The organism is Arthrobacter sp. TJ-240 (assembly GCF_058269195.1).
This window is the reverse complement of sequence record NZ_JBZCNG010000004.1, coordinates 124,995-351,964: the sequence shown is the minus strand read 5'-3', so window position 1 is coordinate 351,964 and position 226,970 is coordinate 124,995. Positions and strand designations below refer to the sequence as shown.

Here is a 226,970-nt window from a genome sequence, read left to right as displayed (position 1 = left end):
GGCCGGTGCCGGACCGTTCATGCGGGAGGATGCGGCGCGAGCGGATCCGGGACGGCCGGCTCCCCAGCGGTGTCGGGCAGCGCCAGGCGCTGGCCAGGACGCAGGCCCTCGGGCTCGACGTCGTCGTTGAGGTCGGCGATCTCCTTCCAGTCGGCGATACCGAGACGCGTCGCGATGCCGGACAGGGTGTCCCCCGCGACCACGGTGTGGGTGCGGCTCGGGGAGGGCAGCGGAATCGGGAGGACGGGCGGCAGGGTCGTCTCGGGAACACCGATCTTCACGAGGGGGCCGATGTCCGTGGCGAACGGCCAGCCCAGTCCCTCGTCGATCGACAAGGACCAGTTGAAGGCGCCCCGGATCCCGGGATGGCGGGCAGCCACGGTCTTCCACGCGCCCTCGACGACGGCGCGGGTGGAGTAGTTGGCCGCATTGCCCAGGCCGAAGCCGACGCCGACACGGCCGGCGTCGCCCATCCTTGCCACCCATTCGTCGACGGATCGCACGATGTAGTTCTCGGCGGAGAGGTCGGGGCCGTCGTAGTACTGGGGGCTGACCATGTCCAGGACGCCCGCGTCGATCATCGCCCTGCAGTGGACCATGTCGACCGCACGCCAGGGCGCCGGTGGGCTGGTGATCGCGAAGTCCTGCCCGTACATGGCCTTGAGCTGCCGGGAGACCCAGATCATCTGCTCGGTGTTGGGCTGCTGGTCGCCCTCGTAGTTGTTCCAGTCGAGCCCGTCGAATCCGCCGAGCTCGCCGTAGATGCGCTCGATGCTGTCCAGGAAGGTCTGGGCGCGCGCACGCGTGGAGATGTCCACGTTGGCCTGTGCGCCTCCGACCGTGAGGATCGCCGTGCGCGTCCTGCGGAACTCGGCCAGGTCCGCCGCGAAGTGGGTGGCCGCTCCGCGCCCGTCACCGGGATCGTTCCACTGCACGGCACCGGTGGTGCCCGGTGCGCCGCCCACCGGGGTGGCGTAGAACAGGAAGACGGTGTTGTAGTGCGCCGGGATCTCCTTGAGCCGGAGCGGCGAGCCCCAGTGCGTCCAGTAGCCGGCGACCACGCGGCTCGGCAGTGGCGTCATGACCTTGCTCCTGAATGCCGGGAGTGGCTTGCCGTAGGGATCGGTCAGGGAGGGAAGTGCGGCAGCCCAGGCTGCTCCGAGGACGAACGAGCGGCGGGTGACCATGTGCTGCCTTCCCGCCGCTCGTCCGTGTTGTCTGCCTGTCATCGTCCTACTTGGCGTCGTCACCCGCGCCGCAGGCGATGCCGTCCCCGTTGGAGTCGAGCCCGAGCGGGTCCTCCTCCGTGGCCAGGCCGTCGGGGATCAGGGCCCGGACATCCTCGCAGGTGTAGAACATGGCCATCTCCGGCCCGTCCATCCCCGCATGACCGGCGTGCTCGGCCGCCAGCCGGGGCGGGATGGGTGGAAGGCACCGCCCGTCCGTGCCGTAGCCCGGCACGCATCCGCCGGCCAGCGCCGTGTCCGACACATCACCCGCCTCCAGGCCCTTGACCGTGTCGGAGGTCATCGTGATGCCCTGCGCCTGCTCAGGCCCGGGCTCGTTGACCTCCGCGGCCTCGGGAGCGACGTCCGCGATCGGGACGTCGGCCTCGGGGATCTGCGCATCCGGCCGGGCGTCCGCCGCCTGTACCGGGGGCGCCTCCACGCCCGGAGCGCCAGGGGCGCCTACGGCGGACTCGATTGCGCACCCGCTGAGCAGCAGCAGTCCTGCTGCTGCCGCTGCCATGATCTTTGCTCTCATCGGACATTCACCATCCTGGCGACGGAGGGGGTACCGCTGGCATCCAGGACCGTGAGCATGTACGGGCCGGGCGGCAGCAGCGCGGAGTTGGACGGCACGGAGGCACGACGCGTCGTGCCGGTGCCGGTGACGGGCAGGTCCACCAGGCGGGCGTTGGTGTCCGTCTGGTGGGTGGCCGACCCGACGGCGGTGAGCGAGGCGCTGACCACGTCGCCGGTGACGCCGAGGTCGAACCCTGCACCGTAGGTGGTGGCCCCCGGAGCTGCCGTGATCGTCGGGCGCGTGCCCTTGAACAGGTAGCCCGGTTCGTAGACCGACACGCGCATCTCGAACGAGCCGTCGGCCGGGTTGGAGCCGAAGACCGCCACGCGGCCGTCCATCAGCACCAGCGAGGAGGAGTGGTAGTTGCGGCCCACCGGGTCCGCCGCCACCGTGGTCCAGGCGTTGGTCGCGGGGTTGTACGTCGCCGCCCGCAGCACGTTGCCCGCACGGGGTCCCGTGCTGCCGTTGGAGGCCAGGACGGTCCGGTCCGGCAGCGTCGTGAGGTTGACGTACATCCGGCCCTCCGACCCGGGCAGCGCCGGTCCGGGAGTCCAGGCGGGGTTGGCCGAGTTGAGGTTGATCAGGTCGACGCTGTTGGTCGCCCCGCCTCGGTCGGTCGAGCCGCCACCGGCGATCATGAAGGTCTGGTTCTGCGCCGGAGGAAGCAGGACCGAGCTGGCCTGGTCGCGCAGCTGCCGGTCCCGCAGGCCGGGGACGTCGCCGCTGGTGGCGTTGCGCCAGTTGTGGATGACCGACCCCGTGGCCGACGGCGAATTGCCGAAGGTGTAGCCACCCGTGAAGAACAGATTCCCGTTGGCCATGAGGAAGAAGTGCGGGTAGGTACCCCAGTACCGGTTGGTCTGGGGGGTGGCCGCACGGGACTGCCACTGGTTGGTCGTGGCGTTGAACATCTCCACAGCCGTGGAACCCTTGGCCACGCCGTCGCGGTTGTCGTAACCGCCGACGGACCAGATGTTGCCGTTCTCGAGCTTGGTCAGCGTCGGGTACCAGTGGCCCTCGATGGTGTCGTTGACCTTGGTGTAGCTGTCGGTGGCCGGGTCGAAGATGTAGGACTGCTTGGACCCCACGTAGCCGACCGCGTTCTTGTGGCCTGCGTAACCCTCGGTGCCACCGCTGATGAGCACCCGGCCGTCCGGCAGGGTGACGTGCCCCGCGCAGAACATGTCGTAGGGCACCCGGATCTCCTTGAACGCCCCGGTGGAGGGGTTCCACACGGCGCTCTTGAAGGTGCCGGCGTCGAAGTCGCCGGTGTTGTTGCCGGAGCCCGCGAGCAGCAGGACCCTGCCATCGCGCAGCAGCGTCGAGTGGATCGCCCGGGCAGGCAGCGGGGCATTCGCGATGCTCCAGCGCCCTGTCGCCGCCAGGCCGGTGGCCGGTGGCGGGGTGGTGGGCGGCGGCGTCGTGGGTGTCGTCGTCGGCGGCGGCGTCCCGCCCGGCAGGGTGACCGTCGCGCCGACCGGCGCGTTGAGTTCGAGCCAGCGCTCGGACTCGCCGTGGCCGGACAGGACGTAGCCTCCGCCCGGGATGGCCATACCCGGCTGGCGCCTGCTGATCGAGGCGACCTTGCCGTCGGCTCCGACGGCGACCTCGAAGCCCCACATGTTGGCCGGGCTCGCGGTGCCGGTGTAACGCACCAGGTAGTCGGCCTCACGCGCCACGTTGGTGCCGTTCAGGACGTGCTTCGCCGTCCCGATCCGGATCTCGTTGGCGGCCGGCGGGGTCGTCGGCGGTGGGGTGGTCGGCGTCGGAGTCGGCGTCGGCGTCGGCGTCGGAGTCGGCGTCGGCGTCGGCGTCGGCGTCGGCGTCGGCGTCGGCGGCGGCGTCGTGCCACCACCCACCTGAACCGTCGCGCCGACCGGGGCGTTGGCGTCCAGCCAGGCAGCGGAGGCCTCATGTCCGGACAGCACGTAGCCTCCGGCCGGGATCGCCATGCCCGGCTGGTAGCGCGAGACGGCCGTGACCTTGTTGTCGGGTCCGACGGCCACCTCCACACCGTACGGGTTGGCCGGGCTCCGCGTGCCGGTGTAGCGCACGAGGGCCCCCGCCGCGCGGTAGATGTTCGTGCCGGTCAGGGTGCGGACGGCGGAGCCGATGCGGACCTCGTTGGCGGCCGGAGGGGTCGTCGTCGGTGGAGGCGTGGTGGTGCCACCGAAGTTGATGGTGACATTGGCTGCCGGGCTGCGGCCGGGAGGCCCGCCCCAGGTACGCACCCACTCCTCGTCGAGGACGTGCGCTTCGACGGTATACCCCGCCGTGTTCGGCAGGGTATAGGTACGCGTGCCCGGCAGCTCGTAGGCCCCGTCCCTGGTGGTCATCCGGTTGGCGACGACCCAGGAACTGCGCCAGGTGCCGTCCGTGCGGGTACCTGCGGCCGGTGCGGTCGACTCGGCGAGCAGGATCTTGCCCTCACCGTTCTCGGGGACCTGCCGGGTGAAGTCGGGGTGGTAGAGCCACCATTCGACCTTGACGATCGCACCGCGGGCGGGCTGCGTGGCCCGCGCGGTCGCCTCCAGTGGCACGGTGCCGCTGAGGGTGGCACCGGAGGCGGGTGCGGACATGCTGACGGCGACGCACTGTGTCCCCCAGGTACACGGCGCGGCGCTCGCGGGCGAGACACCGACCAGGCCGACCAGAAGCACGGTGGTCAGCACGGCCAGGCCCCGGACGCGGAGAGCCCGTAGAGCATTCATTCGATCCCTTTCTTTTCCCATGACGAATCAGCCACGGGTGTAGATGAGCCAGTTGTCGCCCGGGGCGGGCGACGCGGGGAATGGCTCGAAGGCCAGGGAGTAGACGGAGCTCTCCTCGAGGGCGTCCAGGAGCACGGCCTGTGCGGCGTCCTGCTCCGGGTTCCCCAGGGTGGAGCTGCGGAGGATCACCGCCTGGTAGCGCTCGTCGTCGATGGCGGAGCGGATGCTGCCCTCGCCCTCGAAGTAGAGCTCGAACGTCGTCTCCCAGGCCAGGCCCGGAAGGTCGCTCGTGTGGTAGTCGAGGGCGTCGGTGGATGAGCTGATGTAGAGCCCCTCCCGGGGGTCGGACTCGATCGCCGCCACCACGCTCTGGACGTTGGTCCAGCGATACATCGCATCGGCACGCACCAGGGGGAACAACGCCATGATCATCACTGTGATCACGACGGGAGTGACCATCAGCGGGTAGCGGGAGAAGCGCGCCAGGCCCCACCCGACGGGGAGCGCGAGGAGCATGACCGAGTAGGCCAGGTGCTTCTCGAACGAGACCGCCTCACCCAGGATCATCTGGCCGATGGGCAGCGCCATCGACGCGAGCACCAAACCGGAGCCCAGGATCAGCAGCCGCCGGTCGCCGGCTCGGACCATGAGTACCAGTGACACCACTGCGAGCAGCAGGACGACGATCAGGTGATCGCCGACCAGACCCAGGAGAGCCCCCGTGGTGGTCGGGGACAGGGCGGTCCGGTCGGTGGTGGTGAAGGCGACGTCCCGGGCGATGCTCTCCCCCCATACCGCCCACAGGGTGGCCAGGATGCCGAGCGCCACTCCGGCGGCGACGAGTGCCCGACGCGCTCCGAGAACGCCCAGGACGAGCGTCGCTGCGAGCACGACCGGCACGAAGATGCCGGCCGTGTACTTGGTCATGGCGGCCAGGGCCAGCACGGCGCCGAGCAGGACGGCCGAAGGGTAGCCCTTCCGGGTGAGGCCGATCCACAGACCCGCGGCGAGCAGGAAGATCACCGGGGCATCGAACGTGCCGAGCCAGCCGGTGAAGATCACCGGGCCGGACAGCATGAAGGTGGCCGCGGCCAGCAGGCCTGCGCGCTTGCCCCACAGGTGCCGCGCCGTGCCGTAAAGGGCCATAGCCGTGCCGAGTACGCACAGCAGGCTGAACGCCCGCACGAGGTAGAGGCCCCCCACGGAGTCCAGCAGCGCTGCCAGCACGGGATAGAGCGCGGGCAGACCCGAGAAGAAGGCACCGGCGTCACCGAGTGGACGGCCCTCGGACCAGTAGTCCAGATAAGCATTGCCCGCATTGATGTACAGCGCCTCGTCGATGAAGGCGGTGTTGCGCAGGCGGACCGCGAGCGCGACGCCGTAGGCGAGGACGAGGCCCAGGAGCAGCCATTGCCTCTTCGCGCGGCTCATGGGCGGGCGGGCTGCTGGGGTGATCTGCGATGCTTCGGAACGCATCAGGGTCGCTGTGGTCATGGCTCCTGCTTGCTTGCTCGTGCCCGGTGGGTCAAGCCGAACCAGGCAGTGGGAATTTCTGTGTCAGCGGTGACGACCTGGCCGAAGCACAGGTTCTGCGCCCAGTAGTGCTCGATGATCAGGGGCAGCGCGTCCACGGTGAGGGCTTTGCCGTCGTGCAGGAGGAGGATCCCGCCGTCCGTCATGCCCTTGGATTGCTCGGCCACCTGCTCCGCGGTCGTGGCCTCGAAGTCCTTGGAGTCGACGGTCCACAGGACCTCGATCATTCCCCGGCCCTCGACGGCCGCCCTGAGTTCGGGGCTGGTGTTGCCGAACGGCGGGCGGAACATCGTCGGGGGTTCATGCCCGAGGTCGCGATGCACGACCGTCGACGCGTCGATATCGGCGAGGGCCGCCTCCAGATCCATGGACAGCAGGTCGGGGTGGGTCATGCTGTGGTTGCCCAGCTGATGACCCGCAGTCTTCGTGCGCTCCACTTCGCGGGGGCGTGCCCGCTCCTGGACGCCGTTGTTGAAGAACACCGCAGGGACCTTGTAGTGGGCGAGCACGGCCAGGAGGTCCGAGGTGAACTCCGTGGGTCCGTCGTCGAACGTCAGCGCCACATAGCCGGCACAAGCGGTGGGAGCCGTCAGCTCCGGCAGGTGACTCATGTCCGCGGCCTCGGCCGGATTCTCGGACCGAGGAATGGGAATGGGTGGTAGTGGTTCCTGGCTCGCGCAGCCCATGACGGTCAGCACGAGCACCGCGACGGCGGCCCTGACACGCAGGGCCGCCGAGCGGCTCAGAACTCCTCCTTGGGGCGCAGCCGCGTCAGCACGACGCCGGCCATGATGAACGCCACGCCGGAGACGATGATCCAGAACACATCCAGCCCGGTGGCTGCAAGTGCGGTGGCCGAGGCGCCGGTTGCAGCGAGACTTCCGTTTGCTCCGTACATTTGGTTTTCCTCCTCTCAGGTGATCCAGACGCGCGCCTCGCGGCGCACGGCTCCTAGCAGGGAACGCCAGTACACGATGAACATGGCGTTGTCATAGAGCCACAGAGGGACGAAGAAGATGGCCGTCCGGATCGACGCCCTGTCCTTGGTCCGGTACGCGGTGACGATGTTCTCCGCCATGAAGATGGGCAGGAGGAACCAGTAGTACGGATTGGGGGTGATGTCCCACAGCAGCCAGCTCAGGACCAGCGCGAGCAGCGCGGCCGGGAAGAGCAGGGAAGAGAAGAACGTGAACGCGACCCCGCCCCAGGTGCGGCGGGTGATCTTGTTCCAGCCGTAGAGCCACAGCGACTCCATGGCCCCTCGGTACCAGCGCAGGCGCTGGACCTCGAGGTCCCGGATCGTCGGCATGACGTCGGTGACCACCGGGCAGCGCTTGGTGCTGGTGCAGTCGAAGCCGAGGTGCCTGATCGCGAGAGTCAACTCGTAGTCCTCGGTGAGCGAGTCCTCCATGTAGACGCTCCCGGCGGCGCCCGGAAGCGTCGTGCCGCGTGCGTCGGCGATGGCCCGGAAGACGTGCACGGGGAAGAGCGAGGCGGCACCGGACAGGACGTGCACCTTGCCACCCTGACGCCCCATGAGGCGGGTGCCACGTGCGTACTCGATGGCCTGGGCGCGTTCGATGAAGTTGTTGGGAGTCCGGGCGATGATGCAGCCCGAGACCCCGCCCAGGTTCGGCTTCACGTCGTAGGCCCACAGGGCGTTCTTGACGAAGTCGTTACTGAGTTCGCCGTCCGCGTCCTGGGCCAGGATGTAGTCCCCGTCGTCGAGCAGCGGCATGACCAAGGCCAGTCCCTGGTTGAGTGCGCCGGCCTTCTTGGCCTTGTTGCCCACCGTCTCCACCACCTGCGCGCCGGCCTCGCGGGCCAGTCGCACGGTGTCGTCGGTGCAGTTGTCCGCCATGACGATGACCAGCGCGGGTTCGATGGTCTGTGCGAACTGGCTGCGGACGGTCTTGACGATGCCGTCCTGCTCGTTGTGCGCCGGGATGAGCGACACGATGCGGGGCCCCGGCCGGTTCAGGCCGGACAGGTCCAGGCCGTGAGTTCCAGGGTCGGCGGGGTGTTCGATACCCCCGACGGAGAACTGGTCCGCTGTCAGTTGCACGACGGGCCTCCATGTTGAACCTCCGCGCAGCGGCTGCACGGGACCCTGGGCCGTTCCTGCTCCGGCCGGGGACTCTCCTGCGGTTCAGAGGCCCGGGCGGGGGGCGTAGCGGTAGTGGCAGTCATGACTGCGCTCCTCTTGAAGTGAGACCACGAGCCCAATGGCTCGCGACGAGACAGAATGCGCTTGTGCGCAATCAGGAAAGCGCTTCACGACTGCCCTCTCGACAGCCGGACTACAGCTGATCGGACAATTGATTTGCGTTCACGACAAAGCTTGTGCCGGTTCTCCGACTCGATCACCAGTAGGTGCTACTCCACTTCCGTCGGGGACTACTTGCCCGACTGAACCGCTTTACTCGGTACGCCTGCGACGGCCCGACAAACGAATGGCAGTCCCTTCCTGTCCTTTCCGGGTTATTTGCCCCGATACGCCTGACGCCTCCTACTCGTATCCGCGTAGCCGAACCATCAATGGACAGGGGGCAATTCTTCCCTGGCGCACGAAGTGTCGTTCATCACAAATGGGACGGCCCTCGGGACGGAATGGTTCAGCCCATTCCCGGCGTGAAGAGGCGCCGGGTCACGACGTCGTTGCACGGTGCGACAGCGCAGGTGCCGGAGCTCCACGAGGACACACGGCCAGCGGCCGGCGGCCACTCACAGAAGGGCGGAGGGCAACGTCAACTGCGCCCTGACCTGCGCAATCGATCCGGCGCCGGCTCTTCATAGCCGTGATGGAGGGACCCCTGCGGAGTGGATCCCGAACAAATCTCCTCAGTACTCGACGGCCACACGGTGATGGGAGCACGGCCCCGATGAAACACCGAGGAGTTGAAGCAGGAGTACCCATTCAGGGCGCTCGCAATTGCGCAGCCGGCCCTATCGCGCGGCGGCCACCGACCGACTCGGCGCTCGCTTCGGAGCCACGTCGTACATGCGTGGCTCCATCGGATCGTTCACCGAGAATGCGTCTCCGGTGGGTTGATTCAACCCCTGGGATTCACGGCCTCGATCGAGTGCGTCGATCCACGGGACAAATGATTCATGCCGACCTCGGGGGATTACCCCGGGTGTCGAATTCTGCCTCTTGGAGGATTGGTAGGAGCTGGAAGTACCGAAACGGGGGGAATTGAATGGGATCCGCGAGTAGTTCGAATTCGGGAACAGGTAGATGAAGTTGCTGATTCCGAGTGTGCCTGTCCCGACCTGTCTGATATCCCGCGCGGACAATCTCGCATCGGCTCCTCGCCCCGTCGGTCGAGCACGCTCGGGCAGGTGCGGCCGGACTCTCCCCCGCCTGCGCCTCACGGGCCTTCACGGGGCAGTCGCCGGCGCTCCGGCGTCCTCCCGCAGAGCAGAATTAGCCATTGTGTTCTATATCACAAAGGGTACAATAGAATACATGTTCGACAATGGCGGAGGCGCTCAGGACGACCACTCCCCCGGCGCCTACGTGCCGGCCGTGAACACGTCCGTGGTGCACGGATGGATAGCGAGCCTCGCAGCTCCGAAGAACCTCTCGGCGTCGCTTCCCGCTGGTACCCCGCCGGGTGATGCTGCGGACCCCGATTCCGACGTCGCCTGCGCGTCCTGCGGCAGGCCGACCGCCGTTGCCCGCCCTGATGCGATCCCGGAGGGGCACGAGGAGGCGCTCATCTCGCACCTGCGGGCGCTCGAGGACCTGAAGAGTGCGATAGCGGCCGACCAGGCCCTCGCGGCCCTGGCGCTGGACACCGCTCGACGACGAGCGGAGGCAGCCGCAGGCGTGCCGGCCGGTCAGTGCGGGCGGGGCGTAGGCGTGGAAGTCGCGCTGGCACGGCGCGAATCCCCGCACCAGGGCTCGCGGCTGCTGGGCTTCGCTCGAATCCTGGTGGCCGATATGCCACGCACGCTCAGGGCTCTGCAGACGGGTGTCCTGGACGAGTGGCGCGCCACGCAGATCGTCCGCGAGACCGTCTGCCTCAGCACCGGGAACAGGCACGCTGTGGATTCGGAGTTGGCGGCCGATACCGGCGCGCTCGATGGTGTCGGCACCCGGGGCCTGAGGAACAGGACACGCACGATCGCCTACCGCCTCGAGCCGGAGGCCGCCGTGGCTCGAGCCCGCAAGGCTGTCGGTGAGCGCCATGTCAGTTGCCGGCCCGCTCCGGACACCATGGCCTACCTGACAGCCCTGCTCCCCGCCGCCGACGCCATCAGCGCGTACTCCGCCCTGTCCCGCCATGCCGACGCCGAGATCGGCGGGGGCGGCAGCCACGGGCGCGGCCGCGGCCAGTTGATGGCCGACGCCTTCGTTGGACGTCTCACCGGGTCGCCCGCAGGAGTGGTGCGGACGGAGGTCCAGCTGATCATGACCGACCGCACCCTGCTCCAGGGCGACAGCGAGCCGGCCTATCTCCCCGGCTACGGAACCGTCCCGGCCCAGGTAGCCCGAGATCTGGTCCGGGGCGGCGCACAGAAGCGCATGGAGGGCAGCGGTAACCCATCGGACGGAACGGAAGCGACCGACGCCGCCCTTCAGGCGTGGCTGCGCCGGCTCTACACCGCCCCGGAGACCGGCCACCTGGTGGCGATGGACTCCCGTGCCCGCCTGTTCCCTCCCGGGCTTCGGCGCCTGATCGCCACGAGGGACGCGACCTGCCGCACACCGTACTGTGATGCGCCGATCCGGCATGCCGACCACATCGTCCCGTGGCGCATCACCGGGACCACGAACGCCGACGGCGGGCAGGGCCTGTGCGAGAGGTGCAACTACGTCAAGGAAGCTCCCGGCTGGTCATCCCGGCCCCTGCCGCGCCCACGGCACGCGATCGAGTACCGCACCCCCACCGGGCACACCTACGTCTCCAGCGCGCCTCCACTGCCCGGCTCGCCTCGGCGCCGGCGGACGCGGCCGTTCACCCACTCGGTGGTCGACTTCATCCTGCACCCCGTCGCCGCCTAGGGACCGGGCAGAGCAGCGACCCGGCAGTCGTGCCTTCGCACGGCCGCCGGGTCGCGGGCGACTCTACCGCGGAGGATCCCACCGCGGACGGTCACCGTGTCAGAGCTTGACCGCCAGGACGTTGCACGGTGCCGACAGCAGGATGGTCTGCGCCGTCGACCCCATGATGAGCTTGCCGACCGGCGTGCGATGCCTCAGCCCGATCACGATCAGCTCCGCGGACAGTTCCTCCGCCGTGTCGACGACCTCCTCCGCTGCCGTCGCCTCCGAGATGCTGTGGCGGATGGAGTAGGGCACGCCGGTGGTGCTGAGCATGCCTTCCAGCTTCGAGACATCCTCGGAGTCGGCGTAGGCAGGGTTGACGAGGCGGTCGGCCCGCGTGGTGTTGATGACCACCAGCTCGGCCCCACGGCGTCGCGCCTCCTCCACCGCCTCGGCGACGGCGGCCTCCCCCAGGGCGTTGGGCACGTAGCCCACCACGATGGCGCTCATCGGTCGGTGTCCTTCCGGTCGGGGGTGCTCGAGGTCGTCGGAGCAGTTGTGGTCGTCGCCGCCGTCGCTTCCGTCGGAGCTCCTTCGGACGGCGCCGCGGAACCGCGGACGACGTCCGACGCGTCGGCGTTCGCGGCAACCATCGCCTCGAACTGGCGCTGACGCCGCTTGAGCAGGAACGAGAGGGCGAAGATGACGATCAGGACCACGTAGATGGTCGCTGCGACCGGCGACTGGATGAGGGCCACCGGATCTCCCTGCGAGATGGCGAGCGATCGGCGCAGCTGGCTCTCGAAGATCGGACCCAGGATCAGGCCCACCACCATCGGCGCGATCGGGTAGCCGAAGCGGCGCATGAAGAACCCGAGGATGCCGACGATCAGCAGGATGATCACGTCGATCGGCGTGAAGTTCACCGAGAACGCGCCCAGCACGGCGAACACCAGGATGCCCGCGTACAGGTAGGGCCGCGGGATCTGGAGGATCTTGACCCAGATGCCCACGAGCGGCAGGTTCAGGACGAGGAGCATCAGGTTGCCGACGTAGAGGCTCGCGATGAGCGCCCAGACGAGGGTGCTGTTCGATTCGAAGAGCTGCGGGCCCACCGGGATCTGGTACCGCTGGAAGGCCACGAGCATCATGGCGGCCGTCGCCGTCGTCGGGATGCCGAGCGTCAGCAGGGGCACGAGGACGCCCGCGGCTGCCGCATTGTTGGCGGCCTCCGGGCCGGCGACACCCTCGATGGCGCCCTTGCCGAACTGCTTCTTGTTCTCGCCCTTGGCGAGCTTGCGCTCGGAGGCGTAGGACAGGAAGGTCGCGACGTCGGCGCCGCCGGCCGGGATGGTGCCCACCGGGAAGCCTATGAACGTCCCGCGGAGCCAGGGCTTCCAGGAGCGGCGGAGGTCGTCCTTGCGGAGCCAGCTCGTCCAGCCGCCCGTCACCGGGATCACCTTGATGGGCCCGTGCCGCAGCCGCGAGGCCACGTAGAGCGCCTCACCGACGGCGAAGAGCGCCACAGCCACGAGGACGACGTCGATCCCGTCGGCCAGGAACGGGCTGCCGAAGGTGTACCGCTGCTGTGCGGTCAGGGCGTCGAAGCCCACGAGGGCGATGAACAGGCCGAGGCCGAGGGACGCGAGTCCGCGCAGCACCGACGAGCCGAGGAGCGCGCCGACCGTCAGGAAGGCGACGATCATCAGGGCCACGTACTCGACGGGGCCGATCTGCACGGCGAAGGCGGCGACGTACGGGGCCAGGAAGCTCAGCAGGACGGTCGCGATGGTGCCGGCGACGAACGAGCCGACCGCCGCGGTCGCGAGCGCTGCCGCTCCCCGGCCGGCCTTGGCCATCTTGTTGCCCTCGAGCGCCGTGACGATCGAGGACGATTCGCCGGGCGTGTTGAGCAGGATCGACGTGGTGGACCCGCCGTACATGCCGCCGTAGTAGATGCCGGCGAACACGATGATCGCCGCCGTCGGCTCCAGGCTGTAGGTGATGGGCATGAGCAGGGCGACCGTCATGGCCGGGCCGATGCCGGGCAGCACGCCGACGGCGGTGCCGACGAGCACCCCGCCGAGCGCGAAGAGGAGGTACATGGGCTGCATCGCCGTGGCGAAGCCCTCCATCAGCAGGAAGAAGCTATCCACCGAAGACACCCAGCCCTTCGAGGAAGCCCGGAGGCAGTGAGACGCCGAGGAGGCCGCCGAACACGAACTGCACCACCAGGGCGAGGACGATCGCGGTCACGAGGTTCCGCCACCAGGGGCGGGCCCCCAGGGACCACGCGGCGCCGAAGAAGAGGATGGCCGCGGCGAGGGGCCACCCGAGCGGGACGATCAGGAACGCGTGCAGCAGGACGAACCCGGCGAGCTTCCCGACGGTCAGCCAGTCGGTCTTCGCGTCGGGGTCCACGTCCTCGCCCTCGTCCGCGGAGCCGCGGTGGCCGCGGAGCACCTGGATCACCAGGCCCACGCCGACGGCGACGAGCAGCGCCGAGACGGCGTAGGGGAACGCGCGGGGTCCGATATCGCTGGCCGAGGTGGGGGTCTGGATCCCCGCACCGGCCACGAATCCGACGACGCCGATGCTGACGATCAGGAGCGCGAAGACCAGCTCACCGATCGGCTTGCCGGGAGCGGTGGTGGTGCCGCTCCCGGGGTTGTTCTGGATGGAGGTACTCATGGGCTACAGCAGTCCGATGTCGGTGAGCGTCGTCTTGACGCTCGTGATGTCCTCGTCGAGGAAGGCCTGGAACTCCTCGCCGGACAGGAACGCGTCCGACCAGTTGTTCTCCTCGAGCGTGGCCTTCCAGGTGTCGGTCGCGTGCAGGTCGGTCACGAGCTGCGTGAGCTTCTCGGCCTGGGCCTCGTCGATGTTCCCGGGAGCGACGACGCCACGCCAGTTGGTGAGCACGACGTCCACGCCCTCCTCGGTGAGGGTCGGGGTGTCGGGCAGCTGCGGGGCGGCCTCGTCGCCGGACACCGCGAGCGCCCGGAGCTTGCCGGCCTCCACCTGCTCCGCGTACTCGCCGACGCCGGAGACGCCGGCGTTGACCTTGTTGCCGAGCAGTGCTGCGAGGGACTCCCCGCCGCCGGAGTAGGGGATGTAGTTGAGGCTGTCCGGGGAGATGCCGGCCTCCTTCAGCACCGAGCCGGCGAGGATGTGGTCCGCGCCGCCCGCCGAGCCGCCCGTGATGGAGACGCCCTTGCCCTTGGCCTCGATGTCGTCGAGGAGGTCCTGGATGGTCTGGTACGGCGAGTCCGCGGGGACCACGATCACGAGGGGCTCCTCGGTGAGCCGGGCGATCGGGGTGGTGTCCTCGATGCGGGTGGTGGCCTTGTTGGTCTCCACGGCCCCGACCATGACGTAGCCCATGACCATCAGCGTGTTCGGGTCGGTCTCGGTGGCGAGCTGGGCGAGGCCGTTGGTGCCGCCGGCGCCGCCGACGTTGACCACGGAGGCGTTGCCCACGAGGTCGTTCTCCTTGAGGTCCGTCTCCATGGCCCGGCCCGTCTGGTCCCAGCCTCCACCCGGATCGGCGGGAACCACGATGTTGAGTTTCTCGATGGTGCCTTCCGCGTCCCCGGCGGTGGTGCTCTCCGTCATCGAGCCGCAGGCCGAGAGGGCGAGCGCGGAGACGAGGGCGAGGGATGCGAGGGCCGAGCGGCGCGTCGTCGTGCGTTCGATCATCATGGTGTTCTCTTCCTTGAGATGTGATGGGGGTCACCACTGCTGGTCCCAGGCTAGGGAGGCTGCTGACGGGCGGTAAAGCATGCGGTCGTAGTGCTCGTATTGGTCTTTGTGGTCCCACGGGCCAGGCGGGGTCCGACGGCGCCCCGGTGTGACGCGCCCAGGCGTGTCACACTATGGAGATGATCAGGTCGATGTCGCTTCGATCACAGCTGTTCCTCCTGCAGCTGGCCATCGTGCTCGTGATCGTCGCCGTCGCCGGTTCCACCGCCGTCGCCATGCAGCGCCAGCAGATCCGGGAGCAGTACCAGGACCGCATGGTGGGCGTCGCCCGGTCGGTGGCGCAGCTGCCCTCGGTCATCGATGCCTTCGACGAGGCGGATCCCAGCGCGACGATCCAGCCCATCGCCGACCTGATCCGCCAGTCCACGGGCGTCACCTACGTGGTGGTCACCGACGAGGACGGCATCCGGTACTCCCACCCCAATCCGGAGCTCATCGGCGAGGTCGTCTCCACCGATCCGTCGGTGCCTCTCTCCGGTGACACCTTCGTGGGCACGCAGACCGGCACGCTCGGTAAGTCCTGGCGCGTGAAGGTCCCCATCTTCGACCGCGACGGCGCCATCATCGGCACGGCGTCGGTCGGCACCCTCGAGTCCGAGCTCGACGCCGACCTCTACGAGGACCTCCCCCGCCTGCTGGCGTGGCTGATCGTGGCCGCGCTCGTCGGCTCGGCGGGAGCGATCTGGATCTCCCGGCTCGTCTGGCGGCGGATCTACCGCCTCGAACCGGAGCAGATCGCGTCCCTCCTGGAGACGCGCGACGCCATGATCCACGGCATCAGCGAGGGGGTGGTCGCCATTGACGAGCACCACCGGATCGCGCTGCTCAACGACGAGGCGAAGAGGCTGCTGGAGCTCGACGACGCCGCGACGGGCAGGCTGGCGGCGGACGTCATGGAACCGGCCCTCGCCCGGGTGCTCACCGACCCCGCAGACACGGACGAGACCGTCCTGTCCGGCGAGCGCGTGCTCCTCGCCCGTACGACGGACGCCCTCGTGGACGGCAAGCGCGTGGGCCGCGTCATGATCCTCCGCGACCGCACCGAGCTCTACCAGCTGCTCACGGACCTCGACGGCGAGCGCGACGCCACACAGGCACTTCGGGCCCAGGCCCACGAGTTCGCGAACCGGATGCACACCATCTCCGGGTTGCTCGAGCTCGGCCGCACGGCGCAGGCCGTCGACTTCATCTCCCGCTCCGGGCACGGCGGATCGCTCGTGTCCGGGAGCATCGCGCCCGGCATCCAGGATCCGGACGCCGCAAGCCTGCTCATGACCAAGAGCACCATCGCAGCGGAGAAGGGCATCACCCTGACCATCGACGACACCTCGGTGCTCGAGCCCGACGGCACCACCGACGTCGTCACCGTGCTCGGCATCCTCATCGACAACGCGATGGAAGCCGTGACCGGCAGCGGACGACCCGATGGGCTCATCGCGGTGCACCTTGCCGACGAGGACCACACCAGGATCACCGTGGCCGACAACGGCCCCGGCATCGCCCCCGAGGACGTCGACGGCATCTTCTCCTCGGGCTATTCCACCAAGGACGGCGGCTCCACCGGGACGCGCGGCTTCGGCCTCGCGCTCGTGGACCGGATCGCCCGGCGCCGGTCGGGACACGTGGTCGTCGACGAATCCGACCTCGGCGGAGCCGAATTCACGGTCTGGCTCGCACCGTCGCTCGTCGACGCCCCGCGACCCCACCTGCAGGTGCCATGACCGCCGCGCCTGCCCCGATCCCCACCCTGGTGGTCGACGACGACCACGAGGTGGCCGGGATCCATACCGGGTTCCTGCTCGCGCACGGCGCGTTCGACGTCGTCGGCGCAGCGCACACCGGTGCGCGGGCGCTGGAGCTCGCCGAGACCCTGCGGCCGCGCCTCGTGCTGCTGGACATCCACCTGCCCGACATGACGGGCATCGACGTGCTGCGCGCACTGCGGAACCGGCCCGGCGACCCGCTGGACGTCATCGCCATCACTGCCGCCCGGGAGCTCGACACCGTCCGCGCGGCCGTCGCCGGCGGGGTGCTGCACTACCTCGTGAAGCCGTTCAGCGCTGCAGTGCTGAACCAGCGGCTGGATTCCTACGTGGCCTACCGCCGCGACCTCGACACCCACGCGGCGGACGGCTCGGCGGCTCTCGACCAGGGGCGTATCGACCAGCTCCTGCGCACGACGACGGGAACCCGCGGGGGTGGCGTGCCGTCGGCCACCGCCACGATCACCACGCCCAAGGGCCTCTCCGCGCCGACGCTCGACGCCGTCATGCTGGACCTGCGCAGCCAGGGCCGCGGGACCTCGGCGTCCGACGTCGCAGAGCGCCTCGGAATGGCGCGCGTGAGCGCCCGTCGGTACCTGGAATTCCTCGTGGCCCGGGGGCAGGCACGGATCGTCCCGCAATACGGATCGGCGGGGCGTCCCGAGAAGTTCTACGTCTGGACGGACGGCGCCGCCCGCGGGTGAGCGGGCAGGAGGAATAACTGCCGTTCAGGACGGTTGTGCTGGACATGAGCGAGAACAGGACGAACCGGACGAACCGGTCGGATGCCCGGCGCAGCACCATCGGCTTCATCGGCAGCGGTCATATCGGCTCGCAGCTCGCACGCCTCGCGGTCGCGCGCGGCTACCAGGTCATCATGAGCAACTCCCGCGGCCCGGACACACTCTCCGACCTGATCGGCGAGCTCGGCGACGCGGCGCGCGCCGGGACCACGCAGGAGGCGGCGACGGAGGGCGACGTCGTCGTCGTCACCATCCCGCTGAAGGCCCTCGACACCGTGCCGGTGGAGCCCCTCGCGGGCAAGCTGGTGATCGACACCTGCAACTACTACGAGTCCAGGGACGGGCGGATCACCGAGCTGGACGACGAGAGCACGACGACGAGCGAGCTCGTGCAGCGCCACCTGCCGGGCTCGTCCGTGGTCAAGGTCTTCAACAACATCGCCGCCTCGCAGCTGACCACGGACGGGGCACCCGCCGGCATACCGAACCGCCGGGCGCTACCCATCGCGGGCGACGACTCGGACGCGAAGCAGGCCGTCGTGGAGCTCCTCGACGAGTTCGGCTTCGACGCCGTGGACGCGGGTCCCCTCGCCGAGGGCTGGCGCTACCAGCGCGACACCCCCGCGTACGGGACGGTGCACGACGCCGCAGGGATGCGCGAGGCGCTCGCGCAGGCCAGGCGCTACGCCGACATGTAGCCCCTGGCGCGGTCCTGCCCGTCAGTTCCTGCCGCGCCAGACCCGCCGCCAGAAGGACGCCTTCGGAGGCTCGGGCGGCGCCTCGGCCTCGGCTGACCGGCGGGCCGCTTCCCTGCGGTCGCGCCAGCGCTCCACCTCGGCGTCGACGTCGCGGAGCTTGGTGATGACGGGCGGCCCGCCGAGGAGCTGGCGCCGTGCGTCGATCACGCGGTAGTTGAAGTCGTCGAGGATCTCGCGGACCTGCTGCTCGGTGTACTGGCGGTCGAGGCGGCCGTCCAGTTCGGCGTCCTCCCTGCGCAGCATGATGGCCGCAGGCCCGAGCCCCGTGATGTTCTCGCGCTGGATCAGGCCCTTGACCCACCAGTCGGGGTCGTGCGCCTCGCCCAGTCCCGGGATGGGCTTGCCGGCGAGGGCCAGGTTGTCGAAGTCGCCGCGGGCCACGGCGCGGTCCACGATCAGGCGGGCCCGCTTGACCTCGTCCTCGCCCTCACGCAGCGGTGCCATCTCGCCGTCGGCGGCGTCCTCGTCGTCCTGCCGTTCCAGTTCGGCCAGCGCATCGCTCGCGTCCCCTGCGCCACGGGCAGCCCGGACCTGGGCCGCCCTGCGCAGCCTCTCCTCGTTCTCCCGGAATCCGCTGATGCCGCTACCCCTCCGCCTGGTGCTGCCGGTCCTCCCAGTATCCCGAGGTCGCAGGCGGCCCCGCAACCGATTCTCCCGGCGCCGGACCCTGGATCAGCCGGTCGGACGGTGGACCAGCCAGGCCGTCGTGTCGCCCGGCAGCCTGCCGTCCTCGAGCGGTGAGCTGCTCAGCAGCACGGTCCCCTCGGGCAGGTCGACCGGCACGGACCCGAAGTTGGTGATGCTGTGCCAGCCGTTCGGACGCGTGAAGTGCAGGACGTCGTCGGAGGGCTCGTCGACCCACGCGAAGTCCTCCTCCCCCTGCAGTTCGCGCCGCAGCGCGAGCGCCCGGCGGTAGAAGCTGAGGCTGGAGGACGGGTCCGCTTCCTGCACCTCGACGGCGTACTCGCCGAACCACGCGGGCTGCGGCAGGTGCGCGCCGCCGAAGCCGAAGCCGAAGGACTGGCCGTCACGCGTCCACGGCAGCGGCACCCGGCAGCCGTCCCGGCCCACGTCGACACCCTTGTTGCGGAAGAACGTGGGGTCCTGGCGGTCCTCGTCGGCGATGTCGGCGACCTCGTGCAGGCCCAACTCCTCGCCCTGGTAGAGGTAGGCGGAGCCGGGCAGGGCGAGCATGAGCTGCGAGACGGCGCGCGCCCGGCGTTCGCCGAGCTCACGGTCGAGCTGCGGCTCGGTGCCGCCGCTCATGAGCCACGCCGCGCCGTCCTGGCCGTCCTCGCTCTCGGGGCCGGCGGGCGGCAGGCCGTAGCGCGTGGCGTGCCGGACGACGTCGTGGTTGGAGAAGACCCACGTCGATGACGCACCCGAGGACGTGGCCTCGACGAGGTTCTTCGTGATGATCTCGCGGAACTGGAGGGGGTTCCAGTCGGCCTTGAGGAGGTCGAAGTTGAACGCCTGGCCGAGCCCTTCGGGGCTGGCGTAGCGGGCGCGGCGGTCGGCATGCACCCAGGCCTCGGCCACGGCGGTGCGCGGCGGCGTGTACTCGTCGAACACCGTGCGCCACTCGGCGAACACCTCGTGCACCTCGTCGCGGTCCCAGAAGGGGTGCATCCCGCGGTTGTCGCCGCCCTCGGGGCCGAGTTCCGCCTTGGACGGCAGCGGCTCGGTCATGTCCTTCGTCAGGGCGTGGGCCACGTCCACACGGAACCCGTCCACGCCGCGGTCGGACCAGAAGCGCAGGGTCTTCAGGAAGTCGTCGCGGACCTCCCGGTTGTCCCAGTTCAGGTCCGGCTGCTCGCGGGCGAAGATGTGCATGTACCACTGGCCGTCCTCCGTCCGCTCCCAGGCCGGGCCGCCGAACACGGAGTCCCAGTCGGAGGGCGGCTCCGCGCCGTCGGGGCCGAGCCCGTCACGGAAGATGTACCGCTCGCGGGCAGCCGATCCCCGGGGCGAGGCCAGCGCCTCCCGGAACCATGCGTGGCGGTCGGAGGTGTGGTTGGGCACGATGTCCGCGACGAGCTTGATGCCGGCCGCGTGCAGCGCGGCGATCATGTCGTCGAAGTCCTCGAGCGTGCCGAGCTTGGGGTCCACGTCGCGGTAGTCGTCGACGTCGTACCCGCCGTCGGCGAGCGCCGACGGGTAGAACGGGCTGAGCCAGACGGCGTCCACGCCGAGCGACGCGAGGTACGGGATCCGGGATGTGATGCCCTTCAGGTCACCGATGCCGTCGCCGTCGGAGTCGGCGAAGCTGCGCGGGTAGATCTGGTACACGGCCGCCTGCCGCCACCAGTGCGGGTCCTGCATGCGCTCGGCGAGAGCGTCGGCGGAGAGCTCCGCGGTGGCGTCGACGGCGGAGAGCTCCGCGGTGGCGTCGACGGCGGATTCGACGTCGGGATCGACGGTGGAAGTCACGGGGGCGGGCCTTTCGAAGGTGGTTCGGAGAACGATCGGGGAAGGGTGCTACCTGGACGATCCGCGCATCACGCCCGAGATCACCGAGCGCTGTGCGAACAGGTACACCACTGACAACGGTGCCATCGCCATGAGGTACGACGCGAATGCCACCGGGTAGTCGGTATTGGATTGCCCCTGCAAGGTGAACTGTGCCAGCGGAGGTGTCCGGGCCGACGGCCCGGGGGAAGCATCAGCGCTAACCTGAAAATAAGTCCCCTCGTGTGAACGGAAGCCCATGGACGCGGTCACCTCGCTCGCCCCCTCCAGCCCCGCCCGGGCGCTCGCGCGCGAAGTCCTGATCCGCGGCCCCATCTCGCGCGGCGACCTCGCGGCACGCCTCGGTCTGTCGGTGGCGAGCCTCACCCGCCTCAGCAAGCCCCTGCTCGACTCCGGCATGCTCCGTGAAGCGGACGGAGCCGCCGTCGCCTCGATCGGGCGGCCCATCCGCCCCCTGGAGATCAGCCCGGACTCACACCGGTTCGTCGGCGTCAAGCTCACCGGGGACACCGCCGCCGCGGTCGCCACCAACCTGAAGTGCGACGTGGTCGGTGCGAGCGAACGGGCGCTGCCCGGCCACGACGTGCAGGACGTCCTCGGAGCCATCCTCGACGCCGTCGCGGAGCTCGGCCCCCTCGACGGCCTCAGCGGCATCGGCATCAGCATCGGCGGCAAGGTGGGCCCCGGCGGGATGGTGCTGCGCGCCCCGTTCCTCGGGTGGCGCGACGTCCCCCTCGCCGAACTCCTGCAACAGCGGACCGGGCTGCCCGTCGCCGTGGAGAACGACGTCGTGGCCCTCACGGTCGCCGAGCAGTGGTTCGGCGCCGGGCGTGGGGAGAAGAACTTCGCCGTCCTGACGGTGGGTGCGGGCGTGGGCTACGGCCTCGTCATCAACGACGCCGTCATCGCCCCGCCCGACGCCGGCCTGGGCCTCGTGGGCCACTATCCCCTCGACCCGTCCGGGCCCCGCTGCAGGGAAGGGCACCGCGGGTGTTCCTCGGCGGTGCTCACCATCCCCGCCATCCGCTCCCGGTTCGCCGCGACCACCGGGGAGCGGCTGTCCTACGCGGAGATCCTCGACCTCGCGGCAACGGGCCATCCGGTGGCGGGCGCCGTCGTCGAGGCGGCCGGCCGGTCGCTGGGCCTGCTGGTCTCGGCGGTCGCGAACCTGACGATGGTGGACCTCGTGGTCCTCTCGGGTGAGGGCATGGACCTCGCGGACGTCGCGGAGACCGCACTCCGGGACGCGATCGCCTACCACCGTGATCCCGAGGCCTCACCCCTCCGACTGAGCCGCCGGCCCTCGGACTTCGCCCAGTGGGCGCGCGGTGCCGCCGCCGCCGTCATCCAGCGCATCATCCTCGGCACGCTGCACTAGGACGGGGCCCTCGGCACGTCACGGAATGATTACGGCCCGGATGCTCTTGAACCGGACATGACAACTCTCGCAATCATCGGAGCAGGACGCGGCCTCGGAGCCGCAGTGGCACGGCGTTTCGGAGCCGAGGGATTCTCCGTCGCGCTCATCTCCCGCAACCAGGGCAAGCTCGACGCCCTCGCGGAGGATCTCGGCAAGGAAGGGATCCACGCTCGCGGCTTCACGGCGGACGTCCGAAACCCCGATTCCATCACCGCCGCACTCGAGGCGGCGACCGAGACCCTCGGCCCCATTGAGGTGCTGCAGTACAGCCCCCTCCCCCAGAAGGACTTCATGCGGCCCGTCCTCGAGACGACACCCGCCGACCTTCGCGGTCCCATCGAGTTCTCCATCTACGGACCCGTCGCCGCCGTCCACCAGGTGCTGCCCGGCATGCGGTTCCTCGGCGAGAACCGCGGCACCATCCTCTTCGTCAACGGCGGATCCGCGGTGAAGCCCGGACGGTCCGTCACGGGGACGTCGGTGGCTTTCGCCGGTCAGGCCGCCTACGCGCAGCTCCTCCACGAGGTCCTCGGCGAAGAGGGCATCCAGGTGTCGCAGCTCATCATCGGCGGACGGATCATCGAGGGCGACCCGGAGAAGGACCCGAACGTCCTCGCCGACCTCCTCTGGGGCCTGCACGCCAGGCGGGACACCTTCCGCCACCAGGTCAGCGCCGACTGACACCCCTCGCGCTCGCATCCGGCCCCGCGCTACTTCCCGACGCCGTCCGCGAGTCCCTTGACGAAGTACTTCTGGGTGAGGAAGAAGAGCAGGATGACCGGGACGGCCGCGATGGTCATGCCCGCGAAGACCACGGGGTACTCGGTTCCGTGCTTGCTCATCAGGTTGGTCAGCCCGATGGGCAGCGTCTGCAGGTCTCCCCCGCTGGTGAAGACCATCGCGAACAGGTACTCGTTCCAGGTGAAGAGGATGTTCAGGATCACGCTGGAGACGAGGATCGGCCTGCACATGGGCAGGACGATGCTCCAGAACGCCCTCGCCTTGCCGGCCCCGTCCACGGCCGCCGCCTCGTCGATCTCCAGCGGCAGGTCGACCATATACGCGCGGATCAGGAACGTGGTGAACGGGATCCGGAAGGCCACGTACAGGATCAGCAGCGCCCAGAACGTGTTGTAGAGGCCGAGCGCCTGGAACATCCTGACGAGCGGAATCAGCGCGACGGCGGGGGCGAGCATCAGGCCGCCGAGGATCAGCGCGAGGACCGTCCGGCTGAAGGGGATCTGCATCCGCGTGAGGCCGTACGCGGCCCAGGCGCTGATGAAGACGGTCGCGATCGTCGACGTCACGGTCACGAGGATGCTCGTCATCAGGTAGCTGCTCACACCGCGGTTCCACGCCTTGGCGTAGTTCTCCCAGGTGAACTGGAGCGGCAGCGCGAAGGGGTTCCCGAAGAGCTCGCTGTTGGTCTTGAAGCCGTTGAGGACCATCCAGAGCAGCGGGTAGACCACGACGACGGCCAGGGCTAGCAGGAAGGACGCGACGAAGGTGCGCAGGATCACGCCGAGGACAGTCGATCGGCTCACCATTCCACTCTCCTCTTCCGTGTGATGGCCAGTTGCAGCAGTGCGATACCGAGCGTCAGCACGAAGATCACCGTGGCGATGGCTGCCGCGTAACCGAAGTCGTTCCGGCCGAACCCCATCCGGTAGAGCCATGTCACCAGGACCTGGCTCGAGTTGTTGGGACCGCCGCTGGTCATGACCATGACCTCGTTGAACACCTGGAACGCCCCCGAGAGCGTGACGATGATCATCAGTCCGGTCATCTCACGGGTGAGGGGGACGGTGACCTGGAAGAACCGCCGGATGGGGCCGACGCCGTCGAGCGACGCCGCGTCGAAGAGATCCTGCGGGATCCGCTGGATGGCGATCGCGAACAGCAGCGTGGAGTAGCCGAAGCCCTGCCACTGGCTCATCGCGATCACGGCCCAGATCGCGGTGCCCTCCTGCCCCAGCCACGCCTGCGTCAGGGTGTCCAGCCCCACGCCCCTCAGGAGCGCGTTGAGGATGCCCAGTTCCGGTTCGTAGACGAAGTAGAACAGCAGCCCTGCGACCGTCAGGGAGATCGCCGACGGGACGAAGTAGACGGCCCGGAGCGCCCGCCGCCAGCGCTCGGACCGCAGGCCCTCCACCAGCGCGGCCAGGAGCAGCGCGCCGAAGACCTGGCAGGCCAGGGAGACGGCGGCATAGGCCGAGTTGTTGAACAGTGCGCGCCAGAACACCGGGTCGCCGACGAGCTTCTCGTAGTTCGCCAGCCCGACGAAGGTGGAGCCCCCTGCATAGATGTCCCACTTCATGACGCTGTACTGCAGGTTCTGCAGCAGCGGGAGGTACACGAACACACCCAGCAGCAGGAGCGCCGGTGCGAGCCATGCCCAGCCGCGGGGCCTGCGGCGGCGCCGCACCGCTGCCTCCACGGCGTGGAGAGGCAGCGGTGTGGCGGCCGTCCTATTCGGCGCTGTCCGAAGCGGCGCGGACATTGCTCAGGACCTCTTCGGGGGTTTCGGATCCGGACACGAGCGCCTCGCCACCGGCGAGCCATGCGTCTGCGACGTCGGGCACGGTGACGGCGTCGAGCCAGCCGAGGAGGTAGCCGGCCTCGTTCAGCTCGGTGACACCCTCGACGACGGCGGGGCTCGCCGTCGCGTCCGACACGGCGCCGACGATCGTGCTCGGCTGGCTGTAGGGAGCACCGGCGAGCGTCTCGGCGTTGGCCTTGCTGGTGACGAACCGGAGGAAGTCGACGGCGAGGGCCTGGCGCGGGGACTTGGCGTTGACCATCATGCCCTCGGGCGAGCCCTCGAGCGCAGTGGGGTCGCCCTCGGCTCCCTCGGGTGCCGGCAGCGCGAAGATCCCGAAGTCCTCGGGCGTGATCGCGGAGGACTGGGTGACCACCGAATCGAACTCGAGGATCTCCTGGAAGTACATGGCGGCCTGACCGGACGACTGCGCCTGCTGCGCCGTCGAGTACAGCACGCCGTTGGAGTCGGTCCCGGTACCGGTGCAGTCCTGCACCACCGTCTGGAACTCCTCGAGCGACTTCACGTATCCCGGGTGGTCCCAGGTGGCCGTGGCAGGGTCGAAGTCCTTCTCGAGCACGTCCTGCGGGACGTTGTAGGCGAAGAGCTGCTGGAGGAAGTGCAGCCCGGGCCAGCCGTCCTTGTTCCCGAAGGCCAACGGTTCCACGCCCTGCTCCTCGAGCTTCGGGCAGGCGGCGATCAGCTCCTCGAACGTGGTGGGGACGGCGACGCCGGCGGCGTCGAAGACAGCCTTGTTGTAGCCCATGAACTTGCCGTTGTTGTAGAGCGGGACGGCGAAGTACTTCCCGTCCTTCGCGAACGCATCCAGCGACGCCGCCCCGAAGGTGCTCCCCCACTCGGAGTCCGGCGCCAGCACCGAGGTGAGGTCCGTGGCCAGTCCGCCCTCGATGAACTTGTCCGCGTAGTCGCCGGTCCACGAGAAGTAGATGTCCGGCAGGGCGGACGAGGCGACGAGCGTCTTCGTCTTGTCCTTGATGCTCTGGTCGGTCTCCTGGATGATCTCGAAATCGACCTCCGGGTGCATGGACGTGTACTCGGCGGCCAGGTCCTCGAAGTACGGCGAGAGCGGCTCGCCGCCGAACTTGGTGAGGATCGAGAGGGTGCCCTCGTACTCGGGCTCGGCCGTGAGGTCGGCCGCCTCGACGTCGGTCCCCCCTCCGCAGGCCGTGAGGCCGATCATTACCGCGGCGGACACCGCACACACTCTCAGTCGGACGTTGTTCATGGCCGAGCCTCCTTCATGGACCGGGACCTCCCCGGAAGCTTCCCTGCGGACGGCGGCTGCCCGATCGGCCCGCCCTTTCCACGTGGTGCGGATCACAGTAGCGCAAGTTTGATACCGGTACCAGAGGCGTCGGCACAAAGTTTGCCCGACCTCCTCCCACTGCTCGGCTGCGGTTCGGGATGGTTGACGCTCTCGAATTCTCCGTGCAACGATGTGCCGGTGATACCGGTATCAACTGGTCACTCTCGCCTCTTTCGAAGGGATCACCATGCTGAAGTTCGATGAGGACCAGTTCCTCACACGCGCCCAGAGTTTCCTCGCCCTCCAGCCGCAGATCGAGGACGTCGTCGGCGGCCTCGCCGGCGTCGAGGCGGTCTTCCTCATCGGGTCGGGAGGAACCTACGCCGCCATGTGGCCCTACGAGCACCTCATGCGCCGCAGCACCACCGTCCCCGTCCGCTCGGCCATCGCCGCGGAACTGGTCCTCTCGGGCGACGCCCTGCTGAACGAGCGCGCGGTGGCCGTCTTCACCTCGGCGTCGGGCACCACCGAGGACGTCGTCCGATGCATCGAGTACTGCCGGGACCGCGGTGTCCGCACCGTCGGCTTCACCGGGATCGCGGACAGCCCGATCGCGCGGGCCGTGGATCACGCGCTCATCACCGAGCCGGACGCCTGGCCCTTCGATCTCGGCCTGCTGCTCTTCACCACACGCTTCCTGTCGGAGCGCGGCGAGTTCGCCGGCTACGACAAGCTGGTCGACCAGCTGCCTGCCGTACCGAAGGCCCTCGTCGCCGTGGCCCGCCAGGCCGAACCGATGGCGGAGGCCTTCGCGGAACGCCACAGGGACACCGACTTCCACTTCGTGGTGGGCAGCGGGAACCTCTGGGGCCACGCGTACCTGTACTCGATGTGCATCCTCGAGGAGATGCAGTGGCTGCACACCACGAGGGTGCACGGAGCGGAGTTCTTCCACGGCTCGCTCGAGCTGATCGAGGAGGACACGAGCGTCCTGCTCTTCGTGGGCGAGGACGAGACGCGCCCCCTCATGGAGCGCGTCGTCGCGTTCTCCGAGAAGTACTCGAAAGCCACCACCGTCCTCGACACGGCGGACTACCCGCTGGAAGGGATCGACGACGAGTTCCGGGGCCTGCTCGGCCCGCTGGTCATGGACACGATCACGAGCCGGATCAGCAAGCACCTCGAGAAGCAGCGCGACCACTCGCTCGACCTGCGCCGGTACTACCGGGTCGTGGAGTACTGAGCCGGCCTCCGGCATGATCCCGCCATCGGCCGGGTGCACGGCACCCGGCCGATGGTCCCTCCTTCGAGCAGCAAGGCACCCATGCGCGTTCTCGGCCTCGGCGACAACATCGTCGACCGCTTCATCGACCGCCGCACCTCCTATCCGGGCGGCAACAGCGTCAACTTCTCCGTCTTCGCGCGCCGCCTCGGGGCCGAGTCGGCGTACCTCGGCGTGTTCGGCGCCGACCGGTTCGGTGACCTCCTGAAGGAGTCCCTGCTGGCCGAGTCCGTCGACATCTCGCACGCCGTCACCCGCGACGGACCGAGCGGCTGGACCAACATCCGGCTCGAGGAGGGCGAACGGAGGTTCCTGGACTGGAACGGCGGAGGGATCACCCTGAGCGAGCCCTTCCGGCCGTCCCCGGAGGACCTCGACTACATCGGCCGGTTCGACGTCGTGCACTCGAGTGTCTATTCCGGCATCGAGGAGCACCTCCCGGCCGTTCGGGCCGCCGTCCCCCGCGTGAGTTTCGACTTCTCCTCCGACGACGACCGACGCTCGGATGCCTATCTCGCCGCCGTGTGCCCCTCCGTGGATCTGGGCCAGTTCTCCTGCGCCGACCTCAGCGACCGCGAGTCGCACGAACTCCTCCTGACGGCGGTCCGCCACGGCGCCGGCGCCGCGCTCGCGACACGGGGCACCGACGGCGCCCTCTTCCTCGACGGGGGCGTGTTCCACGAGGGCGGCGCGGAGTTCGTCCCACCGTCGTCGATCGTCGACACGATGGGCTGCGGGGACGCGTACCTGACCGCCTTCCTGCTCGACCTGGTGGGGGCCGGCTGGTCCCGGGACCGGCGCGTCGACGCCGGGCATGTGGCGGCCGCGATGCGGACGGCCGCCCTGTACTCCGCGCGGCAGTGCACCGTGGAGGGGGCGTTCGGGCGCGGCTGGCCGTTCTCGGAGGCGGACCCGGACGGCGCGCGCGCCGCGCTGGCCGACTCCGGCGTCCCGCTCCCTCGCTACCATTAGCCCATGGCGTCCGAGCATCCTTCCAGCAGCGCGCCCACCATCTCCGACGTCGCCGCGGAGGCCGGCGTCGGGCGGGCGACGGCGGCGCGCACGCTGGGCGGCTACGGGTCGGTCAGCGCCGTGGCCCGCGAGCGTGTCCTCGCCGCGGCGGAGCGCCTCGGGTACCGGTCCAACATCCTGGCACGGAGCATGACCACCGGTGTCACGAACTCGCTCGGGATCGTCGTCGCGGACATCGGCAACACCTTCTTCTCGGGCCTGATCCGCGGGGCGTCGGACGCGGCGAGCGCACGGAACCTCGACGTGATCGTCATCAGCACCTATGAGGACCTGGCGGCCGAGCGGCACGCCGTGGGGGTCCTCCTCGACAAGCAGGTGGACGGCATCGTGGTGTCCTCCGCGGCGGTCGGCGCACCCGAGGCGGAGCACCTGACCGAGGCGACCCGGCGCGGCACGCCGGTGGTGCTGATCGACCGGCTGATCCCCGGGCTGCACCTCGACGCCGTGGTGGTCGACAACAGGGCGGAGGCCCGGCGCGTGACCCGCGCGCTCATCGAGGCCGGCCATCGCCGCATCGGGTTCCTGTGGGGCCCCACCACCGACGCCGGCATCGAGACCCTGGACGACCTCCTGACCGTCAACACGCGCAGCCTGTGGAGCGACGCCGAGCGGCTGCGCGGGTACCTGGATGCGCTCCAGGATGCAGGGATCCCCTACGCGCCGGCCCTGGTCACCACGGGGGTGAAGACGGAGGAGTCCGCGGCGAAGGCCGCCCATGCGATGCTCCAGTCGGCAGACCCTCCCACCGCCCTCTTCGCGTCGGAGGCGGAGGCGCTCATCGGCGCCCTTCACGCGGTCCAGGGCCTGGGTCTTTCCTACCCGGGGGACGTCTCCCTCGTGGGCTTCGACGACACCAGCTGGGCGACGGTCATGCAGCCGCCGCTGACCATGGTCGCCCAGCCCGTGGACGAGATGGGACGGCTCGCCGTCGACCAGGTGGTGTCGCGCATCGGCGCGTCCGAGTACGAGCCGCGCCTGCACATGCTCCCGGCAGAGCTCAGGACCCGCTCGTCCATCGGGCCGCCCCCGCGGATGCCCTGATCGCAGGACGCACCGGCGGAAAAGGGTCAGGCGAAGCGGCCCGGGCGGAAAGTCTCCAGCATCGGGTGCCTGCGGCCCGTCATGATCTCGCCCGCCAGCAGTTCGCCCGCGATCAGCCCGAGCGTCGCGCCGGAGTGCGTGAAGGCCACGAAGCAGCCGGGGACGGCGTCGAGCTCGCCGAGCACGGGCTCCCCGTCCCCGGGGACAGGCTTGCGCCCGATCTTCCACGACGCCGCCGTGAGCTGCGGCCGACCCTCGAGCAGAGTGGCCGCTTCGTCGGCCAGTTCGTTCACGACCTCCTCGGGGATCGAGTACGTGCCGTCCGCGTCCTGCGTGATGCTCTGCTCGTACCAGTCGTGGTCGAGCGCGAGGGTATTGCCCGGGTTCGGCCGAACGGCCGCCCGCGGCGTGTTGAGGACCGCGCGGACAGGGTGCTCCACGGGAGCGGTCGTCACGAGCATGGACACCGGCGAGGCGTCGGGGATCTCCACCCCCAGCTCGGCGACGACGGCGGGGGTCTGCGGTCCGCAGGCGACGACGACGCCGTCCGCGGCGAAGGACCCGGCGGGAGTGACGGCACCGGCGGCGCGCCCCTGGTCGACGAGGACGCGGGCCGCGCCGGCGTTCGTCACGAGTTCACCGCCACGGGCCGTGAACTCCCCCATCAGGAAGTCGATCAGGTGCGGCAGGCTCACCCAGCCCTCGCCGGGATTGAAGATCGCTACGGCCCCGACGGCCTCAGGACTGATACCCGGGGTGTGGTCAGCCACCGCGGCGGGCGCCACGAGGACCGAGTCGTAGGCATGCGCCTTCTCGTACTCATGGCGTGCCACCGTGTCCTGGTCCGCGCCGGCACCCGCCCAGTGGAGCCCGCCGTCGAAGCGGAGCCAGTCGCGGGTCGGATCGGCGGCGAACAGCGTCCGGTACCGGTCGATCCCCGCGATGCGCAGCTGGTGGTACGGCGTGGCCCGCTCGCCGGCACTGTTGAGCCAGGACAGCGACCTGCCCGAGGCTCCGCTCGCGAGGTCCGCCTCCGTGATCAGGACGACGGACGCACCCTCCCGCAGGAGGTGCACCGCCGTCGAGACTCCGAGGATGCCGCCGCCGAGGACTGCGACGCGGCGTGCTGCGGGGGCCGTACTCATGGTCTGGTTCCTTCCCTCGGTGATCTCGTCCAGTGTGTGAGACGGGTCGCGTCCGGGACAATGGCCACAGCACATCAACCAGTAACCGGAGGACTCATGAAGATTGCACTGCTCGGCGTCGGACGCATGGGATACGAACTCGGCGTGCACCTCCTCGCCGTCGGCCACGAGGTGACCGCCTGGAACCGGACGGCGGCCGCCGTCGGCCGGCTGCGCGAGGCCGGGGCCACGCAGGCCGATTCGCCCGAGGACGCCGTCCGCGACGCCGACGTGGTGCTGACGGTCCTCTTCGGACCGGACACCGTGCGCGCCGTGGTGCTCTCCGGGCTGGAGATCCCCGCCGAAGCGGTATGGCTGGATGTCACCACGGTCTCCCCCGAGGACGCCCGCGAGTTCGCCGACTACGCCGCCGCGGCCGGCGTCCGCTACGTGCACGGACCCGTGGTCGGGAGCCTCGCCCCCGCCCGGGCGGGCCAGCTGGGCGTGCTGCTCGGCGGTGCGCCGGAGGACGTCGACGTCGTCGAGCCGCTGGCCGCGCTGTGGGCCGACGCCGAACGGCTCCGCCGGGTCGCCACGCCGTCGGACGCGGCGACCGGCAAGCTGCTCGCCAACCTCGCGCTCGGCGTCACCCTGCAGGGACTCGTGGAGGCGCTGCGCCTCGGCCGCGCCAACGGCCTCGACGCTGCGGGCGTCCTGGACCTCCTCAAGGGCACAGGCCTCGGCGTCATCGCCGGCATGAAGGGGCCCGTCATCACCGGCGGGACGTTCGGGGACACCCAGTTCTCGGCGGACCTCCTCGCCAAGGATGCGCGCCTCATGCTGCGCTCCACCCCCGATCCGCTGCCCGCCGTGACCGCCGTGCTGCAGTCCCTCACCGACGCGCAGCGTGCGGGCTCGGGCGACGACGACATCGCTGTGATCACGAAGCCCGAACTGGGCTGAGCGGAAGTCCGAGCCGGGCCGGGCACGGCTGTCTGGACACCGGGCAGTCTGGGTACGTACGAAGTATGGCTACCCTCGACACCCCCGGTCCCGATGCACACCACCAGCGCCCCGACGGGGTCTCCGACATCACGGTCGAAGCCCTCGGCAAACTCTCCGAGGCCCTCGAGGTCCTGGAACACGCCCGCGGCTACCTCTACGGCTTCCACCGCCTCACCGGCACGGCCGACCTGAACCTCTCCGATGCCGAGGAGCTGTTCCGCAAGGCCGGCCACACCGGGATCGCCGACAAGCTGGCGAACGAGATCATCGGCCGCAACGTGATCGAGGGGCGGTGGACGTTCCAGATCGTGGAGGACTACGACGACCACTACTACGCCGAGTTCAAGGCCTTCGAGAAGGAGGCCCGCGATGCGCTCGTCGACGGCAAGCGCCACCTCTTCGAAGCGGAGATGAAGGAGGACCGCCGGTCCAAGGGCAAGGAGCACCACGAGGCGCTGCCGCCCGAGGCCTGAGACCGCTCCCGCGGCATGCGATCAGCGGGTGTGTACAAGCGTACGTAAGATGCGTACGCTTGTACACGAACGATGACGGCGGACGCGAGGAGCGGTGGATGCACACGGAGTATCTCCAGGACGACGGGCGGAGCATGCGGCAGCGCATGCTCGACGGCGACGACTACGTCGCCGACGACCCCGACCTCGCGGCGGCGAGTCGGCGCGCCATCCGGCTGGCGGCGCAGTACGCCTCCGTCTGGCCGGGCGACCCCGAGGCCGGCCGGTCGATCCTCACCGAGCTCCTCGGCTCCCTCGGAGAAGGTACGGAGGTCCGTGCGCCACTGGCCGTCGACTACGGTAGCCACCTCTCCATCGGCGCCCGCACCTTCGTCAACTTCAATCTGACCGCCCTGGACGTCGCACCCATCACCATCGGCGACGACGTGCAGATCGGTCCCAACGTGCAGCTCCTGACCCCCACCCACCCCGTGTCGCCGGGACCCCGGAGGGCGAAGATCGAGGCAGCCCGGCCGATCACCATCGCGGACAACGTCTGGATCGGTGGAGGCGCAATCATCCTGGCCGGAGTCACCGTGGGCGAGAACTCCGTCGTGGGTGCCGGCGCCGTGGTGACACGGGACGTCCCGGCCGGCGTCGTGGTCGTCGGGAATCCCGCACGCGTCACCCGCGAGGTCGGACCATGACCGTCGGGCAGAGCCACGATCCTGAGGCCCGGTCGCGTCGTCACGATCCCGGCCGACGCGACCGGCTGATCGACGTCGCCATCCGGGTACTCGCGGAACATGGCGTAGCCGGCACCACGCATCGCCGTGTCGCTGCTGCTGCAGACGTGCCCCTCGGCTCCATGACCTACCACTTCGACAGCATGGACGACCTCCTGCAGGCCGCCTTCACGCGGCTCGCCGAGCGCACGGCCGACGCCTTCGACCAGGCCCTGACGAAGGCCGAGACCGCCCAGGCGGCGGGCGACGCCGTCGTCGGCCTCATCGCCGGGCAGACGCTCAATGACCCGGAGACCATGCTCGCCGGCCTGGAGCTCTATGCCCTGGCGGCACGGCGGCCGGAGTTCCGCGCGATCACCGACGCGTGGATGGCGCGCAGCCGCGAGGCCCTGCACGCCCATTTCGACCCCGAGACCGCCTTCATGCTCGATGCGCTGATCGAGGGCACCACGCTGCACCGCGCGCTGTCGCTCGACCCCATGCCCGTCCGCACGGTCCGTGCGGCCGTCGAGAGGATCGTCCGACCATGAGTCTTCACGCGCCGACGCAGCCCGTGGAGTACACCGCGCAGCGGCTGGGCAGGGCACGCTTCGCCGTGAGCGCGCTGTTCCTGACCAACGGGGCGATGTTCGCGAACATCCTCCCGCACTACCCGGCCATCAAGGACGGGCTGGAGCTCAGCAACGCCGCGTTCGGCGTCTCCGTCGCGGCGTTCCCCCTCGGGGCGATCACCGCGGGACTCGCCTCGGGCTTCCTCGTGCGCCGCTTCCGGTCCTCGCGGGTCGCGACGGTGGGCACGTGGCTCATCGGACTGTCGATCCTCCTGGCGGGCATCGCGCCGTCGTGGGCCGTCCTGACGGGCACCCTGTTCCTCGCGGGTGCCATGGACGCCATCACGGACGTGGCGCAGAACTCGCACGGGCTGCGGGTCCAGAAGCTCTACCGGCGCTCCATCCTCAACTCGTTCCACGCGGTGTGGAGCATCGGCGCCGTGCTGGGCGGCCTGATGGGCGCGACGGCGGCGGGTCTCGACATCCCGCGCGGACTGCACCTGTCGGTGTCCTTCGTCCTCTTCAGCGCGCTCACCCTCGTGTGCTACCGGTTCCTCCTGCCCGGCCCCGAGCCGACCGAGCCGCAGCAGCCCGACGGCGCGTGCACCGCAACGGGCAGCCATAACGCCGGCCCGAAACTGCTCGTCACGGTCGGCATCCTCGCCGCGCTCGTGGTGATCGGCATCGCCGGGGCACTCGTCGAGGACGCCGGCAGCACGTGGGCGGCCGTCTACCTGTCCGGCTCCCTCGGAGCGACGCCCACCATCGCGGGTCTCGGCTTCGTCGCCCTCGTCGCCTTCCAGTTCGTGGGCCGCCTCTTCGGCGACCGTCTCGTGGACCAGTTCGGCCAGCGTGCCGTGGCACAGGCGGGCGGGGCACTGGCGGCCATCGGCATGGGGGTGGCCCTGCTGTTCCCTTCGGTCCCGCTGACCATCCTCGGCTTCGGCCTGGCGGGTCTCGGCGTCGCCACACTCGTGCCCGCCGCCATGCACTCCGCGGACGAACTGCCCGGGCTCCGAGCCGGAACCGGGTTGACCGTGATCAGCTGGCTGCTACGCCTCGGGTTCCTGTTCTCCCCGCCGATCGTCGGTGCCGTCGCCGATGCCTCCTCGCTGCGGGCCGGGCTGATCGTGGTTCCCCTGGCCGGCATCCTGACGCTACTGGCTTCCCCCGTCCTCCCGAAGCGGGTCCCGACTCGGCACCTCTGACGCTCGCGCCGTTCCCGAATGTCCGGAGGATCTGCTAGACAGGGAGGATCACTCGTCGGACCCTGCAGTGCGGGTCGCAGTGACAGCAGACATGGGGGACGGGGAACACATGCGATTCGGGGAGATGCTGCGCCATGCGCGGACTGCCAAGGGACTCACGCAGGTCGAGCTGGGTTCAGGGGTGTACTCCACCCATTTCATCTCCCTGCTCGAGCGTGGACTGCGCCAGCCTACACCGGACATGGTGCAGCACTTCGCCTCGCGGCTGGGCATGGACGTGCAGACGCTGAACTGGTGGGTCGAGCCGCCGGACGCCGAGGACCAGTCGGCCCTGGCCGGTGCGATGTTCGCCGTGAACTACGCGCGCGACCTGCAGGACAACGCCCTGGTGGCGTCGGAGGCCGAGCATGCGGCCAACATCGCCTACGAGCAGCGCAATGCTCCCGCCTGGTGGGACATGTCCATGCTCCAGGCGCAGTCATTGATCGCCCTGCGGCGCATGGAGGAGGCGGAGTCCGTCCTGCTGCAGATGGAGAAGTCGTCGCTGACGATCGCCTCGGCCGAGCTGCGCTCCATCGTGCAGGGCCGGCTGTCCATGATCGCGCGCACCACAGGGCGCCTGTCCGAAGCCGTCGATCTCGCGCACCGGTCCATCGCGTCCGCGGCCGAGCTGCCGGAGCTGGCTCCGGCCCGCCTGGAGGCCGCCTTCATCCTCATCGCCGCGCTGGCGGTCAGGGGCGACCTCGACGAGGCCTGGGAGGTGGCGACGGCCCTCGACCTCACCGAGGGCGCCCCCTCCGTGCCGTCCCTCCAGGTCGCCCGCGGCGCCTGGGCCATCGGCAACGTCGCCTTCCGCCGCGGGGAGGTGGAGATAGGACAGGAGCAGCACGCCCTGGCGGCCAAACTGCTGCTGCCGCAGGCCGACCTCGAGACCTGGGCCGAGTTCCACAAGGCCAGCGCGCGCTTCAAGCTGCAGGTCGGCATCGTGGACGACTCCGTCCGCGAGTCCATCCTCAACGCCGAACGCGGTTTCACGCTCGTCGGCACGCAGCTCCAGCGGCTCGAGCTCAGCCTCGTCCAGGCCCGCTACGCCCTCTTCACCTCGGACCTGCTCCGGGGGAAGGCACTGCTGGACGACGTCGACCGGCACCGCGCCGTCCTCGATGTCGAATCGGTCGCCGAGCTGGAGGACTGCCTCGGCCAGTACCACGCCGCGAGCAACGCCCCGCGACAGGCGGCCCGCCACCTCGCCGAGGCCGCACGCCTGCACTCGGACGCCGGGGCGGAGGAGAAGGCCCGCGAACTGCAGGAGCAGGCCCGCGCGCTGACGGGGTGAGCCCTCCCGTCCCGGATGACGTCGATATTGCCCCGGGACCATGGACACCCTCCAGGGGCAGTCCTACGCTTTAAGCCGCACGATGACCCGGGGGAGGATTCGAGGGCCGTGCGGGTAGGACAGCGGCGGTGCCGCTGCTCGGTGCTGGGCCGGTCTGAGCGTCTCGACAACTCCTCGTATCCAAGGACAGGCACCATGAAAGGTACACGCACGTCCATTGCGGCGGCGGCACTCGCCGTCGCCCTCGCCTCCTCCGCCGGCGCGGCGACCGCAGGGCCACCCGCGTCCACCGACGGGCACGATGACTGGGAGGTCACCGCGGGCGACTCCGCCGATCTGGCCACCGGCCTCCTGTCGCCGCTCCGTGTCGCCGTCCGGCGCGATGGCACCGCCTACGTCTCCCAGAACTTCGCCGGCCTGCTCACCCGCGTGGGCGCCGACGGCGGGACCTCGACGCTGATCGAGCGTCCGCGCATCGAGATCGGCGGGGTCTCCACCCGGCACGGCAACGTCTACTACACCGAGAGCGCCGGCGGACCCGGCAGCCCCGATCCATTCGTCGCGAACGTCAGCGTCCTCGAGGACGGCGAGACCCGCGTACTCGCCGACTTGGCCGAACTCGAGACGGAGAACAACTACGACGCCGACAACGAGTACGGGTTCCAGGACCTGCCCGAGGACTGCGCGGCCGAGCTGCCCGCGGACCTCCGCGAGTTCCTGCTGCCGCGCGGCGGTGATGTCTACTCGCACCCCTACGCCACGGTGGTGTCCGATTCAGGCCGGTACGTGTACGTGGCGGACGCCGGGGCCAACCTCGTCTGGACCGTGGACACCTGGCACGACGACGTCGACGCGACCGTCCTGGACCCCGTGCCCACGCTGGCCACGGCGGAGCTCCGGGATTCCCTCGCGGCCCAGGGGATCACGCTGCCCGAGTGCGTGCTCGGCTACACCTTCAACTCGGAGCCCGTCCCCACGGACATCGAGTTCGGGCCCGACGACATGCTGTACCTGACATCGCTGCCGGGCGTCCCGGAGGATCCCACGCTCGGTTCGGTGCGGAGCTTCGACCCGCACTCGGGTGAGATCGACATCGTCGTCTCCGGCCTGACGTCACCCACCGGGCTGGCGTTCGACCGCTACGGCAACCTCTTCGTCGCCGAGCTCTTCGCCAACCGGATCTCGATCATCCCGTCGGGGAGCGACGAGGCGGAGCTGTTCACGGACGCGACCCAGCCGGCGGACGTCGAGGTCAGGGGCGGGTACCTCTACTCCACCCGGAACGCCCTGCCGGGCGAGGGCGCACCGAGCGGCACGCTGGTGCGCACGAGCCTGGACTACAGCCAGGAATAAGCGGGAACCGACGACGGTGCCGCATCCCCCGGGCGGGATGCGGCACCGCCGCGCGTCACACGCCGGGGGTAGTGGGATCAGGTAGCGGGCCGGAAGCGCCGGATGCTGTAGACGATGAAGGCGGCCGCGAGGAGGCCGGAGATGACGAGGCCGGAGCCTACGCTCCAGCCGCCGGGCAGCCACCACCGCTCAGCCAGCGGCCACCAGGACGGCACCGGGGGGTTCACGCCCCACAGCACGCCGAGCAGCACCAGGACGAGGGCGCCGATGAAGCTGAGGACGATGTTCCGCGTGGTCTTCACGCCCTGCGCGGCGGCGGCGAAGGCCTTCCGCTTGACCGGCTGGAGCCAGCGCCGCGCCCACTCGTACTGTTGGGCGAGGACCGCGAGACCGGCCACCAGGGCCAGCAGCCCGGGCCCCGGAAGGACGAGGGCCGCCAGCCCGATGAGCACCAGCAACCATCCGACCACCAGCCCGATGACACGGCTGACGCCACGGGGCCTGGTGCGTCCGGCGAACCGGGCACCCCGCGGGCGGTCGGGTCGGCCGAGTCGCACCATCAACGATTCCCCAGTAGGCTTAACACTCCTCAATCGTCGAACTGATCGACGATGATGGCAACGCCCGATGCGCGAAAAGCTGCTCGCTTGCCACGACGAGGACCACAGGCTTCCCGCCCAGAGCGGGTCCACGAGAAGGAGATTCATCATGATCGGTTTCATCATCGCGGGGCTCATCATCGGCGCCCTCGCACGCCTCATCAAGCCCGGCAAGCAGAACCTCGGGGTGATCGCCACGCTGCTGCTCGGCCTCGTCGGGTCCGTCATCGGCGGCTCGATCGCGAGCCTCATCGGGACAGGCGACATCTTCGAGCTGAACGTCTTCGGCTTCATCGTGTCCGTCATCGCCGCCGTGCTGCTGATCGGCGTCGCCGAATCGGTCGCCGGCCGCCGCCGCGTCACGCGCTAGGGCATCAACGCACAACGGAAAGGGGCGGCTCCGGCCGCCCCTTTCCTGCGTCCTGGGGCACGCCCCGGCATCCCCGCTCGTTCTCCGAAGTACATGTGCCCAACGTCCAGCTTGCAGGTGTAGCCTTGGCGCCAGATGGGGCACAGATCCGTTCGGAAGGCTCAATCATGAACAAGAACTGGCGCTGGCTTCCTGCCGGCATCGTCCCGGTCGTCATCGTCACTGCTGCCGTGAGCGGCTCCGCCGTCGCCGACGCCCAGCCGCAACTGCCCGCCAAGACCGCGCAGGAGCTCCTCGAGTTCGTCGCGACCAGCGCCGACGACGCCTACTCCGGCACCGTGGAACAGTCCTCCGATCTCGGCCTCCCCGATATCAGCATGGCCACTCCCCCGGGCCGCACCTCCGGCTCCGACCCCACCTCCACCGCCCTCGAACTCCTGACCGGCAAGCACACAGCCCAGGTGTACGTGGACGGCACCGAGAAGGCCCGCGTCCAGGTGCTCGACCAGCTGGCACAGCGCGACGTCGTCGTGAACGGGAACGACGCCTGGTACTACGACTCCGAGTCCAACGAGGCCGTGCACGCCGCCCTCCCCGACAAGGAGACCGTGAAGGCGGACCTCGAGGCCGAGCTGCAGGAGAAGACCGCCGAGTACCCCGAGCTCCAGACCCTCCCTCGCACGCCCGCCGAGGTCGCCGAGGTGTTCCTCGCCCGGATCGACCCCAGCACCGACGTGACGGTCGAAGGGACAAGCCGCGTCGCCGGCCGCAGCGCCTACGAGCTCGTGCTCACCCCGGAGGACGACGCCACGCTGATCGGGTCGGTCTCCGTCAGCGTCGACTCCGAGACCGGCGTCCCGCTGAATGTCACCGTCCTGGCCAGGGGCCAGGAGGAGGCCGCGTTCTCCGCCGGCTTCAGCTCGGTGGACTTCAGCGCCCCCGACGCCGACGTGTTCGCGTTCACTCCCCCGGCCGGCGCCACCGTCACGGAGGCCCCGACCGCGGACGAGCTGAAGGCGGAGATCGAGGGCGGGCAGGAGCTCAACCAGGCTCCCGCCGAGGCGCAGCAGCCGACGGTCATCGGTGAGGGCTGGAGCACCATCGTGGAGCTCCCCGTCGGGACTGCGGGCAAGCTGGGCATGAGCCCGGCCGCCGGTGAGGCCGCCGGGATGGGCGAGATCATGGAGATCAAGCCGGGCATGGATCCCGAAGAGGTCGCAGGCGCCCAGGCGCTGCTGGAGCAGGCACTCACCGAGGTCGACGGCGGTCAGGCACTCCAGACGTCGCTCGTCTCGGTGCTGATCACCGATGACGGCCGGATCCTCGCAGGCGCCGTCGGCGTCGACCAGCTCGTCGCCGCCTCCCAGAAGTGATCGCAGGAGTACCCGCGGAGTCCGCACGAGCAGTGCGGGCCCGCGGGTGAGCGACGGTGAACTCGCGATCGAGACGCGCGGCCTGACGAAGATCTTCAACCGTCAGCGCGCCGTCGACGGCATCGACCTCGCCGTCCCCCGCGGCACAGTGTTCGGTTTTCTCGGCCCCAACGGATCGGGCAAGACCACCACCATCCGCATGCTCCTCGGCCTCGCCGCCGCGTCCAGCGGCGAGATCAGGCTGCTCGACGGCGCCATGCCGAAGGACGCCCGCGCCGTCCTCCCGCGGGTGGGGGCACTCGTCGAAGGGCCGGCCATCTACCCGTTCCTGTCGGGGCGCGCGAATCTCCAGCGGTTCGACGCCGCCGACCGCCACACCTCCCCCGCCACCCGCGATGCGCGCGTGGACGCCGCCCTCGAGCGCGTCGGCCTCGGTCATGCGGCGAAGAAGCGCGCCCACGCCTACTCGCTGGGCATGAAGCAGCGCCTCGGGATCGCCAATGCGCTGCTGGCGCCCCGCGATCTGCTGATCCTCGACGAGCCCACCAACGGGCTCGATCCGCAGGGCACCCGCGAGGTCCGCAACCTCATCAGGTCCCTGTCCGACGACGGCACCACCATCTTCGTCTCCAGCCACCTGCTCGCCGAGGTGGAGCAGATGTGCACCAGGATCGCGGTGATGAGCGCAGGCCGGCTCGTGGCGCAGGGGACGCTCGACGAACTGCGGTCCGTGGGCACCGCCCGGGTCCGCATCGCCACACCCGACCACGCCGACGCCCACCGCGTCCTCACCGGGCTCGGCCTGGTGCCCGAGATCCACGGGCGCGACGACGTCATCACCGCCGAGCTCTCGGTGCCCGGGCTGCAGCCGGAGACGGTGAACGCCGCCCTGGTCCGCGCCGACGTGCGCGTGCGGGGCTTCGAGGCGAGCGGTGCGTCCCTCGAGGACCGGTTCGTCGCACTCACGGGAGAGGGCTTCGATGTTGCAGGCTGAACGGTCCCTCGGGCTGGAACTCGTGGTCTCCGAGATCACCGTGCTGTTCCGCAGGCTCCGCACGTGGGCGATGATCGGGGCACTCGCGCTGATCCCGATCCTCATCGCCGTCGTCGTGCGCGTGTCCTCCGACGGTGCGGAGAGCGGCCGCGGCCCGGCGTTCCTCAACAGCATCACGCAGAACGGCCTGTTCGTCTCGCTGACGGCGCTGACCGTCGCCATCCCGCTGTTCCTGCCGCTGACAATCGGCGTCGTGGCGGGTGACACGATCGCCGGCGAGGCCAACCTCGGGACGCTGCGCTACCTGCTGGTGGCACCGGCCGGGCGTGTGCGGCTGCTGCTCGTGAAGTACGCGGGGGCGGCGCTGTTCTGCTTCGTGGCCACCCTGACCGTCGTGGTCACGGGAGCGATCATCGGCGCGCTGCTCTTCCCGGTGGGACCGGTGACGCTGCTGTCCGGGGACACCGTGGGCATCCCCGGTTACTTCGGGCGGCTGCTGCTGCTCGCCCTGTACGTGACGGTGTCGCTCATGGGCCTCAGCGCCATCGGCCTGTTCATCTCGACGCTGACGACCATCCCGGTCGGGGCGATGGCCGCGACGGCCGCGCTGGCCGCCGTGTCACAGATCCTCGGGGCGCTCCCCCAGCTCGAGTGGCTGCACCCCTGGCTGTTCACCAACTACTGGCTGGGGTTCGGGGACCTGCTGCGGCAGCCGATCGTGTGGAACTCGTTCGCGGACAACGCGCTGCTGCAGCTCGGGTATATCGCCGTGTTCGGGACGCTGGCCTACGGGCGGTTCAGCACGAAGGACATCCTGAGCTAGGCAGGCACTACCGGATCGTGGTGCCGGCCGGCTGCCCGATCAGGGCCAGGTCCTGCCGCGTGGGCAGACCCTCCCAGTCGGTGGCATCCGCGACGGCGAACGCACCGAGGGCGACTCCGCGTTCGAGGCGCTGCCCGAGCGGCAGGCCGTCCAGCGTTGCCGACAGGTACCCGGCCGAGAAGGCGTCACCGGCGCCGACCGTGTCGATGACCGGCACGGTCAGGGCGTCCCGGTGCTCGGTGGAGGCGGCGTCCCCCTGCCCGAAGGACCACGCCGTCGCCCCCTTCCCGCCGCGCTTGACGACCACCTCGCGCACGCCGAGGCCGCCCAGGTGCCGGACGGCGTCCTCCTCGCCGAGGTCCGCCGAACACACCAGGCGGAGTTCGTCCTCGGAGGCGACGACGACGTCCGCCTGCGCGGCCAGGCCGGACAGGACCGCTGCCGCGTGCTCCTCGGACCACAGCGTGGACCGGTAGTTCACGTCGAAGGACACGAGGATGCCGGCGGCCCTGGCCCGGGCGGCAGCGGCCAGGGTCGCCTCGGCCGCGCCGGGCGACAGGGCAGGGGTGATGCCGGTGAGGTGCAGGATCCTCGCGCCCGCATCCAGCGCTGCGGCCAGGTCCTCGGTGCGCAGCGCGGACCCAGCCGATGCCGCGCGGTAGTAGGCGACGCGGGAGAACCCCATGCCATGGGTCTCGAGCAGCATCATCCCGGTGGGGCGGGTCCCGTCGACGGTGACGGTGTCCGTCAGCACCGCCTCCGCCCGCAGGGTCCGCACCGCGAAGGCGCCGATCTCGTCATCGCCGAGGCGGCCCGCCCAACGCACGGTATGGCCGAGGCGGGAGAGCCCGATCGCCACATTCGTCTCTGCGCCTCCGAGCGACATCGACATCGCCCCGCCCATCCTCAGCGGTCCCGAGGTGCGGATCGAGCCCATGGTCTCCCCGAAGGTCAGGACCTCCACGGGCTGCAGCACCGTCACTGCGGCGCGTCCCGGACGACGGCCAGGAAGTCCCGCGCGCGGGTCCGCAGGGCCTCCACGTCCCCTCCTGCCGCGGCGTCCCCGATCAGCGGCGACCCGACGCCGACCGCGAAGGCGCCCCTGCGGAGGTACTCAGCCGCGGCATGGAGGTCCACACCGCCGACCGGGACGAAGGGGACGTCCGGGAACGGGTCCCGCAGCGCGGCCAGGTAACCCGGCCCGCCCAGCGATGCGGGGAACAGCTTGATCGCCGATGCGCCACCGGTCATCGCGGCGTAGGCCTCGGACGGTGTGAGCGCACCGGCCAGGACGGGCAGCCCGACGGCGACCGCGGCTTCGAGCGACGGACCGAATGCCGGTGTCACGACGAACCCGGCCCCGGCGTCGGCCACCCGCGCGACATCGTCGGCGGTGAGGACGGTGCCGGCCCCGATGCCGGCGTGAACGCCCGCCTCGCGCCGGATGCGCGCGATGACGGCGGTGGCGTTGGCGGAGTTCAGCGACACCTCGAGATACGCCACGCCTTCGTCGATGAGCGTCATGGCGGTCCGGAAGCACGCGTCCTCGTCGGAGCCGCGGATGATCGCCAGCAGTCGGGCCGAGCCGAGTCCTGCCATCAGGGTCTGCGGTTTCATGGGTCCTCTCCCTACCATTCGGCGTATGCGCCGTCGTCGTGCCGCCAGACGGGTGAGCGCCAGGCGTGGCCGCTCTTGTCCGCGCGGCGGACGGCGGCCTCGTCGATCTCGATGCCCAGGCCGGGCGCCGTGAGCCGTTCCACGGAGCCGTCGACGAACTTCAGCGGTGTCTTGTCGAGCACGTAGTCGAGCACCTCGGCGCCCTGGTTGTAGTGGATGCCGATGCTCTGCTCCTGGATGAGGAAGTTGGGGGTGGCGAACCCCACCTGCAGGCAGGCCGCGAGCGCCAGCGGTCCGAGCGGGCAGTGCGGGGCCAGCTGGACGTCGTAGATCTCGGCGAGGGAGGCGATCTTCCGTACCTCCGTGATGCCGCCGGCATGGGAGAGGTCCGGCTGCGCCACGGCGATGCCCGCCTGGAGGACCGGGAGGAACTCCTGCCGGTTGTAGAGCCTCTCCCCCGTGGCCACGGGGATGGTGGTCGACGCCGTCAGGCCGCCGATCAGGTGCGAGTTCTCCGGCACGGTGGGCTCCTCCAGGAACAGGGGGTGGAACTGTTCCAGGAGCGGGGCCACGCGGCGGGTGTTGGCGAGGGTGAAGCGGCCGTGGAAGTCGACGGCGACGTCGCGGTGCGGACCGAGGACCTCGCGGGCGGCGGCGACGCGCTGCACGACGTCGTCGATCTCGGCGACGCTGGCGATGGGGCTCATACGTCCGCTGGCGTTCATCTTGACAGCGGTGAGTCCCACGGCCAGCTGGGCGGCGACGGCGTCGGCGATCGCGGCGGGCTCGTCGCCGCCGATCCATCCGTACATCCGGATGCGGTCCCGGACGTGGCCGCCGAGCAGCTGATGCACGGGGACGCCCAGGGATTTGCCGTGGATGTCCCAGAGCGCCTGGTCGAGCCCGGCGACCGCGCTGGCCAGGATCGCCCCGCCGCGGTAGAAGGATCCCTTGGTCATGACCTGCCACAGATCCTCGATGCGGAGCGGGTCCGCGCCGATGAGCAGTTCGGACAGCTGCTCGACGGCGGTCCGGACGGTCTCCGAGCGTCCCTCCACGACGGGCTCACCCCAGCCGACGATCCCGCTGTCCGTCTCCACGCGGACGAACAGCCACCGGGGCGGGACGAGGAAGGTCTCAATCCTGCTGATGCGCACGAACCCTGCTTTCGTCGATGAACGCCGCGGCGGAGGAGACGAGCTCCAGCGGCGGGGAGCCGAGGTCGAGGGTGATCCCGGCTTCCGCGGCGTCGAGGTGCTCGAGCGCCGCGTACTGCGAGTCGAGCAGTGACGGCGGCATGTACTCGTGTTCCCGCAGGGAGATCCGGGCGGCCACGAGGTCCCTGGATCCGTAGGGGTGGACGAAGACGACGTCGGGAGCGGCGTCCCTCAGCAGGTCGCGGTACGCCCGCTTGAGGGCCGAGCATGCCACCACGACGCCCGCGCCGCTGTCGGCCAGTCGCTGCGCGACGGCGGCGAGCCAGGGCAGGCGGTCGTCGTCGGACAGGGGCGTGCCGGCCGCCATGAGGGTCCGGTTGCGCTCGGGGTGCAGGTCGTCGCCATCGACGAACGGGACGCCGAGCGCACCGGCGAGGAGCGAGCCGAGGGTGCTCTTGCCGCAGCCCTGCACGCCCATCACCACCACCACGGGCATGGAGTCGAGGTCCATGCCCTAGCCCTTCGTCGCGCCGGCGGTCAGCCCGGAGACGATGTACTTCTGGGTGAACAGGGCGATGACCATGATGGGGATGGTCACCACGACGGAGGCTGCCATGAGTCCTCCCCAGTCGATGCTGGCGTAGGCCACGAAATTGAAGATGGCCACGGGGAGGGTCTTCGTGTCGGCTCCGGACAGGACCAGCGCGAACATGAAGTTGTTCCAGGAGAAGATGAACGCCAGGATGCTCGCCGTCGCGATCCCGCCCACGGACAGCGGCAGCGTGACCTTGAGGAAGGCGCCGATGTGGGTCAGGCCGTCCACCCGGGCGGCCTCCTCCAGTTCCAGGGGCATCGAATCGTAGTAGGACATGAGGATGTACACGATCAGCGGGAGCGCCACGAACATGTGCGAGAGGATCAGCACGCTGTAGCCGCCGACCATCGACAGGTTCGAGAACACGTAGTACCAGGGCACCAGCAGGCTGACGCCGGGGATGATGCGGGCCATCAGGACCACGAGTGCGGAGCGCCGCATGGCGAACCGGCTCATCGAGTAGGCGGCGGGGATCCCGATGATCAGGGACAGGGCCGTGGAGGCGAACGCTACCCAGAAGCTGTTGAACACGAAGGAGAGGTAGTTGTTCCGCCCGAGCACGGTCTCGTAGTTGGCCGTGGTCGGCGTGAACACGAGCGTCTTGGACGCGTCGTAGATGTCCACGTTCGTCTTGAGCGAGGCGAGGAACATCCAGACCAGCGGCGCGATGAACGCGGCGACGACGACGACGAGGGCCACCGCGCGGAACACCTTGTAGGCACGCGTGCCGAACGGCTTCCTGCGCCGGGCAGGGGCACCGGACAGGGCTGCCCGGTCGGATCCCGGCCTGATCAGTTTCGGTTCGGCGAGGCTCATTTCTGCACTTCCTTCCGGCGGCGGGTCAGGAGGAACATCACGGCGACGATGATGAGGAAGAAGATGATCAGCACCGTCGAGGACACGCCGTAGTCGTTGTAGTCGAAGCTGAGCCCGTAGGCGTAGACGTTGAGCGTCTCCACCTCGTGGAAGGATCCTCCACCGCGACCCTTGGTTGCGTACAGGAGGTCGAAGGTCTTCAGGGCGTCGATGCTGCGCAGCAGGATCGCCACGATGATCGTGGGCATGAGCAGCGGGACGGTGACGAAGCGGAAGCGCTGCCAGGCGCTGGCGCCGTCGATCCTCGCCGCTTCGTCCGGCTCGTCCGACAGCGACGTCAGGCCGGCGAGCAGGATGATGACCACCATGGGGGTCCACTGCCAGATGTCGATGAAGATGACGGTCGGCAGGGCCGAGTACTGGCCGGACAGCCAGGGCTGGGGTCCGATCCCGAGGAAGCCGAGCAGCTGGTTGGCGAAGCCGATGTTCGGATCGAAGATGAGCCGCCACATCATGCCGACGGCCACCGGGGTGGCGACGAGGGGAAGCAGGATCGCGACGCGCACCCACTTCTCGCCCTTGAACGGCCGCCAGAGCAGCAGGGCGATCGCCATCCCCAGGACCAGCTGGACGGTCAGGGCGACCGCCGTGAAGACGAACGTCCGGGCGACCGCGGGCCAGAAGCGTTCGGTGTCCGTGAGGACGTCGGCATAGTTCTCGAAGCCGATGAACTCGGACTCGGCCCGGACGGATCCGGAGGCGTCGGTCAGGCTGAGGTAGAGCGTCCAGCCCAGTGGGAACGCGATGAGGACCGCGACGAAGATCATGGCCGGGGCGGCGAACAGCCATTTGCGGTGCTCGTTGGCCCAGTCGGAGTAGGACTTCCATGCGGTCTGCTTCTGCGGGAGTCTCTTGGGGGGAAGTGCGGCGACTGCCATTGATCCACGTCCTATCGGCGGCGGGGGTCTTCGGTGCTGTGCGGTGGCTGCCGCCGTCGTCCCGGGCAGGACGACGGCGACGGCCGGCAGGGAGTGCTATTCGCGCTCGTCGTCGAGGAACTGCTGGAACGCCTCGTCCGCCGCGTCGGCGGCCGCGTCGACGTCGCCGTCCGTGATGCCGACGACGATCGGGTCGCCGACGATCTCACGCGCCTCACCGACGTTGATCACGAGCGGACGGTCGGCTCCCACGCCGTTCTCGGCGCTGACCTCGATCGCCGCCGCCAGGTCCTCGGGGTAGGTCTCCGTTCCGGCGGGGTCCTGCCACACCGAGTTCCGGGGACCCGGGACGCCCTCCTGCTGGATCTGCATGACCATGTCCTTGCTGGTCGCCCATTCGATGAACTTCCACGCGTTGTCCTGGTTGCCCGAGGCCTCGTTGATCCCGAGGCCCCACGAGGGCACGTTGTAGGGCTTGGAGCCGGCGGGCCCGGCGGGCATCGGCGCGAAGCCCACTGTCTCCGCCACCTGCGAGTTCGCGGGGTCCGTGGCGTTCTGGTAGAGGCTGTCCGCCTCGGTGTAGAACGCCGAACCGCCCTGCGTGAAGATGGCCATCGCCTCGGGCCAGCTCATGTCGGTGCTCACGTTGGCGGGGCCGTACTCGTTGATCATCCGGCCGTAGTAGGCGTAGGCCTCCTTGGCCTCGGGTGAGTTGACGGCGGAGTTGCCCTCGTCGTCGATGAATTCGCCGCCGAAGCCGTACAGGAAGCTGGAGAACTGGGTGACGGCCGGCGACTTGCCGGTGCGGGCCACGAATCCGGCGATGTCGGGGTTCTGTTCCTTGATCTGCTTGGCGGCCGCTTCCAGTTCCTCGAGCGTCTTGGGCACCTCGAGCCCGGCCTTCTCCAGGAGGTCCTTGCGGTAGTAGAGGACCTCCCGCTCGGTGATCGTGGGGACACCGACCACCTGCTCCTCGAAGGTGGTGGAATCCACCGGGCCTTCCTGGAAGTCGTCCCACTGCCAGTCCGGGTTCGAGCTGACGCGCTCCGTGAGGTCCGCCAGGTAGCCGTTCTGGGCGAAGAGCTTGCCCTCCTGCAGCGGGCGGTACATCATGACGTCGATCTCGTCGGTGCCGGCGTTGAGCTGCACGTTGTACTGGGCCGAGAGCTGGTCCTCACCGAGTTGGGTGACCTCGACGGTCAGGCCGGTCTCCTCCTCGAACTCGGGGATGGCCTCCACGACGGCGTCCGTCCAGACATGGTTGGCCAGCGTGACGCGGACCGTGTCGGAACCTGCATCACCCTCCCCGCCTCCGCCTCCGCCGCTGCAGGCCGAGAGCGACCCTGCGGCCAGGACGGTCATCAGCACTGTCATTGCGAGGGCACGCGAATTCCTGCGTTCCACGGTTTCTCCACTTCTCTTCATTGAGGAGCACCGGCAGTGAGCGGTGCTGGGAGTAGATGCGCGTTACATCTGCTGTAAGCCCTCACAGTAATCCGACAGATCATACTTCTGAACCCCTCGCGAGCCACTGATCCGACTTTGTTAGGCTCTCTCCATGTCCCAGACCCAGCTCGCGCCGGCAGCGGACCTGCATGCAACAACGGTGGACCGGCTGGGCCTCGCCGTGTGCCGCGGGGAGATGGCAAGCGGCTCGATCGTGCGGATCGACGAGCTCGAGGAGCGGTTCGGGGTATCGCGCTCCGTGGTCCGTGAAGCCCTGCGGGTCCTCGCGTCCATGGGCATGGTGGCGTCCCGCCGGCGGGTGGGCGTGCAGGTACGGCCCGCCACGGAGTGGAACCTCTACGATCCGCAGGTCATCCGCTGGCGACTGGCATCGCACGGCCGCGTGGCCCAGCTGCGGTCGCTCTCCGAGCTCCGCACCGCCGTCGAGCCCCAGGCCGCTGCGCTGGCCGCAATGCGCGCACCCCTGGCCAGTGCCAGCGAGCTGATGGGGCTGTCGGGCAAGCTGTGGGAGGCGGGCCGCAGCGGGGACACCGAGCTGTTCCTGAGGCTCGACATCCAGTTCCACCGCCTCGTGCTGTCGAGCTCGGGCAACGAGATGTTCGGGATGCTGGATTCGCTCGTCGCGGAGGTGCTCACCGGCCGCACCCACTACGGCCTGATGCCGCAGCACCCCCACGAGGAGGCGCTGCAGATGCACGTCGATGTCGCCAGCGCCATCCAGCGCGGCGATTCCTCCGACGCGCACGCGGCGATGCTGGCCATCATGACCCGGGCGATGACCGAGATGAGCACTCTGTGGAACGAGGAAGCGCACAAGAGCGCTTCCTAGTCCCCTACCTCACGCAGCCGGGGTCTTCGCGTAGCGGTGGGAGCCGCCGGCCGCCGGCCGGGCCGCGGGCCACAGCACGTCCAGCGAGTGCAGCACATGCCTCCGTGCGATGGCGACGACGGCTGCCGCGCACATCTCGGCGTCGCTCCCGGCATCATGGTGCCGGAACCCGCCCAGGTCGAGGGCCTTCGCGACGTCCGGGAGCCTGTTCGACTCGAGGCCGAGGAGTCGCCGCGCCAGCTGGACCGAGCAATGGAACGCGGTCTCGGGCACGGGAAGACCCGACTCGGCGCAGGCGCCCCGCAGCACCGATCGGTCGAAGGAGGCGTTGTGCGCCACGAACGGGTCCGCGCCTGCGAACGCCTGGATGCGCTGCAGGCTCTCGGGCCACCGGGGAGCCGTCCGGACGTCGGCGGGCCGGATGCCGTGGACCTCGATGTTCCGCGGCGCGAACTCGCCCACCGAGCGCGGAGGCTTGATGAGCCAGGACGCGGAGCCGACGACGACGCCGTGCTGTACCTTCGCGAGGCCGACGGCGCAGACCGAACCGCGCTTGCTGTTCGCGGTCTCGAAGTCGATCGCCGTGAAGTTGAGACCGTGCACTGTTCCCCCTGAAGACCCGGCCGCACGTTCTGCGGCCCTGAACAGCCTAGCGACAGTCGCACCGGTCCCGAGACCGCCCCTCCTACAGCTCCGGCGCCCGCTTCGCCCAGCCCGTCGCCTGCTCGAACGCATAGGCCACCTGCAGCAGCTCCACGTCGCTGCCGTGCGGCATCACCAGCTGCAGTCCCACGGGCAGGCCACCCTCGCTGAAGCCCGCCGGCACCGAGACGGCAGGCAGACCCGTCGCCGAGATCAGGTACGCCGATTGCATCCAGTCCAGGTAGGTCTCGAACTCCACACCGTTGACCGACGTCGGGTACCGCTCCGCGGCGTCGAACGGCAGCACCTGGGCGGTGGGGCTCGCGAACACGTCATACCGGCCGAAGTAACGGCGCACGCTGGTATCGAGCCGTGTCCGGGCCAGGGCGGCGTCCACCATGTCCGGCGCGGTCAGCTGCAGACCCTGCTCCACGTTCCAGCGGATCTCGGGTTTGATCGCATCTCCGTGCTTCCGCACGAGCTCACCGAGACCCAGCACGAAGTCGAAGGCGCGCGTCGTGCCGAACACCTGATCGGCGTCCCGCAGGTCCGGCGCGGCTTCCTCGACGATCGCGCCGAGGTCGGCGAAGACCTGCAGCTGTTCCTCGAGGACCCGCAGCACCTCGCGGTCCACGGGGACGCCGAGCCCGAAGTCGGGCGACCAGCCGATCCGCACACCCGTCAGGTCACGCTGCAGCGGTGCGGCGAACGAGCCCGTGACCGGGTAGTCGTAGGGCACGGCGGGGTCGGCTCCCGCGATCGCCGTCATGCCCAGGGCGATGTCCTCGACGTCGCGCGCCATCAGCCCGTTGCGGCCGAGCCATGCCCACGCGTTGCGTGTCGGCAGGGACGGGATCACGCCGATCGAGGGCCGATACCCGACCACGTTGCAGAACGACGCCGGGTTGCGGAGTGAGCCGCCCATATCGCTGCCGTCGCCCAGCGGCTGGATCCGTGCCGCGATCGAGGCTGCCGCTCCCCCGCTGCTGCCGCCAGCGCTCCGGGTGGTGTCGTAGGGGTTCACGGTGGTGCCGAACACCTCGTTGAAGGTGTGCGAGCCGGCGGCGAACTCCGGCACATTGGTCTTGCCCGTCGTCACGACACCGGCGCTCCTGAGGCGCCCGATGATGAGGTCGTCGAACGTCGGCACGAAGTCCCGGAAGACCGCCGACCCCTGCGTCGTCCGCAGGCCCTTCGTGTTATGCGTGTCCTTGTGCGTCATCGGCAGCCCGTGCAGCAGGGGAAGATCACCGCCGGACGCCGCGAGTTCGTCCGCGGCGGCCGCGAGCGCTGCAGCGCCCTCGCGGTCCTCGGTGACGACGGCATTGATCGATCCGTTGACCGCGTCGATCCGCGCGAGGTGGGCGTCCAGCGCCTCCCGAGCGGACACCTCACGGCGGCGGATGGCGCCGGTCAGCTCGACGGCGGACAGGTCGGAGAGTTCACCGCTCACGCGGTGGTCCCGACCTTGGACAGCAGTGCGGTCATCGCCGCCCGGACGCCGGTGGTGAGCGTCGGCTCGATCGCCGGCGCGAAGTACGGCGAGTGGTTGCCCGGGACCGGGTCGTCGCTATCGAGCAGGTCCTGCGGGTGGCCGCCGAAGAACCAGTAGACACTGGGCACCCCGATCGCCTCCGCCAGGAGGCCGAAGTCCTCGCTGCCCATCACGGGCGGGGACTCGATGACGGCATCCTCGCCCAGCACCTCGCCCAGCACGGTCATCAGGTCCTCCGTCGATGCGGGATCGTTGTAGCACTGGGGAAAGCTTGTGATCTCCTCGATAGCCGGTTCCGGCGCACCCGACGCCGCGGCCTCTGCACTGATGATGCGCCGCAGTGATCCGAGGACGCGTTCACGCACGTCGACGTCGAACGTCCTCACATTGAGCGTGAATTCGGCCGACGCCGGGATGATGTTCTCCTTCAGCCCCCCGTGGAACGTGCCGACCGTGACGACGGCGGACTTCATCGGGTGCACCTCGCGGGACACGATGGTCTGGACACGCACGATCATGTGCGCGCCGAGCACGATCGGGTCGATCGACTGCTCCGGCTGCGAGCCGTGCGCCTGCTTGCCGTGCACGGTCACCTTCCAGGAGTCGGCCATCGCCATGGCCGTTCCCTTACTGATGTTCACAGTGCCTGCGCGCCCGGGCCAGACGTGCTGCCCGTAGATGATCGACGGCTTCGGCGCCTTGTCCCAGAGTCCGTCCTCGACCATGGCTTCCGCGCCCTCGCCGGTCTCCTCGCCGGGCTGGAAGACGAACACCACGGTGCCGGACCACGCGTCACGGTTCTCGGTCAGCAGCTGCGCGGCGGTGAGCCCGACGGTCATATGGGTGTCGTGGCCGCAGCCGTGCATCACCGGGACGTCGGTGCCGTCGGCGAGATTGCCCGCCGCAGTGCTCGCGTAGTCGAGGCCGGTGTCCTCCGCGATGGGGAGTCCGTCGGTGTCCGCTCGATAGCCGACCACCGGGCCGTCGCCGTTCCGCAGGATCCCCACGACCCCGGTTCCTCCGCACATGAAGGTCTCGAGCCCGAGGTGGCCCAGCTTCTCGAGGATGAACGCCGCGGTGTGCGTCTCCTGCATGGACAGTTCCGGGTGGGCGTGGAGGTGCCGGTACAGCTCGTGCATGGCGGTGGTGTCGGCGTCGGAGAGATCGAAGACGGCGGTGTCGATGGTCATGGTGTCCTTTCGGGCGGGTCTGTCTGGGAGCCTAGTTGACGAGCGTGGTGGGCGTGGCGGTTGCCTTGCGCGAGCGCAGGAACCAGGCCAGCACGGCGGTGACCAGGACGACGATGCCGGTGGCCGGTTTGGCGAGTGCGGGAACCGCGGGTACCAGGACGAAGAGCACCACGACGGCGACGACGACGGCGATCACGGTGACGCGGGGCTGCTTCATGGTGACGACGAGTTGCACGAGCACCCCGCCGATGATGGCCGGGAAGATGTAGAGCCGTGCCACGTCGACGATGTCGGTGGGGATGATGCTGACCAGCCACGTCCCGAGGATCCCGACGAACAGGAGCATCGAGACGACGTGGACCATCGCCGCGCCGCAGATGGCCATGAGGGCCGCGAACTCACCGCGCTTGGTGCCGGCCTTGGCTCCGACCGCGGCCTGCGCCACGAGGGCCGAGGGCAGGAGCTTGTTGGCGATGTTGCCGATCATGAACGCCTGGTACATGGCGGCGGGGCCGAGCACCGGGTAGTAGGTGATGGGTTCCACGAACCAGAGCACGAAGAAAGCGGCGGCGACGGTGAGGTACGCGGTCCAGATCATCCCGCCGGTGATGCCCAGGTCGGTGAACAGGACGAGGTAGAGCGGGGCGGCGAGGGAGAGCAGGAGCGCAGTCCCCATGGTGATCTGGCCCCAGCGGGAGGTGGTGCGGTCGAACTCGGCGAGCGACGCGGAGGCGGTGACGGCAGTATCTGATGAAGACATGGTGGTTCCTTTCGGGTGAGGTACTGCCTAGGCGACGGGGGCCATGCCGGAGGTGTGGGCGATATAGGCGGCGAACAGCCCGACGATGATCGAGATGCCGAGGCCCCACTCCCTCAGCCAGGTCGCGGAGGTCCTGTTCGCGAGGAGGATGCACACGCCCATGGTGACGGCCGAGACGATGACGGAGAGGATGTGGACGGGTGTCTTGCCGAGTTCGGCGATGCCGAGGCTCGCGAAGGCCCCGATCAGGGCGGCGGCCGGCACGATGGCCATCAGGGCGGGGTTGACCCGGCGCAGCTTGGTGTCACCTCTGCGCAGAATCGGCGTCAGCACGAGCGTCGCGATCATCCAGCCGGCGCCGGAGAGGCTCATGGCCATGAAGGCGACCACGAAAACCGCCTGCGTGTAGTCCGGCCCGCCCAGCGTCGCGCCCATGGTGCTCGCAGCGAGGCTCGCTGACGCCGACTCGGTGGCGGCGGATCCGACGAGGCCGATCCGCACGAGGACGGCCGGCGTGCCGAACAGCGTGAGGAGGGCGATACTGACGAGCACCACTGCCAGCGATGGGCCGATCGCCGCGATGGCTCCGGCCCGGAAGGACGTCCGCAGTTCCTCCGCGGAGATGTCCGCCGCGGGGCCCGCTTTCCGGGCGGCCTTCATATAGATGAGGGACTGGACGATGATGGCGCCGAAGACGCCGACGGCGAGGATCCAGAGGACGGGCAGGTTGGCGATCGCAAGGATGTCCGTGGACAGTCCCTCGGGAGTCAGTGCGGTTTCCATGGGAGCTCCAGTAGGCAGGGCGGGCGGAGGTCGGTCGGTCAGGCGGTCAGGCGTGTGTCGCCGTCGAGTTGTCCGAGGGTCGCCACGAGCGCTTGTACGCCGACGGCGATGTCTTCGGTAGAGCTGAACTCCTCGGGGCAATGGCTTTTGCCGTTCTTCGACGGGATGAAGATCATGCCCATGGGGGCGAGGGAGGCCATGTGCACGGCGTCGTGCGTGGCCCCGCTGGGGATCGGCATCCACGGGAGTCCGAGCCCTTCTGCGGCTGCGCCCGCGACGTCCTGCACACCCCGGTCCGACTGGACCACCGTGTTGTCGGTGGACCACTCGAAGCCGACATCGACGCCGAGATCGGTCGCCTTCGCGGCGATCTCCGCGGTGAGCCGGCCCTTGACGCCGGACAGCCAGGCGGAGTCGACGCTACGGACCTCGCTGTACATGCGGACGAGGGAGGGCACCACGTTCGGTGACCGTGATTCCGATTCCACGCGGGTCGATGTCGCGACTCCGTGGGTGGGTGCGCCGCACCCCTCGGCGCGTACCGCTAGGACGGCTTCGGCTGCCGCGATCATGGCGTCCCGGCGGTCCTCCATCGAGGTGGTTCCCGCATGGTCGGCGGACCCGGCGAAGGTGGCGATGAAGCGCTCGATCCCGGTGATGGCGGTGACGATACCCAGGGGCAGCCCTCGCTTCTCGAGGGTGGGGCCCTGCTCGATGTGCAGTTCGACGAAGGCGTGCAGGGGGTCCTTCGCCCAGGGGACGTCCAGCAGCCGGGAGGGGTCGAGTCCGTAGTCGGCGTACGCCTGTCCGAGCGTGACGCCGCGGTAGTCGCGCCGCTCGAGGTCCGACGGCGTCAGTTCCTGCGCCGCGGAACGGCTTCCGAGGCAGCTGAGGCCGAACACGTTCGATTCCTCGCCGAGGAAGTCGACCACCAGCAGGTCCCGCTCGAGCTGCTTCCCGGATTCCTGCAGCAGCCGGGCGGCCTCGATGGACCCGAGGACGCCGACGATGCCGTCGAAACGCCCGCCGCCGTCCACCGTGTCGGTGTGCGACCCGGTGACGAGCGCCGGAGCGGACGGCGTGCGGCCCGCCAGGCGGCCCACGATGTTGCCGGCCGCGTCCACCTGGACGTCGAGTCCTGCTTCACGCATGCGGGCGGCGGTCCAGTCCCGCGACGCCCGGTACGGCTCGCTGAAGACCTCCCGGGTCCAGCCCGGACGGTCGCCGTCGCGGAAGGCGGAGAGCTCCGCCACGCCGGTATTGAGCCGATCGAGGGTCTCGGAGGAGATCGTCTGGGACATGAATATCAGTCCTTCGTGCAATCGTTTGCGCATCCCGCTGCAGGAAGATCGGCGGGGCGAATGTGGTGCTCATCACACTACAAGTGGTGGGTTTCGTCAATGTTTCCGCGAGGTGAAAGCTTCACTCCACCCCTTTTTGGCCCTCGTCCGGCGCAAACCTTTGCGACAGTCACAGTGAGGGGCGATAGGCGCAGCCGCAGCAGTCCTAGACTCAGGGCGATGAAGGAAGATCCCAGCGGGCAGCCGGCACCGGCACGCCGCGTGACGCTCACGACCGTCGCTCGCCACGCACAGGTCCATGTCTCGACGGCGTCGAGGGCGCTGAGTGACGACCCGGCCGGCATCGGCGCCGACACCGTACGGCGGGTGCGCGACCTCGCGGCTGCCCTCGGGTACCGGCGCGATGTCGGTGCGGCAGGGCTCAGGACCGGGTCGTCCCGGTTGATCGGCGTCCTCGTGCCCCGCCTCACCGACCTCGTGCTCGCGTCGATCTACGAGAGCATCGACGCCGCGGCCAGTGCTGCCGGCTACGGGACCGTCGTCGCCAACACCCTGGACGACCCGGAGCACCGCCGGGTGCGCCTGGACGCGATGCTCTCGCGGCGGATCGACGGCGTCATCATCGGTGATTCTCACATCGGGGACACCGCCGCCCATGAGCTCCGGGCCCGCGGGGTCCCCTACGTCCTCGTCATGCGCAAGCTCGAGGGGCACCTGTCCGTGACCACGGACGACTACCGTGGCGGGCAGCTCGCCGCCGAGCACCTTCTCGGCCTCGGGCACCGTCGGGTCGGCGTGATCGCCGGAGACCAGCTGGCGAGTACGGGCCGCGAGCGCACACTCGGTTTCCGCCGGGCCTTCGAATCCGCCGGCCACCCCCTGCCCGATTCATACATCGTGCAGTCGGCCTTCAGCACGCCGTCGGGGCTGGAGGCGGGCAACCAGCTCCTGCGGCTACCGGATCCACCGACGGCCATCTTCGCCGTCCACGACCTCCTCGCCCTCGGCGCCATGGGGGCCATCCGCGACGCCGGGAAGCGGGTCGGCGAGGATGTGGCACTTATCGGCTACAACGATCTCGACCTGGCTGCCACGCTTCCCGTTCCCCTCACGTCCGTGCGGAGCGATCTCAGGGCGATGGGGGCACTGAGCGTGGATGTCCTCCTGAGGACTTTCAGGGGCGAAGCCGCTCAGGGCGTGCTGCTGCCACCGGAACTCGTGGTGCGGGCAACCACCCCTGCCCTGCGGGCCTAGCGCAACTTCGCGGGCTGTTCACCTTCGGGTTCCATCCGCGCCACGCCCCCGTGGCCCGGCGTCGACAGCGTGGAGGTGACACCACCGCTGCCTGACCAGGAGCTTCCATGAAGGCCATCGTCCGCGTCCTGTCCGTCCTCCTGTCCGCGGTCCTCGTGACCGGCTCCACCAAGCCCGCCGTCGAGGACTTCCCCGCCACGGTCGACGGCGGCGCCTGGCCGGCCGGGCACGTGCAGGGCATCGCCGTCGACATCAAGAACGAGGTGGTCTACTACTCCTTCACCACGATGCTCGTGAAGACCGACCTCGAGGGGACCGTGCTCGGCACCGTCACCGGCTTCACCGGGCACCTCGGCGACCTCGACTTCAACGAGAAGGACGGTCGCGTCTACGGGTCGCTCGAGTACAAGGCGGCCGAGTCCTTCTACATCGCCATCTTCGACGTCGACCGCATCACCGGCATGGACATGGACGCCGAGACGGACGGCATCGTCACCGCCGTCCACCTCGACGAGGTGGTGCAGGACTTCACGGCGGACATGGACGGCGACGGCGTCTTCGACGGCAACATCGCCGACACCCCGGATCACCGGTACGGCAGCAGCGGGATCGACGGCGTCTCCTTCGGCCCCGCGTTCGGCCGCAAGAACGGCAAGCAGCTCCTCACCGTCGCCTACGGCATCTACTCGAACACCGAGCGCGCGGACAACGACCACCAGGTACTCCTGCAGTACGACGTCACGCGCTGGAAGAAGTACGAGCGGCCCCTCACCCAGGAAGCCCCGCACGCCAGCGGGCCGACGACCCCCGACGGCAAGTACTTCGTCCGTACCGGCAACACCACCTACGGCGTGCAGAACCTCAACTACGACGCCTTCACCCACACCTGGCTCCTCGGCGTCTACAAGGGCGTGAAGGAGCACTTCCCCAACTACTCGCTCTTCGCCATCGACGGCTCATCACGTCCTGTGCGAGGCATCATCGAGGGCCAGCCGACCCGCGAGGAGGGCCTACTCCTCCCCCTGCTCGAGCAGGGCCTGCACCACGAACCCACCGGAATCCGAGGCTGGAACTTCACCGCCGACGTCGGACTCGAGTCGCTCGGCAACGGCTACTTCTACATCGCCACCCAGGGCCGGATCACTCAGGACGGGGTCATTCGGCAGACCGCCGTGCTCGACCTGTTCCGGTGGACCGGAGCGCCGTCGTCGCCCTTCGAGCTCGTGGCCCGGTAGCCCGCGACCAGCCGGGCACTGGTCCACGATCACCCTTTCAACCGCGTACTGCGTTTTCCCGACTCGACAACGTGTTCCTCGATCTGGCGACCTCGTGCGGAAATAGTACAGAATGCGATCATGGACATCACTGACAACGGACCGAACCCGAACGCGTTCGACATCGAGAGTGCAGCGACGGCGAACGCCGATTACCGTCGCGTCGCCTGGACGGGCAAGCACCTGCAGGTGACGCTCATGTCGATCGAGCCAGGCAATGCGATCGGCCTCGAGGTGCACCACGGCACCGACCAGTTCCTGCGCATCGATGCCGGGAAGGGCCGCGTCAAGATGGGGCCCTCGAAGGACGACCTCTCGTTCCAGCAGGACGTCATGGACGGCTGGAGCATCCAGGTGCCCGCCGGCACGTGGCACGACGTCGAGAACACCGGGGACGAACCCCTGCGTCTCTACGCCGTCTACGCACCCACGCACCACGCCCAGGGCATCGTGCAGGCGACGGCGGACGACGCCGAGAAGGACGAGGAGCAGGGACGCGACGAGCCGCCGTCGTGGGTCGAGGAAGTCGACGACAAGGGCGAGGAGAGCGCCTAGCCACCGTCGTTCCCGGTCCGGTCACGCAACCGCCGACCGTACCGGGAACGGCGACGGGAATCAGTGACGGGGAGCGTCGATTCCTGCCTGCGCCTGGACGCGGCAGTTCAGTGCGGCGATCAGTGTGGCCGCATCGGCAGGAACTGCCGGGTCGTACCCGGTCAGCTGGTGCACGCGGGCCAGCCGGTTGAGCACCGTGTTCCGGTGGCAGTACAGCTGCTGCGCCGCCCGCGACACCGACCCGGTGCTGACGTAAGTGAGGGCGGTCTCCACGAGACGGTCCGCCTCCGCGGCCGGGATGAGCGCCAACGGTGCAAGGACTGCCTCGGCGAGCACCTCGCCGAATTCGCCGAGCCGCTCGGCCGCCACCGGGCCCCAGGCCTGCCGGATGGTCTGGTGCCCGGGTGCGGCCAGGTCGAGGACGGCCACGGCCTCGAGCGCCACACGGACCATCGTCGGGACCTCAGCCAGGGATTCCGCCACGGGTGCCACGAAGCACCGGAGTCTGGTCAGCCAGGCCGGCACCGCCGGGCCCACCCTGCCGGACGGCGGACGCCGGTCCTCGAGGATGAGGATCAGGGCACCATCGCGCTCGTGCAGGTACTCCTCCGCCTGCGCCTGGGCGACGCCGGCCCGGAACTCCTTGCGCGCGCTCTCCGCCCCGACCGCGACGACGAACGATCCCTGCGGCGACACCCCCAATGCTCGAGCGACCTGCCCCAGCAGTTGTGGGTCACGGCCGTCAGAGGACAACAGCCGCGACAGCAGGAACGCCCGCTGCTGTTCCTTCTCGTGGGCCATCGACGCGAGTTCGTCCATGTATCCGGCGTGCACGCGGGTCACATGGAACTCGACGGCTTCCCAGACGCGCACGGCGTCCTGGGTGAAATCGGAGAGGGACGCGGCGGGCACCCGTGCCAGCATCTCGGTCCAGAGAATGCGAAAATCCATGCGCACGGCCCGCAGCAGCGATTCCAGTGGAACGCCCTGGCCCGCCCGGCGATGACCGAGGGCATCCGACATCCGTGCCAAACGCTCCGGCACCGGCAGTCCGCCGACCATCCGCAGCAGCAACTCCATCGAGGCCACGGCGGTCTCGCGTAAATCCTGGTCCTGGACAGGCGAACCCGCGTAGCCCTCGATGTCCTGCACGTCGATCAGGAACCGCTCGGCAATGCCGTCGATGTCCGCCAGGCAGCGGGACACGACATCGGACAGTACCGACCGCTCCTCGGCCGCCAGCGTGTCAGAGGATTTGGGCATTTGCCCATCCTAGGGCTGGAGCGTGTGCCATCCCTCCATTGTGGCTGCTGGTGACGGAGACCACACTGATAGGAATCGAATAGCCCCATCCACTCTAGGAAAACGATGCTCGACCTCAAGGTCACCAATGCACAGCTCTTCACGCTGAGCGATGACACGCCCACCGCGCACTCGATGGGCGTCCTCGACGGACTCATCGTCGGGTTCGACGACGAGGTCACCGAACTTCCGGCGGAGCGGACGATCGACGCCGGCCAGGCCGTCGTCGTTCCTGGTTTTGGTGATTCCCACAACCACATGGCCTGGTTCGGGCAGTCCCTGCAAGAGCTCGACCTGAGCGGGTGCCGCACCCTCGACGAGGTCTCCGCGGCGGTGCAGAACTTCGGAGCGATGCTGCACGAGGGGCAGTGGCTCGTCGGTTCCGGCTATGACGACACCGTTCTCGGTGGCCACCCGCACCGCACGCTGCTGGACGCCGCCGCGCCGGGGCGTCCGGTCTGGCTGAAGCACCGGTCGGGCCATATGTGCTCGGTGAACTCGCTCGCCCTCGAGTTGGCCGGCGTCCTCGACGGCTCGGCCGAGACGCCGGAGGGCGGGAAGGTCGTGACGGATACCGGCGGCCCGACGGGGCTGCTCGAGGAACAGGCCCAGAAGCTCGTGACCGCGCTCGTGCTGCCCTATCCCGTAGCGGACCTGGCGGACGCCATCGCAGCGGCCAGCGAGGTGTACGCGTCCGAGGGCCTGACGCACGTCGTGGAAGCGGGCATCGGCGGCGGGCTTATCGGGCGTAGCCCCGTCGAGCTCGCGGCCTACACCCTCGCCCGGCAGCGGGGCGAGCTGAAGACGCGTGTCCAGCTCATGGTGGCCAGTGACGCCCTGCATTCCGTGTCATCGCATGACGACGATGGCATCACCTTCGGACTGGACCTCGGCATCGCCACGGGGTTCGGCGACGACGGCGTGCGCATCGGTCCCATGAAGATCTTCGTGGACGGCTCCCTGATCGGCCGCACCGCTGCCGTGACGGAGCCGTTCTGCGACCACGCGCACGGCACCGGAGACTTCCAGCTCTCGATCGAGGAGCTGACCCGGCGCATCGTCGCTGCCCACCGCTCCGGGTGGACCGTCGCCGCACACGCCATCGGGGATGCCGCCGTCGACGTCGCCCTTGATGCCTTCGAGGCAGCGCAGCACCAGGTGCCCCGACCCGAGGTCCGCCACCGCATCGAGCACGCGGGCATCGTGCGCCCCGATCAGCTCGCACGATTCGCGGAACTCGGCATCACGCCCGTCCCGCAACCGCGTTTCCTGTTCGAGGTCGGCGACACCATGGCCGCGGCCGTCGGCCCCGACCGCGAGCCGTGGGTGTACCGGCACCGATCCTTCCTCGAACAGGGCGTCCGTGTCCCGGGGAGCTCTGACCGCCCTGTCGCTACCGGCGCTCCCCTGCTCGGCATGCAGTCGATGGTGCAGCGGCGCACCTCGTCGGGGGCCGTCATCGCTCCCGGGGAACGCGTCGACGCCGAGACCGCCCTGCGCGCCTACACCGTGGACGCGGCCTGGGCCGCCGGTGACGAGCAGCGCCGCGGCACCCTCGCACCGGGCAAGCTCGCCGACTTCGTCATCCTGTCCGAGCACCCCGCGCGGGTCGATCCGGACCGGATCGGAGCCATCGAGGTCCTCGCGACCGTCGTCGGAGGCGAGTGCGTCTTCGGCGAAGCATTCCTTTCATCCAGGACGGCCGTTCCCGTCCCCTCACCACAACCCTCCGATCAGGAAGTCTGACCATGCAACCCTCCGAGGCAAGCTCCACCGCACCGCCGGCCATCCCGAAAGTAAGCGGCGCGGACGCCGGCAGGATTGCCCGCGCCGCGTTCGTCGGCACCGCGCTCGAGTGGTACGACTACTTCCTCTTCGGCACCGCCGCGGCGATCGTGTTCAACCGCCTGTTCTTCACGACCCTCGACCCCACTGCCGCCACCCTCGCCGCCTTCGCGACCTTCGGCGTCGGCTTCGCCGCGCGTCCGCTGGGCGCCGTCCTCTTCGGTTTCATCGGGGATCGCGTCGGTCGCCGTCCGGCCCTGCTGATCACCATCGTGATGATCGGTTGCGCCACCGGGCTCATCGGCCTCCTGCCGGACTTCGGCAGCATCGGACTCGCGGCGCCCATCATGCTCGCGATCCTGCGGCTGATGCAGGGACTGGCCGTCGGCGGGGAGTGGGGCGGCGCGATGACCATCGCCGTCGAACACGCGCCGATCGAGAAGCGCGGCCGTTATGCCGCGCTCGTCCAGGTCGGGTCCCCTGTCGGTACCCTGATGTCCTCCGGTGCCTTCGCGCTGGTCCTGCTGCTGCCCTCGGAGGCTTTCGACTCATGGGGATGGCGCCTGCCGTTCCTCGCCGCGTTCCCGCTGCTCCTCGTGGCCCTGTACATCCGGCTCAAGGTCGAGGAATCGCCGATCTTCCGTGAACTCGTCAAGCTCGAGGAACGCGCGAAGATCCCCGCCCTGGAGGTCTTCCGCCACGCTTGGGGTCGCCTGATCGTCGCCGTCGCCGCTGCTTTCCTCGGTGTCGGCGGGTTCTACGTCATGACCACCTTCGTCATCAGCTACGGCACCACCACGCTCGGTCTCGAGCGCGGACTCATGGTGAACGCGACGCTGGTCGCCGCCGTCTTCCAGATCGGCGTCGTGCTCGTCATGGGCCGCATCAGCGAGCGCGTGGGCCCCGGCCGCATGACCCTCATCGGCGGTCTGGTCACGGCTGCCGCCGCGTTCCCGCTGTTCTGGCTCATCGATACGCGGAACCCCGCGGCCATCGTCCTCGCCGTGACGCTCGGCATCGCGTTCCTGTCCATCGCCTACGCCGTCACCGGCGCACTGCTCACCGAACTGTTCCCTCCCCGCCTCCGCTACAGCGGCGTGGCGCTCGGTTACAACCTCGCCGGCGCACTGAGCGGATTCCTCCCGCTGATCGCCGTTGCGCTGCAGGGCGCCACCGGCGGCGGGTCCTGGACCGCGGCGCTGCTGCTCATGGTCGTCTCGCTCATCACCGCCGCCGGCGGTTTCTTCGGCGAGCGCCTCCGCGTGAAGGACAAGGCCATTGTCCAGTAGCCCGACAGCAGGCGTCCCCCTCGACGACGGGCAGCGCCGGCGGATCCTCGACGCCGTCGACGCCGCCTTCGACCGTCAGCTCGCCTTCACGGCCGAGCTCGTCCGTCACCCGTCCCTGCGGGCCCAGGAGTCCAGTGCCCAGGACCTCCTCTTCGGTGCTCTTCAGGAGCGGGGCCTCGAGATGGACCGGTGGCAGCTCGAGGAGGAGTCCCTGTCCGGCCATGTCGGGTACGGCCCCACCACCGTGGCGTTCGAGGACCTCACCAATGTCGTCGGCACCTACACACCGGAGGGGTCCGCGGAAGGTCGATCGCTGATCCTCAACGGACACGTCGACGTCGTCCCCACCGGCCCCGAGGAGACGTGGTCGCGCAGCCCCTGGGACGCACCGGTCATCGACGGATGGATGTACGGGCGCGGCGTGGCGGACATGAAGGCCGGGCTCGCGGCGAACCTGTTCGCCTTCGACGCCGTACGCGCCGCGGGCCTGTCGCCCCAGGGACGGATCCACCTGCAGTCGGTCGTCGAGGAGGAATGCACGGGCAACGGGTCCCTCGCGGCCCTGCAGCGCGGCTACACCGCGGACGCCGTCGTCATCCCCGAGCCGGAGGAGGACATGCTCGTCCGCGCGAACGTGGGCGTGATCTGGTTCCGGGTCCGTGTCTCGGGCCAGCCCACGCACGTGCGGGAAATGGCCTCGGGGTTCAACGCGATCGATGCCGCCTACCCGGTCATGCAGGAGCTCCGCACGGTGCAGGACCGCTGGAACGCGGACAAGGGCAACCACCGGTACTTCGAGGACCTCGAGCATCCGATCAACTTCAATATCGGCACCATCGCCGGCGGCGACTGGCCCTCGAGTGTCCCTTCCTGGTGCGAGTTCGACGTCCGGGCATCCCTCTACCCCGGGACCTCCGCAGCGGACGCCTGGCGGGAGATCGAGGACTGCCTGCGCTCGATCGAGAGTGAGGCGAATGTCTCCGCGGTGCGCACGGGATTCTTCTCCGAGGGCTACGTCCTCGAGGAGGGATCAGCGGCCGAACAGGCCCTGGCGGCAGCGCACCAGGACGTCACCGGCGCGGAACTGCAGAGCTTCACGACGCCGGGCTACCTCGACGGACGCGTGTTCTCGCTGTACGCCGGGATGCCCGCCCTGGTGTACGGGCCGACGTCGGAGTCCATCCACGGCTTCGACGAGCGGGTCTCCGTGGAATCCGTCCGCAACGTGACCAAGACGATCGCGCTGTTCATCGCCACGTGGTGCGGCGTGTCCGAAACCGCCTGAGCTGCAGCTGACAAGAGGAGCCCCGCCGATGGCAGGGCTCCTCTTTCGTGTGGGGGTCAGGCCGTCGGCTGGTCGAGTTCCCCGACGCACAGCGCACGGACGACGTCGGTCAGCACGTGCAGGCCGTCCACGATGTCCTCGTCGGTGGTGTACTCGTGTTCGTTGTGCGAGATCCCGTCGACCGAGGGGACGAACAGCATGACGGTCGGGACGATGTCCTTCATGTTCGTGGAGTCGTGGCCCGCCAGGGTCTTGACCCGGGCGTGCTTCAGTCCCCGGTTCGCTGCGAGTTTCTCCGCCAGCTCGACGCCCTCGAACTGGTAGGGCGTGACGCCCCAGCAGTGCGAGCCGGTCTTCTCGATGCGCACCCGTGCGCGCTCCTCGATGACCCGGAGCTGCTCGTGCAGAGCCCTGTCGGCCTCGGCGAGGAGTTCCTCGTCGGCGGAGCGGAGGTCCAGCAGCAGCGTCACCCGGGACGCGACGACGACGGGCGAGTTCGGGTAGACGTCGAGCTGCCCCACCGAGGTGTGGAGGACACCGTCCGGGAACCGGTCGGCGACGTCCCGGGCGGCGACCACCAGGAGCGACGCCCCCAGGAGGGCGTCCTGCCGATCCGCCATGATCGTCGAGCCGGTGTGGGACTGCTCGCCGTGCACCACGAACTCGTACTTGTTCGCTGCCCAGTTCGATTCGACGGCACCGATCGTGACGCCGTCGCGCTCCATCCCGCGGCCCTGTTCGATGTGGATCTCGGCGTAGTAGGCCGGGTCCGGTCCGTCGAGCGTGCCCTGGCTCGCCGTGGCTGCCAGCGCTTCCCGGACGGGGATGCCGGAGGGGTCCTCGGTGGCGAGTGCGTCCTCGAGGGGCAGCTTGCCGGTGAAGACGGAGCTGCCCATCATGGAGGGCTTGAAGCGGGCGCCCTCCTCGTTGAACCAGTTCACCACCGCCAGGTTGTAGCGCGGGGTGTCACCGGCAGCACTCCACTCCTCTGCGAGCGCGAAGGCCGCGTGGGCGGCAGCGAGTACACCGTACGCGCCGTCGTACCGGCCGGCCGTGGGCTGGGAGTCGAGGTGCGAGCCGACGAGGACATAGGGTGCGCCGGGAACGAGCTCCAGGAGCCCGAACTGGTTGCCGATCCGGTCGAAGCGGACCGTGAAGCCCTCGTCGGTGAGCAGTCCGGTGAGCCAGGCCCGCTGCTCTCCGTCCGCCGGAGAGCCCGCCTGCCGCTCGACTCCCCCGCCGGGCGTAGCGCCGAAGGTGCAGAGCGTTGTGAAGTCCTGGAGGAAGACAGCGTCCCTCCCCTCGAAGGTCGACGGGTCCGGGTTGGCTACGGCTTCGTTGCCCATGGCTGTCCATTCTGACGCGGGTTCGGGTGTCCATCCCATCGTCCCAGCGCCCACGCCCTGCAGGGATGGCGTTTCCCCACGGCCTGAAGTGGCGGCAGTGTGCTTTCACACAGCATCGGCCCGGGCCGATTATGTATTTCCAGGTCCCTGTGTCCCTGACGCTCATGAGGACCGAAGGCGTCCGCATCGAACGGGACCATGGACCATGACTCCTCCACAGATCCAGCCGTTCACTATCGACATTTCGCAGGACGACCTCGACGACCTCCGGCGGCGCCTGACGGCGGCCCGCTATCCCGCGCCGCTGCCGCCCGCAGCGAGCGAGTGGGGCGAACCCTCGGCGTGGGACCGCGGGGTACCGCAGGACTGGGTGGCCGGCCTCGTCGACTACTGGCGGGACGGCTTCGACTGGCGCGCCTACGAGCAGCGCCTGAACGATGTCCCGCAGTTCACGACGACGATCGAGGGTCAACCGCTCCACTTCCTCCACGTGCGCTCCGAGGATCCTGACGCCGTGCCCCTCCTGCTGGCGCACGGGTGGCCGGGCTCGTTCCTGGAATTCGTGGACCTAATCGGTCCCCTCACCGCGCCGGGAAGCCATGGCAGTCCGGGCAGTCCGGCATTCCATGTCGTGATCCCGTCGGCCCCGGGCTTCACGTTCTCCAGTCCCCTCGCCGACGGCGGGTGGGACGACACCCGCGTGGCCGGTTCCTACGCGGAACTGATGACACGCCTCGGCTACGAGCGGTTCGGCGTGCAGGGTGGCGACTACGGCGCCGGGCTGGCCCCCGAGCTGGCGAGGGTGGAACCGGACCGGGTGATCGGGGTCCATGTCAACGGGACCACGGGCCCCATGCCGGAACTCCCGCTCGCCGAGGAGGACCTCGCGCGCCTCACCGAGCGGGAGAAGCGCGCCATCGCCGACATCGAGGCGTTCATGTGGCAGCAGTTCGGCTACATCTCCATCCAGTCCACGCGCCCCGGTCTGATCGGTACGCTGCTCACCGACAGTCCCGTGGGTCAGCTGGCCTGGATCATGGACAAGTTCCAGGCCTGGACGTGGCCGGTGGAGCGGGACGTCCTCGAGATCCTCGACCGCGACCTGCTGCTTGCCAACGTCTCCCTCTACTGGTTCACGCGCACAGCGGGCTCATCGGCGCTGACCGTGTATGCGCAGTCGAGCGGGTGGGGCACGGCGAAGGAGAAGAGCGATGTGCCGACGGCGGTCATCAACTTCGCGCACGACATCGCCATCCGCAGCTACGTGGAACGGGAGAACACGGTGACCCGCTGGACCGACGTCGACCGCGGCGGGCACTTCGCGGCGCTCGAGGAGCCTGAACTGCTGGTCGAAGACGTGCGGACGTTCTTCGGCGACCTGTAGGTGCCCTCACCTCGTCGGGAACGGACATCACGGCGGCGATCGGTATCAGCGTTGAACGGTTCCGGCGTCGCCGTCGAGGGTGGAGTGCGTCCACCGGCCCTCGAGCATGGTCGCCGACACGGCGAGGGTCCGCAGCTGATGGTCGTCGGCGCGGAGCGGGTCCAGTTCGGTGACCACGAGATCCGCGACAGACCCCGGCCGCAGCACCGTGCGCCCATCGGTGGAGGCAGCGAGTGCCACCGATGACAGCACGCGTTGCTCAGGGTGCCAGGGTGAGCGCCCGTCCCGTGCACGGGACACGGCGGCGGCCATCGACACCCACGGGTCGAGCTGCGCGACCGGCGCGTCCGAGCCGAGCCTGACCTCCGCGCCCGCTGCCACCAGGCTCCCGAAGGCGAAGGCCCGGTGTGTGCGCCCCGGCCAGTATCGATCCGCGACGTCGCGATCATCCATCGCGTGCTCCGGCTGGACGCTGGCAGTGACGCCGAGGCGCGCGAAGCGTCCGAAGTCGGCCTCGTCGACCAGCTGGGCATGCTCGATGCTTCCGCCGCAGCCCGCCTCCTCGAACGCGTCGAGGGCGAGGGAGTTCGCCGCGTCCCCGATCGCGTGGACCGCCGGCACGAGGCCTGCCGACGACGCGCGGCGGAGATGATCGACGAGCCGGCCACGGTCGACCGTGCAGATCCCCCGGCCTTCGCGGGCCCCGTCGAGACCGGGATACGGTGCGTGGCAGAACGCGGTCCGGGTGTTCAGCGAACCGTCGGTGATGATCTTGAACGGGCCCATCGTCACCAGGCCCTCCGTCCCCTCGATGACGTCCCCGGTGCGCAGGCCCCGCGCGATGACCGCGTCGAGATCGTGCGGGTACACGCCGGCCCGGACCCGCATGCCCCGGATGCCGCCGGCGACACGGTGAGCCCACCGGTCGAGGGAGAGGGTCATCTCGAGGTCGACGACGCCGACGACGCCCCGGGCGGCCGCGGCGTCGACCGCCTCCGCCACCCAGCCGTCGAGGTGCTCGTCGGGGACCGAGCTGATGCGGGCGTTGACATCGAAGGCGGCCTGTTCGCGCAGCACGCCCGTGGGGTGCTCGGCGTGCCCGTGGAAGGCGAGGGCCCTGGTGTTGAGCCACGCCGCGTGCAGGTCCTTGCTGACGAGCACGACGGGCACGTCGGACCCGACGGCGTCGAGCAGTTCCCGCGTCGGGGCATCCGGCCACAGTCCGTCCTGGAAGCCGTAGCCGATCAGGGGCTGTCCGGCCGCCGGTGGCATCGAGAGCAGGCGTGCGGCGACCAGTGCTGCGGCGCCGGCGGCGCAGGTCGCCGGCGACAGGTCCAGGCGCTGACGCATGAGCGCCCACTGGCCCATGTGCACGTGCGAATCCCAGAGACCCGGTGACACCCACTGCCCGCCGAGATCCACCGTCCGGGCCGCGCCGGAGTCCAGGCCCTCGCCCGCAGCCGTGATGATCCCGTCCTCGACGAGGAGGTCCACTGGCTCACCGGAGGTTCCGACCAGGCGCGCGGAGCGGAGAAGGACGCCACCCACCGCGCTGATCATCCTCGCCGGGCACGCCGCATCTCGCGGGCCAGGGCCGGGTTCGCGTAGTGCCCATCGTGCTCGAGCTCGTCGATGATCCGCCCGACCACCGCAGCATCCTTGTTCTGGCTGAGCTTCAGCCGCGCGTCGAAGCGGGTCACCACCAGGCGGATCCCCACGGTCCCCCGGGCAATGCGGCGCGATCCGTCGAGGTCCAGGGTCAGGGAGGAGGGTTCCGGCATGACGCCTTCGAAGGTGTCGACCAGTTTACCGAGCATCAGGAAGTTCTCCTCGTCGGAGAGGATCTCCGGCGTCCCGTACAGGTGTGCGGTGACGTGGTTCCACGTCGGGACGATCTGGTCCTCGGGATACCAGCCGGGTGAGATGTAGCCGTGCGGGCCCTGGATGATCACCAGCACCTCGTGGTCACCGAGTTCGTGCAGCTGCTCGTCGGGGCGTCCGACATGACTGATGATGCTGATGCTGTCGTCGGACGTCTCCTCGAGCATCACCGGGTAGTGCGACGCCACGAGTCCGCCGACAGGTGAGGACACGATCGTCGCCCAGGGATTCTCGCGGACGAGTCTCTTGACCTCGCCGACGTCGGACAGGACGAAGTGTGGCGTGTGGCGCATGCCTGCCACTCTGTCACGGAACCGATTCGGGGTGGTGTTCCAGAACCCGACTGCCGCACTCGACCCTCGCCGTACCATCGGCCCGTCGATCGGCGAACCCCTCCGGGTCCACGAACGCCTGCGCGGCACTGAACTCTCTGCACGCGTTGGTCGACTACTCGAGGCTGTAGAACTGCCTGCCGCGTGGGCTGGGCGGTACCCGCACGAGCTGTCGGGCGGCCAGCGCCAACGTGTGGCGGCGTGCTTTCGCACAGCGCCCCGGGAAAACGGAACGGCCGGCCCCGAGGGGCCGGCCGTTCCGTTGTTCTCCTGCTCGAGCGCGTCGATCAGCCGATCGCGTCGCGCAGATCCTTCGCTGCCTTCGCGGGATCGTCGGCGCTGTAGATGCCACCGCCGACGACGGCGACGCCCGCGCCCGAGGCCTGGACATCCTTGAGCGTGGCGAGCTTCACGCCGCCCGCGACCGAGAAGGCGACACCCGACTCCTTGCCGGCGGTGAGCAGGGTGTTGAGGTCATAGCCCTCCTGCGCCTGCTCGTCGAGACCTGCGTGGAACTCGACGAACTCGGCGCCCAATGCGGTGACTTCCTTGGCACGGGCTGCCTTGTCGTCGACACCGATGAGGTCGACGACGACGCCCTTGCCGTGGGCCTTGCCGGCCTTGATGGCTCCGGAGATGGTGGAATCGTCGGCGACCCCGAGGACCGTCACGAGATCGGCGCCGGCCTTGAAGGCGACGTCGGCTTCGAGCTCGCCGGCGTCCATCGTCTTGAGGTCCGCGAAGACGATCTTGTCCGGGTGGGCTTCCTTGATGGCGGTCACGGCGGAGAGGCCCGCGTTCTTCACCAGCGGGGTACCGAGTTCGATGATGTCGACGTACTCGGCGACCTTCCCGGAGAGCTCGAGGGCGTCTTCGACGGTCAGTACGTCCATGGCGAGTTGCAGTTTCATGAGGTGTCCTTTGCTAGCCGGAATCGGTCGGTGGGTGCGGCGCGCACTATTCGAGGTTGGCGTGCCGGGGCCAGAGGTCTTCGGCGGGGGTGCCGTCGGCCTGCCAGAGGGTGTGGAAGACGGCGTCGAGCACCAGGAGAAGGGACTGCTCGAAGAGGCTGCCCGAGTACTGGCGCGAGGCCGTCCCGCGGTGGTCCGTCTTCTGCGCGGCCGGGATGACGACCACGCAGTCCGCGAGCTTCGCGAGGGTCGACCCGCCGTCGGTGGTCAGGGCTGCCACGCGGGCTCCGACGTCGCCGGCCGTCCTGGCCGCGGAGACAGCGCCCGCGGTCGTACCGGAGCCGGAGGCGACGAGGAGCAGGTCGCCGTCGCCGATGGCCGGCGTCGTCGTCTCGCCCACCACGTGGACGGTCAAGCCCAGGTGCATGAGGCGCATGGCGTGCATGCGCAGGGCGAGACCGCTGCGCCCTCCCCCGGTGACGAACACGCGACCGGCCTGCTGGATCTCGGTGACGAGTGAGGCAAGCTGGTCGTCCTGCAGGCCGTCTGCGGCAGCGACGAGTTCCTCGTGGAGCAGGCGCAGGCTGACGGGCACCGAGGGGTTGCCGGGTGCTGCGGTCATCGGTGGGGCTCCTGCCGTTCGGGGTTGGTCCGGACTCCAGTCCATCACCGCGGCACGTCCCGTCAGGGCGCTTGCCCTACCCCGCTGAACCTAGGTTGCGCAGGGCTAGGCAGATCCGTGAATCACGCCACAGGTGTCAGGCGCTGGCCGGCGACGACGACGTCGCCTGCGCCAGACGTGCGAGCGCGGCCTCGCTGCTGGAGCCCGGTGCCCCGTAGTAGGTGCAGACGCTCTGGTCCGCCTCGCCCGGGACCAGGAGGGTCTGATAGTGCAGCACGAACTCGCCGGCCTCCGGGTGGTTGAAGCGGATCTCGCCCTGGTCCTTCTCGTGGACGTTCTGGTCGTCCCAGAAGCGGGTGAACTCGGGGCAGCCCTCGCGGAGGTCGGTGATGAGTTCGGCGAGCCGGCGGTCGTCCGGGAAGCGTCCGACGTCGAGGTGGAGCATCGCGGTGGTCTGCTCGCTCACCTGCTCCCAGTCCTGGTAGAGCTCCCGGGCCTTCGGGTCCAGCAGGATGAAGCGTGCGTAGTTGCGGCGGGTGGCCGGCAGTGCCTCGAAGTCGGTCATGAGCGCCCGGGCCAGGCGGTTGCTGGCGAGCACGTCCGTTCGGCGGCCAAGGATGATCGCGGGAACCGACTCCATGACGGACAGCAGGTCGTACAGTCCGGGCCGCACGCGCTGCGGCTCGTACGTGGGCGCGTGGTGTGGCGTCGGGGTGCCGCACAGGTTGAGGAGGTGGTTCCGCTCCACCGTGTCGAGCCGGAGGGCCTGTGCGATGGAGTCGATGATCTCGAGGGACACCGCACCCCCGCGGCCCTGCTCGATCCGCATGTAGTAGTCAGCGCTCATCCCCGCGAGCCGCGCCACCTCCTCCCGGCGGAGACCGGGCACGCGGCGCACCCTGCCGTCGAACGGTGCACCGAGGTCGGCGGGTGAAAGCCGTGCGCGTCGCGAGCGCAGGAAAGCTGAGATCTCTGCGGCCCGGTCCATGGTTGCCATTCTGCCGTACCTGATCGCGCCGTATCGGCGAGTCCCACGGCTGGACGAAGGAGCGATTCCTCTCCGCTGCCTCCTGCGGCCGGTAGCCTGAGGCAATGAAACCTCTGGCAGACCTCCCCCCGTACATCTACGGCACCACGCGGCTCGGGCACGACGACGTCCCCCGCGAGCAGCAGGCAGCCATGGCCCGCGCGGCGATCGACGCAGGCCTGTGGCTGCACACCTCACGCCAGTACGACCACGCCCTCGAGGTCCTCGGTGCCGCGTTGGCCGAGGAGCCCAGCAAGATCCCGCCCGTCATCGTGAAGCTCGGCGGCGGCACGGCCGACGACGTCCGGTCGACGATCGCCGAGAACATCGAGCCCCTGGGCATCAGCTCCATCGACATCGGCCAGCTCACAGGCGCCGGCGCCTTCGCTGACGACATGGTCACGGGCGGCCCCACCCTTGCCGACCTCCGGCGCATCAAGGACGAGGGCCTCGTGGGTCGCTTCGTCCTCGAGATCTTCCCCTGGACCTCCGAGGCGCCCCTCGCGGCGCTGCGGGCCGGGCACCTGGACGGGCTGATCGACGGCTATATCTTCTACCTCAATCCGCTGCAGCGCTTCGCCTCCAACGAACTCTGGGACGAACTGCTGGCACAGGACAAGGCCATCATCTCGATGCGCACCGTGGCCGGTGCGCCCGTGCACACCCTGCGCGATGTCCCCGGAGCCGCGTGGCAGCCCTACCTGCAGGAACGTGCCGTCGAGGTGGCGCCGATCTTCGAGCGATCGGGCGTGGCGAGCTGGGCCGAGTTCTGCATCCGCTTTGCCCACAGCACCCCGCAGGTGGTGTCCACCGTGGGCTCGACGAGCCGCGAAAAGAACCTGAAGGAACTGCTCTCCTTCAGCCAGGACATCACGCCACTGCCGCAGGACATCCTGGACGAGCTCTTCGCCCTGCAGCGCCGCTGGTCCGACGAGACGGACATCCACGCGGAGCCCTGGAGCATGTAGGGATTTATGGTGAACGACGACGGCGGGGCAGTCACCTGAGGTAACTGCCCCGCCGTCATTCGTCCTGGTGAGAGTTGCTAGCTGTCGCAGCCCCACCCATCGTTGTCACGGTCGAACTTCGGCTGGAAACCGGGCGAGCCAGCCGCAATCGGAGCCGCACCCGCCGCGCGGACCGCATCACAATTCGCGTAGTAAGGCGCTGCCGGTGCAGGAGCCACCGGCGCGGGAGCCGGAGCTACCGGCGCGGGAGCCACCGGAGCGGGGGCGACGACGGGCGGCGCGACCGGTTCCGGGACGACAGGTGCCGGGGCAGGAGCTACGGGCTCCACGACCGGAGCTGCTTCCTCGACCGGCTCCGCCGGAGCGGCGACCGACGGCGCCATCTGATTGGTCGGCGCGAGGATGCCGTTGCAGTCGGACAGGATGCTCGCCATGGCGTCGTGCTCGGCCTGGGTGACCCACAGCGTGTAGGTCGCCTTGACCGAGACCTGACGTGCCACGTACTCGCAGCGGTAGCCCTTGTTCGGCGGCAGCCAGGTGGCGGCGTCGCTGTCGCTCTTTTGCTGGTTGGTGGGGCCGTCCGTGGACTGCAGGTTCAGCGGATCGTTGGCGAAGGCGACGCGCTGCTCGGCGGTGAGCTGCTGCGCGCCCTTCTGCCAGGCGTCCGACAGCGCGACGACGTGGTCGATCTGCACCTCGGTGCTCGTCGTCTGTCCCCGCAGGAACGGGATCTCGGTCCCGGTGTACGGGTCGTCCAGCAGGCCCGACTGCACCTTGCAGGGCACCGAGTTGGCGTGGACGATGTCCGTCAAGTCGCGGTTGAGCATATCGTTGCGCGTGTCGCACCCGTTGCGGTCGACGTCGGCCCAGGCCTGGCCGAACTGCTCTCGGTCGTACCCGGTCTTCGGAGCCCTGCCCTTGACTGGCAGTGTCTCCAGCAGCGCGAGCGCCGTGGTGTCGAAGGCCGGCTGGTCCGACGGCGCGCGGGGCGTGCCGGTCACGTCCGGGACCGTGTCGGAATCCAACGGGGCTACGTCCGACGGCGTCGGGCTCGCTGTCGGGTCTGGCGTTGCGGACGGCGTCGCGGACGCCGTTGCCGTGCTGGACTGGCTGGCCTGCACGGCCGGTTCGGCGACAGCGGCCGAGTCCGAAGCCGGTGCAGTGGCACATCCTGCGAGGAGGGCGATGGCGGCCGCTCCTGCGGTGATGGCCCCGGCCCTGCGCCCGCCGAGGCGCGCCCAGGACGGGCGGTTGGTCAGGAGCATGTAAAGACCTGTGACGAGGGCGAAAATCGCGGCCATGATGAGCGCGCCGCTGAGACCGCTGTTGGTGAGTCCAATGACCATGAGGAACAGGGCCACACCGCCAACGACGGCCGTCGAGGTACGCACCTTCAATCTGGCGGTACCGGACGGGAAACGGTCAGGCGGAGGTGTGGACGGCAGCATGAAACCCCATAGGTCGTAAGAAAACGGTGAGAAGCCGTCGAGTGACCAGACGGCTTTTCGAAGCATAAGGCCTTCGCCGAAAACGCGCCCTGTCGTATGTAAAGCCTCACTGCGATGATGTGGACAACTAGCCCAATTGCCCCGGCAGCAGCTTCAACAAAATGCACCTCGACGGAAACCTACCTGCCGGCTTACTGGCGGCCCTGCTTGCCCTCGCCGTCGTGGTCACCGCCTTGATCGAGCCCCTGCAATCCACTCAGCGCAGGGAGCCCCAGAACGCTTGAGTTACCAAGACGCCAATCAGCGACCGAACACTGACGCACACCACCGTAATCGACATCCCTCACAAAGCTCTGCGGCCGCGAAACGCGCTTACAACTGCCCCGATCCCTACCCTGATTGCAAAATCCCCAACCCGTATGCAAGGCGGCCGAGGAAGAGTCAGCACACATCGCGGGCGTGAGCTTCCGGTGACTCGGCGAGCCGGCACGTGAGCTTTGTCACTCCCAGTCGATACTCTTTTCTGAGGAGCGAATGGAGATGGAGTTGGAAAAGAATGGCTGAACAATGTCACGTGAGCTACATCAAGGACGGCCTCGCGTGAGCCGCGCTAGGGACAACATCGGCAAAGCCCTGCGTGGCGCTTCTACGCAAGTCGCCGGTCAGGTCGGAAGCGTCAAGCAGACTGCCAAAGACGCTAGAGATGCCGCCAAAGACAAAGTCGAGAAACTGGCCGTGAAGGCAGCAGACCCCTACGAAGAGGTCATCGCGGAGTACAACGCCGCCTTCACCGAGATGAGCGACAAGGGAGATACACTCCTGCGCCAGCGCGAACGGTCGGCGGACCTGATTGAGCTCGTCGAATTGCTGGTGAACAGCATCGCGAACACGCCGAAGTCATTCAAGGCCTCGCTAGGTGAGATCGACGCCCAAAGAGCCCAATTTCTGGATGCGGAGGAGTTCGCTCGAGAGGATCTCGAAGCTGCGAAGCGTTCTGCTGCCGGCGCTGGAGCCGGATTTGCAACGGGAGCTGCCGTCGTGAGCGTCGCACCGACGGCTGCCATGTGGGTTGCTACTACTTTCGGTGCGGCGTCCACTGGCACCGCGATTTCCACTCTCTCCGGGGCCGCCGCGAGCAACGCAGCTCTCGCTTGGCTGGGCGGTGGCGCCCTGGCTGCCGGAGGTGGAGGTACCGCTGCAGGCGGCGCTTTGCTGGCGCTAGCTGGCCCTGTTGGATGGACCGTCGCAGGAGCTTCCCTCCTCGCATCGATCGCATTGCTCTCAAAGAAGAAGTTGGAGACGCGGGAGGCAAAGCAGGAAGCGCTAGCTGCGCTGAAGCGAAACATCGCGTCGGTCAAGGGCGGTGACGCTCAGATTGATGATCTCCTCCAGAAGACAACGGCGCTGCGTATCGAGCTGATGGGTACCTATGTCGTAGCGTTGGCGTGCTTTGGCGCCGATTTCCGTTCGCTCTCGACTTCCCAGCAGGACAGCCTGGCAGTCCTTGTGAACAACACGAAGTCGTGCGCAGCCCTGCTGTCTCAGCGTGTCAAATGGGTCGTCGTTGATGAATGACTTCACGAAGTTCATCAAGAGCAACCAGGAGCAGGCAGTTGCCTCCTGGGTGAACTATCTCAACCAGGTACGCATTGACCAGCTACTGAGCTCGTTTAGGCAGCAGGACGAGAACCTCCTGAACGCACTGAGCAGCATCGATGAAGCGATCAGGAGGATCAATCTCGAGGTGGTCACCTCCAATCGCGGAGGTCAGCACGGCATGCACGGCTTCATCGCAGAGCTCGCGGAGGTGGGCATCGGCAACGCCCGCAAGCAGATCCTGGGCCAGGATTCTGTCTACCAGTGGGTTAACGACAATGGACCGGTGGACCTCATCCGCAGCGGCGTGGACATCCAGCAGAAGTTCGTCGCATCGGGGGGTCGCTTCTCGCTGGGAGCAATCGCCGAGCACCTTGAGAAGTACCCCGACTATGTGAAGGACGGCGGGAAGTACCAGATCCCTCGTGATCACTTCGAGGTGGTCGAACGGCTGCGCTCCATGTCACAGGAGGAAGCAGGAAAGCTGTCGCGCAGCGGCGACGGGCCGTCCTTCACGGACTGGCGGCGGATCGAGGCGTTCTTCCAGCAGGGGTCGATCGACCTTGAATCGCTCGAGCCCTCGACGCTTGAGTACCGTCAAGCTCAAAGGGGCGTCTACGAGTCCACCATGGCGGCCGAGGAAAACTCGCTCCGTTCCACTGATCAGTTCCTGCGCGACAACGCATATCAGGAGAGCCTGCCGACTCTGCGAGAAGGAGCGTCGGCGACCGTTACAGCCGCCGCAGTCGAGGGCGGGACTGCCTTCGTGCTGGCCGTGGTCGCCAAGAAGCGGGAAGGAAAGCAGCTTCGGGAGTTCAGTCAGCAGGACTGGCTCGACATCGCAGGCGAAACCGGCCTGAGCTTCGGCAAGGGTGGGATCCGAGGCTCCAGCATCTATGCGTTGACGAACTTCACTGCCACTTCCGCCGCGGTCGCCAGCTCAATCGTCACCGCGTCCTTCGGCATCGCAGAGCAGGCGAACAAGCTCCGCCGCGGCGAGATCGACGAGCTCGAGTTCATCGAAAACGCGGAGCTCCTGTCTTTGGAGGCCGCAGTGAGCGCACTGTCCTCCTTTGTAGGCCAGGCGGTCATCCCTGTTCCCGTACTTGGCGCCGTCATCGGCAACACAGTGGGCACCATCATGTACAGGACGGTGGCGTCGTCCCTCTCCAAGCGGGAGGCCGAGCTGATCGAGCGTTACCTGGACGAGCAACACGTCCTCGACGAGCAACTTGCCGCCGAGCACCAGGAGCTCATACAAAAGCTGGACGAGAGCATGTCAGACTATCTCGGATTGCTCGAACGGGCCTTCTCGCCTGACATGCAGATCGCGCTCCTTGGATCAGCCGAGCTCGCACGACGATTCGGCGTCCCTGCAGACGAAATCTTGGACTCCGAGGACAAGATTGTGGCGTACTTCCTCGACTAGTTGCATGGGGACACTCTTGACTGCCCGCACGATGCACAAGCTGGTTCTACAACGCACTCATGCGCAGCTTCCAGACAAGGACGACGGCACCTTTCCGCGACGCTCCTACGGCGTGCACGGATTCAACTTCCTGCCAGTTCCAAGCCTCAGCCTCGGTCGGAGGCGAGGCACTGATTCACGCGCTGCGGACCTATGGATCTGACCCTCAAAGCGGTCCGGCGCTTTGATGACGGCGGTACGAGCTTCTTGACCAGGGCCATCGATCGCTACGCCAGCTGTACGCGCCCGAAATTGCCAAACCGATGCCCGGTCGAGCGCAACGTTACCGAGGGAACTACTGACGATGGCCGTCGATTAACTGTCTGAATGGCATGCTGCACCTCGCCAGGAGGAGTACGTGCCCCAACGGGAGGATCGGTCAACGTGAGCAAGTCCGTGGCGATAGTCGCTTGCAGGCTCGAGCCGGCGGATGAGCCCACACCTCCCGCCCCCGGTTCTCTGGTCACGGCCGGTGCCCATGACCCGCAGCACAACCTTCAGACCGCAGGGCCGCCCCACCCGCGCACTCCTCGCCGTCCTCCTGCTCGGCACGCTCGCTGCGGCGTTGGCGATCCTGGGACCCGGTCTCCTGGACGGCCTGCGTTCCGGCGGCGGCACGCTCCTCGCCGCTCCGGAGTGCGTCGTGCAGACACCGAACGGGGAAATCCGACTCGACCGTGAAAAGGCCAAGATTGCGACGACCGCGGTGGCACTGCGAGCGCGTGGTGTCGAGGCTCCCGACACCTCGTCCTTCGACGAGGCCGCCCTGACGGCCCTGGCCGAAGGACCGTCCGGTGACGTGGGGCCGGTGCTGAGTTGCAGGGGCTCGGTCGACGAGGACCTACAGGTGGAGGAGATGACTGCCCCCGGCCTGACGCCCCGCGCCGAGCAGGTGCGAACGGCGATGACGGAGGTGTTCGGCGAGCAGAGCCTCGGCGGCTTCGCGCCGGGCGGTGTGGGGCAGGGACACGGAGAGGAATCGACGCACTACGACGGGCGAGCCATCGACGTATTCTTCCGTCCCGTATCCGAGGAGAACCGGCGCGCGGGGTGGATGCTGTCCCACTGGCTGGTGGCCCATGCCGAGGACCTGGACATTCAGTACGTCATCTTCGATGACCGTTTTTAGAGTGCTCATATCGGTCGAGGGCAGTGGCATCCCTACGACGCGCCCGCTCCGTCTAACGAGATCCTGCGGCACGTCGACCACGTGCACGTCGACGTGCTGCGGGGTGGCGACGGGTAGGTGAGTACCGGTGACTCATTCGATACGGTCTCAGTGTCGCAGGTTCGCGAAAGGTAGTTGCCCAAAGGTTGCGGCGAACTCTGTCAGCAACTCGTTCTCCAACTCACCCGCTGAGCCTTCTCCCACTTCGAGCCAGGCGATCCTCAGCTTGTTCGAGTTTGAGAGCTGCCACAGGTAACGCCCACCCCAATGTCCGACCGGGCGGCCTTCACCAAAGCGTGCCAGGTCTGCAATCCGCTTTTGCAAGCCGCGGCGCCCATTAGCCCCAGAGTCAGCTTTGCCGATGTAGAGGGTCTCGCTCGGACACAGCAGGCGCTGAGCAATGATCGCGTTGTCGACAGTTGGGTCTTTGCCTTTGAACCAACCTCCCACACTCCTTGAGACAGCTCGATGGTGGACGCCGAGCCCTCGCAGTACTACGTAGACGCCTGCGCCACGAGGGATACCGTCGATTGAGAGGCTGCCGAACTGCTCAAACCCCTCGAAGCCTCTGCCTGTCAGACTGCCTGCATCAAACCGCCACCCGAAGTCTGACTGCACCATTGCCGCTGGTCGTCTACTTGCCGCGCCGCGACATCTTCAGCCAGATTGCGTGATCGATGGACCACGGCGTGAGCTTCAGTTCGCCTGCGACCTCACTGAGCAAGATCCTTGCCTCCGGTACAGAGACGCGGCGACCCAGAACGTTCCCCATCCACTTCAGGACATGGCGGTCTGGCTTCACTTGCTGGTCGTCCCCCGCGAGCATCCAGAGGTAGCTCGTCCGAATTCCCTGGTTACCGGCGCCGGGCACCTGCCGCAATTGTTCCTCGACGTAGGCGGTGCGCTCGGGATCCGCAAGAAGTTCCGCGACGTCGGCGAGAACATCAACGCGATTAGCAACCAAGATCTCGGCGATCCTACGGCTGGCGGCACTCTTGAGAGTGCCGCCACGCGAGGATGTCCTGTTCCGGCTACCCAGCGTCTCCGCAAACTCTTCATCTGTTGATTCTTCGACTGAAGTGAGGAACTGAGTCAATGACTGCTCGCCCTCCCTTGGGCTGATCTGGCCCTGCAGCTGGTCACCCTCGATCAAGACCGGCGCCAAGCCCTCCTTCGTCGCGTACCTGCGCACGACAGGGACAACTACGGCGTTGTACCGCAGCCCTATCGAATAGGTTGCATCGAGGACGCAAAGCGAGAGATGAGCCCAACGCGCCTGGCGAGGTTGCGGCGAAAGCATCGCAACAGCGTCCGTCATCCTGACAAGCTCAACGTCGAGTGGCAGCAGGTGCATTGTTCCCCCAGTTGTTGTTTGCAGTGTTCCCAAACAGTATCCCGACGCCTGACCCATACAGCGCACCCACGTCACGTCGTTGGTACCGCAGCAGTCTCAGTACCTGGGGCCGCCGGAAAGGCAAGACGTCAGATACAGAAGCTGCGGGAGATTGAATCCTTTCGTCCGAAGTTGCCTAGGTGGACCAAGGATGACAGCCTCAAAGAATTCGACCCCTCGGAAGATGAGCTGGCAATCATCCCGCTGCCAAATACGCCCTGACGCTGGAGCGGAGCGCATCTGCGTGTTCGTAGATCTCGTCCAGAGATGTGATCGCGATGCGCTGCTCCACCTTCTGCTCATCGAAGACCCCCAGGTATTTCTGCACACGGTTGAAGTGCAATCGGGCAATCGGCTTTCGGTTGTTGTCATCAAGCAGTACTGCGAAGTAGGACTTGGCGTCGCGGTGAACAACGCGTGGAGGCTTGACCTCGTTGCAGACGATGGCTCGGACTATCTGGAAGCCTTCCATCTCCTCCAGCGTCGTCTCCACCCCTGTTTCAGCAAGGTCATCTTCCACAGCCTGCGCACTCGTGACGGTCGCTGCAATCACCGAGTCACTTGCCATCGGGAAATTGGGGGCGCCAAGAGCCGCCTTAAGCCGTTCGTTCACTTGCTCGTTGAGAAACTGCTTCGTCGCTTTGGTCACCAGCGGAGTGAACTGCTCGCGAACCTTCTGCGTGTATGCGCCGCTGTCGTACACACGCATGGTCAGGGCCTTGATCCACTCGGCGTCCGGCTCCTTGAACTGCGACGCAAGCGTGCGTTTGATCTGGCCGATGTACTTCAGCTCGCCGGCAGCGTTGATGATCGAGTCGAGGTCGAAGACATCCTTCGTCAGCTTCATCAGCTCGGGGATAAGAGTCTCGTCGATGTCGTTGAGGTCCAACACCAGGAAGGGCTTCGCGTCCATCCGGTTCGGCGCATCGAGGTCGGTGAAGAACTCGTACACCTCCCCATTGGTGAGGATGGCGATCCGGGCATTGGTGACGGCAAAGTACCGATACAGCTGGGACGCATGCTCGATCTTCAGCGGTTCCTTCGACTTCTTGCACTCGATGAGTATCTGAACCGTACCGCCGTGCATGATGGCGTAGTCGATCTTCTCGCCCTTCTTCACACCGACGTCGGCTGTGAACTCAGGCACCACCTCTAGAGGATTGAAGACGTCGTACCCGAGGATGGTCGAGATGAACGGCATGATGAAGGCATTCTTCGTTGCCTCTTCAGTTTCAATCTGAGACCTCTGCTGCCGCACCTTTGCGGCGAGCGCTGTCAATCGTTCTGCAAACTCCACGAATCCCCCTGCATTGGATGGTTGCTTCACCCTAATACTGTGCGGAGACCTTTTGCTTCAATTGACACGTGAGACATGCAACGGCGGATGCGCACCCAAAGGCGATCGAGCCGGATCCGAGTGTGGCAGATCAGAACGCAGAGCCATCTAGCTTCCGGCCCGCGTCATCCTCGGATCGTCCGTCCGGACCGCACATCCGTACCGGAATCCCCTACAGGGAACGCCGTAGCGCCGCCACTCCCCGATGAGATCTGCCGCTTGATTTGCTCCAACTCATCCTTGAGCGAATCGACAGTCGCGCGGTACTTCTTGAAGTCCGCCTTCCGGCGCTGTGCGGTAAGGAAGCTAAGACCAGTGGCAAGAATGACCAGCGGGAATGACACCAGCAATGCCCACCCAGAAGTGGCAAGGAAGTCCAGGGCGATGGGAAGTGCCTTTTGGAATGAGCGGAAGTCATTCACCCCTCCCACTACTCCTTCCATAGCGGAGTCGAGTGGCTCCAGGAACTCCCCCACAAGGGGCGTCTCGGAGAGTGACGGAGCGCTGAGCGGCTCCTCTCCATCCGGGGACCACCGCGAATCGCTGAAATTACTCAGAACGTAGATCCCGGCCGCTGCGTTGAACGCGGCGAAGAGCAGAACCGCGCCAAGCACGATCCAGTGAAGACTGCGCGGGCGCCACAACCCGAACACCAACGCAATGACGGCGGCTGCAATCCATGGGAAGGCTCGAAGCGCGTCGGGGCTCATGCTGCCCAGTAGATCCAAGGAGTTCCCCCATAAAGATGATTTGAATGCGTGCCAGCCGCCCGAGCTTTGACACACCGCCGTAAGGCTATATGTCGTCATCGGCTGAGCTGGTCAGCGACACCGTGGCCCAGTGGTTCGTCATGGCGTGGATGAGCTCGACACCCGCTCAAACACCTGTCATCGGGGTTCGAGGTGATTCGTCAGCGGGCCCATGCAGCAGAAGCGAGCCGACCACCCGAAGGCAACCGGCCCGCCGTCGTGAACTGTGCTCCTAGAACGTGCAGCGAGCGCTACGAGCCGTTGTGTTGCTTCTGGCCGAAGCCTATGATCCTGCCGGGGAAGGACTTGGTCTCGACCAACTTCGTGAGGGGTAATCCCATGACCGACTTCTTCACCATGAGACCCGGCGAGACTGCAGCGCCAGTGCCATCAGGGCCCGTTCTCTGCACCGGATCGGCGAGCATGCGGCGGATCCACCGCTTCTTCCTGTGGGCGTACGGCGAGGCGCCCGGCCTGGTGAGATCCGTCGAACCTGGCGACACCGCCCGCGCCGCCTACGTGGGCGAGGTACTGGGGAACTTCGACAAGGTGCTTCATGTGCATCATGAAGGCGAGGACCTCCTCATGTACCCACGGCTGGCGGAGAGAGCGCCGGGGTGCGCCCTGCATATAGAGCAGATGCTCGGGCAGCACAGGCAGGTCACGCAACGGCTCGAGAGTATCGAGCCGGTCCGTTTGGGCTGGATGGAGACAGCCGATGCAAGCATGAGAGCGCACCTCGCTGATCGGTACGAGGAGCTGTCCACCGTTCTCCAGGTGCACCTGCGCCGCGAGGTCACCGAGGTGATGCCCGCTGTGGACAGGGTGATGACCGAGAAGGAGGGGCAGGAGATCGGGAAGCACGGCGTGGAGACGTTCGACAAGAAGTTCCTGGTTGGGTACCTCGGGATGGTGCTGGCCACGAATCCGCCCGGCGAGCGGGAGGAGTTCTTCAAGGCAATCCCGCCGCCGGTCCGCCTCGCCTACCGTCTCGTAGGGCGCCGGATGTATCGCAGGCAGTACGCCACGCTCTTCCCGGGACGCCCCGTTCCCGACACGCTGTGAATTGCTCTGAAGGCGCGGACGAAAGCCTCTGAACAGCAGCCCTGAACCTGACTGAAAATGGAACCCTAGGAAGGAGCGATCGAGCCGTCATCACGCGACACAAGGCCGCAGCCTTCGATGTGCAGACGCCGGATAGAGGCCGCCGACCACCCGAGGAGGACAGCGTGCCGAGGAAAGAGTCCCGAACCTTCGTGGACAGGACGGACGCCGGACGGCGGTTGGGACGCAGGCTCGCAGGGCTACGGGGCCAGGACGTGGTGGTGCTGGGTCTGCCCCGCGGCGGTGTTCCGGTCGCCTTCGAGGTGGCGAAAATCCTTGGTGCGCCACTGGACGTGATCGTGGTGCGGAAGCTGGGGGTTCCGTTCCGGCCAGAGCTTGCCATGGGCGCCATTGGGGAGGGCGGCACGCGGATCCTCAATGCGCACGTCCTTTCGCACCCTCATGTCACGGAGGAGGACCTGCGAACGGTCGAGACGAATGAACGCGACCTCTTGGAGGAGCGCCGGACCCGGTACCGGCAGGGAAGAACCCGGACAGATGTCGACGGGCGCATCGTGGTCGTCGTGGACGACGGCATGGCCACCGGCTCCACTGCGCGGGCGGCGTGCCAGGTGGCAAAGCAACTCGGCGCGGCACGGGTGATCCTGGCGGTACCAGTAGCGCCGGCATCGACGGTGGCCTCGTTCACGGAGGCGGACGAGATCGTGAGCCTCGTTTCACCGCGGAAATTCGAGGCCGTGGGCTGCTACTACAACGACTTCTCAGCCACCGAGGACGACGAAGTGGTCAAGCTGCTCGACGCCGCGGCACCCTCACGGAGTGTTGTCGACGGGGGTTGTCCTGGTCCGCGCCAGAGGCAGTAGCAGGCCGAAGTCACCGGCATCCGGGCCAGCCTGGACACGAGATAGGGCTTAGGGCTTCGGGCTCGTCAGATGGTAATCCTCTGCGTCTGCGGAACGTGCCGGATGGGTGGGGTACCCGGCCGCGATCTGACGCTTGACGGCGGGCCGCCCACCGAAAGGTGAGCGGCCCGCCGTCGTACGCCGTGAACTAGAACACGCGGATCGGGATCTCCGCCGGATCCATGAGCAGCGACTCGATCTCGTCGTCGAGCCTCACCAGCGTGATGGATGCGCCGGCCATGTCCAGGGACGTGCAGTACTCCCCCACGTAGCTGCGGCCCACGCTGATGCCCTGCTCCGCCAGGCGCTTGTGCGCCTGCCCGTACAGCAGGTACAGCTCGCTGATCGGGGTGCCGCCGAGGCCGTTGATCATGAGCGCCACGCGGTCGCCCTCATTGAACGGCAGGTCCTTCACGATCGGGACGAGCATCTCCTCGACGATCTCGTTGGCCGGCATCATCTTGCCCCGACGGCGGCCCGGCTCGCCGTGGATGCCCACGCCGATCTCGATCTCGTCCTCGCCGAGCTCGAACAGCGGGCTGCCCTTGGCCGGCGGCGTACAGGCCGTGAGCGCGACGCCCATGGTGCGGGTCACCGAGTTCACCTTCTCGCCGATCCGGATGATCTCGCCGAGGTCCGCGCCCCGCTCCGACGCGGCGGCGACGGCCTTGATGACGAAGAAGTTGCCCGCTACTCCGCGGCGCCCGATGGTGTAGGTCGAGTCCTCCACGGAGACGTCGTCGTTGATGAACAGCGTCTTCACCTCGATGCCGTCCGCCGAGGACATCTCCTCGGCCATCTCGAACACCATCTTGTCACCCGTGTAGTTGTTCACCAGCAGCAGCACACCCTTGGGCGACGCCATGAGCTTGGTGGTCTCGTACACGTAGTCGAACGGCGGGGCCGCGAACACGTCACCCGGGCATGCGGCGTCGAGCATGCCCTTGCCCACGATCATCACGTGGGCCGGCTCGTGCCCGGACCCGGAACCCTGGATGATGGACACCTTGCTCTCGTCCGGGCCGTCGGCGCGCATGATCAGGTTGTACTCGGGCACGTACTTCAGGGTGTCCGGGTTGGCGAGCGCCAGGCCCTCGAGCATCTCCGGGACGAACTGCTGCGGATCATTGACGAACTTCTTCATGGGGGCTCCACATCGTTGTGAGTTGGGACGGGCAGAAGGAAGAGTCAAGGCCAGTCGGCCACGATGCGCTCGATGATGACGGCGACGGCCACCGCACCGGCATCGGGCGAGCCGATGCTGCGCTCCCCGCTGTAGCTGGCGCGGCCGCGCTTCGCCTGCATGCTCGACGTCGCGTCCGCGCACTCGCGCACCTTTGCGGCGAACGCCGTCCGGCACTCCTCCGGCGAGGCGCCCGCGGCAAGCTGGCGTTCGAGCTCGTCGGTGGCGGGAATGAGGGCGTCGAGCAGGGTCTTGTCGCCGAGGTCGGCGTTGCCGCGCTTCTTGATGCCGTCGGTGGCACCGCGGAGCATGGCGACGACGGCGGCCCCGTCGATCGTCTCGGTGGTCTTCGCGGCAGCGGACGCCCGGAGGAAGGCCGTCCCCCACAGCGGCCCCGAGGTGCCACCGATCCTGCTGGAGATGGCGAGCGCGATCTGCTGCAGGAAGGTGGCGGCGTCGTCGCGCTTGAACGAGTCCCAGTCCGCCAGCACCTTCTCGAAGCCGCGGGCGAGGGAGTAGCCGAGGTCGCCGTCGCCCACCACGGCGTCGAGATCGCCGAATTCCTTCTCCTTCTCGACAGCGGTCTGCGCCAGGGAGTGGACGACGTACTCGACGTCGTCGATCGTGGTGGTGCTCATGGGATCTCCGTTCCGGTCGACGATGCGTGGGATGCGGACGGCGCCTTCGAAGCATCGAGCAGGGCCTGCAGGGTGGCGAGGGTGACGATGCCGCGGACCCCGACGCCGTGCGGGTCCTCGAGCACCTCGGCCTGTTCGCCGTCCGGGTCGCCGAGGGAGCTGACCACGAGCGCGGCGCCAGTGAAGTCCTCCTCGCGCGTGAAGCCGCTGACGGTGACCACGGTCGCCAGTCCGGCGCCGACGGCGGCGCGCAGTCCGTTGCCGCTGTCCTCGACAACGATCGCGTCGTCGGCCGGCACTCCCAGCTCCGACAGGGCCAGCAGGTAGATGTCCGGTGCCGGTTTCTTGGCGGGCACGATGTCGCCGGCGAACACGGCGAAGTGCGAGGCGAGTTCGTTCCCGACGGCGTGCGCCAGGACGGCGCGGACCGCGGGTTCCGCGGAGGTGGAGGCGACGGCGAGCATCCACCCGGCGTCGTGCGCTTCCCGCACGATGCGCGCAATGCCCGGCCGCGCCGGCATGACACCGCTCTCCACGAGGCCCTTGTAGATCTCGGTCTTCCGCTTGTGCCAGGCGAGAATCGCGGCATCGGTCGAGGAGTCGTCGTTCAGGCTGAGCTCGGCGACCAGCGCGGGCGTCAGGATGCTGCGCATGCGCTCCTTGCCGCCGCCGATCTTCACCTTCTCGGCGTACTCGGCGACGCTCCACTGCACCGGCACACCGAACTCGGAGAAGGTCCGGTTGAAGGCGGGCAGGTGGCCGTACTGCTCGGTGTCGGCGAGCACGCCGTCGCAGTCGAAGATGAGGGCCGGCATGGTCAGCGGCCGCCCTTGCCGGCGCTGCCGAACTGCTTGCAGAGATCCGTCACCATCGCGACGACGTCGGACCGGGTGTGCTTGAACAGCGACGGCGGATCCCACTTGCTGTTCTGCTCGGCCTGCTTGAGGAACACCAGGCTGGACTGCATGTACGTCTCCTTGAGCGCCGTGGAGATGTTGACCTTCGCGCAGCCGCGGGCGATGAGGTCGGCGAACTGCTCGGCGCTCAGGCCGCTGCCGCCGTGCAGGGCGATGGGCACGTTGCGTGCCTCGACAATCTGCGTGACTCGGTCGGCGTCGAGCACGGGTGCGGCCTTGTAGCTGCCGTGGGCGTTGCCGATCGAGGGGGCGAAGACGTCGATCCCGGTGGCGTCGATGAACGCGAGCGCCACCTCGAGGCTCTGCTGCTTGGAGACGTCGTCGGACCCGTGGTCGTCCTCGACGCCGGTGATGGCCTCGATCTCGCCCTCCACCTGGGCGCCGTAGCTGCGGGCCTCGGCGACGACCTCCACGGTCTGGCGCTGGTTCTCCTCGACCGGGAGGTTGGAGGCGTCGAATAGCACCGAGTTCCAGCCGGCCTTCAGGCATTCGGTGACGACGTCGCGGTCGGGGCAGTGGTCCAGGTGCAGGGTGACGGGCACTTCGATGCCGCGCGTCATCGACTGCCACATGTCGAAGAGCACCCGCGAGCCGATGCTGCGCACGGTCTTCACCGACGTCTGCAGGATCACCGGGGAGTTGGCCTCCACGGCGCCGGCGAGCACGCCCTCCATGGTCAGGTCGTTGAAGATATTGATGGCAGGCACCCCGTAGCGTGCCTCGAATGCCGGGTCGACGATGTCCTTCAGCGGTACAACGGCCATAGTGATTCCTCCTGGTCAGGCTGACCCCCACGCTAGGTGGGCGAGGCCGCGCTGGGTATGGGGGTTCTCCCGCCCTCCCCCTGGGGGTAATCACCACCTCGTCAGCAATGGATACGCGTGGTTGAGTGGGCCGCGGCCGTCCGGCCGCCCACTTCGACGACGAAGGACCGCCATGACTCCCGGATCAGTACTCGAAACCATCACGTCCGAAGAGGCGCGCCTCGTCATCGATGCCGCGGCGGCAAAGGCCGAGGAGATCGGCCAGCCGATGGACATCGCCGTGGTCGACGCCGGCGGGAACCTGAAGGCGCACGTCCGGATGGACGGCGCGAACATCGGCAGCATCAGCATCGCCATCAACAAGGCCTACACGTCCATCGCCTTCCAGTGCGAGACCGGCGACCTGCAGGGCGTCACCCGGCAGGACGGCCCCATCTACGGGCTGAGCGATGCCCACGGCGGTCGGCTCGCGGTGTTCCCCGGTGGCATTCCGCTGGTGCGCGACGGGAACATCATGGGCGCCATCGGTGTCTCCACGGGCACCATCGAGCAGGACCAAGAAGTCGCCTCGGCCGGTGCCGCCGCCTACCTGGAGTTCGCGATCGCCTGACCCTGGTGCGGGTCAGCGCGCTAGGACCGCTCATCCTCACGTGACGTGCCGGACTCGGCGATCCGCTTGATGGCGGCGAGCGTCTTCGGGATGCCGTCGAGCGCCTGCTGGGTCCGATCGATGATCTGCGCGGGCGCATCCTCCCCGAACTTCTCCTCGAACATGGCGATGCCGCCCGGCAGGAAATCCCACAAGTCGGTGATTACAGCCACGCAGCTTGAATCAGATCGAGAGCGTTCCCGTCGTTCAGGCCGCGTTGCTCACCGGCCGTCGAGCACTGTGATTGCACTAAACCCTGTTGCCGAACGGTTCGAGCGACCTTCAGCCTCTCAGGATCTATGTCTGGATCATTGAAAAATCGTCCATCCCTAAGACGCTTTTTCACAGTCTCAATGGACACCCCCGTTCGCATCGCGATCTCTGCACGGGTGTGGCCCTCGTCCTGAAGCATGATTGCATCGTGGCAGTCAGCAATTCGTTGAAGCATACTTGTGCGACCCCACTCGTTCAGCCCGGCCTCGCTGCGGATTGAGACACCTTGTCGACGAAGCGTCGATGAAACCGAGCCAGCGCTTATACTTAACTTCTTCGCGATTGCTGCTTTGGAAAAGCCCTCCGCAGCAAGCGCCACCACCCTTTTGTTTTGGAGTTCAGAGACTTGATGCCGCAACGTCGTTACCCCAGCCTCCTTCATATTTGCTCGAATGCGTGATTCAGAGATTGCTAGTTCACGACTAACTTCTCGCACGCTGGATCCATTCCGGATCAGTTTGAGTGCTAGCGCGTTCAGCTTCCGAGCCTCTCGCCAGCGGAGCTCCTGTTGATCGTGGCGGGCATTTCGAAGCATTAGTTGAATAGGTCGAGGCATGGCATCTGCATACGGCAGCGTGGGCATACCGACATCTGGGAATAAAGGTTGCAGCTTTAGGAGTTCTGCTGCCGTCTCATTAGTGAGGTGAAAACCGTTGCAGCTGATTCTCTCTCGTGTTTCATTGCAAAGTGCTGCCCACAGCGCACTGAGGCGACGCGCTTGTGCTTCTTGGTCTTCCAATTTTGCGTCGTACACATGCGAACTAGGTTGCAAAATCACGACTTCGAGGCAGTTTCTTTCAGCGACCGGGTCGAAGGTCGACCGATAGTAACCGGGGACGATGACTCGTTTGCCTAGAACGTTCAATGAACGGACCCGCCAATGATGGTAGGCAGCGTACCGAGCGCCGAGATACCCGATTCGCTGCCCCTTCAAGTCGATAGCGAGAGCGGTATGGTCATGAGGATTACCCGGCTCAGGTACTATTTCGAAATTTTCTTTATATGTAATACCTGAGATGTCAACATCTTGCATAGGCGCCTCATACTCAGTACCACGCACGAATGACCACGACCCAGCCACCTCGTCGAAAGGGCGGTCGTCGTATGGTTCGACGCTCTCAGCCTCATCCCACCCCACCAGAATCAGACTTCGGTCTGCGCCGACGTACTCGCCGGGAACGCGCTGATATCGGTCAGCGCACCGCTTGCGCCACTCCTCGCTCATTTCTGCCAATTCGTCCTCAGACATCGTGGCAGCGATAGATAGCCAACGCGGATTACCAAGAAAGCGCTGGGCTTTTATCGGCGTCACAGGCAGCATCACAAAATCATACAATGCCCATTCATCAGCGCTACAAGCTACGCACCTCAGGTTCTTCCAAGTTTTTTCACTTCGTCGCTTGAGGGGAGCTTTCACCGTCACGAGTAGTCATCGCACACGGAGGAAGTGCTATCCCTCGGCGATCCGCTTGATGGCGGCGAGCGTCTTCGGGATGCCGTCGAGCGCCTGCAGGGTCCGGTCGATGATCTGCGCGGGCGCATCCTCCCCGAATTTCTCGTCGAAGAAGGCGATGCCGCCCGGCAGGAAATCCCAGGATTCCGTCAGAGTGGTCCCGGTGCCGTCCGGCGCCAGCGTGTAGCCCCAGCGCACCCGATCGCCGCCGACCACCCAGGCGAACTCACGACCGCGCTCCGCGGCCACGACCTGCGACCGAGTCTCCCAGGTGCGGTGCGGAAGCTCGTTGCGCCCTATGAACCAGGCACCGACCTTGCCTGCACTGACGTCGTCCTCCCACCAGCACCGTGTACACACCGGACTCCACTCGCCTGTGCGGGTGATGTCGGAGACCAGGTCGTAGACGCTGTCCACCGACGCCTGAATCGTGACGGATTCCTGGTGGTGGCGGATCTCTGCCTGGCTCATGCGCCCATTCTCACAGAAGATGCCCCTCGTCCTGCGGGGATCGGCTGCAGCGATTCGCGCCCGCATAGACTGGGTTCTCGCGCCGGCTACGGAAGGCCCCCACATGTTGAACGCCGAACGAACCGGTACCGGAAGTCCACTCGTCCTCGTGCACGGGCTCGGCTCGAGCGTCCGCACCTGGGATCCCGTCCTCCCCCTGCTGCAGAAACAGCGCGAGGTCATCGCCATCGACCTCCCCGGGTTCGGCGGCAGCGAGCCGCTCGCGGGCGAAGTGACCGTTGCGACCCTCACGGACGCCGTCGAGCAGTTCCTCGAGCAGGAAAACCTGCGCGACGCCGATATTGTCGGAAGCTCGATGGGTGCGCGGATCGTGGTCGAGCTGGCGCGGCGGGGTCACGCCGGCAACGTCGTCGCCCTCGATCCCGGAGGATTCTGGAACGACACCCAAGTGCGCATCTTCAACGGCAGCATCACCACGTCCATTGCACTGGTACGGCGCCTCCAGTCCGTGCTGCCGTCACTCGTCCAGCAGGCTGCGGGCCGGACAACGCTGCTCGCCCAGTTCTCCGCTGCCCCCTGGAAGCTCGACCCGGACCTCGTCCTGACAGAGCTCCGCGGATTCGCCACCTCGCCCAGTCTTGACGAAGCGCGTAAGTCGCTCGCGCACGGGCCGCGCCAGGCAGGCGCGCCGAAGGGGACGATCAAGGGCACGCTGGCGTTCGGCTGGGGCCGGTCGGACCGGGTCACCCCGCTCAGTGAGGCCGCCGTCGCCATGTCTCTCTATCCGGACGCCACCCTGCACGTCTTCGAGAACTGCGGGCACTTCCCGCACTGGGACCAGTCGCAGGAGACAGCCCGGTTCATCCTCGACGCCACCGCCGCTGGGTCTTGGTAACCATCCTCTGAGCCTGCTCCGCTGAGAAATCCGTCTGCGTCTCGCACGGCTACCTGTCCCGGGTGGGGTGTTCACGCAAGCGGTACGACGCTTCGCCTCCGGATTGACCGATTGGCTGCGCCGTTCCGTTTCGGCTGGTGACTGTACTGTCCGCCCTTCTCTTGGCAAGGCTCTCAAGGCCGGCTTCCCGAGCCTCTATCAGGCACAGTGCACCTCACGATGGTCTCTGCTGTCCGGGTGTCCCCCCGTGACAAGATAGTTGCTGTTGGTAAGGGCTAGGGGGGACAGTGGCGGAAGACATGACGCAGGATCAAAAGAGTTCGGCCAGCATGGCGGTCTCGTTGCGGGGTATGAAGGCTCACCGTTGGGTTTCAGAGCTGAGCCCAATCGCCATGGGCGACTACTTCGTAAGGTTCGGGACCGCGTTCCTTGCCGTCGGAGACGACACCAGAGAACCACCTGCAGAATGGGAGGCCATGTCTGCTGCTTTAGGAGCGGACTCGCGAGTAGTCGAGGTGCATGGTGAACCCGCAAACCTGGAGTGGTCGCGGTACTCGCCTGTCTTCCCGCCGTTACGTAACCATCACAGGGATCGCCTGTTGAGTGGCTACGACGTGTTCACCAACCTTCGGTTCTCGACGCCGATGTACTTCAAGCTTCATGTGCCGCTCAAGAATCAGCCGAAAGTGTATGACTGGACCGACTTGCCCACGGAGGACTACTGGGTTGGCTGGGATGGGGTCTCGGTCTTCGTGCTGTGGGAATGCGATGCCGATGCAACTCATCCGCCCCTGGCTGGCGGACACATCGCTTTCGAGGTGCTGACGGCGGCGGCTAGGAAAGCTGGGATGGGGCTCGTGGTGCAGGCGTGCAGCCCAGGCTGTAGCAACATGTTTGGGCACACGGACATCCGTGTCGCCCAGCTGCGGGAGTCTACTGGTGTGCGGCTCTTTGGAGTCGAGGGACAGGTAGCGGTGGCTGTCCTCTCTGTTGATGGTGGGCCGTTGGAGGTTCTGACGGAGTTGGTGGAAGAGCTTGAGGCGCCGGGCAGGGAGTTCGCGCGGATGAAGAACCTAGCGCGCCGCATCCAAGATTTGGAGCAGGAGGCCAGGAGGATGGTGTCCGAACTTTTAGCCAGGGACTACGCTCGTCTCGACCTTCATACCCAAGGCGTTGTGCGACGGGCAGTGCACAGCCTGCAAGCCGTGCCGCAGACGCTCGCTGGACGGAGCTACCGGCGCATTGCAAAACACACCATTGCCTCCCTCTGGTTGGCGATGGCCAACCTTGAGACGCTACGCAGGGACTGGGAGATGGCGCGACTTCAGTTCCAGGACAGTGTTGACATGCAGGGGTTGGGCCTCTTCTACGACATCGACCGCAAAGACGATGACAATCAGGTCGAGGCGATCAAACTGGATTTCATCAGGTCTGCCGTCGAGCAGCAATCAAGTCGGATCGACAACCACATGGTCGCAACGGTAACGGCCGTTGGAGCGGTGGCCGCTCTCGTCGGTGCTCTGGCTGGGGGTGCCCTAGGGGCAGGGTGAGTTCCGCTGGGGCTCCACTCACCACTCGACAAGACGACGAGCCTCACGGGTGAACCCGCTCCGCTGGGGCTACGCGGGGACTAGTCCGTAACGGCCCTGATTGCACTAACCTTTCTGATAGCCAGAGCGACGTCCCCCGTCCTAGATCCCTTGTGAGGATAGGGAACAGTGCATGGCGAGTAGTCTCTGTCTCCGAGTTACAGGTGCAAGGAGAACCAGGATTGGCCAGGCCGAGAGCGCGGTCGCCCGGACGTGCCTGGAGTGTCGCCAGCTGCCCCGGGAGCAACGTCGACCGCATAAGGCCAGGGGGATGTGCGCGGCACATCACCGCGCATGGCTTCGCACCAAGCCTGAGTGCAAGGCGGGTGGGTGTGGTAGCCGACTCATCAGCAAGACGGACTCCCGCCAGGGGTACTGCCGCAAGCACGACCACCTTCTCCTGAAGGAATCGCGGTGGACGGCAGATGCTATCGCCCGGACACTCAACAAGTTCGTATCCCAGATCGTTCCGAATACCAGCCTCGGCTGCTGGGTTTGGGCTGGCCGCGCCAACGACAAGAGATACGGACTCATCAGCGTCGGCAACCACGAGTGGCTTGCCCACCGATACGCCTATGGCGTCTTCGTCGGCGGCCGCGCCGGGGCACATGCTGGACCATACATGCCGGCGGCGCGACTGCGTGCGCCCTGATCACCTCATGCTCATGACATCAAAGCGGAATGTGGACCGAGAGCACGCAGGATCCATTTCGAGGGAAGGCATCTTGGCGGACCTCCTTCTCCTTCCGAGCATGTTGGCGGACACCATCGCATGGGCAGCGAGCCAGAGGCTCCCGGTAGGAAGGGGCGACCCTGACGGGTCGCCTTTCATGTACGGGCTGGACGGCGAGTCGGTTGCACACTCACCGGAACCCGCCAACTACCCAGCGGTGAAAGCTCTGGCGAAACGGTAGGAGAAAAGCTTCCCGACCCGTACGCGGAAAGAGGCGCTAAGACCACCGGGTCATGCTTAGGTAGCGAGGAGGGTGCCACCCCCCGCCGGGGACGCAACTCGGGCTACACCCCTTGGCCCTGCGAAAGGGTGACATCCACATAATCAGCAGTTTCCACGTAGATGATGCCTTTACCGTCTTGATAAGACTCGTCTGTAATTAAAAAGAGTGGCTCTAGTGGAGCGAAGATTGCGCCTGTCGACCCTCCGCCCTTCCTGCCCATCTTCACGCGAGCTATGGAGAAATTGTCGGCAACAGAGTCGATGATCATGGAGCCCTTTTTCACCATTGCGATGCCGAGGAATGCGCCCTCGTTCATGGGGTCAGGCACTTGCACAGCGCGCAACAGTTGAACCTCGTCGCCTTCACTTACTCCTTCGTTCGCACCGACGTTGATAGCAATCTGCCGCTCGTCCAAAACTTTCGCCACACGTCCGCGTACAACTCTCATCCTAAAGCTCCGCTTTCTTAGTTAGTTCTAGTAGAAGAGGATCGGCCACGAGTTCCAGGTTGACCGGAGCCGCCTCACTAACGTCCGCGCTCACGGCGGCCGCCGTCCAAAACGCCTCAGACTCGGGCTCCATCTCTCTCACACTCAGCACAAGTCTGCCATCCGCCATCACTTGGTCCACAGCAACGATCCCGCGCCGGGTGAGCATTTCCTTCGATTGAAGCACGTAGCGTGCGCCAACGGCAGGCTGATTTCCCTCAAAGGCAGCAACAACTACGAGGGCTCCATTCACTTTCGCCAGAGCGCGGATACGAAGTTCAGCCCCGCAGACGTAGGCCAAGAAGGATCCGTAGACATCGCGCCTACCTGCGTCGCGTTCATTCCTAAGGAGGGCTGGAATTTTTCTGACCTCATCCGTAGTCCCTTTCAGGTCTTCTTTGGCCTTTGCCGCAGCATCCAGCGCTGACTGATAATTGTTCAGTTTGTTCACGATGCTGACAACTCCGGCAACAATGATGTACCCGAAAAAGGCAAACAAGACCACGGAGATGCCGACTAACGCGACAGCGGTCGTCCCGTCCTGGCTGAGACCAAACACAAGGGTCGCAGCGCCACTGGCGACACCCAAGACAACGAACGCGAATTTGGCTGCTCGCTCAATCAGGCTCATCCCCACCTCTCATCGGTCTTACAAATCGCACAATCATGAACTTTAGCCCTAGTGACAGTCGATGTAGATGCTTGTGTCTCGCAAGCCAAGGGATGCGACACTGTCCGTCGAGACACTACCGCTCCCCCGCCATCGCTGCTCCCCTCCTGTCTTGCATCCCTATCACGCAAGTAGAGGTGCGAAATCGTGACAGAGCAGTCGGTTCTAAGACAGTTCGTGGCTTACCAACGCGGAGGAGCACATAGCGTTCGGTATACGCTCCCTGTCGTTCCCGTCTACGAGGGCAACAACCCACTGGGGTGGCTCCTCAGTACATAGCCTGAGGACGGGCGCCGCCGCCTACCCAGAGGTCGCGATTGCCTGACCCTGGTGCTGCAGGCCCACCAGCATGGTGCGGTTACGTGCCCCGGTCTTCCGCAGCATGGCGCTCACGTGCTTCTCGACCGTCTTCACCGAGATGGCGAGCCGCGTGGCAATCTGCTTGTCCGCCAGCCCCTCGGCCAGGAGGTCCCGTACCTCGAGTTCGCGGGCCGTCAGTGTTATTGCCTCGCCTGTATCCGCCGTGCGACTCTCCGTGAGCCGCGTGAACATCGCCCCGTCCAGCAGGGCGTCGCCGCGGGCGGCGGCGACGACGACGCGCGCCACCTCCGCGGGTGTGGAAGAAAGTGAAAGGAAGCCGCGCACGCCCGACGACGCGGCGGCCGCCAGCAGTTCGTCCGCGAAACGGTCGACGACGGCGACCACCGGCCGCTCGACGGTGTCAGCGTCCGCCACCCGGGCTTCGGCGTAGCGGGACAGCAGGTGCTCGTCGAGGACGATCATGTCCGGCTGCAGGAGGGACACCGACTCCGTGAGATCCTCAAGGGCCCCGAACTCGCCGAGGACCTGCACCGACGGCTCGGACGTCTCGAGCAGGCGGACGAGCCCGGCCCGGAGAAGGGGCTGGGTACAGGCGACGAGGACCTTCCACCGTTCGCGGGAGGCGTCGCCGTTCGAGGAGTACGGCACCTGCGCTCGGACGCTCGTCCCCCAGCCCAACGTCGACTCCACGTGGAGTTCGCCCCGCAGGTAGTGGGCCCGGGCGGCCATGCCGTGCAGGCCGAGCCGACTGCCCTTCAGGTCCGTGCTCTCCCGTCCCTCGAACCCGCGGCCGTTGTCCTCGACGACGGTCGCGATGCCGGCGGTGTCGTAGAAGATGCCCACCCGGCACGCGGTGGCGCAGGCATGCGCCACCGCGTTGGCCAAGGCCTCCTGGATGATCATGAACAGCTGATGGGCGACCACGGGTGCCAGTTCGTGAGGGTTGCCGGTTACGAGCAGCGTCACGTCCATCGGATCACTCGCGCTCACCGGTCGAGTTCCTGGCGGACCGCTTCCTCCAACGAGCGGTCGGCAAGGCTGGAGGGACCGAGTCCCAGCACGGTACGGCGGGTCTCGAAGAGCGCCTCGTGGGCGAGCACCCGGGCGGCGTCGATGTGCTGGGTGGAGGGCGATCCGCCCGGTGTCGCCTTGTCTGCGCGGTCCAGGTGCAGAAGGAGCGAGCCCAGGGACCGGCCGATGGTCTCATGGACCTCCTGTACGGCGCGCTCGCGTTCACCCGCGACGGCGGCCTCGCGTTCCTTCGCAGCGGCGGCCTGGTGGAGCCGGGAGTTCATGATCGCGATGGCGGCGTGGTTGGCGAAGAGTTCCACGAGGGACGCGTCGGCAGGGCTGAAAGCCCGTCCGGGACCGTCGCTGAAGATGGCGAACGTGCCGATGATGGTGCCGGCCCAGGAGATGGGGACGCCGATGACGGCGCTCCCCCACCGCGGATCCGCCGGGTCGATGTGGCCCGAGGGTACGGACGCGTAGCGATCGAGGATGACGGTGCCGCGCGTCTTGACGATCTGCCCGGTGAGCCCTTCAGTCAGGGGGAAGGCCTGGCCCTCGCGGCAGCCGACGCCTTGGTCCACCTCCTTGCGGTAGTAGCCCTCGGCCTCGTGGACGATCGAGATGGAGCCGCTCTCACACCCGAGGAGGGCGGCGGCGTGCCCGAGGACACGTTCGAGGAGTGGCACCAGTTCGAACTGTCCGGCGAGGTCGCCGGCGAGTTCGTTGATGCGGTCCAGCTGGGAGGGCGGAGGGTTCTGCTGGTTCTGGGTGATGCTGGGCGTGGGAAGCTGCTGCATGTACGGCACCTGTCTCCTGCAACCGAGCGCGACGCTGCGCACGGGCCTTCAGGATAGCGGGCCGAGCATGAGCCTCAACCGGCTTCGACTACGTCCTCTACCGTTCGGGATCGTTCATGCGCCCACAATGCATGATCGAGCTCAGTCGGGTTCGTTTCCAGAGCCTCTGCAGCGGTAATCACGATCTGCCGCGCTTCTTGAGGGGTTATCCGCCGTCCAGTGGCTCTGCTGACCGCAGCAACAATCCAGGTGTCTGCTTTGACGCCGGGTGTGCCGAGAAGCATGCAGAAGTACTCCCAGGTCACTGCACCGAGACCATGAACCTTCGTGTAGGCCTTTTTATGCTCTGAATTTCCCCCCTCCAGGTCATCTGCTTGCACGACGCCGACATCGACCAGATTTTGCGCTGCTTCCTGGATAGCCGACGCCTTCGTGCGCCCACTGATCATCTGGTCATTGAGTAGACCCTGAAGTTCAGCCGCATCGAGAGCAACCAGGCGTCGTAGGTCGTTAACAGGCGAGTCGGGTGAAACTGCGGCTACGTACCTGTTTACGGAGCCGCGCACCCCGTTGGTCTCTGATCCGTACTTTGCTTGTATCGACAGAACCGCGTCGATGAGCGCGGCCTCGATAGCTCCGGCGCGTCCGCCGGGCCAAACAACCCACTCTTTTCGGGGGAGCTCTTTCTCAATCATTGCTTGCAGTAGCTCTACGTCAGTCATTGTCAGCCTCTTCCTTCTACTGGTCACGGTGGTACTCAAAATCTGCAGGATCGTCTGCCAACCACTACGACTCGAGGTGGAACTCAACCCGGTACTTCATGAACCTGATGTTTCTGGTCATCGTGAGCGCTCGTTTGATCCGAAGGTCGTCCGTTCGTGCGATGATCACGCCCTCGACCGTCTGTCCCGGTTCAAGCAACTCGTCCTGCACGTACCCCATGTAGCGCTGAATCTGACCCACGACGGCGTCGCTCGCTCGATCGCGCTTTAACTCAACAACAAGCAGACGAGTCCGGTCCTTACTGATCGCGAGAATGTCCATCGGCCCTGTATCGGAGGGGTACTGCTGACCCACTGGAAGTCCGCCTTCCGTGTATATGTCGTACTCCTGGCCAAGCTGAGTGTTACTCCAGTTATGCACAAGGAAGTCCTCGAGTTGCTTTTCCATTTGGAAGGCAACTTCCTCAACGATGTCTACCGGGGCTACGACATGGTCGACGCTGACAGCCGTCTTGACGGTGGTCAGCTGCGCCAACTCTGAAGCGTAGGGAGCAAGTGAAAAAACCGTCATTAACGAACCTGCTGATCGCGCCAACTCAGATGACATCAAATCTCGGTCAAACGTGCCTTGCCACTCCACGCGGCGGCGGTGCGGCAGCTCCGTGCCGGGGTGATACTCATATCCCCCCGCTACCGTGCCGAATGCGTAAGCACGATCCGGTTTCGGGGCAAGTACCACGTCGCCGACGCTCAGCCCCACGCATGCTACCCACAAATTTCCCGTTGCGAGGCCAGCTGCGATTTTAGTCTTCTCAGGATTGCGTTCTAGGAACACCTGTTTCAAGGCCGCGTGAAACTCTTTCGGGTCCGACTCTAAATACGGCCTGATGTCGTGATCGCCGATGAAATCAACGCCAAGATACCCGGCCTGAGTCATCTGCTCGGTGTAAATGCCTCGTTGTCCTTGACGGACTACCCAATATTCGATGTGAACCACTGCCTTTCGTCGAAAGTTTCGTCACTGTGGGCAAACATACGCGACACGACTGACGAAGTAAGTCACCAGCACGCACTCAAGCCGTCGGGTAATTAGCGCTCCTAGACCGACGAGACCTACTGCGCCACCGCTGCCGCCTCTGCGAACACATCTGCCGGCATGGGGCGGTGCAGCTTCCAGGTGATCGCGATCGGCTTCTCACCCGAGTGCTGAACATAGTCCACCGCACCCAGGCAGGTGTACGGCACCGCAAGTCCGGTCTCGTCCTCCGCAGTGGGCCGGGTGAAAATCAGCACATGAGAGCCGTGCCCCTTCCGGTCGAGGTACCGCCGTCCAGTCGGGCTTGAAGGCGACGTCGCATTCTGAGATTCCCAGTGGAACAGCTCCGGACTGATTGCGTAATCCTTGTACATCGTCGACGCTGAATGATTCTTGTCGTCCTTATTGAGCGTTACGAAGAAGGCGTCGGTCGAGGTTTGAGAACACCAGGCAACGCCCTCGCGGTGTTGCACGTTCTTCCCTGCTTCAAGGGAACCGTAACTCAGCGCGGCGAGTATCTCCTCTCGGCGGTACGTCGCGTGCGACAGGAGTGGAATGTGTTGCAAACCCAAGCCAAGGCCCTTGCCCGCATGACGCGAGGTTGCCACCCCAAGATCAATCAACTGCTGAATCTCGCTGCACACAAAGCGGTATTGGCGAAGGTGGCTGAATCCCGCGTCGTACGTGGTGAATCCTCCGCCGTCGTTCCACAGCGTGTAGAACAACATCCGCGCGAAGGTCTGCTCGCGCGGACCGAGCTGGCCGTAAGGCGGGCACGCCGGATCAACTAGTTTCGTATAGGCCTCTCCGCGCTCGGGATCATCGACGTGGAGGAAGCGCACCATCCGACCGAGAAGCTTTTGCTCGTCTGGACTGGAGAGCTCGAGGATCTGCTGACCCGTGCCCGCTTCCGCGAGAGAGCCGATCAAGCCGGCCTGGTGGAGGTAGCCGGTCCAGGAGTCCTTTGTGTTCCGATACAGCTGCTTAATGTCATTGCCGGACTTCTCGAGATACGAAGCCAAGTTCGTCTCGCCGTAGGAGGCGATGTCTTGGACGAGTTGCGACCGATTGAACCGCAGCTGAGACCTGATGTTGTCGAGGATGACCTTCTGAGCAACACGATCGAGGATGATCTGAGATCCCGACGGAAGGTATGGGAACTCGTCCTGCACAGCTCTCTCAAGTTGCTTCCGCCCGTAACCGGTGAGGGCTCTGTACCGGAGGTCGAACCGGAACTCACGGCGTTGTTGGCCGATGAAGTCCAACACCGTGAGTACGGACTTCCCTTCAGCTCTCCTAAGTCCACGGCCGAGTTGCTGAAGGAAAACTGTCGAGCTCTGAGTGGGACGCAGGAGGAGCACAGTGTCGACCTGCGGTAGATCGAGGCCTTCGTTGAAGAGATCGACGGTGAAGAGGCAGTTGACAGTTAAGTCTCGCAATTGCGCGAGGGCGAGCGCCCGCGCAGCGTCGTCGGTACCGCCATCGACGGCGAGCGATCGGATACCCGCACGGTTGAAGACCTCCGCCATGTAGTGCGCGTGCTGAACGGACACGCAGAACCCGAGGGCGCGCATGTCATCGGTATTGGTGACCTTGTCACTCAGTTCTCGAATCACCTTCGCTGCGCGGGCGTCGTTACCCGTGTAGAGGCGGTTGAGTTGTGCAACGTTGTAGTTGCCGCGCTTCCATTCCAACTGGCTGAGGTCAACGTCGTCTGACACGCCGAAGTAATGAAACGGCACTAGGAGGTCAGCGTCCAAAGCATCCCAGAGGCGAAGTTTGCTCGCAGTCCGACCATCGAAGAACTGCTTCGCAACGTCCACCCCGTCGCCCCGCTCAGGAGTGGCCGTCAACCCGAGTAACTGCTGAGGGCGGAGATGGTCGATGATGCGGCGATAGCTCGGCGCCATCGCGTGGTGGAACTCGTCAATAACGACGACGTCGAAGGAATCTGGTTCCAGCGCTTCGACTCCGCGCGAGGCTAGTGATTGCACCGACGCGAAGACGTGGTTCCATTGCGTTGGCTTGTTGTCTCCCACGTAGAGCTCGCCAAATGCGCCGTCCTGCATCACGGTGCGATAGGTACTCAGCGCTTGCTTCAGAATCTCCTGCCGGTGCGCTACAAAGAGCAGCTTGAGACGTCGACCCGCTGCTTCGCAGAGACGCTGATAATCAAGAGCGGCGATGACGGTCTTGCCGGTGCCGGTTGCCGCGACCATGAGGTTCCGCGTGTGGCCCTTGAGTCGTTCAGACTCGAGATCCTCGAGCATCTCGACTTGGTGCAGGTACGGCTCTACCTCAAGCCCGGTTTCGGCCTTCGGTGCACCGGTGCGGCGACCACCGTTGCGTTCGAGCGCCGCATCAAGTTTGTCGCCGTCCCGCTTAGGGTCGTAGGCCTGGAAGGCGCGCTGTGCCCAGTAACTATCGAAGGTCACCTCGAACTTCTTGAGGAGGTCTGGCGTGGCGACGGAGCTGAGGCGCACGTTCCATTCCAGCCCGTCGACCAAAGCTGCCTTGCTCAAATTCGAGCTGCCCACGTAAGCCGTGTCAAAACCGGTGTTGCGACGGAACAGCCACGCCTTTGCATGCAACCGTGTCGCTTGCGATTCATAGCTGATCTTGACCTCGGCGCCGTATCGATTCACCAACTCGTCAATCGCTCGGCGTTCACTAGCACCCATATAGGTGGTCGTTATGACGCGAAGCTTTACCCCACGCTCGGCCAATCGCTCGAGAGCCGGGTGGAGAAGTCTGAGCCCGGTCCACCGAACGAAGGCACAGAGAAGGTCAACGGTGTTGGCGGACTCCATCTCAGCGCGCAGCTCCGCCGCCAAGTTCGGTTCATCTCTGCCGTTCGTCAGGAGAGCAGAGTCGGAGAGCGCCGTCGCGGGTCGCCGCAGGTCGCGCCGCTTCACGGACTCAGGCTTGTGTAGCGACAAAAGCTGCGATGGGCCCTGCTCAATTGCATCGCTGGATGAGAGCACCTCGAGAAGTTGATTGGCTAGCGCAAGTCGGGATTCGGGCTCTGCTCTCGACATCGCAACACTCAACGCCCTGGCCACGTACTGAGATACGACTACAAGCGCATCGCTTTCGCTAAGCGGCTCAACTGTTGCTTCGAGTTCAGGCACACCAACTAGGCGCTCTAAGAGCGAGCGAGTAACGAGCGTCTCGTAGAGCCCTTCGGCTAATTCCTGCCGCGTCACGTCCCCATCGATTTTCTCCACCGTCACAGAGTAGGTCGGTGCTGCAACAAATACCGGCAGCTAGCTAGGCCGAAGCACACGCGCCGCTCCCATCAGGGCAATCCGCGCCCTTCACGATCCAACGATGTCACAGCCAACCCATCGGCGTAGGTTGCGGCGAGATGACTGAGACCCGGCATTTGCGCTGTCTGACCTGACACTTATTGCCAGCCGTCACGCTGCACCCGAAATCGGTCACCTACCCCTGCCAACCCAGCCTGTACCTGCGCGATGGCTTGAGCTGGCACTGCAACGGCTCGGAAAGGCACCAACGATCCGCCTTTAGGACGATTAGAGCCTTTCCTGCCGCGCCACGCCGTGTTCCGTCGGTGTGCGAGCTCTCGCCTACCGACACCCTTCGCTCAACGTTCCATCGATCTCATCAAAGGCCGTATCTTGCTCTGCCGAGAGGAACCGAGGTGAGACACATTGCTGAGACCACGGTGAGAGGCCACAGCCCTCGCAGATGCTGACTCAGCGTCGTCCTCGCCGAGCATCCGGCCCGTCCTAGGAAAGGATGGTGGTCTCAACCGGTCAATGCACCACTCCTTGGCAGGATGAGTGGTGGAGGTGCGTGTGGAGTTCACGACGGAGCAGCAGCAAGCGATTTGGGAGGGGTGGCGGAACGGTGAATCGTTCCGTCAGGTCGGTCACCGGGTAGGGCAACCGGCGCATGTGGTCCAGTACTTCCTGCGGGGTCATGGCGGCATCAAGCCGAGTCTTCCTCGGCGGAACCGCCGGCACCTGACGCATCAAGAGCGCGAGGAAATCTCTCGCGGCATTGCAGCAGGGTTGTCCATCCGCAGAATCTCCGCGGGCCTGGGGAGGTCTCACTCGAGCATTTCGAGGGAGCTCGCGCGACACGGTGGACGAGCCGCTTATCGGGCAACAGCCGCCGAGCAGGCATCCCATGTCCGAATGAAGCGACCGAAGCTGAGCCGGCTCAAGCAAAGACCGGCGCTGCTGCAGGTCGTGAAGGCGAAGCTCATCCTGGGATGGTCGCCGAAACAGATCGCGGCCTGGCTGAAGCTGGCCTATCCCGAGGACCCATCCATGCGCCTGTCCCACGAGGGCATTTACCGGTCGATCTACTACGTCTACCGCCGGGAGCTCGACCGGGGCATGTCCCAGCATCTGCGCTCCGGGAGCACTATCCGCAGGCCACGGAAGGCCAAGCAGTCATTGGGCCGCGGCCGGTTGAAGAACATGGTGCCCATCACCGCCCGACCGGCATCGATCGAGGACCGCGTCGAGGTGGGGCACTGGGAGGGGGATCTTGTCATGGGTAAGAGACCGTCCGCGGTGGCGACGCTGGTGGAGCGCACTACCCGGGCCGTCAAAGTCGTCCATCTCCCCGACGGATACAAGGCAGGTGCCGGACGTGTCGCCTTAACGCAGGCGTTCAAGGCAATCCCAGAGCCGTTGCGCCGGTCGTTGACCTGGGACCGCGGTCGAGAAATGGCAGAGCACCAGCAGCTCTCGACGGACCTGAGGATGAACGTCTACTTCTGCGCCCCGGGGAGCCCCTGGCAGCGAGGGTCGAACGAGAACACGAACAGGATGCTCCGCCAGTACCTTACGAAAGGCTCTGACCTTCGGCGGTTCACCGCCAAAGACCTCGATGACATCGCGAACCTCATCAACGACCGTCCCCCAACAGGTTCTGAAATGGGCCAACTCCAACGACCTCTACCAAGCCCACCTCACCACCTCCAACCAGCCCGCGATACTCTCAGAAACACAGGTGGTGCACTGACCGGTTGAGACCGCCATCCTTTGCTGAGATGCAGCTGAACGCACTGTGAGGCGATAAGGCGTCTGTACATGGCGTCCTGGCCGAGCTCGTCCTCGGGCGCGACAATCGGGACTGGCACTTCCCGTCTAGACGGTTACGGAATCGTTGTCAGTTCTACGCTGCGGCCGTCACGAGTAGGGCGCTGGTTCACGAGTGTTCGCCATATGATTCTGTGGGCTGACTGATGGGCAGCCCGGTTCTTGTGCAGCCATTCTGAAAGGTATTTTGTGACACCTCTGCTCCGTTTCTTGTTCCGCGGAGGCTCTGCAGCAGTACCCGCACCGGATGAGAAAACAGCAAGGACTGAGTTGCAGCCTCCGAACCTGTCGAACACTTCGAGATCCGACATAATTGGGCGTTCGTCCGTCTCGACGTGGGAGCAATTTTGGGCAGCTCGAGACTTGGCCAACGGTCGAGCCAACGAGGACCATGAAGCGATCCAAGCCCTTCTGACAGCCCAGATCGACTGGCTTACAGGTGCACTAAACCTGCTTCAGCCAGGAGACCGCAAGCCGGATCAAGTCGATGTAGGCATGAAGATGCGGCAGGAACTCAGGAGCGGCAAGCTCAACGAGGGGATGATTAACGGTGCCGTCGCTAAAGTCCTGGCGTCCTATTTCTGGCCGTTCGTTGAGGGACCTCGGGCAGACCAAATTCGTGCAGATTACAAAACCCACTCGGCTTCCAGGCCAGCCGTGCGCCTCTTAGCTGGCGATAGTCGGCCGGTACCAGCAGTCCCATCAGCAGGGGTGGCAAGTGATTCACGGACTGCATCTATGGAACTGGTTGCAGAGATTTTGCATGAGCTCAGCAGAAGGCATGAGCTCGCCGATGAAGATTTCGCTGAGCGCACCGCGGAGGTTCGAAGGAGGGTGCGTGAACAGCAAGCACAGGGCGTAGACCCCACTGCTGGTTCCTCCACGGTGTTGGATGATCTCGATCGCTACATAGGGCAGCAGCAGCACAAGTACAGAGTCAACGCCAAGCGAGGGGTCAAGAGCGAGGGGATGATTTGGCGTTCGCGAGCTGTACTTGAGATTTGTGGTTGCCAAGGATGTATATCGGTCCGGACTCGGCAGACACCATGGATGATGACCGATAGAGTTGTACTGCCTGAGGTCGAGTTGCGACATCAGCTTGCGAACGCACTTCTGGCTGAAGTTCCGCGGAAGTATCTCGATGTACTTCGGCTCGAACTGATCGTGGCCCACAATTCGATACTGGATGCCTCGCCCTATACGTGCCATAAGGATCGCGTCCGAAGCATGGCTTCTCTTGTTATGTCACTCTTTGACACTACTTCTGACAGCCCGGAGAGGAGCTATCTCGCTGGCTTGGATGAGCTGCTTACTCGAAGTCCTTGGCCGGCCAGTGGGCCCACTCCACCTCCGCGCCAAATTCGCACCTGGCAGGATGCGGAGGAGAACGCGGCCGAGTGGATGCGCTACATGGGGCACGCAGACGCGAGGGTCACGAACGGAGGCGCTGACGGCGGCATCGATGTTGCCTCTCGATCGGCTCTGGCGCAGGTAAAGCGTGAAGCCGTTGCGGTGGGAAGCCCTGCAATTCAGAGATTCTACGGCGCAGCAAGCGCGCGCGGTGACTTCCAGTACAAACTGTTCTTCTCGGGATCCGGCTACTCAAGGGCCGCCGGAGAGGATGCACAACGACTGGGCATCGCACTCTTCAATTACGACCTCGACGGTCGAATAGAGCCAGCGAACGCAGCAGCCGGAGCAATCCTTCACCCCGCAGAGTCAGGGTAGTCGTCGGGACGACAGGGGAGCCGCTGGACGGACGAACGTCGGATCGGCGGCCAGGCAACCGTGATCTTTGGGTCCGTCTACTTTTCCCCACAGTGCTTCTCGTCGGGCTACTCGTCATGCTTCTCCTCCCCATACCGCAGAAGGCTGTGCCGGCTGCCTTAATCGTCGCGGGTTGGGGCTTGTCACGGGCGGCGTAGTTGGACTCTTCACAGGTATCAGTAGACCGCTCTGGCCGATTTACGCCCTGATGCTCACCAGTCTGGCCGCCCTGGTGAACGCGCGAACGACGGGGAGCGAAGTGCGACCGACGTCACAAGTTGCTCTCAACACCTCCTTGGCTACTCATACACAGAGCAGGTGAACGAGCACCGGTACAGTGGTTGGAAGTATTGGCCGCAACCAGAAGTCGGAGAACCTTGAGTAAGTCATTGCTGGAACAGCTGCCGGGAATCGTTACCGAGGGCAAGCGCAGAGCCGCGCAGATCCTGGAGGGTCTGGAGGGCCGAAATCGGGTTACATTACAATCGCGAGAACTGGTCATTCCCAACAAGGATGTCTCGGAAGCTGAACTTTTCAAGCACCTCGAGGCTGAGGACAGCAGCGTCTCGCTCCTGAGCAGGCTCATATACGGAGACAACCTACTGGCCATGGCCGCACTGCTTGCCGGCGATGCAGATAACCCGTCAATGCGCAGCAAGCTCGACTTGATCTACATCGATCCTCCGTTCGATTCCAAAGCAGACTATCGAACGAGAATCACACTGCCGGGTAGAACTATCGATACACGTCCAACAGTCATGGAACAATTTGCCTACTCTGACACCTGGTCAGAAGGCACCGCCTCGTACCTAGCGATGATCACCCCGCGCTTGGTATTGATGAGGGAGCTTCTGACTGAGCAAGGGTCAATCTATGTCCACCTAGACTGGCATGTCGCCTCCTACGTGAAAATCATTATGGACGAGTTGTTCGGCAAGGAAAACTTTGTCAATGACATCTCATGGAAACGATCGCACGCCCACGGCGATTCCGGGCAGGGCGCCTCTCACTTCGGACGAGTGACAGAAAGCATCTTGTTCTATGGAAAGAGTTCATCAAGGTACTGGGCGCCACCTTACGAACCGTACACAAATGAAATCCTTGCGCGAGACTATAAACACACCGATCCTGCTACAGGCGAACGTTACCGTTTGATGCCCGTGGACGGCCCTGGCGGCGCAGCAAAGGGGAACCCCTACTACGAGTTCCTGGGCGTCAAGGGGTACTGGCGCTACGCCGAAAGTACTATGCAGGAGCTGCACCAAAAGGGTGAGATTATACTCTCCTCGACCGGGAAGTCTCTTAGCCGTAAGAGGTACTTGAGAGATGCCAAGGGCACTCCAGTTACAGACTTTTGGGGCGACATCAACCGAATCAGCCCCACGTCGGGCGAGCGACTGAACTACCCGACGCAGAAGCCTGAGAAGTTGCTTGAACGCATCATCCAGACATCATGCCGCCCGGGGGGGATCGTGGGAGACTTCTTTGCTGGATCAGGGACAACTGCTGCGGTAGCCGACAAGACCGGTCGGACCTGGGTAGCGTCCGATCTTGGGAAGCCGTCTGCAATGATCATGAGGAAGAGACTCATCGATCAGAACGCCAAGCCTTTCCTCTTTCAAGCAATCGGAGATTACCAAGTCGAACAGGCAAGGTCGGTGCTGGGGCGCAGATACAAGGTCGGAGAGCTGGCCCAAGTCATGCTGCGTCTATTTGGAGCCGTGCCGCTGCCCCCCGAAATCAGTCAGGGCGGGGCACTTGGACGCATCCCAGACGAAAAGGCCTTGGTAATTGCCACAAGTCCAAACGCGTTAGTCACGGGGTCTACCCTGAAGCGTGCACAACAAGCTCGACTGACCGTTATGGGCGGCTTCGATAAGGTATACGTCCTGGGGTGGAACTTTGCTGACTCAATTGGTCAGGACATACAGGCTCTCAATGACGATCGCCTCGAAGTCCGCGTCATCCCACCAGATCTACTCGATCGCCTAAAGAAAAAGGGATCCGTTGAGAAATTGGCTGAAGAAGTCCGCTTCTCAACCCTCCAGTACATCAGTGCTGCCGTCACTGAGAGAAGACAAGGTGGGCAATCCGAGACACTTACTGTCGAATTGCAAAATTACGTCCTCCTCTCACCTGATGCAATCAATCTTGATGACAAGAGCCGGGCCCAGTTACTCGAAGTCATGAATGAAGAGCCCTTGGCTCTCCTGGAGTACTGGGCTGTCGACCCAGACTACGATGGTCAAATTTTTCGGTCCTACTGGCAGGACTATAGGGAAAATAGTAAGAACGACGGGGACGACTTGAGGGTGATCACAACGGCCCGCATAAACCTGGAGGCCAAGCCGACAGTTCGGAGGGTTTGCGTGAGGGCAGTCGACGTATTCGGTTACGAATCCGAAGTCGTTATTGAGAATGTTGGGATAACCGAATGAGTGTCAGCGCAGAACTTTTCCCATTGGCCACGGCGCTTAGCCGAATCGTTGACGATCAAATACCTGACATAGTCAAGGGACAGCCCACCTCCCTGATGGACGAAGTCACACCGGTGACTGCAGAACTCCTGAAGTACTGGTTTCAGGATGATTTCGTACAGCTGCGGACCATAAACTTTCATGCCGGTCAGCGGGCAGCAATCCTTCACATTATTTATGCACACGAGGTTCTAAAATCCACGAACTTGGCCGACCTGTACCGCCAACTTGCCCCCGAAGCGCTGCTCAGCGGCGACACCTTGGGGGAAGTGACCCGTGCGCAGAACAACCACCCGAAGTACGCAGCGAAGATGGCCACAGGCACAGGTAAAACATGGGTCCTCAATGCACTTATGATTTGGCAGCACCTCAACGAACGCGAGTACCCAGAAGACCCTCGTTTCAGTTCCAATTTTTTGTTAGTTGCACCCGGTCTAATTGTCTACGACAGGCTGCTTGATTCGTTCCTCGGAAAAGAGCGGGACGGCGTGCGCGTCTTCGAGACTTCAGATATCTTTCAGAACCAAGATATTTTTATCCCTGACAACTATCGAGACCAAATATTTGGTTTTGTTAAGTCATCCGTCGTCACCAAGACTAACATTGGCAAGAAAGTTACTGGGAGCGGTTCAATCGCCATTACAAACTGGCACCTCCTCGCCGGAGTCGAGGACCCCGAGTTTGTGCCAGCGACGGATTCTCCCGGCGGCGAAATCGATGCCAAGGAAGCCATCGAAAGTTTCTTCCCCATATCACCGGGTACCAGCACCGCGAATTCACTGAACGTATTGGATCGCAAGTACATACGCGGCGGCCCCCTTGAATGGCTGAAAAAGCTACCTTCACTCATCGTCTTCAATGACGAAGCCCACCATATTCACTCAATAAAGAAAGGACAGCAGATTGACGAGGTGGAGTGGCAGAAAAGCCTTTCCGAAATTGCCTCGACGAAGGGTGAGCGCTTCGTCCAAATCGACTTCTCTGCAACGCCCTTTAATGAAGTTGGATCAACTGCGAAGAAAAGCCGGAAATATTTCCCCCACATCATTGTCGATTTTGACCTAAAGGAGGCCATGAAGGGCGGCCTGGTGAAGGCTCTGGCTCTAGACAAAAGAAAGGAAATCGCCTCACTGCCGCTGGATTTCAACGCCGAACGCGACGGCGACGGCAGGGTTACTGGTCTCTCTCATGGGCAACGTGTCATGATTCGGGCGGGCCTGACCAAACTTGCGATGCTTGAGCAGAGCTTTGGACACATTGACTCCACGAAACACCCGAAACTAATGATCATCTGCGAAGACACTTCCGTAACAGGTTTCGTAGAGAGTTTTCTTTACGCAGAGGGAATGGCACACGCCGACGTACTAACCGTGGACTCCAACCGCAAGGGAGAGATGTCTAAGGACGAGTGGGAGAAGACCCGGGAACGGTTGTTCGACGTAGATCGGCATCAGAAGCCTAAGGTAATAGTAAGCGTGCTCATGCTCCGGGAAGGTTTCGACGTAAACAACATCGCCGTCATCGTTCCCCTACGATCCAGCAAGGCCCAGATCCTACTTGAGCAAACCATCGGCCGTGGGCTTCGTCTCATGTGGCGTGGCGACCAACAGGTGGACGAAATGAAGCGAGAAACGCGGAAGAGGATCGCCAGTAAACTCGAACCCGAGAACTATTTTGACGTTCTGTTCATCGTGGAACACCCCGCCTTCTCTGACTTTTATGAAGAACTTATGAGTGAAGGTCTGGCGGGCGAAGTCGGCGCAAGTGATGACGGAACCGCCGCACCCATTGGAGATCTTGAAATCGTTGACCTAAAAGACGGGTACGGGACCTTTGACTTCCACATCCCGATGATGGTCCGAGATCGAGAAGAAGCACTCAAAACGCCCACACTCGACCCCTACCGATTGCCGAAATCAAAGTTCCCATTTGCCGATGCGAAAACGTTCGTCGGCAAAGGCGACCGATTTGTCTCCGTGGATGCCCAAACGAAAACTCAATTCGGAGACTACCGCGTCAATGGTGGCGTCATGACAGCTACTGGCTACAACGATTTCTTATCGCGCCTCACTATTCGAATAACGGAAGCTCTGGGTGGCACACGTTCTGAAATAACGACCAGCGCCAAGAAGTACAATTCGCTCGCTGAGTACCCCCTTCTTCAGGCATATAGGCCAGAAATCTTGGGATGGATTGACACCTATATTCGAAACCGCTTTTTTGGGCAGGTGATTGACCCGCTAGAGGACGAGAACTGGCGCGTCCTCCTTACCGATGCGGTAACGAACGAGCTTAGCGGTAACATGGCTACCGCCTTGGTCAGATCTCTGACCCAGGAGACAGTCAAACTGGCTGAAGTGAATCACAGAAGTCTGTCGGAAGTCCGAGCACTGAGCGTCCGCTCCACCTCGTGTGTAGAAGTGGCAAAATGTATCTATCCCAAGCTCCCGGTTCCAACTCACGGTGGTGGGCTTGAACGAAAGTTTCTTGCATGGGCCAACAACGATACGAAGGTTGAGGCACTCTGCAAGATCAGCGAGTACAAGCACACGTTTATCCAGCGGCCCTACCTCAAGGCAGATGGTATGCCAGCAAGGTATTCTCCCGACTTTCTGTTCCGAACTGCCGAGATGGTCTACGTAGTCGAAACTAAGGCAGATTCCGCGCTGTCCGACATCAATGTGCAGCGAAAACAGTCCGCGGCGATCGCCTGGTGCGAACAGATCAACGAGCTGGAGCCGTCCCAGCGCAGCCATCGGCGATGGGCATATGTTCTCCTTAGCGAGCAGGCCGTCGAAGGATCAATTGCTGGTAATGAGAGAGCCTCAGAGCTGCTTGACCGTACTCGTCTGCGGACACGAGCGGAAGAAGTAGCGCAAGAACAAATTTGGTAGCAAATTTCGGTGGTTTGCGACCCAGGCTATCAGAATAGCGCATAAATTCTCCGCAGTTCGTTGGTGCTTGGCATTTACATATCGAGAGTCAGACTGAGTAATTGACTTTGACCGATCGAAACCAGGTACTTGAGGAGCAAAATGGTGCAGCGTGTACATATTCAGATGATTGACGATCTCAACGGCCAGGAGGCTGAAGAGACCGTGCGCTTTGGCTTGGACGGTACGGAGTACGAAATTGACCTGACGACGGAGAACGCTTTGGAGCTGCGCTCTGCGTTGTCGCGGTACGTGGATGTGGCTCGGAAGTCTTCCAGCCGGCGGGGTCAGGGTGGGCAGCGCGGGACGTCTACGAGTCGTGCGAAGCGCGACGAGGTACAGAAGATCGGTCAGTGGGCGCAGGACAACGGCCACAACCCGAGCTCGCGGGGTCGAATCTCGCAGTCAATCGTCGATGCCTATAACGAGGCCAACAAGTAGCCACCCCTGCCAGGACGGGCGCCGGTCATGAGTCGAGCACTCGACACTCTTTTCGCGGATCTACCCTCACGGCTCAGCGTTGAACAGCTGACCGACGTGCTCGGGCTGTCCGATAAGACAGTGACCTACCGCTGGCTACGCGACGGGAAGGTACCGGCTATCCGCTTGGGCGGAACCTGGGTGATCCTCCGCGATGACATCCACGAGCACCTCGAAGCGAGCTACAACACGAAACCCGGTTTCGTCGGCACGCCCTCGCCGTCGACGGACGAGGAACAGGGGTCCTCAACGGTGCCCGAAGGCGATGGTGCTGATGAGGACGAGGACGCTATGTCGAAACCTGCTCGTGAGGACGAACGGGAGCCGGCCGGCAATGTCCCTAGTAGGCGTGAGGAGCTCCAGCGAATCCGTCAATGGGCGCAGGACAACGGCTTCAGCCCGAGTTCCCGTCGCCGGATCTCGCAGTCAATCGTTGACGCCTACAACGCGGCACGCAAGTAGGGAACAGGCGGCTCTAGTCCCTGCCGGCCTTCTCGTCAGTCCTTGTCCGGTCCGTCTGGTGTATCCCGGAGTAATCGGGCTCCAGTGCTGACGAGCACGAACGCCAGGACCACGAGCAGGACAAGCCCGGCAACCGTGAAGACTGACGTATCCGGTGTGATGAGGGCTGTGACGATTCCTCCACCGCCCATCACGGCCATGATGCTACCCAGACCGATGCAGGCCCAGAGGAGGTAGCGGGGTGTGCGGTAATCCTCTTCGTCATCCCGCATCATTTATCTCAGCACCGCAGCGCTGGGATGCCCGACCAGTGACGTGATGGCAGGCCTTCGGATCTTTCGGCGCTGCACCCGGGTGGTGCCGGTTGGGACGACGAGTAAGGATTATGCGTTGCCGTCAGGAGTTCACGAGAGCAACCCCGGCGTCGCCGGCCGGGCGGTTCTTCAGGGACCATTCTTGGTCTTTGGCGTGGAGCCAGAGCACGATGTCCATGATCCGCAGCCTGGATGCACTCGGTGTGGCACCCGCGGCGAGCCGGATGGCATCCAATCTTCCGGCCAGTCGGGGGTCTTCCTGGAACGCCTGGTGCCACACCGTCCACTGCTCCGCTGAGCTGTTTTTGGGAAGTCCCATCATCGGGCCGACGTAGCTGTCGAAGACGGGGATGAGCTTCGGGCGTTTCCGGGCCATGATTTTGCTGGCCGTCGTCGACCCGATACCCCACGGGTAGTCCTGGCGTCCGCGGAGGATGTCCCACAACTGCTGGGCAGGACTTTCCGGCCCCAGGCGGGTGTCGAATTGTGCCGGGGTCAGCGTCGTGAAGTCGAGGGAAAGCGGGATCCTACCCAGCAGGCGCCGCACCTGATCTCTGTGTCGGGCCAGTCCGATGGCCGCTTCCGGCGGTACATCGACGGAGAGCATGGAGACGGCAACGAAATCGTCACCAGTCAGCTCGTTGGCGACCTCCGCCCGATCTCCGCCGCCGGCCCACTCATCAAAGTGCGCACCGGACCGGGGCCGGCCCGTGTCCTTCAACGGCCCGTAGTACCGCTTGACCAACTCTACTGCCTCATCGACATGGTCCGCGTCCAGGATCGGGTGTGTCATCAGTTCCTTCCAGCCTCGGTAAGTGTCATTGGTTCCCGTTCACCGTGTATCTGCCAACTCGTGGTCGTGCTCCCGCCGGGTTGCAGGCATCCGGTCGTCCGGGCCCTGATGAAGTCTCGTAGCGCTGCCGGGTCCAAGGGTGTTCCGCTGTTCATGGCCTTACCGACTTCCAGACCGCCGATGCGGTCGAAGATGGACACACGCGCCAGCCGGATGTCTGGTGTGTGCAGCGCGTAGGCGTCCCTCACTGCGTCGTACAGGGCGCGCTGTTTCCACCGCGATGACCCCAGGTCCAGGAAGGAACCCTTCCGGTCGGAGCCGCCGAACATCCGGTCCGTTGATGGATTGGCCCAGCCGTTAGCTTGGCAGGCCCGCAGGCAGTGCGCTTCGCCGCTGGTGCTGTAGTGCCGGTACGCCCCCGCCCAGGGAAGCCTGTCTGCCCAGGGAATGCGAAGGGTGCGCTCACGGTAACGGTTGAAGTGCAGTTCCTCGTCGAACTCGATGAACAGCCCGTCACCTGTAGCGAGGTCCCACGCACCTGCGGTGAAGTCCGCGTCGTCGCGCACTCCCCCGAGTCCGAGGTACAGGCCGGTGATCTCGGTCCTGACCATCATCGGCAGGTCCCGGGTGTGAGCCCTCGTTTCACCCTGACGCTGCTCCGGTCCAGCAAGACCGATGCCCGCACCGATCAGGGCCTGTTTGAAGTTGTCTGCGCGTTTCCCCATGTGCGGGAGTGTAACTGCTTCCCGGGACAAGAAATCGGCCGCGCTGATGTGTGAGGGCGGTCAGACAGACCGCCGGCAGGGTGTCAGGAAGGGTGCTGGAGGATTCGATGTACCTACTGCATCCTGGTCTTGGCAAGCGACGATCCGTCAGGGGCCCTTCGACGTAGCTGCCGCCCATGTTCTAGCGAGAAGCTCGGGGTCGGGGCGCCACGCTGCAATATCGGGAATGACTGCTAGCTTGCGCCCGTCGTAATCCTTCAGGAGTCGGTCGACTGCTTCATCAGGGCCACTGTTCATGATCGGGCGTGATACGTGAATGGTCAGGTCATCGGCCACCGCGAGCAGGCCGGCGTCGAAGGCCGCGTGGTGGTTCTTGCACAACGCGAGTCCGTTGATGACGGAGGCGATGCCCTGGTCGTCCCGATCGGGAACGATATGGGCTGCATCCAGCAAACCGGCGATACTAAGCCCGCACACCGCGCACTGACTGTTGTAGGCCTGAAGCACGTCCCGACGGAACACGGGCTGATGCAGTCGTTGCCGTGTCGTCCCAACGGTCCACCGACGTTCGTACTCCGGAGCGATACCAGCCCGGAGGGAAAGATAGGCCCCGCTGACGTCGAGTTCGAAGACCCGGTCACGATGCAGGTATCGGTGCACATACACCGGGAACACGGCCTGATACGTGCTGTCATCCATGGGGGCGAGAACGACCAGCGGGACGCGTGCCTCCAGGGCCGATAACAGGCCCTGGTCCGCCCTGGCCGTCCTGCCCTGCTTCTCGTGCGGGTATCGGAGCATGCCCGCGTCATCAACGGCGCGGGCAAGGGATGTGCCCGAGGCCGATGGTGACAGTGTCAGGGAGACCGGGATGTCGAACCCCGGGGGGATCACCATTCCGTGTGAGGACGGCAGGATTGTGGCCGGCTGGCCGTCCACGGTGAGACCGGCAAGGTCACTACGGGTGAACAACCGGCTTTCGTTCTCCTCCAACCGCTCGAAGATCCGCAGCCGCCGGGCCGAGACGTGCGCATCCACCGAGGTTGCACCCGTGTAGGGATCTCCCCGCCAGGCACGGAACGTCGCGATCTCCGACGCGGGGAGTACCGTCCGTGGATCCCACTCAGTGATCAGCCACATGTACCCCTGGGCGGTGAGCAGATCCTCGACGGGCAGTGCGTTGGCGGATGCGATCGTCCTGAATTCGTCCAGGGACCTCCGGAAGTTCTGGTAGTCCAGATAAGGGTTCACGTCGTTCCGGGTGGCCGGCCAGCCGATAGTCCTCCAGAACCGGCGGACTGCCTGTGGGCGGTAGGGAGGATGATCGGCGGCTCCACGCGCCATCAGCAGCACCGAGGCCACAGCCGTGCCGATCCCAGGGGTCAGGCCCGCATTATGGGTCCGCAGGTCTCGGACGAAGCGGTTGAAGGATGCTTCCGAGAGGCTGCCGTCCCACAAGAGCCGAAGCAAGGGTGCGAGCACCTCTGGTCGTGTCTTCGCTGCACGGACGAGCTCGTCGGTGTAGCGCCAGTTCAACAGGTTTGAGCCCGCGAACGCGCCCGCGAACACCGTTGCCCACCCGGGATCGTCGGCCTTCAACAAATCGCGGGCGGCCGCCAGCTTCTCCGCGGATTCCACCTTGTACCTAATCTCTTCGGCGGTGAAGTCGATGGTGGGAAGCATCTGCTTCACCCACAGAACAGACTCGACGAACCTTTTCCTGTGACCTGATGCCAGCATCGCATCAGCTTAGGCTTCCTGCGCAACAAGCGCCCTCCTGTCGAGAACAATAACGACAGCGCCCTCCCGAAAAGACATTGAAAGCCCTGCACTGACGGCTCAGGAGGATCGCGAAGACATCCCGCTAATCATCGCCCCAGCCTCCCGGGGCACATATGGCAGGGTGGGTGCATGCCGGATCTGAAACTCTTCCATATCGACCAAGGCCACGCCGTAGAACTGACCTCGCGCGCTGTCGCCCTGGAACAGGATCTGCAGAAACTCATCGAAGCGAACATGGAGACCATGTTCGGTGTCCGTTTCCTCGCCCGCGAATACAGCACCGGCAAGGTCCACCGCGGCAGGATCGACTCGCTCGGCATCGATGAGAACGGCTCCCCGGTGATCTTCGAGTACAAGCGAGCAGTGAACGAGAACGTCATCAACCAGGGCTTGTTCTACCTCGACTGGCTGATGGACCACCGAGGAGAGTTCCAGATCCTCGTTGCGACACAGCTCGGCACGGAAGCCTCTAAGAGCATTGACTGGTCGGCGCCCCGCCTGATCTGCGTCGCGAACGACTTCACCCGCTACGACGAGTACGCGGTACGCCAAATCAACCGGAACGTTGAACTCGTCCGGTATCGGGACTTCGGTCAGGACCTCCTCGCTATAGAACTCGTCACGACCGTGACCACCGAAACCACCTCGGCCAACCGAAAACCGTCCAAACCACCGGCGCCGGTCCCCGAGGCCGCTACTCCAGCGAAGAAGGTGACGCGCTCCAAAACGGTGAGCGAGTTCCTTGCCCAAGCTGACGAAAACCTGTCTGCCCTGTACGACCAGTTCGAAACCTTGGCCCTCTCGTTGGGCGACGATGTTGTGAAAAATGAACGCGCCTACTACTTCGCATTCCGCCGGCTCAAGAACTTCGCCTGCGTCGAAGTGCACCCCACCTCGAAGAACCTGCTCATCTACCTCAAACTCGATCCCCGCACCGTAGAGCTTCAGGAAGGGTTCAGCCGGGACGTGAGCAACATCGGACACTTCGGTACTGGAGACCTCGAGCTGAGAATTAGAGACACCACCTGGTGGCCCATTGTGGAAGAACTGACCCGCCGGTCCTACGAAGCCAATTAAGACCCAGTCAACTGCACGAAGCAAGACAAACGATGGCGTACTGGTACGCAACCCAGGGTGTAGTCAGAACCTTCGACGCGTCGATAGAAGACGGCATCTTGTGGACGTGTCCACGACGGCCAGGGAAGACGACAGGACCAGACCGCACGAACATTCTCCAGATGATTGAAAGTGACATCGTCTTCCACCACTCCAAGAGCTACCTACGCGCAATCAGTATCGTCACCGCCAGCTCGACCCCTGCTCCCCGGCCGAGTTCGCACCGCCCAGGACTGGAAGGCGACGAAGACAACGGGTGGCTCGTCAGGGTTCAACCTCTGCAAACTGGCCTTGATCTTCCCTATAAGGACGTCGCGCAGCTGATAACACTTGGCTCACCTGGACCTTTCAACGCAGTAGGGGTGCCTCACCAAAAGTTTTTATCCCCTCTCAGCGACGCAGACGGAGAGGGGCTTCTACAGCACCTGAACCTGGACTTCGTGCAGAACGGGATGTACGGCAGGCCGTTTACTGAGTGGTTGGGCGATGACACCGATGAGCTGTCCATCTCCACAATCCGCAAAGAACAATCGACTCTACGACGTCATCTACTCAACGGCCGCGACACCGCGTTGTGCTCCTTATGCCATGCGAAGCTCCCTGCCCGGCTACTCATTGCAGGGCACATCAAACCCCGTGCCTTATGCACTGAACAAGAACGCAAGGACTACCGCGCCGCGATGTTGATCTGCAGCCTGGGCTGCGACGCCCTCTTCGAGTGGGGCTACATTGTCGTCACCGCGGACGGCCACATGGAACCTGGAATACCCGCCGAGACCCCAGCACTGGGAGCTGCCGTAGCTAAGCTGATCGGCCAACGGCGCACCGCATACGACGAGGTCACGGCCCCGAGGTTTGAATTCCACCGACGCTCGAGGATCGGTCAGCTTCATTAATAACATCACGACTGAGCCCGGGCGCCTGATCGGTAATCGAATGTCCGCTGGAACCAACGCCGAGACGCGTGGCCGGATACCTCTGCAGGCCGGGGTAACCCGACACCTTCGCCGATGATGAGTGTCATATGCGCTGTTATCGGCGTTAACACTAAGAGGACCGGATACCGCCATCCAGACGCATATACCAACGGTTCGGAAAGCAGCGGGTGCGAACTCCTACACGAGATAGTAGGGTCAGGAGCCGACGGGTGCGCCCAGGGTGTCGGCCATCTCCCACCAGAGCCGATTCACCTCGACGTACCGGTCGGTGAGGTCGAGCGGCTTCGCCCACGGCTTGTCGATGATGTAGTGGATGTTCTTCACCGACGCCGGATCCCAGACCGACGGGTGCTGGTGCGGCAGGGTCTTCAGCGCGTTGTACACGTAGGGCAGCGGCAGCCAGCGGTCGCGGTAGTACTCGTTGAGGAAGTCCTGCTCTGCGAACGGGTAGTGCAACAGGTCGTCCACGCCCGCCACCTGCCCCACCATGTCGGCGAAGACGGCATCGTCGGGAGACAGCACGAGGAAGCCGCCGTTCAGGTAGTTGTCCGTCGCGTCCGGTTCGGTGACGTGGTCCCCGCCCCGGCAGTGCGTGTAGAAGCAGGTCTCGGGAGTCCAGCTCGGCGGATAACTCGCGATCCGGTTGGGGTTGCATCGGCAGGCGTGGCAGGCGGCGATGGCGCCGTCGGGCAGGTCCAGCGCGAACAGCTCGTCCATGTTCCGGGTCACCAGCATGTCGGCGTCCAGGAAGACGACGCGCTCGAACTCCGTGAGGCCCCAGACGGCCAGCTTGGTCCACACCTCTGCGAACCGGGCGTTGGCGTAGCTGTCCGCCGATCCCCCGGCCGGGCGCAGCGGTGCGACGTCGCGCAGGAGGCACCCGTCGTCCTGCAGGAGGCGCCGGGACAGCTCGTCGATCCCCTCGGTCACCATGACCACGAGGGGGGTGGTGCTGCCGGAGGCCGCGAGCGAGGCACGCAGCGTCCGGACCCCGATCAGGTAGTCGGGTTGAGTCAGCAAGGTCACCCAGGCATTCATCGGTGGTGTTCCTGTCTTAGTAGCGGGGCCGGGTCAGTCGAGGAGCGCATCGGTGAAGGCATTCGCGAACCTGTGCTCCGGGTCCAGCGTCTCGCGCACCCGGCGGAAGGCTTCCCACTGGGGGTAGAGCGCCGGCCAGTCGTAGAGGGACTCGTCGAAGTACTTGCCCCAGTGGGGACGGCCGCCCTCCTCCGCCAGGGCCCGTTCCACGGCCCGGAGGAAGCTGTTTCCCTCCTCGGACAGCGAACCGTCCGCCGCGTAGTAGACCACGAAGCCGAAGTAGCAGGTGTCCTGGCCGTTGGACGGACTCAGCCATCCCTCGGACGCGCCGGTGCAGCGCAGGATCACCGGGTAGTGCATGCGGGGACGCGTCTCTGCGTGCCAGTCCTTGATCTTCCTGATCACCGCTCCGGCCCGGGCGAGCGGGATGCCGATCTCGACGTTGATCTGGGGGGTCGCGATCCCCTTGCAGAACACCTGGTAGATGTCACCCGTGACGTCGGTGAAGTCCCGGAAGCGCGACACCGTGCGGAGCGACTTGCCGTTGTCGGCGACGCCCTTGCTGTCGTCGCGGAGGTGCTGCAGCGTGGACTCGATCGTGCTGTTCATGGACGTGTCGGTCGTCGCGTACTCCACGAGCTGACTGCCGCCGGCCCGGTACCGGGAGACCTCGTCGTCGGACGCCTCGTTGGCGGTCCACACCTGGACCTGGTTCTCCTGCGGGAACCACCACGCCTTGACCAGGATGTTCTCCCGGTTCCAGGTCTCCAGGTCCGTGTCGAGGGTGCCGGCGTCGACGGCCTTCTTCACGCAGGTGTAGATCATCGACTCCCGTGCACGCAACGTCACGGCGGTGATCACGCCCAGTGAGCCGAGGCCGAGCTGGACGGCGGGGAAGTCCGGGTGGTCATGGTCGAACTCGGCGACCGTGCCGTCGGCCAGCACCATGCGGATGGCCAGCGCGGCGCCGGCAATCGAGCTCTGCTGCAGGCCTTGACCGTGGGTTCCGGTGGACAGGGCGCCGGCCAACGTCTGCTCGGCGATCACCCCGGGTGAGGCGTCCAGCATCTGCCCTCGCGCGGTGAGGAACGCGTACACCTCGGCCAGGGAGGTCGAACCCGCGAACGTCGCGGTGTCCTCGGTGCTGGAGGTCAGGCCGCTCAGCCTGCTCAGGTCCAGGAGCGTGCCGGCTCCGTCCGCGACCTCGATCATCCTGCCGGGCGACATCCGGCTGCCGATCATCCGGACCCGGCCGTCACTGGTGGACAGGAAGTCGCACAGCTCCGCCTCGGTGGCCGGCGCGACGACCGAGCCGGGCAGGCCCAGCCGGGAGTTCCTGGCCCAGTTGCGGAGCCGGGTGTCCTCGCCGGTGAGCTCCGGCTCCTGGTGGGGGTAGGTGAGCTGTGTGATGGCCATGACGAGTCTCCTGTAGAAGTTCGGTTCTGCCTTCGAAGCCGCACCGACGGGCGCGGCTGATCCACCGGCAGGGGTGTTTCCCGCCGCCGTCGTCAACATGGTGAAGGGCGCCGACTGAGTCCTCACGCATACGCTGTGAAGTTCGGGCCGAGGGTGTCGAGCCAGGCGGCCGGATGCACGGCTACGGCGTCGGCGCCGGGCCGGGCCCACGCGGCCGCGACCGCCTCCTGCAGCGCCGCTCCGGTCCGGGCGAACGGGTAGCGGTCGAGCACCCAGCGGCGGTTCGCGGCACGGACCGACGCCAGGGCGTCGAGGTCCTGGATCAGGTCTGCCACCCGGTCGCGGATCAGCAGCGGTCGCTGGTCCGGGATCCGCCAGGCACCGGGCGCCTCGAACAGCTCGTGCCCGCCGCCGCCGTCGTACCCGACCACGAGACAGCCCGAGGCCAGCGCCTCGGCGACCGGCAGACCGTAGCTCTCGGTGTGTCCGAGGGCGACGAAGACCGCCGAGCCCGCCAGGGTGGCGGCCACCTCCGCCCGCGGGGCCTGGACCAGTTCCACCAGCTCCACCCCCGAGAGTCGTGGCTCGTCCGCCAGCAGCCGCTTCAGCAGCGAGGCCTCCCGCGGCCGCTTCCTGGGGAACCAGCTCACCCGGAGCTGGTCGGTCGCGCGGGGGGCGAACAGCTCGCCGTCGACCGGGTTGGGCACCACGCTCACCGGCAGGCCGGGCAGCGCGGCGGACAGCACGTCGCGACTCTCCGCGGACACCGCCCAGATCGCGGGCGCCGGCGTCCACCCGGGGAAGTCCTCGCCGGGGGCGCCGGCGGCGAAGGTGTAGAAGTGGTTCTGGTTGAAGATGACCTTGCGCGCTCCGGGTGCCGGATCGCGGCCCTGGACGGTCGGTGTCTCCGGCAGCACCAGGAGGTCGTCGGCGCCGATCGCGGTGGTGGCGCCGAACAGCATCGGCACGTCGTCGGCGATCCAGTCGGTGCGGTCGTCCGCGTCGGGCAGCCACAACCAGGCCTCGTGGCCGCGCTCACGCAGCAGCCGGACGTGCTGGGTCATCACGTGCACGCCGCCGCTGTGGTGGCGCGTGGCGAAACCCGCGTAGACGATCCGCCCCGGAGTGCTCACCATGCCGGAGCCGTCAGGTACCAGGACGCGCCGCTCCCGGTGTTGTGGGCGGGGAACGAGTCCGGGCCGAGCCCGACGTCCGCCCGCCATCCGTCGCCCCACTTGGCGTCCAGGCCGTGGAGGATCTCCGCCCGGTTGCCCTCGGAGCTCTGACCGGTCCGGTTCATCGTCTGCCGCCGCAGGTGCGAGACGTAGGCGCCCTCCGTGACCACGCACCGCAGGCCGGCCGCCCGCACGCGGATCGCCAGGTCGATATCCGCGCCGTAGCCGTGCCGCGGGAAGGTGACCTCGTCCAGACCCCCCAGCTCGACGACGGCGGGCACCGCGAATGCGATGGCGGTGCCGTCGCAGAAATCGACGTCGCGCAACACATTGCGCGGCACGTACTCCGCGGCGGTGCTCGGGATCGCGGAGGCCCGCTGGTGGAGCCAGAAATCGTCGTAGCAGGCCGCCGCGAGCGCGATGTCGTCCGCTGTGGAGAAGGGCGCGAGCAATCCGTCGAGGAACCCGGGCGACAGCCGGATGTCGTTGTTCAGCACCACGCAGACCGCATGGCCGTCTCGCGACGCCGTCTGCAGCGCCCAGTTGGCGGCGCCGATCCACCGCAGGTTGCGCCCCGGGCGGTGGACCTCGATGCGCCCCTCAGGCAGCACGTAATCACCGGCGTTGTCGACCACCACGATGCGCAGGGCCGGGTCGAAATCGCTTCCATCGCGGCACAGGTCGTGCACCACCGCATCGGTCAGCTTCGGCGAACCGAAGGCAGGGATGACCACCAGTGCCGACGCGGCGGTCGTCGAGAGGGTCACTGCTCGGCGCGGGCGGCGCGGGCGGCGCGGGCGGCGCGGCCCGCGCGGTCGCCGTTCAAGGTGATGATCAACATCGGTTCCCGTCGGGTCAGGGGGACGTGTGCCACGGCAGCGAAGACTACGGAGTAGTTCTGCCAGGCCGGGCGAAAGGATGGCTGTTTCTTGTGTGACGTGCCCCACGCGGCCTACAGTAGGTACATCGTGTCCGTACTAGTTGTCCGCACTCCTCCGTCCGACACAGACCTCCCGTACAGAGAGAAGATTCGCCATGGCAGCCGAATCGCTTCCGAAGTCCCGTATCCCCCTGTTCGACGGCATGAACCGCATCCCCGGCGGCCTCATGCTCATCCCCCTGATCCTCGGCTCGATCGTCGGAACGTTCGCCCCCGGCTTCCTGGAACTCGGCAGCTTCACCACTGCCCTGTTCGCCGAGTCGGCCCTGCCGCTGATCGCCGTGCTGATCTTCGCCACCGGCATGCAGATCACCGCCAAGGCCTCCGGCCCCGTGCTCGCGACCACGGGCGTGATCCTGCTGTTCAAGACGATCATCCCCGCCGCCCTCGTCGCGGGCCTCGGCCTCTTGGTCGGCATTGACGGCATCCTCGGGATCTCGATCCTCGCCCTGCTGGCCTCGTTCGACAACAGCAACGGCGGCCTCTGGCTCGCCTTCACCGGCCGTTACGGCGACTACCGCGACCGCGGCGCCTACATGGCCTCCGCCATCAACGACGGCCCCTTCTTCACCCTGCTCTTCCTCGGCATCTCGGGTCTCGGCAACATCCCGTTCCTCACCCTGCTCGCCGCCGTCATCCCCCTGATCCTCGGCTTCATCGTCGGCAACCTCGACGCAAAGTGGACCGAGGTCATGCGGCCCGCACCGAACATCGTCATCCCGTTCTTCGCCTTCGCCCTCGGCACCGGCATCGACCTCCGCAACGTCATCGCCGGCGGCATCAGCGGCATCTTCGTCGGTATCGCCGCCACCCTCATCACCGGCACCCTGGTCTACATCGGCTACCGCTTCGTCCTCCGCCGCGGCGCGAAGTCCGGCATCGGCATCGCCTCCGCCACCACGGCCGGCAACTCCATCGCCACGCCGGCGATCGTCGCCGCAGCGGACCCCAGCTTTTCCCCGTTCGTCGAGGTCGCGACGGCGCAGGTCGCCTCGGCCGTGCTGGTCACCGCGATCTTCGCCCCGCTGCTGGCCACCTGGGTGCTCAAGCGCCAGGGCGGGCTGGACACGGACGACGCCGTCGGGGTCCTCCCCACGTCCGCCTCCGAGCTGCCGCCCGCGGGCGACCCGTCGGCGCCAACGGACCGGCCCCGTCGGACCGAGGAGAACGGCTGACGTGGCATCCACCGCACCTATCGTCGGCATCGCGGCCGACGACGTCACCGGCGCCACCGACTCCGTGGTCCAGTTTTCCCGCGCCGGCTGGTCCTCCCGGCTGCTGCTGGGCGAACTGCTCCCGGACTCGGTGGCACCGGGCAGCGCCCTGGCGGTGAACACCGACGCCCGCGCCATGGACACCGCCACCGCCCGTCAGGCGACGGCGAGCGCCATCAGGAACCTCGTCACCGCAGGGGCTGACCGTCTGTACCTGAAGATCGACTCCACCATGCGCGGCAGCGTCGGTGCACAGGTCGCCGGAGCCCTCGACGCGTGGCAGGAGCAGCACCCCGGCTCCTTCGCCGTCGTGTGCCCGGCCTACCCGGCGATGGGACGCACCGTCGAGGACGGCATGCTGCGCGTGCACGGCGGACCCGTCGAGGACTCCCCCGCCGGCCGCGACCCCGTCACGCCGGTTCCGACCAGCGAGTTCTCACAACTCCTGCCCGGCACCGCGACGATCAGCCTCACTGGATCTGCAGACCGGGATGCGCAGGCGCTCCGGGACGCGGCGGACGATGGCGTCGTGGTCGTCAACGCGGCCTCCGATGACGACCTTCGCGTCCTCGCGGCAGCCCTCGTCGTCGCCGGTCCGACGGCGATCCCCGCCGGGTCGGCCGGCCTCGCCGCAGCCATGGCGGCAGCCTGGGCCGAGGCCGGAGCAGTACACGCCGCGTCAGAGCCTGCACCCGCCGCGCAGGGGCAGCGGATCGTCGTCGTCGTCAGTTCGCTGCACGACGTCGCCCGTGCCCAGACCGACCACCTGCGCTCCCACGTGGACTCCGCCGACCTCCGCATCCTGCAGCCCGACGAGTTCCTGCTCGACCAGCCGGACAGGCTCGCCCGATGGGCCGCGGAGGAACTCGAGCTCCCGGAATCCCTGCCGCGGGTGGTCGTCATCATCTCCCCGGAGGCGGTCGGCGGCTCCGAGACCCTCAGCGGTGCTGCCATCGCCGGCTGTCTCGCGTCGGTGGTGCAGCAGACCCTGGCCCGCGCATCCGTCGGCGCCCTCGTGCTCGTCGGCGGCGACGGAGCCCGCGCTGTCCTCGACGCCACCCGCGCCCAGGCGCTGCGCATCACCGGCGCAATCCAGGAGGGCATCCCGGTCGGCGTCGTCGAAGGTGGCACCGCGGCTGGAAAGATTGTCGTCACGAAGGCCGGCGGCTTCGGGCCGGTCTCCGCCCTGCTCGACACCGTCACCGAACTAACCACCACCCTCGCCCACGCAACGGAGGCATCCTCATGAGCATCCCAACCCTCGCCGTCACCCTCGGCGACGTCGCCGGCATCGGACCGGAGATCACCGCGAAGTCCCTCCTCGGGCACGACGACGTCCGTCAGGAGTGCAGGCCCGTCGTCATCGGCGACGAGGCCGCCATGCGCCAGGGCGTCACCAACGTGGGAGGCGACCCGGACAAGGTCCGCGTCCTGTCCTCGATCGAGGACGCGACGAACGAGCCCGGCATCATCGAACTCCTGCAGACCGGCCCGTCACTGGCGGACGTCAAGCTCGGCGAGCTCAGCCCCGCCGCGGGCGACGGCTCCTACCGCTTCGTCGTCGAGGCCTGCCGACTGGCCCGCGAGGGCAAGGTCCAGGGCATCGTCACCGCGCCTCTCAACAAGGCCGCGATGCACGCCGGCGGGCACAAGTGGCCCGGCCACACGGAGCTCCTCGCGCACGAATTCGGCGTGGAGAACTTCAGCCTCGTCCTGTCCGCGGGCGACCTCTACTTCTTCCACCTCACCACCCACGTCTCCCTGCGGCAGGCCATCGAGGACGTCACGCCGCAGCGCACCACCAACGTCATCGAATTGGTCAGCGCGTTCACGAAGGCGCTCGGCAACCCGGACGAGCCGATCGGTCTCGCCGGGCTGAACCCGCACGCGGGCGAGAACCGCCTGTTCGGCGACGAGGACGCCGACATCCTCGCCCCCGCTGTCGCCGCTGCCCGCGAGAACGGCATCAACGTCCACGGGCCCATTCCCGCGGACGCGCTCATCCCGGCCGCGGTCAAGGGCAAGTGGAACATGGTCATCGCCTGCTACCACGACCAGGGCCACGCACCCTTCAAGGCGGTCTACGGCGACGACGGCGTGAACATCACCGTCGGCCTGCCCGTCGTCCGCGTCTCCGTGGACCACGGCACGGCGTTCGACATCGCCGGCCAGGGCATCGCCCGCGAGGCGAGCCTCGTGCTGTCCATGCGCCGGGCCGCTGCGCTGGCGCCGGGCTGGGACCACGTCTGGCGGACGGCGCAGAAGAAGTAGCGGGTCCCGGACCCCTAGGATCGGAATCATGACAAGCGACGAAGACCTCGATCCTCCCGTGCCCAGCTACCTCGAGGGCATCGAGCTCAAGCGGGTCCACGACGGGAAGATCCTTGAGGAGCACGACAACGACTCGTCGCCCTCCGACGGCGCTGACACATAGGCCCTCGACCAGCATCGTGACCCGGAGCAGCTCATCATGACCGGACCAGACGATACCCAGGAGCGTCCACTGGACGGCGGGAGCAGCGAGCCGCTGCACCTGCAGCTCCGCGGGCATCTGCGCGCGCAGATCCTGAACCATTCGCTGCCTCCGGGCACGTCCCTGCCCAGCGAAGCGCAGCTGCAGGTGCGGTACGGGGTGTCCCGGTCCGTGGTGCGTCAGGCGTTGGGCGCGCTGACCGATGAAGGGCTGATCGAGCGGGGCCGCGGGCGCGGTAGCACCGTTGCTCCTCGCCGCGAGCACCACCGGCTGGTGCACCGCACGTCCGGGCTATCAGCCCAGCTCGGCAGCACGGGAGCGACGGTCGGCACAGAGGTGCTGTCACTCTCCCTGCAGGACGCCGATGCATCCACCGCGCTCCTCGGGACGCCGCAGGTGCTCTCGCTCGAGCGGTTGCGGACGGCCGACGGCGTGCCGATCGCCGTCATCCACACGTGGCTGCCGGCACCTGCCTTTTCTGGTTTGACGGCAGAAGAGCTGCAGGATGCGTCCCTGCATGCGGTGCTCGGAGAAAAGTACGGGGTACGGATCACCTCCGGCAAGCGACAGATCCGGGCGGTGCCGGGTGACGGGGACCTGCTGAGGCTGCTGCAATTGGAGGCGTCGTCGCCCGTGCTCCTGCTGGAAGGCACGAGCTTCGACCAGGACGGGCGACCGGTGGAGGTCTTTTCGACCTGGCACCATCCCGACCACGTGGTGTTCGACATCGACATCCAGAGGGAGCCTCCGGGGCCGGTTCCGCAGGGTCCATCCCCTATTGACGCCCCTGAGGCGGTTGCGGCCCGTGCCCGCCGGCTGGGCGCAGAGCTCCTGCGCTTCGCGGACGGTCTCTCGACCACGGAGCGCTGATTGTCGGCCCGGCTTCGCCTACTGCAGAGCCGTCGGCCCTGCACCCGCACGTCCGCGTGCCGGGGGTGTGTCCCGTCGCGAATGGTCGCTCAGCGCATACCAGCGGTCGCTGACCAGAGGTTGTTCAGCGCGCTCATCCCGGACTGTACGAGCCCGATGTGTCTGATGGCGCCACGGCTCGGCGATTGTCTCCGGTACACCGACTCGATGGCGCGACCGGCGACGACAGCCGACGGCTGTGGAGGAACAGTGCTCGACTTCTCCTCCACAAAGAGTCCGCGCCCTCTGAATTAGTACGGGTGTTCGATAAAATGAGGCATGGATATCACACCGCTCGAGCATCCCGAGGGAACTGGTACCTCCCTGGAGTCGATGCGGTCGGAATTGCTCGCCTTCGCGCAGGAACTGACTGGGCGTCACCTTCTTCTCAGCAAGCACGACGTCGTGCGAGCACTCGTGGACATCGAAGCGCTCTCGAAGGTGATCGATCATCTCCAGATCGTTGCCGCTCGAGCTGCGAAGGAACACGGTGTCGCCGGCACCGGGGAGCAGGAGGCCCCCGGATCCCTCCTTGTGCGGGCACAGCAGAGCCTGTCGACAGTGCAGGACGACGTCGCCGGCGCCGGCGGCGGCGGGAGCACGTCAGCAGGCGCGGAACAGCGGAACAATGATGGGTTCCGCCCCGAATTCAGAACCTGTGCCGACTTTCTGCGGGCCCGGCTCGGCATCAGCCGCACCGAGGCGAACCGCAGATTGAGGCTCGCGGCAAGCCTCCTGCCCGGCGTCACTGCAATCGGCTCTGCCACTCCCGCGTCGATGAGCACCCTCGGTGCTACAGCAAGCGCGGGCGAGGTCAGCGGACGCGCTGTTTCGATCGTTCATGAGGCGGTGCAACGGGTGCGGTCCTTCGCAACGCCGATGCAACTCGATTCGATGGAGCAGCACCTCACGCGGCAAGCAGTCGAATCGGACGAAGACCTCCTGCGGGTCCTCGCTCGACGCTGGGAGGGCGTGCTCAACCAGGACGGGCTGGAACCCACCGAAAAGGTCCTCAAGGCACGACAGGGTATCTTCCTCAAGGGCAGACGCAACGGTCTGCATTTCCTGGAGATCGGCGCCACCGACGAGCAGTTCGAGCATCTGGTCACCGTCATGAACACCGCGACGAACCCGAGGGGAAGATCGGCCACCCTTCAGGACAACGGGGACCCGACCGGCGATCGGGACCGAACCGGCGTGATGGCCGCCGAGAACGAAGAGGGTAACGCTGGTGTCACGGACGCCGGCGGGGGCGATACAAACCGGCCCACACGCCCGCAGAGCCTCCTCGACGGGCTGGTCGCCGCATGCAGGATCGCGTTGTCGACCGACAGGCTTCCCGCAGCAGGCGGACACCGGCCCCAGGTCATGGTGACCATCAGCTATACGGACCTCGTGGGCCAGATGGAACGTGCCGGCCACGCTGTGTTCGGGCAGCAGATGAGCGCACGAAGCATCCGCACGCTGGCCTGTGATGCAGACATCATTCCGATGGTCCTCGGCGGACAGGGTCAGATCCTCGACATCGGGCGGGCACAGCGCCTCTTCCCCGCGCATCTGCGGCGGGCACTCGTTGCGAGGGACAAGGGCTGCGCGTTCCCGGACTGCTCCATCCCGGCAACCTGGTGCGAGGCCCACCACATGACGCCCTGGGCCAAAGGTGGAACAACGGGTATCAGCCAGGGCGTCCTCCTGTGCTCGCGACATCATCATGTGATCCACGAGGGGAAATGGAACGTCGAATCGAAGCACGGCATCCCCTGGTTCACTCCACCGGGATACCTTGACCCGGATCGGAGTCCCCGAAGAAATACCTGCTGGCAGGTGGAGGATGCCGTCCAGGAGCAGCTTCGTCACGCCGAAGGTGGACGATCTGCTGCAAGCGCCCCGCTGCTCTACTCGCCGACGGCCGCCCCCGCCACCCCAGCCGTCGCCGTCGTTGGCTAGAACACGATGACGCTGCGGGTGTTCATAACGACAAGCCGCTTCTCCACTCAAGCGCTCGACTACGCGCGAGCCATCCCGACACGAATCATCCTGGTTGACGGCAAGCAACTGACGGACCTGATGATCCGTCACCCTGTTGGGGTTCAGGTAGCGAAGACCTATACCGTCGTCGAGGTCGATGAGGACTTCTTCGAGTAGCGGTGGCACTCTGATGCCGGCCGCGTGGATCACGAGACCCGCCCACCATCGACATCCGTCCACCGTCCTTCTGCCACCGATGCCCTGGCGCACGTTGAGGCTGGTCACGCCAGCGCCCAGGCGGCTATTTGGGCTCTTCGAGCTGCACTACCTCGGGTGACGGCACCGACGGCGGGGTAGAAAGCGATTCCGCGACGTGTTGCAGCGCTCCCGCCCCGATCCATAGCACCAGGGCCAGCAACACAAGGCGCCACATGGCGCCAAGACAGCTCGACTCCTTCTTTCGGCGTCGTCGATCGGTCTGCCGGACGGCGCGAGTTCGAGGCTCCTGAGGTCGATCGGCAGAAACAGAGCGCACTGCAGCTGCTCGCCGAGCCGCGAGCAGCGGTGATTCTTCCTTCGGGGAATCAAGCAAAGCAGTCGTCACCACCGCAGGGCTCGTCGGCCCTGACAGCAGCCCCTGCAGGTAATCGTGGATTTCGCTGACGAATGGCTGCTCGAGGACTACCGGTAGTGCAAGCACCGCAGCAAGCAGCCCATCAATGCCGACGACGGTGACTCCGGTGCTGGTCGCGCCGATGAAATCCGGTTGTCCCACCAGACAGATCCATGGCTGCGCCATGCTCCGATGCTGCGGTTCCAGTAACGCCGCCACTGCAGCGCATTGGTCAAGCGCCGAGGCTGTCTGGGTCTTCCGCGTGTAACCGTTCTGGTACAGCTCGCCGCCGCGCAGGTTTACGTCGCCCGACCAGTTCTTGGCATCGATGATCAGGACACCCCCAGGTCCGACAGCGATGTGATCGAGGTTCGCCTTCGGTCGGCCGGGCCAGTGCACGTCGTGAAGGCTCATCCAGCCCTCAAGCTCCAGCTGGCGCAGCTGCTCGCCGACCCGCGCCTCACCCTCGGCTCCGACGAGCCATGCTTGGTGCATCTTCCGCGCCTGCTCGAGTTCGGCCTCCAGCCGCTCGAGCTCGGCCTCCAACCGGGACACCCGCTCACCTATTCGCTGCGCCTGCTGCGCAGCGCCCTGTCCTGCTTCCACGTTCGCTCCCCCAATACCTTCGCTCCTCAAAGCGTAGGAGGACTCGGATGGTCGGGTCGGAAGGAAAAGCGCAGGAGTGAAGAAGGATTTCAACGCTCGGGATTGGCAATCTCAAAACGGACGCGGGTGACCTGATGCCTGTTGTTGCCGCCAGTTGTGGGTGTCACCGCCGTACACCTGCGCAACCTCCACGAGGTATCCGGAACCCGTGTTCATCGCCTGGACGTCTCGCCGCGGCCCTGCGCCGCAAAAGGCCGCGGCGAGCCAGCAAGCGAGCCAGCAAGCGCGCTAGCGTCCGCCGACCAGGTGCCCTCCCTGAATGACGGCATCGATGGATGCCTCGGGGTCGGCGAGGACCGTGACGTCGTCGAGGGGGTTCTCGTTCACGATCAGCAGGTCCGCGAAGGCACCGGCGGTGATGACGCCCAGTTTGCCCTCGAGCCCGATCAGTTCCGCTGCTGTGAGCGTCGCCGAGCGCAGGACCTCCTGCGCCGTCTGTACCTGGGCACGGATGCGGAATTCGGAACTCTGGTGGATCTGCATCGCGCCCAGGAGATCCGAACCGAAGACGATCTTCACGCCACCCTTGTTGGCCCGGTCCAGTGCCTCGAGTCCGGCGTGCAGCACGGTGTCCACCTTCTCGCGGCTGGCAGCGGGAAGGCCTGCCGCCTCCCCGTCGGCCTTCAGCCGCTCGTACGTGATGAGGGTGGGCACGAGGAACGCGCCCTTCTCGACGAACAGGCGGACGCTTTCGTCGTCGATCAGGTTTCCGTGCTCGATGCACTTCACCCCGAGTCGGAGCCCGCGGTTCACGGCCCGCGCTGTGTAGGCGTGCCCACAGACGTAGCGGTTGGAGCCTTCGGCCTCCTCGACGACGGCGAGGATCTCGCTCTCCGAGAACTGGGTGGAGTCCACGCGATCCGTGGGAGAGGCCACTCCCCCGGACAGCATGATCTTGATGTGATGGGCACCGGTGCGGAGCTGGTCCCGCGCGGCCTTGCGGACGGCGTCGACGCCGTCGCACACGACGCCGATGGAGGGGCAGCACTGGTGCGGGTCGATGAGGCTCGCCCCCATGGACCGCATGTCCCCGTGTCCGCCGGACTGGGACAGCGCCTTGCCGCCGAAGATGACCCGGGGGCCCTCGAAAAGACCCTCCTCCACGGCCATCGCGACGCCGAAGTCGGCACCGGCGACGTCGCGCACCGTCGTGAACCCGCGGTGCAGCATCGCCTTCATGTTGCGGGCCGTATGCGCTGCGACGTAGGTGGGCGACCATTCGGCCATGGCACCGAGGTCCGCTGTCGCCGCCGTGACGTGGACATGCCCGTCGATAAGCCCGGGCATCACGTACTTGCCGCCGGCGTCGATCGTCTCTCCCGCCACGCGATCCGCAGGCACCTCGGCTGTCGGGCCGACCCAGGAAATAATGCCGTCCTCCACCAGGATGCTCTGATCCGGTGTTGCACTCCCGTCCGCGATGTCGAGGACCGTTGCGTTGGTGATGTGCAAATGTTGGGTCCCGGGCATGGTGCTCCTCGATCGACGATGTGGCGTGCGCCTCAGTCGATCATCACAACATCAAGGCTCGAATGCAACAATCATTGCAACACCAAAGGAGCGGCATGCAGCAGATCGCGGAGTGGTTCGACGGCCTGGCCCTTGGCCGCAAGGCGAGTCCCGGGATCGACGCGGTGCTGTCGATCCTGCGCAGCGACACCGGACGCGCATCCTTCATGTCCACCCAGGACCTTGCGACACGGGCCAACGTCAACGTGGCCACGGTGGTGCGTGCAGCACAGTTCCTCGGCTTCTCCGGCTGGTCCGCGTTGAAGTCCGAACTCCGCCACCGCTACCTTGCTTCCCTCACCGCGGAGAAGTTGCTGACCGAGCGGGCAGCGGCACCCTCAGGGCTCGCGAGCAGCTCTGTCTCCAACGATGTGAACAACCTGTCGCGCCTGTCGCACAGCATCGACTCCCAGCAGGTCGCCCGCGCGGCCGCCATCATCGGATCAGCCGAAAGGACGATCGTCCTGTCCACCGGCAGCTACGCAGCGGCCGGATTCCAGCTCGCACACGTCGGTCAGTGGATGGGACGCGACGTCGAGCTCCACACCGCGTCCGGGACCGCCCTGGTCAACCGCCTGCGCATGCTCCGACCCGGTGACTGCCTGGTGAGCTGCAACCTGTGGCGGGCAAGCAAGTTCGTCCTCGAAGTGGTGCGGGTCGCAGCCCGGCGCGGAATCCGGATCGTGGCGATCGCCGACCGGCAGACGGCCATCACGGACCTGGCCGAGGAGGCCCTGCTGGTTTCGAGCGAGGGCACCACCTTCATGCCTTCGATCATCGGTGCCGTCGCGACGGTGCAGGCGCTCCTCGCGGAACTGTCCGTGATCGATCCCGCGCGGACCATGGCCGCGCTGCAGGACACCGAAGGTCTGTGGGGCGAGCTCGACCTCGTGGATCCTGCCTGAGGACGGACCGGGTGCCTGCTCGGGCATGTTTCAGTTGCATGAAGTATTGCAACAGCTATTGCAAAGCGACCTGGATCACAGCAGACTGCTCTGAAGCACCGGCGTCCCGGCCGTGCTTCAGTGAGAGGTTCCCCATGCAACCCGTTCACGTCCTCATCCTCGTGGGCTATATCGTGCTCATGGTCCTGATCGGGGCCTGGTTCAGTCGCAGGAAGAACGTATCCAGCGGTGACGACTTCATCCTGGCGGGCAGGTCCCTCCCAGCACCGGTGCTGGCCGGCACGCTGCTGGCGACCTTCGTCGGTTCCGGGTCGATCATCGGAGGTGCGAGTTTCGTCTACACCTACGGTCCCGTCGCCGGCATCTTCTTCTTCGCCGGCACCGTGGTCGGGATCGTCTGCCTCTACTTCATGGCCACGAAGGTCCGCCGGCTTTCGCACCACACGATTCCCGAGATGCTCGAGGTGCGCTTCGGGAAACCCGTCCGCGTCATCGCCACGGTGATCATCCTCGTGGCCTTCGTCGGCATCACGGCGTACCAGTTCACCGGTGCCGGCACCATTCTCAGCATCATCACTCCCCTCAGCCCCGCACAGGGCACGATCGTCGCCGCTCTGCTGATCACGTTCCTGGCCCTGGGTGGCGGATTGAAATCTGTAGCCTGGACCGACTTCATCTCGGTCATCGTCATCGTGGTCGCCCTTGTCGGCACACTCGCCGTGGTGTTCATCACCGATGTCGGCGGGATCGGCGGATACGTGGACCGCCTCGACCCGGCTCTCGCCTCGCTGACCGGCACGCTCACACCTGTGCAGCTCCTCGGATACTTCCTCCCCCTGTTCCTGCTCATTCTCGGCGACCAGAACATGCACCAGCGCCTGGCCGCCGGCCGCGACGAGGGAACCGCGCGCAAGGCGACGATCGGCTTCTTCGGTGGTGCCATCCTCCTCCTGGGCACCATCATCCTGCTGGCATCGTCGTCGTCATTCCTCCTGCCCGACATCGAGCCCGGCCAGGCCATCCTCGGAATCGCCGGCACCGACCTCGTCCCCCTCGGTATCGGCGGACTCCTGCTCGCCGGCGCCTTCGCACTGATCGTCACCACGGGCTCGTCCTACCTGCTGACCTGCTCCGGGAACATCGTCTACGACCTGGTGTTCCAGCGCCGCGGCAGCTCGAAGGACTCACGGAAGGCGCTGAAGCTCGGACGCTGGGCGGTTCTCGCCGTCACCGTCTTCGCCTACGTTCTCGGCCAGTTCTTCCCGAGCGTCCTCGCGCTCCAGATGTATGCCTACACGATGTACGGAGTGGCGATCACCCCCGTAGTCCTCGCCGCTCTGTTCTGGAAGCGCGCCACCTCGTGGGGCGCCATCGCCGGCATGGTGGTCGGCGGCATCGCGACGGTGGTGTGGGAATCTACAGGCCGGTCCGCCGAGATCAACGCCGTCGTCGTCGCGCTTCCCCTCGCGGTGTCCGCACTGGTGATCGTCAGCCTGGTCACGCCCCGGGCGGCAGCGCACGACGACGACGCAACGGATAGCCGCCTGCCCTCCCCCGCGGGAGAGACGACGGCGCACTAGCGTCTCCTCCGACTCGTCCCCGGCACGCCCCGCAATCAGCGACACCACGCGGAGAGCCTTGATCGGAGAAGTGGGCCGACAAGAAGGCGAAGACCTCCACGAAGAGCACGGGCGAGTAAGCAGTTCTCGCCGCACCGAAGGAGCCGGACCCACGGGTCCGGCTCCTTTCGTCAACCGGTTCTGCGGGGTCCGCTAGGTCGATGAGCTAGCGGGCGGCGAGCATTTTCGCCCGGCGACTGGCGAGGACCTGCGCCGTGATCACGATGGCCAGGGCGAGGACGAACATCGCGGAGCCGATCACGTTCGCCTGCGCCGGGATACCCCGAGTCGCGGCGACGTAGACGAACTTGGGGAACGTATCCACGTTGCCCGAGTTGAAGTTCGTGATGATGAAGTCGTCGAAACTGATGGCGAATGCCAGCAGCGCGGCGGCCACGATGCCGGGCAGCAGCAGCGGGAAGGTCACCCGCCAGAAGGCCTGGAGCGGCGACGCGTAGAGATCCGAGGCGGCCTCCTCGAGGTTCGGATCGAGGCTTGCAACCCGGGCCTTCACGGTGACCACCACGAACGAGATGCAGAACATCGAGTGGGCGATGATGATGGTGCCCATGCCCAGGCTCGCACCGACGTTCAGGAACTGCGCCAGCAACGAGGCCCCCAGCACCACCTCCGGCGTCGCCAGCGGCAGGAAGATGAGCATGTTCGCCGTCGCGTTGAACTTGAACCGGTACCGCACGAGTCCGACGGCGATCGCCGTGCCGAGGATTGTGGCGATGACGGTGGCGGTCGCACCGATGCGCAGACTGTTGGCCAGCGATTCGCAGACCGCCGGCGCCCCGCAGGGGTTTCGCCAGTTGTCCAGGGTGAACCCCTGCCAGGTGAGGTTGGCCCGGCCGGCGTCGTTGAAGGAATAGGCGAAGACGTAGGCGATGGGGACCAGGAGGAAGACGAAGGCCGAGCCGCCGATGACGGGGATGAGCCAGCGCCCGATAGTGTGCCGCATGCCGCCTCCTCAGATGATTTCTTTGGTGCCGACGCGCCGGACGTAGCGGATCACCAGGAACAGGATGATCAGCATCAGGACGAAGGACAGGGCGGACGCGGCGGGGTAATCCACGACCCGGAAGAAGAGCGCGTCGATGACCTGACCGATCATGGTGGTGTCCTGGTTGTTGCCCAGGAGGGCGGCGTTGATGTAGTCGCCGCTGGCCGGGATGAAGGTCAGCAGCGTTCCGGCGATCACCCCGGGCAGGGACAGCGGCAGGGTCACCGTCCGGAAGGTCGTGATCGGACTGGCGTAGAGATCGTTGCCTGCCTCGATCAGCCGGGTGTCGAGCCGCTCCAGGTTGGCGTAGATCGGCAGGGTCATGAACGGCAGGAAGTTGTACGTCAGCCCGCACACCACGGCGAAGGCGGTCGCCGTCAGCCGCCCGTCCTCGGGGACCAGGCTGAGCGCCTGCAGGACCGCCACCACCGGCCCCTCATCGGCGAGGATCTGCTTCCAGGCCTGGGTGCGCAGGATGAAGCTGGTGAAGAACGGCGCGATGATCAGCACCAGCAGGATGCCCTGCAGAAGCCTGTGCCCCCGCAGCCGCACCGCCACCAGGTAGGCCATGGGATAACCGATCAGCAGCGCCGCGACGGTGGCGATCAACGCGAACCCGAAGGAGCGCAGGAACTCGGACCAGTAGCGGCCCAGCACATCCGTGTAGTTGCTGAACTGCAGCGCCGGCGCGAACTGGCCGATGTCGGCTCCGGGCGGCTTGGTGTACAGCGAGGTGGCAAGCAGCGAGAAGACCGGCAGCACGAAGAACAGCAGCATGAAGACGAAGCCGGGCAGGATCAGCAGGTAGCCCACCCGCCCGCGGCGCCTGTCCGCCCTGGTTTCCTCGGTGCCGCGCACGTCCTTGGGTGCCTTCGACCGCACTTTCTTCGGCTCGGCGTCGAGCACTGCCATCAGCCGTCGTCCTCTCCTGCGCCTGCGAGGACGTCCTCGTCCCCGTCGAGACCGAACGCATGGTCGCCATCCCAGTTCAGCACGACGTCGTCACCGGGGCGGGCCCTCTGGACCCCGTGGTTCTGGCTGAACACGCCCATCCGGCCCACGCCCGGCACCTCGACCACGTACTCGGTGCTGACCCCGGTGAAGGCGGCCTCGATAACGCGCCCGGGCAGCGAGTTGAGGGCACCGGTTCGTGCCTCCTCCGGCAGGAGCATCGTGAGCTTCTCGGGCCGGATCCCCACCAGGGCCTTGCCCTGGTGGCTGGTGGCGCGTTCCTTGAGCAGGATCAACCGGTGGCCGTTGGTCGCGACCACGATGGCGTCGCCGCGGTCCTCGACGATCTCGCCGAGGAGCAGGTTGGATTTCCCGAGGAAGTTGGCCACGAACGCCGTCCGCGGCAGCTCATACAGATCCTGCGGTGCGCCCAGTTGTTCCACGTGGCCGCCATTCATCACAGCCACGGTGTCCGCCATGGTCATGGCTTCCTCCTGGTCGTGCGTCACGTGGACGAAGGTCAGCCCGACCTCCGTCTGGATCGCCTTCAGCTCGGACTGCATCTGGCGGCGCAGCTTCATGTCCAGTGCACCGAGCGGCTCATCGAGCAGCAGCACGGCGGGCTGATTGACGATCGCTCGGGCCAGCGCGACGCGCTGCTGCTGGCCGCCGGAGAGCTGAGCAGGACGGCGGGAGGCCAGGTGCGCCAGTTCCACCAGTTCCAGGGCCTCCCTGGCCCGTTTCCGGGCGTCCTTGACCTTGCGGCGCTTGAGCCCGAAGGACACGTTGTCCAGCACATCCATGTGCGGGAACAATGCGTAGTTCTGGAAGACGGTATTCACCGGCCGTTCGTGCGCACTGCTGCTGGTGATGTCCTTGCCGCCGATGCTGATGGTTCCCGACGTCGGCTGCTCCAGGCCGGCCACCATGCGGAGAGTCGTCGTCTTGCCGCAGCCGGAGGGGCCGAGCAGGGCGAAGAACGATCCGGCCGGGATTGTCAGATCCAGCTGATCGACCGCAACGAAATCGCCGAACCGCTTGGTGATCGAGCTGAGTGTCAGGTCCGCACCGCTGGGCGCCGCGTCGGAGGTCGGCGATTCAACTCTCACCTGCGCCTGGGTCATCAGATGCCGATCGCCTTCTGGAACTCGTTCGTGTATTCGGTCTCCTCGTCGGCCGAGAGTGCCCGGATGACCTGGACGTTGGAGAGATACTCGTCGGTCGGGAAGATCAACGGGTTGTCGACCAGGCTCGGGTCGATGGCTTCCATTGCCTCGCGGGCACCTTCGACCGGGCAGATGTAGTTGACGTAGGCCGCGACGGTGGCCGCATTCTCCGGCTCGTAGTAGAAGTTCATCAGCGCCTCGGCGTTGGCCTTGTGGGTGGCGCCGACGGGGACCATCATGTTGTCGGACCAGAGGGCGCCGCCGGCTTCGGGAATGGCGAACTCCCACTTGTCGCCCTCCTCGAAGTTCAGCTGTGTGATGTCTCCGGACCAGCCGATCACGGCGAGCGCGTCGCCGGAGATGAGGTCCTGCTTGTAGGAGTTGCCCTTGACCTGGCGGATCTGGCCGCTGGCGATCTGCGCCTGCAGGACGTCGAGTGCATTCGCGAACTCGTCGCTACCCCAGTCGCCTTCGATGTCCACGCCGTTCTCCAGCATGAGCAGCCCCATGGTGTCCCGCATTTCATCCAGCACCTCCACGCGGCCCTTGAGCTCGGGCTTCCACAGGTCCGAGACGTTCTTCAGCCCGCCGGGAATGGCTTCCCTGTTCCAGGCGATGCCGGCGAAACCGGACTGCCAGGTGAGCGAGTTCTTGCGGCCCGGGTCGAAGTCCACCGTCTGCAGATTCGGGAGCAGGTTCTGCAGGTTCGGGATGTTGTCGTGGTTCAGTTCCTGGGTGTAGCCGAGCCGGATCATCCTGCCGGCCATCCAGTCGGTGAGGGTGATGATGTCCTGGCCGATGTCCTGGCCGGCGTCGAGTTGTGCCTGCACCTTGCCGAAGTAGGTGTCGTTGCCGTCGATGTCCTCGGAATAGGCCACATCGATGCCCGTCGCGGCCGTGAAGGCATCGAGCGAGGGGTAGGTCTGGGCGTCCTCGTCGTAGTCCAGGTACAGGGTCCAGTTGGCCCAGTTCACCAGCTTCTCGCTGTCGGAGAGATCCTCCACAGCCGGGGCGGTGCCGGCAGCGGTTCCCCCCGAACCTCCCGTGCCGCAGGCGGCCAGCATCCCTGCCAGGCCGAGCCCGCCCGCACCGGCCAGCATCCTGCGCCGTGACATCTGGGTTGAGACCAGACGACGCAGGTTCGGGTCCTCGGGCAGGCGCTTCGACATGGCTACTCCTGATTGACCTATGCGGTTGTGTGTCGATGACACTTCCAGACGCGGCCTACCAGAACAAGGGTTCGGTTGTAAAATCCGTGTTTCACCACCGAAAGTGCAGCGGACCCGGACAGTTACTGCGTATTCCGCAGGTGAAGGGGTTGCGCCGCCTGTACGGGCCGGTTTCAATGACTACACCGGCGGACCAGCCGCCAGTCAGGACCACCGGGAGGTGGATGCGTTTGATCGTGCAGCCGGGAATCACGTCCGCACCTCCGGTCAACGGCGTCGTCGACGAGGTGTCGAAGGCCATCATCGAGCAGCTGCAGGAAGACGGGCGGAGATCCTATGCCGCCATCGGCAAAGCGGTGGGGTTGTCCGAAGCGGCGGTGCGCCAGCGGGTGCAGAAGCTGACGGACAGCGGCATCATGCAGGTGGTTGCCGTCACCGACCCGCTGCAGCTGGGGTTCTCCCGCCAGGCCATGCTCGGTATCCGGGCGGACGCGGATCTGCTTCCGGTGGCTGACCTGATCTCGGCTTTCGAGCAGGTGGATTACTGCGTGGTGACAGCCGGGTCCTTCGACATCCTGGCCGAGGTCATCTGCGCGAACGACCACGACGTCCTGCGGATCGTCAACGAGATCCGCGGCGTACCCGGTGTCGTCAGCACCGAAACGTTCATGTACCTCTCATTGCGCAAGCAGGAATACAACTGGGGAACCCGATGACACAGACAGCCACGTCCCGAACGTTCACCACACCGCGCGGAAACGACCGCCAGCAGGCGGCACGGGACCACCTGTGGATGCACATGGCGCGCCACGGCGACCTCGTGGGCGGGGGAACCGTGCCGGTCATCACCCGCGGCGAAGGGCACCTCCTCTACGACGATCAGGGCCACGAACTGATCGATGGATTGTCCGGACTCTTCGTGGTGCAGGTCGGCCACGGACGCGAGGAACTGGCGCAGGCCGCGGCCCGGCAGGCCAGGGAACTGGCCTTCATGCCGCTGTGGTCCTACGCTCATCCGGCCGCGATCGACCTGGCCGAACGCCTCGCCCACTACGCCCCCGGGGACCTGAACCGCGTCTTCTTCACCACCGGCGGCGGCGAGGCGGTGGAAAGCGCCTGGAAGCTGGCGAAGAACTACTTCAAGCTCACGGGCAAGCCGAACAAGACCAAAGTGATCTCCCGGTCCGTCGCGTATCACGGCACCCCCCAGGGGGCATTGTCGATCACGGGCATTCCCGATATGAAGGCCCCGTTCGAGCCGCTGGTTCCCGGCGCCTTCCGTGTCCCGAACACCAACCAGTATCGGGCTCCCGCCGGCCTGGAGGATCCCGAGGCGTTCGGCCGCTGGGCGGCGGACCGGATCGGCGAAGCCATCGAATTCGAGGGCCCGGACACGGTTGCCGCGGTGTTCCTCGAACCGGTGCAGAATTCCGGTGGATGCTTTCCGCCGCCTCCGGGCTACTTCAGGCGAGTGCGCGAGATCTGCGACGAGTTCGACGTGCTGCTGGTCTCCGACGAGGTCATCTGCGCTTTCGGCCGGATCGGCTCGATGTTCGCCTCGGAGGACTTCGGCTATGTGCCGGACATGATCACCTGCGCCAAGGGGATGACCAGCGGCTACTCCCCCCTCGGCGCCATGATCGCCTCCGACCGCCTGTTCGAGCCGTTCAAGCATGGCGACACCACCTTCTACCACGGCTACACCTTCGGCGGGCACCCGGTGTCGGCCGCCGTCGCCATGGCCAACCTGGACATCTTCGAGCGCGAGGGCCTGAACGACCGCGTCAAGCAGAACGCGCCGGCCTTCCGATCGACCCTGGAGAAGCTCCTGGATCTACCCATCGTCGGCGATGTACGTGGCGAGGGGTACTTCTATGGGATCGAGTTGGTCAAGGACAAGAAGACCAAGGAGACGTTCACCGCCGAGGAGTCCGAACGCCTGCTGCGCGGCTACCTCTCCCCTGCCCTGTTCGACGCCGGCCTGTACTGCCGGGCCGACGACCGCGGCGACCCCGTCATCCAGCTCGCGCCGCCCCTGACCGTCGGGCAGCAGGAATTCGACCAGATCGAGGGGATCCTTCGCTCGGTGCTGGTCGAGGGCCTGAACCACCTGTAGGAGCGGCGCGCTCCTGCCGCTGGACACGGTGGATCAACAGCGCCACGTGAAGCGAGGTGCGGGACTCGGCGTCGTCGAGCCGCACGCCGAGCCGCTCCTCCAGCTTCGCCAGCCGGGCGTACAGTGTCGGCCTGCTCAGGTAGCTCGTGCGCGCCAGTTCCGACTTGTTGCCGCCGCTCTCCAGGTACTGCTGCAGCAGGTCCAGGTCACCGCCGTCGCCCGTCGCCGACGCGCCCTCCAGCAGCCCGGCCAGTTCCGCCTCCACGAAGGTCTCCACGCGTGGATCGTGGCGCAGCAGCGAGAGCAGACCGCGCAACCGGACGTCCGCGGAGCGGTAGAACCGCCGGCTTCCGCGCCGCAGCGTGCTTGCTGCCTCTGCCACCTGCGCCGCCTCGTCCAGCCCTGCCGCTGAATGCAGCAGTCCCGGGTGGGAACGGCCGACGCCGACGGTCCAGGTCAGCTCCTGACTGCCGGCGGCGGCCCGCTCGAGCAACTCCCCAACCACCCGTTCGAGCAGCGAATCCTCGAGCTGCCGGGCCGGCAGTGCGAGCAGCACGGCCACCGAGCCCGTCTGCAGACTCGCCGCGAGCGCGGAGCTCTGCGACGAGGCGAGCACGCCGGTGACCAGCTCCAGCAGTGCACGTTCGCGCCGCTGCAGGGCGATCGGTTCAGGACCGGTGGTCCGGTCCAGCCGCAGCACGATCGGCACGTACGACGGCGCCGCCCGCAGGCCGAGCGCGCCGGCCCGGGCCAGCGCATCGGTTTCCGTCAGGAAGCGCGGCTGCCGCAGTTCGTGGAGCAGACCGGCCTGCGCCTGCTGGCCGAGGCCGCGCTGATCACGCTCGGCCATCCGGTTGATGGACAGTGCCTGGCCGGCCCGCTCGAGCACCATGGCGGTCTCGCCGTCGTCGTCGGAAGGAAACGGAACGACCAGTCGGCCCCAGCGCTGCCCGCGCAGGCCCACCGGGGTCTGCAGCCAGCCCTCGGCTCCGGCGCGGACTGTCTCCTCACGGAAGTGGGTGGCCCGGGAGCGCCCTTCCCACTCGCGCAGCAGCTCCCCGGCGGGCACGTCCGCGGCAGCGAAAGCGACCACCAGGTGTGACAGGTCCTCGAGGACCACCGGTGCGCCCAGCAGCTGGGCGGTGCGGGACACGATCTCGCCGGCCTCGGCGCTCTCCAGACTCAGCACCGTGAAGACCTCGTGGACGTGCCGGGCCTGCTCCACCTGTTCCAGCTGGGCGGCCACGATGAGACGGTGCACCACCTCGGTCACCTCGACGAAGCGCACCCGCCGGGGCACGAGCACCACCGGGAGGAGGGCCGTAGTGGCCGCTTCGCGCAGCGCGGCCCGGGCTTCGGGCCGGTCGTCGGTGATCTCGACGACGACGCCGGCGGCGCCGAGTGCTGCCAGCCCGGCCAGGTAGCCGCGGGCATCGCGCGCCGATCGTCCGAAGGCAAGCCCTGTGGTGAGGACGAGTTCACCACCCTCGAGCAGCCCGGACAGGCTCTTCAATTCGGCGACATGGACCCAGCGGACGCGATTCTGCAGCCGGTCCTTGCCGGCGAGTACTTCCGGCAGACCGGCCCGAACCACGGGCAGCTGAAGGATCCGTTCCACACTCAGGTGCATTGACAGAGTGTAAGCCGGTACGAGGATTTCCTGACGGTCTGCCAATGCAACCCCGGAAGCGGTGGCGCGATGATGGGGAGCAACCATCCACAGCACCAGGAGCGCGCCCATGCAGACCACGCAGCACTGGATCAACGGCGGTTACACGGCCGCGTCCGGCGACGGCCGGGTTGCGGACGTGACCAACCCGGCCACCGGCAAGGTGTCCTCCCGGGTAGCTCTGGCAAGCCCCGCGCGCGTCGACGAGGCCGTCGCCGCGGCCGTTGCGGCGTTCCCGGCCTGGCGGGACACCTCGCTGGCACGGCGCGTGCAGATCATGTTCCTCTTCCGGGAGCTGCTCAATGCCCGCAAGGGCGAACTGGCCGCGATCATCACGGCCGAACACGGCAAGGTACTCGATGACGCCCTGGGCGAGGTGGGCCGGGGACAGGAGGTCGTGGAGTTCGCCTGCGGGATCCCGTACCTGCTCAAGGGCGGCTACACCGAGAACGCCTCCTCCAGGGTCGACGTCCACTCGCTGCGCCAGCCGCTCGGGCCGGTAGCCATCATCTCGCCCTTCAACTTCCCGGCCATGGTGCCGATGTGGTTCTTCCCGGTCGCCATCGCCACCGGCAACACCGTGGTGATCAAGCCCAGCGAGAAGGATCCGACCGCTCTGAACTGGATGGCCGAGCTGTGGAAGGAAGCCGGTCTGCCGGACGGCGTCTTCAATGTGGTGCACGGCGACAAGGAAGCCGTGGACAGACTGCTGGACCACCAGGACATTAAGTCCATCTCCTTCGTCGGCTCGACCCCCATCGCGCAGTACGTCTACCGGAGGGGAACGGCCGCGGGTAAGCGGGTGCAGGCCCTGGGCGGCGCCAAGAATCACATGATCGTGCTTCCCGACGCGGACCTGGATCTCGCGGCCGACGCCGCCGTCAATGCCGGATTCGGCTCCGCCGGTGAACGCTGCATGGCCATCTCGGCGCTGGTCGCCGTCGGCGGGATCGCCGATGAACTGGTGGAGAAGATTGCCGAGCGCGCCGCCACATTGCGGGTCGGGGACGGCTTGCGCGGCACGGACATGGGACCGCTGGTCACCCATGAGCACCGCAGCAGGGTGGCCGGCTACATCGACGCCGGCGAGGCGGACGGGGCCACCGTGGTGGTGGACGGACGGACGGTGGAGGCCGACTCCGAAGGTGACGGGTTCTTCCTCGGCCCGACTCTCTTCGACCACGTCACCCCGGAGATGTCGATCTACACGGACGAGATCTTCGGACCGGTCCTGTCCGTGGTGCGCACCGGGACCTACGACGATGCCCTGGCGCTGATCAATGCGAACCGTTACGGCAACGGCACCGCGATCTTCACCAACGACGGCGGCGCCGCCCGCCGCTTCCAGAACGAAGTGGAAGTGGGCATGATCGGCATCAACGTACCGATCCCCGTACCCATGGCCTACTACTCCTTCGGCGGGTGGAAGAACTCACTCTTCGGCGACAGCCATGCCCACGGCAGTGAGGGCGTCCAGTTCTTCACCCGCGGCAAGGTGGTCACAACCCGCTGGCTGGACCCCAGCCACGGTGGGCTCAACCTCGGCTTTCCACGCAACGCCTGACCGGCCCGCTGAACCAGCCGTCGTCGTTCCTTCGAAGGAGAATCCCATGACCGTCGCACCCGGGACGCGCGTCAGCGACACGGAGCTGGCCGCGGGCCGGCGCGCTTACGAGCTGGACCGCAAGCACGTCTTCCACTCCTGGTCGGCCCAGGAACTGATTACGCCGATGACCGTCACCCGGGCTGAAGGCTCCTACGTCTGGGACGGCGAGGGGAACCGCCTGCTCGACTTCTCCTCGCAGCTGGTGAACACCAACATCGGTCATCAGCACCCGAAGGTGATCGCCGCCATCCAGGAGCAGGCGGCGAGACTGTGTACGATCGCGCCACAGTTCGTCAACGGAGCACGCTCCGAGGCGGCCCGGCTGATCGCGGAGCTGACGCCGGGAGATCTCGACAGGATTTTCTTCACCAACGGCGGTGCGGACGCGATCGAGCATGCGGTCCGGATGGCGCGGCTGCACACCGGCCGGTACAAGATCCTCTCGGCCTACCGCTCGTACCACGGCGGAACCGCGCTCGCCGTCAATGTCACCGGGGACCCGCGCCGGGTGCCCAACGACTACGGCACTGCGGGGACGGTGCATTTCCATGCGCCGTTCCTCTACCGCACGCAGTTCCATGCCTCGACGCCGGAGGAGGAGAGCCAGCGGGCCCTGGCTCACCTCGAGACGACCATCGAACTGGAGGGCGCGTCGAACATCGCGGCCATCGTGCTCGAGTCCATCCCGGGCACCGCCGGCATCATGGTGCCGCCGCCCGAATACCTGAAGGGTGTGCGGGAACTGGCAACGCGCTACGGCATCGTGTTCATCGCCGATGAGGTGATGGCCGGTTTCGGGCGCTCCGGCAGATGGTTCGCGGTCGATCATTTCGACGTGGTGCCGGACCTGCTCGCCTTCGCCAAAGGAGTCAACTCCGGCTATGTGCCGCTCGGCGGTGTCGCCATCTCGGCGGAGATCTACGCGACCTTCGCGGAACGTGCCTATCCGGGCGGCCTGACCTACTCCGGGCACCCGCTGGCCACCGCCGCGGCGGTGGCCACCATCAACGCCATGAAGGACGAGGCGATGGTGGAGCATGCCGCGGCCCTGGGCGAGACGGTTCTCGGCCCTGGTCTGGCCAGGCTCGCGGAGCGGCACCCGTCCGTGGGTGAGGTGCGCGGCCTGGGTGCTTTCTGGGCTGTCGAACTCGTGAAGAACAGGCAGACGCGGGAACCGCTGGCTGCGTACGGCGGGTCCAGCCCCGAGATGAACGAGGTGCTCGCGGCCTGCAGGGCCGGCGGCCTGCTCCCGTTCGCGAACTTCAACCGTATTCATGCGGTGCCACCCCTGAACACCACCGCCGAGGATGCACGCGCGGGCCTGGCCGTCCTGGATGAGGCGTTGTCCGTCGCCGACCGTTTCACCGAGAACTGACCTACTGTCCGAGCCCCTCCAGTCCCGCAGCCTCCGCCGGCTCCCGGTACGCCGCGGCCAGACTCGCCACCGTGTGGTGCGCGTTCAGCCCGCTCGGGTTCGGCACCACCCACAGCTCCGCCCCGCCGATCGTCTCGCGCTGGAGCCCGACTGCAGCCTTCGGCCTGTCGAAGCCGAGCCGGTAGGCGGTGATCCCCGCCACCGCCACCACGCGCGGGCCTGCGTCGGCAACCCTGCTGGCGAGCCGGGCGGCGCCGTCGCGCAGCTCGTCGGTACTGAGCTCGTCGGCACGGGCCGTCGCCCGGGAGACGACGTTGGAGATGCCGACACCGCGGGACAGCAGATGGCGCCGATCCGCGTCGGTCATTCCGTCCCCGGCCCGGATCAGGTATTCGGTGATGCCGGCGGCAGCGAGCGCAGGATAGAAGCGGTTCCCGGGGCGGGCGAAATGCGACCGGCTCGCCGCGGCCCACAGGCTCGGGTTGATTCCTACGAAGAGCAGGCGCAGGTCCGGGCCGATCAGGTCCGGAAGGACGGCATCCTGATAGCTCAGCAGCTCAGCACGCGTGAAACCCACACTGTCAGTCTTCCACGGTCGCCGGGATCCGCGCCGCGACGCCGTCGAGCAGCAGTTCCAGCGCGAACGCGAAGTTCACCTCGTCGTCGACGGCGGCCATCTCGGTCGCGAACGCGACGGCGTTGGGGAACCGCTTCGGCGACGCTGCCGCGTACTCGGCGGCCCAGGCTGCGTCGTCCCGAGCTGACTGCTCGCCGAGCGACTTGATGCCGGCGCTGAACCCCGTCCATGCCAGCATGAAGTCCGCGCACGCCCGGTACACGCGCACAGCATCGGCGTCGCTGAACCCCGCGCCCCGCAACGTGGCGAGCATGGTGTCGATGAAGGTCATTTCCGCCTCCTGCCGGGTGACCCGGACGGAAGCGAGGACCGCGATCTGCGGATGCGCCAGGTAGGCCCGGCGGCCCCGGGTGATCAGCTCCCGCACAGTGTCCCGCCAGTGGTCCGACGGCGTGAAGTCCCGTAGCGCTTCGGCGATCAGCCTGTCGGCGAGCGCGAGCATCAGCTCGTCCTTGTCCCTGAAGTGCCGGTACAGCGCCGTCGGATCCGCTCCCAGCGCGCGACCTATCCGGCGGAAGGTCAGGGCGCCGTCGCCCTCCTCGTCCACGAGCTGCAGGCACACATCGATGATCCCGCCGCGCGTCAGTCCCTGTGCACGCTGCCGCCCGTCCCTGGTGCCGGCAGGCGCCGACGGCGTGCCGCGCTCCCTCACCGATGCCTCCCGGAACTAACCATCGGACCATCATGCGGACCGCCCGCTCGAAAAGTCAACGCCGTTGACAGATGACCCGGCGTCGAGTTCGATGAAGCCAATGATCACTGCCGCAGCGCCTGAACTGCCGCGTCCTCCCGCCGGAACGGGGGCCCGACGTGAGCGCTGACGTAGTGTTCTTCTCCGGCCGGATCTTCGACGGGCAGCAGGTGCACCCGACGGCGACGGCCGTCGCCGTCACCGGGAACCGGATCACCGCCGTGGGAGCCGATGAGGAGATCCTGGCTGCGGCCGGCAACGCGGTGGAGATCGACCTGGCCGGCCGGCTGCTGACGCCCGGGTTCACCGACGCCCACGTCCACCCGGCGATCAGCGGACTGGAGCGGCTCTCCTGCGACCTCTCCGGGCTCAGCCAGGGCGCCGTCCTTGCCGCCATCCGGGCCTACGCCGCGGGCAGCGACAAGCCGTGGATCACCGGCGGTGGCTGGCACGGCTCCGACTTTCCCGGCGGCTGCCCGACCAGCGCCCTGCTCGACGCCGTCGTTCCCGACCGGCCCGCCTACCTCGTCAACGCCGACCATCACGGCGCATGGGTCAACTCGAGGGCGCTGGAACTCGCCGGAATCGATGCGCGCACTCCCGACCCCGCCGACGGGCGGATCGAGCGCAGCGCTGACGGCTCCCCCGCCGGGACGCTGCATGAGGGCGCGATGGACCTGGTCAACCGACGTGTGCCGCCGGCGACGGCGGAGGAGTTCCGGGAGAGCCTGCTCGAGTCCCAGCGTTACCTGCATTCGCTCGGCGTCACCGGCTGGCAGGAGGCGATCCTGGGCGACTACGCCGGCTACGGCGACCCGGGTGCCGCCTACCGCGACCTCACTGCCGAGGGATTGCTGACCGGCAGGGCCACGGGCGCGCTCTGGGTTCCGCGCACCACCACCGCTGACACCATCGACGCCCTGGTCGCCGACTTCCGGGAACGCCGGCGGCTCAACGCCGACGCCGGGTTCGCCACCGTGAGCGCGAAGATCATGGTCGACGGCGTCGCGGAGAATTTCACGGCCGCGATGGTGGACCCGTACCTGCGCCCCTGCCGCTGTGCGCAGACCGGCGCCACCGGTGGCGGCAGCGAGGGCAGGAGGTCCGATGACGGCCGGGGCCTGATGTACCTGCCCCAGAACGTGCTGAACCTGGTCGCCGCGGCGCTCGACGCGGCCGGTTTCGATCTGCACCTGCACGTGATCGGCGACCGCGCGGTGCGCGGCGGGCTCGACGCCGTCGACTACGCCCGCCGGGTGAACGGCCGCGGCGGCTCCGGCACCGGTGCCGGCGGCGGGCGCCACCACCTGGCGCACATCCAGCTGATCCAGCCGCAGGACGTACCCCGCTTCGCGGCACTGGACGTCACAGCCAATGCCCAGGCGCTGTGGGCCTGCAACGACGATCAGATGACCGAACTGACCGTGCCGTTCCTCGGGGAGGAGCGCGCCGGCCGGCAGTATCCGTTCGGCTCACTCCTCGCCGCCGGCGCGCGCCTGGCCATGGGTTCGGACTGGCCCGTCTCCACGCCGGATCCGTGGCAGGCGATCCATGTCGCCGTCAACCGCAGCCATCCGGACTTCCCGGACGCGCCGGCGCTGATCCCCGCCGAAGCAGTGGATCTTCGGGCGGCGCTGGCGGCGTACACCTCGGGCTCGGCCTGGCTGAACCGGTTCGACGACGGCGGCACGATCACCCCCGGCAAGCTGGCGGACCTGGTGGTGCTGAGCACCGACCCGTTCCACCTCGACCCCGGCGAGCTGCACACCGTTCGCGCCGACCTCACCTTCGTGGACGGTCGGCCGGTGCACAGCCGCGACCGCCAGGAGTCAGTGACATGAGCCCCAGCACCACCTACGACGACGCCGAACGGCAGGTTCCGACGGCCAGGACCGCCGCTGCTCTGGCCGATGCCTCCACCGAACCGTACTGGCTCGACGATCCCGCCCGCCCGGACGCCCTGCCCGCCCTGGCCGGCGACGCGACCACGGATCTTGCCGTGGTGGGCGGCGGCTACACCGGCCTGTGGACGGCGTTGATGGCCAAGGAACGTGACCCGCACCGGCGTGTGGTGCTGCTCGAGGCCCGCCGGATCGGTTGGGCCGCCTCCGGCCGGAACGGCGGATTCTGCGAAGCCAGCCTCACCCACGGGGAATCCAACGGGGAACGGCACCTGCCCGGAGAAGCCGCACGGCTCGCCGAGCTGGGCCAGGAGAACCTGCGGCAGATCGCCGAGACCATCGAGCGTTACGGCATCGACTGCGGCTTCGAATGGACCGGCACGCTCTCCGTCGCCACCGAGGATCACCAGGTTGCATGGCTGGCCGCCGAGGAGGACAAGGACCCGGACGTGGTCTTCCTCGACCAGGAGGCCGTGCGCAAGGAGGTCCGCTCCCCCCTGTATCGCGCCGGTCTCTGGGACAGGAAGGGCACCGCGATGCTCAATCCGGCCCGCCTCGCCTGGGGCCTGCAGCGCGCGGCCCTGGCCGCCGGCGTCGAGATCCATGAGCACACCCCCGTGCGCGGACTCAAGGCCACCGCAAGCGCAGTGCGGCTGACCACCGACGGCGGCACCCTCACGGCAGAGCGGGTCGCACTCGCCACCAACGTCTTTCCGTCGCTGCTCAAACGCACTCGTCTGCACACCGTCCCGGTGTACGACTTCGCGCTGATGACCGAGCCGCTGACGGCGCAGCACCTGCAGTCCATCGGGTGGCACAACCGACAGGGGCTGGCGGATATGAACAACCGCTTCCATTACTACCGGCTCGCCACGGACCCGCAGGGCAGGGACCGGATCCTCTTCGGCGGATATGACGCCGTCTACCACTTCGGCCGGACCATGAAGCCTGAGTACCTGCAGCGGCCGGAGACCTTCACGCGTCTGGCGGCACATTTCTACGCCACCTTCCCGCAGCTCAACGGCGTCAGATTCACGCATACCTGGGGCGGGGCCATCGACACCTGCAGCCGGTTCTTCTCCTTCTTCACCACCGCGCACGGCGGCCGCGTGGCGTATGCGGCCGGCTACACCGGCCTCGGCGTCGGTGCCACCCGCTTCGGCGCGAACGTGATGCTGGATCTGCTCGCCGGCACCCCGACCGAGCGGACCGAGCTGCAGATGGTCGGGAAGAAACCACTGCCGTTCCCACCCGAGCCGCTCGCATGGCTCGGAATCAAGGTGACAACCGCCGCGATGGTGCGGGCCGACCGCAGCCGCGGCCGCCGCGGGCTGTGGCTGAAGATCATGGACAAGCTCGGGATGGGCTTCGATTCCTGATGGCCGCCGAGCAATCCCCACGGCGCCCTGCCCCACGACAGTCCGACCCCGCAGCACGGAGTATTGGAGTTCAGATGCATCAGTTCATCGACGGCGACTACCGAGAAGGTTCCGGAGAAGAAGCCAAGCGCATCAACCCCGCCACCGGGGAGACCGCCGAAGTGATCCGCTACGCCGGCCCCGACGACGTCGACACCGCCGTCGCCGCCGCCAAACGCGCCTTCGGCACCTGGTCCCGGCTGGCCCCGGCCGGACGTTCGGAGGCCATGCTCGAACTCGCCGCGGAACTGGAGTCGCGCGCGGACCAGCTCGCCGACCTCGAGACCGCGCAGACCGGCAAGTCGATCCGCATGTCGACCGGGTTCGACGTCCCCGGCACCATCGACAACACCTCCTTCTTCGCCGGCGCCGCCCGGCAGCTGCAGGGCCTGGCCGCCGGCGAGTATGCGGCGGACCAGACCTCGATGGTCCGCCGGGAACCCATCGGCGTCGTGGGGTCCATCGCCCCGTGGAACTATCCGCTGCAGATGGCCGGCTGGAAGATCCTCCCCGCCATCGCCGTCGGCAACACCATCGTGCTCAAGCCGTCGGAGCTCACTCCGGGCACCTCGCTGATCTTCGCCGAAGCGGCCAAGGCGGCAGGCATCCCCGACGGCGTGATCAACATCGTCACGGGCACCGGTAGAGTCGCCGGCGAACACCTGGTGCGGCACCGCGACGTCGTCATGACCTCCTTCACCGGGTCCACCGCCGTCGGCCGGCGCATCATGGCGATGGCCGCCGAATCCGCCAAGAGGGTGCACCTGGAGCTCGGCGGCAAGGCCGCGTTCCTGGTCTTCGACGATGCCGACGTCGAGGCCGCTGCGCACGGCGCGGTGGCCGGCTCCATCATCAACGGCGGCCAGGACTGCACCGCAGCCACCCGCGCCTACGTCCAGCGCCCCCTCTTCGAGGCCTTCACCCAGCGGGTCGCCGAACTCATGGAGCAGGTGGTGCTCGGGGACCCGACACTGGACGGCACCGATCTCGGCTCGCTGATCACGCACGCGCACCGGGACAAGGTGGCCGGCTTCGTGGAGCGTGCCCGCGGGTACGGCGCCCGGATCCTCTGCGGTGGAGAGGCACCCGGCGGGGACCTCGCCGCCGGCGCCTTCTACCGACCGACCCTGGTCGTGGGTGCCGCGCAGGACTCGGAGATCGTCCAGGACGAGGTTTTCGGGCCGGTACTCACCGCACTGCCCTTCGACTCCGACGACGAGGGCCTCGCCCTGGCCAATGACACCCGGTACGGCCTGGCCGCTTCCGCGTGGACGCACGATCTGGGCCGGTCGCTGCGTGCGAGTGCCGAGATCCAGGCCGGCTGCGTGTGGATCAATGAGCACATTCCGATGATTTCCGAGATGCCCCACGGCGGGTACAAGGCCTCGGGCTTCGGCAAGGACATGTCGATCTACTCGCTGGAGGACTACACCAACGTCAAGCACGTGCTGATGAGCCGGGACCGGACAGCCCACAAGGAGTGGCAGGACACCGTCTTCCGCGTGAAGCCCTGACCATCCAAGGAGTCACCGTGACCACCAACGGGAACGTATCTTTCTGGTATGCCGAATCCGGCCTCCCTGTCAGCAGGACCGCCCTCGACGGTGATATCACGGCTGACATCGCCATTGTCGGCGCAGGCTACACCGGGCTCTGGACTGCGTACTACCTCAAGCGGGCCCGTCCCGATCTGCGGATCGCCGTCCTCGAAAGCCGCTTCGCCGGCTTCGGCGCATCCGGCCGGAACGGCGGCTGGTTGACCAACAGCATCACGGGTGGCCGCGGCTCCTATGTGAAAAGCCATGGGCGAGCAGCCGTCGGTCGGTTCCAGACGCTGTTGAACGACACCGTGGATGAAGTGGTGTCGGTGGCAGGTGACGAGGGAATCGAGGCGGACTTCCACAAAGGGGGCGAACTCGGTGTGGCGCGCAATCCGGCACAACTGTGCAGGTTGCGGGCCCTCGCCGCCGCCGAAGCGCAGTGGCCGGAGTCAGGAGCGATGCTGCTGTCGAAGCAGGAGACCCAGGACCGGGTGAACATCGCCGGGACCCTGGGAGGTCTCCACCACCAGCATGCCGCCAGGATTCATCCCGCCAAACTGGTGCGAGGACTGGCGCGGACGGTAGAAGCCCTGGGGGTGCGCATCTATGAGGACACCGCGGTGACGGAGATTTCGCCGCGACTGGCCAGGACGGACAAAGGAGACGTGCGAGCGACCTACGTCCTGCGCGCCACCGAAGGCTTCACGGCGAATCTCAAGGGGTCGCATCGGGAGTGGTTGCCGATGAATTCGTCCATGATCGCTACAGAGCCCCTCAGCAACGAGGTGTGGGCAGACATCGGCTGGGACAACTTCGATGTGGTCGGGGACATGGCCCATGCCTACATGTACGCGCAGAGGACCGCGGACGATCGGATCGCCATCGGTGGCCGCGGAGTGCCCTACCGTTTCGGGTCCAGGACGGATTCCGACGGTGCGACCCAGGCCGGAACGATTCGGAAACTGACCGCGATCCTGCACGACATGTTCCCTGCGACCCGCGACTCCCGGATCGACCATGCCTGGGCCGGCGTGCTCGGCGTACCGCGTGACTGGAAGGCAACCGTAGGACTGGACCTCACCACAGGTCTCGGCTGGGCGGGCGGATATGTAGGTACCGGTGTGACAGCAGCAAACCTGGCTGGTCGGACCTTGCGGGACCTCGTGCTGGAGTCGGACAGTGAGCTGGCGAGGATGCCGTGGGTCAACCGCAAAGTCCGCAGATGGGAGATGGAACCGGTGCGTTGGATCGCGGTCAAGGCGCTCTATGAGGCCTATTACGCGGCAGACCGAGCCGAGAACAGCCGGCTGCAGTCGACGTCCCGGATCGCCAGGGCAGCGGATCTGATCTCTGGACGTGCCTGATCCACGACCCACCTAGGCCGTCGGTATCGATCGCCGTCGTCGTCCTCGGCAGCAACCGCTAGAACACGATCACGCTGCGTGCCCGCTCGCCCCGGCGCATCGCGTCGAAGGCCTCGTTGACGGCGCACTGTGAGCACTACGCCCGCGTCACCTTCTGCGTCCCTGCGAGCACCTGGAAGGACTCCGACAGGCTGGAGGTCGCCACCGGATCTGTGCGGTCCGACAGCACGTACCAGTCCATCCGCACGCCCTGCGGGCGGACCTCCAGGACCGAGTACCCGTGGGAGTCGAAGTCGAGGTACTTCACGTGCGGGTTGTTCGTCCGGAACCGGGCCTCGACGGACAGGGAGGCGGTGCGCGGCGGCACCCCGAGGATGTCGTCGAGGTTGTCACTGGTGACGGACGTGCACACCAGCTCCGTCCCTACCGATGCACCCGTGACCGGATAGGTCTTCCGGTCGGCCGGCAGGTCGCATGCCCAGCCCGAGTGGATGTCACCGGTCAGGAACACGGTGTCGGTGATCCTGTTGTCGCCCAGGTGCCGCAGCACGCGCGACTGGTCGGCGGTGTAGCCGTCCCACTGGTCGATGTTGTACGGCACGCCGTCGAGGGTCGCGGAGCCCATCAGCTTCTCCATTCCCTCCACGGCCGTGGAGGGGAGTGTGGGCGGGAAAAGGACGGGCGTGATCATGACCGGATTCCCGACGAGCTTCCACTGAGCCTGCTGTGTCGACAGCCCGTCGAGGAGCCACTCCATCTGCGCCTCGCCCGTGATGCTCCGGTCCGGACTGCCGATGGAAGGATCCGTGGTGGACGGCGCCTGCTGGTCCCGGTAGGAGCGGAGGTCCAGCATCGAGATGCTCGCCAGCGACCCGAACGCCAGCCGGCGGTAGAGTTTCCCGCCGGCCTCGTACCGCACCGGCATCCACTCGGCGTAGGCCTGCATCGCGGCCGCGCGCCGGTCCGCCCAGGCGCCTTCCGCCCCCTCCGTGTGGTTCTCGGCGCCACCCTTCCAGGCGTCGTTCGTCGACTCGTGGTCGTCCCACGTCACCACGAAGGGAACCGCGGCGTGCAGGGCCTGCAGGTCGGCGTCCTCCTTGTACTGGGCGTGCCGACGCCGGTAGTGCTCGAGGGTCGTCATCTCCACGGCCGGGTCATGGGGACGGACGACGACGTCGCGTGCCTGGTATTCCCCGGGCGCGTACTCGTAGAGGTAGTCGCCCAGGTGCAGCACGAGGTCGAGGTCGCCGCGCGCGGCCAGGTGCCGGTAGGACGAGAACCAGCCCGCCTGGAGGTTGGCGCAGGACACGACGCCCACCCGCAGCAGATCGACGACGGCACCCTCCGCGGGAGCCGTACGGGTCCGCCCGACCGGCGACTGGTCCCTGCCGCTCGTGAAGCGGTACCAATAGCTCGTGGCAGGCTGCAGCCCGCGCACGTCCACCTTGACGGTGTGGTCCCGCTCGGGGCCGGTCTTCGTGGTGCCGCGCGCCACGATGCGGCGGAAGTCCGCCGTCGTCGACACCTCCCAACCCACCGGTACCGCCGGGCCCTTGCCCGAGCCGGGCTTCGCATCCCGGGCCGGCGTGATCCTGGTCCACAGCAGGACGCCGTCCGGCACGGGATCACCGGAGGCGACACCATGGCCGAAGGTGCCGGTGGCGGCCACGGCCGGGCTGGTACGGGCAGTGGCGACAGGGGCGACGGCCGCCCCGGCGACGGCGAGGACACCGGTTGCGGTCAGGACGGTGCGGCGGGTCATGGAGGTCATAGGTCGATCTAAGCGCGGTGCTGCGCTCCCTGATGGCCGTGGGCACGTTCCTGGCGGAGAATTCGCCCGACGTTCACCCGTTCGGCACCGGTGCCCGCAGGAGGGGTGCACCGCGCCCTGCGGAGGGGCGCACGGAGTCGACGGCGCAATCAGGCCCGGACGGTCACGCTCCGGTGGATCTGGCGCCCTGGCGATCCCCTACATGCGGCCGCCCGGCCCCCCAGGACTCGAGCACCGCTCGCACATCCGCACGTCGCTCCGATGCAACAGCAAGCCGGTATGCATCCTCGACCACGTGGTCGATCAGGACCCGGTGACCGGACGACGCCGATTCCACCGCGGCCTCGACCATGGCCAGGCTCAGGATGTTCGAGTGCACCTCGCCCGAGGGCACGTCGCCGGACCGCAGCGACGCCACGAACTCCACCAGCGCACCCGCGATCTCCTCATCGTGGGACACCGGCTCGGGTGAGGACCCTCCCGAGAGCCTTTCCGCGACCGGCGCTCCATCCCCGTCCCAGGCCGCCGATCCATCGGCACCGTTCACCCGCCAGCTGCCGTTCCACGATGTCTCCAGGCCGTCCGCGCACCAGCTGCCCGTGTATACGTAGCGGGTTCCGCCGCTCATGGTGAACACCGCCGTGGCGGCGGCATCACCGCTGTACCAGCTCCACGACGGGTTGTACTCCTCGCAGTACACGGACACCGGCTCCTGACCCAGCAGGAACCGCACGGCATCGAACTGATGGATGGCCATGTCCACCAGCAGCACGTGCGCCATCTCCTCCCGGAACCCCCCGAAGCGCGGTGCCTTGAAGAACTCGGTGGTCACCACCCCGACATCGCCCAGCCCATCTGTGATCGCCTTCAGCTGCGTCAGACCGCGGAAGTACCGGCGCGACTGGCTGATCATCAGCAGCTGGCCGCTGACCTCTGCGGCAGCAGCCAGCGACAGCCCTTCGGCGACGGTCGGCGCTACCGGCTTCTCGCACAACACCGGCAGCCCGGCGAACATCGCCTCGATGTTGACAGGGTGATGTGCACCCGGCACCGTCACATTCACGACGGCGTGGGCGCCGGTCGTCAGCGCGACCTCCGACACGCTGGTACCCAGCGCCACGCCGTCGAGCCCGAATTCCTGCACTGCCGCGTGCGCGGTCGCCAGGTTCAGGTCCACGAGGCCTACCAGCTCGACGTCATCATTGGCCTGCAGTGTCCGGATCCAGGCCCTGCCCATACCCCCTGCGCCCACCTGCACGACGCGCAGCGGTCCCGGCTCATCGATCGTTGCGAAGGAGATCAATTGTTCATCGCCCCCTGGTAGCCGTGTCCGGCGTAGAAGTCCTCGGTCTCGTAACGCAGCAACACCGGATCGGTGCGCTCCGGACGCAGGGTTCTCGCCCACTCGACCCCGTTGGCGATGACGCGGCGTACGTCCTTGTGGTGGTAGACGGGGTAGTCCTGGTCGCCGGGGTTGAAGAAGAAGATCTTCCCGAAGCCGCGCTTGAAGGTGCAACCGCTGCGGAACACCTCACCGCCACTGAAGGTGCTGAGGAAGACCAGCTCGTCGGGGGCGGGGATGTCGAAGAACTCGCCGTACATCTCCTGCTCGGGAATGATGAACGGATGGGGGACGCCCTGGGCGATCGGATGGGATGGATCGACCGTCCACACGATCTCCCGATCACGCTCCGAGCGCCAGCGAAGCGTGCACGAGGTCCCCATCAGCTTCCCGAAGATCTTCGACCAGTGGCCGGAGTGCAGCACCAGCAATCCCATACCCGCGAGTACGTGGCGGTGCACACGCTCGACAACCTCGTCGGAGACCTCGCCGTGGGCGGCGTGTCCCCACCACACCAGCACGTCAGTGGACTGCAACACGTCCTCGGTGAGGCCGTGCTCGGGATCATCCAGAGTGACGGTGCGGACCTGCGCACGCTCCCCCAGATTCTCCTCGATGCCCTCCCGGATGGTGGTGTGCATGCCGTCCGGGTAGATGGCGGCGACCTCCGGCTGCTCCTTCTCGTGGCGGTTCTCGCCCCAGACGAGGACGCGCAGGGCTTCGGGGTTGGTCATGGTTCTCCTGACTGTCGGGTGGAGCGTTACGTAGCGGAAGCACCGTCGTGAGATCGCATCCCTAGGGCCGGCCGGCGTCCAGCCAGTTCTCGGGCGACGGGACGAGCAACTCCAGCTCGGCCCACAACCCCTGGGGCAGGTCCGCGGTGGCGGCCTCGATCGTCGGTTCGATCCGGCCTGTCTTGCTGATACCGAGAACCGTCGTGCTGACGCGCGGCTCGCGGATCGAGAACTGGATGGCTGCCGTCGTGAGGTCCGTCTGCCAACGGCGGCAGACCTCGCGCATCCGGGTGATCGAGGCAAGCGTTGCGGCCGCCGCAGGACGGTACCCGTACACCTTGTTGGTCCCGGTGGAGTCGGCCAGGATGCCACCGCCCAGGACCGCGGCATTGATGACCGCCATGCCGAGTTCGGTTGCGCGCGCGATGATGTCCCCGGCACTCCGGTCGACCAGGGTCCACCGGTTGTGCACCAGGAGCACATCGAAGACACCGAGCTCGAGGTATCGCGCCAATTCGTGGACATTTCCGCCGGCAAGTCCCAGGCAGCCGACCTCGCCGCTTTCGCGTGCTGCCACGAGTGCGGCTACGGCGCCGCCCTTGGCCGTCAGCTCGTCGAAGTCATGGAACTCGGGATCATGCAGGTGCACGACAGGCAGTGGGTCGATGCCGAGCCTCTGCCGGCTCTCGCCCAGCGATCGTCGCACTCTGTCTCCGCTGTAGTCGCTGCCCTTCGCATCGACCTTCGTCATGACGACGAAATCGTCGGGCAGTCCTCCGTATTCGGCGATGCCTTTGCCGATCCGGGCCTCACTGCGGCCGTCGGAGTAGCCGTTCGAGGTGTCGATCGTCCGGATATCGCTGTCGAGTATCGCGCAGACGAGGTCGATCGCGTCACGCTCGGCGACCTCGTAACCGAACGTGTCCGGCATGCTGCCGAGCGGTGCCCCTCCCAGCGTGATCGGACTGACCTTCAGGCCGGTCGATCCGAGGTGGTTCAACTCCCAACGCGCGGTCATGCGGCGTGCACCTCGAGCCCGGATGCAGTCCCCACCTGCGCGACGCACCGCCGGGCAGCCGGTGGACGGGCATACTGGCCGCGCCCCTGACATCTCCGAGGGCGAGTGGCGCGGAGAGTGGACGGTGTCGTCATCATCGGATCCTTCGGAAGGGGGCGGCGGTCAGGAGGCGGCGGCTTCAACATGATCATCATCTATACCTCGCGGCGCGGCATACCGCCCGAACTGTACGAGTCGGCGCGAATCGACGGGGCGAACGAGGTGCAGATTGCGCTGCGGATCAAGGTTCACCTCGTGGTGCCGGCGCTGGTGCTCACGGCGATCTTCTCACTCATCGGGTCTACGAAGGGCGGTGCCGGCAGGCCCACCGCCCTCGTAGGACCGCCGCGGAACGCCTCGGGGAACGCTGGTTGTCCGAGGGTCTTGCTACATTCTGACCAGCACGGGATCCATCCCCGCGCACCACCGATGCCGGGGGCACCATGTTCTTGCTCGACCCGACCGCACCGGCCCTCACGCCGGACCTGGTCTTCTCCGCGACCGACCTCGTCGCGGCGAGCGAGTGCGAATACCGGACCCTGCGCATCCTCGACGAGAAGCTCGGCCGCACATCGAAGGCGGAGTTCGCGGTGGACGAGCTGCAGCGGCTCGCCGGGGCTCTCGGCGACGTCCACGAACTCAGGGTGCTGGATAGCCTGACCACCCGGTACGGACCGTGGAACCCGGAGCGGAACACCGGGGTGTACCGGGTGGAGCGGGGTGACACGATCGACCGCGCCGCACTGCTCGCCAAGCACGAGGAGACCGCAGCCGTCCTCACCGCCGGCGCCGACGTCGTCTTCCAGGCCACCTTCTTCGACGGCGAGTTCCTCGGCTACGCGGACTTCCTCGTCCGGCAGTCTCCTGAGGCCGAGCATGCCGGCCGCTACGCGGTGTGGGACACCAAACTCGCGCGGCACGCCAAGGTCGGCGCGCTGCTGCAGCTGGCAGCCTACGGTGACCAGCTGATCCGCCTCGGCCTCGAACCCGCCCCGCAGGTCACCCTCGTGCTCGGCGACCTCGAGCACAGCGTCCACTCCCTCACCGACCTGCTGCCCGTCTACCGCGAACGCCGGGACCGGTTCCGCACCCTCACCGGCGCACATCGCGCCGCGGACACGATCGTCGAATGGGGTCAGGGCGGCGTCGTGCACTGCGGGCGCTGCGACTACTGCGCCGAGCAGGTCACCCTACACCGGGACCTGCTGATGGTCGCCGGCATGACGTCGTCACGGCGCAAGGACCTGATCAGCAGGGGCATCACCACGATCGACGCGCTCGCCGAACTCCCGGACGCCGACACCCGTGGTCCGCTGCTGCGACTGCGGGACCAGGCGCGCATGCAGACGGGCACCGCCGTCGTCGACGGCTCGCGCACGTTCGTCAAGGACGGCCTCGAGCGGACGATCGGCTACCGGGTGCTCGCCGAGCACACACTCGCGACGCTGCCCACGCCGAGCGGCGGCGACATCTTCTTCGACTTCGAGGGCGACCCGCTCTGGCAGGACCCGGCCACCGGCAACTGGGGATTGGAGTATCTCTTCGGTGTCATGGAGCCGGCCGACGCGGACGACGCCCCGGTGTTCCGACCCTTCTCGGCGCACTCCCGCTGGGACGAACGGCAGGCGTTCCTCGACTTCCTCGACTACGTCGAGAAGCGACGCAGCGCCCACCCGGACCTGCACATCTACCACTACGCGCCCTACGAGAAGACGGCCCTGCGCACCCTCTCGCTCCGGCACGGTGCCGGCGAGGACATCGTCGACGACTGGCTCCGCAGCGGCCTGCTCGTGGACCTGTACGCGACGGTCCGGCACTCGCTGCGGGTCTCCGCGGCCTCCTACTCCATCAAGGAACTCGAGCCCCTCTACATGGGCGATCACCTCCGCACCGGCGACGTGGCCGACGCCGGCGCCTCCGTCGTCGCCTACGCGCAGTACTGCGCGGCGCGGGACGACGGCGACGAAGCAGCCGCCGCGACGATCCTCGCCTCCATCACCGACTACAACGAGTACGACTGCCTCTCCACGCTGCGCCTTCGCGACTGGCTGCTGCAGCTGCCCCGGCCCGACGCACCGGACGGAGCCGACCCGTCCGACGGCGGGCAGGACGCGCCGACGAGACCGGAACCGAAGCCCGCGGACGAGCCCACCCCTGACGAGATCCGGCTGCGCGATCACCTCGCGGAGCGTGCAGGTGACCGGCCGACGGCGGAGGACCAGGCCATCGCGATGGTCGCCGCTGCCACCGGCTACCACCGCCGCGAGCGCAAGCAGTTCTGGTGGGAGCACTTCGACCGGCTCGAGAACGACCGGGACAGCTGGTCCGACCAGCGGGACGTCTTCGTGGTGGAGTCCGGGACGGTGCTGGAGGACTGGGCGAAGCCGACGCCCAGGGCCCGGACGGAGTCCCGGACGATCCAGCTGCGCGGCGTCCTGCCCGATGGGTCCGACGTGCGTCCGGGGTCGACGTGGTTCCGCATGTACGACGCCCCGCTACCGGACGGCGTGCAGGTACCGGCCGACAGCCGGCTCGGCCGGGGTGGGTGCTTCGGGACGGTGGTCGAGCGCGTCGAGGCGGATCCCGACGTTCCCGGCAGGACGCTGATCACGGTCACCGAGAAGTCGTCGGCCACCGTTCCGCCGTACCGGCACCTGCCCGCCGCCCTGACACCCGACCAGCCCATCGCCACGGTCAGCCTGGAGGCGTCGCTCGCCGAGCTGGCGAACACGGTCGGCGCAGCACTTCCCGACCTCCCGCGGCACCCCGGCCTCGACGTCCTGCAGCGCTCCGCGCCGCGCCTGGCGACGGGGAACGCCCTGCCGCTCGTCGCGCACGACGAGTTCGGACAGGCCGACTACGTCACTGCCGTCACGGACGCCGTGCTCGACCTCGACTCCTCCTACCTCGCCGTGCAGGGCCCTCCCGGCACCGGCAAGACGTATGTGGGCTCGCGCGTCATCGCGCGCCTGGTCGGACGGGGCTGGAAGGTCGGCGTCGTGGCGCAGTCCCACGCCGTCGTCGAACACTTCCTCACCACGGCCGTCGCCGCGGGCGTGGACCCGGAGCGGATCGGAAAGAAGCTGCAGCAGGAGCATCCCGTCCCCTGGCTGCACACCTCCGACGGCGCCATCACCACCCTCCTGGCCGGGGACGGCGGGTGCCTCATCGGCGGGACGTCGTGGTTCATGACCGGCAGGCTCCTACCGCCCGGGTCGCTGGACCTGCTCGTGATCGACGAGGCCGGACAGTTCTCGCTCGCCAACACGCTGGCCGTCTCGCGGGCGTCGTCGCGCCTGATGCTGCTGGGTGACCCGCAGCAGTTGCCGCAGGTCACGCAGGGCTCTCACCCGGAACCGGTCGACGAGTCGGCCCTGGGCTGGCTGTCCGCCGGTCATGCGACGCTCCCCGCGAGCCTCGGGTACTTCCTCGCCGACTCCTGGCGCATGCATCCGCACCTGTGCGACGCCGTGTCCCGGCTGAGTTACGACGGCAAGCTCGACGCCGCTCCGGCTGCCGCGGCCCGCCGGCTGGAGGGGCCGCCGGCAGGGGTCGACGTCGTCCTGGTCGACCATGCCGGCAATGTCGTGGCCTCGGACGAGGAGGCCGCGGAGGTCGTCGTCCAGGTGCGCCGGCATCTGGGCCTCACGTGGCATCCCGGCGGGACCGAGCCATCCCGGCCGCTGGCCCCGACCGACGTGCTGGTGGTCGCCGCGTACAACGCGCAGGTGCAGCGGATCCGCGCCGCCCTCGACGCCGCGGACCTGCGGGACATCCGGGTGGGGACGGTCGACAAGTTCCAGGGGCAGGAGGCCGCGGTGGTGCTCGTGAGCATGGCCTGTTCGTCGGTGTCCGAGGCGCCCCGCGGCGTGGAGTTCCTGCTGAACCGCAACCGCATCAACGTGGCCATCTCGCGGGGGCAGTGGCGGGCCGTCGTCATCCGCTCCCGCGAACTGACCAACTTCATGCCCACACGCCCCTCCGGCCTCGAGGAACTGGGCGCGTTCATCGGGCTCGGCGCCGGGACCGCGGCGGCCCCCGGAACCCGCTGACGGGCCGGACGCGCCTAGGCTGGGCCTCACCACCGCCCCGCCAGCAAGGAGAGCCATGACCTACGAACTCCGCACCTACACCGCATCGCCGGGCAAGATGGACGCCCTGATGCGCCGGTTCCGCGACTCCACCATCGATCTGTTCATCGAGCACAACATGAAGAGCCTGGGCTACTGGACGCCTGTCGGCTCCCCCGACGTGCTCGTCTACCTCCTCGAGCACGACGGCGACCCGACGGCGAACTGGAAGGCGTTCGGCACGGACCAGCGCTGGATCGACGCGAAGTCCGCATCGGAGACGGACGGGCCGCTGGCCGCGACCATCGAGTCCGTGATGCTGGAGGCGACCGACCTCCATCCGATCGCCTCCGCGCGCTGACCGTCAGTCGGTTGACGGCTCGGCGCGGCCTGCTGCACGGCCTCGTCCCGTTCGAGCTACGGCGGTACGTTGGTCCGGTGGACGACGTCGAGCTTGCGGCAGCTTTGGTACGGGATGCGTCTCGACGTGCGCTCGAGATGCGGTCGAACGGGGTGGACATCGAGCAGAAGACCTCGACGGCCGACCTGGTCTCGGCCGCCGATCGTGCAGCGGAGGCACTCATCAGGGACCGGCTCCGGGACGAGCGCCCCGAGGACGGCGTGCTCGGCGAGGAAGGATCCTCCGTGGCATCACGGAACGGCCGCCGCTGGGTCATCGACCCCGTGGACGGGACGTTCAACTTCCTGTGGGGACTCCCCGCCTGGTGCTCTGCCGTAGCTCTCGACGACGACGGCGTGCTCCTCGCAGGAGCCGTGGACGTACCCGCCACCCGGGAGACCTGGGTGGCGGGCCAGGGCCGGGGCACGACGCTGAACGGCAGCGCCGTCGGGCCACTGGCAGACACACCGCTGCGCGACTGCAGCGTGGCCTCCTACCTGGACCGGTCCGACGTCTCCGACTCCTCGATGATGGCCGTGCTGTCGCGGATCATGGACGGCGCAGCCACCCTGCGCATCAGCGGCTCGGGAACCGCCGACCTCGCCGACGTGGCAGCGGGCCGGATCGGGCTGTGGATGCAGCCGGACTGCGCCGATTGGGACTGGTTGCCGGGCCGCGCGCTCGTGGAGGGGGTCGGCGGGAGGACCAGGATCGTCGAACACCTCGGCAGGCGGTGGCACCTCGCCGGTTCGGGGGCCGCCGTCGACGAATCGGCGCAACGGCTCCTGACGGCGGGCTGAACCCGGGCACCCCGCGCGGCGGCACGACGTGGCAGGATACTGCGATCACACGACGTTCAGCGTGTACATCGAGCAAGGGAGCGACCATGGACACCCCTGATCCTCGCGAGACCCTGGCGCAACGGCTCCGGGACTTCTTCGCGTCGCGCGCGAACGTGCGTGAGGTCCGCATGTTCGGTCTCCAGTCGTTCATGGTCGACGACCGCCTGGCGGTCGGCGCCGGCCGGAACGGGGACCTGCTCGTCCGCACCGACCCGGCCGACCACGAGGAGCTGCTGCGACGAGGCGGGACAGCTGCGCGCATGGGCGGCGACCGGCCGATGGGTCAGGGCTGGCTCACCGTGCCGAGCGAGAGGATCGACGACGACGCGGACCTCGCGTTCTGGATCACGGTCGGCATGGACTCCCGCAGGGCGTCGGGCTGAGGCACACGCAGCGTTCGTCAGCGCCTCAGCAGCATCCGGCGGTCCCGCCATGCCGCCGTCGACCACAGCGCCCACACCACCAGCACGGGCTGGAAGAACAGGCGGGCGAGCCGGGCACGGTCGGTGTCGAGCCCGAAGGCGCTGACGCCGTCGACGTACTGGGCGATGTTGCCCGGGAAGACCGCGACGAAGAACGCCGCGACCACCCAGCCGACCGGCACGCGGCGCCTGCCGGCGAGGACCAGTGCGGCGCCGAGCACCAGCTCGACGACGCCGGACACCACCACGACGGGATCCGCTCCGAGCGGAAGCCAGGCAGGGACCTGCGCTGCGAACGCCGACCTCGCGAAGGTCAGGTGAGCCGAGCCCGCGAACAGCAGGAACGCACCGAGTACCACGCGGGCGACGGTCCGCACCGGCGAAGCGCGGGAAGGAGACGTGTGGGAAGGGGAGGTCATGCAGCGCACAATAGCCGCAAGGTGCAGGACTCGGATAAGGTCAGGGTGCTGTCGTCCGCAGTCCCCAGCACCGTCGAGCCCGCCGGGGGAGGAACCCATCCCGTGGGATGTCCTCCACCAGGTCGGAGAATTGCAGGGACACGACGGCAGGTTGCCGCCCGCCCCACGAAGGAGACCGCCATGGCCCCCCGGAACCGCACGAACGACCGACTCCGCATGACCCTCGCCCTGCTCGCCGCTCACCAGTCCGCGGGCACCGCCGTCGCCCCCAGTGAACTGATGGCGCAGGCTGTCGCCCAGGTCCCGTTCGACGCAAAGGAAGCCGAGCTCCTCTCCGGCGGCGTCCCCCGCGGTTTCAAGGCCCTGACGACGGCGACGTCGAAGCTCGTCAAGGCCGGCTGGCTCGTCAAGGGCCGCAGCGGCTGGACCGCCACCGACGAGGGCGTCCGCGCGGTCCACGTCTTCACCGACCCCGAGCAGTTCATCAACGCCATGATCAGTGGCGCTCCCGTGCCGGAGACCGCCGCCGAGGCTCCCGTGCACGCGCCGGTGGCCCCCGAGCAGCTGGGCGAGGAGGCGCAGGCCGCGCAGGCCGATGTCGATGTGGACCCGACGGAGGTCGCCCAGGCCAAGGCAGCTCTCGTCGAGGACCCCACGCCCCCGGACGTCACCCCGACCCTCGAGGTGACGCCCGACGGCGTCATCTCGCCCGCGGAGGGGACGGCCGACGACGCCTGGCACGAACAACCCCAGTCCGTCGCCCTCTCCGGCGACTTCGACCCGCTGTTCGGCGAGGCCGGGCACTGGAGTTCGGACCTCCGCGAACTGCAGCTCGACTACGACGCCGCAGGGAACATCTGGCAGCAGACCCTCCAGCTGCCCGCCGGCACCTACCAGTTCAAGATCCTCGTCAACGGGTCCTGGGCGGAGAACTACGGCCGGTTCGGCGTGCGTGACGGCGCCAACCACGAACTGCACCTGCTCTCCGACACGTCGGTGACCTTCCGGTTCGACTACGCCACGAAGGACATCGAGACCTCCTAGGTCCGGGTCCCTCGGCCCCGCCTGCTTGCCCTCGGGCCTGCAGGCGGGGCCGTCGTCGTTCCCGGGGCTAGCGGCGATCGGCCAGCGACACCGCGGGACGCCCGGGCGGCAGGGCCTCGGACCGCAGGATCTGCAGCGCCAGCAGGCACGTGGCCTGACCCTCGAGCGACGTCAGCGACACCCGCAGCAGGCCCTCGAGTTTCCCCAGCCGCTGGGCGAGGGTGTTGCGGTGGATGAACAGCTTCGCCGCCGTGCGGCCGGGCTGCGCATCGTGCTCGAGGAACGCCTCCAGCGTGCCGAGCAGGTCCACCGCATGCGCGGCGTCGTATGCGAGGACGGGTGCCAGGAGCTTGTGGGCACCGGCCCGGGCACCCGATGATGCGGTCGACGCGATCAGCGCGCGGATCCCGAGGTCCGGTGCGCGCACCGGCGCCCGGACCTCCCCGACCGTCGTCCCCGCCTGATGGATCCCCAGACGGAGTTCGTCGATGGTGTGGCAGGGCCCCTTGAGCACGAGGGGCTGGCCGGGGAGCTCCCGGACGCAGGCCTCGAGCAGCCCCGTCGCGGCGTCCTCAGCACCTGCGCTGCCGAGCGGTCCCTGGACGAAGGCGTAGAGGACGCCCGCACGGACCTGCACGCGCACGTCGAGGAACCGCGACTGCAGCAGGAGCCGGATCCGCCACGCGTTGGAGAGGTTCCGGCGCCCGGCGGTCGCGGCCAGCACGAGGGTGGGCTCACGCACGTCGAGGCCGGTGGACCGGAACGTCGCGGTGAACTCCTCGAGGGCGACGCCGGCCCAGTCGGGCACCTGGTCGAGGAGGGTCTCGAGCTCCCGCTCCTTGTGGGTGGTGGTGTGCAGCGCCGTCTGCAGCTGCACGGCGATGATCGACGCCGCCGGTGCGAGCAGGGTGTCCACCGGGTGGTCCGACGTCGCGTCCCGCACGATCAGCTGGAACGAATCACCGCTGCCCATGGGCAGGGGGATGCTGCCGCGCCCCGCCCCCGGCACCTCCGTGAGGTCCGCGGCGGTCCAGACCGAGGCCGACGGCGAGCGCGCGATGACCACGCCGGCGGCGTCGACGATGGCGAGATGCCCCTCGGCGGCCTGTGCCGCGGCGTCGAGCACCACCTGCAGGTGCGACCCGGAGGCGGCGAGCTGCGCACACTCCTGTGCCAGCTCCCACGACCTGTTCACGGCCGTGAAGCGCTCCACCTCCAGCACGTTCGTCACATGGCGATGGACCTGCAGGAACGGCACCGATTGCGGGATCTCCAGCAGCGGCACGTCGAGCTCCGTCGCCGCCCGGACGAGACCGGGCGGGATGAGGCGGTGCGCCGTCCCCGTCCCGAAGGCGATGGCCGCCACCCGGACGCGGACGAGGCGCTCCACGTAGGCGGTCCAGGTCCGCTGGTCCTCGATGTTCAGCCCGATCCCGTTGGTCAGCAGGACCACGTTGCTACTGAGGAACGGCGTGGGATCGATGGTTTCGGCGGGAGCGCACCAGCTGATGTCCCAGCCCAGCCGCTCCACCGACGACGGCGTGTGGAGGCGCAGCTGCAGGGCATCGGCAGCCAGCAGATCGGCGACGATCATGGGGTCCTCCTGTGTGCATCTGCCCTCCGAAGGGAGAGAAGCGAGGGCGCGCGCCCACTATATCGGTCCGCCGACGCTCTCTAGGGTTATCGCATGACGGACGCTCCCCGGCGCACGACGCCGATGATCAATTCGGACATGGGCGAATCGCTCGGCCTGCACTCCTTCGGCAACGACCCCGCGCTCCTCGGGACCGTGGACGCCATCAACGTGGCCTGCGGCTTCCACTCGGGAGACCCGGACACCATGGCGGAGACCGTCGCGGCGGCCCACGCGCAGGAGGTGCTGATCGGCGCCCACCCCGGGCTCCCGGACCTTGTGGGCTTCGGGCGGCGCGAGATGAAGCTGACACCCCAGGAGGTGGAGCACCTCGTGCTCTACCAGGTGGGTGCGCTCAGCGCCTTCCTGCGGCGCGAGGGCGCACGCCTCAACCACATCAAGCCCCACGGGTCCCTCTACGGGATGCTGGCCCGCGACCCGGACCTGATGAGGGGCGCCGCCCGGGTGGCCCGGCTCTTCGACGTCGCCGTCTACGGCATCGCCGGCACCGCGCACCAGAGCGTGTGCGAGGAACTCGGTGTGCCCTTCGTCGCCGAACTGTACGTGGACCTCAACTACGGGCCTGCCGGCGAACTCCTCATCCAGCGCCGGCCGGAGCCGACGGACCCCGCCGCGGCCGCGCGACGCGTGACGCGTGCCCTCACGGACGGCGTCGTGGAGGCCTCCGACGGCTCGCTCCTCACCATCCCGTTCGACAGCATCTGCGTCCACTCGGACGCCCCCAACTCCCCCGAGGTGGCGGCGGCTGTCCGCTCCGCCCTCGATGCTCTCTGACGACCCGACCCTCCACCCGACCCTCCACCCGACCCTCCACCCGAAAGGACCCCCGTGGCCGACATCGTCTCCCCACTGCCCGGCATCTTCTACCGCAAGCCCGGGCCCGACAAGGACCCCTACGCGAACGAGGGTGACGCCATCGAGGCGGGCCAGACCATCGGGGTGGTGGAGATCATGAAGCAGTTCTCCGAGATCCGCAGCGACGTGGCCGGTACCCTCGAGAGCTTCGCCGTCGAGGACTCCGGGACCGTCAACCCCGGCGACGTCATCGCCACGGTGTCCGAGGGCTAGCGGATGGAACGCCTCCTGATCGCCAACCGCGGGGAGATCGCCGTCCGCGTCATCCGGGCGGCACGGGAACTGGGCCTCGAGACCGTCCTCGCCGCCAGCGAACCCGACGCCGACTCCTACGCGGCGTCGCTCGCCGACGACGTCCGGGTGGTCGGACCCGCGCCGGCAGCGAAGAGCTACCTCGACGGCGCCGCGGTGCTCAAGGCCGCGGAGGCCGCCGGGTGCGACGCGGTCCACCCCGGTTACGGCTTCCTGTCCGAGAATCCGCGCTTCGCCCGCTCCGTCCTCGACGCCGGCCTCACCTGGGTGGGCCCCTCACCCGACGCCATCGAACTGATGGGCAACAAGTCCCGCGCACGGCAGGCCGCCCGGGAGGCCGGCGTGCCGACCCTGCCCGGGAGCGACGGCGCGCTGGAGCCCGACGTCGACCCCCTCCCCATCGCGCGGGAGGTCGGCTACCCGCTGGTGGTCAAGGCGTCAGCCGGCGGTGGAGGACGCGGGATCCGGCTCGTGACGCAGGAGGAGGACCTGGTCAGGACGGTCGACGTCGCCCGCGCCGAGGCCCAGGCTGCGTTCGGCGACCCCGCCGTGTACCTCGAGCAGTTCGTCTCCCGCGCTCGCCACGTGGAGGTACAGATCCTCGGCGACGGCGAGCGCGTCATCCATCTCGGCGACCGGGACTGCTCACTGCAGCGCCGCCAGCAGAAGATCATCGAGGAGGCCCCCGCCCCCCTGCTGCCCGACGCCGTCCGCGACACCATCCGCGCCTCGTCCATCGAACTCGGCCGCCAGTGCGACTACTCCGGCCTCGGCACCGTCGAATTCCTCTACGACCCGGACCGGGAGCAGGCGGCCTTCATCGAGATGAACACCCGGCTGCAGGTGGAGCACCCGGTCACGGAGATGGTGACCGGCCTCGACCTCGTCCGGGAGCAGCTGCTCGTCGCATCCACCGGCAGGCTGCGGCTCAGCCAGGACGACGTCACCTTTCGGGGCCATGCCTTCGAGTTCCGCATCAACGCCGAGGACCCGTCGCAGGGCTTCCTGCCGAGCCCCGGCACCCTGGCGCGCCTCGACTGGCCCGGAGGCCCGGGGGTGAGGATCGATTCCGGCGTGGTCGCGGGATCCGCCGTCGCACCGTTCTACGACTCCCTGCTCGCCAAGCTCGTGGTGTGGGACGAGACCCGCACCGACGCCATCCGGCGGTCCGCGCGTGCACTCGGGGAGGTGCGGATCGAGGGCGTCAGGACCACCCTGCCGCTCCTGTCGACGGTCCTCCACCGGCCCGAGGTACGCGACGTGACCCACCACTCGAAGTTCATCGAATCGACCCCCGACCTCCTCGGAGCTGACGCATGAGCCACGCACCCCAGCACCTCGACGCCGCCCGCTACACCTGGGGCGGCGACGAGTTCCTCTTCGTCGAGATCTCCGAGAGCATGAGCCTCGCCGCCAACTTCAAGGCGAACGCCATGGCGGCGCGGCTCGCGGCGCGCGCGATCGACGGCGTCGTGGACATCTGTCCCGCCAATGCCTCCCTGCTGCTGCGCTTCAATCCCGACACGGTGGCGCCGGACGAGCTGGAAGCACTCGTGCGGCAGGTCGAGGAGGAGGTCGCCCAGCTGAGCGAGCAGACCCTCGAGACGCGGATCATCGAGATCCCCGTCTGGTACGACGACCCCTACACGCGCGAGACCGGAGCCCGTTTCCGCAAGGGCCACCAGCGGCCCGACGGCACGGACCTGGACTTCGCGGCCGAGGAGAACGGCCTGTCATCCCCGCAGGAGTTCATCCGGAAGCACCACGAATCGCCGTGGCTCGTGTCCATGGTGGGCTTCGTGGCAGGGCTGCCCTTCATGTTCCAGATCGTCCCGCAGGAGGAGCAGCTCGAGGTCCCGAAGTACCTCAGCCCGCGCACCGACACTCCCCCACTGACCGTCGGCCATGGAGGCTGCTTCGCCTGCATCTATTCGGTGCGGGGTGCCGGCGGCTACCAGATGTTCGGTATCGCCGCCGCTCCGATCTTCGACCCGGCGCAGAAGCTCGAAGACTTCTCGGACTTCATGATCTTCTTCCGGCCCGGCGACATCGTGAAGTTCAAGCCCGTCGGCGAGGACGAGTACAGGGCGATCCAGGCGGAAGTCGACGCCGGGACGTTCACCTACCGCCAGGTACCCGTGACCTTCGACCTGCAGAAGGCACTGACCGACCCCACCGCGCACAACCGGGACATTCTGGAGAAGCTCAATGGCCTTTGACATCCTCGAACCCGGCCTCGCCACCTCGGTCCAGGATCGGGGCCGGTTCGGCCACTACAACGTCGGCATCCCGCAGGGCGGGGCGATGGACCAGCTGTCCGCCTCGATGGCGAACGCCCTGGTGGGCAACAGCCCGGGCGACGCCGTCCTCGAGTGCGCCTATCTCGGCCCGCGCTTCACCACCGACACCGACGCCGTCATCGGCGTGGCGGGCGCGCCCGTGCAGGTGAAGGTGAACGGGACGACCGTTGACCAGTGGACCCGGCTGTCGCTGGCCGCCGGGGACGAGGTGTCCTTCGGGATGCTCTCGGGGGGCACGCGCTACTACGTCGCAGTCCAGGGCGGCATCGACGTGCCCGAGGTCCTGGGCAGCCGCAGCACCTACACGCTCGGCGCCCTCGGCGGTTTCCAGGGCCGCACCCTCAAGGCCGGCGACACGGTCCCGGTGGGTGCCTCCTCGGGCTCCTCGTCGCTGGACACCATCCCCGAGGACCTGCGGCCCGTCTACGCGAAGGAGGTGACGGTGCGCATCCTGCCGGGCCTCTACGACCACCGCCTCACCGCGGAGGGCATGGAGACCCTCGTGAGCACGGCGTGGAAGCTGACGCCCGTGGCGGACCGCACGGGACTGCGCTACTCCGGCCCGGACCTCGAGTGGAGGCCGCGCACCCAGCCCTTCGGTGCAGGGTCGGACCCCTCGAACATCGTGGACGCCGGTTATGCCATCGGATCGATCCAGGTGCCCGGCGGCAAGGAGCCGATCGTGCTGCACCGCGACGCCGTCTCCGGCGGCGGCTACGCGATGGTGGCGACGGTCATCAGCGCCGACATGGACGTCGTCGCCCGGAGTGCACCCGGGACCCTGACGCATTTCGAGCCCGTGACGATGGAGCAGGCGCTCGCCGCGCGGGCGGACGCGGCGAAGGTGCGGCAGGCCGTCTGGGGGGCCGCCTGATGGGGCTCCGCGTCAGCCGGCCCGGAGCCCCCGCCCCGCCGCGCCGATGACCGACGCGCTGCTCTCGCGCACGAACAGCTCCGAGGGGTGGCGCACCGAGCCGACCTCCTCCCCGTTCATCACCCGGCGGAGCATCCCGACGGCGGTCCTGCCGATCTCGAGCATCGGCGAGCGCACCGATGTCAGGGGGATGGGCAGCTGCGCGGCCAGGGACGTGTCGTTGAAACCGACGACGGCGATGTCCTGGCCGACGACGAGCCCTCCGGCGCGGAAGGCGCCCATGGCCCCGATCGCGGCGAAGTCGTTGACCGCGAAGACCGCCGTCGGGGCCTCCCTGCCGAGGCGCAACAGCTCCTCCCCCGCCCGGCGGCCGCCCTCCGTGTCGAAGCGTGAGGGCAGGATGCGGTCCGCCGGCACCTCTCCGCCCAGGTCGCGCCAGCGTTCGACGAAGCCTGCCGTCCGGTCCACGCCGGTGCTCGCGTACGTCTCGCCCGCGATGATCGCGACGGAGCGGTGCCCCGTGCTCCACAGGTGGTCCGCGACGAGCCGGCCTCCGCCGGTGTCGTCGCAGGTGGACGACGGGAAGCCCGGGTAGCGGCGGTTCATGAGGACGAAGGGCACGTGCCGCTTCGCGAGGTCGTCCACCAGGCTGCTGCCCGCGTGCACGTCGCCGAGGATCAGGCCGTCCACGCGCCGCGCCAGCATGATCTCGGCCTTGCGGCGCTGCTCGTCGAGATCGTCATGGGAGTTCATCACGAAGGTGGAGTGGCTGCTCTCGGCAGCGGCCTCCTCGACGCCCTCGTACATGGTGGCGAGGACGATGTCCGAGAGGCGGGGCACGATGACGCCGATCGCCCGCGTGCGGCGGGTCCGCAGGCTGGTCGCCTGCGGATCGGGCGAATAGCCCCTCAGCTTCGCGAGATCGCGCACCCTCGTGGCAGTCTCCCTCGACGCAGCGCCCCGGGCGACGTCCGTGTCCGAGTGCAGCACCCGCGAGACCGTGGAGACGTGGATGCCGAGTTCCGCCGCGAGGTCCTTCAGGGTGACCACTGCGTGTCGCCTACCTGCTGGATCCACGGTCCTACCCCCTTCCCGATGGTGCTCATGTTTCGAGTGCGTGAAATCTCGGGCGATCCATTGACGAGATACAGGTCACATCCTATGGTTTTCCTCATTCAACCCAAACGTTTGGGTTTCGTCCAGTTCCACGCAGGTCGCACCGCGCAGAACCCCTGGCACCCGCCCCGGACTTCTGCTTTCCGTAACACTCGCCCAAACGATTGGGTAAGGAGGAAGCACCGTTGGAATCCCTCACCACCGGCCACGTCGTACTGCTGGCGACGGGTGGCACGATCGCCTCCCGCGTCCACACCGCCGACGGATCGACCGTGGCCGCCGACGCAGGGGGCGCCGTCCTCGCCGCGGCCGGGACGAACGCCTCGGTCGAGGTCGTGGACCTCATGCAGAAGGGCTCGTACCTGCTCACCTTCGACGACATGCTCGCTGTCTGCGCGGCCATCCGGACCGCGCTCGAGTCCCCTGAGACGCTCGGGATCGTCGTCACGCACGGCACCGATTCGATGGAGGAGACCGCCTACCTCGCCGACCTCCTCCACGACGATCCGCGGCCGGCGATCTTCACCGGGGCCCAGCGCGCCGCCGACAGCGCGGAGCCGGACGGCCCGGGGAACCTGCGTGCCGCACTCACGCTCGCGGCATCCCCGGAGGCGCAAGCCAGGGGCGCGCTCATCGTGTTCGACGGCGAGGTCTTCCCCCTCCCGGCGACGAGGAAGTCCGAGACGACGGCGCTCCATGCGTTCAGCAACCCGGACCTCGGGTCCGCAGGATCGGTCTCGGCCGACGGCGCGATCACGCTGGGCCCTGCCCTGCGGCGGCCGGCGCCGCTCGCCATTCCCCCGGCCGGGACGGGCACCCGCGTGGACGTCGTCGCCTGCTACCCGGGCGCCGATGCGACCCTCTTCACCGCCGCGGTCGCCGCCGGTGCCCGCGGGATCGTCCTCGAGGCCACCGGGCTCGGGAATGCCAACGCGGAGCTCAGCGACGCCGTCCGCGAGGCCGTACGGGACGGCGTCGTCGTCGTCACCAGCACCCGCGTGCATGCGGGACCGGTGCGGGGGGTCTACGGTGCCGGCGGTGGGAGGACCCTCGAGGACGCCGGAGCCGTCCCGTCCGGGCTGCTCCGTCCCTCCCAGGCCCGCATCCTCCTGCAGGCATTGCTCGCCCTCGGGCTGTCCGCCGAGCAGGTCGTCGGGGAGATCCGGCAGCGGGGCGCCCCTGACGCCCTGGCTCCCGCTCCGCACACCTGACCCCTCCCCGATTTCACCCATCCCAGGAAAGGCCGACCCATGACGAAAGACATCCAGATCGCCTTCGGCGTTGACGTCGATGCAGTTGCCGGAATGCTCGGTTCCTACGGGGGCGAGGACTCGCCCTGCGACATCTCCCGTGGGCTCTTCAGCGGGGACGTCGGCGGCCCCCGCATCCTCCGCCTCTTCGAGAAGTACTCCCTTCCCTCCACCTGGTTCGTCCCGGGCCACTCGCTCGAGACGTTCCCCGACCTCACCCGCATGATCGTCGACGCGGGGCACGAGATCGGCGTCCACGGCTATTCCCACGAGAACCCGATCGCCATGACCCGCGAACAGGAGACGGCGATCCTCGACCGGTCGATCGAGCTCATCGAGCAGGTCTCGGGGCGTCGCCCCACCGGCTATGTGGCGCCGTGGTGGGAGTTCTCCCCCATCACCAACGAGATCCTGCTCGAGCGCGGCATCAAGTACGACCACTCCCTCATGCACAACGACTTCGAGCCCTACTACGTGAGGGTCGGGGACAGCTGGACGAAGATCGACTACTCCAAGCCCGCCGAGGCCTGGATGAAGCCGCTCGTCCGGGGTCAGGAGACCGACCTCGTGGAGATCCCGGCGAACTGGTACCTCGACGACCTCCCGCCGATGATGTTCATCAAGGCGGCACCCAACTCACACGGGTTCGTCAACCCGCGGGACATCGAGCAGATGTGGCGGGACCAGTTCGACTGGGTCTACGCCGAGATGGACTCCGCCGTCTTCACCATGACGATCCACCCCGACGTCTCGGGCCGGCCGCAGGTCCTGCTCATGCTCGAGCGCCTCATCCAGCACTTCAACTCCCACGAGGGCGTCACCTGGCACACGTTCGATCAGATCGCCGACTCGTTCCTGGCACGCAATCCCCGAAAGGAATCGAACTGATGTCCATCAAAGAGGCGGGTGTCGACCTCTCGACGCCGACGGGCAATGAGCAACGCACGTTCCCGGTGTTCTCGAAGAAGAAGACCAGCACGGCGACCGTCCTCGCCCTGCTCGCCTGGACCGTGGCGGTCTTCGACTACGGCCTGTTCGGTACCCTGCTGCCGGCCATGCAGGAGGAATTCGGCTGGACGGCCCCGGAGGCCTACGCGGTCAACACCTGGATCGCCGTCGGAACAGCGATCGTGTGTTTCGGCATCGGTCCCGTGATCGACCGCCTCGGCCGCAAGAAGGGCATGATGCTCACCGTCGGCGGTACCGCCGTCGTCTCGGGCGTCACAGCCTTCATCCCTGCCGGCCTCGGCGTCATCAGCAATTCACTCCTCGTCTTCGTGCGCTCCTTCGGCGGCCTGGGCTTCTCCGAGCAGGCCGTCAACGCCACCTACATGAACGAGGTGTACCAGGTCACCGAGGACGAGCGGAAGCGCAAGCGTCCGGGCTTCCACTACTCCTTCATCCAGGGCGGCTGGCCGCTGGGCTTCCTCCTCGCGAGTGCCCTCGCCCTGGTGTTCCTGCCGATCTTCGGCTGGCGCGCCCTGTACCTCATGGCCACCATCCCCGCGATCATCATCGTCCTGCTCATCAGCAAGAAGCTGAAGGAGACGCCGCAGTTCGAGCTGCACCAGCGCCTCACCGAACTGGAGAAGGGCGGCAAGAGCGACGAAGCCCACGCGCTCGCCGGCGCCTACGGTGTCGAACACTCCTCCACCTCACCCCTCAAGCGCATCTGGGAAGGCGAGTTCCGCCGCAACACGATCGTGTTCTCGCTCGCCTGGATCCTCAACTTCTTCGGCATCGCGATCTTCAGCGTCCTCGGCACCTCGGTGCTCGCGAACGCCAAGGGCGTGGAACTCTCCGACGCCTTCTGGATGCTGATCGTCATCAACCTGCTCGCGTACTTCGGCTACGTGTTCCACGGCTGGATCGGCGACAAGGTGGGCCGGAAGCGGACCATCATCGTGGGCTGGATCATCTCGGGCCTGTCCTTCGCCGTGATGCTGAGCCCGCTGGTGTCCAGCCCGTTCCTGATCATCCTCACGTACGGCACCGGCCTGTTCTTCCTGGTGGGCCCCTACGCCGCGATCCAGTACTTCATGGCCGAGTGCTACCCCGTGAGCTGCCGTGCCACGGGCCTCGCGTTCATCGGTGCCATGAGCCAGCCCGGGACGATCATCGGCGGCGCCCTGTTCACGCTCGTCGCCGCTGCGGCAGGCACCGGTGCTGCCGCCCTCTGGGTGGGCGCGGTGGGCACGCTGCTCTCCGGAGTCCTGATGATCGCGGCGCGTCCCGTCGCAGCCGTGGCCCTCGAGGAACCGCATGCAGCACTCTGAGGTAGCCATCGTCACGGGTGCCGCCAGTGGTATCGGCCGCGCCCTCGCCGTCCACTACGCCGGCCGGGACGTCCGGACCGTCATCGGCACCTTCCCCGGCGACCCGCACGACCCGGAGGAGACCCTCTCCGGCGTTCGGGCCGCGGGCGGAGATGCCGTCATCCACGAGGTCGACGTGCGTTCCACGGAGTCCGTGGACGCCTTCGCCCAGCGCGCCCTGGACGAGTACGGGCGCCTCGACTACGCCGTCGCGAACGCGGGCATCCTGCGCAACGCCCCGCTGAACGAGCTGACGGACGACCTCTGGGGCGCGATGCTCGACGTCGACCTGACCGGCGTCCTCCGGACGCTGCGCTCGGCATCCCAGCGGATGAACGGCCCCGGTGCGCTCGTCGCCGTGTCCTCGATCGCCGGGGGTGTCTACGGGTGGGAGGAACACGCCCACTACGCCGCGGCGAAATCGGGGGTCCTCGGGCTCATCCGCAGCGTCGCCTCGGAACTGGGGCCGCGGGCGATCCGCGCCAACGCGGTGATCCCGGGTCTCATCGAGACGCCGCAGTCCCTCGACCCCGTCAACTCGCTCGGTCCCGAGGGCCTCGAGCGGGCGGGCAGGGACATCCCCTGGGGCCGGGTTGGCAAGCCGGAGGAGGTCGCCGACGTGATCGGCTTCCTGACCTCCGACGCGTCGCGCTACGTGACCGGCCAGTCACTCGTCGTCGACGGTGGCCTGACCATCAAGATGCGCGCATGACGGCCGGCGCCGGCGCTCCCCTCGCGGCAGGGCGCCGGGGCGTCGTCGTGACCGGTGGTGGCAGCGGCATCGGGGCGGCGATCGCCGAGGCCTTCGCCGCCCAGGGCGACCGGGTGGTGGTGCTGGACCGCGCACCCGGTCCGGGGATCATCGAGGTCGACGTCGCACGCGAGGAGAGCGTCCGGAGTGCCTTCGCCGAGGCGCGGGACGGGATCGGGACCGTCGACGTCCTGGTGAACAGCGCCGGGCTGCTCACCGAGTCGCCGCTCGAGGACATGAGCCTCGCACAGTGGACGGAGACCATCTCCGTGGACCTCACCGGCGTGTTCCTCTGCTGCCGGGAGGTCATCGGCCCGATGCGGAACCGGCGGTGGGGGCGCATCATCAACATCTCGTCCCAGCTCGGCATCAAGGGCGGCACCGGGCTGAGCCACTACAGCGCCGCGAAGGCGGGGGTGATCGGCATGACCAAGGCGCTCGCGCTCGAGGTCTCGGCGGACAACGTGCTCGCCAACTGCATCGCCCCCGGGCCCATCGAGACCCCGCTGGTCGACGGCATCTCCGAGGACTGGAAGGCGGCGAAGCGGAAGGAGCTGCCGCTGCGCAGGTTCGGCGTGCCGGCCGAGGTCGCTCCCACCGCGCTGCTGCTGGCGAGCGACCCCGGGGGCAACCTCTTCGTCGGCCAGACCCTGGGCCCCAACTCGGGCGACGTGATGCCATGACGGCCCCTTTCCCGGACGCCTGATGTGCGGCGCGTGCGGCCGCACCGTCGTCCCGGACCCGGTCCTCGGGCCGGTGAGGACGACGCGCGACCTGCTGCTCGTGGCGCAGGCCGTCAACACGATCGTGTCCGGGCTGCCGGGTGGGTCCGTGGTGCGCGTCGCCGGAACGGGCTGGGTGGTCGCGGGCCGCACGGGAAGCAGCACCGCCTGCGACACGGTCGGGCAGCTCTGGTCCGCCCTGGTCGGTGTGCAGGCGCGGACGCCGCAGGGCGCGTCCCGTCTGGCCGATGCCCTGGCCGTCGCACTGCCGGCGTCGTCCGCGCTCGGTGACCGCGTGGTGCGTGCAGGGCTCTCCGCCGCACGCTCCTCCCCGGCAACCCGGCAGCCTTCGCGCAGCATTGGCCAAGGACACACCGGACGGTAGCTGAAGCACCGCATCACGGAGCACGATGGACGCACGGGCATCGGGTGGAGGGGCAGCACAGGACATGGGGACACAGGATCGCGAGTGGTTCCGTGAGCGGGGCGAGCCGGCAGGCACGGTGGGCCGTTCGCCGTCGGGCCGGATCGCGCCACGCCGACGCGGCCGCGGTTCACGGCGGCCTTCCGGTTCGCGACTCACGCTGCGCCTCTCGACCGTTGCCGTCCTCGCGCTCGTCGTGCTCCTGTATGCGACGCCGTCGCTGTTCGACCGTTTCGTGCTCCCGGCCGCCCTGCCGTACCTGCCCGGCGCCAATGTGCCGCCGCGCGGCGTCGAGGCCGGTCCGGTGCCGCTCGGCACCCCACCCCCCGCACCGGCGTCGGCGGCGTATCGGCTTCTCGAGTCGCCGATCGAGGAGCAGCAGTGGATCGGCTACGACCCCTGCCGGCCCGTGCACTTCGTGGTGCGGCCGGACAATGCTCCTGCCGGGTCGGAGGGCCTGGTGCAGGAGGCGGTCGCGGAGGTGTCAGCAGCGACAGGGCTGCACTTCGTGGACGACGGCACCACGTCGGAGGCACCGAGCGAGGAGCGCGACCTCTACCAGCCGGAGCTGTACGGGAAGACCTGGGTGCCGGTCCTGATCAGCTGGACGAGCCCCGCCGAGATCCCGGCACTCGCAGGCGACATCGCCGGGCTCGGTGGCAGCGACTACGCCCGGAGGCCGGGACAGCCCCTCGTCTATGTCGGCGGCCAGGTGCAGCTCGACGCGCCCGACGCCGCCGACACCCTGCTCTTCCCGGACGGTCGCACCTACGTGAAGGCGACGATCATGCACGAGCTCGCGCACGTCGTCGGGCTCGACCACGTGGACGACCCGAACGAACTCATGTACGCCGAGAATCTCGGCCAGACCACCTTCGGCCAGGGGGACCGCGCCGGGCTGGCGCTCCTCGGATCGGGACCCTGCGCGCCCGGGCTGTGACCTGCCTCCCGCACGGCGGGCCGCTGTCAAGACCAGGCGGTGTGGGGCGGTGATCGGATTCCTCCGCAGCCCGGTCACCGCGTAGATTTATGCAATGAGCAACGATGCCCCTTCGACAGTCATCCGTCCGTTCGATCCCGACGGCGGCGGCGACCAGCCTGCCGAGGCACTCGAGGCGCTCATAGCGAAGGTCGAGGGCGAGGTCACCGAGCTCCAGTTCACGCGGTTCACCAATGACGACGCCGTCGCCCTCGGGCAGTTGCTCGTCCAGCTGGGAGTGGGGCGCAACCTCCCGATCGCCGTCAGTATCTGCAAGCCGAACCACATCCTGTTCCGGGCCGCGCTCGAGGGCGCCACACCCGACAACGACTTCTGGCTGGACGCGAAGAGCCGGACGGCGGAGCGGTACTCGGTGCCGTCGCTGCTGGTCGGGCTGCGGGCGCGTCGCAACGGCGGCGGGATCGGCGACAACCCGATGTTCGACTCGGCGACGTACGCCGCCCACGGCGGTTCGTTCCCGTTCTACATCAGGGGCGTCGGTCCCGTGGCGACCGTGACGGTGTCCGGCCTGCCGCAGCTCGAGGATCACCGGCTCGTCGTCGAGGCGCTCCGGACGTTCCACGCGGCCGAAGGCCTGTAGTGCCCTGCCGGGCGGCGCTCCTGGAGGGAACGCCGCCCGGCGATGCCGGGCAGGCCCTAGAGGGAGGCCTGAATGGCATCCGCGATCGGCGTCTCGCCGTTGTTGAACCGGATCGTCCTGTCGACGGTCCGGAGCTCCCCGAGAACCACGGCAGCCACCTGGGCCACGTCCTCGCGGGTCACGGAATCCTGTTGGGGCTCGTCGGAGACCTCGATCCTTCCGGTGCCGGGCTCTGTGGTCAGCGAACCGGGGCCGAGGATCGTCCAGGCGAGCCTGGAGTTGCGCAGGTGCTCGTCCGCTGCGGCCTTCGCCTCTGCGTAGTGGAAGAAGCCGTTGTCCTCGGGCACGCCGTGATCCTTGCGGGAGCCGATGTAGGACACCATGACATAGCGGCCCACCGAGGCCGCTTCCGCAGCATCGATCGAACGGATCGCCGCGTCCCGGTCCACCGCGTAGGTGGCCTCGACGCTGCTGCCGCCCGCACCGGCCGACCAGACGACGGCATCATGTCCACGGAAGACGTCGGCCATCTGTTCCACCGACAGCTCGGACACGTCGGCCACGACGGGGGTGGCGCCTGCCTGCTCCACATCTGCCGAATGGTCCTGGTTGCGGAAGATCGAGCTGACCTGATGGCCCTGGCTGCTCAGGATCTTCGCGAGGTGCAGTGCTACTTTGCCGTGCCCACCGATGATGGCTACGCGTGACATGAAAACTCCTTCTGATCGACGGATACCTTGTCCCCGACGCTAGTCCCCCCGCGCGGGCGATGGCCACCGGTCGTACGATGTTCAGCCGCCGGCGCAGGCCTATTCCCGATCGTCGGCAGGGTGTCGGGGCGCGACGATCCGAGCGGGGCGAGGAACGCGACTACCGCAGATAGGACGCCCCGTTCGCGTCCACCACCGTGCCGCTCACCCATACCGGAGCATCGGTGGCGAGCCAGGCGACTGCCTGCGCGATCTCCTCCGGCGTCGCAACCCGGTCGAACGGACTCTGTGCCCGCACCGCGTCGCCACCGGGCCCGTCGAGGACGGTCCTGCCCATGTCCGTCTCCACGAATCCCGGAGCCACCGCCGCCGCGAAGATGCCATGCGGCGCGAGACCGACGGCGAGGGACTGCGTCATCGCATGCAGCGCCGCCTTGCTGGCCCCATAGGCCGGGGTGACGGGTTCTCCGCGGTAGGCACCGCGCGAGCCGACCGAGATCAGCCGTCCACCGTCCGGTCCCGCGGGCCGACCCAGGAGGTGACGGGCCACCAGCCAGGCCAGGTTCGCAGGGCCCATCAGATTCACGTCGAGTGTGCGCTGCCACGCCTGCTGCCAGTCCTCGTACGACGTGGTCCCGATGGGATGTGCCTCGAAGATGCCGGCATTGTTCACCAGCACGTCGATACCGCCGAGGTCGTCCACCACGCCGTCGACGATGCGCCGGCACGCCTCCGGATCACCCACATCACCGACGACGACCACGTGCCCGGCACCGGGAAGACCGTCGCGGACCAGCCTCGCCGCCGAGGCATCACGTCCGGCATGCACCGCGATCCGGTGACCCCGTCCCGCCAGCTCCTGCGCGATGGCCGCACCGATCCCACGGCTCGCTCCTGTCACCAGAATGCTCAGTGTCATGCAGCAGACGCTACATCCTGCACGCCTGCCGCTGCCGCGGATGGGCACCTGTGGACCTGGAGCCCGATGCCGGGGGAGGTCCTTGCTACGCTGCAAGGCATTGCCCATGCTTCTGCCGTGAAGGACCCGGATGGACCTGTTCAGCGCGCACCTCGACAAGGGGATCCTCCGACTGCGGTGGAACCGGGGCGTCGAGATCACGTATGCGGCCGCCGCGGCCGCCGCCCGTGCGCTCGCCGAGTTCCACGGACCCACCAACCTCCCGCTCCTCGTCCACATGCACGGCATCTCCGGGATCACCCCGGAGGCACGCGTGGGCATGGCGTCCTACCGGGGCTTCACACGGGTGGCTCTGGTAGGTGCCGACGCCGTCGACGAAGTGATGTCGGGCTTCTCCCACCGCTCCCCCACCGCCACCCGGTACTTCACGTCGGAGGCCGAAGCCCTCGCCTGGCTGCGGGACAGCAGCACAGCAGACCGGCCCGTCCCGGCACGATAACGTTCCGGGAGGGCGGAGACCGGTCGACGGGCTCCGTTGACCGGTCTCCGCACCGGATGCCAGAGTGACACCATGAGCACCGAGAACACCGGAAACGACGACGTCCAGGTCAGCAACAACGAGGGCAGGAGCCGCTACATCGCCACCCTCGACGGCGAATCCGCAGGCATCGCCGCCTATGAACGCTCCGGCGAGACCATCGTCTTCACGCACACCGTGGTCGACGAGGACATGGAGGGTCACGGCGTCGGCAGCACCCTGATCCGTCATGCCCTCGACGACGCTCGGGACCAGAAGCTCACCGTGGTGCCGCAGTGCGAGTTCGTCGCGGCGTTCATCGACGAGCACCCGGAGTACCAGGACCTGGTGGGCTAGGCGGCCCTGCCGGCCCTGGCTCCGAGCGCGACGTCGATCAGCACCTCGGCCGCGCGCCGCGCCTGCTGTGCAGCCTCGGCTGTCCCCGCGATGGCCGCCGTCGTCTGGGCGCCCTCGGCGAGGATCGAGAGCTGCGGCGCGAGGTACGCCGGCGCACCCGCGTCATCGGCCAGTGCTCCGACGTACTCCTGGAAGGACGCCTTGTGCTCGCGCGCGTACCGGGCCACCTCGGGGTCCACCGCACCGAGTTCGGCGAAGCTGTTGATGAAGCCGCATCCCCGGAACGAGTCATCGCAGAACCACTGCGCGAGGTAGTCGAAGATCGCGAGAAGGCGCTCGCGGGGTCCGGCCACCTGGTGGACCGCCGCCTCCAGCCCCTCCGCCCATGACCGGTGGCGCCGCTCCAGCACGGCCATGACGATGCTGCTCTTCGACGGGAACTCCTGGTAGAGCCTCTTGAGCGAGACGCCGGCTGCCGAGCGCAGCTCATCCATGCCCACGGCCTGGATGCCGCGTGCGTTGTACAGCTCGTCGGCGGTCGCGACGATGCGGGTGCGCGGCTCGGTGAGATTCATCCATCCATTCTACTTGAATAGAGAACGATCGTTCTATACGCTGTGATCAGCAGGCGAGAACGACCGTTCTCACCGCTCGAGGAAAGGACCAGATCATGGGCTTCATCAAGGTCGGCACCGAGAACAGCACGGACATCGAGCTCTACTACGAGGACCACGGCACGGGTCAGCCCGTCGTCCTGATCCACGGCTATCCCCTCGACGGCGGCTCCTGGGAGAAGCAGACGGCCGCTCTCCTGACCGCCGGCTACCGGGTCATCACCTACGACCGCCGCGGCTTCGGCAAGTCCAGCAAGCCCACCACGGGCTACGACTACGACACCTTCGCCGCGGACCTGAACACCGTGCTCGAGACCCTCGACCTGAACGACGTCGTCCTCGTCGGCTTCTCGATGGGTACCGGCGAGGTGGGCCGCTACATCGGCACCTACGGCGAGGCACGCGTCGCCAAGGCCGCGTTCCTCGGCTCGCTCGAGCCCTTCCTGCTCCAGACCGACGACAATCCGTCGGGCGTACCCTCCACCGTGTTCGACGGCATCCGGAGCGCGGCGATCGAGGACCGCTACGCCTGGTTCAGCAACTTCTACAAGGACTTCTTCAACACCGATGCCTTCCTCGGGAACCGGCTCAGCGAGGAGGCACTGCAGAACGCGTGGAACGTCGCCGCGGGGTCGTCCTGGTACGCGTCCTTCGCCGTCGTCGACAGCTGGCTGACCGACTTCCGCTCCGATGTCGAGAAGGTGACCGTGCCGTCCCTGATCGTCCACGGCACGGAGGACCGCATCCTGCCGATCGACTCGACCGGTCGCGAGTTCACCAAGCGCCTGCCGTCCGCCGAATACGTGGAGATCGAGGGCGCACCGCACGGCCTGCTGTGGACCCACGGCGCCGAGGTCAACGATATCCTCCTCCGCTTCCTGTCCAAGTAGCAGCCTTCGACGGCTGATTCATGCGAAGGGCGCCGGATCATCCGGCGCCCTTCGTCGTTCCGCGGAGCGGATCCACCGCGGAGGCAGGGTCCTAGAGCTGGATCCCACGCGTGAGGGCGCCGTCGATCAGGATGTTGGCGCCGGTGGTGCGGCCGGAGCGGGGGCTGGCGAGAAACACGACGGCGTCGGCCACCTCCTGCGGCGTGCCCATACGGCCCGTCGGATTGAGCCCCATCGCTGTCGCGAAGAGTTCCGGGTTTCCCTGCTCGATGCCCTCCCACACTCCACCGGCGTGGTAGGTGTTGCCCGGCGAGACGGTGTTGGCCCGGATTCCCTGCCCGGCGAGCTGGAACGCCAGGCCCGCCATGTACCCGATGAGTGCGGTCTTCACGGTGCCGTACGGGCCGGACGCGAAGTCCACCTCCCGGCCGGAGACGCTCGAGATCGCCGTGATCGACGGGATCCTGCTGCGTTCGAGGTGCGGCAGTGACGCCTTGACGAGGCCCACCGTGCCGAGCAGGTCCACCCGCAGGCTCGCCTCCCAGTTCTCCGCGGTATCCGCGATCGCGAGGGCGCTGACGTTGCTCACGACGGCGTCGATCCCGCCGAAGTCCGCAGCCACCGCTTCGACCCATGCGCTCACCGCCGGGCCGTCGCCGACGTCGAGCACGTACCCCTTGACGCGGCCGGACGAGGTGGCGAGTGCCGCCTCCGTCACGTCGACGTCGTCGGCGTGACGGGCACAGAAGGCGACGTTCGCGCCCTCGGCGGCGAAGGACTCGACGATCGCGCGACCGATGCCCTTCGTTCCGCCGGTGACGAGTGCGGTCGAGCCGCTGAGGTACAGGTCCATCGATGTCCTTCGGTCGGGGGCGGATTGTTTCGGGGGGATCGTCAGGTCGAAAGGTGGAGGTCCGGGCAGAGGATTTGCGGTCGGGCCGCGGCCGGCTCGACTCAGCGCAGTTCTGCGGCCTGCCGTCGGAGATGCGCATGGAGTCCGCCGTAGGCGTCGACGGCGGGGAAGAGTGCCTTGGGTGCCTTCACGATCACGCTGTAGTTGGCGTCGACGGCGTTCGCTATCGGTGCAAGGGCTGTCTGTGTGAGGAGCTGGTAGGCATCGAGCTGGTGCAGCCCGAAGAGATCGCTGAACCAGCGGACCATCTCCAGCTGCCCGATGCGCCACGAATCCTCCATGGGGCGCGAGGAGCCGACGGCCATCCAGTGGTAGTCGGTCTCGAGCCGCGGCCAGCCCGGAGCGCCGCCCTTGATGAGTTCGACGATGATGGTCGAGTGCATGGCACCCTCGACGGCGGTGCCGCAGGCCTCGCCCTCGCCCTGGCGGTAGTGGCCGTCGCCGATGGAGAACAGCGCGCCCTCGACGTTGACCCCGAGGTACACGGTGGTACCGGGCTTCACATCCGGTGCGTCCATGTTGCCGCCGAACCGTTCGGGGACGAGAGCCGAGCGGACCTCACCTCCGGGAGGCGCGACGCCGATGGTGCCGAGCATCGGCTCGAGCGGCAGTGCGACCTCGAAGTCACCGAGTCTCGACTGGAATCCGACGGTCCGCCGCTCGGTGTCGACGTGGTAGATCCAGGTGATGTCCGGCAGTGGTTCCTGCAGGGTGGCGGTGCGATCGGTACTGGTGAGCCCGCCGAAGAAAGGGATGGTGGCCGAAGCCCCGTAGGAGCGGGCCGGAGTGAGGTCGACGACGTGGAGTGCGAGGGTGTCGCCGGGCTCGGCACCCTCCACGTAGAACGGTCCGGTCTGCGGGTTGACGAAGGCGAGGTCGACCTTCTCTCCGGAGACGTCGTCCACCGAGGTGAGCGCGTTGTTGAAGGCGTCCTCGGACCAGAGCCGGAGCGCCGTACCGGGCCGGACGGTCAGCACGGGGGCGCTGCCGCCGAAGGTGTACACGAGTTGGTCACGCCGCGGGTGGTACTCGATGATCTCCATGACCGGATGCTACGGTGCGGCCCGGGGCCGGACAAGGGTCCGGGCCGGACGAGGGTCCGGTCCCCGGCATGCGTCCGCATCCGGGACTCATGCCGGGTCGTGGACGCCGGCGTCAGCTCGCTACGGAGAGTGACGTCAGGACCGAGTCGAGGCGTTCGTAGCCTTCGCTGACGCCGACCTCCATGCCGCTGCCGATCATCGCGTCGCGGGTCTCACCGGTGAGGAACACCGACCGGCCCGAACACCTCGTCCGACCGCCGCCCAGATCCTCGAACGTCATGCTCTCGAGGCTCACCTGGTGGGGTGCGCCGTCGAACTCGAAGGTCTGGATGATCCGCTCGGGTGCGATCACGGTATGGAAGATGCCGCGGAATCCGTAGGCTCCGCCGTCGTCGTCGCGGTGGACGTACGAGTAGGCGCCGCCGGTGACGGCAGAGAACTCACGGATCTCCGTGGTGATGCGGTGGGGCCCGAGCCACTGGCGGACGAGGTCCGGTTCCGTGAAGGCACGGAACACCAGGTCACGGGGGGCGTCGAACTCCCGGATGATGTCCACGTACGGCTGGCCGGGCTGGGCTGTGATGGTGGTGGGATTGCTCATTGCTGATCCTTGCTGTGCTGGTCCTTCAGGGTTGCCAGGACGCCGTCGAGCCTGCGGTACTGCCGCTCGGCCTCGAGGCGGTAGGTGTCGATCCAGCCGGTCAGTGCCTCGAGGGCGGCGGGGTCGAGGTGACAGGGACGGCGCTGCCCGTCCCGGGTACGCGTGATGAGCCCGGCCTGCTCGAGCACCTGGATGTGCTTCGAGACGGCCTGCTTGGTGATGGTGAAGGGTTCCGCCAGTTCGTTCACGGTGGCCGAGCTGCGCGACAGCCGCGCGACGATGGCCCTGCGTGCCGGATCGGCGAGCGCAGAGAAGGCGGCATCGAGATCGTCGTCCCGCATTATCCACCTCCTCGTTGATCAACCGCACGGTTGATTATCTGAGTGTAGACCCGTCCGGCGGCAGCGACAAGAGGACGACGGCGCGCTGGAAGGTACTGCTGGGGCGGTACGGCATGGAGAATGAACGGTCAGTGAAGCTCCGTGCCCGGTTGTCGCCGCGTCGGCGGGCCGCGCCACCGCGCATTCACTAGGCTGTGGAGGGCGGTCTCGGCCGGCCACCCGGTGGCAGGTCCGGAGGTCGGCACAATCACTCAGCAGCGTGCGGGAAGGAGGCCGGCAGGGATGACCGGCACTGTCGACTCGCGGAAGCAGCCTCCTGCGCGCCGCCGGCCCTCACGCCGCGTACGCCGCATGAGGACCCTGTGGATCACCGCTGTTCTTCTGCTCGCAGCCCTGGTCGCCGTCGTCGTCCCCCGGCCGGCGGTCGATGCGCCTCTCGGCTCCGACGGGCCCGGGACCCTTCCGACCGCTCCCGTCGCGGCGGCACCGGCATCCCTCGAGGAGGCGATCACCGCCATCCTCGACGACGCCGGGGACTACCGGGTGGGGGTTGCGCTCTCCGACGTGCCCGGTGGTGCCGCCCGGACGTTCGGGGACGAGGACCGGTTCTTCGCCGCGAGCACGGCCAAGATCATCACCGCGGCTGCGTTCTACCGTCTGGTGGAGCAGGGAGAAGCGAGCCTCGATGACGCGCTGGGCGACTACGACGCCGCCTTCCAGCTCGAGGCCATGGTCAACAACAGCAGCAATGACGCCTGGCTCCTGCTCATGGACGCGGTGGGATACCCGCAGCTCACCGCGTACGCCGCATCCCTGGGGATCGACTACGACCCGGAGGAGAACCTCCTCACCGCCGCGGACATGGTTCTCGTGCTGCGCGACCTCTCGGCGGGGGAACTGCTCGACGAGGCAGACACCGCCGAACTCCTCAGCTACATGCAGGACACCAATGACGAGACCCTCATCCCGGCCGGTTCGCACCCCGACATCACGGTGCAGCACAAGTACGGGCAGGTGGAGGACGACCTCCACGACGCCGCCCTCCTGACCTATCAGGGCACCACCGTGGCGTTGGTGATCTACACGGAGGCTGTGGGTGACGGCGACGAGGCCGAGCAGACGGAGCTGATCCACGAGATCACGCAGGCCGTCGAGGACTCGCTGTTCCAGCTCGGCGGGTGATCGGTCCGCGCCTGCGGATCCGGCTGCATCCCTGCAGTCCTACGCCCTGCCGCGGAGGATCAGGTTCCAGTAGACCTTCGGGAGGATGACACGCTCGGCGACGAAGGTGAGGCGCCGCTCCTTCGCGAGGTTGTTCCAGCCCGGGACGGTGGGCATGGGCGAGTACTTGTCGTCGAACTCCGAGAACACGACGGTGTGCCGGCTGACCACGAAGGGGCACGCCGAGTAGTGGTTGTACTCGGCGGTGGGCTTCCTGCCCTTCAGCACGGCTTTCAGGTTCTTCGCGAGCACCTTCGTCTGCATCCGCAGGGCGGCGCCCGACTTCGAGTTGAGGGTCGACGCCGCGTCGCCGAGCGACCAGATGGTGGGGAAGCGCGTGTGCCGCAGGATGACGGGGTCCACCTCGACGAAGCCTCCGGGGTTGCCGGCCGCCGGCAGCTCCGTGGTCTTCAGCCACTCCGGTGCCGACTGGGGCGGCACCGCGTGGAGGACGTCGTAGCCGAGCGTCTCGGACGCGCCGGTGACGCTGTTCTTCAGGTCCACCGTGCGGCCCTCGGGGTCCACGGATGCGAGCTCGGTGCTGTACCGGACCTCGATCCCGTACTCGTCGATCTTCCGGCCCAGTTCCTCGTCGATCAGCTCCATGCCGAAGATCGTCGGCGTGGACACGGCGAGGACCACCCGGATGTCCTTCAGGACGCCCTGGCGCTGCCAGTGGTCGCACGCGAGGTACATGGGTTTCTGCGCGGCACCGTCGCACGATGCGGGTCCCGGCGGCTGCGTGAAGACGACGGTGCCGTGGGTCAGGTCCCTGAAGAGCTTCCAGGCCTTCGGTGCGAGCTCGTACTCGTAGTTCGAGGCGCCGTGCGGCCCTTCCATCGCCTCCTTGAGCCCGGGGATGGCCGTCCAGTCGTTCTGGATGCCGGGGCAGACGACGAGGTGGTCGTACGTGACGGCCGAGCCCGACTCGAGCAGCACCGTCCGGGAATCCGTGCTGACATCGGTGGCCTTGTCCTGGATCCAGGTGACCCCCTTGGGCATCACCGCGGACTGCAGCCGCACGGCCTCGAGGGCGTCGGCCGTTCCTCCGGCGATGTGGGAGAACAGCGGCTGGTACAGGTGCCGGCTCCGCGGCTCGATCACCGCGATGTCCTTCACCCGGTACCGGCGGAGGCGCGCCGCAAGGGACACGCCTGCATTGCCGCCACCGATGACGAGTACCTGGTGATGATGTTTCTCGCCCGCGGCGGGGACGACGGGGACCGCGCGGGCCGCCGGACTGGTGCTGGTGCTGGAACCGATGGCAGCTACCTCTTTCCGTGTCGACCTGCGCCTGTTCCTCGAACAGTACAGCGCACCACCGACGCACGACAGGCACCTACAGGACGCCGGCGTCGACCTCGACGAACGATGCGGACTGCTGGGTGGAGCCGCTGGACGTTGCTGTAACCGCATCCGCCGGGGTCCCGTTGGCCAGGGCGACGAGCAGCAGGTAGAACGCGACGAACCACAGGCCGACGGCGACGCCCCGCGTCCGCTCGCCACTCCGACGGGCCCTACCGCGGCGTCCATCGGGAGCAGGAGACGATGCGCACTGCCGCGTACTCCGTGCGGCCCCGCGTTCGAAGAATTCGAGGTCGATCCGCGCCCGGGTCAGCTCGGCCCGCAGCTGTTCGGCGTGCTCCGCCGCCTGAAGAGTCTGCAGCGCCTTCAGCTCCTTCTCCTGCTGCGCCTGGCGCGCTCGGGCTGCAGCCGTCGTCATCGTTGATCCCCCACTCCACGATCGTAGGACGGCGGGGTGCCGGATGACCCTCAGGTTTGCGGCAGGATCAGCACAGGCGGGATCGGCACAGGCGGGATCAGCGCAGGCGGAACGAGCGGGGGCGCCGTACCGCGTCAGTCCCTCGCGTACCTCGTGACGAACGCCCGCAGGATGAGCTCCGGCCGGTCCACGACGGTGGCACGCGCGCGCGCCATGTATTCGTCGGCCTCCTCGGGCGGGAAGTAGCCGGCGTGACGGTAGGTGTCGATGCGGCCCACGAGTGCGTCGACGTCGAGCTCGGGATGGAACTGCGTGGCGTACACGTTCCGCCCCACCCGGAACATCTGCACCGGGCACGTGACCGACGATGCCAGCAGCACCGCCGACGCCGGCAACGTGGCACATGCCTCCTTGTGCCCCACGTACGCCGCGAACGACGACGGCAGTCCGGCGAGCAGCGGGTCGGCGGCACCGTCCGCGGTCAGCGTGACCTCGACGGTGCCCACCGACTCGGCATAGGTGGTGTCGATGACGGCTCCCTGGTGCCGGCCCAGGGTACCGACGCCGTAGCACGCACCGAGGAACGGGTAGTCCTCCGCGACCACCCGGTCCAGCAGCAGACCGAGCTCCTGCTCCACCCGCACCTGGACCCCGCTCTTCGACTCCTGCGGATCCGAGGAGTTGAAGGGGCTCCCGCCGAGGAAGATGCCGGAGTAGTCCGCGAGGTCCAGCTCGGGCAGGGGCTCCGCCTCCACACGGATCCGGCGCAGCTCGCCCTCGGCGAGCCCGCCGAAGCGCAGGAAGCTGCGGTATTCGGCGTCCGCCGCGTAGTTCTCGGCACGGGTACCCAGCAGGAGGAACGGTTTCACCCTCCGATGCTACTGGCCGGTCGGGGTGGTATCACCCCGCTGCGCCGGCGCAGGATAGGGAGGGTGTGCCTGGGGGGCAGGGCTCGCGACCCCCGGATCCGTTGCCGGGTCCGCTCCGGCGTCGGGCGTGCCGTTCTCCTCCTTCATCTGCTTCACCTCGGACCTGAAGATCCGTAGGGACTGTCCGACGCTGCGCGCCATACCCGGCAGCTTCGGAGCACCGAAGAGGACGATCGCCAGAACGATGATGATGACGATGTGCCAGCCTTCGAGCCTCACGGCCGCTCTCCTTCGGTCGGCTCGACCACGACGGCGGAGACGTGGCCGCCGCTGATCGCCACGTCGAACACGGTGGTGGAACCATCCGGCGAAGGCACGGCCATGCGGCGGGTTCCCTCTGCCGCCTCGAAGGCCTGGAACCGCATGTCCCGCGCCCAGTCGTAGGTGGGGCGGTCGGACACGGTGCCGATGGGCAGCACCGCCCCCTCCCTGACCCAGGTCGCCGCCTGCATGAAGGAGTACTCCTTGCGGTGCCAGCGCGGGCCGGCCAGTTTCTCCCCGGTCTCCAGATGGGTCCAGCTGCCCTCGGGCAGATAGAAGGAGACGGATCCCGAAGGGTCCATGACGGGCGCCACCAGGAGGTCGGGGCCCAGCATGTACTGACGGTCCAGGTGTGCACAGCCCGGGTCCTCGGGGAACTCCATGAACAGTGGACGCATCAGGGGGATGCCCTCCGCGTAGGCCTCCTCGGCCGCCATCTGCAGGTAGGGCATCAGCCGCATCTTCTGCTCCGTGAAATGGCGGAGGACGTCCACGGACTCCTCGTCCACGAGCCAGGGAACGCGGTACGAGTTGGAGCCGTGCAGCCTCGAATGCGAGGACAGCAGCCCGAAAGCGATCCAGCGTTTGAAGATGTCCGGCTCGGGGGTGCCTTCGAAGCCGCCGATGTCGTGGCTCCAGAAGGAGAAACCCGACGAGGCCAGGGACAATCCGCCGCGCAGCGATTCGGCCATCGCCGCGAAGGTGGACTCGCAGTCGCCGCCCCAGTGGACCGGCATGGTCTGACCGCCGGCCGTGGCAGAACGGGCGAAGACCACTGCCTCACCCTCGCCCAGTTCCTTGGACAGCAGGTCGAACACCGACCTGTTGTACAACTGCGAATAGTAGTTGTGCATCCTGGCCGGATCGGAACCGTCGTGCCAGACGACATCGGTGGGGATCCGCTCACCGAAGTCGGTCTTGAAGGAATCGACGCCCTGCCCCAGCAGGCCGCGCAGCTTCTCCTGGTACCAGAGCACGGCCTCGGGGTTGGTGAAGTCCACCAGCCCCATGCCGGCCTGCCACATGTCCCACTGCCAGACCGAGCCGTCCGCGCGCTTGACCAGGAATCCCCGCTCGAGACCCTCCCGGAACAGGTGCGAGCGCTGCGCTATGTACGGGTTGATCCAGACGCAGACCTTGAGGCCTCGATCATGGAGCCGGGCGAGCATGCCCTCCGGGTCCGGGAAGGTAGCGGGGTCCCAGATGAAGTCGCTCCAGTGGAAGGACCTCATCCAATGGCAGTCGAAGTGGAAGACGGACAGCGGGAGCTTCCGCTCCTCCATGCCATCGATGAAGGAGTTGACGGTCTTCTCGTCGTAGTCGGTGGTGAAGGAAGTGGAGAGCCAGAGACCATAGGACCAGGCCGGGATCCGTGACGGCCTGCCCGTCAGCTCCGTGTAGCGGCGGATGATGTCCTTGGGTGAGGGGCCGTGGATGACGAAGTACTGCAGCCTCTCGCCCTCCACGCTGAACTGCGTGCGGGAGACCACTTCGGAGCCCACCTCGAAGGACACCTTGTCCGGGTGGTTGACGAAGACCCCGTACCCGTCGTTCGTGATGAAGAACGGGACGTTCTTGTAGGCGAGGTCGCTGGACGTGCCGCCATCCTCGTTCCAGATATCGACCGATTGCCCGTTCTTGACGAATGCGCCGAAGCGCTCGCCCAGACCGTAGATGTTGGTCCCCACGCCGAGGCTCAGTTGCTCGTGCACGAACGTCCGCCCGGCGTCGTCCGTGATGACGCCGACGCTCCGCGGGGTGGAGCTCGTCAGGAGCACGCCGTCCCCGAGGAAATCGACCCCCCAGTCCCCCGAGGTGCTGACCCGCGCTGTCAGGTTCCCCGAGGTGATGCTGGCGGTGCCCTCGTCCCTGTCGAATTGCGGTGCTGAGATCGTCCGGTTCACCTCGAAATGCGGCCCGTTGTCGAGACGGCCCTGGAAGTGCTCGATGGTGACGCTGATGACGTCGGGCATCGGGGCATCGAAGGTGACCGTCAACTGGGGAAGATTGAGGGCGTCGCCACGGGAGGCGATGCGTTTGGTCGGTGCGTACACGGTCATGGTCGTGTCGTCCACCACCACCTCGGACACATCGCGGGGATGAAGCGCGGAGAAGCCCTTGCGGTACAGCCAGTAGCCATCGGTGAATTTCATGGAGTCTCAGTTTCCGTTCTCGGCGTGGTCGGCGCTGCTTTTCAGGACCAGGGCGTCATAGGGTTTCAGGGTCAGTTCGGTTCCGTGGGCCTCTCCGCCGAGCAGGTCCACGGACGGCCCGGTGAGGGTCACGGCCCGCGGCTCGGGGCTGTGGTTGAGCAGGAAGTGGTAGCCGCCCCGGGTGGCGAGCTCGACGTCGTCGGGCAGTTCGCCCGCCACCGGCGAGCTCAGTCCGGCGTCCGCCACCGCGGTGCCCACGATGCGGCTCAGGAGTGCAGGAGGCGCATCGCAGCCGACATACCAGGCGGTGCCTTTCCCGTGGCTGTTGCGCACCGCGGCGGGCTTCCCCGCGAGGGCGCCGGAAGCGAAGGTCGCCACCGCTGTGGCGCTCGGGCCGTGGAGCCGGAGATCCTCGGACCAGGCGGAGGCCGCGTATCGTTCGGCCGGTCCTGTTCCGTGGTCAGCGCGGCCTGCAGGGTCGAAATCCGCCACCTCGAGGCCGACCTCGGCCGCCAGGGGTCGCCACTCCTCACCGCTGACCCCCACCATGGTGGCCAGCACCGAGGGGAACCGTCCCTGCCGCAGATGCCCCTGGGCGTCCGCGACCCCGCTGAAGGGCCCGACGACGGCGGTGCCACCGAGGTGCACCCAGTGGGTCAGCGCTTCGGCGTGGTCCTCGCGCAGGAGGAAGAGGCTTGGCACAAGCACCAGGTCGAAGCGGTCGAGGGCTGCGCCTGGATGGACCACCTCCACCGAGAGCCCCCGCCGCAGGAGCGGCTGGTAATAGGCCTGCAGTTGCTCCAGCACGCCGAGCCTGTCGCTCGGGACGTCGGGGGCCTCGGCCGCCCACCAGCTGTCCCAGTCGAACAGCACGGCTATCCGGGACGGAGCAGCAGAACCGGCAAGGAGCCGCAGGTCCTGCAGGCGGGCTCCGAGGGCCGCGACCTCGCGGAACACCCGGGTGTCCTCCCCCGCCAGCGGCACCACGGCCGAGTGGAAGCGCTCGGCGCCGAAGGCGGACTGACGGAACTGGAAGAAGCAGATGCCGTCGGAGCCGCGGGCGATAGCGGACAGCGAGTCCACCATCAGCGCTCCCGGCTCCTTGGTGCTGTTGTGGGGTCGCCAGTTCACGGCGGAGGTAGCGGATTCCATCAGCAGCCAGGGCCCTCCTCCAGCCAGACCGCGGCACAGGTCGTGTGTGAGGGCGCCCAGCTTCCAGCTCTCGGGCTGCGCCGGGTCCGTGTACCAGTTGTTGCCGATCAGGTCCGTCTCGCCTGCGAAGCTGAAATAGTCCGCACCGCGGAAGAAGCCCATCAGGTTGGTCGTCACCGGGACATCCGGCGAATACTGCCGGATGATGTCCCGCTCGGCCGTGTAGAGCTCGAGCAGGGCGCTCGAGACGAAGCGCCTGAAATCGAGCACCTGCGTCGGATTGTGCAGGTACGGGGCCGTCCGCGGCGGGAGGATCTCCTCCCAGCTGCTGTACCCCTGGCTCCAGAACGTGGTGCCCCACGCCGTGTTCAGCTTCTCGAGCGACCCGTAGCGCTGCAGGAGCCAGGTGCGGAAGGTACGGGCCGTCTCGTCGTCGTAGCTGATCTGTCCCAGTTCGTTGCCGACGTGCCACATCACGACGGCGGGGTGGCCGCCGTAGCGCTTCGCCAGTTCCGAGACGACCCGCCCGGCCGCGCTTCGATAAACGGCCGACGACGGCGAGAACTGGTTACGGGATCCGTACCAGAGTGTCGTCCCCGACGCGTCGGTCGGCAGCGTATCCGGGTGACGGTGGCCCAGCCAGGGCGGCGGGGATGCTGTCGGTGTTGCCAGGCAGACCCTGATACCCCCCTCGTGCAGGAGTGCGATGACGCGGTCCATCCAGCCGAAGTCCCATTCGTGCTCGGAGGGTTGCAGCCGGGCCCAGCTGAACACACCGAGCGTCACGACATTGATTCCCGCCTGCTGCATCAGCCGGATGTCCTCCGGCCAGCTCTCCTCAGGCCACTGTTCCGGGTTGTAATCGGCACCGAACAGCAGCCCGGTCCGCTCGGTCACCGCGTTCATGCCGTGGCTGCGAGATTGCATGGGAATCCTTGATTCAGTAGTCGGTGATTCAATAGTCGGTATGAATAATCGAAAGGCTTCAACGGCGGTCACGATCGTAGATGTGGCCCGGGAGGCCGGGGTTTCGACGAGTACGGTGTCCTACGTGATGAGCGGGAACCGCCCGATATCGAAAGAAACCCGCGATGTAGTCGAAGCGGCGATGCTCCGTCTGAAGTACAGCCCCAGATCCAGCGCCCGCGCCCTCGCGTCCAGCCGGTCCGATGTCCTGGGTCTCGTGGTGCCGCTGCGCGCGGACGTCAACGTCGGTGTGGTGATGCAGTTCGTCACGGCCGTGGTCACCACCGCCCGCACGTTCAACAAGGACGTCCTGCTCCTCACGCAGGACGATGCGGGCGGCATTAAGCGGGTGACGTCCCAGTCCATGGTGGACGGCCTCCTCATGATGGACATCGAGGCTCGGGACCCCCGCATCGCCGTCCTGGCCACGCTGGACAAGCCCGCGGTGCTCATCGGCATGCCGGATGATCCGCGGGGCCTCAGCTGCGTCGACTTCGACTTCGCCGGCGCCTCCCGCACCGCGGTCCGCCATCTGGCAGATCTGGGGCATCGCGGTATCGCCTTCATCGGTTCTCCCCCGGCATCGCTGCGACGCCACGCGACCTACGCGGACCGCGCCCTGAGCGGATTCCAGGAGGCGTGCCGGTCGCTCGGGATCGGACACGTCTCCGTGGCCTGTGAGGCGAATTCCAAGGATCTGGTCGAGGCGCTGGACACCGTGTTCTCCGGCCCTGAAACCATCAGCGCCCTCCTTGTCCACAACGAGGGACTGCTGCCCATCCTGCGCGAGAACCTCGCGGAGCGGGGCCTCTCGGTTCCGGAGGACGTCTCCGTCGTCGTCATCGCGCCGGCGGACGTCGCTACGGCAGCTGTCCGTCCATGGACCGTCGTCGCCATTCCCGCCATGGATATCGGCCGCGCCGCCGTCGAGATGGTGATCGACCGGTTGACCCTGGCCAAACCTGCCGAACTCCGTCTCATCGCCCCCACCCTGACGCAGGGCGACACGACCTCGGCGAGCAACGGACGGGACTGATCGCCGTACCGGGGGCAGGGTGATCATCCCTTGACCGCACCGATCATCACGCCTTTGGTGAAGTGCTTCTGGACGAACGGGTAGACGATCAGGATGGGGATGGTCGCCAGGACGATCACGGCCATCTGCAGTGCCGGTCCGGCCGCGGCTCCCGTGCCGACATCCATCTGTCCCGGCACCGAGACTCCCTGGAGCACGTAGGACCGCAGGACCACCTGCAGGGGATTCTTCGAACTGTCGTTGATGTAGAGGACCGCGTTGAAGAACGCGTTCCAATATCCCACTCCGTAGAACAGCGCGATCACGGCCGTGACGGCCTTGGACATGGGCAGCACGATCTGGGTCAGCGTGCGCCACTCGCTCGCGCCGTCGATCCTCGCGCTGTCCAGGATCCCCCTGTCGATCCCCATGAAGAAACCGCGCAGGATGATGATGTTGAACACCGAGATGCTGCTGGGCAGGATGAGCGCCCAGTAGGAGTTGATCAGGCCCAGTCCGGAGACCAGGAGGTACGCCGGGATGATCCCGGCGCTGAAGAACATGGTGATGAGCAGCGTGAAGAGGATGGGTGTGTGGGCGAAGGACCCCGGCCGGGACAATCCGTAGGCACAGAGGATGGAGACCACCATGCTGATGGCCGTGCCGGTCGCCGTGACCCCCACGCTCACCAGTACCGCCCGCGTGACGACCCCGCCGTTGAGGATCTGCTGGTAGGCGGCGAAGGAGATCTCGCCGGGGATCAGGACGAGTCCCCCGGCGCGTGTGATGGTCGCCTGCGAGGAGATGCTCGTGAGGACGATGGTGTAGAGCGGCCCGAGGACCGCCAGGACGACGACCGCGAGGATGATGATCTTGCCGAGCTTGCCGAGAGGTCCGAGCTCCTCGTCCCAGACGGGACGCCCCTCCGCCGGACGCCTGGGCCGGAGGTTCGCCGTGCTGCTTGCCCGCACCCTGCTGATGAGACTGCTCATTTGGAGTACACCCCGCTCTCTCCGAAGATGTGTGCGATCTTGTTGGCCGCGAGGATCAGGGCAAGGCTCACCAGTCCCTTGATGAGTCCGGCCGCGGCCCCGTAGCTCCAGTCACCGTTCTGGACGCCCGTGTAGTACACGAAGGTGTCGAGCACCTCCGAGGCCTCCACGCCCACCGCGTCCCGCTGGAGGATCATCTGCTCGAAACCGACGGTCAGCGAATCACCCAGCCGCAGGATCAGCAGGAGCACGATCACGCTGCGGAGTCCGGGGAGGGTGACGTGCCACATGCGCTTCCAGCGTCCTGCGCCGTCGACCGCCGCTGCTTCGTACTGGGCAGGGTCGATGGCGCTGAGGGCCGCGAGGAAGACGATGATGCCCCAACCCGCGTCCTTCCAGACGGCCTGGGACGTCAGCAGGAACAGGAACGTATCCGGATTGGTCATGATGTCCACCGCCTGCCAGCCGTTCGCGCGGAGCGACTGGTTGAGCAATCCTGCCCCGCCGAAGATCTGCTGGAAGATCGACACCACCAGGACCCAGGAGAAGAAGTGCGGCAGATAGACCACTGCCTGGACCGCTGACCGCAGGCGGGAACTGACGAGGGAGTTGAGCAGCATGGCCAGGGCGATGGGGATCGGGAAGAAGAACACCAGTTGGAACGCCGTGATGATCAGCGTGTTCCGCACCGCGTGCCAGAAGTCCGGGTCCGCCAGGACCCGTGAGAAGTTCTCGAATCCCACGAACGGGCTGTTGGAGATGCCCACGTACGGCGAATAGTCCTGGAACGCCACCACGTTTCCGAGCATCGGCACATAGGCGAAGACGGCGAGGAGGACCACGGCCGGCAGCGCCATGAGGACGAGCGACCGATCACGCCTGAAGCGCAGCCGCCGGTTGGCTCGGGGCCTCGGTGCTGCCGGTACGGCGTTCGACGCCGGTCGGCCGGGAGTCGGCGGTGATCCCGGCGGCCGATCTCCTCCTTTCGGCGCCGTGGCGAGGGAGCCGGCGCCCTCTCGTGGTGCGATGTGCCTGCGTTCGATCCCGGTGGCCATGCCCGTACCCCCTAGACCAGGAACTCGGCGTAGAAGTCCCTCAGTTCGTCGCCGCCCTTGCTCTTCCAGGAGGAGATCTCGGCGTCGAGGTCGTTCATGCTCCTGCGGCCCCGGATGATGTCCTTGGCGAGATCGTCGAAGGGTGTTCCCAGTGACGCGAACTTGGAGGGCTCCTGGATCTGCATCCCGAAGAAGGCGTCCTCGACCACGTTGGGTGCCTGCCGCGCCTCCCACTCGGACTGCGCCTGCACCAGGCCCGGGTACTGGACCATGGAGTTGACGATCGGGCCGCTGACCAGGAACGCGTAGGTACTGGTGACCTCCTCCGACCCCTTCGCCGTTGCGCTGGGAACGCCCTGTGCATCACGCGAGTAGTGCACTCCCTCGACCCCGTTGACGATCAGCGCGTTCTCCTCCGTCCCGAAGGGTGCGGCCATGAAGTTCGCAAGGGCCAGCATCTCCTCCACCTTCTCGGGGCTGGCCTTCTTGATGAAGCTGAAGATCGCGGCAGGCTGGGCCCGGAAGAGGGTCGGCGCCCCGCCGTCCGGGGCGAAGTAGTCGAGGGGCTGCATGTTGAAGCTCGGGTTCGAAGGCAGGGTCCGCGCCAGCGCCTCGTGCCAGGAGCCTGTCCCGTCCGTCGTCATGAGTGTGGCACCCGATTCGAACCGCGGCTTGGCCTGCTGGGCGTTGCCGGCGACGGCGTCGGGGTGGACGGAACCATCGGCGAACAGCTTCGCCGTCCATTCGAGAGCAGCCCTGTACTCGTCCGTCTCGAACCGGTGCTTCAGCTCGCCGTCCACCTCTTTCCACTTGGGCACGACGCCGTGCATGATCTGCGCACCGTTCCAGACGTCCTCCGAACCCCACCGGTTCTTGGACTCGTCCGTGAGTTCCTTGGCCACCGCGCGGTACTCGTCGGCCGACGTGGGCGGCTCGACTCCGAGTTCCTCGAAGATGTCCGCGCGGTAGAAGATCGCGTCGGAGATGAGGGCTCCCGGGTACGGGAGGCCGTAGAGCCCTCCTCCGAAGCAGCCCATCTTCCACGCCGCCGTGGGGATGTTCGCGAGGTTCGGGTACTTGAGCACCTTGTCGCCGGCGATGAATTCGGAGAGGTCCTGGAAGATCCCGGCGGCGGCCTGATCGAATCGTGGCGGGAGGTTCCATCCGGGGATGACCATCCAGTCCGGCACGTCCTTCGGGGACGCCAGCACCGTCTGGACCTTGTCCGCGTAGGCGTTGCCGTCATTGACCTGGAAGTTGATGGTCGCGCCGAGCTGCTCGTTGACCGTCGAGTAGTAGGTGTTCCTGGGCAGTCCCGGCGGCACGGCCCACCAGGCGGGGGTCATGGCCGTGTAGGTGCCGCCGCTGCCCGGTGTCCCGGTGACCGACTTCACGAGCGAGGGGATGGAGGTGAAACCGGGGGTGGACCCGCTGACCGAGGCGATGTCGGGCTTCACCAGCTCGAGCGGCTTGTAGGTGGGCACGATCTTTGCCAGGGCCTCCGTCAACCCGCCCGCAGTGGTGGCCTGGGGAGCGGATCCCCCGGCACATGCGGTGAGTGTCACCGGAGCCGCCGCGAGGAATACCGCGCCACCGAGCATGCCGAGGAATGAGCGGCGGTTGAAGCCGGATGCCGCTTCCACCAGCGGCGCCGGCGAGGTGCGGTGGCGGGACGAGGCCGGGCCATTGTGGGAACCGAGCATGATCAGCACTCCTTTGTGTGAGTCAGTGTGGGCGATTCTTCGACGATTCATCGAAGCGTTTCGACTGGGTTCAGAGTAGGCTACTCGAAGGTCCCCCACAAGAGCCACATGTGCCCTGCCTCACACTGGGGGTGTCAGACCAGGTCTCGCTTTCCTGTGTGTAAGCGATTCGACAGCACAGCAGATAGGACCCCGTGCCCAGCACCCCAGCTCAGACCTCTGCATCCGATGCGCTCCTCGACGGCGACACGGCGAGCCCCGCGGATCACCCGGCGCGGCAGATCCTGCGTTCCCTGTCGCTGCAGCAGAAAATCGCCATGCTCCACCAGCACGCACCCGCTGTGCCCGAGCTGGGGCTGGCGTCCTTCCACACGGGCGCGGAAGCCGCCCATGGTGTCGCCTGGCTGGGTCCTGCCACCGTGTTCCCCCAACCGGTGGGCATGGCGGCCACGTGGGATGCCGAGCTGATCCAGCGCCTTGGCGCAGCGACAGGGCGTGAACTCCGAGCCAAGAAGGCCACCGATCCCAGCGTGAGCCTCAATGTCTGGGCACCGGTGGTGAACCCACTGCGGCATCCACTGTGGGGGCGCAACGAGGAGGGGTTCTCCGAGGATCCTCACCTGACGGCGCACCTTGCCGGCGCCTACTGTCGCGGACTCAAGGGTGAGGACCCGGTGACGTGGCTGACCGTCCCCACCCTCAAGCACTTCCTGGGGTACAACAACGAATTCGACAGGAACCTGACGTCGAGCAATCTCAACCCCCGTGTCCTCCACGAGTACGAGCTTCCGGCCTACCGATCGCCCATCGAAGACGGCGTCGCGGGGGCGGTCATGCTCTCCTACAACCTGGTGAACGGCAGGCCCGCCCACGTCTCCGACCTGGTGCGATCGCAGTTGCGGCAGTGGCACAACGGTGACGCCGTCACCATCGTGACCGATGCGGGCGCGCCCGGGTCCCTCTTCCGGGCCGAGAAGTACTTCACCGACGGCCCGACGGCCTACGCGGCAGCTCTTCGTGCCGGCGTCGACAGCTTCACGGATGACGGCGACGACCCGGGCCCGTCGGTCGCCTTCCTCGACGAGGCGCTCGAGCGGGGCCTGATCGATGAGGCCGACATCGATCGTGCGGTATCGCGACTCCTCACCCTCCGTGCCAGGACCGGGGAATTCACACCGGACGACGATCCCTACGCGTCGATCGGGGCCGAGCTGATCGGCGCGCCGGCCCATGTCGGCCTGGCCCGCGAGGCTGCTGCGAAATCGGTCGTCGTACTGCGCAACGAGCAGAGCGCCGCGCTGCTTCCCCTCGGAAAAAGGCCCGGCACGGTCGCCGTGATCGGGGCTCTCGGTTCCCGGGTCCTGAGCGACTGGTACAGCGGGACCCTGCAGGACGAGGTCAGCATCGCGGCAGGACTCACCAGCCGGTACGGGAGCACTGCCGGCAGCGACGTCATCGCGGAGGAAGGCGCGGACATTGTGGCCTTGCGCAGCGTCAGGACCGGCGGCTACCTGGGGAGCGACGGCGCGTCGGCCCTCACAGCGGATGCTCCGGAGCCCGGGCCCGCCGAATCCTTCGTCCTGAACGACTGGGGTGCCGGTGAGCTGACGCTCCGGTCCGCGCTGACAGGGAGATTCGTGACGGACACGGGCGACGGATACCTTCGCGCGGCGGCTGAGCGGGTAGGCGGCTGGGTGGTGCAGGAGACCCTCCGGCTGGACTACGCGCCGGACGGCACCGTTGCGCTGCGACACGTCGGGAGCGGGAAGTGGCTGCGCCTCGAGACCGGGACGAACAGCGCCGCCCTTGTCCAGGACGCGGGCACTGCGGACCGTTTCTCGATCCGGACGCTGAAGTCCGGTCACGAGGCCGCCCTGCGGGCTGCGCTGGAAGCCGACACCGCTGTCGTGGTGGTGGGCAACGACCCGCACCTGGGCGGTCGGGAGACCCTGGACAGAAGCACCCTGGACCTTCCTCCGGCCGACCAGGAACTGGTGCGCCTGGTCCGGGAAGCGAACCCGCGGACCATCCTGGTGATCGTCTCGTCCTATCCCTACGCGCTGGGGGTGCTGGCAGATACTCCCGCGATCGTCTGGACCTCCCACGGCGGGCAGGAACTCGGCAACGGCGTCGCGGATGTCCTGAGCGGCGACGTGGAACCGAGCGGCCGGCTGCCGCAGACCTGGTACGGCCGGGACGAGGATCTGACGGACATCCTGGACTACGACATCATCAGCTCACGCTCCACGTACCTGTACAGCCGGGCCGAGCCGCTCTTTCCGCTGGGCCATGGGCTCACCTACGGGAACGTGCAGTACCGGTCGATGGACCTGCGGGTGGTGCCGGGTGACGGTGCCCCCGGCGCGGGGACGGCAGAACTCGCCGTCGAGGTCCACAATGCGGGAGAACGCCCTGCCCTCGAGCTGGTGCAGGTGTATGCGGCGGCTCCCGGGCACGCCGTCGACTTCCCCCGGCGCCTGCTGGTCGGCCACCAGCGTGTGGAGGTCCCCGCTGCAGGAACAGCGACGGTCACGATGAGTGTCCCCCTGGACCGCCTCGCGACCTACAGCGTCGTGGAGGAACGGATGGTGGTGGAATCCGGCAGGTATCACCTCCTGGTCGGCACCTCCGCGGAGGACCTGCCGCTCTCGGCCCCGCTCGACGTAGAGGGACCTCCCCGGATCGGGCGTCGGACCGGCCGGTGGTTCCGCGCGGAGAATTTCGACGCGTGCAGCAATCTGGCCCTGGTCCCCGAAACACTGCTGTCGGGTACGGCCATCGGTCCTGCTGCGTCAGGCCGCCCGGGGCGGGCGGTCTACCGCGGCTGGGAAGGGCCCGACGCAAGCTCGGCGAGCGCCGTCCTGCTGGATGTGGTGTCCAGCAGCGCCTCCCCCGAAGGCGGCAGCACGGTCCGGGTGGAGGTGCCGGGCCCCGGCGACACCTGGAACGGCATCGGCCGCAGCAGCGTGCCGGCCGGCTTCAGCGGACCGCTGAGGATCTCCGTCGATTCCGCGGTGGTGGACGGTCCTCGGGGGTTCCGCCTCAGCGTGGAAGGCGGCGTGGTCATCAGCCGGGTCCAGTTGGCATGAAGGTGATCCGTCCTGTCCTGCAGCGCTCGTGGACGACCGGCCTCACGGCCGGCGGGACCCGGGGATAGCCGGTGGCCTTCCTCTCCTACGCGGCACCGGCGACGACCTGGCTGGAGGCGCTGCCCCTCGGCAACGGCAAGCTCGGCGCGATGTGCTGGGGTGACGCCTCCACCGCTCGTTTCGATCTCAACGACGAAACCGCATGGTCTGGAAGCCCGCAGAGCGAACGCCTGCAGGCCGGACCGGACGAGGACACGGCGCGGCGCCTGCTGGCAGATGCCCGGGAGTTCATCGCGGCGGGGCGCCCGGTCGAGGCGGAGACCCCCGTCGCGGCGCTGCAGTCCGATTACACGCAGTCGTACCTGCCGCTCGGGACGTTGGAGCTGAAGGTGCCCGCGGGCGGCCCGGCCCCGGGACCCTACCGACGCGTGCTCGACCTCGACGAAGCCCTGCACACCGTCACCTCGGGACGGATCACGCAGCGCACCGTCGTGTCACACCCGCACGGGGTGCTCCTGCACGTCATCGACGGGCTACCTGCCGGTGCAGGGGTCGGGGTATCTCTCACCAGCCCTCTGCAGGTCATCGGCCGGTCGGCGGATGCGTTGTTCCTCCGACTGCCGTCCGACGTCGCCCCCGGCCACGAGCCCTCCTACCCTCCGGTGAGCTGGAGTGCCGACCCCCGGTCCAGCCTCGAGGCAGCGATCGTCACGCGCGTGCTGACGGAGACGACCTCGGCGGGGGACGTACGCGTCGTCGTGTTCGCTGCAACGGCCACCACCTACGTGTCCCCGCTCCAGGCACCGCGCGGCACGTGCACGGATGCTGCGGCGGAAGCGACCGCTCGTATCGAGGCGGCCATCGACGCCGGCGCGGATCGTGTTCTCGCTGACCATAGCCACGACTTCCGGCGACTGATGGGGCGGGTCGGCATCGACCTCGGCCCGCAGGACGACACCGCCCCGACGAATACCCGGGTGGCAGCAGCAGCCGAGCACCCCGGTGGGCCACTGGCAGCCGACCCGTCCCTTGCTGCCCTGCTGTTCGATCTCGGGCGATACCTGCTGATCTCCTCATCCCGCCCGGGCGGTCTGCCGGCGACGCTGCAGGGCATCTGGAATGACAGCATGCAGCCTCCGTGGAGCTCCAACTACACGACCAACATCAACCTGCAGATGAACTACTGGGCCACCGATGTCGCACACCTCCCGGAGGCGGGCGAGCCGCTCCTGGACTTCATCGAAACGCTCTCCGTGGCGGGACGTGCCACCGCGCAACGCCTGTACGGGGCTCGTGGATGGGTGGTGCACCACAACTCCGACGCCTGGGCCTACAGTTCCCCGGTCGGTGGTGGGCACGGCGATCCGTCCTGGGCGTTCTGGCCGATGGCGGGGCCATGGCTCGTGCGCCACCTGGCCGAGCGCATCAGTTTCGGGGACAGCGCGCTGGTGGAGCGGGCCTGGCACATCATGCGGGGTGCCGCAGAGTTCGCACTCGACTGGATGGTGCGGATTCCCGGCGCCGAGGGCGCTCCTGAGGGGTGGGGGACGCGCCCTTCGACGTCACCCGAGAACCAGTTCGTGACACCGGGCGGTGCTTCGGCATCCCTCGGTACGTCCAGCACCATGGATATGTCGTTACTGCGCGAGCTCTTCCAGACCGTACTCGACACCGCGGAGAGACTCGGCCGCTGTTCCGATCCTGTTGCCCGGGAGGTCGCGGCACGCATCGGAGCAATCCCCGTCGCTCCACCCCTCGGTGGGAACGGCGGCATCAGGGAGTGGTCGGATGACGCGGCTGCCGTCGACCCCCACCACCGTCACCTCAGCCACCTCTATTCGCTGTACCCCGGCTCGGCGACCTACGACGACGCGCACCGCACGGCTGCCGCCCGAACCCTCGTGAACCGCGGCGACGACTCCACGGGCTGGTCCCTGGCCTGGAAACTCGCCCTCTGGGCCCGACTCGGCCGTCCCGACAAGGTCTCCGACCTCCTGCGCCTCCAGTTCCGACCGGCAGGCAGCGTGAGCGGACCCTTTGCCGGCGGCCTCTACCCCAACCTGTTCGCAGCACATCCACCGTTCCAGATCGATGGCAACCTCGGGTTCGTGGCGGCGCTCGCCGAGACCCTGATCCAGAGCCACGACGCGCGGATCGTGCTGCTGCCCGCACTTCCTGGTGAACTCGCCACGGGGAGCCTGCGCGGCCTCGTCGCACGGCCCGGTGTGGTCGTCGACCTCGAATGGGCTGACAGCGCACTGACCGCCGTGACACTCGTTGCCCGTGACGCACCCGTCCACGTGACGGTGGAATACCTCGACCGCAGCTTGACGATCCGCATCGACGCCGTCGGGCGCACCCGACTCACCGCTTCCGACTTCGGCCACCGCGGGTCATGACAAGGGCAGGACCGGCAGCTCCGCTTCGACCTCCCACGGGGAATGAGCGACGGCGGGCCACCGGGAACACCCGGTGGCCCGCCGTCGTGGAGCTTCGCCCCCAGCGGTTCGTCCTAGCGGTTCGCTCCCGCACGGTCCCGCACGTCGGCATCCAGTTCGGACAGCTCCTGCGCGGCGCGGTCGAGGTCGGCCCTGAGGATCTCCACCGGGCCGGCGCTGTGCCGGCCGTGGGAGGGTTGCACGGCGACGACGTCGGAGTCCTTCAGGATCTCCGTATCGCCGCCCTGTCGACGCCCGGCCGCGGTATCGGGCTGGGCAGGCGCTGAAGCCGAGGGGGCTCCGGCGACGGCCGGCGTGGTACCCGTCGCTGCCGGTGACATCGACGCGGCGGGACCCGCGGGGGGCGCCTGGGCGAAGTCGACCGTGCGGCGCAGCGGGCTCTCCTTGATGAACAGCACGCAGACGAGGCCGATGACCGCGATGACCGCCGTGATGAGGAAGATCATGGCCGTGCTGTCGCCGTAGGCGGCACGCACGATGTCGGCGATCGGTGCGGGGAGGTCGACGAGGTCGAGCGAGCCGCCCGCCGCTCCGCCCGTCGTGGGGATCCCGGCGGCCGCCAGGCCCTCGGTGGTCTTGTTCTCCACCCGCGTGCCGAGGAGGGCACCCAGGACGGCGACACCCGCGGCACCGCCCATCGAGCGGAAGAACGCGACCGACGCACTGGCGGACCCGATGTCCTTGACGGCCACGGTGTTCTGGACCGCGAGGACCAGGTTCTGCAGCATCAGACCGAGGCCCAGGCCGAACACGAACGTGTAGATCCCGACGAGCCCGAGGTGGGTCAGGTGGTCGATGGTCCCCGCGAGGCCGAGGCCTGCGATGAGGAACAGGGCACCTGCGACGATGTAGCGCTTCCACTTGCCGTACTTGGTGACGAGCAGCCCGGCGCCGATGGATCCCAGCAGGTTGCCTGCGATCATGGGGAGGGTCAGCAGCCCGGCCTCGGTCGGCGTGGCGCCACGGGCCACCTGGTAGTACTGCCCGAGGTAGCTCGAGCTGGCGAACAGGGCGATACCGACGGCGATCGAGGCGATGATGGCCAGGGCCGTGGTGCGCTCGGAGATGATCTTGAGCGGGATGATGGGCTCGGCCACCTTCGACTCGACCACGAGGAGCAGCGCGAGCAGGATGACGCTGCCGCCGACCATCAGGGCTGATTCGCGGGAGAGCCACCCGTAGTAGCCCTCCTTGCCCGCGAAGGAGACCCAGATGAGGAGCAGGCTCACACCGGCGGTCAGGAGGATGGATCCGAGCCAGTCGATGCGTGCCTTGCGGCGCGTGTCGGGGAGCTTCAGGGTGATCTGCAGGAGCACCAGGGCGATGATCGCGAGGGGCACGCAGACGAAGAACGTCCAGCGCCAGCCGAGCGGGGAGTCCACAATGAAACCGCCGAGAAGCGGTCCGCCCGCAGTCGCGACGGCCATGACGCCGCCCATGTAGCCGGAGTACCGGCCACGCTCACGCGGCGCGATGATCGTGCCGATGATGGCCTGTGCCAGTGCGGTGAGACCGCCCATGGCGACACCCTGGATGACGCGCGCCGTCAGGAGCAGCGGGATGCTCTCCGCGAAACCGGCGAGGACGGAGCCGGCGACGAAGATGACGATGCTGGCCTGCACCAGGATCTTCTTGTCGAACAGGTCGGCGAGCTTGCCCCAGATCGGCGTGGTCGCGGCGTTGGCCAGCAGCGCGGCGGTGATGACCCATGCGAAGTCCGTCTGGGAGCCGTTGAGGTCGCTCATGATGGTGGGCAGGGCATTGGCGACGATGGTGCTGCTGAGGATCGCCGTGAACAGGCCCGCGAGCAGACCCGTGAGCGCCTGCAGGATCTGCGCGTGGCTCATGGGCTCCCCGGCCCCGGTGGGTGCGGCGGGCGGTTGCGGCTCGGCGACCGCAGCGGCCTTCGCCTTGGTGGATCGGGTGGCCATCAGCGTTCTTCCTTCATGATCTCGGTGGTGCGATTCGGATGACGGCCGTCGTTGCCCGTGCGGTGTGCGGTGGTGCGGGGTGTCCTGGCCGGTTCTGCGGGCCCGGACGGCGCCGCACCGTGGGAAGAAGGGGCGGCGGAGCGGAGTGCTGCGGTGAGGTGCTGGACGGAATGCGACGCCACCTCGGCCTCGGCCTCGGTCCAGCCGGAGAGGATCCCGCGGAGCGTCTCGGCCCTGCGCTCGTAGGTCTCGGCGAGGTACGTCCGCCCCTCCCCCGACAGCGAGAGCAGGCAGGCCCTGCCGTCCAGCGGGTCCGGCGTCCGCACCACGAAGCCGTACTGCTCCAGGTCGGCAAGCTGCCGGCTCAGGGCGGACGGCCCGATGCCGAGCCTCCCTGCGAGGGCCGACGCCCGCATCGGGCCGCCCTCCCCGATGAAGAAGAGGACGCCGGTGTGCGCCGGCCCCAGCTCCGAGTACTTCATCCCGGCGGCGGTGACGCCCCGCAGGGCACGCTGCAGATCGAAGATGTGGTGCACCAGCTCTGCAGCGGTGTGCTGCGCTACTGACATGGGTACTCCTGGCCTCGTATACTTTGTTGCTCTAAGTAACTGTACGCTCCTCGTTTCGTTAGGTCAACTAAATAAACACCCGCTGATCCTGCCCGGAGGCCGCCCGGGATCCCACACACTGGGACCGCCTCGAACTGCGGGAAGGCGTTCGCACGTCCGTGGCGCCGTCAAGAAATCCCGGAATCTCCGCCTGACGCTTGCGGTTTCGACCTACACCCTGTTAGGCCTGATACACAAGGGCAGTTGGATCATCTGTCGAGGAGCGCCCATCCCGGGCCGCGGAGAAGGACGTTCGCCATGACACGCAAGGAACCTCGAGTAATCGAGCCGGACGAGAAGAACATCGAGGTCGCGGACCATCCGAAGGAATGGGCCGCGGGCCTGCCGGGCGTCTACTACTCCATGAAGCCGGCCATCGAGCACATGGGCGTGGAACGCACGCTGAAGACAGTGCTCAAGATGAACCACAAGGACGGCTTCGACTGCCCCAGCTGTGCCTGGCCGGACCCCGCCAAGCGGAAGACCTTCGAGTTCTGCGAGAACGGCGCCAAGGCCGTCACCTGGGAAGCCGCCCCGGTGGTCATCTCCTCCGAGTTCTGGGCCGAGAACTCCCTCAGCGACCTGCGCGCCCGCTCCGAGTTCTGGCTGGGCATGCAGGGCCGGCTCGTCGAGCCCGTCTACAAGCCCGCCGGCGAGGACCACTACCGGCCGGTCAGCTGGGACGAGGCCTTCGAGATCATCGGCACCAAGCTCAAGAGCCTCGACTCCCCCGACGAGGCCGCCTTCTACACCAGCGGCCGCACCTCGAACGAGGCCGCCTTCCTGTACCAGTTGTTCGCCCGCGGTTTCGGCACGAACAACCTGCCCGACTGCTCCAACATGTGCCACGAGTCCTCCGGCTGGGCCATGGGGCAGACCATCGGGATCGGCAAGGCCACGGTCACGTTCGAGGACTACGAGAACGCCGACCTGATCATCGTCATGGGCCAGAATCCCGGGACGAACCACCCGCGCATGCTCACAGAACTCGAGAACTGCAAGCGCAACGGCGGCCAGATCGTCGCCGTCAACCCGCTCCCCGAGGCGGCGCTCAAGCGCTACAAGAACCCGCAGACGGTCCGTGGCGTGGCCGGCAAGGGCACCGAGATCGCCGACCAGTTCCTCCAGGTCCGGCTCGGCGGTGACATGGCGCTGCTCCAGGCGGTGTCGAAGCGCGTCTTCGAGGCCGAGGCGAAGAACCCCGGGACGGTCCTGGATCACGCGTTCCTCGAGGAGCACTGCGAGGGCCTGGACGAGCTCCGCGACTACCTGCTGACGCTCGACGACGCCACGGTCGTCGAAGCCACGGGGCTGCGGGTCGAGGAGATCGACGAACTGGCCGACCGTTATCTCGCCGCGGACAAGGTCATCATCACCTGGGCCATGGGCATCACGCAGCAGAAGAAGGGCGTGGCCACGATCAAGGAGATGATCAACCTCCTCCTGCTGCGCGGCAACATCGGCAAGCCCGGAGCGGGAGCCTCCCCCATCCGCGGCCACAGCAACGTCCAGGGCGACCGCACGATGGGCATCTGGGAGCAGATGCCCGCCACGTTCATGGACGCGCTCGGCAGGGAGTTCTCCTTCGAGCCGCCCCGCGAGCACGGCGCCGACGCCGTCGAGGCGATCAAGCGCATGCGGGACGGACGGGTCAAGGCGTACATCGCCCTCGGCGGGAATCTCGTCTCGGCCATCTCGGACACGCAGGTCGCCGAGGAGGCGTTCGAGAAGACCGACATGACGGTGCAGATCTCCATCAAGCTCAACCGCTCGCACCTGATCACCGGCAAGGAGGCGCTGATCCTGCCCTGCAAGGGGCGGACGGAGATCGACCGCCAGGCCACGGGTGAGCAGTTCGTCTCGGTCGAGGACACCGTCTGCGCGGTCCATGCCTCGCGCGGCACGGTGGAGCCGGTCTCCGACAACCTCCTGTCCGAACCCGCCATCATCAGCCGCCTCGCCCGCGCCACCCTGGACGGCAGGCTCGACGCCGACTGGGAGGGCTTCGAGAAGGACTACGACCTGATCCGCGACCACATCTCGCGCGTGGTGGAGGGTTGCGAGGACTACAACCGGAGGATCCGCCTCGACGGCGGCTTCGTGATGCCCAACGGGCCGCGGGACTCACGCACGTTCAACACGCCCACGGGCAAGGCCGTCCTCACGGTCAACGACCTCGAGTACCTCGAGCGCCCCGAAGGCACGCTGATCCTGCAGTCGCTGCGCGCCCACGACCAGTGGAACACCACCATCTACAGCCATAACGACAGGTACCGCGGCATCAAGAAGGGCCGCCACGTGGTGTTCATCAACCCGGAGGACATCGCCGAGCTGGGCCTGACGGACGGGCAGAACGTGGACATCCACGGTGTGTACGACGACGGCGTGCAGCGTGTGCTGCGTGCCTACCGCGTCGTGTCGTATCCGACGGCGCGCGGCTGCGCCGCCTCGTACTACCCGGAGGCGAATGTCCTCGTGCCGCTGGACGAGGTGGCACAGGGCAGCAACACACCGACCTCCAAGCAGATCATCGTGCGGTTCGAGCCCAGCAGCCACACGGCACCGACGGAGCACTACTCCGCGGCGACCGCCCCGGCTCCCGAGCCCGAGGCCGACGGTTTCCCGGATGCCCGGACGGAGAAGACTCCGGCGAAGGAGGCCGCGGCGTCGAGCGTCTGACGCACGCTCCTGCGGGCACGACCGGGGACGTGCCGGACAGGGCCGGGTGGGCGACCACCCGGCCCTGCCGCATCCTGGGGAGCCGGACCCGGTGCTGCCGGGCTCGGGAGCCGGTACTGCCCGCGCGCGACAGGTCCGCGTAGACTGCTCCGGTCACGAAGACCACGAGGGGCGGAGCCGGTGGACCAGAAGGACCTGCAGGACGAGCCGCGGAACCAGCAGGACCACGAGCAGGACCACCACCACGACCAGCAGCGTCGCGTCATCCGCGTCCTGGTGGTCGCGCAGATCCTCGGCGGACTGGGCGCGGGTGCCACGCTCTCCCTCGGTGCGCTCCTGGCGGCCGAGACCTCGGGCTCGAGTGCCTGGTCCGGCATGGCGGCGACGATGGCCACTCTAGGAGCCGCCGCCGCAGCAGTTCCCCTCGCCACGCTCGCCCAGCGCAGGGGCCGACGGATCTCCCTCGCCACAGGTGCTGTCGTCGCCTGCCTCGGCGCCCTCCTCGCCATCACGGCAGCCTCTCTCGCCTTCTTCCCGCTGCTGCTGGTCGCCCTGGTCCTGCTCGGCGCAGGAGCAGCGACGGGTCTCCAGGCACGCTTCGCAGCGACCGACCTCGCCACCGAGGACACCCGCGGACGCAGCCTCTCCGTCGTGGTGTGGTCCACCACCATCGGCGCCGTGCTGGGCCCGAACCTCTTCGAGCCGGGCCAGGTCGTGGCCGGTGTCCTCGGTATCCCCGCGCTCAGTGGGGGCTTCGTCTTCACTGCCGGGGCGCAGGCCGCTGCCGCACTCGTCTACTCGCTGGGGCTACGTCCCGATCCCCTCCTGACGGCCCTGAGCCGCGACGCCGCGAACCGTCCGGCGGATGCGCCCGCCCCGCCGAAGCGGCGCGGTCTCGCCATCCTCGCCCGCAATCCGGTCGCCCGCTTCGCCGTCGTGGCCATCGCGGCCGGCCATGCGGCGATGGTGTCCGTCATGTCCATGACGCCCGTCCACCTGCACGACCACGGTGCGGGCCTGTCCGTCGTCGGACTGACCATCAGCCTGCACGTGGCCGGGATGTACGCGCTGTCCCCCGTGTTCGGCTGGGTCGCGGACCGTGCCGGCAAAATCCAGGGGATCCTCCTCGGGCAGGTGCTCCTGCTCGCGGCGCTGCTGACGGCATGGCAGGCCTCGGGATCGGAGGCGGGGGTGACGATCAGCCTAATCCTGCTCGGGCTGGGCTGGTCCGCGTGCATCGTGTCAGCGTCGGCCCTCCTCGCAGGAGCCGTGGAGATCGCCGAACGTGCCCCGGTCCAGGGCTCGTCGGACCTGGTCATGAACCTCGCCGGCGCTCTCGGCGGCGCACTCGCGGGCCCGGCCCTCGTGCTCCTGGGTTACTCGGGCCTCGGCCTGACCGCAGCGGTGCTCGTGGGCGTCGTCCTGGCCTGGACACTCGCACGCCTGGCCCGGCACACCCCGACGCCCGTCCCGGCCTGATGCCCGACGGCTACTGCGCCGAGCCGGTCCAGCCCTTCTGCTCGTGCGTCTCCTCGTCCTTCTGGATCACGGTCGTCACGGTGGTCGCAGCCTTCTCGACGGCGGCGCTCGTCTCCTCCCGGCTCTTCGTGGTGACGGTGCCGGCGGCGTAGCCCACCAGGAAGGCGCTGATGACGCCGGCGTGCGGTCCCACCAGGTGCGCCGAGCGGTCGGCCAGTTCCACGATCCGGGGGTGGTCCACTTCGAGGTCGAGGATCTGGAGCGCCTGGGTCAGAGTGCGGCTCCAGTCGCTGAGGGTGCGCTCTTCTTCGTCTGGCGTTGCCATGGTGTCTCCTCGCGTCGGGGCGTTCCTGGGCTGCCGACGCTCGCCGGCAACGCTCCCCAAGCTGTATCACCGCCGTACCGGTGCATCAAGGACTGCCGCAGTCTTTCCGGCCCTCCTTGACTTCGTTCGGGTGCGGGGATGTAATTCCTTCCGGCACGGTGACACGATTCACCTGCCGACTTCGGCAGGACCACCTCGACGGAGAGGAACCGTTCACCATGACCATCCCGTACTCCACCAGGACCGGGCGGCTCCGCCTGGCAGCAGCCCTCGCAGCCGCGATGCTCCTGGCGGCCGGCACCGACGCCACGGCCATCGCGGCCCCACCCCTCGACCCGGCGGCCACGACGCCGATCGCCATGAAAAAGACACCACGGGCGTCGGGCGTGGACTTCGGCCCGAACGTGACGGTCTTCGATCCGAGCATGCCCGTGAGCGAGATCCAGGCCACGGTCGACGCCGTCAACGCACGACAGATCGACAACGAGATGGGCGCCGAACGGACGGCCCTCCTGTTCCTGCCGGGCACCTACGGCACCGACGCCGAACCCCTGCAGTTCAGGGTCGGCTACTACACCGAGGTTGCGGGTCTCGGTGCCTCACCGTCCGACGTCGTCATCAACGGCAAGATCGAGGTGTACAACCGCTGCCTCGAGGACAACGGGACGAGCAACTGCATCGCGCTCAACAATTTCTGGAGGACGCTCTCCAACCTCACCCTCGAGGTCAACGGTGCCGGCCAGGACGGCTGCCGCGCGACGGCGAACTTCTGGGCGGTCTCCCAGGCCGTCTCGCTGCGGCGCGTCGACGTCACCGGCGGAACGCTCTCGCTCATGGACTACTGCACCGCCGGACCCCAGTTCGCGAGCGGCGGTTACCTCGCCGATTCGAGGGCCGGGGACATCGTCAACGGGTCGCAGCAGCAGTGGTTGACCCGCAACAGCGAGATCGGCAGCTGGTCCAACGGCGTCTGGAACGCCGTCTTCTCGGGGACCGAGGGTGCACCCTCGGACGAGGGCTTCCCCACTCCCCCGTACACGACCCTCGACCGGACGCCCGTCAGCCGGGAGAAGCCCTACCTGGTCGCGGACTCCTCCGGCGCCTACAGCGTCCGCGTCCCCGCGGCCCAGGTGGACTCCCGCGGCATCTCCTGGAAGGACGGCCTGACGCCGGGGCGCACCATCCCGCTGTCCGAGTTCTTCGTCGCGAAGCCCGGCGATCCGGTGCAGGCCATCAACAACGCGCTCGCCCGCGGCAAGCACCTCCTCCTCACCCCCGGAGTCTACGACATCGCGCAGACCATCGCGGTGAAGCGGGCGGACACCGTCGTGCTCGGGCTGGGGCACGCCACCCTGACCGCCGTGGACGGCGCGGTGCCGATGCGCGTCGCGGACGTTCCGGGGGTCGTCATCGCCGGTGTCACGATCGACGGCGGCACCGTCAACTCCCCCGTCCTGCTGCAGGTCGGGACGAAGAACGGCAACAACGGCGCGAAGCACAGCGACCCCGCCAACCCGACGACGCTGAGCGATGTGTACTTCCGGATCGGCGGCCCCCACGTGGGCAAGGCGGACCTCAGCCTCGAGATCAACAGCGACGACGTGCTGATCGACCATACGTGGGTGTGGCGGGCAGACCACGGTAACGCGGGATCCTTCGGCTGGGACGTCAGCACCGGGCTCAACGGCGTGATCGTGAACGGTGACGACGTCACGGCCACAGGCCTCTTCGTGGAGCACTACCAGGAGTACAACGTCATCTGGAACGGCGAGAACGGCCGCACGGTCTTCTTCCAGAACGAACTGCCCTACGACCCGCCCAACCAGGCGGCCTGGCAGCACGACGGCGTCCTCGGCTGGGCCGGCTACAAGGTGGCGGACGACGTGGAGCAGCACACGCTCTGGGGCGGCGGCTCGTACATCTTCACCAACGTGGACCCGAGCATCCATGCCACCCGCGGGTTCGAGGTGCCGGACACTCCCGGCGTGGTGCTGAACCACCTCCTGACCGTGAACCTCGGGGCAGGCACCATCGACCACGTGGTGAACGACACCGGTGCGCCCGTGAGCAACGCGAACACCGGCACCCCGAGCTATGTGGAGCGCTACCCGTAGCGCATCGGGCGTGCATCGATAGGAGGGGCCGGGGCGATGCTCCGGCCCCTCCTGTCGATGCACGCCGGCGAGTACCGGCTACGCCCCTGTGACGGTGCACCCAGGACGGGTTGCCCACTTGACGTTAATGTACCCCCATGACCAAGACGCGCTCAGCAGTAGCGATCTATGCTCGTATCTCTCAGGATCGGACTGGGGAGGAGTTGGGCGTAAAGCGGCAACTCGATGATTGCCGATCCGAGGCGGCGCGGCGTGGCTGGCAGGTGGCGCAGGAGTACGTTGACGATGATGTTTCCGCCTACTCGGGGAAGAAGCGCCCCGCTTATGAGCAGATGTTGCTAGATATCAAGGAGGGCCGGCGGGACGGCGTGATCGTGTGGCATATGGATCGACTGCACCACCGCCCTATCGAGCGCGAGCGATTTGTCGATACCTGCACACGCGCAGGAGTGCGCGATGTCGTCACACTCTCAGGAGACATCGATCTGGCTAAAGGAGACGGCCTACTCATGGCGCGACTACTAGCAGCGGTCGCGGCCAATGAATCCGATTCAAAGCGCCGACGAGGCCAGCGCAAGTCCCGGGAGATCGCCGAAGCCGGACAGCCCCACATGGGCGGGCCCCGCGTGTTTGGCTTCCTGGACGATAAGACAACTCATCACCCAAGCGAGGCTGCGGTCATCCGCGACCTGGCCGCGCGCGCCCTGGCCGGTGAGACGCTCATATCTATGGCGACCTGGTTGCAGGACAACGACGTGCCAACCGTGGGAGGCAAGGAGTGGCGCACCAACACCCTCAGGACGCTGCTCACGAACCCGCGCAACTGGGGCATGCGCGTGCATCAAGGGAACATCATCGGCCCGGCGGCCTGGGACCCAATCATCAGCCCCGATCAAGGCGAACGCCTGCGCCGGCTACTGCTAGACCCTGCCCGCCGGACGAACCGTAGCGCCCGCCGATACCTGCTCACCGGACTCCTGATCTGCGGCAAATGCGGGACGAAACTCAACTCCGCGCCCCGAGGGGAAATCCGCCGTTATGGCTGCCGCCAGGGCCCGGACAGCCGCGGCTGTGGAGGCATCTACATCTACGCCGAAATGATCGAGAAGTTCATCGCCCAAGCGGTGCTCTACCGACTGGACTCCCCCCTAATGCACGAAGCCCTTACCGGTGGCGACGATGACCAAGACGAAGCCCGGACGATGGCAGATGCAATACAGGCCGACATCAACAAGTTGGATGAGCTCGCAGCCATGTGGGCGGACAACGACCTCTCACGCGCCGAGTGGTTGAAAGCTCGGAAACGAATTGAGGAACGTTTGGAGGCCAACCGCAAAACATTCGCCCGTCTGACTCGCCGGGATGCCGTCGCGGATTACATCGGCCACGGCGACGAGCTCCGCGCACAGTGGGACGGCCTGAATCTTTCCCGGCAGGTGGCGATCGTCAAAGCCGTGCTGAACCACGTCACGATCCTGCCGGCCGAGAAGGTCGGCCGCCACGGACTGGACCCGAACCGCGTCGTACCGGACCGGCGGCAGTAGGGGCCGGCCGAGCCGTCACGTGCTCGGCGCTGGCGCGCCATGCGCGCGTGTCCGGCTCACCCCGACGCCCAGCAGCACGCCAATCTCCCGCAGAGCCGCAATATCGGTGACCTTTTCCGGAATCCCCTGCGCCTGACAACTCGCCTTGACCCAAGCAGCCACTACATCAGGCTCCATCATCACGCACCCCACTGCGCCCAGATAGCAGGAGGACCAGCCCACTCCTCTACCGAGGACGAGGACCATTCGAGGCCAGGGGAAGTGCCCATATAATCGCTGGCCTGGCCCATGACTTGTGCTGCTGAAACCCCTGTCAGGGTCACACCGAGCGGCCGGAAACCCTGGGCAACGTCGTACCTATGCAATCCGAACACCCGTGCGCCGGGATCAGTGAAGGACTTGGAGACATACTTCGACAAGTAGCCGGCCGCGAGCCGAGCCTCAGCCAGCGCCCCGAGCCCACACCGAGCCCGCCAAGGAGCTTGATGTGTACGAAACCCCGCCCCCATGCCGCATGAATACGTTCCCGCGGGATGAACCGGCCCACCGCGAAATGCACATGCAGACCATGATTCGTCTTATGCCACTCAGGAACCCACACATAAGGAAACGGCTCACCGCTAAGCGCAGCTCTGAGGCTGCGGAAAAACTCCGCCACATCCAGACGGAGCTGCTTCGGATCGTGGCAACCAGCGCCGGCATACGTCAATGTACCCAGGCGGTTCAGCCGATTAGCCGCGCAATAGCGACGGAGCTTAGCGCGAGCACGTCGCCCCGCCTCCGACGCTGCCCGATCAGGGTCAGCCGCCGACCCCTTTGCCACATAACTGCGTGGCGGCCGCTGCGAACTGACGTAACAGCCGCCTCCCTCACCGGCAGCAGGGTAAAGCGTGAACGACCATCCGGCGTCAGGAGTAATGAGGCGCTGAAGCGGATGAGAAATAGCAGTGGCAGGCATGAGGACCCCAGGGACGAAACCGACAAGGAATCGCCGAGGTCCACTGACAAGGAGAGTTAGAAGAAGGAAGAAGCGACAGGGACCCCAGCATCCGGTCTCGCTCCGGCGGGCCCAACTCTGTCATTAACCGTTGAGCAATTTGGGTCGCGGGCCTACCACGATGCTCAGCCCCTCAGGAGGACTACCGAAAAATTGAACCTTAGGGCCCTGAGTTGGTTCTGCCCGGTCCTAGAAGCAGTTTGCCATACCAGTAACATCCGTGTCACTAGCACCACCACATTTAGGAAGGCAACCGCCAGACTCCTGGTGCTCGCACGCCAAAGCACTCCTGCAGGCCGGGCAGCGCCTACGACCAAGCGCAGGGTAGCTAGGTGCCCCAAACACTCCCCCGAGTTATGTTGCTATTTCAAGTGAAGTAGCTCCGGCTGCGCCGGAGCTAACTCTCACCCCGTCCTAAGACTCTAGGCTTGCTCGAGCCGTCGAAATGGCAGGCGAGATATCACCGTCGCTCAACCAAGCACTGCCGGAAGTGTCAACGATTAAACCAGCAAGCCTAAGTCTTTCCGCAAAGGCGTTACGCTTGGCCGGCGAACCGTCGTATCGGACAACGTGACGCCCAGCGGCGTCGCTGAAAGCTTTCACTCTGCCCACTTCTACAAGTACTGTTCTGTCCCGTCCTAAGGCATCAGCAATTCCCGCCTCGTAATAGACGTTTGGTCTCGCTTGACCCATTTTTTGGCTTTCTTCGGTCGGATCATCCTCCCGAACGAGGTCTGGTCGGAGTTGCACAACGTCATCGGGCGTGAATAGGACGACGACTGCGTCCGCCATCGCTAGTCCGGTTTGTACAACGTCTCCAACATAGGGGTTGGGCAAACCAGTCCTTGCAACGGCTTGCTCCCACTCCACGACCCGTAGGCCTAGCGCCCGAAGGAAGGCGACTATTGCGGCGTATGCTTCACCGTCACGACCGGTCACCACGAAAACACTGATCCGATCGCCGGGGCCGTTCACTCTAACCGATGCCTCTTGTGCCGTCGGACCAGGAAGCGCCAAGCTATTTTGTGCGAAGCCAGCAGGGCCGGTGATGTATTGATCTGTCACATCGACCGCACGACCTGCAGCTTTCGCTTCGAGGCTTGGGCCCCCAAGTAACATGAGACCAGAATCGACATCTTCTTGCCTAATTTGAGGAATCATTGCTGATGTGTGCCAATCGCTTGCACTAATGCGGATTCTACTGAGCAGCTCTGGCCCTATCGACCTGCCATTGATCGTAATTGGTTTGCCTTCCCTATAAGGCTGCAAAAATTGCCTCTCAAGGGTTTCCTCATCCATGTCGGTTTTAATTTCGTCGTGCCGTTCACCGCGGACGGATACGCGGGCATGGTAATAACTCAAGGGCTTCCTGTTCTAACAAACTCTGTCCGAGGGCAGAAGTATTTACGGTCTGGGATCAACGAAATATTGCTATCGGATGAAGGACAACAGCTGGGTACTCGAAAACGATATCGCTCTCCGTGAGAACTACACCTAGAGTCGCAGCAGGTCCGATCATGTTTGTCATCCCCGAGGTCAAGGTGGTGACCTCCAAAGCAGTGGGAGGCGTGTCTCGCACTACCCGGAGTGCAGGAAGCTTTTCGCCCTCGTCCAAAAGCGATTCGATCTGCCCAACAACCGTGAACTCTCCTTCGACGCTTTGGCCGCCTCCGACGAGGTACTGCTCGTCAAGGCCAGCCATTATCCTAGGGTCGCCGATTCCGAAGGGCGCGATTTGAACCAAGAGATTTTTCGAGTCATTCTTACCCCTCATCAATCCGCTCATCATTCGAGCGTTCTTCTTCATCTCACCGACGTCTTTTGCCGGTAGTTTGAAAATTGAATCGGCACTGCTCGATGCATTCGCAAAAGAGATGAAAGTCGAAAAAACCTTGTGCAATGGGGCAAGGCTGACCCGAGCCTTAAACTGGACTGTATCCCCGACGCCCATTTCACCGCGCGTGGGCAGGTCCCAACCGTCCAGAGTGCCGAAGGCCCCGGCGGACTGCACATAGTTGTACCAAGCATCGAATGAGGAGAACCGGGTTCTAGTTCGAACAAGTTCTTCCTGAATGTCGCTTTTTTTGGTCTGGCCTCCGGACTGTCTAGCCGACCCCGACCCAAGAGTTCCGTCGAGGCCTCCTTCTCTAGCTTCCGAAGCTTTCTGAATTATCTCATCGACCTTTCCGGCTTCCATAGCGGAAAGGGAATTTATGATTGTTTCATGATTCAAGTACATAAACTCGCGATGGACCCTGGCTTTTGGCTTGTTATACCCCATCTTCACAACATACCAGTGGGCCCGCTGACGGTGCTTTGGTAACTTGTCGGGTTGCCCACGTGCGTGGCACCCGTGCCAGCGCACACAGGGCCTAGGCCGAGTCCCGCTCCACGAGCTGCAGCCCGTGACCGGGGTGGGCCGGCTTCTCCAGCCCGTCGAGGTCGGCTAACACCAGCGCGGCGAGGTAGCGGGCCTGCACCCCGATCGACTGCGACACCGTCGTGAGCGGAGGTGCCGCGAGCCGCGCCGCGGGCACGTCATCGACGCCCACCACCGCGCAGTCGTCCGGGCAGGACAGCCCTTCGGACCGCAATCCGGCGAGCACCGCGAGCGCGACGTCGTCGTTGTAGGCGGCGACGGCGGTGACCCCCTCCTCCCGCCACCGACGGACAGCGGTCGCAGCGTCGACGGCCTCGAGGCCGACCGGCAGCACCGTGGGTTCCTCGAGGGCCAGCTCGGCGCAGGCCCGCCGGACGCCGAGGAGGCGATCCCGGGCGAAGATCTCGAGCCGCGCATCCGTGGGCCAGGCATAACCGAAACGCCGGTGTCCACGGGCGGCGAGGTGTCGGACCTGCAGCGCGCCGATCTCGAGCTGGCTCTCCGCGGGGAGCCCGGCGTCCGGCCGGTGCTCCTCACCGAGGGTGCCGAGCACCTGGATCCCCGCACGGCGCATCGCGAGGAGATCGTCGTCGGCGAACGGAGCGAACCCGATGACCGCGCGGGGTGTCACGGCACGCCAGAGGTCGCTCAGGGGCCGTGTCCTCCGGCCGTGGTGCACAAGGACGGACAGCCCGCGGCCGGACAGTCCGTCGGCGAGCTCGTCCAGCAGCGTCTCGATCACGGGGCCCACGGGCCAGTCCGGCAGGATGCACAGCACCAGGTCGCTGCGACCGGTGCGCAGCGCGCGGGCCGCGGCCGAGGGGGCGTACCCGAGCCGGGCCGCGGTCTCGTGCACGCGGCGCCGGGTCTCCTCGGAGATGCTGACGCCGCTCCGGCCGGTGAGGACGTAGCTGACGGTGGTGCGTGAGACGCCGCTCTCGCGGGCCACGTCGGCGCTCGTGATAGCCGGCATCACTCCCCCTCCCCGTACCCGTCCGTTGCCAGCCAGTCTAGGTCGGGGCACCGGACGGGAAGCCCGGGCCGTCCGGCAGGACACCGACCGGTGAGCCGGGGCCGCCCGCGCGGACGGCGCTCGGCGTCGTCCCGCACCACCGACGCACGCACCGCGTCAGCGCCGACTGCTCGGACAGGCCCACGAGTCCCGCGACCTGCTGGAGCGGCAGGTCGGTTCGCGTGAGCAGCCGCAGCGCCGCTTCACGGCGGGCGTCGTCGAGCAGCACCTCGAAGGTGGCACCCTCGGCGGCCAGTCGACGCTGGAGGGTGCGCGGGTGCACCCCGAGGAGCCGGGCCGCCGCATCGATCCGCGGCGGCGAGGTACCGAGCATGCGGTCGATGGCGTTCCTGACCTGCGGCGCGACCACCCGGCCGGGTTCGCGGAAGTGGCTGTGCAGGTACTCGAGGGCGATCTCGCGGAGCGTGCCGTCCACGCCGTCCAACGGCCGGTCCAGCAGGCTCCGCGGCACCCGCAGGAGCGACGCCGGCTGTCCGAACCGCACCTCGGCGCCGAAGAACCCGGTGTACCGGGCGGCAGGCACCTTGGGCTGGTGCGAGAGATGGACCGAGTGGAGACCGTACGGCCCGTCGACGAGGAAGCGGATCATCCGGTGCGCGAAGGCCAGGATCGCGTCGGTGGCCTGGCGCGGCGGCGTCCCCTGCGAGGAGCCGTAGCAGAGGCCCAGCGACCCGCTCCGTCCCTCCGGGTCCGGCACGATCGTGAAGCGGAGCACCGGGCTGTGGAGGAAGAGGAACTGGGACGCGCAGTCGAGCGCCGCACCGACGGTCGGTGAGTTCTGCACGGCCACCGCGAGCGGGCCGAGGATGCCGATGTCCTGGTACTCCGACATGCGCAGGCCCAGATCGGGACAGGGCAGCTGGCGGGCCGCGCCCTCGAGGAGCTTTGCCATGGCGACATTGGAGACGAGCACGTCGTCGCTGTCGATCGCCTCCTGCGGCACGCGGTACTGCGCCGCGAGCTCCGTCGCGTCCCCGCCGAACTGCTCGACGACGTCGCGAAAGCCGCGCATGCCGGCGGATCGGATGACGGAGCCCATGTCGTCCAAGGGTAAATACCTGTCGCGTGAAGTCAAGCCCGGCCCCGCCGCCCGCCGGGACAATGGGAGGATGGACACTTCCCTCGAACACCTCGACGTCGTGATCGTCGGCGCCGGCCTGTCCGGCATCGGAGCCGCCTACCGGGTCTCCACGGAACTGCCGGGCAAGAGCTTCACCGTCCTCGAGGCGCGCGGCGCGATCGGCGGCACGTGGGACCTCTTCCGCTACCCGGGCGTCCGCTCCGACAGCGACATGTTCACGCTCGGATACCCGTTCCGCCCGTGGACGGAGGCGAAGGCGATCGCCGACGGCTCCTCGATCCTGCAGTACATCCGCGAGACCGCGGAGGACCCCCGCATCCGCGAGCGCATCCGCTTCTCCACCAGGCTGGTCGGCGCGGCCTGGTCCTCGGCGGACGCCCGCTGGACGCTGGAACTCGACGTGACGGACGACGACGACGGCCGTGTCACGACCGAGCGCCAGCAGCTCACCTGCGGGTTCCTCTACCTGTGCAGCGGCTACTACGACTACGACCACGCGTACGAGCCGTCCTTCACCGGCCACGAGTCCTTCCAGGGCGAGACCGTGCGCCCCCAGTTCTGGCCCGAGGACCTCGACTACGCGGGCAAGCGCGTCGTCGTGATCGGCAGTGGCGCCACCGCCGTCACGCTCGTCCCGTCCATGGCACAGGACGCCGCGCACGTGACCATGCTGCAGCGCTCCCCCACCTACATCACGGCCGTGCCGAGCCGGGACAGGTTCTCGGACGCCGTACGCCGGCACCTGCCCGCCGGGATCGCCCACCACGTGGCCCGCGCCAAGAACGTCCTGTTCACGCATGCCTTCTACCAGCTGTGCCGCCGCCGCCCGGAGATCGCCAAGAAGCTCATCCGCACGCAGACCGCACGGATCCTCGGCGACGAGAAGACCGTGGAGGAGAACTTCACCCCCGCGTACAACCCGTGGGACCAGCGCCTGTGCGTCGCGCCCGGCGCCGACTTCTTCAAGGCCCTGAAATCCGGCAGGGCCTCCGTGGTCACTGACACCATCGATACGTTCACCCCCACCGGCATCCGCCTCGCCTCGGGACGGGAGCTGGAGGCCGACGTCGTCGTCCCGGCCACGGGCCTGGTGATGCTGCCGCTCGGCGGTGCCACCTTCACCGTGGACGGGCGTCCCGTGGACCTCGGCGACTCGTGGGTGTACCGGGGGCTGATGGTCAGCGGCGTGCCGAACCTCGCCCTGTGCGTGGGCTACACCAACGCCTCCTGGACGCTCCGGGCGGACCTCAGCTCGCGCTACGTCTGCCGCCTCATCAAACACCTCGACCGCAACGGCCACCGCTACGGCGCCCCTGTCGCCGACGGCGACATGAAGGCCCGGCCCATCCTCGACCTGACCTCCGGCTACGTGCAGCGCGCCGTCCCGGCCTTCCCCAAGCAGGGCGACCGGCAGCCGTGGACCATGCGGCAGAACTACCTGCTCGACGCCCCCACGGCGCTCCGCGGGAACCTGGCCAGGAACATGGTCTTCGACGCACCCGCCCCGCCCACCGCCCCCGCGCCCGACCTGCAGGAGATCCACGCATGAGCATCCGCCCCTTCCAGTTCGCCGGTGCCACCGCCGTCGTCACCGGAGCCGCGGGAGGGATGGGCGAGCACCTCGCCCGCGGCCTCGCCGAGCGCGGCAGCACCCTGCTGATCGTCGACCGCGACGCGCAGAGGCTCGACGCCGTCGCCGCCTCCATCCGCGCCACCTACCCCGGCGGCGGGGTCACCACGTTCGTGGCCGACCTCGCGGACCGCGACGCCGTCGATCGCCTCGCCGCCGATCTGCTGGCCGCGACCGACCGGGTGGACCTCCTGGTCAACAACGCCGGCGTGGCGCTGGCCGGGCAGTTCGACCAGATCAGCCTGGACGACTTCGACTGGGTCATGGCCATCAACTTCTCCGCACCCGTGCGTCTCACGCACCACCTGCTGCCGAGGATGAGCGCGGGCGGGCACATCGTGAACGTCTCGAGCCTGTTCGGGCTCGTAGGGCCGAAGGGCCAGACGGCCTACTCGTCCAGCAAGTTCGCACTGCGCGGGTTCACCGAGGCGCTCCGCAACGAGCTGCTGCCGCGCGGCATCGGCACCACGACCGTGCATCCCGGCGGTATCCGGACGGGCATCGCGCGCAACGCGCGCATCGGGGGGAACCTGAGGGACGTCGACGTGGAACGCGCGAAGGACGACTTCGACAAGCTCCTCACGTTCCCTGCCGAGAAGGCCGCCGAGCTGATGCTCGAGGCCGTCAAGGCCCGGCGGCCCCGCCTGCTGATCGGGCTGAGCGCCAAGGTGCCCGACGTCGTCGCCCGCCTGGCGCCGATGTCCTTCGGTACCCTCGAGCGCAGCGGGACGAGGCTCCTCCGTCTCGCCGGGAAGGCGCGGCGATGAGCGGCGCCGGACGGTCACCGGCGCGCGCGTCTTCCCCGACAGCACCGGACGGCGGCTTCCTGGCCGTCGACGGGATCCGCGTCCGCTACCGCGACGAGGGTACGCGGGACCAGCCTCCCGTACTCCTGCTGCACGGCATCGGGCGCAGCCTGGAGGACTGGGAGGGACTGTACGGCAGGCTCGCACCGGACCACCGGGTCATCAGCGTGGACCTCCCGGGGTTCGGCCTGTCCGAGCGGACCGCGGGCCGCTACTCGCTGGAGTCGATCGCGCGGTTCGTCATCGCGGCCCTGGACACCCTCGGCGAGCACCGGCCGCTGCACCTGGTGGGCAACTCGCTCGGCGGCGCGGTGGCCATGAAGATCAGCGCACTGGAACCGGCGCGCGTGCGGAGCGTCGTGCTGGCGAACAGTGCGGGCTTCGGCAAGGAGGTCACCCTCGCACTGCGCATCCTCGCGATCCGTCCACTCGGCCGGCGGCTCATGAAGGACAAATCACGCAAGGTCGCGTACCGCACGGAACGCGCACTGTTCTTCGACAGGACGTTCGTCACGGAGGAACGGCTCGACCACGCACAGGCCGTCGGCGGGAACCCGGTGCACGACGAGGTACTGCTCGCGGTCGCACGGCATCTCGGCACGTTCCGCGGGGTGCGCCGTCGCTGGCGGACCGAGCTCCTGCGCACGATCGCGGCGCAGCACAAGCCGATGCTCGTGGTGTGGGGCGAGGATGACCGCATCCTGCCGGCGTCGCACCTCGAGCACGCCCGGGCAGTCTTCCCGCACGCGGAGTTCCACCTGTTCGAGAAGACCGGGCACATGCCGCAGATCGAACGCGAGGAGGAGTTCGACGCCCTCGTGCGGCGGTTCATCGGCGGGGTCGAGGCGCGGGGGTAGCCCGGCGACTCTCCCCTTCCCGCAGCGAGCGCCGGATGATGGAATGGTCCATGACTCGCGTCGTCTTCTACACGGCCTCCACGCTCAACGGCTTTCTGGCCGACGAGCACAACTCGCTGGACTGGCTCTTCGCCGTCGACCGTCCTCCGCCCCCTGCGAACTACGAGCGCTTCTTCGAGTCCGTGGGTGTGCTCGTGGAAGGCTCGACGACGTACGAGTGGGTGCTGGCGTTCGAGCATCTCCTCGAGGAGCCCGAGAAGTGGCGGACCCTGTACGCGGATCGGCCCACCTTCGTCTTCACCACGAGGGACCTCCCCATCCCGGAGGGTGCGGACGTGCGGCTCGTCTCGGGCGACGTGCGGCCGGTGTTCGAGCAGATCCGCGAGGCAGCGGGTGGGCGGGACATCTGGATCGTGGGCGGCGGTGATCTCGCGGGCCAGTTCCTCGCCGCCGGCCTGCTCGACGAGCTCGAGGTGGCCCTCGCACCCGTCACCCTGACCGGAGGGGCGCCGCTGCTGCCCCTGCGCGTCGAGTCCGACCGGCTGACCCTCCGCTCCGTCGAGCAGCAGGGGCAGTTCGCGGTACTGGTCTACGACATCGCGCACGAGGACACCTGAGTCCGCGCCCGGTCCGCCGTGCGGTCTGGCCGCCGCATCGGAAGCGGCGTACAGTCCAGCCATGATCAACGACGATCCGACCATCACCGACCCCGACCACTACTCGGTGCTCTGGGAGAACGACCTCGTCCGCGTCCTCGAGTACGTCGACGAACCGGGCGACGCGACGACGCCCCACGATCACCCGAACAGCGTCCTGATCGCGCTGAGCTCCTTCTCACGCCGGCTCTCCGCCGGCGACAGGGTCTTCGATACGCGACTCACCGCCGGCCAGGCCGTGTGGCTGCCGGCGCAACGCCACTCCGGGGAAAACACGGGTTCGACACCGAGCCGGGCGATCCTCGTGCAGCTGAAGGGGACCGCGGCAGGAGAAGCATCTGCGGATGTCCTCGGCCCCGATGACTGACGACCGACCTGCGGCTTCGCCCCGGCTTCGGGGGATCTTGATGAAACCTCAAGCCGTCCTGCGCTCCAGCTTCATGTTGCACGGGAAGACTGGGCACGCGGTGGGGACCCGAGAAGGTCCCTTCCGGTGACCTTCCGCCACCGGTCCTGAGTGGAAGGAGTTGACGTGCAGCCCATCATCGACAAGGCAGCCGTCTCGAGGCTCGTCGCCGAACTGGGCTCGCACCGGGCCGCGTCGTCCTTCGTCTCCCGCTTCACCGATCTGCTGGACGAACGCATCCTCACCATCGAACGTGCCTTCCGGAGCCCTGACCCCCAACAGTGGCGCGATGCCGTCCAGGGGCTCTGGCTCGCGGCCGCGAAGGCGGGGGCCGGCAGGCTCCACGCGACTGCGGCCCAACTCCTCGAACCCGAGGCGCAGGACGCCCGCTCCGCCCTCGCGCTCATCGGCCAACTGCGCTCCGATGCGAGGGTGTTCGCACTGGCTCACTCGGCGATGTGCGAGGAACAAGCCCTCGCCGAACGCCTGGCAACACGCCGCCCGGCCTGACAACGGCTCAGGGCGACGCTCAGGAGAGCGGCAGCACCAGCAGCGCATCCGCAGCGCCGAACCCGTGCCGCCGGTAGAGCGACCGTGACCGTTCCGTCGGGGCGGTGACCAGCCGGACCGCACCCGCGGCCCGTGCGCACCCTGCAGCAGCAGCCACGAGTTCGCCACCCGCGCCCGCGCCGCGGTAGGCGGGCAGCACGTAGACGTTCGCCAGGTAGCCCCAGCACGACGACGGCACCCCCGGCCTCGGCATGCGCCTGAAGAACTGCAGGTTGCACATCCCTACAGGGTCGCCGTCGTCGTCGCGGGCCAGGAGGAACACACGGTCCTGCGTCTCGAACCACTCGGCGAACCCCTCGGCGAACCCCTCGGCGAACTCCTCGCCGACCGGGGTCGCCAGTGTCACCCCGAGCGCACTCGGCGGCGCACCGGCCGGACCGCCCACCACGGAGCGGGCGACGGCTCCGGCGTCCTCCGCAGCCCAGGCAGCCCGCAGCGCCGCGAGCGACCGCACGCTCCCGCCGTCGTCAGGCGCGACCTGCTCCACGCGGGTCACCGCTCGGGCCCCGCAGGGACGTACGCTTCCTGCCAGCGTGCGAGTTCGGCGAAGAACGCCGACCGCGCCGGCTCCGGTGAGAGCGTGAGGTCGTGGATGCCGCCCGCGATGCGCACCAGGGTGACGAGCCTGCCCAGCTTCGGGGTACGAGCGGCGATGTGCTCGACGTCGAGCACCACGTCGGTGGACGAGACCCGTGCCGGCTCCTTCGCGGGGTTCGAGGTGGCGTCGGAGCACGCGACGAACACGGGGCAGTCGATGGCGAGGCCGCGCTTGAGCTGGGCGTGCCCGCGGCGGATGCCGGCCAGCCAGGCAGCGACGACCGGGAAGCCGCTGTGCGGCTTCCACGTCAGGTCGTAGTCCCACTCCCCGCCGCTGTCGCGGTGCAGGTAGCGGCCGTAGGAGGAGCCGAGCGTCCCGACGACGGTGCGCGGCCTGAGCGTCCCGATCCGATGCAGCGCCGCGGTGCCGAGGGTGCGCTGGAACAGGCTCGCGTTGAGGTCGAACCAGGGGCTGTTGAGGACGAGCGCGTCGACGATCCCGCGGCCCCGACGCCGGTGCGCCCACAGGGAGGTGACCAGCCCGCCCGTCGAGTGCGCCATGACCACGAGGACGTCGTGGCCCTCCTCCCGGACGATGCGTGCCGCCTCGTCCAGTTCCTCGTCGTAGTCCTCGAGGGACGTGATGTAGTTCGGCGTCTGGTGGTCGCGCAGGGACCGCCCGTACTTCCGCAGGTCCAGGGCGTAGAAGTCGAAGCCGGCCCTGTGCCACGCATCGGCGAGGTGCGTCTGGAAGAAGTAGTCCACGAATCCGTGGACGTAGAGCACGGCCTTCCGTGAACCGCCGGGGATCGTGCTGCGGATCAGGGTCGCCACCACGTCGCCCTCGTCGTCGGGGCGCAACGGAAGCGTCCGCACCTCGTATCCGGGGCCGAGTACATCCTCCCGGTAAACATCCTGCTGATCCGTGTGCGTGGTCATTCGCGGTCCTCCCCGGCGTGGCTTCCCCAGCGGGCGGACCTGGAGCGGCCGCCCGGTACGCGACCCCCTCCGTTCACCCGGAGCAAGGCCAGCGTCACCAGTGTGTCACCGGTCACGGGTAGGCTGCTGCCACCGCATTCCTACAGGAGCTGATTCCACGTGTCAGAAAGTTTCACCAGGGGGCACCGCCGCGCCATCGCGGCGGTCGCCATCGGCTGCATCGCAGCCATCGGATCCGCACCCGCCGCGACCGCCGCACCCAGCGGAGGCAAGGGCCCCAAGGACCCGACGGTCTCGATCACCGTCATGGGTACCAGCGATCTCCACGGCTACATCGAGAACTGGGACTACTTCACCAACGCCGAGTACGACGACGCCGCGCACAACGACGTCGGACTCGCCAAGATCTCGACCCTCGTCAACCAGGTCCGCGCGGACCGCGGCGAGGAATCCACCCTCCTGATCGACAACGGTGACACCATCCAGGGCACGTCGCTGACGGACTACTTCGCCACCGTGAAGCCCGTCTCCGAGACCGGCGAGACGCATCCGATGGCTGCCGCGATGAACGCCATGGACTACGACGCCACCACGCTCGGCAACCACGAGTTCAACTACGGGCTCCCCCTCCTGCGCACCTACGAGGAGCAGCTCGACTTCCCGCTCCTCGGCGCGAACGTCAAGGACGCGGTCACGGGCGAGGACGCCTTCACCCCCTACGTCATCAGGACGGTCAAGCTGAAGGGCCAGAAGCCCATCCGGGTCGGCATCCTCGGGCTCACCACCCCCGGCAGCGCCATCTGGGACAAGAACAACGTCGAGGGCCGGCTGGTGTTCGACGACATG

General features: G+C 67.2%; 205 protein-coding genes and 2 pseudogenes (1 of these 207 only partly in view). 99 read left to right on the top strand and 108 right to left on the bottom strand.

The features are described 5' to 3' along the window. Positions 1-17: 17 nt before the first annotated feature. The 7 genes from AC4D2C_RS12585 to AC4D2C_RS12555 all read right to left on the bottom strand — a co-directional run bounded on the left by AC4D2C_RS12585 (position 18) and on the right by AC4D2C_RS12555 (position 8,115). The gene (locus AC4D2C_RS12585) at positions 18-1,187 is read right to left on the bottom strand and encodes a LysM peptidoglycan-binding domain-containing protein (protein WP_490915221.1); all 1,170 of its coding nucleotides are present in this window, start codon (positions 1,185-1,187) and stop codon (positions 18-20) included. A gap of 46 nt (positions 1,188-1,233) precedes the next feature. Beyond that, complete coding sequence (locus tag AC4D2C_RS12580; protein WP_490915220.1) at positions 1,234-1,764, bottom strand: hypothetical protein; 531 nt, start codon at positions 1,762-1,764, stop codon at positions 1,234-1,236. Further along, positions 1,761-4,517, bottom strand: a complete 2,757-nt coding sequence (locus AC4D2C_RS12575) for a galactose oxidase early set domain-containing protein (RefSeq protein ID WP_490915219.1) — start codon at positions 4,515-4,517, stop codon at positions 1,761-1,763. Before AC4D2C_RS12575 ends, AC4D2C_RS12580 begins: the two co-directional genes overlap by 4 nt. A 27-nt stretch (positions 4,518-4,544) precedes the next feature. Further along, positions 4,545-6,011 (bottom strand): ArnT family glycosyltransferase, encoded by a 1,467-nt coding sequence (locus tag AC4D2C_RS12570; RefSeq protein ID WP_490915218.1) that lies wholly within the window; start codon positions 6,009-6,011, stop codon positions 4,545-4,547. Beyond that, entirely contained in the window at positions 6,008-6,661 is a 654-nt protein-coding gene (locus tag AC4D2C_RS12565; RefSeq protein WP_490915217.1) for a polysaccharide deacetylase family protein, read from the bottom strand. The genes AC4D2C_RS12570 and AC4D2C_RS12565 overlap by 4 nt, the downstream gene beginning before the upstream one ends. Before the next feature lie 131 nt (positions 6,662-6,792). Further along, positions 6,793-6,948, bottom strand: a complete 156-nt coding sequence (locus AC4D2C_RS12560; protein ID WP_490905509.1) for a hypothetical protein — start codon at positions 6,946-6,948, stop codon at positions 6,793-6,795. 15 nt (positions 6,949-6,963) lie between these two features. Beyond that, a complete protein-coding gene (locus AC4D2C_RS12555) occupies positions 6,964-8,115 on the bottom strand; it encodes a glycosyltransferase family 2 protein (protein WP_490915216.1) in 1,152 nt (383 codons plus the stop codon). A gap of 1,404 nt (positions 8,116-9,519) precedes the next feature. On the opposite strand from AC4D2C_RS12555, the gene AC4D2C_RS12550 reads away from it, so the two are divergent. Further along, positions 9,520-11,061, top strand: a complete 1,542-nt coding sequence (locus tag AC4D2C_RS12550) for an HNH endonuclease (RefSeq protein WP_490915215.1) — start codon at positions 9,520-9,522, stop codon at positions 11,059-11,061. 99 nt (positions 11,062-11,160) lie between these two features. On the opposite strand, the gene AC4D2C_RS12545 is transcribed toward AC4D2C_RS12550, so the two are convergent. The 4 genes from AC4D2C_RS12545 to AC4D2C_RS12530 are packed head-to-tail and all read right to left on the bottom strand — an operon-like array spanning position 11,161 to position 14,745. Next, on the bottom strand, positions 11,161-11,553 hold the full coding sequence (locus AC4D2C_RS12545; RefSeq protein ID WP_490915214.1) for a universal stress protein: 393 nt from the start codon (positions 11,551-11,553) through the stop codon (positions 11,161-11,163). Further along, on the bottom strand, positions 11,550-13,199 hold the full coding sequence (locus AC4D2C_RS12540) for a tripartite tricarboxylate transporter permease (RefSeq protein ID WP_490915213.1): 1,650 nt from the start codon (positions 13,197-13,199) through the stop codon (positions 11,550-11,552). Before AC4D2C_RS12540 ends, AC4D2C_RS12545 begins: the two co-directional genes overlap by 4 nt. Continuing rightward, positions 13,192-13,734: a tripartite tricarboxylate transporter TctB family protein gene (locus AC4D2C_RS12535; protein ID WP_490905504.1), complete on the bottom strand. Its 543-nt coding sequence runs from the start codon at positions 13,732-13,734 to the stop codon at positions 13,192-13,194. Before AC4D2C_RS12535 ends, AC4D2C_RS12540 begins: the two co-directional genes overlap by 8 nt. A 3-nt stretch (positions 13,735-13,737) precedes the next feature. After that, entirely contained in the window at positions 13,738-14,745 is a 1,008-nt protein-coding gene (locus AC4D2C_RS12530) for a Bug family tripartite tricarboxylate transporter substrate binding protein (protein WP_490915212.1), read from the bottom strand. A 191-nt stretch (positions 14,746-14,936) separates the two neighbouring features. Here AC4D2C_RS12530 and AC4D2C_RS12525 point away from each other — a divergent pair, with 191 nt between their 5' ends. The 3 genes from AC4D2C_RS12525 to AC4D2C_RS12515 are packed head-to-tail and all read left to right on the top strand — an operon-like array spanning position 14,937 to position 18,009. Next, entirely contained in the window at positions 14,937-16,526 is a 1,590-nt protein-coding gene (locus AC4D2C_RS12525) for an ATP-binding protein (protein WP_490915211.1), read from the top strand. Continuing rightward, positions 16,523-17,272, top strand: coding sequence for a response regulator (locus tag AC4D2C_RS12520; protein ID WP_490915210.1), 750 nt, complete (start codon positions 16,523-16,525; stop codon positions 17,270-17,272). The genes AC4D2C_RS12525 and AC4D2C_RS12520 overlap by 4 nt, the downstream gene beginning before the upstream one ends. A gap of 44 nt (positions 17,273-17,316) precedes the next feature. After that, the gene (locus tag AC4D2C_RS12515) at positions 17,317-18,009 is read left to right on the top strand and encodes an NADPH-dependent F420 reductase (protein ID WP_490915209.1); all 693 of its coding nucleotides are present in this window, start codon (positions 17,317-17,319) and stop codon (positions 18,007-18,009) included. Positions 18,010-18,030: 21 nt separating this feature from the next. Here the strand turns inward: AC4D2C_RS12515 and AC4D2C_RS12510 are convergent, their stop codons facing one another. The 3 genes and pseudogenes from AC4D2C_RS12510 to AC4D2C_RS12500 all read right to left on the bottom strand — a co-directional run. After that, the gene (locus AC4D2C_RS12510; RefSeq protein ID WP_490915280.1) at positions 18,031-18,648 is read right to left on the bottom strand and encodes a DnaJ family domain-containing protein; all 618 of its coding nucleotides are present in this window, start codon (positions 18,646-18,648) and stop codon (positions 18,031-18,033) included. A 93-nt stretch (positions 18,649-18,741) separates the two neighbouring features. Further along, on the bottom strand, positions 18,742-20,391 hold the full coding sequence (locus AC4D2C_RS12505; protein WP_490915279.1) for a glycoside hydrolase family 13 protein: 1,650 nt from the start codon (positions 20,389-20,391) through the stop codon (positions 18,742-18,744). A gap of 156 nt (positions 20,392-20,547) precedes the next feature. Then, positions 20,548-20,718, bottom strand: a pseudogene (locus tag AC4D2C_RS12500) (carbohydrate ABC transporter permease); the annotation flags it as partial. Positions 20,719-20,776: 58 nt separating this feature from the next. Between AC4D2C_RS12500 and AC4D2C_RS12495 the strand changes: the two are divergent. Then, positions 20,777-21,916: an ROK family protein gene (locus tag AC4D2C_RS12495; protein ID WP_490915208.1), complete on the top strand. Its 1,140-nt coding sequence runs from the start codon at positions 20,777-20,779 to the stop codon at positions 21,914-21,916. Between the two features lie 57 nt (positions 21,917-21,973). Next, positions 21,974-22,639: an SDR family NAD(P)-dependent oxidoreductase gene (locus AC4D2C_RS12490; RefSeq protein ID WP_490915207.1), complete on the top strand. Its 666-nt coding sequence runs from the start codon at positions 21,974-21,976 to the stop codon at positions 22,637-22,639. A 29-nt stretch (positions 22,640-22,668) separates the two neighbouring features. Here AC4D2C_RS12490 and AC4D2C_RS12485 read toward each other — a convergent pair whose 3' ends face one another. The 3 genes from AC4D2C_RS12485 to AC4D2C_RS12475 are packed head-to-tail and all read right to left on the bottom strand — an operon-like array spanning position 22,669 to position 25,743. Further along, positions 22,669-23,505 carry a carbohydrate ABC transporter permease gene (locus tag AC4D2C_RS12485; protein WP_490915206.1) on the bottom strand — a complete coding sequence of 279 codons (837 nt, stop codon included), beginning with the start codon at positions 23,503-23,505 and terminating at the stop codon, positions 22,669-22,671. Beyond that, on the bottom strand, positions 23,499-24,458 hold the full coding sequence (locus AC4D2C_RS12480) for a carbohydrate ABC transporter permease (protein ID WP_490915205.1): 960 nt from the start codon (positions 24,456-24,458) through the stop codon (positions 23,499-23,501). The genes AC4D2C_RS12485 and AC4D2C_RS12480 overlap by 7 nt, the downstream gene beginning before the upstream one ends. Further along, a complete protein-coding gene (locus tag AC4D2C_RS12475; RefSeq protein ID WP_490915204.1) occupies positions 24,427-25,743 on the bottom strand; it encodes an ABC transporter substrate-binding protein in 1,317 nt (438 codons plus the stop codon). Before AC4D2C_RS12475 ends, AC4D2C_RS12480 begins: the two co-directional genes overlap by 32 nt. Before the next feature lie 268 nt (positions 25,744-26,011). Here AC4D2C_RS12475 and AC4D2C_RS12470 point away from each other — a divergent pair, with 268 nt between their 5' ends. The 3 genes from AC4D2C_RS12470 to AC4D2C_RS12460 all read left to right on the top strand — a co-directional run bounded on the left by AC4D2C_RS12470 (position 26,012) and on the right by AC4D2C_RS12460 (position 29,119). Then, positions 26,012-27,007, top strand: a complete 996-nt coding sequence (locus AC4D2C_RS12470) for an SIS domain-containing protein (RefSeq protein ID WP_490915203.1) — start codon at positions 26,012-26,014, stop codon at positions 27,005-27,007. Positions 27,008-27,088: 81 nt separating this feature from the next. After that, entirely contained in the window at positions 27,089-28,018 is a 930-nt protein-coding gene (locus tag AC4D2C_RS12465; protein WP_490915202.1) for a PfkB family carbohydrate kinase, read from the top strand. Positions 28,019-28,021: 3 nt separating this feature from the next. Then, complete coding sequence (locus tag AC4D2C_RS12460) at positions 28,022-29,119, top strand: LacI family DNA-binding transcriptional regulator (protein ID WP_490915201.1); 1,098 nt, start codon at positions 28,022-28,024, stop codon at positions 29,117-29,119. 26 nt (positions 29,120-29,145) lie between these two features. Here the strand turns inward: AC4D2C_RS12460 and AC4D2C_RS12455 are convergent, their stop codons facing one another. Further along, positions 29,146-30,264: an NAD(P)/FAD-dependent oxidoreductase gene (locus AC4D2C_RS12455; protein WP_490915200.1), complete on the bottom strand. Its 1,119-nt coding sequence runs from the start codon at positions 30,262-30,264 to the stop codon at positions 29,146-29,148. A 96-nt stretch (positions 30,265-30,360) separates the two neighbouring features. Between AC4D2C_RS12455 and AC4D2C_RS12450 the strand changes: the two genes are divergently transcribed. The 7 genes from AC4D2C_RS12450 (at position 30,361) to AC4D2C_RS12420 (ending at position 36,894) form a co-directional block, all read left to right on the top strand. After that, on the top strand, positions 30,361-31,206 hold the full coding sequence (locus tag AC4D2C_RS12450; protein ID WP_490915199.1) for an NAD(P)-dependent oxidoreductase: 846 nt from the start codon (positions 30,361-30,363) through the stop codon (positions 31,204-31,206). A 65-nt stretch (positions 31,207-31,271) separates the two neighbouring features. Then, complete coding sequence (locus tag AC4D2C_RS12445; protein WP_490905485.1) at positions 31,272-31,721, top strand: hypothetical protein; 450 nt, start codon at positions 31,272-31,274, stop codon at positions 31,719-31,721. A gap of 98 nt (positions 31,722-31,819) precedes the next feature. Further along, entirely contained in the window at positions 31,820-32,407 is a 588-nt protein-coding gene (locus AC4D2C_RS12440; RefSeq protein ID WP_490915278.1) for a sugar O-acetyltransferase, read from the top strand. Continuing rightward, the gene (locus AC4D2C_RS12435; protein ID WP_490915198.1) at positions 32,404-32,976 is read left to right on the top strand and encodes a TetR/AcrR family transcriptional regulator; all 573 of its coding nucleotides are present in this window, start codon (positions 32,404-32,406) and stop codon (positions 32,974-32,976) included. Before AC4D2C_RS12440 ends, AC4D2C_RS12435 begins: the two co-directional genes overlap by 4 nt. Next, positions 32,973-34,205 carry an MFS transporter gene (locus AC4D2C_RS12430; RefSeq protein ID WP_490915197.1) on the top strand — a complete coding sequence of 411 codons (1,233 nt, stop codon included), beginning with the start codon at positions 32,973-32,975 and terminating at the stop codon, positions 34,203-34,205. Before AC4D2C_RS12435 ends, AC4D2C_RS12430 begins: the two co-directional genes overlap by 4 nt. Positions 34,206-34,314: 109 nt before the next feature. Beyond that, complete coding sequence (locus tag AC4D2C_RS12425; protein ID WP_490915196.1) at positions 34,315-35,541, top strand: helix-turn-helix domain-containing protein; 1,227 nt, start codon at positions 34,315-34,317, stop codon at positions 35,539-35,541. Between the two features lie 195 nt (positions 35,542-35,736). After that, positions 35,737-36,894, top strand: a complete 1,158-nt coding sequence (locus tag AC4D2C_RS12420) for a ScyD/ScyE family protein (protein ID WP_490915195.1) — start codon at positions 35,737-35,739, stop codon at positions 36,892-36,894. Positions 36,895-36,971: 77 nt separating this feature from the next. Here the strand turns inward: AC4D2C_RS12420 and AC4D2C_RS12415 are convergent, their stop codons facing one another. Further along, positions 36,972-37,454 carry a PGPGW domain-containing protein gene (locus tag AC4D2C_RS12415; RefSeq protein ID WP_490915194.1) on the bottom strand — a complete coding sequence of 161 codons (483 nt, stop codon included), beginning with the start codon at positions 37,452-37,454 and terminating at the stop codon, positions 36,972-36,974. Positions 37,455-37,602: 148 nt separating this feature from the next. On the opposite strand from AC4D2C_RS12415, the gene AC4D2C_RS12410 reads away from it, so the two are divergent. The 4 genes from AC4D2C_RS12410 (at position 37,603) to AC4D2C_RS12395 (ending at position 41,053) form a co-directional block, all read left to right on the top strand. Continuing rightward, positions 37,603-37,863 (top strand): GlsB/YeaQ/YmgE family stress response membrane protein, encoded by a 261-nt coding sequence (locus AC4D2C_RS12410; RefSeq protein WP_490905479.1) that lies wholly within the window; start codon positions 37,603-37,605, stop codon positions 37,861-37,863. Between the two features lie 167 nt (positions 37,864-38,030). Next, positions 38,031-39,236, top strand: a complete 1,206-nt coding sequence (locus tag AC4D2C_RS12405) for a LolA family protein (RefSeq protein WP_490915193.1) — start codon at positions 38,031-38,033, stop codon at positions 39,234-39,236. 46 nt (positions 39,237-39,282) lie between these two features. Beyond that, complete coding sequence (locus tag AC4D2C_RS12400; protein WP_490915192.1) at positions 39,283-40,230, top strand: ABC transporter ATP-binding protein; 948 nt, start codon at positions 39,283-39,285, stop codon at positions 40,228-40,230. Next, a complete protein-coding gene (locus AC4D2C_RS12395) occupies positions 40,217-41,053 on the top strand; it encodes an ABC transporter permease (protein ID WP_490915191.1) in 837 nt (278 codons plus the stop codon). The genes AC4D2C_RS12400 and AC4D2C_RS12395 overlap by 14 nt, the downstream gene beginning before the upstream one ends. A gap of 7 nt (positions 41,054-41,060) precedes the next feature. Here the strand turns inward: AC4D2C_RS12395 and AC4D2C_RS12390 are convergent, their stop codons facing one another. The 7 genes from AC4D2C_RS12390 to AC4D2C_RS12360 all read right to left on the bottom strand — a co-directional run bounded on the left by AC4D2C_RS12390 (position 41,061) and on the right by AC4D2C_RS12360 (position 47,580). Next, on the bottom strand, positions 41,061-42,035 hold the full coding sequence (locus AC4D2C_RS12390; RefSeq protein ID WP_490915190.1) for a sugar kinase: 975 nt from the start codon (positions 42,033-42,035) through the stop codon (positions 41,061-41,063). Further along, positions 42,032-42,670, bottom strand: coding sequence for a bifunctional 4-hydroxy-2-oxoglutarate aldolase/2-dehydro-3-deoxy-phosphogluconate aldolase (locus AC4D2C_RS12385; protein WP_490915189.1), 639 nt, complete (start codon positions 42,668-42,670; stop codon positions 42,032-42,034). Before AC4D2C_RS12385 ends, AC4D2C_RS12390 begins: the two co-directional genes overlap by 4 nt. Positions 42,671-42,681: 11 nt before the next feature. Continuing rightward, the gene (dgoD, locus tag AC4D2C_RS12380; protein WP_490915188.1) at positions 42,682-43,827 is read right to left on the bottom strand and encodes a galactonate dehydratase; all 1,146 of its coding nucleotides are present in this window, start codon (positions 43,825-43,827) and stop codon (positions 42,682-42,684) included. Further along, a complete protein-coding gene (locus tag AC4D2C_RS12375; protein ID WP_490915187.1) occupies positions 43,808-44,338 on the bottom strand; it encodes a gluconokinase in 531 nt (176 codons plus the stop codon). Before AC4D2C_RS12375 ends, dgoD begins: the two co-directional genes overlap by 20 nt. Positions 44,339-44,341: 3 nt before the next feature. After that, positions 44,342-45,238 (bottom strand): carbohydrate ABC transporter permease, encoded by an 897-nt coding sequence (locus AC4D2C_RS12370; RefSeq protein WP_490915186.1) that lies wholly within the window; start codon positions 45,236-45,238, stop codon positions 44,342-44,344. Beyond that, a complete protein-coding gene (locus tag AC4D2C_RS12365) occupies positions 45,235-46,176 on the bottom strand; it encodes a carbohydrate ABC transporter permease (RefSeq protein WP_490905469.1) in 942 nt (313 codons plus the stop codon). Before AC4D2C_RS12365 ends, AC4D2C_RS12370 begins: the two co-directional genes overlap by 4 nt. Positions 46,177-46,272: 96 nt before the next feature. Further along, positions 46,273-47,580 carry an ABC transporter substrate-binding protein gene (locus AC4D2C_RS12360; protein WP_490915185.1) on the bottom strand — a complete coding sequence of 436 codons (1,308 nt, stop codon included), beginning with the start codon at positions 47,578-47,580 and terminating at the stop codon, positions 46,273-46,275. Between the two features lie 154 nt (positions 47,581-47,734). On the opposite strand from AC4D2C_RS12360, the gene AC4D2C_RS12355 reads away from it, so the two are divergent. Then, positions 47,735-48,472, top strand: coding sequence for a FadR/GntR family transcriptional regulator (locus tag AC4D2C_RS12355; RefSeq protein ID WP_490915184.1), 738 nt, complete (start codon positions 47,735-47,737; stop codon positions 48,470-48,472). Positions 48,473-48,481: 9 nt separating this feature from the next. On the opposite strand, the gene AC4D2C_RS12350 is transcribed toward AC4D2C_RS12355, so the two are convergent. The 6 genes from AC4D2C_RS12350 to AC4D2C_RS12325 all read right to left on the bottom strand — a co-directional run bounded on the left by AC4D2C_RS12350 (position 48,482) and on the right by AC4D2C_RS12325 (position 54,643). Beyond that, on the bottom strand, positions 48,482-49,075 hold the full coding sequence (locus AC4D2C_RS12350) for a 3'-5' exonuclease (RefSeq protein WP_490915183.1): 594 nt from the start codon (positions 49,073-49,075) through the stop codon (positions 48,482-48,484). Positions 49,076-49,157: 82 nt separating this feature from the next. Continuing rightward, the gene (locus AC4D2C_RS12345) at positions 49,158-50,567 is read right to left on the bottom strand and encodes an amidase (protein WP_490915182.1); all 1,410 of its coding nucleotides are present in this window, start codon (positions 50,565-50,567) and stop codon (positions 49,158-49,160) included. Next, positions 50,564-51,799, bottom strand: coding sequence for an amidohydrolase (locus AC4D2C_RS12340; protein ID WP_490915181.1), 1,236 nt, complete (start codon positions 51,797-51,799; stop codon positions 50,564-50,566). Before AC4D2C_RS12340 ends, AC4D2C_RS12345 begins: the two co-directional genes overlap by 4 nt. A gap of 31 nt (positions 51,800-51,830) precedes the next feature. Then, the gene (locus AC4D2C_RS12335) at positions 51,831-52,559 is read right to left on the bottom strand and encodes a hypothetical protein (protein WP_490915180.1); all 729 of its coding nucleotides are present in this window, start codon (positions 52,557-52,559) and stop codon (positions 51,831-51,833) included. A gap of 27 nt (positions 52,560-52,586) precedes the next feature. Then, positions 52,587-53,342: a DUF5058 family protein gene (locus tag AC4D2C_RS12330; protein WP_490905462.1), complete on the bottom strand. Its 756-nt coding sequence runs from the start codon at positions 53,340-53,342 to the stop codon at positions 52,587-52,589. 38 nt (positions 53,343-53,380) lie between these two features. After that, complete coding sequence (locus tag AC4D2C_RS12325) at positions 53,381-54,643, bottom strand: M20 family metallo-hydrolase (protein ID WP_490915179.1); 1,263 nt, start codon at positions 54,641-54,643, stop codon at positions 53,381-53,383. Between the two features lie 219 nt (positions 54,644-54,862). Between AC4D2C_RS12325 and AC4D2C_RS12320 the strand changes: the two genes are divergently transcribed. From AC4D2C_RS12320 to AC4D2C_RS12310, 3 genes are all read left to right on the top strand, one after another. Then, positions 54,863-55,897 (top strand): LacI family DNA-binding transcriptional regulator, encoded by a 1,035-nt coding sequence (locus AC4D2C_RS12320; RefSeq protein WP_490915178.1) that lies wholly within the window; start codon positions 54,863-54,865, stop codon positions 55,895-55,897. 107 nt (positions 55,898-56,004) lie between these two features. Continuing rightward, positions 56,005-57,132: a hypothetical protein gene (locus AC4D2C_RS12315; RefSeq protein ID WP_490915177.1), complete on the top strand. Its 1,128-nt coding sequence runs from the start codon at positions 56,005-56,007 to the stop codon at positions 57,130-57,132. A gap of 120 nt (positions 57,133-57,252) precedes the next feature. Further along, positions 57,253-57,726, top strand: coding sequence for a cupin domain-containing protein (locus tag AC4D2C_RS12310; RefSeq protein WP_490915176.1), 474 nt, complete (start codon positions 57,253-57,255; stop codon positions 57,724-57,726). 60 nt (positions 57,727-57,786) lie between these two features. Here AC4D2C_RS12310 and AC4D2C_RS12305 read toward each other — a convergent pair whose 3' ends face one another. Further along, complete coding sequence (locus AC4D2C_RS12305) at positions 57,787-58,989, bottom strand: PucR family transcriptional regulator (protein WP_490915175.1); 1,203 nt, start codon at positions 58,987-58,989, stop codon at positions 57,787-57,789. Between the two features lie 105 nt (positions 58,990-59,094). Here AC4D2C_RS12305 and AC4D2C_RS12300 point away from each other — a divergent pair, with 105 nt between their 5' ends. From AC4D2C_RS12300 to AC4D2C_RS12290, 3 genes are read left to right on the top strand one after another with little or no spacing between them, the layout of a single operon-like run. After that, positions 59,095-60,774: an amidohydrolase gene (locus tag AC4D2C_RS12300; RefSeq protein WP_490915174.1), complete on the top strand. Its 1,680-nt coding sequence runs from the start codon at positions 59,095-59,097 to the stop codon at positions 60,772-60,774. A 2-nt stretch (positions 60,775-60,776) separates the two neighbouring features. After that, positions 60,777-62,102: an MFS transporter gene (locus AC4D2C_RS12295; RefSeq protein ID WP_490905454.1), complete on the top strand. Its 1,326-nt coding sequence runs from the start codon at positions 60,777-60,779 to the stop codon at positions 62,100-62,102. Continuing rightward, positions 62,092-63,387 carry an ArgE/DapE family deacylase gene (locus AC4D2C_RS12290; protein ID WP_490915173.1) on the top strand — a complete coding sequence of 432 codons (1,296 nt, stop codon included), beginning with the start codon at positions 62,092-62,094 and terminating at the stop codon, positions 63,385-63,387. The genes AC4D2C_RS12295 and AC4D2C_RS12290 overlap by 11 nt, the downstream gene beginning before the upstream one ends. Before the next feature lie 56 nt (positions 63,388-63,443). Here the strand turns inward: AC4D2C_RS12290 and AC4D2C_RS12285 are convergent, their stop codons facing one another. Then, positions 63,444-64,733 carry a M20 family metallo-hydrolase gene (locus AC4D2C_RS12285; RefSeq protein WP_490915172.1) on the bottom strand — a complete coding sequence of 430 codons (1,290 nt, stop codon included), beginning with the start codon at positions 64,731-64,733 and terminating at the stop codon, positions 63,444-63,446. Positions 64,734-64,938: 205 nt separating this feature from the next. On the opposite strand from AC4D2C_RS12285, the gene AC4D2C_RS12280 reads away from it, so the two are divergent. Then, a complete protein-coding gene (locus tag AC4D2C_RS12280) occupies positions 64,939-66,117 on the top strand; it encodes an epoxide hydrolase family protein (RefSeq protein WP_490915171.1) in 1,179 nt (392 codons plus the stop codon). 45 nt (positions 66,118-66,162) lie between these two features. Here the strand turns inward: AC4D2C_RS12280 and AC4D2C_RS12275 are convergent, their stop codons facing one another. From AC4D2C_RS12275 to AC4D2C_RS12255, 5 genes are all read right to left on the bottom strand, one after another. Further along, on the bottom strand, positions 66,163-67,665 hold the full coding sequence (locus AC4D2C_RS12275; protein ID WP_490915170.1) for an amidohydrolase: 1,503 nt from the start codon (positions 67,663-67,665) through the stop codon (positions 66,163-66,165). Positions 67,666-67,673: 8 nt separating this feature from the next. Next, entirely contained in the window at positions 67,674-68,291 is a 618-nt protein-coding gene (locus AC4D2C_RS12270; protein WP_490915169.1) for an FMN-binding negative transcriptional regulator, read from the bottom strand. 326 nt (positions 68,292-68,617) lie between these two features. Beyond that, positions 68,618-69,241 carry a 3-hexulose-6-phosphate synthase gene (gene hxlA, locus AC4D2C_RS12265; protein ID WP_490915168.1) on the bottom strand — a complete coding sequence of 208 codons (624 nt, stop codon included), beginning with the start codon at positions 69,239-69,241 and terminating at the stop codon, positions 68,618-68,620. Between the two features lie 46 nt (positions 69,242-69,287). Further along, positions 69,288-69,863, bottom strand: a complete 576-nt coding sequence (gene hxlB / locus AC4D2C_RS12260) for a 6-phospho-3-hexuloisomerase (protein WP_490915167.1) — start codon at positions 69,861-69,863, stop codon at positions 69,288-69,290. Positions 69,864-69,999: 136 nt separating this feature from the next. After that, on the bottom strand, positions 70,000-70,851 hold the full coding sequence (locus AC4D2C_RS12255; RefSeq protein WP_490915166.1) for a helix-turn-helix transcriptional regulator: 852 nt from the start codon (positions 70,849-70,851) through the stop codon (positions 70,000-70,002). 104 nt (positions 70,852-70,955) lie between these two features. Between AC4D2C_RS12255 and AC4D2C_RS12250 the strand changes: the two genes are divergently transcribed. Beyond that, on the top strand, positions 70,956-71,858 hold the full coding sequence (locus AC4D2C_RS12250; RefSeq protein ID WP_490915165.1) for an aldo/keto reductase: 903 nt from the start codon (positions 70,956-70,958) through the stop codon (positions 71,856-71,858). A 77-nt stretch (positions 71,859-71,935) separates the two neighbouring features. Here AC4D2C_RS12250 and AC4D2C_RS12245 read toward each other — a convergent pair whose 3' ends face one another. After that, entirely contained in the window at positions 71,936-73,249 is a 1,314-nt protein-coding gene (locus AC4D2C_RS12245) for a GmrSD restriction endonuclease domain-containing protein (RefSeq protein WP_490915164.1), read from the bottom strand. A gap of 657 nt (positions 73,250-73,906) precedes the next feature. Between AC4D2C_RS12245 and AC4D2C_RS12240 the strand changes: the two genes are divergently transcribed. The 3 genes from AC4D2C_RS12240 to AC4D2C_RS12230 all read left to right on the top strand — a co-directional run bounded on the left by AC4D2C_RS12240 (position 73,907) and on the right by AC4D2C_RS12230 (position 77,499). Beyond that, on the top strand, positions 73,907-74,881 hold the full coding sequence (locus AC4D2C_RS12240) for a hypothetical protein (RefSeq protein WP_490915163.1): 975 nt from the start codon (positions 73,907-73,909) through the stop codon (positions 74,879-74,881). Beyond that, on the top strand, positions 74,874-76,331 hold the full coding sequence (locus tag AC4D2C_RS12235; RefSeq protein WP_490915162.1) for a hypothetical protein: 1,458 nt from the start codon (positions 74,874-74,876) through the stop codon (positions 76,329-76,331). The genes AC4D2C_RS12240 and AC4D2C_RS12235 overlap by 8 nt, the downstream gene beginning before the upstream one ends. 517 nt (positions 76,332-76,848) lie before the next feature. After that, complete coding sequence (locus AC4D2C_RS12230; protein ID WP_490915161.1) at positions 76,849-77,499, top strand: VldE C-terminal domain-containing protein; 651 nt, start codon at positions 76,849-76,851, stop codon at positions 77,497-77,499. 147 nt (positions 77,500-77,646) lie between these two features. Here AC4D2C_RS12230 and AC4D2C_RS12225 read toward each other — a convergent pair whose 3' ends face one another. From AC4D2C_RS12225 to AC4D2C_RS12210, 4 genes are all read right to left on the bottom strand, one after another. Then, the gene (locus AC4D2C_RS12225) at positions 77,647-77,988 is read right to left on the bottom strand and encodes a hypothetical protein (RefSeq protein WP_490915160.1); all 342 of its coding nucleotides are present in this window, start codon (positions 77,986-77,988) and stop codon (positions 77,647-77,649) included. Between the two features lie 184 nt (positions 77,989-78,172). Further along, complete coding sequence (locus tag AC4D2C_RS12220; protein WP_490915159.1) at positions 78,173-78,892, bottom strand: DUF8548 family protein; 720 nt, start codon at positions 78,890-78,892, stop codon at positions 78,173-78,175. A gap of 235 nt (positions 78,893-79,127) precedes the next feature. Continuing rightward, on the bottom strand, positions 79,128-80,228 hold the full coding sequence (locus AC4D2C_RS12215) for a type I restriction endonuclease (protein WP_490915277.1): 1,101 nt from the start codon (positions 80,226-80,228) through the stop codon (positions 79,128-79,130). Between the two features lie 164 nt (positions 80,229-80,392). After that, positions 80,393-80,977, bottom strand: a complete 585-nt coding sequence (locus AC4D2C_RS12210; RefSeq protein WP_490915158.1) for a hypothetical protein — start codon at positions 80,975-80,977, stop codon at positions 80,393-80,395. Between the two features lie 378 nt (positions 80,978-81,355). Here AC4D2C_RS12210 and AC4D2C_RS12205 point away from each other — a divergent pair, with 378 nt between their 5' ends. Further along, positions 81,356-82,081 (top strand): hemerythrin domain-containing protein, encoded by a 726-nt coding sequence (locus AC4D2C_RS12205; RefSeq protein ID WP_490915157.1) that lies wholly within the window; start codon positions 81,356-81,358, stop codon positions 82,079-82,081. A gap of 164 nt (positions 82,082-82,245) precedes the next feature. Further along, on the top strand, positions 82,246-82,944 hold the full coding sequence (locus AC4D2C_RS12200) for a phosphoribosyltransferase (RefSeq protein WP_490915156.1): 699 nt from the start codon (positions 82,246-82,248) through the stop codon (positions 82,942-82,944). Positions 82,945-83,131: 187 nt separating this feature from the next. On the opposite strand, the gene dhaK is transcribed toward AC4D2C_RS12200, so the two are convergent. Genes dhaK through AC4D2C_RS12180 form a run of 4 tightly spaced genes read right to left on the bottom strand, consistent with a single transcriptional unit; the run spans position 83,132 to position 86,485 of the window. Then, positions 83,132-84,127 carry a dihydroxyacetone kinase subunit DhaK gene (gene dhaK, locus AC4D2C_RS12195; protein ID WP_490915155.1) on the bottom strand — a complete coding sequence of 332 codons (996 nt, stop codon included), beginning with the start codon at positions 84,125-84,127 and terminating at the stop codon, positions 83,132-83,134. Positions 84,128-84,171: 44 nt separating this feature from the next. Next, positions 84,172-84,804, bottom strand: coding sequence for a dihydroxyacetone kinase subunit DhaL (gene dhaL, locus AC4D2C_RS12190; protein ID WP_490915154.1), 633 nt, complete (start codon positions 84,802-84,804; stop codon positions 84,172-84,174). Then, complete coding sequence (locus tag AC4D2C_RS12185; RefSeq protein ID WP_490915153.1) at positions 84,801-85,619, bottom strand: HAD-IA family hydrolase; 819 nt, start codon at positions 85,617-85,619, stop codon at positions 84,801-84,803. Before AC4D2C_RS12185 ends, dhaL begins: the two co-directional genes overlap by 4 nt. 2 nt (positions 85,620-85,621) lie before the next feature. Beyond that, the gene (locus AC4D2C_RS12180; protein ID WP_490915152.1) at positions 85,622-86,485 is read right to left on the bottom strand and encodes a class II fructose-bisphosphate aldolase; all 864 of its coding nucleotides are present in this window, start codon (positions 86,483-86,485) and stop codon (positions 85,622-85,624) included. A gap of 172 nt (positions 86,486-86,657) precedes the next feature. On the opposite strand from AC4D2C_RS12180, the gene AC4D2C_RS12175 reads away from it, so the two are divergent. Further along, positions 86,658-87,095, top strand: a complete 438-nt coding sequence (locus AC4D2C_RS12175) for a GlcG/HbpS family heme-binding protein (protein WP_490915151.1) — start codon at positions 86,658-86,660, stop codon at positions 87,093-87,095. A gap of 20 nt (positions 87,096-87,115) precedes the next feature. Here AC4D2C_RS12175 and AC4D2C_RS12170 read toward each other — a convergent pair whose 3' ends face one another. From AC4D2C_RS12170 to AC4D2C_RS12160, 3 genes are all read right to left on the bottom strand, one after another. Further along, on the bottom strand, positions 87,116-87,307 hold the full coding sequence (locus tag AC4D2C_RS12170) for a hypothetical protein (protein WP_490915150.1): 192 nt from the start codon (positions 87,305-87,307) through the stop codon (positions 87,116-87,118). Continuing rightward, positions 87,298-88,728 (bottom strand): hypothetical protein, encoded by a 1,431-nt coding sequence (locus tag AC4D2C_RS12165; RefSeq protein WP_490915149.1) that lies wholly within the window; start codon positions 88,726-88,728, stop codon positions 87,298-87,300. The genes AC4D2C_RS12170 and AC4D2C_RS12165 overlap by 10 nt, the downstream gene beginning before the upstream one ends. 129 nt (positions 88,729-88,857) lie before the next feature. Further along, entirely contained in the window at positions 88,858-89,331 is a 474-nt protein-coding gene (locus AC4D2C_RS12160; RefSeq protein ID WP_490915148.1) for an SRPBCC family protein, read from the bottom strand. 103 nt (positions 89,332-89,434) lie between these two features. On the opposite strand from AC4D2C_RS12160, the gene AC4D2C_RS12155 reads away from it, so the two are divergent. From AC4D2C_RS12155 to AC4D2C_RS12145, 3 genes are all read left to right on the top strand, one after another. Beyond that, a complete protein-coding gene (locus tag AC4D2C_RS12155) occupies positions 89,435-90,226 on the top strand; it encodes an alpha/beta fold hydrolase (RefSeq protein WP_490915147.1) in 792 nt (263 codons plus the stop codon). Positions 90,227-90,555: 329 nt separating this feature from the next. Further along, a complete protein-coding gene (locus AC4D2C_RS12150) occupies positions 90,556-91,776 on the top strand; it encodes a hypothetical protein (RefSeq protein WP_490915146.1) in 1,221 nt (406 codons plus the stop codon). 464 nt (positions 91,777-92,240) lie between these two features. Next, complete coding sequence (locus tag AC4D2C_RS12145; RefSeq protein WP_490915145.1) at positions 92,241-92,729, top strand: HNH endonuclease; 489 nt, start codon at positions 92,241-92,243, stop codon at positions 92,727-92,729. Between the two features lie 103 nt (positions 92,730-92,832). Here the strand turns inward: AC4D2C_RS12145 and AC4D2C_RS12140 are convergent, their stop codons facing one another. From AC4D2C_RS12140 to AC4D2C_RS12110, 7 genes are all read right to left on the bottom strand, one after another. Next, positions 92,833-93,219 (bottom strand): FlgT C-terminal domain-containing protein, encoded by a 387-nt coding sequence (locus tag AC4D2C_RS12140; RefSeq protein WP_490915144.1) that lies wholly within the window; start codon positions 93,217-93,219, stop codon positions 92,833-92,835. A 1-nt stretch (position 93,220) separates the two neighbouring features. After that, positions 93,221-93,889 carry a hypothetical protein gene (locus AC4D2C_RS12135; RefSeq protein ID WP_490915143.1) on the bottom strand — a complete coding sequence of 223 codons (669 nt, stop codon included), beginning with the start codon at positions 93,887-93,889 and terminating at the stop codon, positions 93,221-93,223. A 339-nt stretch (positions 93,890-94,228) separates the two neighbouring features. Then, positions 94,229-95,239 carry a helix-turn-helix transcriptional regulator gene (locus AC4D2C_RS12130; protein WP_490915142.1) on the bottom strand — a complete coding sequence of 337 codons (1,011 nt, stop codon included), beginning with the start codon at positions 95,237-95,239 and terminating at the stop codon, positions 94,229-94,231. Further along, on the bottom strand, positions 95,236-96,057 hold the full coding sequence (locus AC4D2C_RS12125) for a GAF domain-containing protein (RefSeq protein ID WP_490915141.1): 822 nt from the start codon (positions 96,055-96,057) through the stop codon (positions 95,236-95,238). Before AC4D2C_RS12125 ends, AC4D2C_RS12130 begins: the two co-directional genes overlap by 4 nt. 74 nt (positions 96,058-96,131) lie before the next feature. Continuing rightward, positions 96,132-96,779 (bottom strand): DUF8548 family protein, encoded by a 648-nt coding sequence (locus AC4D2C_RS12120; protein ID WP_490915140.1) that lies wholly within the window; start codon positions 96,777-96,779, stop codon positions 96,132-96,134. A 64-nt stretch (positions 96,780-96,843) separates the two neighbouring features. Continuing rightward, positions 96,844-97,716 carry an endonuclease NucS domain-containing protein gene (locus tag AC4D2C_RS12115; RefSeq protein ID WP_490915139.1) on the bottom strand — a complete coding sequence of 291 codons (873 nt, stop codon included), beginning with the start codon at positions 97,714-97,716 and terminating at the stop codon, positions 96,844-96,846. A gap of 176 nt (positions 97,717-97,892) precedes the next feature. Continuing rightward, complete coding sequence (locus tag AC4D2C_RS12110) at positions 97,893-100,853, bottom strand: DEAD/DEAH box helicase (RefSeq protein WP_490915276.1); 2,961 nt, start codon at positions 100,851-100,853, stop codon at positions 97,893-97,895. A 777-nt stretch (positions 100,854-101,630) separates the two neighbouring features. Here AC4D2C_RS12110 and AC4D2C_RS12105 point away from each other — a divergent pair. The 6 genes and pseudogenes from AC4D2C_RS12105 (at position 101,631) to AC4D2C_RS12080 (ending at position 111,012) form a co-directional block, all read left to right on the top strand. Continuing rightward, positions 101,631-102,816 (top strand): annotated as a pseudogene (locus tag AC4D2C_RS12105) (IS30 family transposase). An 815-nt stretch (positions 102,817-103,631) separates the two neighbouring features. Next, positions 103,632-104,621 carry a restriction endonuclease gene (locus tag AC4D2C_RS12100; RefSeq protein WP_490915138.1) on the top strand — a complete coding sequence of 330 codons (990 nt, stop codon included), beginning with the start codon at positions 103,632-103,634 and terminating at the stop codon, positions 104,619-104,621. A gap of 428 nt (positions 104,622-105,049) precedes the next feature. Next, on the top strand, positions 105,050-107,098 hold the full coding sequence (locus AC4D2C_RS12095; protein WP_490915137.1) for a site-specific DNA-methyltransferase: 2,049 nt from the start codon (positions 105,050-105,052) through the stop codon (positions 107,096-107,098). After that, positions 107,095-110,031, top strand: coding sequence for a DEAD/DEAH box helicase (locus AC4D2C_RS12090; RefSeq protein ID WP_490915136.1), 2,937 nt, complete (start codon positions 107,095-107,097; stop codon positions 110,029-110,031). The genes AC4D2C_RS12095 and AC4D2C_RS12090 overlap by 4 nt, the downstream gene beginning before the upstream one ends. Positions 110,032-110,172: 141 nt before the next feature. Beyond that, positions 110,173-110,511, top strand: a complete 339-nt coding sequence (locus AC4D2C_RS12085) for a histone-like nucleoid-structuring protein Lsr2 (RefSeq protein WP_490915135.1) — start codon at positions 110,173-110,175, stop codon at positions 110,509-110,511. A gap of 27 nt (positions 110,512-110,538) precedes the next feature. Continuing rightward, the gene (locus AC4D2C_RS12080; RefSeq protein ID WP_490915134.1) at positions 110,539-111,012 is read left to right on the top strand and encodes a helix-turn-helix domain-containing protein; all 474 of its coding nucleotides are present in this window, start codon (positions 110,539-110,541) and stop codon (positions 111,010-111,012) included. A gap of 35 nt (positions 111,013-111,047) precedes the next feature. On the opposite strand, the gene AC4D2C_RS12075 is transcribed toward AC4D2C_RS12080, so the two are convergent. The 4 genes from AC4D2C_RS12075 to AC4D2C_RS12060 all read right to left on the bottom strand — a co-directional run bounded on the left by AC4D2C_RS12075 (position 111,048) and on the right by AC4D2C_RS12060 (position 114,527). Then, the gene (locus AC4D2C_RS12075; protein WP_490915133.1) at positions 111,048-111,284 is read right to left on the bottom strand and encodes a hypothetical protein; all 237 of its coding nucleotides are present in this window, start codon (positions 111,282-111,284) and stop codon (positions 111,048-111,050) included. A gap of 124 nt (positions 111,285-111,408) precedes the next feature. Next, positions 111,409-112,119 carry a DUF6308 family protein gene (locus AC4D2C_RS12070; RefSeq protein WP_490915132.1) on the bottom strand — a complete coding sequence of 237 codons (711 nt, stop codon included), beginning with the start codon at positions 112,117-112,119 and terminating at the stop codon, positions 111,409-111,411. Next, positions 112,119-112,844, bottom strand: coding sequence for a DUF7255 family protein (locus tag AC4D2C_RS12065; protein WP_490915130.1), 726 nt, complete (start codon positions 112,842-112,844; stop codon positions 112,119-112,121). The genes AC4D2C_RS12070 and AC4D2C_RS12065 overlap by 1 nt, the downstream gene beginning before the upstream one ends. Positions 112,845-112,991: 147 nt before the next feature. Then, entirely contained in the window at positions 112,992-114,527 is a 1,536-nt protein-coding gene (locus tag AC4D2C_RS12060) for an HNH endonuclease (protein ID WP_490915275.1), read from the bottom strand. Between the two features lie 228 nt (positions 114,528-114,755). On the opposite strand from AC4D2C_RS12060, the gene AC4D2C_RS12055 reads away from it, so the two are divergent. Together AC4D2C_RS12055 and AC4D2C_RS12050 are read left to right on the top strand one after the other, a co-directional pair. After that, a complete protein-coding gene (locus AC4D2C_RS12055; RefSeq protein ID WP_490915129.1) occupies positions 114,756-115,703 on the top strand; it encodes an endonuclease NucS domain-containing protein in 948 nt (315 codons plus the stop codon). A 161-nt stretch (positions 115,704-115,864) separates the two neighbouring features. Next, entirely contained in the window at positions 115,865-116,638 is a 774-nt protein-coding gene (locus AC4D2C_RS12050) for a hypothetical protein (RefSeq protein ID WP_490915127.1), read from the top strand. Between the two features lie 237 nt (positions 116,639-116,875). Here the strand turns inward: AC4D2C_RS12050 and AC4D2C_RS12045 are convergent, their stop codons facing one another. The 4 genes from AC4D2C_RS12045 to AC4D2C_RS12030 form a co-directional block, all read right to left on the bottom strand. After that, positions 116,876-117,706, bottom strand: a complete 831-nt coding sequence (locus AC4D2C_RS12045; RefSeq protein WP_490915125.1) for a glycosyltransferase family 8 protein — start codon at positions 117,704-117,706, stop codon at positions 116,876-116,878. A gap of 45 nt (positions 117,707-117,751) precedes the next feature. Then, complete coding sequence (locus tag AC4D2C_RS12040) at positions 117,752-119,134, bottom strand: D-arabinono-1,4-lactone oxidase (RefSeq protein WP_490915124.1); 1,383 nt, start codon at positions 119,132-119,134, stop codon at positions 117,752-117,754. A gap of 122 nt (positions 119,135-119,256) precedes the next feature. Continuing rightward, positions 119,257-120,270 (bottom strand): glycosyltransferase, encoded by a 1,014-nt coding sequence (locus AC4D2C_RS12035; protein ID WP_490915123.1) that lies wholly within the window; start codon positions 120,268-120,270, stop codon positions 119,257-119,259. Next, positions 120,264-121,076 carry a glycosyltransferase gene (locus AC4D2C_RS12030; RefSeq protein WP_490915122.1) on the bottom strand — a complete coding sequence of 271 codons (813 nt, stop codon included), beginning with the start codon at positions 121,074-121,076 and terminating at the stop codon, positions 120,264-120,266. Before AC4D2C_RS12030 ends, AC4D2C_RS12035 begins: the two co-directional genes overlap by 7 nt. 268 nt (positions 121,077-121,344) lie before the next feature. Between AC4D2C_RS12030 and AC4D2C_RS12025 the strand changes: the two genes are divergently transcribed. The 7 genes from AC4D2C_RS12025 (at position 121,345) to AC4D2C_RS11995 (ending at position 127,990) form a co-directional block, all read left to right on the top strand. After that, the gene (locus AC4D2C_RS12025; RefSeq protein ID WP_490915120.1) at positions 121,345-122,424 is read left to right on the top strand and encodes a 2-keto-3-deoxygluconate permease; all 1,080 of its coding nucleotides are present in this window, start codon (positions 121,345-121,347) and stop codon (positions 122,422-122,424) included. 1 nt (position 122,425) lies between these two features. Beyond that, positions 122,426-123,712: a four-carbon acid sugar kinase family protein gene (locus tag AC4D2C_RS12020; protein ID WP_490915118.1), complete on the top strand. Its 1,287-nt coding sequence runs from the start codon at positions 122,426-122,428 to the stop codon at positions 123,710-123,712. Then, on the top strand, positions 123,709-124,734 hold the full coding sequence (gene pdxA, locus AC4D2C_RS12015) for a 4-hydroxythreonine-4-phosphate dehydrogenase PdxA (RefSeq protein WP_490905406.1): 1,026 nt from the start codon (positions 123,709-123,711) through the stop codon (positions 124,732-124,734). Before AC4D2C_RS12020 ends, pdxA begins: the two co-directional genes overlap by 4 nt. A gap of 28 nt (positions 124,735-124,762) precedes the next feature. Continuing rightward, positions 124,763-124,897 (top strand): hypothetical protein, encoded by a 135-nt coding sequence (locus AC4D2C_RS12010; RefSeq protein ID WP_490915116.1) that lies wholly within the window; start codon positions 124,763-124,765, stop codon positions 124,895-124,897. A 36-nt stretch (positions 124,898-124,933) separates the two neighbouring features. After that, on the top strand, positions 124,934-125,806 hold the full coding sequence (locus AC4D2C_RS12005) for a GntR family transcriptional regulator (protein ID WP_490915114.1): 873 nt from the start codon (positions 124,934-124,936) through the stop codon (positions 125,804-125,806). 318 nt (positions 125,807-126,124) lie between these two features. Then, positions 126,125-127,792 carry an HNH endonuclease signature motif containing protein gene (locus tag AC4D2C_RS12000; RefSeq protein WP_490915112.1) on the top strand — a complete coding sequence of 556 codons (1,668 nt, stop codon included), beginning with the start codon at positions 126,125-126,127 and terminating at the stop codon, positions 127,790-127,792. Between the two features lie 6 nt (positions 127,793-127,798). Beyond that, positions 127,799-127,990: a restriction endonuclease gene (locus AC4D2C_RS11995; RefSeq protein WP_490915111.1), complete on the top strand. Its 192-nt coding sequence runs from the start codon at positions 127,799-127,801 to the stop codon at positions 127,988-127,990. 124 nt (positions 127,991-128,114) lie between these two features. On the opposite strand, the gene AC4D2C_RS11990 is transcribed toward AC4D2C_RS11995, so the two are convergent. After that, complete coding sequence (locus AC4D2C_RS11990) at positions 128,115-128,981, bottom strand: nuclease-related domain-containing protein (RefSeq protein WP_490915110.1); 867 nt, start codon at positions 128,979-128,981, stop codon at positions 128,115-128,117. A gap of 339 nt (positions 128,982-129,320) precedes the next feature. Continuing rightward, positions 129,321-130,562, bottom strand: a complete 1,242-nt coding sequence (locus AC4D2C_RS11985) for a metal-dependent hydrolase family protein (RefSeq protein WP_490915108.1) — start codon at positions 130,560-130,562, stop codon at positions 129,321-129,323. A gap of 95 nt (positions 130,563-130,657) precedes the next feature. Between AC4D2C_RS11985 and AC4D2C_RS11980 the strand changes: the two genes are divergently transcribed. Both AC4D2C_RS11980 and AC4D2C_RS11975 read left to right on the top strand, forming a co-directional pair. Beyond that, on the top strand, positions 130,658-131,506 hold the full coding sequence (locus tag AC4D2C_RS11980) for a MurR/RpiR family transcriptional regulator (RefSeq protein WP_490915107.1): 849 nt from the start codon (positions 130,658-130,660) through the stop codon (positions 131,504-131,506). A gap of 134 nt (positions 131,507-131,640) precedes the next feature. After that, entirely contained in the window at positions 131,641-133,086 is a 1,446-nt protein-coding gene (locus tag AC4D2C_RS11975) for a sodium:solute symporter family protein (RefSeq protein WP_490915105.1), read from the top strand. A gap of 205 nt (positions 133,087-133,291) precedes the next feature. On the opposite strand, the gene AC4D2C_RS11970 is transcribed toward AC4D2C_RS11975, so the two are convergent. The 4 genes from AC4D2C_RS11970 to AC4D2C_RS11955 are packed head-to-tail and all read right to left on the bottom strand — an operon-like array spanning position 133,292 to position 137,417. Beyond that, complete coding sequence (locus AC4D2C_RS11970; RefSeq protein WP_490905389.1) at positions 133,292-134,089, bottom strand: ABC transporter permease; 798 nt, start codon at positions 134,087-134,089, stop codon at positions 133,292-133,294. Between the two features lie 9 nt (positions 134,090-134,098). Then, positions 134,099-135,043 carry an ABC transporter permease gene (locus tag AC4D2C_RS11965; protein ID WP_490915104.1) on the bottom strand — a complete coding sequence of 315 codons (945 nt, stop codon included), beginning with the start codon at positions 135,041-135,043 and terminating at the stop codon, positions 134,099-134,101. Then, positions 135,043-136,206, bottom strand: a complete 1,164-nt coding sequence (locus AC4D2C_RS11960; RefSeq protein ID WP_490915102.1) for an ABC transporter ATP-binding protein — start codon at positions 136,204-136,206, stop codon at positions 135,043-135,045. The genes AC4D2C_RS11965 and AC4D2C_RS11960 overlap by 1 nt, the downstream gene beginning before the upstream one ends. Continuing rightward, positions 136,206-137,417: a polyamine ABC transporter substrate-binding protein gene (locus AC4D2C_RS11955; RefSeq protein ID WP_490915101.1), complete on the bottom strand. Its 1,212-nt coding sequence runs from the start codon at positions 137,415-137,417 to the stop codon at positions 136,206-136,208. The genes AC4D2C_RS11960 and AC4D2C_RS11955 overlap by 1 nt, the downstream gene beginning before the upstream one ends. Positions 137,418-137,641: 224 nt before the next feature. Between AC4D2C_RS11955 and AC4D2C_RS11950 the strand changes: the two genes are divergently transcribed. Then, the gene (locus AC4D2C_RS11950; protein WP_490915274.1) at positions 137,642-138,133 is read left to right on the top strand and encodes an Lrp/AsnC family transcriptional regulator; all 492 of its coding nucleotides are present in this window, start codon (positions 137,642-137,644) and stop codon (positions 138,131-138,133) included. Then, positions 138,130-139,533, top strand: coding sequence for an aspartate aminotransferase family protein (locus AC4D2C_RS11945; protein ID WP_490915099.1), 1,404 nt, complete (start codon positions 138,130-138,132; stop codon positions 139,531-139,533). The genes AC4D2C_RS11950 and AC4D2C_RS11945 overlap by 4 nt, the downstream gene beginning before the upstream one ends. On the opposite strand, the gene AC4D2C_RS11940 is transcribed toward AC4D2C_RS11945, so the two are convergent. After that, entirely contained in the window at positions 139,433-141,163 is a 1,731-nt protein-coding gene (locus tag AC4D2C_RS11940; protein WP_490915097.1) for a PucR family transcriptional regulator, read from the bottom strand. The genes AC4D2C_RS11945 and AC4D2C_RS11940 overlap by 101 nt on opposite strands. A gap of 109 nt (positions 141,164-141,272) precedes the next feature. On the opposite strand from AC4D2C_RS11940, the gene AC4D2C_RS11935 reads away from it, so the two are divergent. Both AC4D2C_RS11935 and AC4D2C_RS11930 read left to right on the top strand, forming a co-directional pair. Beyond that, positions 141,273-142,766 (top strand): CoA-acylating methylmalonate-semialdehyde dehydrogenase, encoded by a 1,494-nt coding sequence (locus tag AC4D2C_RS11935; protein WP_490915095.1) that lies wholly within the window; start codon positions 141,273-141,275, stop codon positions 142,764-142,766. A gap of 46 nt (positions 142,767-142,812) precedes the next feature. Further along, positions 142,813-144,183 (top strand): aspartate aminotransferase family protein, encoded by a 1,371-nt coding sequence (locus tag AC4D2C_RS11930; protein WP_490915093.1) that lies wholly within the window; start codon positions 142,813-142,815, stop codon positions 144,181-144,183. Between the two features lies 1 nt (position 144,184). Here the strand turns inward: AC4D2C_RS11930 and AC4D2C_RS11925 are convergent, their stop codons facing one another. Beyond that, entirely contained in the window at positions 144,185-144,760 is a 576-nt protein-coding gene (locus AC4D2C_RS11925) for a mismatch-specific DNA-glycosylase (protein ID WP_490915091.1), read from the bottom strand. A gap of 4 nt (positions 144,761-144,764) precedes the next feature. After that, positions 144,765-145,472: a TetR/AcrR family transcriptional regulator gene (locus AC4D2C_RS11920; RefSeq protein WP_490915090.1), complete on the bottom strand. Its 708-nt coding sequence runs from the start codon at positions 145,470-145,472 to the stop codon at positions 144,765-144,767. A gap of 158 nt (positions 145,473-145,630) precedes the next feature. Between AC4D2C_RS11920 and AC4D2C_RS11915 the strand changes: the two genes are divergently transcribed. From AC4D2C_RS11915 to AC4D2C_RS11900, 4 genes are all read left to right on the top strand, one after another. Continuing rightward, positions 145,631-147,352: an amidohydrolase gene (locus AC4D2C_RS11915; protein WP_490915089.1), complete on the top strand. Its 1,722-nt coding sequence runs from the start codon at positions 145,631-145,633 to the stop codon at positions 147,350-147,352. Next, complete coding sequence (locus AC4D2C_RS11910) at positions 147,349-148,791, top strand: NAD(P)/FAD-dependent oxidoreductase (protein ID WP_490915088.1); 1,443 nt, start codon at positions 147,349-147,351, stop codon at positions 148,789-148,791. Before AC4D2C_RS11915 ends, AC4D2C_RS11910 begins: the two co-directional genes overlap by 4 nt. Before the next feature lie 74 nt (positions 148,792-148,865). Continuing rightward, positions 148,866-150,344 carry a gamma-aminobutyraldehyde dehydrogenase gene (locus tag AC4D2C_RS11905; protein WP_490915087.1) on the top strand — a complete coding sequence of 493 codons (1,479 nt, stop codon included), beginning with the start codon at positions 148,866-148,868 and terminating at the stop codon, positions 150,342-150,344. 17 nt (positions 150,345-150,361) lie between these two features. After that, positions 150,362-151,735, top strand: a complete 1,374-nt coding sequence (locus AC4D2C_RS11900) for an NAD(P)/FAD-dependent oxidoreductase (RefSeq protein WP_490915086.1) — start codon at positions 150,362-150,364, stop codon at positions 151,733-151,735. Positions 151,736-151,871: 136 nt separating this feature from the next. On the opposite strand, the gene AC4D2C_RS11895 is transcribed toward AC4D2C_RS11900, so the two are convergent. From AC4D2C_RS11895 to AC4D2C_RS11880, 4 genes are all read right to left on the bottom strand, one after another. Further along, positions 151,872-153,506 carry an alkaline phosphatase D family protein gene (locus AC4D2C_RS11895; RefSeq protein WP_490915085.1) on the bottom strand — a complete coding sequence of 545 codons (1,635 nt, stop codon included), beginning with the start codon at positions 153,504-153,506 and terminating at the stop codon, positions 151,872-151,874. Between the two features lie 163 nt (positions 153,507-153,669). Beyond that, positions 153,670-154,806, bottom strand: a complete 1,137-nt coding sequence (locus AC4D2C_RS11890; RefSeq protein WP_490915273.1) for a Gfo/Idh/MocA family protein — start codon at positions 154,804-154,806, stop codon at positions 153,670-153,672. Further along, on the bottom strand, positions 154,806-155,582 hold the full coding sequence (locus AC4D2C_RS11885; protein WP_490915084.1) for a ThuA domain-containing protein: 777 nt from the start codon (positions 155,580-155,582) through the stop codon (positions 154,806-154,808). The genes AC4D2C_RS11890 and AC4D2C_RS11885 overlap by 1 nt, the downstream gene beginning before the upstream one ends. Positions 155,583-155,643: 61 nt before the next feature. Beyond that, positions 155,644-156,600: an aldo/keto reductase gene (locus AC4D2C_RS11880; RefSeq protein ID WP_490915083.1), complete on the bottom strand. Its 957-nt coding sequence runs from the start codon at positions 156,598-156,600 to the stop codon at positions 155,644-155,646. A 482-nt stretch (positions 156,601-157,082) separates the two neighbouring features. On the opposite strand from AC4D2C_RS11880, the gene AC4D2C_RS11875 reads away from it, so the two are divergent. From AC4D2C_RS11875 to AC4D2C_RS11860, 4 genes are all read left to right on the top strand, one after another. Then, positions 157,083-160,691, top strand: a complete 3,609-nt coding sequence (locus tag AC4D2C_RS11875; RefSeq protein WP_490915081.1) for a TM0106 family RecB-like putative nuclease — start codon at positions 157,083-157,085, stop codon at positions 160,689-160,691. Positions 160,692-160,746: 55 nt separating this feature from the next. Further along, on the top strand, positions 160,747-161,070 hold the full coding sequence (locus tag AC4D2C_RS11870; protein ID WP_490915080.1) for an NIPSNAP family protein: 324 nt from the start codon (positions 160,747-160,749) through the stop codon (positions 161,068-161,070). Positions 161,071-161,147: 77 nt separating this feature from the next. Next, positions 161,148-161,909 carry an inositol monophosphatase family protein gene (locus AC4D2C_RS11865; RefSeq protein WP_490915078.1) on the top strand — a complete coding sequence of 254 codons (762 nt, stop codon included), beginning with the start codon at positions 161,148-161,150 and terminating at the stop codon, positions 161,907-161,909. A gap of 86 nt (positions 161,910-161,995) precedes the next feature. Next, entirely contained in the window at positions 161,996-162,334 is a 339-nt protein-coding gene (locus tag AC4D2C_RS11860; protein ID WP_490915076.1) for a TfoX/Sxy family protein, read from the top strand. A 17-nt stretch (positions 162,335-162,351) separates the two neighbouring features. On the opposite strand, the gene AC4D2C_RS11855 is transcribed toward AC4D2C_RS11860, so the two are convergent. Continuing rightward, entirely contained in the window at positions 162,352-162,792 is a 441-nt protein-coding gene (locus tag AC4D2C_RS11855; protein WP_490915074.1) for a DoxX family protein, read from the bottom strand. A gap of 180 nt (positions 162,793-162,972) precedes the next feature. Between AC4D2C_RS11855 and AC4D2C_RS11850 the strand changes: the two genes are divergently transcribed. Then, entirely contained in the window at positions 162,973-163,836 is an 864-nt protein-coding gene (locus tag AC4D2C_RS11850; protein WP_490915072.1) for a pullulanase X25 domain-containing protein, read from the top strand. 67 nt (positions 163,837-163,903) lie between these two features. On the opposite strand, the gene AC4D2C_RS11845 is transcribed toward AC4D2C_RS11850, so the two are convergent. Next, positions 163,904-165,430 carry a PucR family transcriptional regulator gene (locus tag AC4D2C_RS11845; RefSeq protein ID WP_490915071.1) on the bottom strand — a complete coding sequence of 509 codons (1,527 nt, stop codon included), beginning with the start codon at positions 165,428-165,430 and terminating at the stop codon, positions 163,904-163,906. A gap of 93 nt (positions 165,431-165,523) precedes the next feature. Here AC4D2C_RS11845 and pxpA point away from each other — a divergent pair, with 93 nt between their 5' ends. The 5 genes from pxpA to AC4D2C_RS11820 are packed head-to-tail and all read left to right on the top strand — an operon-like array spanning position 165,524 to position 169,771. Beyond that, positions 165,524-166,264 carry a 5-oxoprolinase subunit PxpA gene (pxpA, locus tag AC4D2C_RS11840; RefSeq protein ID WP_490915069.1) on the top strand — a complete coding sequence of 247 codons (741 nt, stop codon included), beginning with the start codon at positions 165,524-165,526 and terminating at the stop codon, positions 166,262-166,264. 54 nt (positions 166,265-166,318) lie between these two features. After that, positions 166,319-166,558 (top strand): acetyl-CoA carboxylase, encoded by a 240-nt coding sequence (locus AC4D2C_RS11835; protein ID WP_104049356.1) that lies wholly within the window; start codon positions 166,319-166,321, stop codon positions 166,556-166,558. A 3-nt stretch (positions 166,559-166,561) separates the two neighbouring features. Next, positions 166,562-167,917, top strand: a complete 1,356-nt coding sequence (locus tag AC4D2C_RS11830) for an acetyl-CoA carboxylase biotin carboxylase subunit (protein WP_490915067.1) — start codon at positions 166,562-166,564, stop codon at positions 167,915-167,917. Continuing rightward, a complete protein-coding gene (locus AC4D2C_RS11825) occupies positions 167,914-168,816 on the top strand; it encodes a 5-oxoprolinase subunit B family protein (RefSeq protein WP_490915065.1) in 903 nt (300 codons plus the stop codon). Before AC4D2C_RS11830 ends, AC4D2C_RS11825 begins: the two co-directional genes overlap by 4 nt. Beyond that, positions 168,806-169,771 carry a 5-oxoprolinase subunit C family protein gene (locus AC4D2C_RS11820; RefSeq protein WP_490915063.1) on the top strand — a complete coding sequence of 322 codons (966 nt, stop codon included), beginning with the start codon at positions 168,806-168,808 and terminating at the stop codon, positions 169,769-169,771. The genes AC4D2C_RS11825 and AC4D2C_RS11820 overlap by 11 nt, the downstream gene beginning before the upstream one ends. Before the next feature lie 12 nt (positions 169,772-169,783). On the opposite strand, the gene AC4D2C_RS11815 is transcribed toward AC4D2C_RS11820, so the two are convergent. Beyond that, entirely contained in the window at positions 169,784-170,821 is a 1,038-nt protein-coding gene (locus AC4D2C_RS11815) for a LacI family DNA-binding transcriptional regulator (protein WP_490915062.1), read from the bottom strand. 251 nt (positions 170,822-171,072) lie between these two features. Between AC4D2C_RS11815 and AC4D2C_RS11810 the strand changes: the two genes are divergently transcribed. The 8 genes from AC4D2C_RS11810 (at position 171,073) to AC4D2C_RS11775 (ending at position 177,929) form a co-directional block, all read left to right on the top strand. After that, the gene (locus tag AC4D2C_RS11810) at positions 171,073-172,098 is read left to right on the top strand and encodes an asparaginase (RefSeq protein ID WP_490915061.1); all 1,026 of its coding nucleotides are present in this window, start codon (positions 171,073-171,075) and stop codon (positions 172,096-172,098) included. A gap of 39 nt (positions 172,099-172,137) precedes the next feature. Then, positions 172,138-173,025: a polysaccharide deacetylase family protein gene (locus AC4D2C_RS11805; protein WP_490905349.1), complete on the top strand. Its 888-nt coding sequence runs from the start codon at positions 172,138-172,140 to the stop codon at positions 173,023-173,025. Beyond that, positions 173,025-174,413: an MFS transporter gene (locus tag AC4D2C_RS11800; RefSeq protein ID WP_490915059.1), complete on the top strand. Its 1,389-nt coding sequence runs from the start codon at positions 173,025-173,027 to the stop codon at positions 174,411-174,413. Before AC4D2C_RS11805 ends, AC4D2C_RS11800 begins: the two co-directional genes overlap by 1 nt. Beyond that, positions 174,400-175,164, top strand: coding sequence for an SDR family NAD(P)-dependent oxidoreductase (locus tag AC4D2C_RS11795; protein WP_490915058.1), 765 nt, complete (start codon positions 174,400-174,402; stop codon positions 175,162-175,164). The genes AC4D2C_RS11800 and AC4D2C_RS11795 overlap by 14 nt, the downstream gene beginning before the upstream one ends. Continuing rightward, a complete protein-coding gene (locus tag AC4D2C_RS11790; RefSeq protein ID WP_490915057.1) occupies positions 175,161-175,886 on the top strand; it encodes an SDR family oxidoreductase in 726 nt (241 codons plus the stop codon). Before AC4D2C_RS11795 ends, AC4D2C_RS11790 begins: the two co-directional genes overlap by 4 nt. Positions 175,887-175,908: 22 nt before the next feature. Further along, a complete protein-coding gene (locus AC4D2C_RS11785; protein ID WP_490915056.1) occupies positions 175,909-176,310 on the top strand; it encodes a hypothetical protein in 402 nt (133 codons plus the stop codon). A 64-nt stretch (positions 176,311-176,374) separates the two neighbouring features. Then, the gene (locus AC4D2C_RS11780; protein ID WP_490915055.1) at positions 176,375-177,289 is read left to right on the top strand and encodes a zinc metalloprotease; all 915 of its coding nucleotides are present in this window, start codon (positions 176,375-176,377) and stop codon (positions 177,287-177,289) included. A gap of 94 nt (positions 177,290-177,383) precedes the next feature. Then, positions 177,384-177,929 (top strand): heme-degrading domain-containing protein, encoded by a 546-nt coding sequence (locus AC4D2C_RS11775; RefSeq protein ID WP_490915054.1) that lies wholly within the window; start codon positions 177,384-177,386, stop codon positions 177,927-177,929. A 56-nt stretch (positions 177,930-177,985) separates the two neighbouring features. Here the strand turns inward: AC4D2C_RS11775 and AC4D2C_RS11770 are convergent, their stop codons facing one another. Together AC4D2C_RS11770 and AC4D2C_RS11765 are read right to left on the bottom strand one after the other, a co-directional pair. After that, complete coding sequence (locus AC4D2C_RS11770; RefSeq protein WP_490915053.1) at positions 177,986-178,639, bottom strand: SDR family oxidoreductase; 654 nt, start codon at positions 178,637-178,639, stop codon at positions 177,986-177,988. A 160-nt stretch (positions 178,640-178,799) separates the two neighbouring features. Beyond that, positions 178,800-179,558, bottom strand: a complete 759-nt coding sequence (locus AC4D2C_RS11765; RefSeq protein WP_490915052.1) for an SDR family NAD(P)-dependent oxidoreductase — start codon at positions 179,556-179,558, stop codon at positions 178,800-178,802. Between the two features lie 130 nt (positions 179,559-179,688). On the opposite strand from AC4D2C_RS11765, the gene AC4D2C_RS11760 reads away from it, so the two are divergent. Together AC4D2C_RS11760 and AC4D2C_RS11755 are read left to right on the top strand one after the other, a co-directional pair. Beyond that, positions 179,689-180,057 (top strand): SpoIIAA family protein, encoded by a 369-nt coding sequence (locus AC4D2C_RS11760; RefSeq protein WP_490915051.1) that lies wholly within the window; start codon positions 179,689-179,691, stop codon positions 180,055-180,057. Between the two features lie 72 nt (positions 180,058-180,129). After that, positions 180,130-180,432, top strand: a complete 303-nt coding sequence (locus AC4D2C_RS11755) for a GNAT family N-acetyltransferase (RefSeq protein ID WP_490915049.1) — start codon at positions 180,130-180,132, stop codon at positions 180,430-180,432. On the opposite strand, the gene AC4D2C_RS11750 is transcribed toward AC4D2C_RS11755, so the two are convergent. Further along, a complete protein-coding gene (locus tag AC4D2C_RS11750; protein WP_490915048.1) occupies positions 180,429-181,007 on the bottom strand; it encodes a TetR/AcrR family transcriptional regulator in 579 nt (192 codons plus the stop codon). The two genes, AC4D2C_RS11755 and AC4D2C_RS11750, sit on opposite strands and share 4 nt — an antisense overlap. A gap of 95 nt (positions 181,008-181,102) precedes the next feature. Here AC4D2C_RS11750 and AC4D2C_RS11745 point away from each other — a divergent pair, with 95 nt between their 5' ends. Then, positions 181,103-181,936 (top strand): alpha/beta fold hydrolase, encoded by an 834-nt coding sequence (locus tag AC4D2C_RS11745; protein WP_490915047.1) that lies wholly within the window; start codon positions 181,103-181,105, stop codon positions 181,934-181,936. A gap of 91 nt (positions 181,937-182,027) precedes the next feature. On the opposite strand, the gene AC4D2C_RS11740 is transcribed toward AC4D2C_RS11745, so the two are convergent. The 4 genes from AC4D2C_RS11740 to AC4D2C_RS11725 form a co-directional block, all read right to left on the bottom strand. Then, on the bottom strand, positions 182,028-182,789 hold the full coding sequence (locus AC4D2C_RS11740; RefSeq protein ID WP_490915045.1) for an SDR family NAD(P)-dependent oxidoreductase: 762 nt from the start codon (positions 182,787-182,789) through the stop codon (positions 182,028-182,030). A 101-nt stretch (positions 182,790-182,890) separates the two neighbouring features. After that, the gene (locus tag AC4D2C_RS11735; RefSeq protein WP_490905335.1) at positions 182,891-183,892 is read right to left on the bottom strand and encodes an acetamidase/formamidase family protein; all 1,002 of its coding nucleotides are present in this window, start codon (positions 183,890-183,892) and stop codon (positions 182,891-182,893) included. Between the two features lie 112 nt (positions 183,893-184,004). Then, the gene (locus AC4D2C_RS11730) at positions 184,005-184,493 is read right to left on the bottom strand and encodes an SRPBCC family protein (protein ID WP_490915044.1); all 489 of its coding nucleotides are present in this window, start codon (positions 184,491-184,493) and stop codon (positions 184,005-184,007) included. Next, positions 184,490-184,834, bottom strand: coding sequence for an ArsR/SmtB family transcription factor (locus AC4D2C_RS11725; protein ID WP_490915042.1), 345 nt, complete (start codon positions 184,832-184,834; stop codon positions 184,490-184,492). Before AC4D2C_RS11725 ends, AC4D2C_RS11730 begins: the two co-directional genes overlap by 4 nt. 282 nt (positions 184,835-185,116) lie before the next feature. On the opposite strand from AC4D2C_RS11725, the gene AC4D2C_RS11720 reads away from it, so the two are divergent. Continuing rightward, positions 185,117-186,016, top strand: coding sequence for a serine hydrolase (locus AC4D2C_RS11720; RefSeq protein ID WP_490915040.1), 900 nt, complete (start codon positions 185,117-185,119; stop codon positions 186,014-186,016). 39 nt (positions 186,017-186,055) lie between these two features. Here AC4D2C_RS11720 and AC4D2C_RS11715 read toward each other — a convergent pair whose 3' ends face one another. From AC4D2C_RS11715 to AC4D2C_RS11690, 6 genes are all read right to left on the bottom strand, one after another. Next, positions 186,056-187,207: an NAD(P)/FAD-dependent oxidoreductase gene (locus tag AC4D2C_RS11715; protein ID WP_490915039.1), complete on the bottom strand. Its 1,152-nt coding sequence runs from the start codon at positions 187,205-187,207 to the stop codon at positions 186,056-186,058. A 187-nt stretch (positions 187,208-187,394) separates the two neighbouring features. Further along, the gene (locus AC4D2C_RS11710; RefSeq protein ID WP_490915038.1) at positions 187,395-187,778 is read right to left on the bottom strand and encodes a hypothetical protein; all 384 of its coding nucleotides are present in this window, start codon (positions 187,776-187,778) and stop codon (positions 187,395-187,397) included. A 134-nt stretch (positions 187,779-187,912) separates the two neighbouring features. After that, positions 187,913-188,647: a glutamine amidotransferase gene (locus AC4D2C_RS11705; protein WP_490915037.1), complete on the bottom strand. Its 735-nt coding sequence runs from the start codon at positions 188,645-188,647 to the stop codon at positions 187,913-187,915. Positions 188,648-188,656: 9 nt separating this feature from the next. Then, complete coding sequence (tatA, locus tag AC4D2C_RS11700) at positions 188,657-188,926, bottom strand: Sec-independent protein translocase subunit TatA (RefSeq protein WP_490915035.1); 270 nt, start codon at positions 188,924-188,926, stop codon at positions 188,657-188,659. Next, a complete protein-coding gene (gene yicI, locus AC4D2C_RS11695; protein ID WP_490905327.1) occupies positions 188,923-191,121 on the bottom strand; it encodes an alpha-xylosidase in 2,199 nt (732 codons plus the stop codon). The genes tatA and yicI overlap by 4 nt, the downstream gene beginning before the upstream one ends. 6 nt (positions 191,122-191,127) lie before the next feature. Then, positions 191,128-193,200, bottom strand: coding sequence for a beta-galactosidase (locus AC4D2C_RS11690; protein ID WP_490915033.1), 2,073 nt, complete (start codon positions 193,198-193,200; stop codon positions 191,128-191,130). Positions 193,201-193,240: 40 nt separating this feature from the next. Here AC4D2C_RS11690 and AC4D2C_RS11685 point away from each other — a divergent pair, with 40 nt between their 5' ends. Continuing rightward, positions 193,241-194,275 (top strand): LacI family DNA-binding transcriptional regulator, encoded by a 1,035-nt coding sequence (locus tag AC4D2C_RS11685; protein WP_490915032.1) that lies wholly within the window; start codon positions 193,241-193,243, stop codon positions 194,273-194,275. 23 nt (positions 194,276-194,298) lie between these two features. Here AC4D2C_RS11685 and AC4D2C_RS11680 read toward each other — a convergent pair whose 3' ends face one another. Genes AC4D2C_RS11680 through AC4D2C_RS11670 form a run of 3 tightly spaced genes read right to left on the bottom strand, consistent with a single transcriptional unit; the run spans position 194,299 to position 198,004 of the window. After that, positions 194,299-195,246: a carbohydrate ABC transporter permease gene (locus tag AC4D2C_RS11680; protein WP_490905324.1), complete on the bottom strand. Its 948-nt coding sequence runs from the start codon at positions 195,244-195,246 to the stop codon at positions 194,299-194,301. Next, on the bottom strand, positions 195,243-196,301 hold the full coding sequence (locus AC4D2C_RS11675) for an ABC transporter permease (RefSeq protein ID WP_490915030.1): 1,059 nt from the start codon (positions 196,299-196,301) through the stop codon (positions 195,243-195,245). The genes AC4D2C_RS11680 and AC4D2C_RS11675 overlap by 4 nt, the downstream gene beginning before the upstream one ends. 11 nt (positions 196,302-196,312) lie before the next feature. Further along, positions 196,313-198,004, bottom strand: a complete 1,692-nt coding sequence (locus AC4D2C_RS11670; protein ID WP_490915028.1) for an extracellular solute-binding protein — start codon at positions 198,002-198,004, stop codon at positions 196,313-196,315. Positions 198,005-198,198: 194 nt separating this feature from the next. Here AC4D2C_RS11670 and AC4D2C_RS11665 point away from each other — a divergent pair, with 194 nt between their 5' ends. Next, complete coding sequence (locus AC4D2C_RS11665; protein ID WP_490915026.1) at positions 198,199-201,093, top strand: glycoside hydrolase family 3 C-terminal domain-containing protein; 2,895 nt, start codon at positions 198,199-198,201, stop codon at positions 201,091-201,093. Between the two features lie 71 nt (positions 201,094-201,164). Beyond that, on the top strand, positions 201,165-203,492 hold the full coding sequence (locus AC4D2C_RS11660) for a glycosyl hydrolase family 95 catalytic domain-containing protein (protein ID WP_490915024.1): 2,328 nt from the start codon (positions 201,165-201,167) through the stop codon (positions 203,490-203,492). Between the two features lie 113 nt (positions 203,493-203,605). On the opposite strand, the gene AC4D2C_RS11655 is transcribed toward AC4D2C_RS11660, so the two are convergent. Together AC4D2C_RS11655 and AC4D2C_RS11650 are read right to left on the bottom strand one after the other, a co-directional pair. After that, on the bottom strand, positions 203,606-205,399 hold the full coding sequence (locus AC4D2C_RS11655; RefSeq protein ID WP_490915272.1) for an MFS transporter: 1,794 nt from the start codon (positions 205,397-205,399) through the stop codon (positions 203,606-203,608). Positions 205,400-205,482: 83 nt separating this feature from the next. Beyond that, complete coding sequence (locus AC4D2C_RS11650; RefSeq protein WP_490915022.1) at positions 205,483-206,052, bottom strand: MarR family winged helix-turn-helix transcriptional regulator; 570 nt, start codon at positions 206,050-206,052, stop codon at positions 205,483-205,485. A gap of 297 nt (positions 206,053-206,349) precedes the next feature. Here AC4D2C_RS11650 and AC4D2C_RS11645 point away from each other — a divergent pair, with 297 nt between their 5' ends. Both AC4D2C_RS11645 and AC4D2C_RS11640 read left to right on the top strand, forming a co-directional pair. Further along, positions 206,350-208,770: an FdhF/YdeP family oxidoreductase gene (locus AC4D2C_RS11645; protein ID WP_490915020.1), complete on the top strand. Its 2,421-nt coding sequence runs from the start codon at positions 206,350-206,352 to the stop codon at positions 208,768-208,770. A 180-nt stretch (positions 208,771-208,950) separates the two neighbouring features. After that, positions 208,951-210,249: an MFS transporter gene (locus tag AC4D2C_RS11640; protein WP_490915018.1), complete on the top strand. Its 1,299-nt coding sequence runs from the start codon at positions 208,951-208,953 to the stop codon at positions 210,247-210,249. Between the two features lie 10 nt (positions 210,250-210,259). Here the strand turns inward: AC4D2C_RS11640 and AC4D2C_RS11635 are convergent, their stop codons facing one another. Continuing rightward, a complete protein-coding gene (locus AC4D2C_RS11635) occupies positions 210,260-210,574 on the bottom strand; it encodes a DUF6457 domain-containing protein (protein WP_490915016.1) in 315 nt (104 codons plus the stop codon). Positions 210,575-210,792: 218 nt separating this feature from the next. On the opposite strand from AC4D2C_RS11635, the gene AC4D2C_RS11630 reads away from it, so the two are divergent. Then, on the top strand, positions 210,793-212,688 hold the full coding sequence (locus tag AC4D2C_RS11630; protein ID WP_490915015.1) for a pectate lyase-like domain-containing protein: 1,896 nt from the start codon (positions 210,793-210,795) through the stop codon (positions 212,686-212,688). Positions 212,689-212,825: 137 nt separating this feature from the next. Continuing rightward, positions 212,826-214,232, top strand: coding sequence for a recombinase family protein (locus tag AC4D2C_RS11625; RefSeq protein ID WP_490915013.1), 1,407 nt, complete (start codon positions 212,826-212,828; stop codon positions 214,230-214,232). A gap of 319 nt (positions 214,233-214,551) precedes the next feature. Here AC4D2C_RS11625 and AC4D2C_RS11620 read toward each other — a convergent pair whose 3' ends face one another. The 5 genes from AC4D2C_RS11620 to AC4D2C_RS11600 form a co-directional block, all read right to left on the bottom strand. Further along, the gene (locus AC4D2C_RS11620; RefSeq protein ID WP_490915011.1) at positions 214,552-215,190 is read right to left on the bottom strand and encodes a rolling circle replication-associated protein; all 639 of its coding nucleotides are present in this window, start codon (positions 215,188-215,190) and stop codon (positions 214,552-214,554) included. A gap of 453 nt (positions 215,191-215,643) precedes the next feature. After that, positions 215,644-216,591, bottom strand: a complete 948-nt coding sequence (locus AC4D2C_RS11615; protein WP_490915009.1) for a TIR domain-containing protein — start codon at positions 216,589-216,591, stop codon at positions 215,644-215,646. Between the two features lie 55 nt (positions 216,592-216,646). Further along, positions 216,647-217,510 carry a DUF6414 family protein gene (locus AC4D2C_RS11610; RefSeq protein WP_490915007.1) on the bottom strand — a complete coding sequence of 288 codons (864 nt, stop codon included), beginning with the start codon at positions 217,508-217,510 and terminating at the stop codon, positions 216,647-216,649. Between the two features lie 91 nt (positions 217,511-217,601). Beyond that, positions 217,602-218,582 carry a LacI family DNA-binding transcriptional regulator gene (locus tag AC4D2C_RS11605; RefSeq protein WP_490915005.1) on the bottom strand — a complete coding sequence of 327 codons (981 nt, stop codon included), beginning with the start codon at positions 218,580-218,582 and terminating at the stop codon, positions 217,602-217,604. Positions 218,583-218,619: 37 nt separating this feature from the next. Then, the gene (locus AC4D2C_RS11600) at positions 218,620-219,681 is read right to left on the bottom strand and encodes an AraC family transcriptional regulator (RefSeq protein ID WP_490915003.1); all 1,062 of its coding nucleotides are present in this window, start codon (positions 219,679-219,681) and stop codon (positions 218,620-218,622) included. A gap of 70 nt (positions 219,682-219,751) precedes the next feature. Between AC4D2C_RS11600 and AC4D2C_RS11595 the strand changes: the two genes are divergently transcribed. From AC4D2C_RS11595 to AC4D2C_RS11570, 6 genes are all read left to right on the top strand, one after another. Continuing rightward, positions 219,752-221,272, top strand: a complete 1,521-nt coding sequence (locus AC4D2C_RS11595) for a flavin-containing monooxygenase (protein WP_490915001.1) — start codon at positions 219,752-219,754, stop codon at positions 221,270-221,272. Next, positions 221,269-222,120 (top strand): SDR family NAD(P)-dependent oxidoreductase, encoded by an 852-nt coding sequence (locus AC4D2C_RS11590; protein ID WP_490914999.1) that lies wholly within the window; start codon positions 221,269-221,271, stop codon positions 222,118-222,120. The genes AC4D2C_RS11595 and AC4D2C_RS11590 overlap by 4 nt, the downstream gene beginning before the upstream one ends. After that, positions 222,117-223,016, top strand: a complete 900-nt coding sequence (locus AC4D2C_RS11585; RefSeq protein ID WP_490914997.1) for an alpha/beta fold hydrolase — start codon at positions 222,117-222,119, stop codon at positions 223,014-223,016. The genes AC4D2C_RS11590 and AC4D2C_RS11585 overlap by 4 nt, the downstream gene beginning before the upstream one ends. A gap of 50 nt (positions 223,017-223,066) precedes the next feature. Next, positions 223,067-223,633 carry a dihydrofolate reductase family protein gene (locus AC4D2C_RS11580; RefSeq protein ID WP_490914995.1) on the top strand — a complete coding sequence of 189 codons (567 nt, stop codon included), beginning with the start codon at positions 223,067-223,069 and terminating at the stop codon, positions 223,631-223,633. A 61-nt stretch (positions 223,634-223,694) separates the two neighbouring features. Next, positions 223,695-224,039: a cupin domain-containing protein gene (locus AC4D2C_RS11575; protein ID WP_490914994.1), complete on the top strand. Its 345-nt coding sequence runs from the start codon at positions 223,695-223,697 to the stop codon at positions 224,037-224,039. A 165-nt stretch (positions 224,040-224,204) separates the two neighbouring features. After that, positions 224,205-224,588: a hypothetical protein gene (locus AC4D2C_RS11570; RefSeq protein ID WP_490914992.1), complete on the top strand. Its 384-nt coding sequence runs from the start codon at positions 224,205-224,207 to the stop codon at positions 224,586-224,588. Positions 224,589-224,607: 19 nt separating this feature from the next. Here AC4D2C_RS11570 and AC4D2C_RS11565 read toward each other — a convergent pair whose 3' ends face one another. Together AC4D2C_RS11565 and AC4D2C_RS11560 are read right to left on the bottom strand one after the other, a co-directional pair. Continuing rightward, a complete protein-coding gene (locus AC4D2C_RS11565) occupies positions 224,608-225,135 on the bottom strand; it encodes a GNAT family N-acetyltransferase (RefSeq protein WP_490914990.1) in 528 nt (175 codons plus the stop codon). Positions 225,136-225,140: 5 nt separating this feature from the next. Beyond that, a complete protein-coding gene (locus tag AC4D2C_RS11560) occupies positions 225,141-226,124 on the bottom strand; it encodes an alpha/beta hydrolase (protein WP_490914988.1) in 984 nt (327 codons plus the stop codon). 159 nt (positions 226,125-226,283) lie between these two features. Between AC4D2C_RS11560 and AC4D2C_RS11555 the strand changes: the two genes are divergently transcribed. Continuing rightward, a protein-coding gene (locus AC4D2C_RS11555; protein WP_490914986.1) for a bifunctional metallophosphatase/5'-nucleotidase crosses the window boundary here: on the top strand, positions 226,284-226,970 show its 5' portion. Its footprint extends 1,116 nt past the window's final position; only the first 687 of its 1,803 coding nucleotides appear in the window; its start codon is at positions 226,284-226,286; its stop codon lies beyond the right edge, outside the window.

What these genes read in the sequence shown, in the direction of transcription:
- AC4D2C_RS11735 (WP_490905335.1), bottom strand. Translation starts at nt 183,892, where the DNA reads ATGGAGATCATCGAGTACCACCCGCGGCGTGACCAACTCGTGTACACC.
- AC4D2C_RS11605 (WP_490915005.1), bottom strand. Translation starts at nt 218,582, where the DNA reads ATGCCGGCTATCACGAGCGCCGACGTGGCCCGCGAGAGCGGCGTCTCA.
- AC4D2C_RS12325 (WP_490915179.1), bottom strand. Translation starts at nt 54,643, where the DNA reads ATGTCCCAGACGATCTCCTCCGAGACCCTCGATCGGCTCAATACCGGC.
- AC4D2C_RS12475 (WP_490915204.1), bottom strand. Translation starts at nt 25,743, where the DNA reads ATGAACAACGTCCGACTGAGAGTGTGTGCGGTGTCCGCCGCGGTAATG.
- AC4D2C_RS11860 (WP_490915076.1), top strand. Translation starts at nt 161,996, where the DNA reads ATGGACACCCCTGATCCTCGCGAGACCCTGGCGCAACGGCTCCGGGAC.
- hxlB (WP_490915167.1), bottom strand. Translation starts at nt 69,863, where the DNA reads ATGACCGCAGCACCCGGCAACCCCTCGGTGCCCGTCAGCCTGCGCCTG.
- AC4D2C_RS12270 (WP_490915169.1), bottom strand. Translation starts at nt 68,291, where the DNA reads ATGCGCCACACGCCACACTTCGTCCTGTCCGACGTCGGCGAGGTCAAG.
- AC4D2C_RS11970 (WP_490905389.1), bottom strand. Translation starts at nt 134,089, where the DNA reads ATGCGGCACACTATCGGGCGCTGGCTCATCCCCGTCATCGGCGGCTCG.
- AC4D2C_RS12430 (WP_490915197.1), top strand. Translation starts at nt 32,973, where the DNA reads ATGAGTCTTCACGCGCCGACGCAGCCCGTGGAGTACACCGCGCAGCGG.
- AC4D2C_RS12460 (WP_490915201.1), top strand. Translation starts at nt 28,022, where the DNA reads ATGGCGTCCGAGCATCCTTCCAGCAGCGCGCCCACCATCTCCGACGTC.
- AC4D2C_RS11575 (WP_490914994.1), top strand. Translation starts at nt 223,695, where the DNA reads ATGATCAACGACGATCCGACCATCACCGACCCCGACCACTACTCGGTG.
- AC4D2C_RS11790 (WP_490915057.1), top strand. Translation starts at nt 175,161, where the DNA reads ATGACGGCCGGCGCCGGCGCTCCCCTCGCGGCAGGGCGCCGGGGCGTC.
- AC4D2C_RS12140 (WP_490915144.1), bottom strand. Translation starts at nt 93,219, where the DNA reads ATGAGAGTTGTACGCGGACGTGTGGCGAAAGTTTTGGACGAGCGGCAG.
- AC4D2C_RS11945 (WP_490915099.1), top strand. Translation starts at nt 138,130, where the DNA reads ATGACACAGACAGCCACGTCCCGAACGTTCACCACACCGCGCGGAAAC.
- AC4D2C_RS12365 (WP_490905469.1), bottom strand. Translation starts at nt 46,176, where the DNA reads ATGGCAGTCGCCGCACTTCCCCCCAAGAGACTCCCGCAGAAGCAGACC.
- AC4D2C_RS12185 (WP_490915153.1), bottom strand. Translation starts at nt 85,619, where the DNA reads ATGCCGGCCCTCATCTTCGACTGCGACGGCGTGCTCGCCGACACCGAG.
- hxlA (WP_490915168.1), bottom strand. Translation starts at nt 69,241, where the DNA reads ATGAAACTGCAACTCGCCATGGACGTACTGACCGTCGAAGACGCCCTC.
- AC4D2C_RS11885 (WP_490915084.1), bottom strand. Translation starts at nt 155,582, where the DNA reads ATGACCAACCCCGAAGCCCTGCGCGTCCTCGTCTGGGGCGAGAACCGC.
- AC4D2C_RS12515 (WP_490915209.1), top strand. Translation starts at nt 17,317, where the DNA reads ATGAGCGAGAACAGGACGAACCGGACGAACCGGTCGGATGCCCGGCGC.
- AC4D2C_RS12445 (WP_490905485.1), top strand. Translation starts at nt 31,272, where the DNA reads ATGGCTACCCTCGACACCCCCGGTCCCGATGCACACCACCAGCGCCCC.
- AC4D2C_RS12150 (WP_490915146.1), top strand. Translation starts at nt 90,556, where the DNA reads ATGGCGGTCTCGTTGCGGGGTATGAAGGCTCACCGTTGGGTTTCAGAG.
- AC4D2C_RS12315 (WP_490915177.1), top strand. Translation starts at nt 56,005, where the DNA reads ATGAAGGCCATCGTCCGCGTCCTGTCCGTCCTCCTGTCCGCGGTCCTC.
- AC4D2C_RS12220 (WP_490915159.1), bottom strand. Translation starts at nt 78,892, where the DNA reads ATGCACCTGCTGCCACTCGACGTTGAGCTTGTCAGGATGACGGACGCT.
- AC4D2C_RS11635 (WP_490915016.1), bottom strand. Translation starts at nt 210,574, where the DNA reads ATGGCAACGCCAGACGAAGAAGAGCGCACCCTCAGCGACTGGAGCCGC.
- AC4D2C_RS11580 (WP_490914995.1), top strand. Translation starts at nt 223,067, where the DNA reads ATGACTCGCGTCGTCTTCTACACGGCCTCCACGCTCAACGGCTTTCTG.
- AC4D2C_RS12235 (WP_490915162.1), top strand. Translation starts at nt 74,874, where the DNA reads ATGAATGACTTCACGAAGTTCATCAAGAGCAACCAGGAGCAGGCAGTT.
- AC4D2C_RS12255 (WP_490915166.1), bottom strand. Translation starts at nt 70,851, where the DNA reads ATGGACCGGGCCGCAGAGATCTCAGCTTTCCTGCGCTCGCGACGCGCA.
- AC4D2C_RS11720 (WP_490915040.1), top strand. Translation starts at nt 185,117, where the DNA reads ATGACCGGCACTGTCGACTCGCGGAAGCAGCCTCCTGCGCGCCGCCGG.
- AC4D2C_RS12565 (WP_490915217.1), bottom strand. Translation starts at nt 6,661, where the DNA reads ATGAGTCACCTGCCGGAGCTGACGGCTCCCACCGCTTGTGCCGGCTAT.
- AC4D2C_RS12485 (WP_490915206.1), bottom strand. Translation starts at nt 23,505, where the DNA reads ATGGTGAGCCGATCGACTGTCCTCGGCGTGATCCTGCGCACCTTCGTC.
- AC4D2C_RS12210 (WP_490915158.1), bottom strand. Translation starts at nt 80,977, where the DNA reads ATGAGCCCCGACGCGCTTCGAGCCTTCCCATGGATTGCAGCCGCCGTC.
- AC4D2C_RS11750 (WP_490915048.1), bottom strand. Translation starts at nt 181,007, where the DNA reads ATGAATCTCACCGAGCCGCGCACCCGCATCGTCGCGACCGCCGACGAG.
- AC4D2C_RS12080 (WP_490915134.1), top strand. Translation starts at nt 110,539, where the DNA reads ATGAGTCGAGCACTCGACACTCTTTTCGCGGATCTACCCTCACGGCTC.
- AC4D2C_RS12550 (WP_490915215.1), top strand. Translation starts at nt 9,520, where the DNA reads ATGTTCGACAATGGCGGAGGCGCTCAGGACGACCACTCCCCCGGCGCC.
- AC4D2C_RS12560 (WP_490905509.1), bottom strand. Translation starts at nt 6,948, where the DNA reads ATGTACGGAGCAAACGGAAGTCTCGCTGCAACCGGCGCCTCGGCCACC.
- AC4D2C_RS12480 (WP_490915205.1), bottom strand. Translation starts at nt 24,458, where the DNA reads ATGTCCGCGCCGCTTCGGACAGCGCCGAATAGGACGGCCGCCACACCG.
- AC4D2C_RS12455 (WP_490915200.1), bottom strand. Translation starts at nt 30,264, where the DNA reads ATGAGTACGGCCCCCGCAGCACGCCGCGTCGCAGTCCTCGGCGGCGGC.
- AC4D2C_RS12495 (WP_490915208.1), top strand. Translation starts at nt 20,777, where the DNA reads ATGGACGCGGTCACCTCGCTCGCCCCCTCCAGCCCCGCCCGGGCGCTC.
- AC4D2C_RS11965 (WP_490915104.1), bottom strand. Translation starts at nt 135,043, where the DNA reads ATGGCAGTGCTCGACGCCGAGCCGAAGAAAGTGCGGTCGAAGGCACCC.
- AC4D2C_RS11685 (WP_490915032.1), top strand. Translation starts at nt 193,241, where the DNA reads ATGAATAATCGAAAGGCTTCAACGGCGGTCACGATCGTAGATGTGGCC.
- AC4D2C_RS11955 (WP_490915101.1), bottom strand. Translation starts at nt 137,417, where the DNA reads ATGTCGAAGCGCCTGCCCGAGGACCCGAACCTGCGTCGTCTGGTCTCA.
- AC4D2C_RS11980 (WP_490915107.1), top strand. Translation starts at nt 130,658, where the DNA reads ATGCAGCAGATCGCGGAGTGGTTCGACGGCCTGGCCCTTGGCCGCAAG.
- AC4D2C_RS12520 (WP_490915210.1), top strand. Translation starts at nt 16,523, where the DNA reads ATGACCGCCGCGCCTGCCCCGATCCCCACCCTGGTGGTCGACGACGAC.
- AC4D2C_RS11895 (WP_490915085.1), bottom strand. Translation starts at nt 153,506, where the DNA reads ATGACCTCCATGACCCGCCGCACCGTCCTGACCGCAACCGGTGTCCTC.
- AC4D2C_RS12250 (WP_490915165.1), top strand. Translation starts at nt 70,956, where the DNA reads ATGAAACCTCTGGCAGACCTCCCCCCGTACATCTACGGCACCACGCGG.
- AC4D2C_RS11765 (WP_490915052.1), bottom strand. Translation starts at nt 179,558, where the DNA reads ATGACACTGAGCATTCTGGTGACAGGAGCGAGCCGTGGGATCGGTGCG.
- AC4D2C_RS11690 (WP_490915033.1), bottom strand. Translation starts at nt 193,200, where the DNA reads ATGCAATCTCGCAGCCACGGCATGAACGCGGTGACCGAGCGGACCGGG.
- AC4D2C_RS12230 (WP_490915161.1), top strand. Translation starts at nt 76,849, where the DNA reads ATGACCCGCAGCACAACCTTCAGACCGCAGGGCCGCCCCACCCGCGCA.
- AC4D2C_RS12585 (WP_490915221.1), bottom strand. Translation starts at nt 1,187, where the DNA reads ATGGTCACCCGCCGCTCGTTCGTCCTCGGAGCAGCCTGGGCTGCCGCA.
- dhaL (WP_490915154.1), bottom strand. Translation starts at nt 84,804, where the DNA reads ATGAGCACCACCACGATCGACGACGTCGAGTACGTCGTCCACTCCCTG.
- AC4D2C_RS12320 (WP_490915178.1), top strand. Translation starts at nt 54,863, where the DNA reads ATGAAGGAAGATCCCAGCGGGCAGCCGGCACCGGCACGCCGCGTGACG.
- AC4D2C_RS11910 (WP_490915088.1), top strand. Translation starts at nt 147,349, where the DNA reads ATGAGCCCCAGCACCACCTACGACGACGCCGAACGGCAGGTTCCGACG.
- AC4D2C_RS12175 (WP_490915151.1), top strand. Translation starts at nt 86,658, where the DNA reads ATGACTCCCGGATCAGTACTCGAAACCATCACGTCCGAAGAGGCGCGC.
- AC4D2C_RS11995 (WP_490915111.1), top strand. Translation starts at nt 127,799, where the DNA reads ATGACGCTGCGGGTGTTCATAACGACAAGCCGCTTCTCCACTCAAGCG.
- AC4D2C_RS11670 (WP_490915028.1), bottom strand. Translation starts at nt 198,004, where the DNA reads ATGCTCGGTTCCCACAATGGCCCGGCCTCGTCCCGCCACCGCACCTCG.
- AC4D2C_RS12405 (WP_490915193.1), top strand. Translation starts at nt 38,031, where the DNA reads ATGAACAAGAACTGGCGCTGGCTTCCTGCCGGCATCGTCCCGGTCGTC.
- AC4D2C_RS12335 (WP_490915180.1), bottom strand. Translation starts at nt 52,559, where the DNA reads ATGTCTTCATCAGATACTGCCGTCACCGCCTCCGCGTCGCTCGCCGAG.
- AC4D2C_RS12050 (WP_490915127.1), top strand. Translation starts at nt 115,865, where the DNA reads ATGATTGAAAGTGACATCGTCTTCCACCACTCCAAGAGCTACCTACGC.
- AC4D2C_RS11585 (WP_490914997.1), top strand. Translation starts at nt 222,117, where the DNA reads ATGAGCGGCGCCGGACGGTCACCGGCGCGCGCGTCTTCCCCGACAGCA.
- AC4D2C_RS12120 (WP_490915140.1), bottom strand. Translation starts at nt 96,779, where the DNA reads ATGACTGACGTAGAGCTACTGCAAGCAATGATTGAGAAAGAGCTCCCC.
- AC4D2C_RS11820 (WP_490915063.1), top strand. Translation starts at nt 168,806, where the DNA reads ATGGCCTTTGACATCCTCGAACCCGGCCTCGCCACCTCGGTCCAGGAT.
- AC4D2C_RS12155 (WP_490915147.1), top strand. Translation starts at nt 89,435, where the DNA reads ATGTTGAACGCCGAACGAACCGGTACCGGAAGTCCACTCGTCCTCGTG.
- AC4D2C_RS12145 (WP_490915145.1), top strand. Translation starts at nt 92,241, where the DNA reads ATGCTATCGCCCGGACACTCAACAAGTTCGTATCCCAGATCGTTCCGA.
- AC4D2C_RS11960 (WP_490915102.1), bottom strand. Translation starts at nt 136,206, where the DNA reads ATGACCCAGGCGCAGGTGAGAGTTGAATCGCCGACCTCCGACGCGGCG.
- AC4D2C_RS11645 (WP_490915020.1), top strand. Translation starts at nt 206,350, where the DNA reads ATGACACGCAAGGAACCTCGAGTAATCGAGCCGGACGAGAAGAACATC.
- AC4D2C_RS12000 (WP_490915112.1), top strand. Translation starts at nt 126,125, where the DNA reads ATGGATATCACACCGCTCGAGCATCCCGAGGGAACTGGTACCTCCCTG.
- AC4D2C_RS12305 (WP_490915175.1), bottom strand. Translation starts at nt 58,989, where the DNA reads ATGCCCAAATCCTCTGACACGCTGGCGGCCGAGGAGCGGTCGGTACTG.
- AC4D2C_RS12310 (WP_490915176.1), top strand. Translation starts at nt 57,253, where the DNA reads ATGGACATCACTGACAACGGACCGAACCCGAACGCGTTCGACATCGAG.
- AC4D2C_RS11680 (WP_490905324.1), bottom strand. Translation starts at nt 195,246, where the DNA reads ATGAGCAGTCTCATCAGCAGGGTGCGGGCAAGCAGCACGGCGAACCTC.
- AC4D2C_RS11855 (WP_490915074.1), bottom strand. Translation starts at nt 162,792, where the DNA reads ATGACCTCCCCTTCCCACACGTCTCCTTCCCGCGCTTCGCCGGTGCGG.
- AC4D2C_RS12375 (WP_490915187.1), bottom strand. Translation starts at nt 44,338, where the DNA reads ATGGACCTCGACTCCATGCCCGTGGTGGTGGTGATGGGCGTGCAGGGC.
- AC4D2C_RS12085 (WP_490915135.1), top strand. Translation starts at nt 110,173, where the DNA reads ATGGTGCAGCGTGTACATATTCAGATGATTGACGATCTCAACGGCCAG.
- AC4D2C_RS12545 (WP_490915214.1), bottom strand. Translation starts at nt 11,553, where the DNA reads ATGAGCGCCATCGTGGTGGGCTACGTGCCCAACGCCCTGGGGGAGGCC.
- AC4D2C_RS12415 (WP_490915194.1), bottom strand. Translation starts at nt 37,454, where the DNA reads ATGGTGCGACTCGGCCGACCCGACCGCCCGCGGGGTGCCCGGTTCGCC.
- AC4D2C_RS12370 (WP_490915186.1), bottom strand. Translation starts at nt 45,238, where the DNA reads ATGAGCCTCGCCGAACCGAAACTGATCAGGCCGGGATCCGACCGGGCA.
- AC4D2C_RS11850 (WP_490915072.1), top strand. Translation starts at nt 162,973, where the DNA reads ATGGCCCCCCGGAACCGCACGAACGACCGACTCCGCATGACCCTCGCC.
- AC4D2C_RS12330 (WP_490905462.1), bottom strand. Translation starts at nt 53,342, where the DNA reads ATGGAAACCGCACTGACTCCCGAGGGACTGTCCACGGACATCCTTGCG.
- AC4D2C_RS11610 (WP_490915007.1), bottom strand. Translation starts at nt 217,510, where the DNA reads ATGGGGTATAACAAGCCAAAAGCCAGGGTCCATCGCGAGTTTATGTAC.
- AC4D2C_RS12435 (WP_490915198.1), top strand. Translation starts at nt 32,404, where the DNA reads ATGACCGTCGGGCAGAGCCACGATCCTGAGGCCCGGTCGCGTCGTCAC.
- AC4D2C_RS12535 (WP_490905504.1), bottom strand. Translation starts at nt 13,734, where the DNA reads ATGAGTACCTCCATCCAGAACAACCCCGGGAGCGGCACCACCACCGCT.
- AC4D2C_RS12420 (WP_490915195.1), top strand. Translation starts at nt 35,737, where the DNA reads ATGAAAGGTACACGCACGTCCATTGCGGCGGCGGCACTCGCCGTCGCC.
- AC4D2C_RS12180 (WP_490915152.1), bottom strand. Translation starts at nt 86,485, where the DNA reads ATGGCCGTTGTACCGCTGAAGGACATCGTCGACCCGGCATTCGAGGCA.
- AC4D2C_RS11620 (WP_490915011.1), bottom strand. Translation starts at nt 215,190, where the DNA reads ATGCCTGCCACTGCTATTTCTCATCCGCTTCAGCGCCTCATTACTCCT.
- dhaK (WP_490915155.1), bottom strand. Translation starts at nt 84,127, where the DNA reads ATGAAGAAGTTCGTCAATGATCCGCAGCAGTTCGTCCCGGAGATGCTC.
- AC4D2C_RS11600 (WP_490915003.1), bottom strand. Translation starts at nt 219,681, where the DNA reads ATGGGCTCCGTCATCCGATCCGCCGGCATGCGCGGCTTTCGCGACGTC.
- AC4D2C_RS11675 (WP_490915030.1), bottom strand. Translation starts at nt 196,301, where the DNA reads ATGGCCACCGGGATCGAACGCAGGCACATCGCACCACGAGAGGGCGCC.
- AC4D2C_RS11845 (WP_490915071.1), bottom strand. Translation starts at nt 165,430, where the DNA reads ATGATCGTCGCCGATCTGCTGGCTGCCGATGCCCTGCAGCTGCGCCTC.
- AC4D2C_RS11905 (WP_490915087.1), top strand. Translation starts at nt 148,866, where the DNA reads ATGCATCAGTTCATCGACGGCGACTACCGAGAAGGTTCCGGAGAAGAA.
- AC4D2C_RS12505 (WP_490915279.1), bottom strand. Translation starts at nt 20,391, where the DNA reads ATGCAGGACCCGCACTGGTGGCGGCAGGCGGCCGTGTACCAGATCTAC.
- AC4D2C_RS11875 (WP_490915081.1), top strand. Translation starts at nt 157,083, where the DNA reads ATGTTCTTGCTCGACCCGACCGCACCGGCCCTCACGCCGGACCTGGTC.
- AC4D2C_RS12490 (WP_490915207.1), top strand. Translation starts at nt 21,974, where the DNA reads ATGACAACTCTCGCAATCATCGGAGCAGGACGCGGCCTCGGAGCCGCA.
- AC4D2C_RS11930 (WP_490915093.1), top strand. Translation starts at nt 142,813, where the DNA reads ATGACCGTCGCACCCGGGACGCGCGTCAGCGACACGGAGCTGGCCGCG.
- AC4D2C_RS11655 (WP_490915272.1), bottom strand. Translation starts at nt 205,399, where the DNA reads ATGAGCCACGCGCAGATCCTGCAGGCGCTCACGGGTCTGCTCGCGGGC.
- AC4D2C_RS11560 (WP_490914988.1), bottom strand. Translation starts at nt 226,124, where the DNA reads ATGACCACGCACACGGATCAGCAGGATGTTTACCGGGAGGATGTACTC.
- AC4D2C_RS11740 (WP_490915045.1), bottom strand. Translation starts at nt 182,789, where the DNA reads ATGGACCTGTACCTCAGCGGCTCGACCGCACTCGTCACCGGCGGAACG.
- AC4D2C_RS11795 (WP_490915058.1), top strand. Translation starts at nt 174,400, where the DNA reads ATGCAGCACTCTGAGGTAGCCATCGTCACGGGTGCCGCCAGTGGTATC.
- AC4D2C_RS12070 (WP_490915132.1), bottom strand. Translation starts at nt 112,119, where the DNA reads ATGACACACCCGATCCTGGACGCGGACCATGTCGATGAGGCAGTAGAG.
- AC4D2C_RS11880 (WP_490915083.1), bottom strand. Translation starts at nt 156,600, where the DNA reads ATGACCGCGCGTTGGGAGTTGAACCACCTCGGATCGACCGGCCTGAAG.
- AC4D2C_RS11940 (WP_490915097.1), bottom strand. Translation starts at nt 141,163, where the DNA reads ATGCACCTGAGTGTGGAACGGATCCTTCAGCTGCCCGTGGTTCGGGCC.
- AC4D2C_RS12395 (WP_490915191.1), top strand. Translation starts at nt 40,217, where the DNA reads ATGTTGCAGGCTGAACGGTCCCTCGGGCTGGAACTCGTGGTCTCCGAG.
- AC4D2C_RS11650 (WP_490915022.1), bottom strand. Translation starts at nt 206,052, where the DNA reads ATGTCAGTAGCGCAGCACACCGCTGCAGAGCTGGTGCACCACATCTTC.
- AC4D2C_RS12035 (WP_490915123.1), bottom strand. Translation starts at nt 120,270, where the DNA reads ATGGTGAGCACTCCGGGGCGGATCGTCTACGCGGGTTTCGCCACGCGC.
- AC4D2C_RS12075 (WP_490915133.1), bottom strand. Translation starts at nt 111,284, where the DNA reads ATGCGGGATGACGAAGAGGATTACCGCACACCCCGCTACCTCCTCTGG.
- AC4D2C_RS12440 (WP_490915278.1), top strand. Translation starts at nt 31,820, where the DNA reads ATGCACACGGAGTATCTCCAGGACGACGGGCGGAGCATGCGGCAGCGC.
- AC4D2C_RS12530 (WP_490915212.1), bottom strand. Translation starts at nt 14,745, where the DNA reads ATGATGATCGAACGCACGACGACGCGCCGCTCGGCCCTCGCATCCCTC.
- AC4D2C_RS12410 (WP_490905479.1), top strand. Translation starts at nt 37,603, where the DNA reads ATGATCGGTTTCATCATCGCGGGGCTCATCATCGGCGCCCTCGCACGC.
- AC4D2C_RS12385 (WP_490915189.1), bottom strand. Translation starts at nt 42,670, where the DNA reads ATGAAACCGCAGACCCTGATGGCAGGACTCGGCTCGGCCCGACTGCTG.
- AC4D2C_RS11755 (WP_490915049.1), top strand. Translation starts at nt 180,130, where the DNA reads ATGAGCACCGAGAACACCGGAAACGACGACGTCCAGGTCAGCAACAAC.
- AC4D2C_RS12160 (WP_490915148.1), bottom strand. Translation starts at nt 89,331, where the DNA reads ATGAGCCAGGCAGAGATCCGCCACCACCAGGAATCCGTCACGATTCAG.
- AC4D2C_RS11710 (WP_490915038.1), bottom strand. Translation starts at nt 187,778, where the DNA reads ATGACGACGGCTGCAGCCCGAGCGCGCCAGGCGCAGCAGGAGAAGGAG.
- AC4D2C_RS11870 (WP_490915080.1), top strand. Translation starts at nt 160,747, where the DNA reads ATGACCTACGAACTCCGCACCTACACCGCATCGCCGGGCAAGATGGAC.
- AC4D2C_RS11745 (WP_490915047.1), top strand. Translation starts at nt 181,103, where the DNA reads ATGGGCTTCATCAAGGTCGGCACCGAGAACAGCACGGACATCGAGCTC.
- AC4D2C_RS11985 (WP_490915108.1), bottom strand. Translation starts at nt 130,562, where the DNA reads ATGCCCGGGACCCAACATTTGCACATCACCAACGCAACGGTCCTCGAC.
- AC4D2C_RS12005 (WP_490915114.1), top strand. Translation starts at nt 124,934, where the DNA reads ATGACCGGACCAGACGATACCCAGGAGCGTCCACTGGACGGCGGGAGC.
- AC4D2C_RS12295 (WP_490905454.1), top strand. Translation starts at nt 60,777, where the DNA reads ATGCAACCCTCCGAGGCAAGCTCCACCGCACCGCCGGCCATCCCGAAA.
- AC4D2C_RS12110 (WP_490915276.1), bottom strand. Translation starts at nt 100,853, where the DNA reads ATGTCGAGAGCAGAGCCCGAATCCCGACTTGCGCTAGCCAATCAACTT.
- AC4D2C_RS11805 (WP_490905349.1), top strand. Translation starts at nt 172,138, where the DNA reads ATGACGAAAGACATCCAGATCGCCTTCGGCGTTGACGTCGATGCAGTT.
- AC4D2C_RS12090 (WP_490915136.1), top strand. Translation starts at nt 107,095, where the DNA reads ATGAGTGTCAGCGCAGAACTTTTCCCATTGGCCACGGCGCTTAGCCGA.
- AC4D2C_RS12570 (WP_490915218.1), bottom strand. Translation starts at nt 6,011, where the DNA reads ATGACCACAGCGACCCTGATGCGTTCCGAAGCATCGCAGATCACCCCA.
- pdxA (WP_490905406.1), top strand. Translation starts at nt 123,709, where the DNA reads ATGAGCATCCCAACCCTCGCCGTCACCCTCGGCGACGTCGCCGGCATC.
- AC4D2C_RS11630 (WP_490915015.1), top strand. Translation starts at nt 210,793, where the DNA reads ATGACCATCCCGTACTCCACCAGGACCGGGCGGCTCCGCCTGGCAGCA.
- AC4D2C_RS12125 (WP_490915141.1), bottom strand. Translation starts at nt 96,057, where the DNA reads ATGCAGCAGCTTCCCACGCCCAGCATCACCCAGAACCAGCAGAACCCT.
- AC4D2C_RS12060 (WP_490915275.1), bottom strand. Translation starts at nt 114,527, where the DNA reads ATGCTTCCCACCATCGACTTCACCGCCGAAGAGATTAGGTACAAGGTG.
- AC4D2C_RS12450 (WP_490915199.1), top strand. Translation starts at nt 30,361, where the DNA reads ATGAAGATTGCACTGCTCGGCGTCGGACGCATGGGATACGAACTCGGC.
- AC4D2C_RS12285 (WP_490915172.1), bottom strand. Translation starts at nt 64,733, where the DNA reads ATGGGCAACGAAGCCGTAGCCAACCCGGACCCGTCGACCTTCGAGGGG.
- AC4D2C_RS11825 (WP_490915065.1), top strand. Translation starts at nt 167,914, where the DNA reads ATGAGCCACGCACCCCAGCACCTCGACGCCGCCCGCTACACCTGGGGC.
- AC4D2C_RS12135 (WP_490915143.1), bottom strand. Translation starts at nt 93,889, where the DNA reads ATGAGCCTGATTGAGCGAGCAGCCAAATTCGCGTTCGTTGTCTTGGGT.
- AC4D2C_RS12100 (WP_490915138.1), top strand. Translation starts at nt 103,632, where the DNA reads ATGGAACTGGTTGCAGAGATTTTGCATGAGCTCAGCAGAAGGCATGAG.
- AC4D2C_RS11775 (WP_490915054.1), top strand. Translation starts at nt 177,384, where the DNA reads ATGAGCAACGATGCCCCTTCGACAGTCATCCGTCCGTTCGATCCCGAC.
- AC4D2C_RS12355 (WP_490915184.1), top strand. Translation starts at nt 47,735, where the DNA reads ATGTCCCAGACCCAGCTCGCGCCGGCAGCGGACCTGCATGCAACAACG.
- AC4D2C_RS12580 (WP_490915220.1), bottom strand. Translation starts at nt 1,764, where the DNA reads ATGAGAGCAAAGATCATGGCAGCGGCAGCAGCAGGACTGCTGCTGCTC.
- pxpA (WP_490915069.1), top strand. Translation starts at nt 165,524, where the DNA reads ATGACGGACGCTCCCCGGCGCACGACGCCGATGATCAATTCGGACATG.
- AC4D2C_RS11595 (WP_490915001.1), top strand. Translation starts at nt 219,752, where the DNA reads ATGGACACTTCCCTCGAACACCTCGACGTCGTGATCGTCGGCGCCGGC.
- AC4D2C_RS11760 (WP_490915051.1), top strand. Translation starts at nt 179,689, where the DNA reads ATGGACCTGTTCAGCGCGCACCTCGACAAGGGGATCCTCCGACTGCGG.
- AC4D2C_RS11975 (WP_490915105.1), top strand. Translation starts at nt 131,641, where the DNA reads ATGCAACCCGTTCACGTCCTCATCCTCGTGGGCTATATCGTGCTCATG.
- AC4D2C_RS12065 (WP_490915130.1), bottom strand. Translation starts at nt 112,844, where the DNA reads ATGGGGAAACGCGCAGACAACTTCAAACAGGCCCTGATCGGTGCGGGC.
- AC4D2C_RS12205 (WP_490915157.1), top strand. Translation starts at nt 81,356, where the DNA reads ATGACCGACTTCTTCACCATGAGACCCGGCGAGACTGCAGCGCCAGTG.
- AC4D2C_RS12040 (WP_490915124.1), bottom strand. Translation starts at nt 119,134, where the DNA reads ATGGCCATCACACAGCTCACCTACCCCCACCAGGAGCCGGAGCTCACC.
- AC4D2C_RS11935 (WP_490915095.1), top strand. Translation starts at nt 141,273, where the DNA reads ATGCAGACCACGCAGCACTGGATCAACGGCGGTTACACGGCCGCGTCC.
- AC4D2C_RS11830 (WP_490915067.1), top strand. Translation starts at nt 166,562, where the DNA reads ATGGAACGCCTCCTGATCGCCAACCGCGGGGAGATCGCCGTCCGCGTC.
- AC4D2C_RS11780 (WP_490915055.1), top strand. Translation starts at nt 176,375, where the DNA reads ATGGGGACACAGGATCGCGAGTGGTTCCGTGAGCGGGGCGAGCCGGCA.
- AC4D2C_RS12010 (WP_490915116.1), top strand. Translation starts at nt 124,763, where the DNA reads ATGACAAGCGACGAAGACCTCGATCCTCCCGTGCCCAGCTACCTCGAG.
- AC4D2C_RS11625 (WP_490915013.1), top strand. Translation starts at nt 212,826, where the DNA reads ATGACCAAGACGCGCTCAGCAGTAGCGATCTATGCTCGTATCTCTCAG.
- AC4D2C_RS12525 (WP_490915211.1), top strand. Translation starts at nt 14,937, where the DNA reads ATGTCGCTTCGATCACAGCTGTTCCTCCTGCAGCTGGCCATCGTGCTC.
- AC4D2C_RS12280 (WP_490915171.1), top strand. Translation starts at nt 64,939, where the DNA reads ATGACTCCTCCACAGATCCAGCCGTTCACTATCGACATTTCGCAGGAC.
- AC4D2C_RS11770 (WP_490915053.1), bottom strand. Translation starts at nt 178,639, where the DNA reads ATGTCACGCGTAGCCATCATCGGTGGGCACGGCAAAGTAGCACTGCAC.
- AC4D2C_RS11725 (WP_490915042.1), bottom strand. Translation starts at nt 184,834, where the DNA reads ATGCGGGACGACGATCTCGATGCCGCCTTCTCTGCGCTCGCCGATCCG.
- AC4D2C_RS12055 (WP_490915129.1), top strand. Translation starts at nt 114,756, where the DNA reads ATGCCGGATCTGAAACTCTTCCATATCGACCAAGGCCACGCCGTAGAA.
- AC4D2C_RS12025 (WP_490915120.1), top strand. Translation starts at nt 121,345, where the DNA reads ATGGCAGCCGAATCGCTTCCGAAGTCCCGTATCCCCCTGTTCGACGGC.
- AC4D2C_RS12465 (WP_490915202.1), top strand. Translation starts at nt 27,089, where the DNA reads ATGCGCGTTCTCGGCCTCGGCGACAACATCGTCGACCGCTTCATCGAC.
- AC4D2C_RS11730 (WP_490915044.1), bottom strand. Translation starts at nt 184,493, where the DNA reads ATGAGCAATCCCACCACCATCACAGCCCAGCCCGGCCAGCCGTACGTG.
- AC4D2C_RS11950 (WP_490915274.1), top strand. Translation starts at nt 137,642, where the DNA reads ATGCGTTTGATCGTGCAGCCGGGAATCACGTCCGCACCTCCGGTCAAC.
- AC4D2C_RS11800 (WP_490915059.1), top strand. Translation starts at nt 173,025, where the DNA reads ATGTCCATCAAAGAGGCGGGTGTCGACCTCTCGACGCCGACGGGCAAT.
- AC4D2C_RS12115 (WP_490915139.1), bottom strand. Translation starts at nt 97,716, where the DNA reads ATGACTCAGGCCGGGTATCTTGGCGTTGATTTCATCGGCGATCACGAC.
- AC4D2C_RS11785 (WP_490915056.1), top strand. Translation starts at nt 175,909, where the DNA reads ATGTGCGGCGCGTGCGGCCGCACCGTCGTCCCGGACCCGGTCCTCGGG.
- AC4D2C_RS11590 (WP_490914999.1), top strand. Translation starts at nt 221,269, where the DNA reads ATGAGCATCCGCCCCTTCCAGTTCGCCGGTGCCACCGCCGTCGTCACC.
- AC4D2C_RS12425 (WP_490915196.1), top strand. Translation starts at nt 34,315, where the DNA reads ATGCGATTCGGGGAGATGCTGCGCCATGCGCGGACTGCCAAGGGACTC.
- yicI (WP_490905327.1), bottom strand. Translation starts at nt 191,121, where the DNA reads ATGAAATTCACCGATGGCTACTGGCTGTACCGCAAGGGCTTCTCCGCG.
- AC4D2C_RS12470 (WP_490915203.1), top strand. Translation starts at nt 26,012, where the DNA reads ATGCTGAAGTTCGATGAGGACCAGTTCCTCACACGCGCCCAGAGTTTC.
- AC4D2C_RS12340 (WP_490915181.1), bottom strand. Translation starts at nt 51,799, where the DNA reads ATGACCATCGACACCGCCGTCTTCGATCTCTCCGACGCCGACACCACC.
- AC4D2C_RS12575 (WP_490915219.1), bottom strand. Translation starts at nt 4,517, where the DNA reads ATGAATGCTCTACGGGCTCTCCGCGTCCGGGGCCTGGCCGTGCTGACC.
- AC4D2C_RS12165 (WP_490915149.1), bottom strand. Translation starts at nt 88,728, where the DNA reads ATGCTGCCTGTGACGCCGATAAAAGCCCAGCGCTTTCTTGGTAATCCG.
- AC4D2C_RS12300 (WP_490915174.1), top strand. Translation starts at nt 59,095, where the DNA reads ATGCTCGACCTCAAGGTCACCAATGCACAGCTCTTCACGCTGAGCGAT.